The 182,398-nt window shown below is 44.4% G+C and carries 125 protein-coding genes, 3 tRNA genes and 1 pseudogene; 78 read left to right on the top strand and 51 right to left on the bottom strand.

Annotated features, from left to right (window positions below; genetic code table 11):
- From tuf to rpoC, 10 genes and pseudogenes are all read left to right on the top strand, one after another.
- Nucleotides 1-199, top strand: a pseudogene (gene tuf, locus DYD21_RS17855) (elongation factor Tu); the annotation flags it as partial.
- A 72-nt stretch (nucleotides 200-271) separates the two neighbouring features.
- A tRNA-Trp gene (locus DYD21_RS17850) sits at nucleotides 272-344 on the top strand.
- Nucleotides 345-421: 77 nt separating this feature from the next.
- Entirely contained in the window at nucleotides 422-619 is a 198-nt protein-coding gene (gene secE, locus DYD21_RS17845) for a preprotein translocase subunit SecE (protein ID WP_116038361.1), read from the top strand.
- Entirely contained in the window at nucleotides 620-1,186 is a 567-nt protein-coding gene (gene nusG, locus DYD21_RS17840) for a transcription termination/antitermination protein NusG (protein ID WP_116038360.1), read from the top strand.
- A gap of 62 nt (nucleotides 1,187-1,248) precedes the next feature.
- Nucleotides 1,249-1,680 (top strand): 50S ribosomal protein L11, encoded by a 432-nt coding sequence (rplK, locus tag DYD21_RS17835; protein WP_116038359.1) that lies wholly within the window; start codon nucleotides 1,249-1,251, stop codon nucleotides 1,678-1,680.
- Nucleotides 1,681-1,695: 15 nt separating this feature from the next.
- Nucleotides 1,696-2,394, top strand: coding sequence for a 50S ribosomal protein L1 (gene rplA / locus DYD21_RS17830; protein ID WP_116038358.1), 699 nt, complete (start codon nucleotides 1,696-1,698; stop codon nucleotides 2,392-2,394).
- An 18-nt stretch (nucleotides 2,395-2,412) separates the two neighbouring features.
- Nucleotides 2,413-2,937, top strand: coding sequence for a 50S ribosomal protein L10 (rplJ, locus tag DYD21_RS17825; RefSeq protein ID WP_116038357.1), 525 nt, complete (start codon nucleotides 2,413-2,415; stop codon nucleotides 2,935-2,937).
- A gap of 56 nt (nucleotides 2,938-2,993) precedes the next feature.
- Nucleotides 2,994-3,368 carry a 50S ribosomal protein L7/L12 gene (gene rplL, locus DYD21_RS17820; protein ID WP_116038356.1) on the top strand — a complete coding sequence of 125 codons (375 nt, stop codon included), beginning with the start codon at nucleotides 2,994-2,996 and terminating at the stop codon, nucleotides 3,366-3,368.
- Between the two features lie 159 nt (nucleotides 3,369-3,527).
- Nucleotides 3,528-7,343, top strand: coding sequence for a DNA-directed RNA polymerase subunit beta (rpoB, locus tag DYD21_RS17815; RefSeq protein ID WP_116038355.1), 3,816 nt, complete (start codon nucleotides 3,528-3,530; stop codon nucleotides 7,341-7,343).
- 39 nt (nucleotides 7,344-7,382) lie between these two features.
- Nucleotides 7,383-11,690 (top strand): DNA-directed RNA polymerase subunit beta', encoded by a 4,308-nt coding sequence (rpoC, locus tag DYD21_RS17810; protein ID WP_116038354.1) that lies wholly within the window; start codon nucleotides 7,383-7,385, stop codon nucleotides 11,688-11,690.
- 79 nt (nucleotides 11,691-11,769) lie between these two features.
- On the opposite strand, the gene DYD21_RS17805 is transcribed toward rpoC, so the two are convergent.
- On the bottom strand, nucleotides 11,770-12,075 hold the full coding sequence (locus tag DYD21_RS17805) for a YtxH domain-containing protein (RefSeq protein WP_116038353.1): 306 nt from the start codon (nucleotides 12,073-12,075) through the stop codon (nucleotides 11,770-11,772).
- A 132-nt stretch (nucleotides 12,076-12,207) separates the two neighbouring features.
- Between DYD21_RS17805 and fsa the strand changes: the two genes are divergently transcribed.
- Nucleotides 12,208-12,867, top strand: coding sequence for a fructose-6-phosphate aldolase (gene fsa / locus DYD21_RS17800; protein WP_116038352.1), 660 nt, complete (start codon nucleotides 12,208-12,210; stop codon nucleotides 12,865-12,867).
- A 221-nt stretch (nucleotides 12,868-13,088) separates the two neighbouring features.
- Here the strand turns inward: fsa and DYD21_RS17795 are convergent, their stop codons facing one another.
- From DYD21_RS17795 to DYD21_RS17785, 3 genes are all read right to left on the bottom strand, one after another.
- Nucleotides 13,089-14,567, bottom strand: a complete 1,479-nt coding sequence (locus DYD21_RS17795) for a phytoene desaturase (protein WP_116038351.1) — start codon at nucleotides 14,565-14,567, stop codon at nucleotides 13,089-13,091.
- A gap of 100 nt (nucleotides 14,568-14,667) precedes the next feature.
- The gene (locus tag DYD21_RS17790; protein ID WP_158607359.1) at nucleotides 14,668-15,297 is read right to left on the bottom strand and encodes a septal ring lytic transglycosylase RlpA family protein; all 630 of its coding nucleotides are present in this window, start codon (nucleotides 15,295-15,297) and stop codon (nucleotides 14,668-14,670) included.
- Between the two features lie 111 nt (nucleotides 15,298-15,408).
- A tRNA-Thr gene (locus DYD21_RS17785) sits at nucleotides 15,409-15,480 on the bottom strand.
- Nucleotides 15,481-15,600: 120 nt separating this feature from the next.
- Between DYD21_RS17785 and DYD21_RS17780 the strand changes: the two genes are divergently transcribed.
- Nucleotides 15,601-16,197, top strand: coding sequence for a rhomboid family intramembrane serine protease (locus DYD21_RS17780; RefSeq protein WP_116038349.1), 597 nt, complete (start codon nucleotides 15,601-15,603; stop codon nucleotides 16,195-16,197).
- Between the two features lie 41 nt (nucleotides 16,198-16,238).
- On the opposite strand, the gene serC is transcribed toward DYD21_RS17780, so the two are convergent.
- Together serC and DYD21_RS17770 are read right to left on the bottom strand one after the other, a co-directional pair.
- Nucleotides 16,239-17,315, bottom strand: a complete 1,077-nt coding sequence (serC, locus tag DYD21_RS17775) for a 3-phosphoserine/phosphohydroxythreonine transaminase (RefSeq protein ID WP_116038348.1) — start codon at nucleotides 17,313-17,315, stop codon at nucleotides 16,239-16,241.
- Between the two features lie 6 nt (nucleotides 17,316-17,321).
- Nucleotides 17,322-18,533: a DUF1015 domain-containing protein gene (locus DYD21_RS17770; protein WP_116038347.1), complete on the bottom strand. Its 1,212-nt coding sequence runs from the start codon at nucleotides 18,531-18,533 to the stop codon at nucleotides 17,322-17,324.
- 105 nt (nucleotides 18,534-18,638) lie between these two features.
- Between DYD21_RS17770 and DYD21_RS17765 the strand changes: the two genes are divergently transcribed.
- Nucleotides 18,639-18,962 (top strand): DUF1844 domain-containing protein, encoded by a 324-nt coding sequence (locus DYD21_RS17765; RefSeq protein WP_116038346.1) that lies wholly within the window; start codon nucleotides 18,639-18,641, stop codon nucleotides 18,960-18,962.
- Complete coding sequence (locus DYD21_RS17760) at nucleotides 18,949-19,392, top strand: NUDIX hydrolase (RefSeq protein WP_116038345.1); 444 nt, start codon at nucleotides 18,949-18,951, stop codon at nucleotides 19,390-19,392. The genes DYD21_RS17765 and DYD21_RS17760 overlap by 14 nt, the downstream gene beginning before the upstream one ends.
- Before the next feature lie 112 nt (nucleotides 19,393-19,504).
- Here the strand turns inward: DYD21_RS17760 and DYD21_RS17755 are convergent, their stop codons facing one another.
- The 4 genes from DYD21_RS17755 to proS are packed head-to-tail and all read right to left on the bottom strand — an operon-like array spanning nucleotide 19,505 to nucleotide 23,637.
- Nucleotides 19,505-20,155 (bottom strand): energy transducer TonB, encoded by a 651-nt coding sequence (locus DYD21_RS17755; protein WP_199535593.1) that lies wholly within the window; start codon nucleotides 20,153-20,155, stop codon nucleotides 19,505-19,507.
- A 52-nt stretch (nucleotides 20,156-20,207) separates the two neighbouring features.
- Entirely contained in the window at nucleotides 20,208-20,660 is a 453-nt protein-coding gene (locus DYD21_RS17750; RefSeq protein ID WP_116038343.1) for a VanZ family protein, read from the bottom strand.
- Entirely contained in the window at nucleotides 20,650-22,155 is a 1,506-nt protein-coding gene (locus tag DYD21_RS17745; protein ID WP_116038342.1) for an NAD(P)H-hydrate dehydratase, read from the bottom strand. The genes DYD21_RS17750 and DYD21_RS17745 overlap by 11 nt, the downstream gene beginning before the upstream one ends.
- A gap of 15 nt (nucleotides 22,156-22,170) precedes the next feature.
- Nucleotides 22,171-23,637: a proline--tRNA ligase gene (gene proS, locus DYD21_RS17740; RefSeq protein ID WP_116038341.1), complete on the bottom strand. Its 1,467-nt coding sequence runs from the start codon at nucleotides 23,635-23,637 to the stop codon at nucleotides 22,171-22,173.
- A 352-nt stretch (nucleotides 23,638-23,989) separates the two neighbouring features.
- On the opposite strand from proS, the gene DYD21_RS17735 reads away from it, so the two are divergent.
- From DYD21_RS17735 to DYD21_RS17725, 3 genes are all read left to right on the top strand, one after another.
- Nucleotides 23,990-24,063, top strand: a tRNA-Met gene (locus tag DYD21_RS17735).
- A gap of 192 nt (nucleotides 24,064-24,255) precedes the next feature.
- Entirely contained in the window at nucleotides 24,256-25,230 is a 975-nt protein-coding gene (locus tag DYD21_RS17730; RefSeq protein WP_116038340.1) for an AAA family ATPase, read from the top strand.
- A gap of 11 nt (nucleotides 25,231-25,241) precedes the next feature.
- Nucleotides 25,242-27,752, top strand: a complete 2,511-nt coding sequence (locus tag DYD21_RS17725) for a S8 family peptidase (RefSeq protein ID WP_116038339.1) — start codon at nucleotides 25,242-25,244, stop codon at nucleotides 27,750-27,752.
- Between the two features lie 393 nt (nucleotides 27,753-28,145).
- Here the strand turns inward: DYD21_RS17725 and DYD21_RS17720 are convergent, their stop codons facing one another.
- The 9 genes from DYD21_RS17720 to DYD21_RS17680 all read right to left on the bottom strand — a co-directional run bounded on the left by DYD21_RS17720 (nucleotide 28,146) and on the right by DYD21_RS17680 (nucleotide 40,480).
- Entirely contained in the window at nucleotides 28,146-28,625 is a 480-nt protein-coding gene (locus tag DYD21_RS17720; protein WP_116038338.1) for a hypothetical protein, read from the bottom strand.
- Between the two features lie 216 nt (nucleotides 28,626-28,841).
- A complete protein-coding gene (locus tag DYD21_RS17715; protein ID WP_116038337.1) occupies nucleotides 28,842-29,981 on the bottom strand; it encodes a mechanosensitive ion channel family protein in 1,140 nt (379 codons plus the stop codon).
- A 99-nt stretch (nucleotides 29,982-30,080) separates the two neighbouring features.
- Nucleotides 30,081-30,797, bottom strand: a complete 717-nt coding sequence (locus DYD21_RS17710; RefSeq protein ID WP_116038336.1) for a polysaccharide deacetylase family protein — start codon at nucleotides 30,795-30,797, stop codon at nucleotides 30,081-30,083.
- A gap of 303 nt (nucleotides 30,798-31,100) precedes the next feature.
- Nucleotides 31,101-33,815, bottom strand: a complete 2,715-nt coding sequence (locus DYD21_RS17705) for a UPF0182 family protein (RefSeq protein ID WP_116038335.1) — start codon at nucleotides 33,813-33,815, stop codon at nucleotides 31,101-31,103.
- Nucleotides 33,816-33,975: 160 nt separating this feature from the next.
- A complete protein-coding gene (locus tag DYD21_RS17700; RefSeq protein WP_116038334.1) occupies nucleotides 33,976-36,180 on the bottom strand; it encodes a tetratricopeptide repeat-containing sensor histidine kinase in 2,205 nt (734 codons plus the stop codon).
- A 181-nt stretch (nucleotides 36,181-36,361) separates the two neighbouring features.
- Complete coding sequence (locus tag DYD21_RS17695; RefSeq protein ID WP_116038333.1) at nucleotides 36,362-38,098, bottom strand: ATP-dependent DNA ligase; 1,737 nt, start codon at nucleotides 38,096-38,098, stop codon at nucleotides 36,362-36,364.
- The gene (locus DYD21_RS17690; protein WP_233505580.1) at nucleotides 38,091-39,074 is read right to left on the bottom strand and encodes a hypothetical protein; all 984 of its coding nucleotides are present in this window, start codon (nucleotides 39,072-39,074) and stop codon (nucleotides 38,091-38,093) included. Before DYD21_RS17690 ends, DYD21_RS17695 begins: the two co-directional genes overlap by 8 nt.
- A 3-nt stretch (nucleotides 39,075-39,077) precedes the next feature.
- Entirely contained in the window at nucleotides 39,078-39,512 is a 435-nt protein-coding gene (locus tag DYD21_RS17685; protein WP_116038331.1) for a hypothetical protein, read from the bottom strand.
- 35 nt (nucleotides 39,513-39,547) lie between these two features.
- On the bottom strand, nucleotides 39,548-40,480 hold the full coding sequence (locus tag DYD21_RS17680) for a hydrogen peroxide-inducible genes activator (protein WP_116038330.1): 933 nt from the start codon (nucleotides 40,478-40,480) through the stop codon (nucleotides 39,548-39,550).
- Nucleotides 40,481-40,539: 59 nt separating this feature from the next.
- Between DYD21_RS17680 and DYD21_RS17675 the strand changes: the two genes are divergently transcribed.
- Both DYD21_RS17675 and DYD21_RS17670 read left to right on the top strand, forming a co-directional pair.
- Nucleotides 40,540-40,824: an acylphosphatase gene (locus DYD21_RS17675; protein ID WP_116038329.1), complete on the top strand. Its 285-nt coding sequence runs from the start codon at nucleotides 40,540-40,542 to the stop codon at nucleotides 40,822-40,824.
- Nucleotides 40,825-40,942: 118 nt separating this feature from the next.
- On the top strand, nucleotides 40,943-41,773 hold the full coding sequence (locus tag DYD21_RS17670; protein WP_116038328.1) for an alpha/beta hydrolase: 831 nt from the start codon (nucleotides 40,943-40,945) through the stop codon (nucleotides 41,771-41,773).
- Between the two features lie 2 nt (nucleotides 41,774-41,775).
- Here DYD21_RS17670 and DYD21_RS17665 read toward each other — a convergent pair whose 3' ends face one another.
- Nucleotides 41,776-42,453: a hypothetical protein gene (locus DYD21_RS17665; RefSeq protein WP_116038327.1), complete on the bottom strand. Its 678-nt coding sequence runs from the start codon at nucleotides 42,451-42,453 to the stop codon at nucleotides 41,776-41,778.
- 59 nt (nucleotides 42,454-42,512) lie between these two features.
- Nucleotides 42,513-43,211, bottom strand: coding sequence for a hypothetical protein (locus DYD21_RS17660; protein ID WP_116038326.1), 699 nt, complete (start codon nucleotides 43,209-43,211; stop codon nucleotides 42,513-42,515).
- Between the two features lie 336 nt (nucleotides 43,212-43,547).
- On the opposite strand from DYD21_RS17660, the gene dnaE reads away from it, so the two are divergent.
- From dnaE to DYD21_RS20920, 3 genes are all read left to right on the top strand, one after another.
- Nucleotides 43,548-47,762: a DNA polymerase III subunit alpha gene (gene dnaE / locus DYD21_RS17655; RefSeq protein WP_116038325.1), complete on the top strand. Its 4,215-nt coding sequence runs from the start codon at nucleotides 43,548-43,550 to the stop codon at nucleotides 47,760-47,762.
- A gap of 155 nt (nucleotides 47,763-47,917) precedes the next feature.
- Nucleotides 47,918-49,234 (top strand): Gfo/Idh/MocA family oxidoreductase, encoded by a 1,317-nt coding sequence (locus DYD21_RS17650; RefSeq protein ID WP_116038324.1) that lies wholly within the window; start codon nucleotides 47,918-47,920, stop codon nucleotides 49,232-49,234.
- A gap of 214 nt (nucleotides 49,235-49,448) precedes the next feature.
- Nucleotides 49,449-49,646 carry a hypothetical protein gene (locus DYD21_RS20920; RefSeq protein ID WP_147303637.1) on the top strand — a complete coding sequence of 66 codons (198 nt, stop codon included), beginning with the start codon at nucleotides 49,449-49,451 and terminating at the stop codon, nucleotides 49,644-49,646.
- Nucleotides 49,647-50,121: 475 nt separating this feature from the next.
- Here the strand turns inward: DYD21_RS20920 and DYD21_RS17645 are convergent, their stop codons facing one another.
- The 3 genes from DYD21_RS17645 to DYD21_RS17635 are packed head-to-tail and all read right to left on the bottom strand — an operon-like array spanning nucleotide 50,122 to nucleotide 52,918.
- Nucleotides 50,122-51,420, bottom strand: coding sequence for a TRAP transporter large permease (locus DYD21_RS17645; protein WP_116038323.1), 1,299 nt, complete (start codon nucleotides 51,418-51,420; stop codon nucleotides 50,122-50,124).
- Nucleotides 51,421-51,430: 10 nt separating this feature from the next.
- Nucleotides 51,431-51,952, bottom strand: a complete 522-nt coding sequence (locus DYD21_RS17640; protein ID WP_199535592.1) for a TRAP transporter small permease — start codon at nucleotides 51,950-51,952, stop codon at nucleotides 51,431-51,433.
- Nucleotides 51,953-51,976: 24 nt separating this feature from the next.
- A complete protein-coding gene (locus tag DYD21_RS17635) occupies nucleotides 51,977-52,918 on the bottom strand; it encodes a TRAP transporter substrate-binding protein (protein WP_199535591.1) in 942 nt (313 codons plus the stop codon).
- 583 nt (nucleotides 52,919-53,501) lie between these two features.
- On the opposite strand from DYD21_RS17635, the gene DYD21_RS17630 reads away from it, so the two are divergent.
- The 10 genes from DYD21_RS17630 (at nucleotide 53,502) to DYD21_RS17585 (ending at nucleotide 72,023) form a co-directional block, all read left to right on the top strand.
- Nucleotides 53,502-56,594, top strand: coding sequence for a TonB-dependent receptor (locus DYD21_RS17630; RefSeq protein ID WP_158607358.1), 3,093 nt, complete (start codon nucleotides 53,502-53,504; stop codon nucleotides 56,592-56,594).
- Between the two features lie 21 nt (nucleotides 56,595-56,615).
- Entirely contained in the window at nucleotides 56,616-58,280 is a 1,665-nt protein-coding gene (locus DYD21_RS17625) for a RagB/SusD family nutrient uptake outer membrane protein (protein WP_116038320.1), read from the top strand.
- 126 nt (nucleotides 58,281-58,406) lie between these two features.
- Nucleotides 58,407-59,756 (top strand): Gfo/Idh/MocA family protein, encoded by a 1,350-nt coding sequence (locus DYD21_RS17620; RefSeq protein WP_116038319.1) that lies wholly within the window; start codon nucleotides 58,407-58,409, stop codon nucleotides 59,754-59,756.
- Between the two features lie 244 nt (nucleotides 59,757-60,000).
- Nucleotides 60,001-60,753: a DUF1080 domain-containing protein gene (locus DYD21_RS17615; RefSeq protein WP_158607357.1), complete on the top strand. Its 753-nt coding sequence runs from the start codon at nucleotides 60,001-60,003 to the stop codon at nucleotides 60,751-60,753.
- 179 nt (nucleotides 60,754-60,932) lie between these two features.
- Nucleotides 60,933-64,589: an FG-GAP-like repeat-containing protein gene (locus DYD21_RS17610; protein WP_147303636.1), complete on the top strand. Its 3,657-nt coding sequence runs from the start codon at nucleotides 60,933-60,935 to the stop codon at nucleotides 64,587-64,589.
- Between the two features lie 310 nt (nucleotides 64,590-64,899).
- Nucleotides 64,900-65,940, top strand: a complete 1,041-nt coding sequence (locus DYD21_RS17605) for a PmoA family protein (RefSeq protein WP_199535590.1) — start codon at nucleotides 64,900-64,902, stop codon at nucleotides 65,938-65,940.
- Between the two features lie 13 nt (nucleotides 65,941-65,953).
- Nucleotides 65,954-66,736 (top strand): 3-ketoacyl-ACP reductase, encoded by a 783-nt coding sequence (locus tag DYD21_RS17600; RefSeq protein ID WP_199535589.1) that lies wholly within the window; start codon nucleotides 65,954-65,956, stop codon nucleotides 66,734-66,736.
- 98 nt (nucleotides 66,737-66,834) lie between these two features.
- Complete coding sequence (locus DYD21_RS17595; RefSeq protein WP_116038316.1) at nucleotides 66,835-67,728, top strand: hypothetical protein; 894 nt, start codon at nucleotides 66,835-66,837, stop codon at nucleotides 67,726-67,728.
- A 91-nt stretch (nucleotides 67,729-67,819) separates the two neighbouring features.
- Entirely contained in the window at nucleotides 67,820-68,587 is a 768-nt protein-coding gene (locus DYD21_RS17590; protein WP_116038315.1) for a ThuA domain-containing protein, read from the top strand.
- A gap of 1 nt (nucleotide 68,588) precedes the next feature.
- Nucleotides 68,589-72,023 (top strand): HEAT repeat domain-containing protein, encoded by a 3,435-nt coding sequence (locus DYD21_RS17585; protein WP_116038314.1) that lies wholly within the window; start codon nucleotides 68,589-68,591, stop codon nucleotides 72,021-72,023.
- 12 nt (nucleotides 72,024-72,035) lie between these two features.
- Here the strand turns inward: DYD21_RS17585 and DYD21_RS17580 are convergent, their stop codons facing one another.
- Nucleotides 72,036-73,109 carry a LacI family DNA-binding transcriptional regulator gene (locus DYD21_RS17580; protein ID WP_116038372.1) on the bottom strand — a complete coding sequence of 358 codons (1,074 nt, stop codon included), beginning with the start codon at nucleotides 73,107-73,109 and terminating at the stop codon, nucleotides 72,036-72,038.
- 246 nt (nucleotides 73,110-73,355) lie between these two features.
- Between DYD21_RS17580 and DYD21_RS17575 the strand changes: the two genes are divergently transcribed.
- The 5 genes from DYD21_RS17575 to DYD21_RS17555 all read left to right on the top strand — a co-directional run bounded on the left by DYD21_RS17575 (nucleotide 73,356) and on the right by DYD21_RS17555 (nucleotide 83,131).
- Complete coding sequence (locus tag DYD21_RS17575) at nucleotides 73,356-76,310, top strand: TonB-dependent receptor (protein WP_116038313.1); 2,955 nt, start codon at nucleotides 73,356-73,358, stop codon at nucleotides 76,308-76,310.
- 19 nt (nucleotides 76,311-76,329) lie between these two features.
- Nucleotides 76,330-77,988 (top strand): RagB/SusD family nutrient uptake outer membrane protein, encoded by a 1,659-nt coding sequence (locus tag DYD21_RS17570; protein ID WP_116038312.1) that lies wholly within the window; start codon nucleotides 76,330-76,332, stop codon nucleotides 77,986-77,988.
- Between the two features lie 122 nt (nucleotides 77,989-78,110).
- The gene (locus DYD21_RS17565; RefSeq protein WP_116038311.1) at nucleotides 78,111-80,117 is read left to right on the top strand and encodes a ThuA domain-containing protein; all 2,007 of its coding nucleotides are present in this window, start codon (nucleotides 78,111-78,113) and stop codon (nucleotides 80,115-80,117) included.
- Nucleotides 80,118-80,147: 30 nt separating this feature from the next.
- Nucleotides 80,148-81,608, top strand: coding sequence for a Gfo/Idh/MocA family protein (locus DYD21_RS17560; protein ID WP_116038310.1), 1,461 nt, complete (start codon nucleotides 80,148-80,150; stop codon nucleotides 81,606-81,608).
- 194 nt (nucleotides 81,609-81,802) lie between these two features.
- Nucleotides 81,803-83,131 carry a putative oxidoreductase C-terminal domain-containing protein gene (locus DYD21_RS17555; RefSeq protein WP_158607356.1) on the top strand — a complete coding sequence of 443 codons (1,329 nt, stop codon included), beginning with the start codon at nucleotides 81,803-81,805 and terminating at the stop codon, nucleotides 83,129-83,131.
- A 95-nt stretch (nucleotides 83,132-83,226) separates the two neighbouring features.
- Here the strand turns inward: DYD21_RS17555 and DYD21_RS17550 are convergent, their stop codons facing one another.
- Both DYD21_RS17550 and uxuA read right to left on the bottom strand, forming a co-directional pair.
- Nucleotides 83,227-85,353, bottom strand: coding sequence for a CRTAC1 family protein (locus DYD21_RS17550; protein ID WP_158607355.1), 2,127 nt, complete (start codon nucleotides 85,351-85,353; stop codon nucleotides 83,227-83,229).
- Nucleotides 85,354-85,476: 123 nt separating this feature from the next.
- Complete coding sequence (gene uxuA / locus DYD21_RS17545; RefSeq protein WP_116038307.1) at nucleotides 85,477-86,682, bottom strand: mannonate dehydratase; 1,206 nt, start codon at nucleotides 86,680-86,682, stop codon at nucleotides 85,477-85,479.
- A 466-nt stretch (nucleotides 86,683-87,148) separates the two neighbouring features.
- Between uxuA and DYD21_RS17540 the strand changes: the two genes are divergently transcribed.
- From DYD21_RS17540 to DYD21_RS17470, 15 genes are all read left to right on the top strand, one after another.
- On the top strand, nucleotides 87,149-88,393 hold the full coding sequence (locus DYD21_RS17540; protein WP_199535588.1) for a Gfo/Idh/MocA family protein: 1,245 nt from the start codon (nucleotides 87,149-87,151) through the stop codon (nucleotides 88,391-88,393).
- 265 nt (nucleotides 88,394-88,658) lie between these two features.
- On the top strand, nucleotides 88,659-89,831 hold the full coding sequence (locus DYD21_RS17535; protein WP_116038305.1) for a DUF6807 family protein: 1,173 nt from the start codon (nucleotides 88,659-88,661) through the stop codon (nucleotides 89,829-89,831).
- Nucleotides 89,832-89,908: 77 nt separating this feature from the next.
- On the top strand, nucleotides 89,909-90,958 hold the full coding sequence (locus tag DYD21_RS17530) for a Gfo/Idh/MocA family protein (protein ID WP_158607354.1): 1,050 nt from the start codon (nucleotides 89,909-89,911) through the stop codon (nucleotides 90,956-90,958).
- A gap of 706 nt (nucleotides 90,959-91,664) precedes the next feature.
- Nucleotides 91,665-92,243, top strand: a complete 579-nt coding sequence (locus DYD21_RS17525; protein WP_116038303.1) for an RNA polymerase sigma factor — start codon at nucleotides 91,665-91,667, stop codon at nucleotides 92,241-92,243.
- Nucleotides 92,244-92,618: 375 nt separating this feature from the next.
- Nucleotides 92,619-93,518, top strand: a complete 900-nt coding sequence (locus DYD21_RS17520) for a FecR family protein (RefSeq protein ID WP_158607353.1) — start codon at nucleotides 92,619-92,621, stop codon at nucleotides 93,516-93,518.
- 61 nt (nucleotides 93,519-93,579) lie between these two features.
- Entirely contained in the window at nucleotides 93,580-97,017 is a 3,438-nt protein-coding gene (locus DYD21_RS17515; protein ID WP_158607352.1) for a SusC/RagA family TonB-linked outer membrane protein, read from the top strand.
- A gap of 16 nt (nucleotides 97,018-97,033) precedes the next feature.
- A complete protein-coding gene (locus DYD21_RS17510) occupies nucleotides 97,034-98,923 on the top strand; it encodes a RagB/SusD family nutrient uptake outer membrane protein (protein ID WP_116038371.1) in 1,890 nt (629 codons plus the stop codon).
- Between the two features lie 50 nt (nucleotides 98,924-98,973).
- Nucleotides 98,974-101,841, top strand: coding sequence for a SusC/RagA family TonB-linked outer membrane protein (locus DYD21_RS17505; protein ID WP_116038370.1), 2,868 nt, complete (start codon nucleotides 98,974-98,976; stop codon nucleotides 101,839-101,841).
- A 23-nt stretch (nucleotides 101,842-101,864) separates the two neighbouring features.
- Nucleotides 101,865-103,634 carry a RagB/SusD family nutrient uptake outer membrane protein gene (locus DYD21_RS17500; RefSeq protein WP_116038300.1) on the top strand — a complete coding sequence of 590 codons (1,770 nt, stop codon included), beginning with the start codon at nucleotides 101,865-101,867 and terminating at the stop codon, nucleotides 103,632-103,634.
- A gap of 40 nt (nucleotides 103,635-103,674) precedes the next feature.
- Nucleotides 103,675-104,736, top strand: a complete 1,062-nt coding sequence (locus DYD21_RS17495; protein ID WP_348636197.1) for a DUF5627 domain-containing protein — start codon at nucleotides 103,675-103,677, stop codon at nucleotides 104,734-104,736.
- 32 nt (nucleotides 104,737-104,768) lie between these two features.
- Nucleotides 104,769-106,418: an endo-1,4-beta-xylanase gene (locus DYD21_RS17490; RefSeq protein WP_116038299.1), complete on the top strand. Its 1,650-nt coding sequence runs from the start codon at nucleotides 104,769-104,771 to the stop codon at nucleotides 106,416-106,418.
- A gap of 199 nt (nucleotides 106,419-106,617) precedes the next feature.
- Nucleotides 106,618-110,361 (top strand): FG-GAP-like repeat-containing protein, encoded by a 3,744-nt coding sequence (locus DYD21_RS17485; RefSeq protein ID WP_116038298.1) that lies wholly within the window; start codon nucleotides 106,618-106,620, stop codon nucleotides 110,359-110,361.
- A 157-nt stretch (nucleotides 110,362-110,518) separates the two neighbouring features.
- Nucleotides 110,519-110,941, top strand: coding sequence for a hypothetical protein (locus DYD21_RS17480; RefSeq protein WP_116038297.1), 423 nt, complete (start codon nucleotides 110,519-110,521; stop codon nucleotides 110,939-110,941).
- A 426-nt stretch (nucleotides 110,942-111,367) separates the two neighbouring features.
- A complete protein-coding gene (locus DYD21_RS17475) occupies nucleotides 111,368-113,893 on the top strand; it encodes a PP2C family protein-serine/threonine phosphatase (protein WP_116038296.1) in 2,526 nt (841 codons plus the stop codon).
- Nucleotides 113,894-113,977: 84 nt separating this feature from the next.
- Entirely contained in the window at nucleotides 113,978-114,334 is a 357-nt protein-coding gene (locus tag DYD21_RS17470; protein ID WP_116038295.1) for a LytTR family DNA-binding domain-containing protein, read from the top strand.
- A gap of 155 nt (nucleotides 114,335-114,489) precedes the next feature.
- Here the strand turns inward: DYD21_RS17470 and DYD21_RS17465 are convergent, their stop codons facing one another.
- Together DYD21_RS17465 and DYD21_RS17460 are read right to left on the bottom strand one after the other, a co-directional pair.
- Complete coding sequence (locus tag DYD21_RS17465; RefSeq protein WP_116038294.1) at nucleotides 114,490-115,014, bottom strand: hypothetical protein; 525 nt, start codon at nucleotides 115,012-115,014, stop codon at nucleotides 114,490-114,492.
- 256 nt (nucleotides 115,015-115,270) lie between these two features.
- Complete coding sequence (locus DYD21_RS17460) at nucleotides 115,271-116,539, bottom strand: NAD(P)/FAD-dependent oxidoreductase (RefSeq protein WP_116038293.1); 1,269 nt, start codon at nucleotides 116,537-116,539, stop codon at nucleotides 115,271-115,273.
- Between the two features lie 195 nt (nucleotides 116,540-116,734).
- Between DYD21_RS17460 and DYD21_RS17455 the strand changes: the two genes are divergently transcribed.
- From DYD21_RS17455 to DYD21_RS17400, 11 genes are all read left to right on the top strand, one after another.
- Complete coding sequence (locus DYD21_RS17455) at nucleotides 116,735-118,582, top strand: Xaa-Pro dipeptidyl-peptidase (protein WP_116038292.1); 1,848 nt, start codon at nucleotides 116,735-116,737, stop codon at nucleotides 118,580-118,582.
- 153 nt (nucleotides 118,583-118,735) lie between these two features.
- The gene (locus tag DYD21_RS17450; RefSeq protein ID WP_116038291.1) at nucleotides 118,736-119,890 is read left to right on the top strand and encodes a serine hydrolase; all 1,155 of its coding nucleotides are present in this window, start codon (nucleotides 118,736-118,738) and stop codon (nucleotides 119,888-119,890) included.
- 127 nt (nucleotides 119,891-120,017) lie between these two features.
- On the top strand, nucleotides 120,018-121,034 hold the full coding sequence (locus DYD21_RS17445) for an SMP-30/gluconolactonase/LRE family protein (RefSeq protein ID WP_199535587.1): 1,017 nt from the start codon (nucleotides 120,018-120,020) through the stop codon (nucleotides 121,032-121,034).
- A gap of 173 nt (nucleotides 121,035-121,207) precedes the next feature.
- Nucleotides 121,208-122,572: an FG-GAP-like repeat-containing protein gene (locus tag DYD21_RS17440; protein ID WP_158607351.1), complete on the top strand. Its 1,365-nt coding sequence runs from the start codon at nucleotides 121,208-121,210 to the stop codon at nucleotides 122,570-122,572.
- Nucleotides 122,573-122,846: 274 nt separating this feature from the next.
- Nucleotides 122,847-123,746 (top strand): UTP--glucose-1-phosphate uridylyltransferase, encoded by a 900-nt coding sequence (locus tag DYD21_RS17435; protein ID WP_199535586.1) that lies wholly within the window; start codon nucleotides 122,847-122,849, stop codon nucleotides 123,744-123,746.
- Entirely contained in the window at nucleotides 123,730-124,743 is a 1,014-nt protein-coding gene (locus DYD21_RS17430; protein WP_116038289.1) for a mevalonate kinase, read from the top strand. Before DYD21_RS17435 ends, DYD21_RS17430 begins: the two co-directional genes overlap by 17 nt.
- A gap of 615 nt (nucleotides 124,744-125,358) precedes the next feature.
- Nucleotides 125,359-127,608, top strand: coding sequence for a carbohydrate binding family 9 domain-containing protein (locus DYD21_RS17425; RefSeq protein WP_116038288.1), 2,250 nt, complete (start codon nucleotides 125,359-125,361; stop codon nucleotides 127,606-127,608).
- Between the two features lie 277 nt (nucleotides 127,609-127,885).
- On the top strand, nucleotides 127,886-128,821 hold the full coding sequence (locus tag DYD21_RS17415) for a D-2-hydroxyacid dehydrogenase (protein WP_116038286.1): 936 nt from the start codon (nucleotides 127,886-127,888) through the stop codon (nucleotides 128,819-128,821).
- A 158-nt stretch (nucleotides 128,822-128,979) separates the two neighbouring features.
- Nucleotides 128,980-130,215, top strand: coding sequence for a PD40 domain-containing protein (locus tag DYD21_RS17410; RefSeq protein ID WP_158607350.1), 1,236 nt, complete (start codon nucleotides 128,980-128,982; stop codon nucleotides 130,213-130,215).
- Between the two features lie 375 nt (nucleotides 130,216-130,590).
- Nucleotides 130,591-130,905 (top strand): L-rhamnose mutarotase, encoded by a 315-nt coding sequence (gene rhaM, locus DYD21_RS17405; protein ID WP_116038284.1) that lies wholly within the window; start codon nucleotides 130,591-130,593, stop codon nucleotides 130,903-130,905.
- A gap of 419 nt (nucleotides 130,906-131,324) precedes the next feature.
- Entirely contained in the window at nucleotides 131,325-134,732 is a 3,408-nt protein-coding gene (locus DYD21_RS17400; RefSeq protein ID WP_116038283.1) for a glycosyl hydrolase 115 family protein, read from the top strand.
- Between the two features lie 231 nt (nucleotides 134,733-134,963).
- On the opposite strand, the gene DYD21_RS17395 is transcribed toward DYD21_RS17400, so the two are convergent.
- The 16 genes from DYD21_RS17395 to DYD21_RS17320 all read right to left on the bottom strand — a co-directional run bounded on the left by DYD21_RS17395 (nucleotide 134,964) and on the right by DYD21_RS17320 (nucleotide 155,701).
- Complete coding sequence (locus tag DYD21_RS17395) at nucleotides 134,964-137,735, bottom strand: cytochrome c (protein WP_116038282.1); 2,772 nt, start codon at nucleotides 137,733-137,735, stop codon at nucleotides 134,964-134,966.
- An 11-nt stretch (nucleotides 137,736-137,746) separates the two neighbouring features.
- Complete coding sequence (locus DYD21_RS17390) at nucleotides 137,747-138,979, bottom strand: PmoA family protein (RefSeq protein WP_116038281.1); 1,233 nt, start codon at nucleotides 138,977-138,979, stop codon at nucleotides 137,747-137,749.
- A 13-nt stretch (nucleotides 138,980-138,992) separates the two neighbouring features.
- Complete coding sequence (locus DYD21_RS17385; RefSeq protein WP_199535585.1) at nucleotides 138,993-140,561, bottom strand: DASS family sodium-coupled anion symporter; 1,569 nt, start codon at nucleotides 140,559-140,561, stop codon at nucleotides 138,993-138,995.
- Nucleotides 140,562-140,612: 51 nt separating this feature from the next.
- On the bottom strand, nucleotides 140,613-141,383 hold the full coding sequence (locus tag DYD21_RS17380; protein ID WP_116038280.1) for a 3-ketoacyl-ACP reductase: 771 nt from the start codon (nucleotides 141,381-141,383) through the stop codon (nucleotides 140,613-140,615).
- 55 nt (nucleotides 141,384-141,438) lie between these two features.
- Nucleotides 141,439-142,821: a glycoside hydrolase family 88 protein gene (locus DYD21_RS17375; protein ID WP_116038279.1), complete on the bottom strand. Its 1,383-nt coding sequence runs from the start codon at nucleotides 142,819-142,821 to the stop codon at nucleotides 141,439-141,441.
- Between the two features lie 132 nt (nucleotides 142,822-142,953).
- Nucleotides 142,954-144,114: a Gfo/Idh/MocA family protein gene (locus DYD21_RS17370; RefSeq protein WP_199535584.1), complete on the bottom strand. Its 1,161-nt coding sequence runs from the start codon at nucleotides 144,112-144,114 to the stop codon at nucleotides 142,954-142,956.
- Nucleotides 144,115-144,193: 79 nt separating this feature from the next.
- Nucleotides 144,194-144,640, bottom strand: a complete 447-nt coding sequence (locus DYD21_RS17365; protein ID WP_116038278.1) for a dimethylsulfonioproprionate lyase family protein — start codon at nucleotides 144,638-144,640, stop codon at nucleotides 144,194-144,196.
- A 161-nt stretch (nucleotides 144,641-144,801) separates the two neighbouring features.
- The gene (locus DYD21_RS17360; protein ID WP_116038277.1) at nucleotides 144,802-145,452 is read right to left on the bottom strand and encodes an LUD domain-containing protein; all 651 of its coding nucleotides are present in this window, start codon (nucleotides 145,450-145,452) and stop codon (nucleotides 144,802-144,804) included.
- Nucleotides 145,449-146,885, bottom strand: a complete 1,437-nt coding sequence (locus DYD21_RS17355; protein WP_116038276.1) for a LutB/LldF family L-lactate oxidation iron-sulfur protein — start codon at nucleotides 146,883-146,885, stop codon at nucleotides 145,449-145,451. Before DYD21_RS17355 ends, DYD21_RS17360 begins: the two co-directional genes overlap by 4 nt.
- Nucleotides 146,882-147,631, bottom strand: coding sequence for a (Fe-S)-binding protein (locus DYD21_RS17350; RefSeq protein ID WP_116038275.1), 750 nt, complete (start codon nucleotides 147,629-147,631; stop codon nucleotides 146,882-146,884). The genes DYD21_RS17355 and DYD21_RS17350 overlap by 4 nt, the downstream gene beginning before the upstream one ends.
- Nucleotides 147,632-147,642: 11 nt before the next feature.
- Complete coding sequence (locus tag DYD21_RS17345) at nucleotides 147,643-149,088, bottom strand: FGGY-family carbohydrate kinase (protein ID WP_116038274.1); 1,446 nt, start codon at nucleotides 149,086-149,088, stop codon at nucleotides 147,643-147,645.
- Between the two features lie 54 nt (nucleotides 149,089-149,142).
- Nucleotides 149,143-150,429 (bottom strand): TIM barrel protein, encoded by a 1,287-nt coding sequence (locus DYD21_RS17340; protein WP_116038273.1) that lies wholly within the window; start codon nucleotides 150,427-150,429, stop codon nucleotides 149,143-149,145.
- Nucleotides 150,426-150,599, bottom strand: coding sequence for a hypothetical protein (locus DYD21_RS21255; RefSeq protein ID WP_199535583.1), 174 nt, complete (start codon nucleotides 150,597-150,599; stop codon nucleotides 150,426-150,428). Before DYD21_RS21255 ends, DYD21_RS17340 begins: the two co-directional genes overlap by 4 nt.
- A gap of 107 nt (nucleotides 150,600-150,706) precedes the next feature.
- Entirely contained in the window at nucleotides 150,707-152,935 is a 2,229-nt protein-coding gene (locus tag DYD21_RS17330; protein WP_199535582.1) for a bifunctional rhamnulose-1-phosphate aldolase/short-chain dehydrogenase, read from the bottom strand.
- Between the two features lie 5 nt (nucleotides 152,936-152,940).
- The gene (locus DYD21_RS17325; RefSeq protein ID WP_116038271.1) at nucleotides 152,941-154,359 is read right to left on the bottom strand and encodes a cytosine permease; all 1,419 of its coding nucleotides are present in this window, start codon (nucleotides 154,357-154,359) and stop codon (nucleotides 152,941-152,943) included.
- 367 nt (nucleotides 154,360-154,726) lie between these two features.
- Nucleotides 154,727-155,701 (bottom strand): sugar-binding transcriptional regulator, encoded by a 975-nt coding sequence (locus DYD21_RS17320; RefSeq protein WP_116038270.1) that lies wholly within the window; start codon nucleotides 155,699-155,701, stop codon nucleotides 154,727-154,729.
- A gap of 356 nt (nucleotides 155,702-156,057) precedes the next feature.
- Between DYD21_RS17320 and DYD21_RS17315 the strand changes: the two genes are divergently transcribed.
- The 3 genes from DYD21_RS17315 to DYD21_RS17305 all read left to right on the top strand — a co-directional run bounded on the left by DYD21_RS17315 (nucleotide 156,058) and on the right by DYD21_RS17305 (nucleotide 157,667).
- Nucleotides 156,058-156,624, top strand: coding sequence for an RNA polymerase sigma factor (locus DYD21_RS17315; RefSeq protein WP_158607349.1), 567 nt, complete (start codon nucleotides 156,058-156,060; stop codon nucleotides 156,622-156,624).
- A 150-nt stretch (nucleotides 156,625-156,774) separates the two neighbouring features.
- Entirely contained in the window at nucleotides 156,775-157,026 is a 252-nt protein-coding gene (locus DYD21_RS17310) for a hypothetical protein (protein WP_116038268.1), read from the top strand.
- A gap of 17 nt (nucleotides 157,027-157,043) precedes the next feature.
- Complete coding sequence (locus DYD21_RS17305) at nucleotides 157,044-157,667, top strand: DUF6250 domain-containing protein (protein WP_147303632.1); 624 nt, start codon at nucleotides 157,044-157,046, stop codon at nucleotides 157,665-157,667.
- 248 nt (nucleotides 157,668-157,915) lie between these two features.
- Here the strand turns inward: DYD21_RS17305 and DYD21_RS17300 are convergent, their stop codons facing one another.
- Nucleotides 157,916-161,392, bottom strand: coding sequence for a sensor histidine kinase (locus tag DYD21_RS17300; RefSeq protein WP_116038266.1), 3,477 nt, complete (start codon nucleotides 161,390-161,392; stop codon nucleotides 157,916-157,918).
- A 27-nt stretch (nucleotides 161,393-161,419) separates the two neighbouring features.
- Nucleotides 161,420-163,189 carry a response regulator gene (locus tag DYD21_RS17295; protein WP_116038265.1) on the bottom strand — a complete coding sequence of 590 codons (1,770 nt, stop codon included), beginning with the start codon at nucleotides 163,187-163,189 and terminating at the stop codon, nucleotides 161,420-161,422.
- Between the two features lie 463 nt (nucleotides 163,190-163,652).
- Here DYD21_RS17295 and DYD21_RS17290 point away from each other — a divergent pair, with 463 nt between their 5' ends.
- From DYD21_RS17290 to DYD21_RS17280, 3 genes are all read left to right on the top strand, one after another.
- Nucleotides 163,653-164,315 (top strand): hypothetical protein, encoded by a 663-nt coding sequence (locus DYD21_RS17290; protein WP_116038264.1) that lies wholly within the window; start codon nucleotides 163,653-163,655, stop codon nucleotides 164,313-164,315.
- Between the two features lie 526 nt (nucleotides 164,316-164,841).
- Complete coding sequence (locus DYD21_RS17285) at nucleotides 164,842-165,081, top strand: hypothetical protein (protein ID WP_147303631.1); 240 nt, start codon at nucleotides 164,842-164,844, stop codon at nucleotides 165,079-165,081.
- The gene (locus DYD21_RS17280; protein WP_158607348.1) at nucleotides 165,078-165,746 is read left to right on the top strand and encodes an ATP-binding cassette domain-containing protein; all 669 of its coding nucleotides are present in this window, start codon (nucleotides 165,078-165,080) and stop codon (nucleotides 165,744-165,746) included. Before DYD21_RS17285 ends, DYD21_RS17280 begins: the two co-directional genes overlap by 4 nt.
- A 42-nt stretch (nucleotides 165,747-165,788) precedes the next feature.
- Here the strand turns inward: DYD21_RS17280 and DYD21_RS17275 are convergent, their stop codons facing one another.
- Together DYD21_RS17275 and DYD21_RS17270 are read right to left on the bottom strand one after the other, a co-directional pair.
- Entirely contained in the window at nucleotides 165,789-167,882 is a 2,094-nt protein-coding gene (locus DYD21_RS17275) for a ComEA family DNA-binding protein (protein ID WP_116038261.1), read from the bottom strand.
- Between the two features lie 24 nt (nucleotides 167,883-167,906).
- Nucleotides 167,907-168,722 carry a hypothetical protein gene (locus tag DYD21_RS17270; protein WP_147303630.1) on the bottom strand — a complete coding sequence of 272 codons (816 nt, stop codon included), beginning with the start codon at nucleotides 168,720-168,722 and terminating at the stop codon, nucleotides 167,907-167,909.
- Between the two features lie 58 nt (nucleotides 168,723-168,780).
- Between DYD21_RS17270 and DYD21_RS17265 the strand changes: the two genes are divergently transcribed.
- The gene (locus DYD21_RS17265) at nucleotides 168,781-169,680 is read left to right on the top strand and encodes a DUF4835 family protein (protein WP_158607347.1); all 900 of its coding nucleotides are present in this window, start codon (nucleotides 168,781-168,783) and stop codon (nucleotides 169,678-169,680) included.
- 40 nt (nucleotides 169,681-169,720) lie between these two features.
- Here DYD21_RS17265 and DYD21_RS17260 read toward each other — a convergent pair whose 3' ends face one another.
- On the bottom strand, nucleotides 169,721-172,999 hold the full coding sequence (locus DYD21_RS17260; protein WP_158607346.1) for a T9SS type A sorting domain-containing protein: 3,279 nt from the start codon (nucleotides 172,997-172,999) through the stop codon (nucleotides 169,721-169,723).
- A 143-nt stretch (nucleotides 173,000-173,142) separates the two neighbouring features.
- On the opposite strand from DYD21_RS17260, the gene DYD21_RS17255 reads away from it, so the two are divergent.
- From DYD21_RS17255 to DYD21_RS17235, 5 genes are all read left to right on the top strand, one after another.
- Nucleotides 173,143-173,850 carry a sugar phosphate nucleotidyltransferase gene (locus DYD21_RS17255; RefSeq protein WP_116038257.1) on the top strand — a complete coding sequence of 236 codons (708 nt, stop codon included), beginning with the start codon at nucleotides 173,143-173,145 and terminating at the stop codon, nucleotides 173,848-173,850.
- Nucleotide 173,851: 1 nt separating this feature from the next.
- On the top strand, nucleotides 173,852-174,739 hold the full coding sequence (gene rfbD, locus DYD21_RS17250; protein WP_116038256.1) for a dTDP-4-dehydrorhamnose reductase: 888 nt from the start codon (nucleotides 173,852-173,854) through the stop codon (nucleotides 174,737-174,739).
- The gene (gene rfbC / locus DYD21_RS17245; protein ID WP_116038255.1) at nucleotides 174,729-175,277 is read left to right on the top strand and encodes a dTDP-4-dehydrorhamnose 3,5-epimerase; all 549 of its coding nucleotides are present in this window, start codon (nucleotides 174,729-174,731) and stop codon (nucleotides 175,275-175,277) included. The genes rfbD and rfbC overlap by 11 nt, the downstream gene beginning before the upstream one ends.
- A gap of 42 nt (nucleotides 175,278-175,319) precedes the next feature.
- A complete protein-coding gene (rfbB, locus tag DYD21_RS17240; RefSeq protein ID WP_233505579.1) occupies nucleotides 175,320-176,345 on the top strand; it encodes a dTDP-glucose 4,6-dehydratase in 1,026 nt (341 codons plus the stop codon).
- Nucleotides 176,346-176,411: 66 nt separating this feature from the next.
- Nucleotides 176,412-176,885 carry an EVE domain-containing protein gene (locus DYD21_RS17235; RefSeq protein WP_233505578.1) on the top strand — a complete coding sequence of 158 codons (474 nt, stop codon included), beginning with the start codon at nucleotides 176,412-176,414 and terminating at the stop codon, nucleotides 176,883-176,885.
- 193 nt (nucleotides 176,886-177,078) lie between these two features.
- On the opposite strand, the gene recG is transcribed toward DYD21_RS17235, so the two are convergent.
- Nucleotides 177,079-179,145, bottom strand: a complete 2,067-nt coding sequence (recG, locus tag DYD21_RS17230) for an ATP-dependent DNA helicase RecG (RefSeq protein ID WP_116038254.1) — start codon at nucleotides 179,143-179,145, stop codon at nucleotides 177,079-177,081.
- 188 nt (nucleotides 179,146-179,333) lie between these two features.
- Here recG and rpsL point away from each other — a divergent pair, with 188 nt between their 5' ends.
- Genes rpsL through fusA form a run of 3 tightly spaced genes read left to right on the top strand, consistent with a single transcriptional unit; the run spans nucleotide 179,334 to nucleotide 182,371 of the window.
- A complete protein-coding gene (gene rpsL / locus DYD21_RS17225; RefSeq protein ID WP_116038253.1) occupies nucleotides 179,334-179,708 on the top strand; it encodes a 30S ribosomal protein S12 in 375 nt (124 codons plus the stop codon).
- Between the two features lie 23 nt (nucleotides 179,709-179,731).
- Nucleotides 179,732-180,202, top strand: a complete 471-nt coding sequence (rpsG, locus tag DYD21_RS17220) for a 30S ribosomal protein S7 (protein ID WP_348636199.1) — start codon at nucleotides 179,732-179,734, stop codon at nucleotides 180,200-180,202.
- 24 nt (nucleotides 180,203-180,226) lie between these two features.
- The gene (gene fusA, locus DYD21_RS17215) at nucleotides 180,227-182,371 is read left to right on the top strand and encodes an elongation factor G (RefSeq protein WP_116038251.1); all 2,145 of its coding nucleotides are present in this window, start codon (nucleotides 180,227-180,229) and stop codon (nucleotides 182,369-182,371) included.
- The last annotated feature ends 27 nt before the right edge of the window (nucleotides 182,372-182,398 follow it).

The raw sequence follows: 182,398 nt of genomic DNA, 5'->3' as shown, positions 1-182,398 counted from the left end.
GCAGTTTTACTTCCGTACGACCGATGTAACGGGTTCATGCCAGTTGCCGGACGGAGTGGAGATGGTGATGCCCGGAGATAATGTAAAGCTGGATGTATCGCTGATACAGCCGGTTGCGATGGAAACAGGTTTGCGATTTGCGATCCGTGAAGGCGGGCGTACCGTAGGCGCAGGCGTAGTAACCAAAATTAATGACTAAGCCAATAGGCGCTTAATGCGAATATTTTGAGCACGGGGTGAGGCTGAGATCAGCTCTCACCTCTTGCTGTCTACGGGCGTAGCTCAGTTGGCAGAGCACTGGTCTCCAAAACCAGGTGTCGGGAGTTCGAGTCTCTCCGCCCGTGCAACAAAGAATTGGACAGCTCTGGATTAATGCAGAGATGAACAACAAGAGTCAGGTAATTGTTAAGTTGAATAAAGCATGCAAAAAATAAAAGAATTTTTAGATGGTGTACGGACAGAGATGAAAAAAGTCTCCTGGCCGGATCAACAAGAGCTTATCGATAACACTATTATTGTTGTCGTGTTCACCATTATCGTAACAACTTTTATTTTTGGTGTGGATCAGGTTTATAGCACCGTATTGGATGCTATTTACAGTTTTGGAGGCAGTGCATAAATGAGTACCGACAATGATTTCGAATGGTACGTAGTTAGAGTTTTCACCGGTCATGAAAAAAAGGTGAAAGAATATCTCGTCAGGGAAATGGAGGAGCAGGGTATTCAGGATAAAATAAATGAGATACTCATCCCTACGGAGACCATTGTAGAAATCAGATCTGGAAAAAAGAAAACCAAAGAGAAAAACTTTTTCCCAGGTTATATGCTTCTTCACACAAATTATGACGAAGAAGTAAACAACCTGGTACAGGGTGCACCTTCTTGCATAGGATTTTTGAAAACAAGCAAGAATGAAACCATCCCGCAGCCTCTCAAGAAAAGTGAAGTTGAAAGAATATTGGGACGGGTTCTGGACAACCAGGAACTTGTTGAAAGCGGTGGTGTTGTAGACATACCGTACAAAGAGGGTGATATTGTTAAAGTTATTGATGGTCCGTTTAAAGAATTTGACGGAACCGTACAGGAAGTACTTGCAGATAAACTGAAACTCAGGGTATTGGTAAGTATTTTTGGCAGAAAAACCCCGGTTGAGGTAAACCTGAATCAGGTTGAATCAACAGCTTAAGATCTTTTTTAACGTGAGCTATTACGCAGCAAACAGAAGAATGAATCACTAATTGATTCTATATGGCAAAAAAAGTAGATAAAGTGCTAAAACTTCAAATTGTTGGTGGACAGGCAAACCCTGCTCCTCCGGTCGGTCCAGCTTTAGGCCAGGCGGGTATCAACATTATGGAGTTTTGTAAAGCATTTAACGCAAAAACCCAGGACAAAGCTGGTACAATTATTCCGGTTGAAATCACGGTATTTGCGGATAAGTCGTTTACGTTTAAGACGAAAACGCCTCCCGCAGCAGTACTGTTGAAAGAAGCCGCCAAAATTAAATCCGGCTCAGGAGAACCCAATCGTAAAAAAGTTGGAAAAGTAACCTGGACGCAGTGCAGGGATATTGCCGATCAGAAAATGGAGGACTTAAATGCCTTCGATACTGATCAGGCAGCAGAAATGATCGCTGGAACTGCGCGAAGTATGGGATTGCGTGTAATCCGAGATAAATAAGAGGATTTAAAGAAAATGGCAAAGCGAGGTAAGAAATATCGTCAGGCGGCAGAATTGATTGACGCTGACATGGAGTATACCATCGAAGAAGCTTGCGACCTGGTGAAAAAAACAGGTAAAGCTAACTTCAATGAGTCTGTAGATTTAGATCTGCGGCTTGGTGTTGATCCACGTCATGCTGATCAAATGGTTCGCGGCACTGTTTCTCTTCCGCATGGTACAGGTAAATCTGTACGTGTACTGGCTCTTGTAAATGAAGCCAAAGAAGCTGAAGCAGAAGAAGCCGGAGCCGATTTTGTTGGTCTGGACGAATATATTGAAAAAATTGAGGATGGTTGGGCCGATATCGACGTGATTATCGCCACACCGGACGTAATGGGTAAAATCGGAAAGCTTGGGAGGCACCTCGGACCACGGGGACTCATGCCTAACCCTAAAAGCGGTACGGTTACCATGGATATTGCTGCTGCTGTAAAGGAGTTCAAATCCGGTAAGATTGACTTCCGGGTTGATAAAGCGGGCATTTTGCACACCTCTATTGGAAAAGTTGAATTTGATGCAAGTGAGCTGCGTGAAAACGCAATTTCATTTCTTCAAACAATTTTGAAGATGAGGCCTGCATCAGCAAAAGGGCACTACATTAAAAGTGCATTTATTAGCACTACAATGGGCCCGGGCATCCAGATCAGCCGATCATCCATTACTTCAATTTAGAAACTAAGAGGATACAACATGCCTACATTATCAGATAAGAAGGCAATTGTGGAAGAAATTACCGAAGAACTCAAGGGTTCAGACGGCCTCTATATAACCAACTACAAAGGTATGTCAGTTGGAGATATGGCCGATTTGCGAACAGAGTTTCGCAAAGGTAATGTCCGTTACAAAGTGTATAAAAACACGATGATAAAACGGGCTATGGAAGCAATTGGCGGTTATGATGAACTCTACCCATTTTTAAATGAACAGAATGGATTTGCATTTGTAGAGGAGGAGTTCGCAGCTCCCGCAAAAGCGCTCAAACAATATATCAAGGATCATAATAAGCCTGAATTTAAGGCTGCTTTGATCGACGGTGATTTCTATGGCGAAAAACAGCTGGACACACTGGCTGCCATGAAGTCTAAGAGTGAGGTAATTGGCGATATTGTTGGCCTGTTACTCGCACCCGTATCAAATGTTGTTAGCGCTCTGCAGGCACAGGGAGAAACTGTTGCCGGTGCTGTGAAGACTATCGCTGAGAAAGGCGAAGAATAACCAATATATTATTTCAACTTTTTTAATTATTAAACGACGAACGGAGAAATCTAACAATGGCTGACGTTAAAGAAATCGCAGAACAACTTGTTAATTTAACAGTAAAAGAAGCCAACGAACTGGCTAAAGTACTCGAAGAAGAGTATGATATCAAACCAGCTGCAGCTGCTGTTGCAGTAGCAGGACCTGCCGGAGGTGGAGAAGATTCCGCTGAAGAGCAAACTGAATTTGATGTTGTGCTCAAATCTGCCGGTGCTAAGAAAATTGCTGTTATTAAAGAAGTACGCGGAATTACCGGTCTTGGCTTGAAAGAAGCAAAAGAGCTGGTAGACGGTGCACCTAACACCATTAAAGAAGCTGTTTCTAAAGATGAAGCAGAAGAGCTGAAGAGCAAACTTGAAGACGCCGGTGCTGAAGTAGAACTGAAGTAAGCCGGAATCTACGCAATTTGTCAGAGCCAACACCGTTAATAACGGTTGTTGGCTTTTGGCGTCTACAACACCTGTATTTTTTTACGTCTAAACGTGCAACTACAGTCGTTTCACATCTTACTTTTAACCTAAAGGAGAGGCTTCCTTTTGAGTACTACTATGGAGAAAATCCCATTTACCGACCGACTTTCATTTGGCCGAATTAAACACGTAATAGACTATCCCGATTTTTTAGATATACAGCTCGAATCATTTAACTATTTTGCACAGCTGGATATCGCCCCTTCGGATAGAGCAGATCAAGGCCTCCAACGAATATTTAACGAAAATTTCCCCATCAGCGATAGCCGGGAAACACATATTCTGGAGTTCGTTTATTATTCGGTCGATACCCCGAAATACAATATGAAAGAGTGCCAGGAACGCGGTCTGACGTACGCCATTCCACTAAAGGCAAAGTTACGACTCTCCTCTCTGGACGACTCAGATGAAGCCGCCGAGACCATCGAACAGGAAGTTTTCCTTGGTGATCTTCCCTGGATGACAAACAGGGGTACCTTTATTGTAAACGGTGCAGAACGTGTGATTGTAAGTCAGTTGCACAGATCGCCCGGTGTCTTTTTCGGTCAGTCTGTTCACCCGAACGGTACGCAACTCTATTCTGCACGTGTTATTCCTTTTAAAGGATCATGGATTGAATTCACCAATGATATTCGTGATGTTCTCTGGGCATACATTGACCGGAAGAAAAAGATTCCGGCAACGACGTTGCTTAGAGCTCTCGGTTTTTCATCGGATATGGATATCCTGAATCTCTTCGGCCTTTCTGAAGAAGTAGAAGTAAGCAACAAAAAAACCTTTAACGACAAGGTTGTCGGTCAGCGCCTTGCTGTAGATGTTGCAGTGGATGTGACAGAAGAGGTTGTGGACGATGAAACAGGTGAAGTTACAGAAGCCACAAGCAGAAAAATTCTGCTTGAACGAGATCATGAGATTGAAGAAGATGATTATGGAGTCTTCAAAGAAGCCGGTCTCAAAAAGACACAGATTCAAAAACTCGGTACTGAGGAATCAGACCGGTCTGTGGTGATGAATACGCTCAGAAAAGATTCATCACACGATGATGTTTCCGCACTTTCTGAAATTTATCAACAAATTCGTACCGGTGAAATGCCGGATCCTGAAACGGCACGACAGGTACTTGAGCGACTGTTTTTCAGTGATAAGAAATACGACCTTGGCGAAGTTGGCCGATACAGGCTGAATAAGCGATTAAAAGTAGACGTAGATCCCGATATTCATTATCTGACCAACGAAGATGTGGTTGCGATTGTGAAAGAGGTGATCCGTCTTAAAGAGATGAAGTCCCAGGTTGATGATATTGATCACCTGAGTAACAGGCGTGTTCGAACAGTAGGTGAACAGCTGGGACAACAGTTTGCCGTTGGACTTGCACGTATGGCACGTACAATCCGCGAAAGAATGAACTCCCGCGATGCTGAGCAGCTCACACCGCAGGATCTTGTGAATGCCCGTACCATATCAAGTGTAATTAACAGCTTTTTTGGTACAAATCAGCTATCGCAGTTTATGGATCAAACCAATCCAATAGCTGAGATTACACACAAACGCAGGATGTCAGCTCTTGGACCCGGTGGATTGACGCGTGAACGAGCCGGATTTGAAGTTCGTGACGTTCATTATACTCACTATGGCCGCCTTTGCCCGATTGAAACACCTGAAGGTCCAAATATCGGTCTGATTACTTCACTCTGTATTCACGCAAAAGTAAACGATTTCGGGTTTATCGAAACCCCGTACAGAAAAGTGAAGGAAGGAACCGTAACGGATGAAGTTGAATATCTTGCGGCCGAGCAGGAAGACGAAACTGTTATCGCGCAGGCAAATGCTCCGCTTACTGACAGTGGAAATTTTGAGAATGACTCTATATTCTCTCGATTCAGAGAAAGTAATGTTGGCCTTGCAACACCCGATGAAGTGGAATACATGGACGTTTCTGCAAACCAGATTACATCTTTGGCAGCAGCACTGATTCCATTTATCGAGCATGATGATGCCAACCGTGCACTCATGGGCTCAAACATGCAGCGACAGGCTGTACCCTTATTACGACCCGATTCCCCGATTGTAGGAACCGGTCTCGAGCAGCGTGCTGCAAAAGACTCCCGTGCTATTATCAGTGCAGAAGGTGATGGCGAAGTGGTGTATGTGAGTGGAGATGAAATTCGCATCAAATACACCCGTTCAGAACTGGAAGAGAATTGCTACTTCGATGGCGGTATTAAATCATACAGACTGAAAAAGTTTGAGCGCAGTAACCAGGATACCACGGTAAACCAGCGTCCGATTGTTGATGTTGGCGATAAAGTGAAAGAAGGTGATGCGATTGCCGACGGATGCGCAACACAGAAAGGTGAACTTGCCCTCGGACGTAATCTCCTTGTAGCATTTATGCCGTGGAGAGGGTATAACTTTGAGGATGCGATTGTAATCAGTGAACGAATTGTTCAGGATGATATCTACACCTCTATCCACATCACCGAATTCGAACAGCAGGTTCGGGATACAAAACGTGGCGAGGAAGAGCTTACCCGCGAAATTCCAAATGTAAGTGAAGAAGCGACACGTAACCTGAATGAGCAGGGAATTATCCGTGTAGGTGCAAAAGTACAGCACGGGGATATTCTGGTTGGAAAAATTACACCGAAGGGTGAAACGGACCCAACCCCTGAAGAAAAATTGTTACGTGCTATTTTTGGCGATAAAGCAGGCGACGTAAAAGATGCATCACTTAAAACACCACCCGGTGTAAAAGGTGTGGTCATCGATACAAAACTGTTCAGCCGTAAGCGCGATGAGCAAATCTCCCGTAAAGAAGAGAAACAGCTTGTTGAAGCCGAAAATGAACGTCACGCTCAAAAACTTTCAGACCTGAATTCTAAGTGGGCTGATAAGATGTATAGCCTGCTGAGGGACAAAACATCCCCTGGCGTGTACAACTACAGCGGAGTTGAGCTGATACCAAAAGGCGAGAAGTATAAAAAATCGGTTTTTGAAGAGTTGGATCCGGTGCACATCAATGAAAATATTGACTGGGCAACCGATGGTGAACTCGTTGAGCATGTAAAACTGTTGTTCAAAAACTATCGTGACCTGCGCCGAGAGGTGGATACCGATGCCAAGCGCCGAAAATATCAAATCCAGGTTGGAGATGAATTGCCACCGGGTATCATTCAGAAAGCAAAAGTTTACGTTGCTAAAAAACGGAAACTCCAGGTGGGTGATAAGATGGCCGGGCGTCACGGAAATAAAGGTGTGATTGCCAAAGTAGTTCCACAGGAAGATATGCCGTTTACTAAGGATGGCACACCGGTTGATATTGTACTTAACCCGCTTGGTGTACCCTCACGTATGAACCTTGGCCAGATCTACGAAACGATTCTGGGTTGGGCCGGTCTAAAACTGGGTGTGAAATATGCATCCCCAATTTTCGACGGAGCGTCATACGATCAGGTTCAAGATGAACTTAAGAAAGCAGGACTGCCTGAAGACGGCCGGGTACAGCTTTATGATGGCCGTTCCGGTTATGCACTTGATCAGCAAACAACTGTGGGTGTGATGTACATGCTGAAACTGAATCACCTGATTGAAGATAAAATGCACGCACGCTCTATCGGGCCATACTCGCTGATTACACAGCAGCCCCTTGGCGGTAAAGCACAGTTTGGTGGCCAGCGCCTCGGAGAAATGGAGGTATGGGCACTTTACGCTTACGGAGCATCAAACATCCTTAAAGAGATGCTTACCGTAAAGAGTGATGATGTAAAAGGACGTTCGAAAGTGTATGAAGCTATCGTGAAAGGTGAAAACCTGCCCGAAGGCGACATTCCAGAATCGTTTAAAGTGCTGCTTCGTGAATTAATGGGTCTCGGACTCGAAATTCACATCGACTAAATTTTGTTCTGTTAAATAAATCTAAACGGAGGTTTACCTTTGCCGTCAACAAAAACATTAACTGTTACTAAAGACTTCTCTAACATTGGAATATCTTTGGCTTCCGCCGAAACGATACTTTCAAGGTCTCACGGAGAAGTTCTTACTCCCGAAACGATAAATTACAGAACATTCAAACCGGAAATGGACGGTCTTTTCTGTGAAAAGATCTTCGGTCCGGTAAAAGATTATGAGTGTCACTGTGGAAAGTACAAGCGAATTCGCTACAAAGGTATTATTTGTGACCGCTGCGGAGTTGAAGTAACCCGCAAGGCTGTACGCCGTGAACGCATGGGGCATATTACTTTAACAGTGCCCATCGTTCATATCTGGTATTTCAAATCACTGCCAAGTAAGATTGCATATCTGCTTGGATATTCATCCAAAAACCTGGACAGAATTGTTTACTACGAAACTTTTGTAGTTCTCAATCCGGGCCTCGCAAGAGATCTTGGGTATAAAAAAGGAGACCTGATTTCTGAAGAGGAGAAATTCGACATCCTCGATCAACTCCCCGAAGATCATCATGAACTGGATGAAGATGATGAAGATAAATTTGTGGTAAAAGATGGGGCCGAAGCAGTTGAAGGATTGCTGAAAACCCAGGATCTGGACAGCCTTGCCTATCAGCTTCGATATGAAGTGAAGCATGAGACCTCCCAGATGCGCAAAAAGAAAAAACTGAAGCGCCTCCAGGTTATTGAATCATTTCGTGCTGCAAATCAGCATACAGAAAACCGTCCGGAATGGATGGTTCAAAGTGTAATTCCGGTGATTCCGCCTGAATTACGTCCGCTTGTACCGCTGGAAGGTGGCCGTTTTGCAACGTCCGACCTGAATGATCTCTATCGCCGGGTGATTATCCGAAATAATCGTTTGAAACGGCTGATTGATATTAAAGCTCCTGATGTGATCCTCAGAAATGAGAAACGAATGCTTCAGGAAGCTGTAGATTCACTCTATGATAACTCCAGAAAATCCAACGCCGTACGTAACAACAACCGTCCTCTGAAATCCCTCAGTGATATGCTGAAAGGTAAGAGCGGCCGTTTCCGTCAGAACCTGCTCGGTAAGCGAGTAGATTATTCCGGCCGTTCCGTAATTGTGGTTGGCCCGGATCTGAAAATGCATGAGTGCGGTCTTCCTAAGGAGATGGCGATTGAACTCTACAAACCGTTTGTAATCCGTCGGTTGATTGAGCGCGGATACGTGAAAACGGTGAAAAGCGCTAAAAAAGTAGTAGATCGGCGTGATCAGGTTGTATGGGAAGTTCTGGAACGTGTGATCGATGGTCACCCTGTTCTGCTTAACCGTGCTCCAACGCTTCACAGGCTCGGTATTCAGGCGTATCAGCCGGTACTGATTGAAGATAAGGCAATCCGTCTGCATCCGCTTTCTTGTACAGCATTTAATGCTGACTTTGATGGTGACCAGATGGCTGTTCACCTCCCGCTGAGTCATGATGCGGTAATGGAAGCGTCTATTCTGATGCTGGGTTCACACAACATTTTGAGTCCTGCCAGTGGCGGGCCGGTTGCGGTACCTTCCCAGGATATGATTCTTGGAATTTACTACCTCACGAAAATGGGGAACGGGAAACGAGGCGAAGGAAAAACATTTACTTCACCCGATGAAGTAGTGATTGCATTCGATCAAAACAAGATTGATACACATGCAAAGGTTAATGTAAGAGTTCCTGTTAAACAGGAGGATGGCACATTTGCCCCGGAAATAATTAAAACAACGACGGGACGAGTACTTTTTAACAGGATCGTACCTGAAGGTGTAGAATTTGTAAACAGAACACTGGGTAAAAAAGAGCTCAGAATCCTGATTGACAATATTTATAACACTGTAGGACCTGTAGAAACCGCTTATTTCCTCGATAAGATGAAAGAAGTTGGTTTTGAACGTGCAACTACCGGAGGCCTGTCTTTCAGCCTTGAGGATATTATTATCCCGGATGAGAAGCGTAAGCTGATTGAAGCCGCTCAAAACGAAGTGTCTGAGATCCAGGATCGTTACGAGATGGGTTTCATTACCGACAATGAGCGTTACAATCAGGTAATTGATAAGTGGACCAGCACAACAAACCGTGTTTCTGAAACTCTGTTCAAAAGTTTAACAGAAGATAAAGACGGATTTAATGCTGTATACATGATGGCAGATTCTGGTGCCCGTGGATCCAAAGAGCAGATCCGCCAGCTTGGCGGTATGCGTGGATTGATGGCCAAGCCACAAAAAAGTTCCATGCAGCAGGGGAATGAAGTTATTGAGAACCCGATTCTCTCATCATTCAGAGAGGGACTTACCGTTCTGGAATACTTTATCTCTACTCACGGTGCCCGAAAAGGTCTTGCCGATACGGCTCTTAAAACTGCCGATGCCGGTTATCTTACCCGTCGTCTGGTGGATGTATCTCAGGATATTATCATAAATGAAAGAGACTGTGGTACCCTTCGTGGTATTAAAATGCAGGCTCTTAAAGATAATGAGGATGTTATTGAGAGTCTCGAAGATCGAATCATTGGTCGTGTTTCAATGCACGAAATCATCGATCCGATTTCTGACGAGACAATCTGTGAATCGAATGAACTGATTACCGACACAGTAGCTAAGAAAATTGCTGAAACTTCTATCGAAGAGGTAGAAATTCGTTCAGTACTAACTTGTGAAACCGAGCGTGGTGTTTGTGCGAAATGTTACGGACGTGACATGTCGAAAACAGGACTCGTTCAGGTCGGTGAAGCAGTGGGTGTGATTGCAGCACAGTCTATCGGTGAACCGGGTACTCAGCTGACACTCCGAACATTCCACGTGGGTGGTACAGCTTCACGTCTTGAAGCAGATTCACAACACAAGGCCAAATTTGATGGAAAAATCGAGTTTGAAAATGTGCGCGTTGTTGAATACGATGACGGTGAAGAGGTCCATAATGTGGTTTTAAGTCGCGCTGGTGAGATGAAAATTATAGGTGAGGATGGGAAAATTCTGAATACCTATAATGTACCTTACGGTGCTGAAATGCTTATAGAAGAAGGCGATAAAGTTCTGAAAGGAATGCCTCTTTGTAAGTGGGATCCATATAATGCGCTGATTTTCAGTGAAATTGATGGTAAAATTGAGTACAAAGATATCATCGAAGAAGTAACCTATACTGCGGATACCGATTCCCAGACAGGTCACCGCGAAAAAGTTATTATCGATTCACGGGATCGTTCACTCGTTCCAACTCTTGTTGTTAAGGGTGTAGATGATAAAATCCGTGAAAGCACACTGCCTGTTGAAACACACATCACTGTGGAAGACGGCGAGAAGGTTCAGGCCGGACAAATTCTGGCGAAAATCCCGCGTGCTGCTTCTAAATCGAAAGATATTACAGCGGGTCTGCCGCGTGTAACGGAACTCTTTGAGGCCCGTTCACCAAGCGATCCTGCAGCAGTTTCTGAAATTGACGGAATTGTTCGTATGGGTGGCCGTAAACGAGGATCACAAGAGGTGATTGTTGAGAGTAAAGATGGTACAGATGAAAAAACGTATCTTATTTCTCTTTCAAAACACATCCTTGTTCAGGAAAACGATTTCGTTAAAGCTGGTCAGGCTCTCTCAGACGGGACAATTCCAGCCCAGGAAATCCTGAATATTCTCGGACCCTATGCGGTTCAGTCATACCTGGTTAATGAAATACAGGAAGTTTACCGCCTGCAGGGTGTGAAAATTAATGACAAGCACATTGAAGTTATTGTGCGCACCATGATGCAGAAAGTTGAAGTGACAGATCCCGGTGATACAATGTATCTCGAAGGGGATAAAGTCGACCGCTTTGAACTCAACAACAAAAATGATGATTTGATCGGAAAATTTGTTGTAACTGACGTAGGTGGAAGTGATCTGAAACTTGGAGCAATTCTTGATCGCCGTAAAGTTCGTGAAATTAACAACGAACTGATTACTGCCGGAAAAGATGAACTTCAAACACGTGAAGCAGAACCGGCTATTTCGAAGCCAATTCTTCTTGGAATTACCCGGGCGGCACTCTCTACCGAGAGCTGGTTGTCTGCGGCATCATTCCAGGAAACTACTAAAGTTCTTACACAGGCATCTATTGAAGCGAAGAAAGATCTTCTGAGAGGCTTGAAAGAGAATGTAGTAGTTGGCCACAAAGTACCTGCCGGTACAGGTCTGCTTAAGTACGATGAGCTTATCGTTGGTTCAAAAGCCGAATACGATGAGAGTGATGAGGAGGTCGAAAAAGTGTTTGAAACACTTGGCGCCGACGATTCAGAAACTAAATCATCCGCTGAGTAGTTGGAAAACCAACTTGAAACAAAAAAGCCCTGGAACTCAGTTTCAGGGCTTTTTTTTGTTTAATCTGATTAGGCAACTTTTATTTACCGGATTTTTCAATGTTATCAAGAAGGGATTCTGCTTCTTTGATTAAACCGTCGGCTCTCATTTTTGCATCTTCAATTACTTTGTCGCTGTCTTGTTTTGCCTGCGACTTAATTTTCTCCTGTTCATCTTTCAGCTGCTCAATCAGCGATTTCAATTCGTCGATGTAGAAATTCAAACGATAAGAAATTCTGCCGCGTGTGTTTTTCCCTGTATCGGGTGCATACAGTAGTGCAAAAACTGATCCGGCCGTTATACCTGTTAATAGTCCGATTAAAAATCCTTTTCCTGATTTTTTCATAACTCAATCTTCAAATATTTTATGGTTTACATCTAAAATACTAAAACAGCACTCTACTGAAAAAAAAAGATATCAAATTGCCGATAAAATCTTGTATTTTCATAACGAACGCTAACGAAATAAACGTACATAATGAAATTTTTTATAGACACAGCCGACCTTAATGAAATCGAGGAAGCCAATGATCTTGGCGTGTTGGATGGTGTGACGACAAATCCAAGCCTCTGCATGAAAATTGGAGTTGAGGATTTTGAAGGGCACATTGCTAAAATCTGTAACATTGTAGAAGGAGATGTTTCAGCAGAAGTGATTTCAACGGAATACAGCGAAATTGTAGAAGAGGGAAGAAGGATTGCTGATATTGCCGACAACGTGGTTGTGAAAGTGCCATTGATCAAAGATGGTATCAAAGCAATTAAAACATTTTCAGATGAGGGAATCAAAACAAACTGCACACTTTGTTTTTCTGCTTCACAGGCGCTGATTGCTGCCAAAGCAGGAGCAACATACATCTCGCCTTTTATTGGTCGTCTCGACGACATCTCAACTGACGGAATGCAGCTTATCGCTGACATTCGGTTGATTTTCGATAATTACGCGATCGAGACTGAAATACTTGCAGCGAGTATTCGTCACCCGATGCACTTCCTTGAGTCTGCACGTATGGGTGCTGACGTTGCAACCATGCCGCTGAACGTGATTGAGCAGTTACTGAAGCATCCATTGACAGACAGCGGCCTGGAACGCTTTCTCGCTGATTGGGATAAACTTCAGGAATCACTTCAGAAGTAAGATTCTGAACGAAATTTTAAAGCATTACAAAGCCGGATTCTATTCAGTTAGATCCGGCTTTTTTCATTTTCGATTTTTATTGCAGCTATACAGAGGAATTTTCCAGAATTATCAACTGGGTGCCCATTTATACTTCTCCATACATATAATTTTGAAAAATAGAGCTGCAGTGTCAGTTACTTGTTAAAGAGTCCTGAAAATTTATTCATGATTGAATAAGATTATGCGTCCCCAATCAAATTTTCTGCAATTTTAGCTGAAGAGAGCACACCCGGAAGACCTGCCCCGGGATGTGTTCCAGCTCCTACGAAATAGAGATCTTCAACATCTTCGCTGCGGTTATGCGGACGAAACCACGCAGATTGAGTAAGCAGTGGCTCAACCGAAAATGCAGAACCTTTGTAGCTGTTCAACGTATCCTGGAAGTGAAGCGGATCGATGTAGTGTTCCGCAACGATATTCTCTTGCAGGTCCGGCAGGTAGTTCTCTTCCAGAAACTGCATTATGGCATCCCGGTATTTTGGAGCCATCTCGTTCCAATCGGTCCCGCTATCGAGGTGCGGAACCGGGGAAAGGACGTAGAAACCTTCATGTCCTTCCGGCGCCATCGACGGATCGGTAATCGTAGGCATGTGGAGATAGAGAGAAAAATCATCTGACAGATGTTTCTTGTGGAAGATATCACTTAACAATCCTTTGTAGCGTTCCCCAAGGATAATGTTGTGATGAGCCAGTCCTGAATCGGTGTATCGTTTCTTGGTTCCAAAGTAGATCACAAATAGCGACATACTGTATTTTGTACGTTCTATTTTTCGATCGGTATATTTCTTTCGGTGTTTTTTATCGATCAGGTTTTTGTACGTAAATGCCACATCTGCATTAGATACAACCACATCCGCTTTTACATTTTCACCATCTTTTAACCTGATACCGGCGGCTTTACCGTTTTCAACCAGGATTTCATCAATTTCTGAATTGAGATGAATTTTTCCCCCTTGTTCTTCAATCAGGTTCACCATTGCATCTACGATAGCACCTGTTCCGCCCATGGCATAGTGTACACCCCACTCTCTTTCGAGATAGTGAATCATCGCATAAATGGAAGTGGTGTCAAATGGATTTCCGCCCACCAGCAGCGGATGAAAAGAGAAACAGCGCCTCAGAAATTCATCTTCAATATACTGAGAGACGTATTTATAGACCGATTTGTATGACTGCAGCCTGATGAGGTCCGGTGCCACTTTAAGCATATCCGTAAATTTCAGGAACGGGGTATCTGCAAGTTCTACAAAACCTTTCTGAAAAATTGCTTTGGTGGTACCCAGGAATTTCTCGTAACCAATTGCGTCTTCCGGGCTCCTTTTCCGAATCTCGTTCAGAGTAAACTCGTGATCGTTATTGTAATCAAAACTTTTTCCATGGTGATCAAATATCCGGTAAAAAGGATCACAGGGAACAAACGTGATATAATCCTCTCGCTTCTTTCCGGCTTCTGCGAAAATATCATCGAACATAAATGGAGCGGTAATTACGGTTGGACCGCCATCAAATTTAAATCCATCCATTTCATAGACGTAAGCACGTCCGCCCGGCTTATCACGTTTTTCGTAGAGAGTTACGTTGTGACCTTTGGAAAGTAGTCTTGAAGCGGTAGCCAGTCCGCCAAATCCGCTTCCGATAACAATAATATTCTTTTTCATACAGTAGAATCTTTGGTTGGCTTGATAACCGTAATCGGTTCGGTTTCAATCCGTCAGATTGGAAAAAGATGAGATTTTTTACCGGTACTTTGACGAATGATTAGTTTTCTGCTTGCTTCACGAAGCCTTCGTGTCCCTGGCGTGCCAGTCTTCTTTGGGCGTCTCTTGCGTCAGATATGGATGAAAATGTGCCGTAATAGACTCTATAAGCAACGGCATTTCCGAAGGTAACCCGTTCTGCTCTTGAACCGCTGATCCTTTGTGAATACGCATTTGCTTCCCGTTCAGTGTTGAACGATGCAAGCTGAACGGTATATGTTTCGATATTCGTCACCCTGCGATCTCCGATTGGCCGGTCTCCCTCCTCAACCAGGTATATTTCAACATTAGCAGTACCCGCATTCTCCATATCAATCTCGCGGGCGGCCCGCCTTGAGAGGTCAATTACGCGGTTATCCACGTAAGGTCCGCGATCGTTAATTCGGACCACAACGGAACTTCCGTTATCCAGATTTTCTACTTTTACTACTGTATTGAAAGGGAGGGTTCGGTGTGCGGCTGTGAAATCGTTCATGTTGTACGTCTCACCATTAGCCGTTGCCCGGCCGTGGAATTTAGATCCGTACCAGCTTGCAACTCCTGACTGTAACATCATACCGGCATCTACATCTTCTGCAGAGCGAGGTGAAGGCTGACGTTCGGTTGTGCGAACAATACCACAAGCTTGCAAAATGAGAAGGAAAAGAAAAATGGATGAATAAAAAAAGATTCGAGACCGTGAAGGATAATCTCTAAAGTAAAAAGCTGGTCTCTGCATATATACGTAACTATTTGATTGGTGAGCCGAAGATCGGAATTGAACCGACGACCTACGCTTTACGAGAGCGTTGCTCTACCCCTGAGCTACTTCGGCAGGCAGAGTATTTCTACACAGCCTTAAATATATCCAGAAAATGGCATATAAAACAATAGAGAGTCGTATTAGAAATTCACTTTCACTATCTTGGGTGCTTCTTTAAAAAACAGAACAGATATGACGATCACGTTAGCACTAATTGCAGTTACCTCAGCAGTATCGCTGTCCGCTCTCTATCTCAACAGAAAAATTCTGAATGATGGAATGCTGATTCCGAGCCGGGTAATCCGAGAGGGTACCTGGTATGAACTGCTTACGGCCGGCTTTCTGCACGCAAGCTTTACCCATCTGTTGGTGAACATGTTTGTGCTATTCTTTTTCGGTATAGTTCTGGAGCAGAATCTTGGTGTAGCGCATTACCTTGCACTGTATATTACGGGACTCCTTGTCTCCTCACTGCCCTCTATGGTCTATCACCGGGATGATCCAACCTACGCAACCGTAGGAGCCTCGGGCGGCGTAGAGAGTGTGCTGTTTGGATTTATCTTTCTGTTTCCAACGGAGAGCATCTATTTTATTCTGTTGCCGATTCCAATTCCAGCCTGGGTATTTGGACTCGTATTTTTAGCTTATAGTATTTACGAAAGCAAAAAAGGGAGAGGGAATGTTAATCACCAGGCGCATATTGCCGGGGCGGTTTGGGGAATCGTTTACATGTTGATTTTTGTGCCCAACGGGCTCGATCACATCCTTACCATCCTGGGACTAATCTGATCTGTCCGGAGGGATCATTCCCCTTTGTACGATGACCACTTTTACCCGTTATTTCGCCGGAAATCTTTCATAAACGAAACAAGCGCACTGACGCTCTCAATCTCGCAGGCGTTATAGATGCTTGCACGAATGCCGCCAACGCTTCGGTGCCCCTTCAGTGCAACGAGATTCTGTTTTGATGCTTCTTTCAGAAATTGTACTTCAAGATCGTTATTGCTGAGCCGGAAGGTGACATTCATTTTTGATCGAGAATGTTTATCAGCTGTCCCGTGATAAAAATCATCCCGGTCGATTTCACTGTAAAGAAGATCTGCTTTTTCCGTATTGTGTTTATCAAAATAGCTGATACCCCCTTTCTCTTCAATCCAGTCAAGCACGTAATTCACAAGATAAACCGTGAAAACAGGTGGTGTATTGAATATTTTTGGGATATGAGTCTTATAATCAAGTATAGTGGGGATGGGTTCACTACGCTGTTTTTCGGCGAATGATTTATGAATCATCACTACGGTTACGCCTGAAGGCCCGAGATTTTTCTGTGCCCCGGCGTAAATCAGGCCGTACCTGTTCAAATCTACCGGGCGGGAAAGAAAATCTGATGATGCATCACAAACCAAAGGAGCATTGGATTCAGGTTCACGGGAGAACTGAGTTCCATAAATCGTATTGTTACTCGTAAAATGCAGGTAAGCCGCCTCCGGTGAAAGTTGAAGTTCATTATCTGTTGGAATGTGTGCATAGCCGTTCCCTTTTCCGGAGTATGGAACATGAACATTGCCAAAGAGTTTTGCTTCTTTAATCGCTTTGGAAGACCAGGTTCCTGTGTCAATGTAATCCGCAGTTCTATCAGTATTGAGGAAATTATGCGGCACCATCATAAACTGAGAACTTGCACCGCCCTGCAAAAAAAGGACGTGCCATTGATCGTCGGCTCCAATAATACGCTTTAATTTTTCAACAGCACTGTTGTGAATCTCGGTATACTCCGCCCCCCGATGGCTCATCTCCATAATGGACCTCCCGGTACCTCTGTAATCAGTTAGCTCTTCCTGTGCTTTCTGAAGGACAGGGAGTGGAAGTGCTGCAGGCCCGGCACTGAAGTTGTGTACTCTATTCATAGCTGATCAGAACGTGTGAATGATGATTCCGGATTGAAGTTTGGGCTCAAACCAAGTGGATTTAGGAGGCATCAGTTCACCTGCGTCGGAAACATCAACAAGTTCCTCAATGCTGGTGGGATACATGCTAATAGCCAGGTCAGCTTCTTTACTATCCACGAGTCGTTCAAGCTCTTCAGTGCCCCTGATTCCACCAACAAACTCAATATTATTATTTGTCCGGGGATTGTGAATATCAAAAACAGGTCCGAGTATATATCGTTGCAGCAGGGCAGCATCAAGATTGGAGACGGTATCATTTTCATCTGATTCAGGCAGTGTAAATGTCCACCAATCGCCATCAAAATAGACAGAGACGTTCCCTTTTTTATCTGGTGATTTCTTTTTGGTCTTCACGGCATCAAACTTATCAAAAAGATGTTCAGCCTGATTTTTCAGTGCGTGAATAATAACACGGTTATAAGGCAGAATTTTCATCTGGCTCATTGGGAAGAGAACCACCGGGAAATAATCGTATTCCGCTTCTCCCGGGAATGACTGATCTCTTTCACGAAGATTTTGCGACACACGGGAGGCACTTTTACACCTGTGATGTCCGTCTGCAATATAAAAGTGATCGACTTTGGAAAAAGCTTTTACAAAATCAACGGTAGTAAACTCTTTCCAGATTCTGTGAATCACGCCGCGGTCATCGGTATGCTCGATAAAAGGAGGGGAGGTTGCAACTGTTTTTTCAACCTGGAACGCCACATCCTCTGAATCTTTATAGGTGAGCATTACAGGTTCGGCATGAGCCTGCTGCATCTGAATATGTTTGGTACGGTCGTTCTCTTTATCGGGACGTGTCAGTTCGTGCTTCAGAATCACATCATTGTCGTAATCCTGCACAGAAGCACATGTAAAAACACCCGTTTGGGTGTGGGTATCATCCTGAAGCTGATAAATATATATTGACGGTTTTTCGTCCTGGGTATATAATTCGGAATTTAATAGTTGCTTCAGGTTCGCTGCACCTTTTTGGTAAACAGCATCGTCGTGGTAAGGAGTTCCCTCCGGCAGGTCAATTTCAGGCCGGATTACATGTAAAAAGCTGTTGGGTTTATCTTTAGCAAGTGCTGCAGCCTCTTTGGTACTGATAACGTCGTAAGGCGGGCATGCAACCTGGCCTACCTTTTTGGGTTTTGGGAGCCATCCTTTAAAAGGTTGAATCGTTGCCATGTTTGAATATGATATTTTGTATTTTTAAATGATGGTTAAGTATACAAAACCTTTACTTCATCCACGTATTGTAAATTGGCATTAACTGAAGAAAAACCTGTTACTATGTCTGATAAAACAGATCAAAATGGCGAAAAACTAAACGAAGACCAGCAGCAACAATTACTTTTTGTGATGCTGATACAACAGCATGAGCAGATCGCAATGATGGGGCTCGGTAAAACGGAAAATCCACAAACCGGTAAAAAGGCCCGGGATTTAAAATCAGCGAAGTATGCAATTGATACCATTGTGATGCTTGAAAAATATACCAAAGGGAATTTACCGAAAGAAATCAGCGGTTATGTAACAGAAACCCTTAATAAACTCCGTCTTGGCTTCGCTGAAGAGAAAAAGAAAGAGCAAACTTCTTCTGATGACGAAGCGTGATTCGAAAGCAGAAAAGATAACGGCTGCGGGTGGAATTCTGTTTCGGAAAGAACCGTATGCTGTTCAGATATTACTTATCCATAGAAATGGAGTCTGGGATCTGCCAAAAGGTAAACTTGAACCGGATGAATCGATAGCGGAGTGTGCGGCCAGGGAAGTTCGGGAGGAGGTGGGGTTAAAAAAGAATCCTGTAATAGAAGCTAATCTCGGAACTACGGAGCACAGCTATGAACAAAACGGCACACATTTCGACAAAGTTACCTATTGGTTCGTGATGAGACTAACCGATGATCAGTTATCTTACACTCCGCAAGAAGCGGAGGGGATTGATAAAGTTGAATGGATATCTGTCAAAAAGGCTGAAGAGATTGTGGAATATCAGAATCTAAAACATCTGATTGCCAGGTTTAAAGAGGGTATAAACCGGTAGCCTGGAAACGTTATCCCATCATTCAGAAAATAAATAAGCATAAAAAAAGCTTGTCGGTTTTGCCGACAAGCTTTTTTTTAATTTGAAAATATAGTGCCGTTTATAAGCTGATTTAGTTCTGAAGTCTGAATACAACAGGCAAACTATACTGAACACGAACGGGACGTCCACGCTGCATTCCGGGACGGAACTGAGCCTGACGAACAGCTCTCAGGGCTTCTTCATCAGCGCCACCGCCGATTCCGCGAATAACTTGTGGATCCTCAACTTGCCCTTGTTCGTTTACGATAAACTGTACATATACTCGGCCTTCAATTCCTGCTCTTCGCGCCATTTCGGGATAGCGAATATTTTCCTGGATGGAAGCAAGTCCACCGATAAGCTCCGGCATCTCTTCAACAACTACGAAGAAATCTTCTTCAGGCTCCTCTTCTTCCTGTTGTGGAGGTGGCATATCAAGTCTGTCATCCAAATCCCAATCGGCAGAAATGTCAATATCCACATCATCAATAATTTCATCATTGGGAACCTCTACAGGAACCGGAGGACGTGGTGGAGGTGGGGGTGTTTCAATTTGACGTGTCTGGATAATTTCTTCCATCTCAACAATCTCCTGTTCGTCAAGAACATACTCGTCAGGAGCGAGACTGGTTATGTCGATTCTAACGGCCACAATAAAAATTGCAAGCGTTAGTATCATTCCAAGTTGAAGAAAAACAGTATAGTATTTCCTTAAATCTGCTTCCGGTTTTTTCCTTTCCATAATAATTCACCTGTAAAAGTTTTTGCTCGCATTAAGTATACATTATTTAATGCTAACTTTCCAACGTGTTACCGTTGTTGATATTATTTTTTATTAAAGCTGGTTTCAAATAAGACTGATACCTGGTTTGTATGCCCCATAGCAATAGAACAGCAACAAAACTACCGGCAACATCCGCTGCGGCATCCCAAACACTGGCCGTTCTGCCATAAGGCAGGAGTTCCTGAGCGAACTCTATGGATATACCAAACACCATTCCGGCAAGAAAGATTCGGAATAGCGGGGCTAATTTATTGTTACGGATTATAAATGAAAACCCAAGCATGAATGTCCAACCGAAGAACATCAGAAAATGGCCAAGTTTGTTGTATTCAAACAGGGAAATCCCAGGGACGCTTCTCAGCGGGATCAGAGTTAGATAAAGCGTGAAGATCGTAATAATGGTGAACAGCGCATAGACGATATATTTATGAGCTGCGAAAAAGGAAACCGTTCTACCTACCATAGATTGTTCTGGGTTCAGGATCTTTAACGCAGTTGGCAATTTCAAAATTCTCAACCAACGACTTTATGATAGCATCTGTAGTGTTATTCTCTATAGCCAGATAGCCCGCAATTGTTCCGGCTAAAACATCTCCAAATCCTGCCCTTGAGAAGATTCTTGTATCATAACCGGTAATGAATACTCCGTCATCAGGTGTGGCTGTAATCAGGGGATATCCTTTCGATAGAATGGTGCATCTGCTCTCTTTCGAAAGTTTTTTTAACTGACTCAATCGCTCCTCGTCTGATGAAAACGAAATGTTCATCGAATTTTTCAGCTCCCCGATGTGAGGTGTGAGTATCCATCCAGAGGTGTCGTAATTTTTTAACTCATCCCATCCAGCCAGGGCATCTGCATCTAAAATCAGCGGATGCTTGAATGAATTTGTCAGTTCTAAAATGAATTCACGTGTTTCTTCAGATCTTCCAATTCCCGGACCGGCAAGCACGGGCCCTGGTTTTTCTGAAATACGATTTTTGACAGCCGGAACATGTTCAGGTTTAAAGAACATGTGATGCTCTGATCCGAGCGGGACCTTTATGATTTCAGGCAGAGTCTGTTCATAAATGTGAAGCAATCCCTTGGGACAATAAAGAATTACGGCACCTGCACCGGCTTTCCAGGCAGAACGAGCCGACATGATTGCGGCTCCGGTCATTCCCTCAGAACCTGCAATAATGTGAACCGTTCCTTTTTCGTATTTGTGTGATGCAGGCAACGGACCGGTTTGCAGTTCCGGTTTTATATTGGAATGGATTAAAACAGCTGAATGATTGCGATGGTGCTCCGGAAAGGGAAGTTCAGCAAAATGTATATTTCCGCACCGTTCAGGACCACTACCTAAATAAAAACCGATTTTATTGGTGCCAAAGGTAATTGTATGATCCGCTTGAACGGATTCACCCAGGATTTGACCTGTATTGCAGTTCAGGCCGGTTGGAATATCAAGGGAAAAAGTTAGCGTATCAGAACTGTTTATTGATTTTACGGCTGAATGAAGCGGCTCACGAAGTTCAGATTTTAGTCCGGTGCCAATCATGCCATCCACAATGTAATCGGCATCCTGGAGCAAGTCTGAAGATAAATTCCCGGTAAATGTAATATGTGAGGAGTGATCTGATAATTTTCTTAGCAGGGAAAGATTTTTCTCTGCATCATCTGATAGCTGTTGATCTCCCGAAATCAGGCAGATTGTAATCCTGTGTTTGGGGCTGTCCGCCAGGTATCGGGCAATCACGAAAGCATCACCGGCGTTATTGCCTTTACCGCATACATACACTCCATGCCGGTTGTTACCCACAGTTTGCCGGATGAATTCTGAAGCTTTAAGACCGGCAATTTCCATTAACAGATTACCGTTCAGGCCAAATGTTTGAATGGTATCGTGGTCGAGCTGGCGGCTCTGTTCTGCTGTGCAGAGACGAAGAAAACGATTATCAGGAGATTTTAAACTCATGAGGTAGTGCCCCTTTTAATAAGCTCTTGCAAAAAGTACCCGGCGTTCTGAAGGTTTTCCGGTTACCATACAGATTCCGGTTTCAGTATTGGGTTTCAAGGGGATACAACGGATTGTCGCTTTGGTATCTTGTTTAATTTTTTCTTCCGTTTCGGGCGTACCATCCCAGTGAGCGTAAATAAAACCGCCTTTTTCAATTTCGTCCTGAAACTCTTCATATGAATTGACTGTGCGAGTCTTCTCTTTTGTCCGTTTTTTAGCCCGGTCAAAAAGATCGGATTGAATCTCATCCAGAAGCTGAACTATTTTCTCCCCGATTCCCTCTTTTGAGATGATGTTTTTATCAAGAGTGTCACGGCGGGCAAGTTCGAGGTTTCCGTTTTCAACATCCCGGGGCCCAACGGCAATGCGCAGCGGAACACCCTGCGCTTCATGTTCAGCAAATTTGTAGCCGGGATTGTAGTTGTCGCGATCATCGAGTTTTATTCTGACTCCCTTTGATTTCAAATCATCCATAACCGGACGGATATATTCAAGTACTTCAGCTTTCTGTTCGTCACTTCTGAAGATCGGAACAACCACAACCTGGTGAGGAGCCAATTTAGGGGGCAGAACGAGGCCGTTATCATCGGAATGGGTCATGATGAGCCCTCCAACAAGACGGGTGGAAACTCCCCAGCTTGTTGCCCAAACGAAGTCGTGTTCACCATTCTGATTTTGAAATTTTACATCGAAAGCTTTGGCAAAATTTTGCCCGAGAAAGTGAGAGGTTCCGGCTTGCAGAGCTTTGCCATCCTGCATCATCGCTTCAATACAATACGTTTCTTCAGCACCGGCAAACCGTTCGCTTTCGGTTTTTTTGCCCGTAATTACCGGCATCGCCATGAACTCTTCGGCAAAGGTTCGGTAGACTTCAAGCATCCTCTCGGTTTCTTCAACAGCCTCTTCGCGGGTTGCATGTGCCGTATGACCTTCTTGCCATAAAAATTCCATAGTTCTCAAAAAGAGTCGCGTACGCATCTCCCAGCGGACAACATTTGCCCATTGATTAATCAGGATAGGAAGGTCGCGGTAGGATTGGATCCAGTTTCGGTACGAATCCCAAATAATGGTTTCGGAAGTTGGACGAACAATCAGCTCTTCTTCCAGCTTGGAGTCGGGATCAACTTCCACGCCGCCCTCAACGCTTTTTAACCTGCTGTGTGTGATGACCGCGCACTCTTTTGCAAAACCTTCAACGTGCTGCGCTTCCTTAGAAAGAAATGATTTCGGGATAAAAAGCGGGAAATAAGCATTCTCGTGACCGGTATCTTTGAACATCTGATCGAGAGCACCTTTCATATTTTCCCACAAAGCAAAACCGTGGGGACGAATAACCATACACCCCCTTACCTGCGAGTGATCAGCCAGTTTAGCCTCTTTAATTACATCCAGGTACCATTGTGAGTAATCTTTTTCCCGATTGGTGATACGTTTTGCCATTCCTTTACTCTGCTGCGTTCTTATTTATTATTGATATAGAATTTGTTTAACTCGCCCAAGATAAAGAATGATTAGGATAGAAAAAGAGTATAAAAAAATCCGCATTTTCCTTCACCCTTTCTGTAAAAAACCTTATATTTGATGCTCTTTGGTTTTAGGGGCGTCAGGATGATAGGTGTGTATATGATATTGCCGATTCAATTCCGTTGTCTAATAACCAATGCAGATTTTTTGATTTCTTGAAATGCCATGTCGTGGTAGCTCAGGTGGTTAGAGCGTCGGATTCATAACCCGGAGGTCGGCGGTTCAAGTCCGATTGTATAAGAAGTATTAAATCGTAATGAAGCATTATGTCGTGGTAGCTCAGGTGGTTAGAGCGTCGGATTCATAACCCGGAGGTCGGCGGTTCAAGTCCGCCCCACGATACAAATATAAAGCCTTAAGTGTCTAATTATTAGCTGCTTAAGGCTTTTTTTATTTAAATTGGCATAACAGTGGCAACACATTTCATCAAAATCATTTAGATGATAATTATGGAATTTGTTATAACAATTTTTGTTATTGTCTTAGGATCTGACTGTAGAAAAACCAATCGGCGTTTAACTAAATACAAATATTGTGGCTTCAGGCAACCAACTCAAAGCCTTAATAAAAAGTTATAAAGAAGGAGATGATTCTCGTTTTTATGCAACTGCTATGCAGATTGCTGCAAGTGAAGCAAAAAAAGGCAATAAAAATTTAGCCACTCAGCTTAGAGATTTAATTGACGAAGCAAAGAAAAATACTAACATTGAATCGAGTAGGTACGCTGTACCGATAGCACGCCCCCAAGGAGAATTGTCTGAACTCTTAGAGGTATTCTATCCAGATACCCGCATAGACGATATGGTTCTACATGAGGAGACAAAAAACTCACTTAGTAAAATCATTAATGAACAAAAAGAGAAAAGAAAATTAATTAAATACGGCTTACAACCTTCTAGAAAATTACTACTGGTGGGCCCTCCCGGGTGTGGTAAAACCATGAGTGCCCAAGCAATTGCAGGAGAATTAAAAATCCCAATATTTGTAGTTAGGTTAGATGGTCTAATCACCAAATTTATGGGGGAATCCATTGCAAAGCTCAGACTGATTTTTGATGCAATGAAAGAAAATAGAGGTGTTTATCTATTTGATGAATTTGACTCAATTGGAACTACCAGGGGGTTTTCAAATGATGTTGGCGAAATAAAAAGAGTATTAAATAGCTTTTTACTGAACATTGAAAACGACACATCTGAAAGTATAATAATTGCAGCAACAAATTTTAGAGAAGTACTTGATAGAGCATTATTTAGAAGATTTGATGATATCGTTAACTTTAAAATGCCTGAGAAAAAGCAAATATTAGAAACAACAAAACGGCATCTGAAGAACGTAAGCCTAGATAAAGGGTTTAATTTTGATGAAGTTGCAAATCAATCAATTGGTTTAAGTTATGCTGATATTGTTAGGTCGTGTAATGACGCTATAAAGTCTATGTTGATGGATAATTCTAAAAGCCTCGATCATCAAGTTTTATTAAGAATATTATCTGATAGAATTCAATACTAATAGCATTTATCATGTTAAATCCTGAGAGTCGCTCTGACCATCTCACAATAAGTGAAGGCCCTAATATTGATATCTATACAGCAAGTGGTGGTCGGGGAACTGGTCCCCAAATAAAAATAAGAACTAGAAACCAACACGGGATTAGAGTTAAAAATATGCTTGAAAGCGTGAAGCATATTTCTGATCGTTTAAAAGATAAAGCACTCCCAGAAAATATTACAAGAGATAATGGGACATATATAGAATTTTGTAGTCCGATAGACTATGATTTGATTGCAGATAGTCTGCACAGAACTCGTTCAGGGATCGAACTCATCCAATCTATAAAAGTAACTGATACCGACCCAGAGACAGATGAAGATAAAACTTACACAAGAGCTGTTGTTTTTGTGCCAGAGGGTAAGATTGAAATCTTCATAAGAATTGTCGAAAGGTATCTTACTGAAGAATACGGTGACACTAATAGACCTAAAAACAAAAATTTTGTTGAAAGTATTGAAAAAGTAAAAATAGCTACTTTAAAATCTTTTTGGACCGACAACTTAAATTTTCCTAATAAAGATGATAGAATTTGGTGGGAAATTTGGGTTAGAACTCATAGTGAAAAAGAAAATTACCAAGTTACCTCAATTGAAAAATTAAGAGAGCAAGTTGTCAGTATAGGTTTAGAAATTGGGGCAGAGACTTTAGATTTCCCAGAACATAAAGTTGTATTGGTTAATGGAACCGCTGGGCAACTCAGTCGATCCGTATTGCTTTTGAACAATTTAGCTGAAATCAGAAAAGCAAAAGAAAGGGCGGATTTTTTTACCAAATATATTTCTAACATCGAACAGGAAGATTGGATTAATGATCTATTACAAAGATTAGATGTTAGAAATGAAGGTGGACCTGTGATTTGCTTATTAGATAGTGGTGTTAGGAATGGTCATAGATTATTAGAACCAATTATCACAGATGACAAACTAGATGCTTATAAACAGCAGTGGGGGACTGATGATACTGCACGTAATGGAGGACATGGTACGTTAATGGCTGGTTTAGCTATTTATGGAGATCTAACTAATGTACTCTCCACAAATTTACCTGTTCAAATATATCACAATATTGAATCTATTAAGATAATTGAAGCTGATGATCCAAATATCCCTGAGAACTTTGGCGCAATTACTGAGGAGTGTGTTGCGAGATCTTTTATAATTGATTCAGATTCATTTAAGATCTTTTGTATGGCAGTGACTACTACAGATTTTCGAGACTTAGGTCAGCCATCCTCATGGTCTTCAGCAGTTGACAAAATTATTTATGGAGATTCTGAAGATGAGAAATCAAAGCTATTCTTTATTTCTGGTGGAAACGTATACATAAATGTAGCAGACGAATACCCAGATAAAAATTTAACAGATCAAATTCATGATCCAGGTCAATCATGGAATGCTCTAACTATTGGTACTTTTACTAAAAAGGCAGAAGTCAATAAAGAACTCTATCCTGGATATACTGCTTTGGCAAAATTTGGACAAATGGCTCCCACTAACTCAACATCATTTGTGTGGAAAAATGAGTGGCCTTATAAACCCGATGTAGTGTTTGAAGGAGGTAACGTTGCAAATAATGAAGAGGGAGAGATCATTTATGATGACGCATTACAACTGTTAAGTACAAGCAAAGACCTTGTAATAAGACCAGTTACGGCATTTGGTGCTACTAGTGCAGCAACAGCTATAGGGTCAAGATTTGCCGCCAACATTAATGGGAAATATCCAAATTTTTGGTCTGAAACCGTAAGAGGGCTCATTGCACATAGCTCTGAATGGACAAAAGCTATTAGAAACCAAAAAAGATTATCTGGTATTTCTAAAGAAGAAATTGAAAATTTAGCAAGACAAGTAGGTTATGGGGTTCCAAATATTGATAGGGCATTAAATAGTGCATCAAACTCTCTTACTCTCATAGCTCAGAATGAATTTAAGCCGTACAGGTTAGAAGGCAATAATGTAAAGACAGATCAGATTCATTTATACGAACTACCTTGGCCAAGAGAGGAATTACTTCAATTAGCAGATGCTGAAGTGCAACTTAAAGTTACACTATCTTACTATATTGAGCCTAATCCCGGTCGAAGATATTATACCTCAAAATTTTATTATCAATCTCATGGTCTCAGATTTGATGTAATCCGTGTAAATGAAACGGTTGAAGAGTTTAGTCAAAGAAAAAATAAAGAAGCTAGAGATGATGATTACGAAGGTACTGATGCGGAAACAGAGCATTGGCTTTTTGGAGCTCGAAGAAGAACAAGAGGATCTTTGCATAAAGATATTTGGTTTGGAACTGCTGCTGATTTAGCAACAAAAAATAGTATTGCCATTTATCCAGTAACAGGTTGGTGGAGAACCAGAAAAAATTTAGAAAAGTACAATAATACGGTCAGATACAGTTTGATTACTTCAATCGAGACCCCGATTACAGATATAGATATTTATACTCCTGTCCGCAATGAAATCTTAGTTGAAGTATAGATTATTTTTTATATTCAAATGGCACATATTTATCTAATTTTTCCTAAAGTAATCAAAGCCAGTATCACTGTACCAATCCCCGTAAGCATCTTCCATTCTTTTCTTTAATTTTTTTGTTTAATATTTCAAAGACTTCAGTTCTTTCCAGATCATGTTTGTTCCTTACATGAGAGGCAACAAATGACTGAAATCGCCAGTTAATCTCCTTGTATTATGAAAGTGGACACATCACATTGGCGCATTTTTCTCGTAAAAAAATCAGGAAGAGTTAAGAGAAGAGTTGCGCCATGTATACTTACTGTATGTGCCCGGGAATCATTAGATTTATTATAATGGCGAGTTCTCAGAAGTTGGTGCGATTTACCTATCACAACAAGTACGCGAAAAGCAGCATCAAATACCAGAGTCATAATTTTTGCACTGGCAAAATTCGCCCGGAAACGGACATTCATCCGGGTTGTAGGTGCAAAATTCAATATGAGAGTGACCCTCCCCGGTGTACACCATCTCTGCATTCCAATTATCACGAAGAAGGTTGTACCGGATGTGGTCGGGCAGATGTTTCGGGAAATCAGGATAAAAATGATAGGCTTTCAGCAGTTTTATCATTTCGTCAAGGAGAAAAGCAGCCTGAGCGTCATTCAGTTTTTTAAGCGGTGGAAACGATTGAGGATTGATTCCGGTGATTTTACTGATTGGACGCGCTGTACCATGCAGATATCGCTCAACTCCGGCAAACATTTTAATTTCATCGGGGAGGCTATGAGATTCAAAATCGGATGCCTCATCCGGATCCGGCAGATTTTGCGCTGATTGCCTCATTTGTTTGGCAAGGCGAACGACGTGGTTATCTAACTCTTTATGGGAATTCATGGCTCTCCTTCAATTAAAACCCTTTCATCACCGCTTTTTTAATCAGGATACTGTATTTATTTCTGAGTGACAGAAGTGCTGTTTTGGATTATATTATCATCGATTTGCTCTGAAGGAGATATATAAAGAAAAATTTATTAATGCAAAAAAATAAAATTGATAAAAAATTTAACTGAAATGATACATTCCCTGATATCTTATTCAGAAGGTTTCTGCTTATTTTTTTTCGTTCTCAGACTCAGTTTTCCCGTGATTATTGACTCCAACATTGAGAGGGCGTTTTTTATCTCCGGCGAGATGTATGGTCTGTGTTGGAAATGCGAAATCGATCCCTTCCTCATTGAAACGGCTGAAAATTTGGGAATTTACCATTTCTGTAAAATCCATGTATGCCCAAAAATCAGGGGGGTGAAACCAGTAGAAAATTTTCAAATTCAGTGAATCGCTGTTCATATTATCGAAATAGACGCGTGGAGGCAGCTCGGGGTCCATTCCCTCGTGATCGTTCAGGATGTCTTTGACGATCTCAACCGCTTTTTCTACTTTTTCTGGCGGAGTATCGTAGGTTATGTTTAGATCAAATACACGGCGAATAAATGGACGCTTTCCAATATTGTGGATGGTCATGTTTGCCAGATTACCGTTTGGTATAGTGAGTATATGTCCGTCAAGGGTTTTAATCCTTGTTGTACGAACCCCGACTTCTAAAACGGTTCCCAGTTTGTCTTCAAGGTTGATGAGCTCACCAACATTGAAAGGTTTATCGGCAAAAATCATGAGTGATCCGAAAAAATTCCGGATCGTATCTTGAGCAGCAAGACCGAGTGCGAGGCCTCCGATACCAATTCCGGCAAGAATACTGGTGATTGGCTGATCACTTAAAGACTGTGCTGCCTGTAACATAATGAGAATGACAACCGCAACCCGGATCGATTTACCCACAATCGGGATGAGCATGTCATCAATGTTTATTGACTCATCGGAAGAGAACCTCTTCAGCCATTGATCAATCACATCTACTTGCCGGTAGAAAAAGTGACCGATTGCCAGTATGATCAGCAGTTCCAATACCGTGTTGAGCAAACTTTCAAAGCCATCGGGTATATTTAGAAATGAGAATGCGATCGTGAGGCCAAACGAGAAAAACAGAAAGGTTACGGATATAGAGGCGGCACGGGCAGCAACTGCAGCAAGCTTTCGGTTTGAAGCTTCCAGTTTACTCTCAAGGCGCGTAAGCGTGAACTTTGAAATTTTTCCAAAGAAGAATGATAGGGCAAGAACTGTAATCAATACAATAATTCGCCATAGCTCATTACCGGCGAATACAATATCGGCTGAATTTGAAAGTAGGTCCATTTTAAGAAAAATGTTAGGGCTCTGGTGCGCTCAGAAAATAGGCAATAATCGAGAGGGTATTAAAACGGAATCATTAAATTTAATCTCGCAGATCCTGAATCAATCTGGCAGGACAAATCGGTATCCCCTGGAGCTAAGTTCTTCAAGTATAATCCGCAACGCTTTTGCACTCACTGCACGATCATGCAGAAGGATGATGTTCCCTTCTTTCATCGATTTTAGTGTGCGATCTGCAATTTCTTTAGCATCGCGGCTGAGTGTATCCTCACGATCGGGATATTGCCAGTCGTAACTATTTACAGACCATCCTACATTTTGAAGGCCGGTTTGTTCAAGAACTGAAAAAGAGTCAGGTGTATGTACTCCGTATGGAGCACGGAAAAATCCGGATTGGTAATTCAGTTCCGATTCAAGCCAGTTATTCAGACTCGTAATTTCATATTCAACCTCCTCGGAAGATATTTCGGTAAAACGGGCGTGACTCCAGGAGTGATTGCCAACTTTGTGTCCACGGTCTAAAATCTGGCGGACTACCCAGGGGAGAGGTTCAGCCAGGTATCCATTAATAAAGAAGAGCGCTTTTGCGTTGAACTCATCGAGCAGATCCAAAAAAACCGGGGTTGTATATGCTTTGGGACCATCATCGATGGTTATTAAAGCAATCTTTTCGGCAGAGTTGGAGCTGGAAGACTTAATTTTCCAGGAAGTACTGTCAATATAATATCCTGATTTACGGTCTGTTGTATCCACTTCAGATAGTTCGATCGGGGATGCGGTGGTCATACCGATAATTATGAATGTGATGAAGTAAATCATATCCCGAAATATTTTTCAGGAAATATGATAAAATTAAGTCATAAACCAAACTCAAACCGACTTTGCTAAAGTTGATTTTAAAAAGGGCTCCATTCAATTTAATAGAAAGCGAACGGAGTGAAAAGGGGGATGACTACCATAATCCACTAAATTCTAAAATTGATTCATAAGCACAAAAGTTTATCCCCCATTGCCCGTTCAAAAGTACCAGGAAAAGAATTATAAATTTGGATTATGTTAGTGCCATTACCTTCTCAGGGGGACACTCCTTGAAGAATTCAATATTGATAAAAAGTTATGAATTTAGCCATCAATTAAACTATCCATTTCTGAGAGAATTTCGCCATAGCGTGTCCAGTCGCCTTCTTCAAGTGCTGTGCGCATATCCTGCCAGAGTTCACGCAGCCGGTTCATCTCTTCAGATTCAAGATCCTGACGAAGCGCAATCTCCTCTTGTGTAAGCTCAGCATCAGCAATGGTTTGAACAAGCGGTGGCGCCTGAATACCGGCGATATCACCAAAAAGTTCGAGCATGGCACCTTCAATTGTAGGCTGCATGGCAATATTATCCCCAATGGCTACAATCACCCGCTGAAGCTGAGGGATATCCACTCCATCAGCTAATAGAAACACAGGTTCAACATAAAGGAAAGAGTTTTCGATGGGTATCACCATCAGGTTACCCCGAATTACGCTTGACCCACGCTGATCCCAAAGTGCGATCTGACGGGAAATTTCCGGATCCTGGTCAATCCGTGCTTCGATTTGTGCCGGCCCATAAATCAGCCTGTCTTTCGGGAGTTTATAAACGATAAGCTGTCCGTATTCTGCGGGATCTGATTTGGCAGCCAGCCAGGAGATCATATTGTCACGATTTTCGGGCGTGAGGGGACTGATGAGCATAAATTCGAGCTCTTCCTCTTCCGGAAGGCGTGCGAGAACATAGTAGGGTTCCATCAGAATTTGTCGTCCGCCGTACTTCTCATTTGGCCGTGTCCAGAGATCTTCCTGGTTATAGAAAACCTGCGGCCGGGTCATGTGATACCGGTTAAAGGTTTCCATCTGAATTTCAAACAAGTCCTGAGGATAACGAAAGTGTGCGTTCATACCCTCGGGGACCTCAGATACAGGTTTAAACAGGTCTGGGAATATAGATGAATAGACCTGAAGGATCGGGTCATTTTCATCAACCATGTAATAGTCCACACTACCTTCATAGGCATCAACCACAATTTTCACGGAATTTCGGATATAGTTAATACCGCGTTTGGTCGTGGAGTACGGAAAATGATTGGATGTTGTATAGGCATCCTGGATCCAGTACAGTTTACCGTTATTTTTTACGAGATACGGATCGTTATCGAGTTGAAGAAACGGGGTGATTCTCTGGATACGTTCCTGAACACTTCTCCAAATCTGCAGGCGGCTTTCATTATGGATGTAATCCGAGAGAAGAATATTTACATCACCCAGTTCCCAGGAAAAGAGCAGTTTTCTGAAAAAATTTGTGAATTGAATTCCACCCTGACCGGAATAGTGTGTATAAACATTTTCATCGCCTGCGGGATAATGAAGTTCTTCCACATTTGTATTTACAATGTAGTACCCGGTACTGTTTTCACCGTAATAGATGGCCGGGTTATCAATTCTGAGATCCGGGCTGGTGTACACAGGAGGAAGATCACGTATAACAAGCCTTGGTTCTCCCTGGCGGGTGGTTTCGGTGACCGGGCTCATGGCGAGTCCGTAGCCGTGAGTGTATTGCATACGCCGGTTCACCCAGGTATCAGACTGGCTTGGCAGCGTTCGGGCAATTTCCCGGGCGGAGAGCATCATCTGGGTAGTCTGTCCATCTACAGTGTATCGGTCGTTATCGACGGAGTAGAATTCATAGTATGAACGGATCTCCTGAAGCTGTTTGTAAGTTTGGATGAGCAGCCGGGGATCCCAAAGCCGGATGTTGTCGATGGCATCCTGGTTATTACGGATATCGGCTAAGGTGAGAGTATCATCAGCCTGGTACTCAATTTCGCGTACGTTATCGAGCCCGAATGCGAGCCTTGTCATTTGAATATTGTTCTCAAGGTAAGGCGTTTCAAGTTCCAGCTCATTGGGATTCACACTAAAATTCTGAATAACGCCGGGCATTACAATTTTACCACCTGCAAAAACAAGGACTCCGAGGATAGCCATGCCGGGCAGAGCTTTGCCAAAATTCATCCATCGGCTGGCGAGGACCATGAGTGCCAGAATGAGCGTGACCGCAAAAAGAATCCATATGGCTGGAAGTTCAACCATTACGTCGGTATAACCAGCGCCAAATACAATGCCGTCGGAGCGGTACAAAAGGTTAAATCGGTCGAGATAAAACCCCCAGGCGAGAAACAGTAACCAGAGACCACCATTTAACTTGAGGTGATTCAAAACCGGTTTTGATGCCGTAAAACCCTGGCCCGGCTGCATGCCAAGCAGTCCTGAAAACAGATAGATAACAGCCAGGATTGCTGTGGTCAGAAAGGTGAGGATAAGCATTGACGTCTGAATAAGTTCCCAGAAGGGGAGCTGAAACATGTAAAACCCAATATCCCGTCCAAAAAGAGGATCAGTTTCACCAAATGGCACATTCCACACAAACTGCAGGGATTCATCCCATCGGATATAAAACCCAAAGGCGAACATTGCGGTAATGACAAGTGCGGCAATCGTAAAAAACTGTTTGATTCGTTTTTGCTGATTCGGGCTGTGAATGTCAAAATCGACTCCCTGAAGGGGTGTTCCCGAAAAGCTTACCTGTTTAAGCTGATCCGCGAGATATCTGAAATTTGGGACCAGGTAGCTGCCCACAATCAAAAAAGCAGCGACAATAAGAATAATCTGGGTGGTTTTGAGTGTCCAGAAAATTTGGGAATACCCAAGTTCAGATAACCATAAAACTTCTAAAATCCAGCTTGAAGATATGGAGAGCAGGATTATTGGGATTAAAATCAGCAGAATAATTCGTAGTAGCCTGGAAGACATATAAATGCTTTTTTTGTGTATGCTTTTGAGCAGGGAAGATACAAAAAAAGTGCATGAGAGCAGAGTCAGTCCGCAGGTTTAATCGGATAGAGATGGAGAAACCCGGAGCAGAGGAAAATCAGGTGGATTGAGTTGACGGTAAATCACGAACCAGGAAGTGTCAGGCGTTTACCAGTTCCTCAGAATTCATTTTGGCAGCTATGGTGAAATGAAAAGTTGTGCCGCCATCCTTTTCGGTTTCAAACCATATTTCACCACCATGTTTTTCAACATACTCTTTACAGAGATTCAGACCAAGGCCGGTCCCTTTTTCCCGGTTTGTTCCCTGGCTGGTGAAATATTCATCCGTAAAGATTTTTGCGCGGTTTTCTTCGGCTATTCCCGTACCGCTGTCGCTAACGGATACTCTGTATGTGTTGTCGTCTCTTTTTTCAGATAAGATGCGAATTTCAGTATCGTTGTAACTAAATTTTATAGCGTTGGCAATCAGGTTTCGCAGCACGAGCTTCATCAAATCGTAATCAGCATAGATATTTGAATTTTCGGGGACATCAACATTCAGCGTAATATTTTTGTTTTCAGCCTGCAGTTTAAACTGATCCAAAACAGATTCCACACAAAGTTTTAGGTCAAAAACACGCTTATCAAGATTAATTCCATTCATTTGAGACTTAGCCCATCCCAGGAGATTATCCATCATACTGGAATTTTCCAGCATATTTTTTTCGAGATTGGACGTTAGTTTATGAGTTTCTTCTTCCGACAGATCATGCTCTCGCAGAAGGTAAAGAAGACTTTGAAGTGAACTTAATGGTGCGCGCAGATCGTGGGCAATGATTGCAAACAGTTTTGTTTTGATGTTGTTCAGCCGTTCCAGCTCTTCCTTCTGTTTCTGAACGGTTCTGTTTAACTGCTTAAGGCTTTCGTTGGTTTCGATGAGCTTAAGATTCGCAGTTTTACGTTTACGGTTGACCCTGATGAGTACAGCCCCGGCAATCAACAGGAATGTGATACCAACCAATGCGGTTACAATAATCCAGCGTTGCTGCTCGAGTTCTGCCTGTTGCTGCTCTTGCTGTGCCTGGATAATCTGCTTTTCCTGTTCAGCCTGGCGCAGATTGAATTTGGTTTCGTATTGTGCCGTAATCCTGTCTTTTTCAGTTGATCGAATCTCTTCGTTCAGTTCATTATGGCGTTCGAGCCATTCCAGCGCCTGCGAATTATTGCCAGATTGTTTATAAACCTGGTAGATATTATTGTAGGCAGAAAGTTTATGGGACTGGTTATCAAACTGATCTGAGAGTTCCAGGGTTTCGAGATACCATTCTATTGCTCTTTCATAATTTCCGCGGGTTTTCTCAAGATCGCCAAGGCCGCTGGTACTGTAATAAAGTCCAAGCTGAAGATTTATTTTTTGGCTGGATTCCAGGGCATTTTCAAAATGTTCACGTGCGGTGGAATATTCGCTTTTTGCAGCAAATAATCTTCCAAGGTTATACAAAACCTGGATTTTACCCGGTTCATTTCCGCTGGACTGATGATAATTTAAGGCTGTTTGATAAGACTCTTCTGCTTCATCGAAGCGCTCAAGGTCCAGGTACAAGTTGCCAAGATTAAGGTGCACACGAACCAGGTTTGAAATAATCTGATGTTCTTCACTTACATCGAGTGAGCGTTTGAGATAAAATTCTGATTGCTCAGCATTTTCCATTTCCGAAAATCTTTGGCCAAGGTTGTTGGTGATAAGTGCTATAAACTCGTAATTCTCCATTTCTTCGGACCGATCAAGAGCTTCCAGGTAGTATTGCAGCGCTTCGTTATTCTCGCCCAGCAGAGCATACGCTGTTGCCAGGTTCATCATCACCCCAACCGTGTATTGATCACTCCGAAGCGAATCGGCAATAGAGAGTACCTGTTCATAAAGATCAATTGCTATAATACTGCGACCGGATTTTGCATAGCCATTGGCGAGACTATTGAGTGCCTGCTTTTGTTCATAATCTGAATCGGCAATTTCGAGGGCAAACTCAGAATAGTAAAGAGTGGAGTCGATCATATTCCGATCGAGGAACTGGCTTGCCATTTGAAGCGCTACACGAAACTCTCCCTCCCTGTAACCTATCTTTCGGGCCATTCTCAGACCTTTATGTGACCATTCATGGGCATCAGTAAGTCTGTTTTTCATCAGGAGGTCCTCAATAAATGCCTCCAGGGAATCTATTGTAGCTCTCTCCTCAACAGAATAGTCAAAATTGATTTCCGGTTGATCAACAGGGGATAGCTGCCCGTATAGAATTATGGGCGCTGAGGTTAGACACAGTGCAAGGAAAAGTCCTTTAAGTAGTGACTTTTGTAGGGAATCCATGATATTGTCAAATGGGGGTATATAACGATCTGATTTATCGACGGCAGATGAAGAAACTTAAATTTTGGTGAGCTGATTTTTCTAAAAAAATGAAACCTAACGTATATGAAATATTATTACTGTTCAAACATACAATATTAGAATTTAAAATTGAATGATTACTTTATAGATACATAATTTTTTACGTATTGTAATCCATTGTGCTACAAGCGATAAAAAAGCTTGGAGTTTTATCTTGAGCTTTACGTGATGTTTCAATTTTACTTTGATATACCGCTTCTACATCTTTCAATGTATCGGCATCATCTGGTCCCAGATCCCATCGTATCGCTTTAAATCGGGGGAAACGAAGTGTATAACCGGCTTTTGTGCGCTTATTTACCTGGATATCGTCAAATTCAATTTCGATAACCAGTTTTGGTAACAGGCCCAAAGTCGGCCCATATTTTTCCACGGTAATTTTTTTGATTTCCCGGTTTAACTTTTTGAGTTCCTCATCCGTGTACCCGCCATACGCTTTTCCTATCGGGATAAACTCCTCTTCGTACCGTTCATCTTCCCTGACCGAGATTCCCAGGGTGAAATCGGAATAGGTACCGCCCCGTTTTCCGCTGCCGGCATGAGCATACATCATGACGGTATCGAACGATCCGCCCGGCTTTTTTACTTTCAGCCACGTTTTACGGCGCTGCCCATATTCGTATTTGCTCTCTTTTTTCTTGAGCATCAACCCTTCATTTCCGTGTTCAAGGGCGCGGTTGAACAGTGTTTCAAGATGATCAAAATCACGAACTTCAAACTGACGAACGACCGGCACATCAGACTTTTCGGACAATTTCAGCAGCTTTTCCCGGCGTGATTCCAGTCGATCATCAAACGCAGGTTGTTCGTTCAGATAAAGCAGGTCATAAGCGATGAACAGTACAGGGTGTTTTTCCAGGATTTTTTTTCCCGGCTTTTTCAATCCCATTCTCTTCTGAAGCAGTTGAAACGGCTGAATGGTGTTATCTTTAAATACACAGATTTCCCCGTCGAGAACTACAGGGGAGAGGTTTTTATCTCGATATGCGGAAACAATATCGGGAAAGGACTGCGTGATATCGTTTAGGTCTCGAGAAAAAAGCTTGATTTGATCGCCCTCTGCATGAAGCTGGCAGCGCATTCCGTCGAATTTCTCCTCGCAGATGTATTCATCAAGCTGATCAACCGCCCGGCTCTCAATGGGTGAAGCCAGCATAAATGAGAGCGGATGAAACAGTTTAAAGGTTGCATCGGCCAATGAATTCCGTTTGGCCAGAAGAGCTGTTTTTCCAATTGATCCTGTAATCATGTGTGCATATCGAACTTCTTCAGGATCTTGTTCAAATGCTTTTGCGATGGCTGATACAAGTGATTTGGTTTCAAATCCAATCCGAAGAGAGCCTTGTCCGAGCATTCGAATGAAATATTTAATTTCAGTGGCCGACATTTTTTGCCATGCAGAAATAAGAATTTCCTGTTTTTCGGCTCGGCCAGAAACGGAATAGAGTTTTTCGAAAAGTTCTTCTACAGCGTGTAGCGACAGTTGTGCCGGGTTTCGTTTACTGCGTGCGGCCGGTGTGGCGTACATCAGTTTTGCGATGGTTTCGGAGCTGCTTCCGGTTGCGGTCCGGCACGGTTTAAACACATGATCGTAATCAATTTCACAAAAATCAGCGGCTGCCAGTCCGGATGTGCGGCTGCCGACAGAAGCCCGCTTTCCGCTGATGCTTTCAAATGCACCCTCACCGATAAACCTGCATGCTAAATTCAGTTCATCATCAGTCAGTCCGGAAAGATACCGGGCACAGATAGCTATTTTCCGGTTGCTTCCACGCGTTTCTCGTATGGTCTGGATGACGTTACAAAGCTCATCAAACGAAGTTTTTTGTTCAGTCATCGGCCTGCATCTCCGTATTTAAAAAGGCCGATGAAATATTTCGCTCATCCAGAAAATGTTTTACAACATCAGGATTTGGAGTGTGGGTGATGTAGACTTTTTTTGGATCCATCCGTTCACAAAAATCGATCAGTTCATAAAAATCGAGGTGATCGGAGATGGGGATGAGCTTATCCACTGTAAGCTGGGTGCGGCGTGATTCGAGCGACGCCCAACCGCTGCAGTAGGCGATGCGTTTCTTCTTAACATTGGAGGCAAATCCACCGGACAGGGCGGATGAGGGGCAAACCAGGATTTTTCCTTCGCAAGTTTCCCGCTCATACGCCATAAAATTTCCAAGATCGATGTTCTCTTCAACATACACGGAACATAAATTGAAACCGGCGCCGTGAATCATAGCGGGGTGATTCAGCGGGGCAAGCAGATGCATGATCTCCTGCGCTTTCCCCAAATTATATGCCAGGAATACGGGCGTATAACCTTCAGCGAGTGTGTCCTTAGCAAATGAGCGGATCTCTTCAGCTAGTTCATCCGTGGTTTTCCATCGATAAATTGGCAGGCCGAAAGTAGCTTCGGTAATCAGGAAGTCGGCACGGGGAGGGGCATTAAATCCTTCAGTGGCGGGTGACGGTGGTGTCCGATAATCCCCGGTGTAGAGAAGGGAGCCAGAATCTGATTCAATAAAAATCATAGCCGATCCGAGAATATGGCCGGCGGGGTAGAGTGTTACTGTAAATCGATCGGTTTCAAATGGAGTGTTAAACTTCAGTTCTGTGGATGAACCCCTGAAACCACGGAGATGCATCAGTTTTAATGTGGGCTGGGAAGCGTAGGTGTGGGCCGACCGGTTTTTGTGCATGTGATCGGCATGGGCGTGTGTCACAAACGTGAAATCAGCATCGGGATGGGTCCCGTCCATTGCCACTCCAAGTTCAGGAAGGTAGATTCCCTGGTATCCCGCTTTCAGTAATCGCATCAGTTATCTTGTGTTCGATATCAAAATATAACACAGCATGAAAAGTACAACACCGATGGATATCATATTGATTCCGGCAAACCGAATTTTTTTGTGCAGCTCTCCGCCAACCGCCAGGATCTGGCTGGAAACAACCTTCCATTGAACAAGCATTTGCCCCACAGTAAAGATGATGATGAGGCACCAGATTGAAAAAATGAGTTCAATCCATGAAAATGGAAAAAAACTCAGGATGAGACCGGGAATCGTGAACAGAAGCAGGTATTTGAGAACTGATCTGAAAGCTCGCGGAGGTTTTTCGGTGTTTTCAGCAACATCTCTAAGGTAACCTGCCATTGCGTGCTGTTTTGCGATGAGATAGACACCGTACCCGATCAAAATTGTACCGAGTACAACATAATAAGCCGTAAACCACTGAGCTGAAAAGGAACTGAGCATAAACTATTCTGACGTAGTTGAGATGTTTGATGCGATTATTCAATCACCATTTGTTGATCGGCATTCAGCAGCTTTTCGGGCAGAGAGCGAATAATGGATTCTCTGAACTCTTTTAAAATATTCTCTTTGAGGTGTTTACGGCCATAGGCCAGCCGGACTTTCCTGCAGGGAACGGGTTCGCTGAATTCCTTAATAATCGCCTCGGAACTGTTGTGATCGGAATATTTAGTTGCAGTCCAGGGCAGAAGGGTCATTCCGTAATTCTGTTCAACAAGCTTTTTCAGGGTTTCGAGATTACCGCTTCGAAATTCAATCTCAGAACCTCTCTTTCGGGTTGCTTCCTTGCAGATTTTTACGGTTTGATCCCTGAAACAGTGCCCTTCATTCAACAGCCAGATATTTGTCTGTTCCAGATCATCCACAGATAACAACTCTTTTTCAACCAGCGGGTGACTTTTGGAAAGATATCCCGCAAATGGTTCCACGTATAAATCTTCCGTGTAGATATGCGCATTCTTTACCGGAGTAGCGATAATCCCGGCATCCAGTTCATCGCTTTCCAGTCCGTCCAGAATAGTGGCCGTCAGGGATTCCTCAAAAACCAATTCTACATCAGGATGAGCGGTTAAAAATGAGTGGAGGAATCGGGGCACCAGGTAGGGAGCGACCGTGGGAATCACGCCGACTCGAAAGGTTCCGCTGAGGGATTCTTCCTGAAATTGAACAATGTCCGATATTTTCCTGGCTTCATTCAAAACAATACGAGCCTGATCGAGTACTTTCTCACCAATTTCAGTGGGTACTACCGGGGATTTAGAACGGTCGAAAAGTATTACGCCAAGCTCATCTTCAAGTTTGTGAATCTGCATGCTCAGGGTAGGTTGAGTGACATAGCTTTTATCCGCTGCCGTAGCAAAATGGCGGTGTTTGTCAACCGCGACAATATACTTAAGTTGTGTTAGAGTCATGTGTACATTTAATTTAAGAATGCTCCGCAATAGAGCAAGATAAAAAAGTTTGAACGATTATGGGTAAAATTCAGAAACAGCTTTTGATTTCGGGCAGAGTTCAGGGCGTGGGTTTTCGTCATTTTACGAAGCAAAACGCACGTGGTCTGGGTGTAAACGGCTGGGTGAAAAATTTACGAAATGGCGATGTTGAGGCGGTTTTGGAAGGTGAAGAAGAGCAAGTGGATGAACTGGAAAATAGACTAAAATCGGGTCCGGTAGCTGCAAAAGTTAAATCTGTAGATGTAGTGAAAATTGAAAATGTGACCGAAGAATCATTTAAATACTTTTCCGTAAAGCGGTAAGCGTGCTAAAAGGCGAAAATTTCGGTTTGATAAACAGCAGAAGTGAATTCTGCTCCGCCATCGAATGTTGAATTTGATGAGGGTAAATTGAGTCATGCCATCATTCTAAAGTATTTCTATGAGCTTTAAAGTTGTAGTGAAACTTATTCTTTGGATCGGAGCCGGTTATCTTTTGCTGGTAGGAGCACTCATTATGTTTCAAAATCAAATAATATTTCACCCTTCGGGCCAAATGATCGATTCGCCGGACAGGCTCGGGTTGGAATGGAGTGAACATTATATTGAAACGCCTGATGGCGTAACCATCCACGGCTGGTTAATCGGGGATGCCAGTGAGCAGCCCGTAGTGATATATTCTCACGGGAATGCGGGTAATATCAGCGGAAGAATCGGGATTGCTGAAACGATTGTAAACCAGGGTGCGGCTGTATTTTTATATGATTATCGCGGATATGGCAACAGTGAGGGATCGCCTGATGAAGCCGGAATTTACACTGACGGCATTGCCGTAGTGAATTATCTGGAAGAAGAAGCAGGCATTCCGCCGGAGAGGATGATTTTTTACGGCCGATCTTTGGGCGGGGCAGTCGCAGCCCGGCAGGCGGCTGAGTTTGATGGCCGGGCCCTGGTGCTGGATTCATCATTCATCAATGGAAAAGAGATCGCTTCGGATGTCTACCCGTTTGTGCCGGGATTTTTAGTCCCGATCCAATTTCCCGTGGATGAAGATCTGCGCACCAGCCGTATTGATACGGTTTTGGTGATGCACGGAAGCAGTGACCGGATTGTAAATATCCGTCACGGGAAAAGACTTTATGAGATCGCTTCAGAAACTAAAAATGCCCGTTTTGTGGAACTGCAGGGAGGCCACAACGACAGCTTTAATACATCGCGTGATCTGTTTGCCGAGAGCTGGAGCTCGTTGATCCGTGATACGGATGATTCCTGATTTTAACTTCTGCGCGGGGCGAAAGGGCTACGTGGAATCATCTCTTTAATGGTCTGTAAAATAAGATTATCATACTCTTCATTGATTTGAGCAAGATTTACAACCTGTTCTGAATTCACTTTCCCCCATCCAACAGCATCCTGTATCTGGTTATCCCAAATTAAATATTTGGTCTCAAAATTTGCTTTGGTAACCGTTTCAGGTTCATGGCCGCCATATGAAAAACCAGGTGCCAAATCCTGAAATATATTGAAATTGTACCCATCTAAAAGTAAAACAAATCTTGGAGATACCCCATCACCATCATTGGTTAGCTTAGAGCCTTTTTCCGGTGCAAGGATATGAAGAGAGGTACCATTTTGATCAAAATGGCGTACTTGAAAGGTTAAATCCGGAAAATCTGAAAAATTCAAATGTTGGGTAACTTCCGCTGCAGTAGCCTCAGAAAAAAGTTCAAAAAGTCGTTCATTGAAAAGCGAAGTTTCTGCTGCACTCAGAGTTCCAAACGTATGATCGGGATTGGTTTCAGAGAAATCTGACTCTTCAATTTTAAAAATAGATACAGAATCATTTAAATTCTGATCTTCGTAATCCGGTGAAATGTATTGATTGGTAGTACCTGAACATGAAATTAATATAAGAGAAACGATCAGAAGTGGGTATAGCAGTAGCTTAGACATAAAAATAGTAAGGAATGGTTTGATTCTTGATGCGTGAGGTGTAATGCAACGTATGTTCTTTATAGCGAATTATAGTATTTGAATAGAGCAGCTACATCATCTGCATTATCGAGTTGAAGATTGTTGTTGTTTACAAATTGTTCAATTTCATCTGAATGATCAGGAAAAACGCGTAAAACTCGTCGTTCATTCAGACGCCTCAATCTTTCTGTATCTTCATTCCCAAACTTAACATAATAAGTTTCAGTAGTTGAGAACTCATTGGTGTTTGCTGACGCCCCATAATTTGCATTCGCCTGTCTGAGGGTGGCTGAATACTTGACCATAAATTTTGCATCTCCATCTGCGAGAATTTCAACAAAGTTATTCTCACTCAACCGCCGGGCATCAAACCCTTTTTGTAATGTAATGGTTTCATTCTGACCTGTGATTTCTATTTTATTGATAACCTCGGCATCCAGAACGAAGATGTTACCATTATTCTGAAACTGAACATTCTCTTCATGAATATTGAATCGAAGAGGGACATCGCTCACAGTTTTACCATTCATGAATGTTAAGGAGCCGGAAAGAAATTCATTGAACAGATATGGGGAACCATCAGCATCTATTTCTTTTTCAAACCTTTCCATATAGCCAGGGGAAAGGTCCTGAATCATTTGATACGTATTTATTTCTTGTCCAACCTGAGCAGAAATTTCATTTGAAGAAAGCTGCAGCATAAAAATGGAAAGAACGAGTATGGCTAAATTTCTCATGATGAATCAATTAAAAATTATTTTAAATATATCAATTCCAATCTAATTGATATTTGACGAAAAATAAATGAGGGTTTGTAAAACATTGTTTGTTCCTGATTAGATATTCAAGGTAAAGAATTATTGCTTTAAGTTGACAAAGTAAGAATCAGTCAAATATCCGTCTTTGAATGTCATCTGTACATTTCTATTAGTATTGAGGGAATTTTAGAAACGATTAAAATAAAAGAAACCTGATCCCGGAAATTCCTCCGATTTTAACCTGTGAATGGTTCAAATCTCGTTTATATTTGAAGCGTACGATATAGCAAAATCATCCATCAGTAATCTCCTTTTATGTACCTGATTTTTGACACCGAAACCACCGGCCTTCCCGATAACTACTCCGCACCGCTGACAGATTTCGACAACTGGCCGCGCTGTGTGCAGCTTGCCTGGCAGCTCCACGATCACACCGGTAAATTGGTCTCGGAGGGGGACTATATTGTTCAGCCCGATGGTTTTACAATTCCTTTTAACTCTGAAAAGGTACACGGAATCTCTACCGAACGGGCACGGGAGGAGGGCGTTCCGCTGGAAGAAGTGATGGATGCATTTAATCGGGATGTTGAGCGAACTACATTTGTGGTAGGCCACAACCTGGAGTTCGATCTCAATATTATGGGATCGGAATACCTGCGGATGGAGCGGGAGAATCCGCTTGACAAAAAAGTTCCGATTGATACCAAGGATGAATCAACTGAATTTTGTGCGATTCCGGGCGGACGCGGTCGCTACAAATGGCCTACGCTTGCCGAACTGCACGATAAACTGTTTGATGTGGGCTTCGAGGAGGCTCACAATGCTGCGGCTGATGTGGATGCCACCGCGCGTGCGTTTCTGGAGCTGGTTCAGCTGGGCGTTATCAAACCAAACCTGCCAAACGACCTGGAGCTGGATACCAAATCTCCCAGGGAGTGGATCAATCCGGCCCACTACATGCCAAAGGTGGAGGAGCTGCGGCGCAGAGGCGTGACCGGCGAGGCGGATGAGGACGATTCCGCAATTGATCTGCCGGCAGAGGCAGCCGACGGTGAAAAAATTACGGGTTCGTTCAGCCATCTGCATACCCACTCCAAATTTTCGGTTTTAGAAGCAGCGGCCGGTATTGATGACTTGATCGATAAAGCGAAAAAAGATGGGATGCCTGCCGTGGCGCTTACCGATCTCGGGAATATGTACGGCATTTTTAGTTTTGTGCAGAAGGCGCATTCGGCCGGTATCAAGCCGATTATCGGGTGTGAGTGCTATTTTGTGGAAGATCGCCATCAGAAAAAATTTACACGCGATAATCGCGACAAGCGGCATCAGCAGGTGTTTCTGGCCAAAAATCGTGAGGGATATCAAAACCTGGCGGAGATGTGCTCGCTCGGTTTTATTGAGGGGTACTATTACAAATTCCCGCGGATCGACCGGGAGCTGGTGAAAAAGTATCGGGAAGGATTGATCGCCACAACCGGAGGGTTGCAAGGCGAGATTCCCGACCTGATTCTGAATAAGGGAGAGGAGTTTGCCGAGGAAGCACTGCAGTGGTGGATCGACCTGTTTGGCGATGATCTCTACATCGAACTGATGCGCCACGGCCTGGAAGAGGAGGAGCGGGTGAACAGCGTGCTGCTCAAATTTGCGAAAAAGTACGATGTTAAAGTGATCGCCACAAACAACCTGTTCTATATGGAGCAGGAAGATGCGAAAGCACATGATGCGCTGCTCTGTATCGATAATGGCGAACTGATGAGCACACCGATTGGGCGAGGGCGCGGTTACCGCTTTGGGTTCCCGAACGACCAGTTTTATTTCAAAACGCAGGAGGAGATGAAAGCCCTCTTTGCCGATGTTCCGCAGGCGATCACCAATACGCAGGAGATTGTGGACAAGGTGGAACCGCTTGAACTGAAACGCGACGTGATTCTTCCCAACTTTACCCTGCCTGGTCCATTTGAGACGGAAGATGATTACCTGCGTCATCTTACCATTGAAGGTGCCAAAGAGCGGTACGATGAGCTGGATGGTGAGGTGATGGATCGGATCGATCACGAGCTGAATATCATCAAAACAATGGGCTTTGCCGGCTACTTTTTGATTGTACAGGATTTTATCGCCAAAGCGCGCGAGATGGAAGTGTATGTAGGTCCGGGGCGTGGTTCGGCGGCGGGATCGGTGGTGGCGTACTGCACGGGCATCACCAATATTGACCCGCTGAAATACGACCTGCTTTTTGAGCGGTTCCTGAACCCGGAACGTGTGTCGATGCCGGATATCGATATCGATTTTGATGATGACGGACGCCAGCGCGTGATCGATTACGTGGTGGATAAGTACGGAAAATCTCAGGTGGCACATATCATCACGTTCGGTTCGATGGCGGCGCGGTCATCGGTCCGTGATGTGGCACGTGTACTGGATCTGCCGCTGCCGGATGCCGACCGGATCGCCAAGTTGATCCCGGATACGATCGGTATCTCGCTGGAAGATGCGATCAAGGAGGTTCGCGATCTTCAAGAGATTAAAAAGAAAGATGATCTCGAAGGACAGACCCTGAAGATGGCGGAGACGCTGGAGGGATCGGTCCGGAATACAGGAATCCACGCGGCTGGGGTGATCATCGCGCCGGATAAACTGACCAACTACATCCCGATCGCTACAGCAAAAGATGCCGATCTGTATGTGACGCAATTCGACGGAAAATATATTGAAGATGCCGGGATGCTGAAGATGGATTTCCTCGGCCTCAAGACGCTTTCGATTTTGAAAACGGCGATCCAGCAGGTGAAGGATAATCACGGTGTTGAGTACAACCTGGACGATATCCCGCTGGATGATGAACAGACGTTTGAGTTTTTCAAAAAAGGACTCACCGTGGGCGTGTTTCAGTTTGAATCAGAAGGGATGCGGAAGCACCTCAAGGATCTGAAACCGGAGTCGATAAATGACCTGATCGCCATGAACGCGCTTTATCGTCCCGGTCCGATGCAGTTTATACCCGACTATATCAAGCGGAAACATGGTGAGGAAACGGTGGAATATCCGCACGATGATCTGAAGGGAATCCTGAAACCGACACACGGAATTATGGTCTACCAGGAGCAGATCATGATGGTAGCGCAGAAAATGGGCGGCTACTCGCTCGGGGAAGCGGATGTTCTGCGGCGGATCATGGGTAAGAAAAAAGCTGATCTGCTGCCGCCGGAAGAGAAGAAGTTTATGAACCAGGCGCAGGATCTGGGCTACAGCAAGGAAGTGGCAAAAGATGTATTCGACAAGATGGCCCTTTTTGCCGGTTATGGATTTAACAAATCGCACTCCGCAGCCTACTCGGTAGTAGCATACCAGACGATGTACTTTAAGGCCAATTACACGGCCGAATATATGGCTGCGGTGCTGAGCCACAATATGAACGACATCAAAAAAGTGTCGTTCTTCATTGAGGAGTGCCAGCGGGTTGATATCCCGGTGGACCCGCCCAATATCAATACTGCGGAAGGTAAATTTGTGGTGCGTGACGGACGCGTGCAGTACGGAATGTCGGCCATAAAAGGTGTGGGATCTAATGCTATCGAACAGATCGCCGAAGAGCGTAAAAAAGAGGGCGAATTCCGTTCTATTTTCGATTTCGCCTCGCGGATCGACACCCGGGTTTGCAACCGGCGCACGATTGAAAGTCTGGTGCAGGCCGGCGCCTTTGATACACTGCATGATAACCGCGCCCAGCTCCTGGCAAGTGTGGAGGATATCATCAGCTACGCCTCCCGCAAACAGGAGGAGAAACGATTGAATCAGGCGAGTCTCTTCGGAGGAGACAGTGGTGCCGGATCAGGATTTGATGAACCAAAATTGCGCGACTGCCCGAAGTGGACCAATATCGAACGGCTGAACCGCGAACGGGAACTGATCGGTTTCTATCTGAGCGGCCATCCGCTGGATCGATACCGTGAAGATATCCGGCTGTTTGCATCACATACGCTTGCAGAGGAGAAAATCGGTCAGATGAGCGACCGCGAACAGATTAAGATTGTTGGGATTATTACAGGCGTGAAGCAGATCAGCGACAAAAAAGGGCGCCCGATGGCATTTGTTCAGATCGAGGATCTGCAAGGCGCGATGGAAGTGCTTGTATTTAGTGATGTGTTCGACCGTCACCAGGGACTGCTGACACCGGATACCATTGTACTGCTCGACGGTACGCTGAGTCTTCGCGGCGGGCAGCCCAAAATCATGGCCAATACGCTGGAGCGGGTTCAGAACCTGCGCGAAAAATTTCAGAACCAACTGATGCTTAAACTCCGGCTCGAAACCTCTTTGCTCACCAAAGATGACCTCAACGAGATGGCCACGCTGATGAGTATACACAAAGGCGAAACTCCGGTTACCCTTCGTGTGCTAAGCAAACACGCAAAAGGCCCGCTGAATATGAGCGTCAGGAAATTTGTGGTAGAACCCAACAACGAACTACTGAACGGTTTGCGGAATATTGTAGGTAAAGAGTCTGTACAGTTGACGAGAACGAGTTAGAGGCAACCCTCCAAGGGTTTCAAACCCTTGGAGGTTTTTCAATCGAGTACTAATAATATTAAACATAGAGCCAAGCATTTGTATTTATAAATGTTATTAAATAATGTTAGCTTAACCAGTAAAGCAATGCAAATCTGAACATGATCACGAGGTCTATGGATCGACGAAAGTTTATCAAAACATCCGCACTTACAACAGCAGCAATCGGGCTTACCGGGCCGCTAACTTTTTCGAAAGGCATCTATTCGCCCAACGATAAAATTGTTGTTGCTATGATGGGAGGGCGTGGAAGGGCCGGTTATTTGTCGGAGGTATTTGCCGGTGCAGAGGGTGTGGAAGTGAAATCAATTTTTGATGTGGATGAACGTCCGCTTGAAGAACGGGCAGAAGAAGTGGAAGTGATTCAGGGAAGGAAACCGGAAACCGGGACCGATTTTCGGAGGGCTTTGGACGATCCCGATATTGATGCCCTGGTGATTGCGGCTCCCGATCATTGGCATACTGCCGCTACAATTCTGGCTCTTCAGGCGGGAAAACATGTGTATGTGGAAAAGCCGGCGAGTCATAATCCTGCAGAATCTGATTTGATAGTTCAGGCTCAGAAGAGATATAACAAAGTTGTACAGATGGGGAACCAGCAGAGATCAGCCCCGGAATCAATAGAAGTGATAAATGAAATCCGGGAAGGTTTAATTGGTGATGTCTACTATGCAAAATGCTTTTATGCAAATGCCAGGGGGCCTATCGGTACCGGCAGTATAGCTGATGTACCCGATTGGCTGGATTATGAATTATGGCAGGGCCCGGCCCCGAGAACACCGTACCGGGATAATATTATCCACTACAACTGGCACTGGTTCTGGAAATGGGGAACGGGTGAATTATTAAACAACGGAACACATGAATATGATATTTGCCGCTGGGCTCTTGGTGTGGATCTGCCGAAGAAAATTTCATCCAACGGTGGCCGCTATCATTTTGATGATGACTGGGAATTTTACGACGTGCAAAACGTAATGTTTGAATTTCCTGAAGGAAAATCGATCAACTGGGAAGGTCGCAGCAGCAACGGATATCAATTCTGGGACAAAGGCAGGGGATCAGTCATTCACGGAACGAAAGGTACTGTGATGATAGACAGAAGCGGGTATACAGCGTATAATCTTGACAATGAGGAGATAAAAAAGAACATACGCGATGATGAAACAGATCAGCTGGATACAGTAGGCGGCGGCGGTTTGACAGATATTCATGTTCATAATTTTGCCGAGGCTATCAGAAGGGGAACAGAGCTAAATTCACCTATTGAAGAGGGACAAAAAAGTGTTAAAGCACTCCATTTAGGAAATATATCTCAGGAAATCGGCCGTTCACTGGATATCAATCCGCGCACGGGCAGAATAATTGGTGATTCTGAAGCGATGAGCATGTGGAGACGCGATTATGAGCGGGGTTGGGAACCGAGGATTTAACCAGCCTATGATCTGAGTTCGATTTAAAAATGTCAAAAACAGTCCAAAAAGGGCGTCATCTCGCACTCGATGCGTGATCTCCCGTCCTTAACAAGGCAGGAGATGCCGGATCGGAGTCCGGCATGACATAATTGTTGACGAATTAAATTAACTAACTTCCTTTATGGACTGTTTTTATTGATATACGAAAAATTTAAGAATCGAACTCAGGTCTATGCTAAAAAATGGAACTACGAACCGGGAGATGTCTCGGCTGCGCACCGGAAAAGCACCGGTGCTGCGCTCAACAAGACAAAAGGCGCTGGGTTCTAACCGGCGTATCAGTATCCCAAACATACAGTGTATCGCCATACGCCGATTGGCAGGAGTTTTATCCTCACGGCGCAGGGCTGTTTCCTGGTTCAACCATTGAGTTGCGAGTCGCGCTATTGCGCGAAAGACTAAGAGAGCCGCTCTTTCGCGGCCAACGCACGGAGAGATCTCCTTTCGTTGGGTTTGAACCCGTTTATACGTTGTTCGAGATGGAACTACGAACCGGGAGATGTCTCGGCTACGCACCGGAAAAGCACCGGTGCTGCGCTCGACAAGACAAAATAGCACTGGGTTCTAACCGGCGTATCAGTATCCCAAACATGCAGTGTTTCGCCATACGCCGTTTGCATGATTCCCATCCTCATGGCGCTGCCGTGTTCCTGGTTCAACCACTGAGTTGCGAGTCGCGCTATTGCCCCAAAAGACTAAGAGAGCCGCTCTTTCGCGGTGAACGCACGGAGAGATCTCTTTTTGCTGGGCTTGAGCCCATTTAAACGTTGTTCAGGATGAATCGATGAACATGGAGATGTCTCAGTTTCGGCCCGAGAAGCCAGGGCCTGAATTGTTAGTTCTGCTTACATCAAATCAAATAATCGTGGAAGTGCAAGGCTCAAATCTTCCCAAAAGGTTACCAGTATCAGTGTGAGCAGCATCGCGACAAAAAGTGGAAGCAACGGCTTTATAACTTTTTCAATGGTGGTTCCCGCCACACTCACACCCACAAAGAGCAGTGTTCCAACAGGTGGTGTACAGATTCCGATACAGAGATTCATAATCATTATGATGCCGAAGTGAACCGGATCAATTCCGAGTTCAACCACCACAGGAAGAAAGATCGGTGTGAAGATGAGCACAGCTGGCGTGATATCCATAAACATTCCCACAAAAAGCAGGATCAGGTTTATAATCAGAAGGATCACAATTTTATTATCACTCAGCGCCAGAAGTGTTTCACTGATGGATTGAGGCAGATGCCCAAACGACATCACCCAACTCATGCTAATTGAAGTAGCGATGAGAATCATGACAATAGAGGTGGTTTGAACGGAGCCCATCAAAACAGAAGGCAAATCTTTAAATCGGATCTCTTTATAGAAAAAGGCAAGTCCCAGTGTGTATACAACTGCAATAGCTGCTGCTTCGGTGGCGGTAAAGATTCCGATTACGATGCCCCCGATTACAATAACTAAAAGAAGTAAACTGGGTAGCGCTTTCAGGAACGATTTGATAAGAGGCTTTAACGCGGTTCTTTCTCCTACCGGAAAGTTTTTTCGCATCGCCCAAACTGCTGCCACTCCCATCAGAATCAGACCGGTGAGGATGCCCGGTATGTATCCTGCAATAAAAAGGGCCGCAATAGATGTTCCGCCGCTGGCAAGTGAATAAACAATCAGGATATTGGAAGGCGGAATGATCAATCCCATAGTGGATGAAGATATATTAATTGCCGCACCAAACTCTTTTGTATAGCCCTCTTTTTCCATGCGGGGTCCCAGGATGCTGCCAATAGCTGATGCTGCAGCCACGGATGATCCCGCGATGGCCCCAAAAAGCATTGCTGCTACTACATTTATATGGGCCAGACCACCGGGAAGGGCGCCTACTATATTTTTGGCAAAATTAATGAGACGTGTTGCGATTCCACCCTTATTCATTAACTGACCGGCAAGTATAAAAAATGGAATTGCCAGCAGTGTAAAGCTGTCCAGGCTGGTCATTACCTGCTGAGCCATTGTCATGAATGCAGTCAGTGACTCTAATGAAAATAATATCGTTAGCAGGCTCGCAATACCGAGCGTCCACGCGACGGGGACACCGATAGCAAGCAGAATCAGAAAGCTTAATACGAGTACTAGTATCTCAATTAATCCCATAGGGCTCTGTTTAAATTGATCCTGTGAAGTCTTCCTGTTCAAACTGATGATCCCCGCTGACCTGTTCCGCATCAGAACGGAGAAGATCAGCAATATCTGCTATTTTATAGAAGATGATCAGTAACCCGCTTATCGGGCCGATTGCGTAGATAAATGCCATAGGAATCTGCAAAGTCGGAGTAAGCTGCAGATAAGTATAGGTGTAATAAACCAGCATCCCCCCGCCAATCACAAAAACAAGAAGAACAAATGTGATGACAATCAGATGTATCAGAATATTTAGTTTTTTTCTGTTGGGAGGGCTGAGTCTTGAGGGTAAAACATTAATCGCTATATGCAGATTCTTTCCTGAATAATATGCAGCACCCAAAAGGCTGACCCAGATGAGGAGGAAACGGGCAAGTTCGTCTGTGACAGTACTTGGTGCATTTAGGATATAGCGGGAAAATACCTGCCATACTACAACGATAACCAGCGAACTCATTAAAAAAACAAGCAGACTTCTTGTGATTGTATCAATCAGTTTTCGCACAATTATTTGATTTAACAGTTAATGTTATTGAACCTGCTGAATACGTTCAATCCATCGATAGAGTTCAGGGTCACGTTCCCTCACATTGTCATAAATGTGTTGTACTCTTTCCCGAAAAGGTTCTTTGTCTGGGTGGATGACTTCAACTCCTGCTTCCTGGACAATACGCAGTGACTCTTCTTCTGATTCTTTCCACAACTCACGTTGAAAGTCGACGGATTCATTCACTGCCTCCATAAGCCACGTCCGTTCCTGGTCAGTGAGAGTATCCCAGACTTTCGTACCGATGACAAGTACATCGGGTACGGCTGTATGCTCATTGAGGATATAGTAGTCGGTTACTTCGTAGTGCCGGGATGTATAAAAACTTGGAGGATTATTTTCCGCTCCATCAACAATACCTCCCTGGAAAGCCGTATAAAGTTCGCCATAAGCAAGCGGGGTAGCTGATCCGCCATAGGCGCGGATTAAGTTTATGGCCATTACACTTGGTTGTACTCTTATTTTCATCCCGGCTAAATCCGCGGGGGTGTTTATGGGCCGGCCCACAGAATAGAAACTTCTCATTCCGGCATCATAATATGCTATCCCTCTTAATCGATATTTTTCTCCTTCTAACAGCATATCACGGCCAACATCGCCCCATAATACATTGGCATAATGTTCTTCATCGCGAAAAAGATAGGGAAGACTCATGGCCTGCATGGCGGGAACTATATTTTCCAAAACTGCGCCGGAAATTTTAGTGATACCAATCGTTCCGATCTGTACAAGCTCGAGAAGCTCGCGTTCTCCACCGAGCTGACTTGTAGGGTAGATCTCAATTTTAAGCTGTCCCTCTGATTTTTCTTCAGTGAGTTCAGCCATACGGTCCATAGCTATTGTAACCGGATGAGTCAGGTGCATTGCGTGAGCAAGTATGATGGTTTTAGAACCATCATCTGACCTTGAACCTCCGCAGCTCATGAATATGAGTACAAGAAAAACTGCTGTAAGAAATAGCTTATTTAGTTTTATGAAACTGCAGACCATTGCTACTTAATATTTTGGATTCTTTTTAGAAGCTTTTCTAATAAAGGGTAAATTTTTGGAAATTAAAATTCAAAGTACTAAAAATAGTTTAACCGGTAAAGTATTCAGGCGGAAGTTCGTCGCTGTTGACGTCTTTATTGATGACTTTGCAAAACCGTTCTTCGGCACAAAGTAGTGTTATTAGCGGGTTAAAATCTTTGTATGTCTACTATTTTTTTCTAAGAAATCAAGGTTTCTGAAAAACTATAGATATTAATAAATGGTGTAAAATCATACAGGGCAAGATTTCGAATGCTATAGGAAGAAAAGCATTTTTTTCTTTGCAGAAATCAAATTTGTTTTTTAACTATTACGCAAGCCTATTTTACTTTTTTTAACTGAAGTTTCCACGGCTATATATTTTTAGCCAGTTACTTAACCGTTTAATTAAGGTTTAAAGAGTATAAGGAGGTTTGTGATTGATTATCGATACATATCCACACAACAAAAAATGTTAAAATTAACCAAGCCAGAGAATATGGAAACAAAAATTCAAACCATGATGCTTGTATTTGCTCTCTTGATTACCGGGGTAGTTACAATCACCAATTCATCAGCTTTTGCATCTACACATACAATAGATGAGGGCGAGGTAAAAATTTCTGAACTTTATGGAAGCGCTCTCAGCAGCCCGTATGAGGTTAATCAAACCATAACCGGCACTGTTACCGATGCCCGTACAGGCGAACCCATACCAGGAGCAAATATTTATATCCAGCAGCTTCAAACGGGTTCAGCCACAAATTTGGATGGAAACTTTGAAATACAAATCAATGAACCTGGAGATTATACATTAATAGCTACATATGTGGGATATGAGCGGTATGAAACAGTTTTTAGTATATCCGGCGACGAAACTTTAACCCTGGATATTGAGCTTTCCCAGGTAGGAGTTTTAGGTGATGATCTGGTTGTTGTGGGTTACGGAGTTCAGAGAAGGAGTGATATGACTGGTTCTGTATCTTCAATCTCAGCTTCTCGAATTAATGAAACTTCCATAACTTCATTAGAATCAGGCATGCAGGGTCGGTCAGCCGGAGTTTATGTAACACAAGGGGGTAACAAACCTAATTCAGGAGCTTCAATTCGAATCCGTGGTAACCGATCCATTACCGCTGGTAATGATCCATTATTTGTAGTTGACGGAGTACCGATTTCAGGAGGTATAGCAGATATCAACCCAAGAGATATAGAGTCCATAGAAGTTCTGAAAGATGCTTCCGCAACAGCCATCTATGGTGCACGTGGATCAAATGGTGTAATCATCGTTACAACGCAACGCGGATACGATGGGGATATCTCTGTAACATATGATGGATCGGTTGGTTTTTCTGAGAAAACAAGAAGAGTTAATATGATGAATGGTGAGGAATGGGCAGAATTGCGTCGCGAAGCGTTCCGTGCTGCTGGCAATCCCACACCGGATAACGAACTTTTTCATTCTACTGAACTCGAGCAGCTTCAGAACGGTACCTGGACCGATTACCAGGATATGATTACCCGGCGAGGGGTGAGGCAACAACACCAGCTTGGAATTGCAGGGGGTAGTGAAAATGCCCGTTATTATGTTTCTTTTGGGGGACTGGACCACAGTGGAATTCTTGAACCGGAACATTTTCAGAGATATAACACCCGGCTGAATATTGACCTGGATATTACCGACAGGATACGAATCGGTACATCAACCCTGGGAGTGTACAGTATTCAGGAAGGTGGAACCCGAAACTTTTATAATGAAGCCATTCAAAATACTCCCCTTACACAGCCCTATGATGAAAATGGCGAGCTTCGACTGGAGCCAAAGCCAGATGCTCAGCGTACCAACCCATTGCTTGAAACGCTTCCTGAAACGTACGATGACGAGATTACTACACAGCGAATTCTGAGTAATATTTATCTTGAATACTTGCCTACCGAAAACTTGAATTTCAGGGTGAATTTTTCTCCTGATCTGAGGACTGTGAAAAATGATCAGTTCCAGGCTGTGAGATCTCGTGCACGGCAGGGGGGACCAGCGGCAGCTCAGGTTAGTTCATTTGATACATTTGAGTATACCTGGGAAAATATTGTAAACTACCAGCAAACCCTTGGCCAAAGTCATTCGATAGGCTTGACGGGACTATTCAGTTTACAGGAATTTCAAAGGGAGGATTCAGGTGTTCAAGTTAGGGGAGTTCCTCTTACCGATATGCGCTATCATAATTTGGGTGCCTCAGAAGAAATTCTGGGAGCCAGTTCTGATTTTCAAAAGTGGTCATTAATTTCTTATATGGCACGTGCCAATTATAATTATGACAGCAGATACCTGCTTACATTGACAGGCCGGATTGACGGATCATCCCGTTTTGGAGTCGAAAATCAATATGGTTTCTTCCCTTCTGTAGCTCTTGCCTGGAATGTTTCAAACGAATCCTTTTTTAGTCCCACAACTTTGTTGAATGACCTGAGAGTAAGACTTAGTTGGGGTAAGGCCGGACAAACAGGAATTAATCCTTACCGGACGCAGGGGTTGGCCAGTCGCACAGCATTTAATTTCGGCGGTACACCTGCATTTGGATTCAAACCGAATCAAATCCGGAACGACGAGCTGAAATGGGAAACGACAACATCCCTCAATTTGGGTGTTCAATGGGAAATGTTTGATTCAAGAGTTGTGGCGGAAGTGGATGCATACAGGCAAAATACGGAAGATCTTTTGCTGGAAAGAGCCATCCCCACAACCAGTGGTTTTAACAGTGTACTCGAAAATGTTGGCGCAACTCAAAATACCGGTTTTGAAGCTTCCCTCACCACTATAAACGTGGCTTCTGGTGATTTTGGTGGTTTCCAATGGACAACAAATTTCAATTTTGCATACAACAAAGAAGAAATTGTTGAACTATTTGGCGGTGCAGAAGATGATGTTGGTAACCAATGGTTCATTGGTCATCCGATAAATGTTTATTATAACTATGAAAAAATCGGTATCTGGCAACAGAATGAGGCTTCTGAAGCCGCAGGATATGGTCAGCGCCCCGGAGAAATCAAGGTTCGAGACGTGACCGGAAGCGGCAGCATTACAGGTGATGACAGAGTTATTCTTGGTCAGGAACAACCCAAGTGGCAGGGCGGATTGGGCAACCAGTTCAGTTACAGAAATTTTGACCTGTCGGTATTTCTTGTCGGCCGTTTTGGCAACATGATTAACAGTGGCATTCATACAGGTGGTTCCAGCCCGATGACAGGCCGATATAACAATCTCAGAGTGGATTACTGGACTCCGGATAATCCGACAAACGAGGCTCCACAACCTCGTGCTGACCTTGAAACGCCGATTTGGGAAACTACACGGGCATATTTCAGTGGTGATTTTGTCAGGGTTAGAAATATCGGACTTGCCTACAACCTTCCTGCAAATATTGCACAAAGTGTTCTCGGTTTACAGTCACTCAGATTTACAGTGAATGCCGAAAATCCTTACATCTTTGCCCCATACGTAAGGAACCATGGAGGAGTGGATCCGGAAACCAGCACAGGATCGAATACACCCTCACAGTGGACCCTCCAGTTTGGTATCAATTTGACACTCTAAATCAATAGAAAGGAACTAATTATGTTAAAGTTAAAAGGGTTATTTTTTGTAATCATTATCGCAGTTGTGGCATTTTCTTGCTCAGATCTGTTGAATGAAGATGTCCGATCGCAGGTAGGGGATGCCAGATTTAATACACCAAGCGGGTTCGAAGAAATAGTAAATGCTTCGTACACTAATTTAAGAGAATACTATGGTACCGAAAGAGGCCATGGTATGTCAGAAGCATATGGTGTAGACATCTTTCATGAAGGTGCAGATGGCAGCCATAAACAGTGGAACTTTTATGGTGTACAATTAAATCCATCCACTGCATGGGCAAGAGAGTTGTGGGATTTCATGTACGAAGGGATAAATATGACAAATACGGTGATCAATAGGGGTGAACAGATAGAAGGACTGGATCCTGATTTAGTCCGGGTTCGGTCTGCAGAAGCCCGTTTTCTAAGAGCTCACTACTATTTTGTCCTTGTTCAGCAGTATGGTGCCGTACATATCACAACAGAAGAAACACAGGGGGTTGAAATCGAAGCTTCCAGAGCTCCTGTTGCGGCAGTCTTTGATCTGATCATTGACGATCTTGAACATGCAATTGATAATCTACCAATCGAAGCCAGCGACTATGGACGCGCTACAAAACCCGCAGCAGAACATCTGCTGGCACGTGTTTTACTGACCGGTGCATCTGAGTTTTATAGAGACGATGTGGGAGGAGCAGCAGATTATGACCGTGCTGCTGCACTTGCTGAGACTGTCATCAATGATTACAATTTTTCACTTCTTGATGATGTGGCTGATGTCTGGGCCGTCGGGAATGAGGTGAATTCCGAAGTTGTATGGTCTATGCAGTTTTCTGACGATCCTCTTCTAAATGCAGGTGGAAATACCTCTCACATGTATTATCTGACGGTTTATGATGTAATGCCGGGCATGAATCGGACTATCGAATACGGAAGACCGTGGAGACGATACCGGCCAACAGAATTTTTATATGATGATCTTTTAGGCCCGGATACAAGAGAATCAGATTCCAGGTATAAAGCGTTTTTCCGAGATGTGTTTTATGCAACGGTTACCGGAACATTTACTGTGAATGGTGTGGATGGAGTTGAAATCGCTGAGGGGGATACGGCGATTTACTTTCCAGGTGTTGAATGGACGGAAGCAGAAAAGCAGGCTAAACCCTACACGGTTGTATCACCATCTGATTACAATCCAAATGATTTCCCCACTATGAGAAAACACGAAGATCCCACCCGTCCTGAAATGAATACTACGGCAGGTTCGCGTGATTTTCTGGCATTCCGGCTGGCAGAAACACATCTGATTGCTGCGGAAGCACTCCTTATGGGGAATGGGAGTGTTGCTGATGCAACGGAACACATCAATATGGTTCGTCGAAGAGCAGCCTGGCCCGGACAGGAAGCTGCTATGGAGCTGGACCCCTCGGAAGTTGATCTGGAGGCAATTATTGACGAAAGAGGAAGGGAATTGTTGGGGGAACAGTTCCGGTGGTATGATTTGAAACGTACGGGTATGCTGTTAGACCGGGCGTATCAATATAATCCGGAGGTGCAAAGTGTAGGTTTAATGGAAGAAAAGCACCTGTTACGCCCGATTCCTCAAACCCAGATTGACCGCACGCAGGGAGGAGCAAGTGCCTTTCCTCAAAATCCAGGGTATTAAAAAGTAAGAATTCTAAAACCACTTGTTTAAGTCTGGCAGATCATATTTTGGTTTGCCAGACTTTTTAAATTTTATTAAAAAAAACAGATATACCATTCCCAAATAAGAACTTAATAGAGTAACTATATGAAAGGTTTAACAAGAAAAGACTTTTTGAAAAAATCAGCAGTAATGTCCGCAGGGATGTCAGTGGGATTATCTGCCAGGAGTTACAGCAGAATAAAAGGAGCGAACGACAGAATACGTGTGGGAATTGTTGGGTTTTCAGCCCGTGCAAGACAGTCCCTTATCCCCTCATTTATGCAGCACGCCGATGATCTCAATTTTGAGTTTGTGGCCGTTTCAGATATCTGGAACCGTCGTCGTGACGAGGCCGTTTCTTTTCTTAAAGATGAACATGATGTGACCATTGAAGCGGCAAGAAATAACGAGGAGTTATACGATCGTGGTGACATTGATGCTGTAATCATCAGCACAGCCGATTTTCAGCATGCACTTCACACTGTTGATGCTGTAGATGCGGGTTGCGATGTGTATGTGGAGAAGCCATTTGCCGAAACAATGGAAGACAATCGTGTGGCACGGGAAGCTGTGGAGCGAACGGGCAAAATCGTTCAGGTGGGTTCTCAGAGAAGAAGTGGTGTAAATTACCATGCTGCGAATGATTTCATTAAGTCCGGAAAGTTTGGTGACATCATGAGTGTAGAGATGACCTGGAACGTGAATCAGCCGGGACGCTGGCGGCAGCCTCAGCTTGCGCGGGAGATTCGTAAAGAGGATACAGATTGGGACCGTTATCTGATGAACAGGCCTTACGAAGAGTGGGATCCGCGAAAGTACCTGGAATACAGGCTTTTCTGGCCCTATTCATCAGGGATACCCGGGCAATGGATGGCTCATCAGATCGATACTGTACACTGGTTCACCGGACTGCCACACCCAAGAAGTGTTGCAGCAAACGGCGGGATCTATCTATGGAAAGATGGCCGTGAAAATTTTGACACGATGACAGCTGTGTTTGATTATGGCCCGTTGGATGATCCTGATACGGGCTTCCAGGTCGTCTATTCCTCACGATTTACGAATTCTGCAGGTGGTACAAAAGAGATTTACTATTCCAATGCCGGCGAGCTTAACCTCGATACGAATATGGTTTCTCCAAATGGCGGATTGACCGAGCGGCATGCCTCTGCGATGGATATGGAGCCTAATCTTTTGGACGAGTTTTCGCTCTCCGATGCGGTTGCAGCCGAAACAGGCGCGGATACGGGATCAGATCCTATGACTTCCAATCATATGAAAAACTGGATGGAATGTATTCGAAGCCGTGAAACTGCAAATGCAGATGTAATGGCGGGATATAATCACTCCATAGCCAACATCATGACAACCGCAGCCCTTCGAACCGGAGAATTTGTCACCTTTGATACAGAAAACCAGGAAGTATTAGCTGGTGGCGAAGTATTTAAGTATTGATGAGAAGCGTAACATGAGTTTATTACTTCGATAACTTGAAATGCAATTATTGCAGTTAGAGTTGCACGGCCTGATGTAACCGGTATTGCAGAAAGTACTTGAAATTTTAAAAGTCTTAATTTTTTAAAGAATGATTACAAATCAATCCAAACGTGATAAATACATTTCCCGGAAAATATGGTATACACTGGTATTCATTTGTATGCCGCTTTTTGTTTTAAACTGCAGTGATAACCAATCCAACATGAGTAGTGAACAGAATGTGGACTCTCAGCAAACTTCAGCGGATGCATCTTCAGATCAGGTATCAGAGGATGAGTGGCAGACGCTGTTTGACGGTGAGTCACTAAACGGATGGCGCGGTCTTGGGCGAGACGGAATACCGGAAGACCACTGGATCGTTGAAGAGGGTACAATCAGAAAAGTAGCAACAGATGATGTAGCCCGTGCAGATGACGGACAGCCGGTTGCGGGTGGTGATCTTCTGTATGACCAGCAGTTTGAAAATTTTGAGCTGCGTTTTGAATGGAAAGTAAGCCCCGGGGCAAACAGCGGTATTAAATATAATGTATCGGAGGAGATGTCAACATCTCATTCACCCGAATATGGCGCTCTTGGGTTTGAATACCAGGTGCTCGACGATGATGAACACCCCGATGCTCAAAACGATCCGAATCGCTGGGCTGCCGGTCTGTATGATCTGATCCCGCCGGGAAGTAATGCTGAGCTCGAGCCGGTCGGATCATGGAATACCGGGCGGATTATCTTTAATGGCAATCGCGGCGAACATTGGTTGAACGGTGAAAAAGTGTTAGAATATGAACTGGGTACTCATATGATGAATCGACTGTTAGCAACCAGTAAATGGGGTGAATTGGGAGATGATACTCATATTCCTGACTTTGGTACCCGCAGAAGCTCGGGGTATATCGTCCTGCAGGATCACGGGGATGATGTTTGGTACAGGGATATAAAAATTCGCGAATTATCACCCTGATGTATACTATAGGTCTATAAGAAATCATAAATCCCATATTGAATACTCTGAAGATTTTTAAGAGTGAATTTGTTCGGTATACGTTTTGTCTAAACTCTGCCCGTTCTTCGTTGAATGTTTCAGATTCCGTCAGCCGTCTGGTTATCCTTTTATTTGTGCCTATTCTTTTTTGTGGTGTCATGTTTGGTTGTTCCCGATCGTCAGATCTTGAGTGGAATGATGAAGATGGGTATCGCTGGGCTGATATCTCACCAGGATACTTTGGCAGTACCGGGTTCCAGACACTCTCCGCTTCTCAAACAGGAATACAGTTTAATAATCGAATAAGCAGAGAAGAGATCGATGAAAATCGTCATTATCTGAATGGTTCCGGTGTGGCTGCAGGGGATATTAATGGCAACGGTCTGGTGGATCTTTATTTTGCAGGGCTGAGTGAACCTAACCGGCTCTATAAAAATCTCGGCGGAATGAAATTTGAAGATATAACCGACCAGGCAGGGGTTGCACATGCAGAGTACTACTCAACTGGAGCAGTGTTTGCAGATGTGAATGGAAACGGATACCTGGATCTGCTGGTAACTGCCCTTCAGGGAGAAAATGTTCTGTATATAAATGATGGGGAAGGAAATTTCACAAAAGATGAAAACAGCGGCCTCGGTCCTTCACTGGGAAGTAATACGATGGCACTTGCTGATTTTACAGGGAATGGATATCCGGATCTCTACATTACCAATTATAAAGAGAGATCGGTAAAGGATATTTATACCACACGGGAGCTTGACTGGCAGAATATTTTAAATGAACCTCTTATAAATCCGGAGGATCACTATACGCTAATTCCTCCATTTGATGAACATTATGAACTTGTTCGTGATGATGGGGCATTAACCGGGATTTCAGAACTTGGCAGGACGGATGAGCTTTATCTGAACCAGGGAGGAATGTTTGAGAAAATGACAAATTCCGAAGAGATCTTTCTGGATGAATATGGAGAACCTTTCGGACTTCAACCCGATTGGGGACTAACAGCTAAATTCCAGGATATAACCGGCAATGGCCTGACTGATCTCTATGTTTGTAATGATTTTCATACTCCTGACCGGATTTGGCTGAACCAGGGAAATGGTACTTTCAGAGCCGCGGGATGGCAGGCTATTCGAAATCTGAGCTATTCCTGTATGGGTGTTGATTTTTCAGATATAAACCGAAATGGGAAAATCGACATATTTACGACGGAAATGCTCGATCCTGATCACGAACGCCGAATGCGTCAGGCTCCTTCGGAAGGACATATCCCGGTCAAAATCGGGGATATTGAATCGAGACCCATGTATAACCGGAATTCCCTGTTTATTCAGAGGGAAGATACGACCTGGGCCGAAACATCATGGATGAGCGGAGCAGAGGCAACAGGCTGGTCCTGGGCAACACGGTTCATGGATGTTGACCTGGACGGTTATGAAGACCTTATCGTCTCTACCGGGTATTTATACGATATTCTGGATATTGATGCCCAGTATACAATGATGCAGAATCGCCGAAACATGGACGAGCATTTCCTGGAATTTACAGACCTTGTTGAGCCCCTTGATCTGACAAACAGAATATTGAGGAATAACGGAGACCATACATTTTCAGACAAGAGTGTAGACTGGGGATTTGGAGAGAAAGATGTTTCCCATGGAATGGCATTTGCAGATTTGAATAATAATGGTGTGCTGGATGTTATTCTAAACCGGATGAACCGGGAGGCAACAATTCTTGAAAACAGAACGAATGCACCCCGTATTGCAGTCCGGTTAAAGGGGAAATCTCCTAATACGCAGGCAATCGGTGCGAAGATAGAATTGAGAGGGGGATCTGTTCATCAACAGAAAGAGATTGCTGCGGGAGGTGATTATGCATCCGGGTCAGACACCCAGGTGATGTTTGCTGCAGATGCAGATAATACTCAACACGAAATCAGAATTCGATGGCCTGATGGCAAACACAGTATCATAGAAGCCGTTCATCCAAACAGGATGTATGAGATTTATCAGGATAGTGTCAGTATGATGAATGATTCTATGGTCACAGAGCCAAATCCGACAGAGCCGGCTCCTCTGTTTGAAAATGTTTCAGACAGAATGAATGCCGAACATTATGAAGAACCCTTCAACGATTTCGACTTTAATGCACTCCTTCCTTTTAAACTGAGCCAGCAAGGACCAGGGGTAGCCTGGATTGATTTAAACCATAATGGGAAAGATGAACTGTTGATGGGTTCCGGACGAGGCGGAAGTTTGTCCATACTGGAACATGGGGAGTCCGGTACTTTCAGCTCTATGGACTTGGAGTTTCTGAAGGAGGAAGCACCTGGCGATCAAACCGCGATTATTGGCTGGAGTGAAAATGATTATACCCGGGTATTAATTGGAAGTTCAAACTACGAACAGGGCACCTCAAGAGCTCCTTCATTGTTTCACTATCGCATATACAGAGATGGAACTGCTGAAAAAGATTCCATACCGGGAGTTTTATCGACTACCGGTCCTCTTGCAGCAGCAGATGTAACTGGAAACGGTTTCCTGGACTTTTTTCTCGGAGCCGGTTTTAAACCTGGACAATATCCTGCAGATGCCGATTCACGGTTTGTCAGAAATGAGGAAGGAATATTCAGATTTGATCAGGTTAATTCCCAAATGTTTGCAGAATTGGGTCTCGTAACCGGAGCCGTTTTCACGGATTATGACAGGAGTGGCAGCCAGGATCTGTTGGTCAGTACTGAATGGGGAACTCTGAGACTCTTTAAAAATCTGAATGGAGTATTTGAAGAAGTGACAGAACAGGTTGGCCTGGATAAGTGGTCTGGAATGTGGAAAGGAGTTGCAACAGGAGATTTTACGAACAACGGGCTCCCGGATATTGTGGCAGCCAACATCGGCTTGAATTCCCCCTACCAAATGAAACATAACCAGCCATTGAGAATGTATTATTACAATCCTGGTTTTGGCAGTACGGATATTATTGAAGCTTATGCAAATGAAAATGGGGAGTATCTGCCCCGGACTCGGTTATATAAATTCCAGGAACAACAGGTTGGATTAAACCGCATGAGCAGCCATAAAGAGTTTGCCGGCGCAACTCTGAGGGAAATCCTCGGGGATAGATATGAACATACTCCCTATAAAGAAGTGAATACCCTGGAACATATGGTATTTATTAACAGGGGCGATCATTTTGAGGCTTATCCCCTTCCCCGTGAAGCACAAATATCAGCCGGATTTCATGTAGGGGTAGCTGATTTTGATAATGATGGAAATGAGGATGTTTTTCTCAGTCAGAACAATTTTACGGTTCCTCCGGATAAATCCAGAATGGACGCCGGCCGGGGATTGGTTTTGATGGGAGATGGCAATGGTAATTTCACGCCACTGAGTGGATCAGAAAGCGGAATTAAAATTTATGGTGAACAACGGGGTGCTGCCTTTAGTGATTTTAACCAGAATGGGAAGGTGGATCTGGCGGTTTCACAGAATGGGAACGAGTTAAAACTTTATCTGAATCGTTCCGAAAAAGAAGGTTACAGAATTTCGTTACAAGGACCGCCGTCAAATCGGAATGGTGTTGGGTCACAGATACGCCTTGTGTACGAAAATGATTTGAAAGGGCCTTCACGAGAAGTTCAGAGCGGAGCGGGCTATTGGTCGCAGAATAGTTATACTCAGGTAATGGGGGCTGGAAAAAATGAAATTAAGCAAATTGAAATCATTTGGTTCGATGGTATCAAAGAAGTAACAGACGCCAATCCTGGTCAAATGAATTATATGATTTCGCACCCGGACGCTGAAGATTAATTAACGGCTCATGATGAAACCAACCGCAGACCCAAACAATCAATTTATTCATATTATTAACCTCAGTTCGATTAATAATATAATTCAATTATTCAGTATTAAAGTCTCCCCTAACAAGGGGCTCATTTTTTGAACACGCAGCGTAAGCGTAGTGAAATTTAGAGGGGTGTCCATCGTTTTTTCGACAATTTGGAGTGAACATCCCCCTGAATCTCGCTGGCGCGGGATAAAAGAGGAACCCTTTTCTAAGGGGAATTTTAAAATCATAATTTAAGAATAGAACTCAGGTAATTTAATGGGAGACAATATTATGAATCGAAATACCAACAGATATATTCATACTCTGGCAATAGTTTTTTTATTAGCTGCCTGCAGTCAAAGCAATGAAGATGTGAGTTCAGAAGAATCTGCTGTAAACCAAGTATCCATGAGTGATGAATATCATATTTCCCTGGTACACGAGGAAGATCGGAGTCAGATACAAGTATTTATAGATGGTGCACATTTTACATCCTATCATTACGGCAATGAATTTAAAAAACCGATCCTGTATCCGCTAATTTCAGCTGGTGGTGCCACGATAACCCGCGGGTTCCCAATAGATCCGAGGGAAGGCGAAAAAGAGGATCATCCGCACCAGGTTGGCCTTTGGCTAAATTATGGAGATGTAAACGGGTTGGACTTCTGGAACAATTCCAATGCAATTTCTGAGGAAAGGAGAAGCGAATATGGTACGATTCATCATAAATCGATTAACCAAATGAAGAGTGGAAATGAGAGGGGAGAACTGGAAGTAACGAAAGAGTGGGTCAATTCGGAAGGTGAGGTTTTACTGATTGAAAATACCACCTATATCTTCAGTGGTAATGAGAGCATGAGATCCATCGACCGGTTGACCAATTTGCAATCTTCTGGTGAAGAGGTTTCCCTGGATGACAATAAGGAAGGAATGATCGGTATTCGCATGGCACGTGAACTTGAACATCCGGATGAACATGATGAGGCCACAGGCATGTACAGAAGCAGTGAAGGAATTGAAGGGCATGAAGCATGGGGAACCCGGGCGAAATGGATGTCACTATCAGGTGAAATAAATGGAGAAACTGTATCCGTAGCTATATTGGACCACCCTGACAATGTGGGATATCCAACCTATTGGCACGCCAGAGGATATGGATTGTTTGCTGCAAATCCCCTGGGAATGAAAGAGATGAGTGGCGGGGAAGAAGAACTGAATTTTGTTCTCGGCGCAGAAGATACGCTAACATTTAAACACCGGATTATCCTTTATTCGGGTGAAGAAACAGATGATTCAGTAATAGAAAGTGACTGGCAGCAGTTTATCAGATAAAACCAAAACGAATATGTCCGATCCTGTGAATAAGAATAAAACTGCACTGATTACCGGAGCTGCCAGGGGAATAGGACAGGCTGTTGCGATAGCTCTATCAGAAAAAGGATTTAATATAGTTATAGCCGATATTCTTTCCAGTGCGGATGAAACGATACAACTTTGTGAAAATAATGGTGTGGAGACTCTCTTTATCAGAACCGATATCAGTGACCGGGATGATCGTAAAAACCTTGTGAAGGGTATCAAAAAGAATTTCAACCGCCTGGATCTGCTGGTCAATAATGCAGGTGTATCTGTAAAGGAACGGACAGATATTTTAAAAGCATCGGAAGAAAGTTATGACCATGTGATGGATGTAAACCTGAAAGGTCCTTTTTTCCTTACACAATCAGTGGCGGGGTGGATGATTGAACAAACGGATAAGGATCCGGATTTGGCTCCCATCATCATTAATATCGCCTCATTGACATCCTATGCTTCAGCGACCAGTATGGCGGAATACTGTCTGTCAAAAACAGGTGTTAGTATGATGACGAAACTTTTTGCAGATCGTTTGGCGGGTCATGGTATCCTTGTTTATGAAATCAGGCCCGGTATAGTAAAAACAGACATGACCAGCGAAGTCCGGGATAAGTATGATACGTTTATAAACTCAGGAGGATTGCCCATAGAAAGGTGGGGTTTTCCTGAGGATATTGCGAGAGCTGTTGTTGGGTTAACAACAGGGTTTTTATCATATTCCACTGGTGAAGTTCTGAATATAGATGGAGGTTTTCATCTTCGCAGGTTATAATTGCAACTCTCTAAAATCCATCCATAGTTATGAGATATTTAATTTTCATTATACTACTGCTGCAATTCGGTTGTTCTTCCCAGGAAACAGATAGCCAAATGGATAACGTGCAGATCGTAAATGTAAGTCATGGTGATCGCCAGAATTTCGATTCCATGCGGCAGATTTTTAAAGAACGAAATCCCGGTTATGATATGATGTATCTGTCGGGTGTTCGCCAGATTGAAGAAAACAATAGTACACGCGTAGCTTTTGTTCAGGAAATTGGAGGAGTTACAAATCAGGATGTGTTGGCATCAGCCACTCTCCGGGACACTTTGGGTGCTGAGAATATTTCTGACGCTATTGTTGGTGATATTCTCATTCTGAAAAAAGGCGAGAGCCTTCAATTTGATACCCAAATGGGGCTATTGGTATTTGATGTTCCCGAGGAACCGGAACAAAATCTCCCTTCCTATATCAGGCCGGACTGGGATCCCAATATTACCGATGTGCCGGGCGGCTGTGCTACAGATATAGATGCTTACCGAAGAATTCTGTTAACCTGGCAAGAAGAAGTGGGGGAATATATATACCGTGCGATAAATGCACACCGCGTTCGGATTTATGATTCATTCAGCCATTATCATCCGGTTGAAGGCGGATTCGATGAATTTTACCTGGTTCAGATGGTTAAACCCGGTGCTAAAATTATTACAAGTGAACGTGTGGATTTAATTACAAAACCGGACCAGGTAGATGTATCACAGACAGAGTTGCTGATCGATGAATATGATCTGGAGGTAGGCGATCTTGTCTATTTACCCCGTGGGGTTATGCATCGTGGATTCGGGGGCGTTCTGGCACAGGTTATAACCATTCCCGGCTTCATCCCGGGCAGCGAAATTGGAGTTGACCATCACTTAAGAAGTATCAACGAACGGCTTAATCTGGATGAAGTTATGGCTCTTCCATACAATGAAGAACATTCACATGAGCCGGTGATTCGTTAACCAAAGGTCAGTTAGTACAACATTTAATATATTGTCTGATAATCAATTTCAGGACTTTATACCAATTTTCAACTTGTATAAATTAAAGATCATGACATCAATCAAACACTCGGTATTCACCAGCTCGATTCTCATTCTTTTTTTTGGTTTTAGTTTGATTGCCTGCTCACCTGAAGGGGAGGGTACTATCCAGGTGCTTCTCGTAACTGGCGGAGGGTGGCATGATTATGAGACCCAGGAAGAACTTCTGATCCAGGCAATGGATGAACGGATTGGAGATAGAATTGAGTGGACGGTCGTTCATGAGGGCGATGGTGAACCCGATCATCATGTGTCTCTTATGACGCAAGAGAATTGGGCAGCGGATTACGACCTGGTTATTCACAATACAGGTTTTGGTCGAGTGGACGATCCTGGATACGTTTCACACTTTGTGCAACATCATCTCGGAACCCCTGCGGTATTAATTCATGCCTCTGTACACAGCTACCGATATGCAGAACCGGCCGACCCATGGTTCGAATTTATGGGTTTGCAATCGATGTGGCATGAAGGCCAGCGGGAATTTGAAGTAGAAAATATTGCGCCTGATCACCCTATCATGCGTGATTTTCCTGAAACATGGACAACACCAGCTGATGAAGTATACGTAATTGAAGAGGTGTGGGGGGATATCACCCCACTGGCCAGAACGTTTGGTGCGGAAACGGAAGAGTATCAAACCGTTACCTGGACCCATGAGTTTGAGGGTACCCGTATTTTTGCAACAACATTAGGCCATAATAATGAAATGTTTGAACAGCAAGAGTTTCTTGATAAAGTTGCCAATGGTATACTTTGGGCTGTAAACGAATTATAAAATGAATCCCATGCTTAAGGAGTTGTTGGTTGTGAAGCAATTGAAGTATAGAGTACTTTTCTCATTATCATTCGTCATTTTATTATTCACCTCTTTACCCGGCTGCACGGAAGAACCTCATGAACTTGTTGTGCTTTCTGTGACGGATGAGGAGGCGGCTGAGTATGCGGAACAGGTTTGGGAAGAGTCAGCAGTATCCGTTGCTGATGGTTTTGAAGCAACACTATGGGCATCGGAGAAACTGTTAAGCGACCCGGTTGGGCTTCATGTTGATGACGACGGCAGAGTTTACGTAACCATAACCGAACGCCGAAGAAATGCTGAAATTGATATTCGGGGCCACAGTGGCTGGATGATCGAGTCGATTGAGCTTGAAACTGTGGAAGACCGCAGAGAGTTTATCCGCCGCAAACTGGATCCCGAAAAGAGCGAAGAAAACCAATGGCTGGAAGATCATAATGAAGACGGTAGCCACGACTGGCGGGATCTTAAGGTGAGCAAGGAGTCTGTTTTAAGAATTGAAGACACAACAGGGAATGGATTTGCAAACAGATCGGAAGAGTTTATCCGGGATTTCCATGACGAAATTACGGATGTTGCAGGTGCCGTGCTTTCTTTTGATGGAGATCTGTTTGTTGGAGTGTCGCCGGACCTGTGGCGTATCCGCGACACAAATGATGATGGTTACGGTAATGATAAGGTATCTGTTGTTCATGGATTTGGTACAAATATCGGGTTTGGCGGACATGGAATGTCAGGGCTGACTACGGGACCTGACGGGCGACTCTACTGGGCAATTGGTGACGTGGGGATGAGTGTGGTAGACGAGAGGGGGAAACGGTGGCATTATCCGCGTCAGGGAGTGATTGTTCGTTCAGAACCGGATGGCAGTAATTTTGAAGTATTTGCCGCAGGATTACGCAATACACACGAGTTTGTTTTTGACAAGTACGGAAACCTTATAACAATTGATAATGATGGAGACCATGCCGGAGAGTTTGAACGGCTGGTCTACCTGGTCAGCGGATCGGACAGCGGCTGGCGGCTGAACTGGCAGTTTGGCAAGTATAATGATCCCAAAAATAATGATTATAAAGTACTCATGGATGAGGAGTACTTTAAACCACGTTTTGAAGATCAGGCGGCTCATCTTCTTCCGCCTCTGGACAGATACATCAGCGGTCCCTCCGGGATGACTTATAATCCCGGCACAGCACTGAATGAAGAGTGGAAAGATCATTTTTTTGTCGGAAAGTTTGTTGGATCCCCAGCGAATTCCGGAATTCATGCATTTACGCTGAAAGAAAGCGGGGCCTCTTTTGAGTTGGAAAAAGATCAACAAATCATGGAAGGTCTGTTGCCAACAAGCCTCGATTTTGGTCCTGACGGCGCCATCTATTTTACAGACTGGATTGAGGGGTGGACACTTAAACAAAAAGGCAGGATCTGGAAGTTTGATACACCAAATGAATCTGAATCCCCTGCCCGGATGGAAACAAAATCTCTCCTTGGTAAAGATTTCGCTGAATTCTCATCAGAAGAACTCTCCCCGCTGCTGGCACATGAAGACATGCGGGTCCGGCAAAAGGCACAGTTTGAACTCGCGGCAAGATCGGAAACTGAAACGCTTCAGAATGCCATAGAACAAAGAGATCATCAATTAGCCCGGATCCATGGAATCTGGGGGCTTGCACAAATTTCCCGTCAGTCACCCGATGTAGCAGAACCGTTAATATCATACCTGGATGATGCCGATTCTGAAATCAGAGCTCAGGCCGCTAAACTCTTGGGAGATGTGAAATACGAACAGGCAGGTGAATTCCTGATTCCTCTGCTGCAGGATGAAAATTTACGGGTCCGGTTTTTTGCTGCAGAAGCGTTAGGTAGAATTTCCTGGCGGCCGGCATTGGATCCAATCATCGAGATGCTGGAAGACAACAATGATGAAGATATATATCTGCGTCATGGGGGCGCCATCGCACTGGAGCGGATTGGCGACGAAAATGCACTGACAGAACTTGCAGGCCATTCATCACGGGCTGTCCGGATTGCGGCTCTTGTAGCTTTGACCCGGCTTGAAAGTCCCGGTGTGGTTCAATTCCTGGAAGATGAGGATGAATTTATTGTAACAAATGCAGCGCGGGCTATAAATGATGATACGATGATAGAGGAGGGGCTTGAAGAACTCTCAAAACTGCTTGAACAAGATCGATTTCTGAATGAGCCGCTGATGCGGCGGGCGATTAATGCAACACTCTACCGTGGTTCACCGGAGGGCGCACACAGGCTGGCTGCTTTTGCTGTGAGGGATGATATTCCGGAAGGATTGAAAATTGAAGCGCTGCAGACGCTTGCGGTCTGGCCGGAGCCATCAGTTCTGGACCGTGTGACCGGAGATCCGAGGGGCGAGATCCAGAATGATCCGGAAATAGCGCGCAATGCTGCAGGGCTAATCATGGCACAAATTTTGTCAGACGAAAGCAGCGCTGTGAAAATTGCCGGCCTGCAAACCGCGGGTGATCTTAATTTAACTCAGGCTATACCTGATATTTTACAACTTATAGAAGAGGATTCGTCCGCGGATGTCCGGATTGCTTCGCTGCGTACTCTTGTGGATATGGAGTACGAGGGAATAGATGAAGTTCTGTTTGTTGCTATGGAAGATGAAGATACAAGTGTACGCAGGAATGCTCTAAGGCTGGTACCGGATCTGAATTTACCAGCAGAGAATATGGTGCTAATCAGTGAAATGGTACTGTCGAATGGGACTATTGAAGAAAAACAGTCGGCTTTACGAATACTGGGCGATATCGATGATCCTTCATCCTATGAAATATTAAATCAGCAGATGGATCTCCTTATGCAGAATGAGCTGGATAATGAAATTGAACTCGATTTGGTGCTTGCTGCTGAAGCCGTGAAATCAGATTCGATACAGGAACGCCTTCGTATCTATCAATCTGAAAAAGACCGGGACGATTCTGTCGCTGTTTACAGAGAATCGCTTTACGGGGGTGACGCGAGTCAGGGAAGGGAGGTTTTTTACCAAAATGCAGCAGCTCAATGCATTCGCTGTCACGTCGTTGATGGTCAGGGGAGTGATGTGGGTCCGGATCTGACAGATGCCGGAAGCCGATTATCCCGAAGCACCTTGTTGCGATCGATGGTTGATCCCGATGCCCGGATATCACCCGGTTATGGCACGGTCACTCTCACACTAAATAACGGGGAAACCATACGCGGAATGTTGAGTGCAGAATCAGATACGCACGTTACCGTTACAAGCAGGGAGGAGGAGTGGATCATTGAGAAGGAAAATATAGCGGAACGCGTAAACTCGCGTTCAGGAATGCCCGCAATGGGCGATCTGCTCACCAGAAGTGAACTTCGTGATATCGTGGAATATTTAACGACCTTGCAAGACCGGGATGATTAAATAGAACTCAGGTTAAAAGGAAGAGGAGCTTGCCTCTTTTTTTTCTGAGGGTTTTACGGAAGATGATGCACGAATGATTAGCGTCGGTTCAATTTCAATTTGTTTGTATTCGTTTGTTTCATTCTTATTGTTGATCTGATCTAAAAATAGATTAGCTGCGTTATTTCCCATGTTTTTGGTGTGTTGATCCACAGAAGTAAGTCCTGGGTCAATAATTGAAGCAGAAAAGTCATTGCTGTAACCTGCTATTGCAACTTCATCCGGAATAAGAATAGATTTTGATTTGAGTGTCTGAATTGCACCCATGGCAGCAAAATCACTAGACGAAAAAATTCCATCCGGCGGATTTTCACTCTCGAACAGATGTGTTGTCATTTCAGAACCTGCATCAAGAATGATTTCTGTATCACCTATTAAATCGCTTTCAATTATCAGGTTTTCATCAACGGGCAGCTGATGATGTTTTAGGGCATCCAGGTACCCATTCAGCCTTTCCTGATAAATTTTGATATGTTTTAGCCCTGAAAAATGAGCAATTCTGCTGCAACCTTGGTCAATAAGGTGAGATACGGCTTTATACGCACCCCGATAATCATTACTAATTACTGTATTGGTATTAATTTTTTCACCTACTCTGTCATAAAGTATGAGAGGTACATTTTGCTGAATGATTTTTTCAAAGTAGGAGTAATGAGTGGTTTCTTTGGAAACAGAAGCTATGATGCCATCAACCTGAACCCGTAAAAGCGTGTCAATTATTTTTTCTTCTTTGTTAGTCTGCTCATCAGACTGGCAAATAATAAGATTGTATCCTTTTTTTCTGACAACCTCCTCAATCCCGCGGATTACAGAAGCAAAAAACTGGCGGTCCGATGTGGGAACAATTACTCCGATAATATTACTTTTCCCGCTTTGAAGTGCCGCTGCAATATTATTCGGCTGGTAATTCATTTTTTCTACGAGCTCGCCTACAGCCTTTTTTGTGGCATCACTGATTTTTGGATGATTTTTAAGTGCTCTTGATACAGTGGAAGTGGTTACATCCAGTTTTTTAGCAATATCTGCTAATGTTGTTTTCTTTTTCATATATGAATATCCATAAAAGTGATCCAAATAATGAAGACCATTGCTGTTAAAATTTTAATTAGAATGAACAAATTTTAACAGAAATTTAAAAAAAATTGTTATTTCAGCCGAAGTTTCATTATTTAACAACACAATGCAAACGTTTGTTCTGTCTGCCAAAAAAACTGTTTATTTCATTAAAGCTTTATCTGAGTAATCAGTTGCCACTTAATTTGGAACTATAAATGAAAAAAGGATGAATGGAATATGGCTACTATAAAATTAAAAATGATTTTCATTTGCATACTTGTGAATGGAATGATTATTACAGGAATTTACGATTTTGGATACGCACAGGATCATACCGTAACTGGAACCGTTTTTTCTTCTGATGACGGGGAAGCGCTTCCAGGAGTTACTGTTTTGGTAAAAGGCACCGACCAGGGAACTTCAACCAGCATAAATGGTGAGTTTTCAGTCGTAGCTCCTTCTCAAAACGATACGCTTGTTTTTTCTTATATCGGATATGAAACACTGGAAGAGCCAATCAACGGAAGATCTAATATTGATATAACACTCACATCCCAGGCAATTGTTGGTGATGAACTTGTAGTTGTTGGGTATGGTGCCGTAGAGCGACGGGATATAACGGGTTCTGTTTCTTCAATATCCAGCAGAGATATCCAGGAAGCCCCGTTAACAGATGCAGGGCAGGCGCTTCAGGGAAGAGCTGCAGGCGTTGTGGCACTCTCATCAGGTAACCGGCCCGGGCAGGGTGTTACGATCAGAGTCAGGGGCCGGCGTTCACTGACCGCTTCGAACGAGCCTTTATACGTGGTAGATGGAATTCCTCTTGAAGGAAATATCAGCGATATAAATCCACGTGATATAGAGTCAATGGAAATCTTAAAAGATGCTTCAGCCACTGCAATTTACGGTTCCAGAGGTGCGAACGGTGTAGTACTGGTGACAACAAACAGAGGTGGTGATCACGCGACAACGGTCTCTTATTCTGGTCATACCGGGTTCAGGCAGGAGCTTGGAAGACCGGATATGATGAGTGGTGCAGAGTTTGGTGCTTTAAAAGAAGCAGCAGGCCGCGATTTTACCTCTGCTGAAAGGGAAGCGTTTGAACGGGGTGTTTCGACGGATTGGGTTGATTTACTTTTAGGAACGGGTATTCAGCAAAATCATCAAATTGGTATTCAGGGTGGAAATGAAAGCACACAGTTTGCTGTCTCAGGAAACTATTTTTACGACAGAGGGGTCATTGAACACCAGGATTTTAACCGCACTACATTCAGAGTAAATCTGGATCACACAGTGTCTGACAGATTGAGAATTGGTACATCAACACAGCTCTCCAACCAGGTTCAAAACTGGGGGTCAAATCCATATGGAGGTGCTTTGGCAACAAATCCGCTTGCTGAACCCTTTGACAGCGAAGGTAATCTGATCTATCGTCCCGGAGCTGATCCTCTGATTTTTAATCCCCTGGCAGACCTGGAAGGTGATTCGTATATAGATGAAAGAGAAAGAATCAGGATTTTCAGCAACATTTATGCAGATTTGAATATTCTTGATAACCTAAGCTATCGAATGAACTTCGGCCCGGACTTTCAGGACTGGAGACGTGGATTATTCCAGGGAAGTCTGACGGGTGCAAGGCAATTCGGGTCCCCATATGCAGAGAAAGAACATGAAAGAAAGATGACGTATACGTTCGAAAATATTCTTACGTATTCCGAAAACTTTGAGAATCATGCTATCGATCTGACGGGGCTTTTTAGTATCCAGGAATCAAGAACGGAATATTCTAATATGGCCGCTTCCGAACTTCCTTATGAACATCAGCGCTATCACAACATCGGTTCTGGTGCAACCATTGAAGGGTTAGGAAGCAATCTTGAAGAATGGGGCCTGATGTCCTACATGGCTCGGGCGAATTACCGATTTCTGGACCGGTACCTGTTAACAGTTACCGGGCGATATGATGGATCTTCCAGACTCTCTGAAGGTCAGCAATGGGGCTTTTTCCCTTCCGTTGCATTGGGATGGAGAATCAGTGATGAACCTTTCATGGCAGATCAGGATCTGTTTTCAGATCTTCGGATCAGAGTCAGTTATGGAATAACCGGAAACACTGCTATTGATCCCTATCAAACAAGAGGGGGATTGGGCAGAACTACCTATTCGTTCGGAGATGCATCAGGATTCGGTTACCGTCCAACCTCACTTGCAAATCCTGATCTTAAATGGGAAACGTCTGCTACGATGAACCTCGGGCTCGATTTTGGATTTTGGGGAGATCGTGTAGCTGGAAGTGTTGAATTATACCAAACCGATACTTCGAACCTGTTGCTTGAAAGAGTGATTCCCATTACTTCCGGATTTAATTCCGTTCTTGAAAATATTGGTGATACCAGGAACAGAGGATTTGAATTTACCCTTACCAGCAATAATATCAACACAAATAACTTCAGCTGGTCGTCCAACCTAAATGTATTTGCCAACAAGGAGGAGATTGTAGATTTATTCGGTACCGGTGAGGATGACATTGGAAACCAATGGTTTATCGGAGAACCCTTAACGGTATGGTATGATTATGATATGATTGGAATCTGGCAGCTTGATGAAGCGGATCAGGCAGCACAGTATGGCAGAAGTCCGGGTGAAATTAAACTACGCGATGTTACCGATAGCGGAAGTATCACAGAAGCAGACCGGGTTATACTGGGAAGCGATATGCCCACACTAAGCGTTGGGTTTGGTAATCGTCTGCGGTACAGAGATTTTGATTTCTCCTTTTTTCTGTTTGGCAGTTTTGGACATACTATCTACAACGAATTTCTTGTAAACAACAGCACCTTACAGGGAAGATATAACAACCTGAATGTAAATTACTGGACACCTGATAACCCATCAAACGATACACCGAAACCCGATGGTACCAGGGAATTTCCACTCAACAGTTCAAGCCGTGGTTATCAATCCGGTGACTTTTTGAAAGTACGGAATGTTCAGTTGGGGTATAATTTATCCACTTCTATTGTAAATACTCTGGGGATCAGATCGGCGAGGGTGTATGTAAATGCCGATTCACCGTTTGTATTTTCAAATCTTGAGGGCGGTCTTGACCCCGAATCCTATGGAGGTGTGATCGGTGCCGGTAACGGACCTGCAACACGATTATTTACATTTGGAATGAATATCAATTTTTAATTGAAGAGGTTATTGACCCATGAAAAAGTTTACCTATTTAGTTACAGTACTCGCCATAATCTTCATCACTGCTGTATCGTGTGATGTGTTGAGCGAGGAGGTCGTATCGGGGGTAACTGTAGATGCCCATTACAATACTCCGGAAGGATTTGATGATGCTGTCAATGCTTCATATTCACTCTTGCGGGAATATTACGGAACCGAACAAGGAGGGAATCTGACTGCGATGGGAACCGATATTATCACCAATGGTGGTCATGGCGGATTTCATTATATGAATAATTATGATGCTGAAATGAACTCCGAATCTTCCCCCTTCTGGCATTTGTGGAGTAATTTTTACCAGGCAATTAATACAACAAACGCCGCTGTGGATCGGGCAAGTCAACTCGAAGATATTTCTGCAGATGAATTGAATGCTAAATTAGGTGAAGTGCGGTTTTTACGTGCTCATTTTTATTATATCCTGGTGCAGCATTTTGGACCGGTTCACCTAACCCTTGAAGAAACAGTGGGTGTTCAGACAGATGCTGAACGGACACCTGAATCAGCAATTTATGCAGCTATTGTAGATGATCTGGAATTTGCCGTTCAACATTTGCCAGATACTCAAAGTGAGTTTGGAAGGGCAACAAAACCGGCAGCGGAACACATGCTTTCACTAACACTGTTAACTCGCGGGTACAAGGATTTTGCGGAATCAGACGATTTTGCCCGCGCTGCAACTCTTGCGGATAACGTAATCAATAATTACGATCATGTATTGCTGGACGATTTTGCAGATGTGTTTGACCATGATAATGAACAAAATGCTGAAGTATTATGGTCAGTACAGTATACAGAGGACCCCATATTAAACAACAATGGAAATCAGAGTCACTTGCACTACAGACCATGGTATGAAGTTTTTAATGATGGACTGGATCGCGCGCTGGAGCCCGGCTATGGGCGCCCGTGGATACGGTTCAGACCTACACCTTTTGGTATGGAGAACTTCAGGCCGCTGGATGTTGATGCGAGGTACGAAAAAACATTCCAGGATGTGTGGTACTATAATACAACCAGCGGAATACCAGATGGTGCTGCTGTTGGCGATACGGCAATTTATGTAACCGATCGGTTTCTAACTCAGCAAGATGTTAACGACTATGAAAACAGGCTTGCAGGTGTAAATATTATGACCTGGAATATTGATAATCAGGATGACGACTGGTATTGGGATATCAATATGTTTCCCAATCTGAAAAAAGTAGATGATTTTAAACGTCCTTCAATTAACCATGAGCAAGGATCACGCGATTATATCGTCTATCGGCTGGCAGAAACCTACCTCAATGCTGCAGAGGCTTTGATTATGGATGGAAGGGCTGGTGATGCTGTGAGTTATGTTAATGAAGTAAGGCGAAGAGCTGCTCACCCGGGGCTGGGGGGGCAAATGGAAATCACGGCCGGAGACCTGGATATTGATTTCATTCTGGATGAACGTGCCCGGGAATTCTATGGCGAACAAAAACGGTGGCTCGATTTGAAGCGTACCGGGAAGTTAGTTGAAAGAGTACAACTCTACAGTCCGACTTCCGGAGCATCAAATATTCAGGAGCATCATATGTTACGGCCTATTCCTGCCAATCAAATGAACCGGACTTCAACACCATATGCACAAAACCCTGGTTATTAATTGAATCAAAGTCTAACGACCTATTAAAATCATGATAAACTGCCTCTCAGGATTATAAATCCTGGAGGTAGTATTATGATGTGAGTACGCTATACAGAAAATTTTGAACAGGAAAATGGGTTATGAAAAAAAATGAAATTCAATATGTATCATTATTTGTCCGGACAGTTTTTGTCTATGTGTTTTTAATTGTTGGTTCTGTAAGCAATCTGTATGCACAATCAACTTCGATTGCTGAAATTTCCGTATATGCCGATAAATCAACATATCTGAATACCCCGGTTTCCGCTGTACTTGAAGGAATCACCTTGAAGCAACATGAAGGCGAATTACAGCTTTATGAAACTACCGATGGTAAAGAAAACCCTGTGCAGTCTCAGTTAAAACCCGGAAATCCTGATCAGTTAACCTGGATTTTAAGTGGGGAAACAAAACCGGGATCCGTACGGAATTTTGTACTGCGGGTAGAGGAGAATACTCAATCATCTTCTGATGACCCGGGTGTAAAAGTTGAAGATGATGGCGAAAGCTTGCTGATTTCTATAGGTGAAAAAAAGGTTCTGAACTATAGATACGCTTTAAAAGATGTACCAGAAGGCGTGGATGAAATTTTCAAACGCGGAGGGTATATACATCCGATCTGGTCACCGGGGGGTGAGGTATTGAGCCGGATTCAACCGCCTGATCACTATCACCATTATGGAATATGGAATCCATGGACACGTACAGAATTTGAAGGAAGAGAGGTGGATTTCTGGAATCTTGGCAGTGGCCAGGGTACAGTCCGTGCAGAAGCTGTAACTGAAAAGAAACATGGAAATGTATACGGAGGATTCAGGGCACTTCACAATCATATTGATTTTACAGGTCCATCAGAGGAAAAAACAGCCCTCAATGAACAGTGGGAAATTAACGTATGGAATGTGGGATCAGAAGAGGACGTATGGCTTATCGATTTTGCCTCCACACTTAATCCTGCAACAAATGAACCGCTGACCATTAAAGAATATCGATACCAGGGATTCAGTTTGCGGGCTACGGAAAAATGGAATGATAACAACGCCACTCTATTATCTTCTGAAGGATTTGATAAAAGTAATGCCAATGCGACCAGGGCTCGCTGGCTGGATGTAAATGGTATTTCTGATGTTGAGGAGGGGAAATCCGGAATTTTATTTATGACCAATCCGTCAAATTTTAATTACCCCGAGCAATTGCGCATCTGGCCGGTTGGAACAAATAACGGAGAGGAGAATGTATATATCAACTTTAATCCGGCCCAGGATCGTGATTTCGAATTAAAATCCGGTAGATCCTATTCACTGAAATACAGAATGCTCGTATATGATGGGACGATTGATTCGACAGATGCAGAGCTGTTTTGGAAAAACTATGCAAATCCACCACGAGTTGAGGTTCAGAATACAAGTCTTGCAGGAGCTAAAGTATTACTCTATACAAAGAACGGCGATGGATATGTGCACGATAATATCCCATACAGTATTCAGGCTATTGAAAAGCTTGGGGAAGAGAACGGATTTGAGGTTGTCGCTTCAGAAGATCCGGCGCTTTTTACGGATGAAAATTTAAGTCAGTACAATGCACTTATATTTTCAAATACAAACAACGAGATCTTTGATACAGAAAGCCAGCGTCAGGCTTTGAAAAATTACATACAGAATGGAGGCGGATTTGTGGCAATTCATTCTGCAAGCGGATCAGAAAGAGACTGGCCATGGTTTTCTCAGCTTGTGGGCGGGAACTTTGAACGGCATGCACCCCAACAGGATTTCACTGTAGATGTGGTTAATCGGGCACACCCATCAACGTCGCACTTGCCCGATCGATGGGAAATTGAAAACGATGAATGTTATTATCTGAAAGAGCTTAATCCTGCATTAAAGGTTTTGCTTTCAGCAGATATGAATACAGTAGATGATGAGGGAAAACAGGATTTTCCCGGGAACCTTTTTGGTGAAAGTTTTCCAATAGCCTGGTATCAGGAGTTTGACGGAGGGCGGCAGTGGTACACAACTTTAGGACATCGTCCGGAACAGTATTCGGATCCGGTTTTTGTCGAGCACATCCTGGGTGGCATTCAATGGGTTGTGAATGGAGTCAATCAATAATTTCAACAAAAATATATAACAACAGACACAATGAGTAAAAAGAACAAAAATAATGGAATGACAAGACGTGAATATTTGAAAACGTCAATATTTGGAGCGACGGGTCTTTTTATGGCTCCAACGATTATACCCTCATCAGTTATAGGTAAAAGAGCTCCCAGTAATAATATCAATATTGCTCAGATTGGATGGGGCAGGATAGCAGTAGGCCATGACTTGCCAGGGGTTTTAAGTGATCCGGGTACACGATTGATTGCAGCGTGTGATGTTGACCTTAATCGTGTAAATGGAGCCAATGAATGGGCAAAGGAATTTTATAATAGTGAAGATGTGCAGCGTCCGGATGATTATGTAGAGGTAAATACATATCAGAATTATCGTGAAATGCTTGAGGAAGAAACAGATATAGATGCAGTAATCATAAGTACTCCGGATCATGCGCATATTCTGCCAACGATTGAAGCGGCTTTAGCAGGAAAGCATATCTACCTGCAAAAACCTCATTCTCTTACGGTTGAAGAGGGGCGTCTGATGACAGATATTCTCCAGCGAACGGGAACCATCTTTCAGATTGGAAGTCAGCAGCGCGCAACCAATCCGTGGCCGCATTTTAAAAGAGCATGCGAGTTGGTGCGAAATGGTCGGGTTGGAAACCTTCAGACAATAGAGATTGGGCTTCCTTACGATCCGCCGGGAGGAAATCCTGAACCACAACCTGTTCCGGAAGGACTGGATTACGATGCGTGGCTGGGTACAACTCCCTATGTTCCTTACACGGAAGACAGAGTTCATTCTGAGGCTGGAATTGTGGGCCGGCCGGGATGGTTACGCTGCGAAAACTATTCTGCTGGTATGATTACCGGGTGGGGTGCCCATCATCTTGATATTGCCCACTGGGGCATGGGTACGGAGTATACCGGGCCGATTGAAGTAGAAGCGGAAGCCGTATTTCCACCAGATGAACCGAATTATGATGGATTGTGGGATGTGCATGGTGACTTCAGAGTTGAAGCAACCTATAAAAACGGAGTAAACATGATAGTCTCTGATCCAGAAGTTTTTCCAAACGGAATTCGTTTTAAAGGAGATGAAGGATGGATCTTTGTTACCCGTGGCAGCGGAGTAACCGCCAGTGATCCAGACTCCGATACGGTTGAAGACGGGCCGCTTCAGGCAAGTTCACCTAACCTGCTTTCTGAACTCGGGCCGGATGCATTTCGCATAAGTGGAAAGCCAGATGAAACTCACCATCACAACTGGCTGCGATGTATACGCGAACAAACAACAGCAACCTCGGCTCCGGCTGAAGTTTCTCATCGTTCAACAACGGCTTGTCTAATATCACATATCGCAATGAAGTTGCCCCGTAAGCTTTATTGGGATCCGATTAATGAAAAGTTCAAAAATGATGATGAAGCAAATGCAATGCTTTCGCGGCCGCAGCGATATCCCTATAAAGCATCACAAATACCAGGACTGGTTACGCGATAACTAGCTGATAACAGTAGTTGACGTCAAAAACCTTGATAGTTTATACACTCCGGCCGAATCGGGATCGATATTAATTTTATTATATTCCGGAAAATTAACCTGTAATTTCTTACATCATTAAAATGAAATACTTAATAGTATTATTAATGGCTTTCTGCCTGATTCTCTTTTCATGTGATACAGAAACTTCTACTATGGAATCTACATCCACAGAATTTTCGGGGGCTGAAAATGAGGTGAAAATCATAAACATGAACCCGGGTCATTTTCATGCCGGTTTAATTCATATGCATAATTACACTCAGGTTGATCCTGTGGTTCATGTTTATGCACCCGATGGCGATGAGGTTGATTCATACCTGTCTATGGTTGAACAGTTTAACTCCCGGGAATCAAATCCCACTAATTGGCAGCCTGAGGTGTATCGTGGTGATGATTACCTGAGCCGAATGCTCGATGAAAAACCGGGGAATGTGATGGTTGTTGCCGGGAATAATGCACGTAAAATCGAATATATAAACAATGCTGTGGAGAATGGTATAAATGTGCTTTCAGACAAGCCCATGATCATCAAACCGGAGCAGTTCTCTGTGTTAAAAGAGACTCTTGAAAATGCAGATGAACAAGGGCTTCTTGTGAATGATATGATGACCGAACGGCATGAAATTACCAGTATTCTCCAGAAAGAGCTTGCTCAGAAGACTGAGCTGTTTGGTGAATTGAATCCCGGTACAGCAGAAGAGCCTGCAATCACGAAAGAAAGTGTTCACTTTTTTTACAAAACCGTAGCAGGCGAAACACTGATTCGACCCGCCTGGTTTTTTGATGTGGAACAACAGGGAGAATCGATCGTGGATGTTTCAACACATCTTGTTGATCTGATTATGTGGCAGCTTTTCCCGGAAGAACCTATTGATTATGAGAATGAAGATGATGGTGTCGAGGTCGTAAATGCGAGAACCTGGGATACCGATCTCACTCAATCCCAATTTGAACAGATCACAACTGAGGAGTCATTTCCTGATTATTTAATGCAAGACGTTGAAGATGATGTCTTGACAGTAACTGCGAATGGAGAATTTGTCTTTCGGGTACGGGGAGTGTATGGTAAAGTCTCGGCCCAGTGGGGATTTACGAACCCCGATGGAGGCGACACCCACTTTTCTGTTCTAAGAGGCTCACTGGCTGACCTGGTGATCCGCCAGGATATTGATCAGGACTTTACTGCAACACTTTATGTTGAACCAACAGAAAATGCTGATATGGATAATTTCGAATCCACACTGAACTCTGTTCTGGAAGATCTAAATGAGTCGTACCCGGGACTGGGGTATGAAAACACAGAACTTGGATACAAGATTACGATACCAGATGAGCTGAGCGAAACGCATGAAGAACACTTTACAAGAGTAACGGAAAGATATCTTGATGCGCTGGTTGATGGAAGTCTTCCGGAATGGGAGAGAACAAATTTGCTTACAAAGTATTATCTAACGACAAGAGCGTATGAATTAAGCAGATAGTGTTTTTTACTTTGCGATCTGATAACTGGCTTTTCTTACGCGTTTTGTGAGAATGTAGCGAAATGATTCGCCTGAAAAGAACTGCACTTTTAACTTCAGTGTTCATGGTGAAAGGGGGAAGTACCGCTGAATTCAAATGGAGTTCGAATGATGGGCTCTGGTTGCTCACCTGATTCTTTGATTCGGTAAAATTGGTTCATTTTTAAATCTGAATACTCCTGCCGAATGTCACTTGCAGGCCAGTAGACTTCAAGTATATTGATCTTTTCTGCCTTTCCAAGCCCAACTTCCAGCTGAAGGCTTGAGGCCCCAAAACTGCCGCCTGTTGTCACGGTACGGTGAATGGTTCGGATGGAGTCTGCTTCCTCAATTTCAATACGTATTCTGTTGCCCACGCCGAATTGGTTACTCTGGTCACCCTCAAACATGAGTGTAATCCAGTTGTTGTCATTCCCCGGATTTTCAAAAAGACTATTCAGATAAACGTCGCCTTCAAATGCACCGCCAATAACCGAAAAAAGATCCTGATGGCCGTTATTGTTGAGGTCGGCAAATGATACGCCGTGACCTTTTTGCAGATGGCCAAATCCTCCGGAGGCTGTAACCTCACCAAAATACGATCCTTCAATGTTCCGAAACATACGGTTCGGCATCAGTGAACGCATATCAGGATCTCCTGTGCCAGCGTAAAAATCAAGGTATCCGTCGTTATCAAGATCTCCAAAATTTGACCCCATTGTATACATGACTTTATTAAGCCCGGTTTCTGAAGTAACATCGGTGAACGAACCGTCGCCATTGTTACGGTAGAGCCGCGGCATTTCAGCTTCAACCGGCATATTCATGTACTCCCTTGCTACATCTGCCGGCGAGGCATAATATCCTGATACAAATAGATCCAGAAATCCATTGTTATTATAATCCCAAAACCAGGTGGGAAAACTCGATTCTGGTTCCTGAACTCCTGCCTGTTCCGTCAAATTCATAAACAGGGGAATACCCTCTCTGTTGGGGCCATTATTTTTCATTAAAATATTCGGCCCATCAAGAATTGAGATATATAAATCCTGGTAGCCGTCATTGGTATAATCACCAGCAGTAACTCCCTTAATGTAGCCTGTAATGGCGACCCCGGCCTGCCGTGCAGCATTTCTGAAAGTCCCGTCTTTATTATTCAGGTAGAGTTCTGCCGGATGTTGATTTCTTCCCGCGGATTCATTTCCAATAAACAAATCCAGCCAGCCATTATTATTAAAATCCGCCCAGACAGCAGTTTGGGTCGGGTGAAAACTCAGAATGCCAGAACTTTCGGTGACATCTGTGAACGTGCCGTCGCCATTGTTACGGAGCAGTGAATTTGGATGATGCCCCGCTTCTCCAAGCCATGCACCTCTTAATACAAGTACATCGGCGAATCCATCATTGTTGTAATCCGCATGAATGATATTTAGTCCGCCTGTCAGCCCGGTTAGCCCGGCTTCATCCGTTCTCCTGGTAAATGTGCCATCCCCATTATTTTCATAATATTGAAGCTGATCGGTTAAACCCCAGGATGATGCCATGATGTCGATCAGGCCATTATTATTAAAATCTTCGGTTATACTGCCCCCCGACAAACCCATTTCATCAGCTAACCCGGCTTTGGGAGCAACATCATGAAACCTGTTAATCGTGTAATCAGACGAAAAACGTTCGGCAGGGATAATCCATCTGTCGGGCACTTCATCAGGATGTTTCCCAAGAGTCATATATGCAATATTCAGCAACCACCGATATTCCATATTATCTGGCTGCCAGTCTGAAAGAAGACGTTCATAATACTGAATGGCCATCTCTGAACCATGGGTCAGACTATGAACTCCTTCTCCCTGTATTGGGAAAAGACACGAATCTGATGAGTGATTTAAAATGCAGTTTTGCTGTTCTCCAAGACGTAAATACGCAAGGGCAATCAGGTCGAGTATATTTTCCTCAAACCTTTGTTGTATCTCATAGGTGGCACTTTCCAGTTCGTTCAATAGTGATTCAAGAATATCTATAGCTTCTTCGGTTTGACCACTATAAATCAATTCCTGGGCAAGTGTACCTTTATAAACTATATTTTCCTGTGGATTGTCGGGGTTGGGTATATCTCGTATTACTTCCACGCGTTTACGGTTTGAATATTCGTTTAAGCGTGGATTCACATTTTTGGCTATGCTGTCGAGCAGAGCAACCATCATTCCTGTTTCATTTAATTCAGTTGAATCTGAAGTTTCAGTAGTACAGGCAGAGATCAACAGCAAACATGCTAAAAAGAAAATAACATAGACTATTGATCTGGTCTCATTCATACGGTTAACTGACTAATGAATTTCCAGTGTATTACGGATGCCTGTTTCCAGCCCCCTTAACTCAGCCAGGCCACGGAGCCTTCCTATTAATGAATATCCTGGAGCCGATTCTTTATTCATGTCATCAAGCATTTTATGCCCGTGATCCGGACGCATTGGAATGTCAGTGTCATCGCGCCCTGTCTTTTTTCTATTTAATTGTTCTTCGATAATTGCACGCATGACCGAGGGGATATCCGCACTCCCTTCAAGATGATTTGCCTCATGAAAGGATTTACCACTTTCATGTTGTACACTTCGCAGATGGATGAAGTTAATTCTGTGACCCAGGCGTTTTACCATCCCTGTCAGATCATTGTCAGCTCTCGCTCCGTAAGAACCGGTACAAAAGGTGAGTCCGTTATGGACTGAGTCCACAACATCGAGAAGAGATTTGGCATCGCTTTCAGTACTTACGACCCTGGGCAGACCAAAAAGCGGAAATGGGGGATCATCGGGGTGAATTGCCATTTTAATGCCAGCCTGCTCGGCAGCAGGAATTACCTCTTTTAAAAAATGATATAAATGTTCTTTAAGATCGTTTGCAGTGATTCCTTTATAGCTTTTTAGCATCTCTTTGAATTCATCCAGGCTATATCCCTCTTCGGATCCAGGTAAACCGGCAAGTATGGTGTCTGTTAGAATCTCAGCATCTTTTGAAGAAAGTTTTTTATAAAATGCTTCAGCTTCCTGAATAACTTGTTCGGGATAAGATGATTTTGCCGCAGATCTTTGCAGGATATAAAGATCAAATGCAGCCAGTGCAGATTCTTCAAATCGAAGGGCGGTAGATTTATCGGCTGTCTCATACTCGAGGTCTGTTCGGGTCCAGTCCAGAACGGGCATAAAATTGTAACAGACTGTCTTTATACCGCACTTCCCCAGGTTTTTTAAGCTCTCTTTATAGTTTTCTATATAGTTTTCGTAATTCCCGATTTGCCTTTTTATATCTTCATGAACAGGTATGCTTTCAACAACGGACCATCTGAGCCCGGCATCCTCAATCTCTTTTTTTCGTTTTTCAATCTCTTCCGTTGTCCACACATCTCCTATCGGAATATGATGAAGAGCCGTTACGATTCCGGTCGCTCCGGTTTGTACAATCTCCTGCAGAGAAATAGAATCGTAGTTCCCATACCAGCGCCAGGTCTGTTCCAGTTTTTTACAATCTCGAATCATGGATGTATCAATTTATTTACGAGTATTAAATAGATGACTTTACCGATTAAGATACTCAAATTCAACTATTTGTAGATGTTTTCCTAAAGTGAATTTAGGGAAAGAAGCCCGCTGTCATGAAGTAAATATATGAATCGAAAAAATGCAGACACCAATTCAAAAGGGAAATATTTTGGTTATTTATTTAAGGGTTAAAATAAATTGTTTTTTATAAAAATTATCATCTACTTGTTACAGGTAAGTGACCGGTAACTACATCGCATTCTCTGCGTTGGTAAACGGAATATTCTGACGCTGGGCTACAATAAAAAGTTTAAATAAATGGAAGTATATGGATACAAGTAAATTTACCAGAAAAAGATTTCTATCAACGGCAGGAACAGCACTCGGGGGGTCGTTATTAGCCGGGCCTGTTTTGTCAAAACCTTCTTCAATAAACAAAAACAGGAAAAAGAGGGAGGGGAAAATGAAAGTAGCTGTCGTCGGTACAGGGGTGCGGGGCGTAGCGATGTATGGAAGAACACTGGTACAGGATTATGGAGAGCATGTGGAACATGTGGGAATTTGTGACACGAATCCGGGCAGGCTCGAGTATGCTGATCAATATATTGGTGCAGGCTGCCCTACGTTTACAAATTTAGACGAAATGCTGGAGAAAACAGATCCGGATCGCCTTATTGTGACCACCTGGGACTGGGAACATCACACGTGTATTATAACGGGACTGGAGCATGGAGTGGATGTGGTCTGCGAAAAACCGCTGACCATAGATGAACATAAATGTCAGCAAATCATTGATGCAGACAAAAAATATGACAACGACATTTATGTAACATTTAATTATCGATATCCTCCGCACAGGTCTAAAGTTAAAGAGTTGTTAATGAATGGTGCGATTGGTGATATCCGTTCCGTTGATTTTCACTGGAATATAGATCATGATCACCAAAAACGGTATATGCAGCGGTGGCACGGTGAAAGCCAAAGGGGAGGGACATTGTGGGTGCATAAAAATACACACCACTTTGATATGATCAATTGGTTCCTTGATTCTGATCCGGTTGAAGTTTTTGCGAAGGATGATCTTGAAATATTTGGATCAAATGGTCCATTTAGATCTACAAATTGCAGAAATTGTCCTCATGCTGAAAAGTGTGATTATCACTGGAATATTAATGACAATGATCACCTGCGGCAAATGTATGCCGAAAACGAACATTATGATGGATACATTCGCGATAATTGTGTGTTTCGCCACAATATCGATTCTCACGACAAGCATGCAGCTTTGATCAAATATGCCAACAACGCACTTCTCAACTACTCCCTGACTTCTGATACAGACCATGATGGATACTGGATCGCTTTTAATGGGACAAAAGGTCGGCTTGAGGGCAGAGAAGGGGGATGGGGAACACCACAAAATCACCAGGAGTGGATTCTCACGCCACTTGGTGAGCAGCCTCAGAAAATTACGGTTGATTTTACCAGCGGTAGCCACTGGGGAGGAGACCCGTTGCTGTTAAATAAATTGTTTGTAGATCCGGATATGGAAGATCCTCTGCATCAATCTGCCGGAACCCGTGATGGTGTGATGTCTGTATTAACAGGTGTTGCAGCCCGCAAAAGTGCGGCTTCGGGACAACCCGTTAAAATTGAGGGTTTAACCAGTCTGAAACCCCACGCAAAACGTCCATCAGACTTGGTTTGATTTCATGGCGTACAATGCTCTAACCCTCTGAATTGGAGGGTGGGTATTGGTTGACAAGCTCCGGGAGGGTACTCTGATAGTCATCTGTGGGATATTTCCCTGAAATCAGCTCAATTAATTTTTGATTTGATAGCAGTACATATCGAATGAATAGGTAGTCTGATAGTGCAGTATCATCAGAACCGTTAAATTGGGTTTTAGTGCGTCAGAAAATCTTCAGACAATTCCAGTATTAATCAAATCAGCATAAAAAAATCACAAAAATATGAGATTTATTCTGACTGTTTTATTTATTGTTCTTTTCAGTGCCAGTTGTGGAAACAATACAAATCATACATTTCAATACACGGCAGGAAATCATGACCTGGAAGGTGCACTTGTCTATACGGACCTTGAGTTAGAAGATACATCCGGAGAGCTTTGCCTTGAGACTGGCGGTGAATTAATCCCCGCACAGGCCGAACCATTATCCAGTGATGGAGTTCGGGTATGGTGGCAGGCAACACTCCCGGCCGGCGAGACGATCGAATATACAATCCATAAAGAACAGAACTGTTCAGATACTGAATTCAGCTGGCAAAGAACTGGTGAGCAATCGGTTCAGTTACAACATGATGGTCAGCCTCTTATTCAATACGAACATCCGGTCTTTGATACTGAAAATATAGAGGAAACCAAGAAACCATTTCACCATGTATTTGACCCTGTATCCGGTGATTTAATTACTAAAGGTTTAGGGGGATTGTATCCTCATCACAGGGGCATCTTTTTTGGTTATAACCAGCTCAGGATTGATGAAAAACAGCTGGATATCTGGCATGCGAATGAAGGAGAAAGAAGTGAACACGAAGAGTTCGAAGAGGAGATTTCCGGGCCAGTTTTTGGAGGGCATATCGTACAGATTCACTGGAAGGATCATGACGGCAATGTGATGTTAAATGAAACGCGGGATATACGAGCGTTCAGGTATAACGATCACAGCTTTTTTATTGATTTCCATACAAAACTAACTTCAGTTGCAGGTCCCGCTGAATTGGCAGGTGATCTTCAGCATGCCGGCGTGCAGTTCAGGGCTGCCCAGTACGTGGCTGATCATTCTGAGGAAACTCAATTCATCAGGCCCGGTGAATGGTCACACTATCCTTCCAATGAGGAATTAGGAGAAGAGGAGTGGGAGAATGTGCCGTGGAATGCTATGCAATATTCAATCGATGAAAATTCCTATACTGTGGCATATATGAGTCATACTTCAAACCCTGGGCCATCTGAAATGTCAGAGCGTAAATACGGCAGATTTGGCGAATTCATACCCTATTCGTTAGATGAGGATGAATCCCTGGAGCTTCGATACAGATTTTGGATTGTTTCCGGCGATACTATATCAGCAGAAGAAATAGAGCAGCAGTTTCAAATCTATTCCGACCAGACTGTTGAGTAATCAAATTTTCACAATCTCCTTTACATCTGTAATTCAGACTAAATAATCTGTCTTTAGCCAATATGTCATCATTTTCAATGAATAAATCAAAAAAAACAGGCATTGGAATTGTAGGGCTCGGGAGTATATCCACCACTCATGCAGAAGCCATAAACAACCTGGATGATGCAGAACTGGTAGCGGCCTGCAGCAGAAGTGAGGTAAACCGAAATTTATTTAAACAAAAGTTTAACGTTCCGGTTTATGCTGACTACGAGGAATTTCTTTCGCATAACAATCTTGATGTGGTCACGATCTGCACCCCAAGCGGATCCCATCTCGACTTCGGGAAATTAGCAGCAAAAGCTGGAAAACATCTGGTCATAGAAAAGCCAATAGAAATATCCGTTGAAAGGGGACGTGAATTATTAAAGCACTGCAGTCAAAACGGTGTACAGCTGGCCGTGATTTATCAAAACAGGTTCATCGATGGAGTTCAGCAGATGAAACAAGCTGTTACTGCTGGAGAAATTGGTACCCCAATAATGGCTCGGGCATCCGTAAAATGGTTTCGGGATCAGGACTACTATTCTGAGTCTGGATGGCGTGGCACATTAAAAATGGATGGGGGCGGAGCTGTCATTAATCAAGCTATTCATACAGTCGATCTCCTGATATGGATGATGGGAGAAATCACAACTCTTTCAGCTTATACTGAAAAGCTGACACATCCCGGTATCGAAGCTGAAGACAATGCAGTAGCAGTAATGAAATTTGAATCAGGTGCACTTGGAGTATTTGAGGCATCTACTTCGATCGTACCGGCACAGTCTCGTTCTCTTGAAATTAATGGAAGCGAAGGAACTGCTCTCTTGGATGGAGATCAGTTTCAGCTGATACGAAAGGGTGGGAAAACAGAATCAAAAGAGAAAAGCAAAAAAGGGGCTGAGAGTCCTCTTTCAGGTGTGAAAGCAGCTGATCATCAAGTGCAATATGATAAAATTGTGAATGCTTTGAAAAAAAACGAAACACCAATTGTTTCGGGAGAAGAGAGTCTCCAGTCTCTGGCAGTTGTTGAAGCAATATACAGATCTGCAGGCAGTGGAAAACGTATATCCCCTGGTTCGATTCTGTTTCAAGGATCATAGCTGAATGATTTTAGCATTCGCCAGGCATTTCGTACATCTATTACACTGCATCTGATGTAATTCATTTCTTTTATTGGGTTGAATGATGGATGTATTCATTCGACCATAGCTGTCCAAAATAATACTGAAGCTTACAAAAGCATCCGTTTCAGGTGTATAAAAGCGGATCTTATACCATAAATAAATTCAACCCTCAAGATTCCCTCGCTGATAGGCTACTGTCCAAATACCACAACTCAGCGAAACTCTGCGGGGTACTTTGCGAAAATCTGCGAGGATTAAAAAATCTAAGTCAATTTTTTGGACAGTTGTGTCATTCGACATAAGACCTACAACTATTTAGCTACAGCATATTGGATTAAAGAGTTGGTTTTGATGAAGGTTTGCGAAAAGTAATTACAAAATTTTGCATAAGGGTTGTTTTGCATTGTTTTTACTATCACAAACCAATTATAATGGCCTTAAGTAACAACTAACAATCACACCCATTTCTCTCAAAAAGTACTCAAAAAACGGTTCTGAGGAGTCTGAAGGCAGGAGAAAATAAAACCTTGATATTTAAGATAATTGTTTTAGCTTATTGAGTGTGCATTTAACACTTAAAATAATTGTAAATAACATTGGGGTTATTTTCAAAACAGTACGATTAGAAGAATATTTTTTCTAAGGTAAAAAAGCGCTTTTATTGAGCCTATGGGATAACGATATGAGTAAAAACAATTTTTTAGAGGATATCAATTTATGGAAGCGGGTTATTCACGATGACAGCTGTGACGCGTTTTCAGCTTTGTTCAGGAAATATTACAAACCTCTTTTAAATTATGGATTACGGTTAGTTCCCCGCAAACAGCTGGTTAAAGATAGTATCCAGGAACTGTTTTTCACGATTTGGGATAAACGAGAGAGATTATCAGAAATCGGAAATGTAAGATCTTATCTATACACTTCGTTCCGCAGAACTCTTTTCAGGCAAGTAGAAATATTACAAACATGGCAAAAAAGAGATGAATTGTATTTTTCTGAGACGCCCAACGAAGACTTGTTAAACACAGAGCAGCTGCTGATCACAGAAGAGATGAATAGAGAAACAAAAGAAAACCTACAGAAGGCTTTTGATAACTTAAATGGTCACCAAAAAGAGGTAGCTTTTCTTAAGTTCTACAGTGGTCTTTCCAATGATGAAATCGGCGAAATCATGGGGGTAAAGATAGAGAGTGTATATAACTATATGTACCGTGCTATTTCTACTCTCAAAGAGAATTTAGAGGTTTCACTTACTGGCTGATTTGACAATATACTCTTCCCATTTTCTTCCTTATCTGGTTTTAGTCTTCTTTTCTAAATATTTTTTTCTTCCGTTTAGAGCGCTTAAAGGCTCTTAATTCGCCCTTCTGGAAAAAATATTACCAAAAAGTAAAATTTTTAGTGGAGATCGGGTGTATGACTTTCTTTATACCTACAGAAAAGAAAATCGAACACACTAACCGAACCATTTTTGGCTACATCAAATCAAAAATTAACAGAATTATTGAGTAATGATTCTTTTACTCGCTGGATCAGGGGCACCGCCAGTGAGTCTGAGAAACGACGTTGGGAAAATTGGGAGCAAAAGGATCCTCTCCACAGAGAGTTAAGAGCAAACGCTGAAAAATTTTATCAAGTGAGATGGGATTTAGATCCGGCTGATGATTTGGAATTTGAGCTGGAAAGATTAACAAAACGAATTGACAGATCTGAACAGCAGAATAAACTACCATCTTTTAAAAAGATGCAGCCCAAAAACAATTCATGGGGCTACCGGGTATCAGTAGCGGCAACAATTTTAATAATCTTGTCAAGCCTGGGACTGCTTTTTCTCTTTAACCCCACAGAAACTACTGAACAAAATGCTGAGCTGCTATTTGAAACGGTTGAAACCGGAGATGAAGAAAGGAAGACTCTGACTTTTAGTGACGGATCGCTGATTGAATTAAATGCTGAGTCTTCATTGCGATATCGTTTGGAGCAGTTTCAAGGCGAGCGAGTCGAGGTTTGGCTGAAAGGCGAAGGCTTTTTTGATATTCCGACTAATCCGGGTGGTACTCAGCGTGAATTTATCGTTCACACTGACGATGGAAAGATTCAGGTTCTGGGAACCAGGTTTAATGTGGATACCCGATTTCAAAAAACAAGTGTAGTGCTGGAGGAGGGACGGGTAGAAGTATCGGGTAATGACTCTCAAGGCCTGGAAAGAGCAAGTAAGATCTTGAATCCGGGTGAACGTGCAGTGATCAACAAATCTTCGTCAGAAATTATAGTACAAAAGGTTGATGTAGGGTTGTTTACTGCCTGGATTGATGGGGAGGTCGAGTTCCGGAATACCTCACTCAAAGATATTTTTTCAGCTATAGAAGCTATCTACAATGTTAGCCTGGAAGTAGAATCACCAGAGCTTTTGAATCGCCAGGTCACCGGGACAATTCAAAATCCTGATTTACAAATTCTGCTGAATGGACTTCAACAAATTCTTGACCTGCAGATCACACAGGTTGATAATGAAAAATATTTGATATCACAGTAGTCAGATAAATATGAGTAAACCAAATGATCAGTTTTCAATGTCAAAATCAATGGGAACACAGATGAACGATAAAGCTACGATAATCCGCATTTTGGGATGCCTGTTATTTATTTTTTTGGCAGGGCTTTCCTCGGCAGATGGTCAAAAAACAGACCCAATAATAACCCTGAATGAGCAGGATAGTGTTCAGTCTGAATCAAGCAGTGTCCAGTTGGAAGATGAGCTTAAACAAATGGAGGAATGGTTTGATGTCTCATTTATCTATGAAAGCGGTTTGCTGAATGGAATGCGCGTAGAGCCCAAATTTTTCCGACAGTCAGATAATTTCGGGAAGGAACTGCAGAAACTTGTAGATCATTTCAATCTGACATTTACCAAACTGAATGAACGCACTTTTATCCTTAAAAAGGATGGCGAAGAGCAGGCTGCTGTAGTGGAATCTTTTAACCATTTGGTAGAAGGGGTTGTCACTGATGTTGAAACTGAAGAGACGATGCCGGGTGTAAATATAATGGTAAAGGGAACCTCACAGGGTACCTCAACTAATTTGTATGGAGAATATTCGCTAAATGTGCCCGCCCCAACCGACACACTTGTATTTACATTCATTGGATATGAGAGATTGGAAGTTCCTATCGAGAACCGAAATCAGATTGATGTTGCTTTGCAGCCCGGAACATTTACCGGTGAAGAGCTGGTGGTTGTCGGTTTTGGTACTCAGCAAAGGGAAAGTGTAATTGCAGGTATCTCCTCTATTTCTGAAAGAGATCTGGCGAGGACCGTTCAGGTACCGAACCTGAGTATGGCGCTGACGGGTAAGCTGCCGGGGGTGGTTACTGTAAGCAGTACCGGTTTGCCGGGTGAGGAAGATCCTCAAATTTATATACGCGGACAGAGTACCTGGCAGGATTCTTCCCCGCTAATTTTGGTTGACGGGATTGAGCGCCCGATGGGAAGTGTGGATATGAGTTCTGTATCCTCAGTGACAGTTTTAAAAGATGCTTCTGCAACGGCTGTCTACGGAGTTCAGGGTGCAAATGGTGTGATCCTGATTGAAACTAAATCGGGTTACGATGGACAGGTTCAGATATCAGGAAGTTTCACAAATACAGTTAAGGTTCCATCGAAACTGCCGGGTGTAATGGATGGATATGAAACTCTGATGTTACGAAACCAGGCCATAGAACATGAGCTTGGTGCACCAAATGCAAGTTGGGGGGCGTATCATACACAAGATTTTGTCGATCGTTATCAACGGCCACAATCTCCGGAAGATCGGATACGCTATGCAAATGTGGATTGGGCTGATGAATTGTTCAGAGAGTATACCCAATCGTATGATGCTAACCTGAATATTAGAGGTGGTTCTGAATTTGTACAATTTTTTGCAAGTGCTAATTATGTGAATGAAGGCGATCTTTTCAGAGAGTTTGAAAACAATCGCGGATATCAACCCGGATTCGGGTTTCAGAGGTTAAATGCCCGTTCTAACCTGGATTTTCAACTGAGTCCTTCAACTACATTAAGTGCAAAAATTGCAGGTTCTTATGGGGTAAGAAAGAGGCCCTGGGGTTTTTCAGGGGGCGACTATGGTTTTTGGATAGCTGCATACAGTGCATCCCCAACTCAGTATTTGCCAATTTATCCGGATGGAAGTTTTGGATTTGACCCTGACGCAACCGGGGGAAGTAGTAACTCGGTACAAATTTTGGCATTGAGCGGAATTGAACGAATAACCAGTACTGAGTTGACCACAAATTTTGAGCTTGACCAAGATCTGGACATGTTTGTGCCAGGGTTGAATGTTAGAGCTCAGGTTGCCGTTGATAACACTTTTGTTGAAGGCAACAGGGGAGTGAATGACTTATACAATTCTGCACGCAGCAGATACATTGACCCAATAAGCGGGAATGAAACATTTCAGCCCCTTTACGATACAGGAACTCCTTTTGATTTTCAGCCAGGAAGTTTGTGGAATACCGATGGAGGATCGGTTGATAATTCTCAGACGTATCGGCGATGGTACTATCAGTTTCAGATAAACTACGATTTTACGTTAGGTGAGCGGAATAATTTCACTCAGATGGGACTTGTAAACCGTTCCGAAAATGCGTTAGGTAGCATCATTCCTCAAGCTCGCGAAAACTGGGTATTTCGTTCAACCTATAATTATGATCAGCGATATATACTTGAATACAACGGATCATATAACGGGTCGGAAAGGTTTGGTGAAGGTTATCGATTTGGTTTCTTTTCATCTGGTGGAGTTGGCTGGAATATTCACAGAGAGAGCTTCATGAGTTCATTAGATTTCCTCAATAATCTTAGAGTTAGAGCTTCCTACGGAACTATCGGGGATGACTACACTACAGGACGCTGGCTCTACATGACGGAATGGGCATATGGAGGCAATACAGGTATGGGAACTGTTGGTATTACAGCTCCGGAAAGTCCATACACCTGGTATAGAGTAGAATCATTGGGTAACCCGGATGTGCGCTGGGCAACGGTAACTAAGGCTAATTTGGGAATTGAATTCGGACTCTTTCAAGGGCAGATATCCGGTTCTGTCGACTTTTTCCAAGATAAACGTGAAAATATCCTTATTAGCGGGGGCGACAGGGCGATTCCATCCTACTTTGGGCAGCAGGCTCCTGTAGCTAATATCGGAGAGGTGCATAACCAGGGATTTGAGGTTACACTTAACCTTGATCGAATGATTGGTAGTCGATTCCGACTGTGGACGGAAGTGAATGTGACTCATGCACAAAATGAAGTTATTGAAAGGGATGACCCTGAATTAACACCAGATTATCAAAAACAGGCTGGGTACGCTGTAGGCCAGGCGCGAACACACATCGACAGAGGTTTCTATGACTCTTGGGATGAAGTGTATGCATCTACTCCTTTTAATACGAATGATGCGGGGAAATTACCTGGAGGTAAATGGATTGTTGATTACAACTCCGACGGATTAATCGATGATCAGGATTCTGTCCCATTTGGCTTTTCCGGGACACCGCAAAATACATTTAATACAACCGTTGGATTTGATTGGGCTGGATTCAGCGGATTTGCACAATTCTATGGTGTAAATAATGTAATCCGGAGCACTAATTTTGGCAGCCTTGGGGGGAATGAGTTGGCTTATGATGTAGAAGGCGGCTACTGGAGCTTGGATAACCCTGAAGCGAATACTATGATGCCTCGCTGGAATACCAATATCAGTGGATACAGCAGAGGAAGTCGCTGGATGTATGATGGATCTTATCTGCGTTTAAAGAGTGCTCAAATAGGGTACACATTTGATGCAAATTCAAATGTAGCAAGAGGCCTGGGTATCAGTAGCTTAAATATTTACCTGAACGGTCATAACCTGCTTTTGTGGACCAACATGCCCGATGACCGGGAATCTAATTTTGCAGGCGGTGGCGTGACCAGCCAGGGAGCCTACCCAACGGTACGACGATTTAACTTAGGGGTTAATGTTAATTTCTAAATTTGTTGAAATGAATATGAATAAGACAATAAATAAATACACAATTTTAGGATTCGGGATTTTCCTGAGCGCAGTTGTACTGGTTTCATGTGAAGATTTTCTTATGAAGGCACCGGAATCCAATGTGTCTGAAGATGCTGCATTTGAAAACTTCACCAATTTCCAGGGTTTTACCGAGGAGCTATACAATATCATACCTGACTTTTCAAACTCCTACTGGACAAGTAATTGGAATTTCGGAGACGATATTGTTACAAGTAACGACATGGATTACCACATTGTGGATATGTTCGATGACGGTAATTTCTGGGGCTGGCAATCGGAACATAACGGGTGGAATACATCCTGGCTTGATAAAGCCGGTAGCCCTCCTACTACTAACGCGGATCGATTTGATAAATCCCTTTGGGATCACGGCTGGTATGCAATTCGCAAAGCGAATGTTGGGCTTAGTAATTTGGATAAGCTTCAGGGTACAGAAATGGAAAGAAACCTGATTGAAGGCCAATTGCTGTTCTTCAGAGCATGGAATTATTTCCAGTATATGCAACATTTTGGCGGTATGCCTTATATGAGTGAACCTCTTCCGGCTGATGCACAGTTCGATCAGGAAAGATTACCTTACCAAGCTATTGCCGATAGTGTGGCACGGGACTTTAGAAGGGCTGCTGATCTGTTACCCATAAGCTGGGACGAAACTGAAGTTGGGGCTAGAACGGCCGGGAACAATGCATTACGTATTAATAAAATCATGGCTCTGGGATACCTTGGCAAAAATTTGCTTTGGGCCTCCAGCCCCCTGATGAATGATGGAGCGGATGAGACGGCAGCGAGCTATAACCAGGAATTCGCAGAACGGGCAGCTGATGCACTCGGTGAACTACTGAGCCTTGTGGAGTCAGGTGAAGCAAATTATGAGCTGTTAGATTTTTCGGAATGGCACATGAATTTCTATACTCATGGCCAAAACTGGGAGTTACCGGGTGGAACCGAACGAATATTTACAGGTCCCTATTTCGATGCCTGGCAATCAAATTGGAATACCAGTAAACAGTTTACACCGACCATCATCATGGATGGTAGTAATTTCTTCCCAACCGCAAACTATGTGAAGAAATTTGGAATGGCGAATGGATTACCTCTGGATGAAGGTGACTCTGGTTATGATGAGGAATATCCGTGGAGAGATCGCGACCCGCGTTTTTATAGTACATTCGTGTATGATGGTTTGCAAGTGGTTCAGGGTACAATGCCAGAGGCTGATGAGCAACATCGCCATGCGAATCTATATACTGGAGGCAGCTATAGATATGCAAATGGTGCCAGTCCGGGTGGTACTCAAACAGGTTACACGTTAAGAAAGTTTATTCCATTGACAGCCAATACATATGATGATGGGATGAGTTATGGCAGTAACCTGCACATTCACCTTCCCTGGATGCGGTTAGCCGGTGTCTACGTTATGTATGCAGAAGCGGCATCTGTAGCCAACCAATCATCTACAGGGTCATCCGGAACTTTCAATATGACGGCTGAAGAGGCGATTAACAGAGTACGAGACAGAGCCGGTGTTCCGCCTGTGGATGGTCGATATTTAGGGGATGTGGATGATTTTCTGAGTGAGGTAAGGCGAGAGTGGTCTGTTGAATTAGGTTTTGAAAGGCATCGGCTTACAAATCAGCGCAGATGGCTATTACTCTTAGATGAAAATAACACTAGAAAAACCGGCCATTTCTTTCAGCGGTCACCTGATTTTGATCCGGATAATCCAAGAGAAAATAGAGTACTGAACTTAAATGAAGTAGTGCTTAAGGAGAGAAATCTCACCGAACGTCACTACTGGCTCCCCTTAAAACGGTCAGATGTGAATATCAGCGCAAGTTTTGAACAAAATCCTGGATGGTGATGCTAAACGAAGGAGATAATCAATTGCACGAGTTAAAAAACGTAGAACGAATGAAATACTTACGATACAATATATTAGTGTGTACCATACTCTTCTTACTGCCTACTGGCTTAATCGCACAGGATTCTAATTCGGAAGAGATGGAACAGGCGATCGAAGATACTGTTGCTCAAACGGATGGGGTGGATTTTCAGAGAGTTGGGCCCAGAGTTGTACAGGGTGCATTTCGACAAATTCCCAGAGAAAATCTAATGGGAGGAATCTCAGTCGTGGATGTACCTCGTATAATGGAAAAAAACTACATGACCTTCAGCTTGGAAAATATGCAGGCTTTTGCAGGAGGATTTAACGGTAGTTTATGGGGAATGGGCGATTATTTGGTGCTGGTGGATGGTATTCCCCGTGATCCAGGGAGCATCAATCCGTCCGCAATACAGCAGATTAGTTTTATGAAGGGAGTCTCTGCCAATGTGTTATACGGTAGCCGTGCCGCGAATGGTGTGGTATATATAACGACTAAGCGAGGGGGAGACCACGATTTGCAGATAAATGGAAGGGTAAATGGAGGTATTAACATCCCTATAAGATATCCTGAATATCTCGGTTCAGCAGAATATATGACGCTATATAATGAAGCGCTTCAGAATGATGGCTTGCCACAGCAATATACCGCGGAAACCATCTACAGGCACTCCAGGGGTAACGATCCGTACAGATATCCAAATGTTGATTACTATTCACCGGACTACCTGAGGGATTTTACGAACCGATATCAGGGAAATGTGGAATTATCCGGGGGTACCGAAACGGCAAATTACTACACGAATATAAATTTTATAACCTCAAACTCCCTTCTGGATTTTGGGGAAGGTGAAAATCTTCGGGGAAATAATTTCAACATTCGTTCAAATGTTGATTTTGAGCTGAATGAAAATATAAGAGCATCTGTAGGGGCCGGTGTAATTTACGACGAACAGAACGGTGTAAATACCGACTATTGGGGACAAGCTTCCACCTTGCGCCCGGATCGCTATACACCACTTATACCCATTGATATGTTTGTAGATGGCAATCAGAATCTACAACAGATTATTGAGAACAGTGACCATGTTATTAATGACAGATATTTGTTGGGTGGGAATCAGATCTATTCATCAAATCCAATTGCTGATATCTATGCTGGTGGAACCAATCAATCCGTGGGACGACAATTTCAGTTCAATACAGCGATAACGATGGACTTGGATGCTGTACTTGAAGGGTTGGAATTCAATAGTATGTTCGGAGTTGATTATCTATCGTCATATTATCAGGGTTTTAACAATCAATATGCAGTATATGACCCTAATTGGGTGGCTTTTGATGGTGAGAATCAGGTAAGTAGTCTCAACACATTTGGTCAGGACGCAAGAACCGGAGTCCAAAATGTGGACAATAGCATATTCCAGCAAACACTCGCCTTTTCAGGACAGTTCAATTATCACCGGAATATTGATCAAGACAATCAAATCTCGGCAATGCTGATTACCAATGTCCATCAGCTTAGCTATTCCGGAGAGTATCATCGAACAGGGAATTTGAACCTGGGTTTACAGTTAGGGTATAACCACCGCGAAAAGTATTATGTAGATTTCAGCGCTGCTATACCTCATTCAGCAAAACTTCCGGAAGGTAACCGGCAGGCATTCTCACCAACCGCAACGCTGGGTTGGAGAGTCAGCGAGGAAGGTTTCATGGCTAATGCAAGCGCTATCAATAATCTCAAACTTTTTGTTTCAGGCGGTATAGTGAATACCGATATGCCAATTCCCGGCTATCATTTGTATGAAGCAAGATACTCTCAGGCTGATGGTGCATTTTTTGGATGGGGAGATGGTAATCTCAGACAAGGTACTCAGTCTTTTAGAGGTGCCAATCCAAACCTTACCTATATTAAGCGAAAAGAATTAAATGCAGGTATTGATGCATCTTTTTTTGACAATACTCTAAATATAGAGTCTACGGTCTTCTATAATAGAAATGAAGGGGGAGTTATCCAGGCATCTGCACTATATCCAAGTTATTTTTCAACCGGATGGCCTGAAAACTCATTTATTCCCTACGTGAATTATAATATTGATCAAAGAAAGGGAATAGATTTTAATCTCAGATTTAATGAAGAATTGGGCGGGGTAAATTGGTCACTTGGTTTGGCAGGAACCTTTTTTGATAGTAAGGCAGTTAGGCGTGCCGAGATTAACCAGTTCGACTATCAAAATACCGAAGGAACTCCATTGGATGGTATTTGGGGACTTCAAAGCCAGGGTTTATTCATGGACCAGCAAGAAATTGATAATCATGAGGCCTCTCAGCAATTTGGCACTGTGCGACCGGGTGATATTAAATATGTTGATCAGAACAATGATAATGTAATCAATTCTCAGGATCAGGTGTATCTTGGACGGGCCGGTTGGAATGGCGCTCCAATGGAATTTGGAGTTCATTTAACTGCCAGATGGAATAATTTTACGCTTTTTACTTTAGGAACCGGACAATTTGGTTCCTACGGTGTGATGAGTGGTGACTACTACTGGGTAAATGGAGATAATAAATACTCTTCTGTTGTTCGCGATCGCTGGACCGAGGAAACTGCAAATACTGCAACCTATCCACGGCTTACAACCCAAACCGGTAGTAACAATTTTCGTACATCCGACTTTTGGATGTATAGTACTGATCGTTTTGACCTGCAAAAGGTACAATTAACTTATGATCTGCCGGCAAGCTTTCTTCAGGCATCCAATATCAGACAACTGCAGGTATACGTAACTGGAGCCAATCTTCTGACCATCTCTCCCAACCGTGATATCATGGAGACAAATGTAGGGACGACTCCCCAAATGCGGTTCTTCAATCTGGGAATCAATGCAAAATTTTAATTTAGATTTAGTGAGACAGACCTATGTATAAAAGGATACTATTATACCTGTTTTTTTTACTTCTTGCAGTTCTCATTGCAAGTTGCAGTGACGTTTTAAGTCCGGGCAATCAGAATATCAATGAGCTGGATGATATGTACACCGATGCAACATATGCCGAAGGAATTTTGGCGAATGCCTACAACCTGTTGCCAAATAACGGGTGGACATTTACAGATGTAGCTACAGATAATGCAGTGACCAATGATAATAATGCTGCATTTCGCCAGATGGCTAACGGTCAGTGGGCCGCAGATAATAACCCGCTTAATCAATGGCAAAACAGCCGTGCAGCCATTCAATACTTAAATATTTTCCTGGATAATGCAGATAATGTTCAGTGGGCAGATGATGAAATTTCAAGCGCACTGTTCAATCAACGACTGAAGGGTGAAGCCTACGGTTTAAGGGCACTATTTATGTACCATTTATTGCGGCACCATGCAGGCTGGACCGGAGGAAACCAGGGCGGTCAGCTACTCGGTGTGCCTGTCGTATTAGAACCGGAGGGTATAGATTCAGACTTTCAAAAGCCCAGAGATACGTTTCAGGTAGGGTTAGAACAAATATTCAGTGATATAGAACAAGCAACGGAGATGCTTCCTCTTGATTTTGGTAATGTAGGTGATCCTTCTCAATTACCTGATGGTTTTGGCAGTACAAATGATGATCTGGGAAGATTTAACCGGGTGTTCGGTGATGATGGCAAGCAGCGAATGAGTGGTCGTATAGCGATGGCAATAAAAGCGCAAAGTGGCCTACTGGCTGCCAGCCCTGCCTATACAGCCGGTACCAATACGACTTGGGAGGACGCCGCTGTCTACAGTGGTGAACTACTACAGCTGAATGACGGAGTAATGGGCTTAGCGGAGAATGGACATAGCTGGTATAACGATAGCGGTATGTCCAGTATCGGCTCAGGTGAAAACCCGCCGGAGATCATCTGGAGAACTAACATTGGGCAAAGTAATGACCTGGAATCCGAACATTTTCCTCCGACCCTTTTTGGAAATGGCCGAATGAACCCGACACAAAATCTGGTGGATGCTTTTCCAATGGAGAATGGATACCCGATTGACCATCCCGATAGTAATTATGACCCTTCAACTCCGTACGAAAACCGGGTTGATCTGCTTCAGCATTATATACTGGTGAATGGCGGAACAGCTGGTGTAAATAATACCACCATTATTACAGCCGCAGACGGTACTACTAATGACGCACTGAATCAGGTGTCAACCTCTACACGTACCGGCTACTATATGAAAAAACTACTCCGTCAGGATGTGAACCTTGATCCAACCAGTACCAATGATCAGTTACACTATATTCCCCGAATCCGTTACACTGAAATTTATCTTGCGTATGCAGAAGCGGCCAACGAAGCATGGGGTCCAACTGGAACCGGTCCTTTTGGTTTCTCCGCGTATGATGTGATAGAAGCGATCCGGGCACGCCAGGGAGTCAGCCAGCCTGATCAGTATATGCAAAATGAAATCAATTCTGTTGAAGACATGCGGGAACTCGTACGGGATGTCCGTCGTATTGAATTGTCCTTTGAAAACTTTCGCTTTTGGGACCTGCGTAGATGGGATATGGATTTAACTGAACCTGCTCTTGGCGTTAGAATCACAAACGGGGATCATGAAGTGATGACAGTTGAAACCCGGGATTTTCAACCTTATATGCGTTTTGGACCTGTGCCATACAACGAAATCTTAAAATTCGGTTTAGAACAGAATTTTGGGTGGTAGTATGTATCGTATGATATCTAATAAATTTATAAATGAGGAAATGGGAAAGATGAAATATAAGAGTGTTTTAAGCGCGTTTATAGTGTTGATGGCCGTAACCTTATTGACATCATGTCAAAATCAGGACTGGGAATTTTCCGACTATGAATATCAGTCGGTATACTTTTCTTATCAATATCCGGTCAGGACTATAATATTGGGAGAATACCTGTACAACAATGAATCTGATAATGATCATCAGTTTAGAGTTATGGCTACTACCGGTGGGGTGTATTCAAATAACAATGATGTGATGATTGATTACGAAATTGACCAGGAAATGGTTGACGGTTTTGAGTTTGGGGGAACTGGAAATCCCATACAGGCGCTGCCGAATAATTATTTTGAGATCATCTCTAATGGTGATCAAATGGTAATTCCAAGAGGCGAACTGGCCGGAGGATTGACGATACAACTCACAGATGAATTTTTTCAGGATCCCGATGCAATAAATACAACGTATGTAATTCCTGTAAAACTGTTAAATGTAGCGAATGCAGATACAATTCTTCAGGGGACACCCAATCCGTTTGCAAGTAATCCAAGAAGAGGGGTTGCTGATGACTGGGAGGTTGAACCGAAGGATTATACTTTCTACGCAATAAAGTATATAAATCATTACGATGGATTCTACCTTCGCAGAGGAGAAGACATGTTTACGGATGAAAATGGGGATACAGAAACCAGGATACGGCGAACTGAATCAGTTGTTAAAGATGAGGTTGTTGATTTACTTACACAGTCTTTAACACAGGTATCATTTCCATACACAATACCGGATTCCGACGGGAATGATATAAACATTACAATTTTACTCGATTTTGATGATCAGGGGAATATCACTGTTTCTGATGATTCCGATGAATATACCGCAAGCGGTAGTGGCACCTTTGTAAACCAAAGTGAATCAGAAGAAAGCTGGGGTGAGAAAAACCGAAATGCAATCTACCTTGACTATGTGGTCGAATGGGAACAGTCGCAACGTCGTGTAGAAACGGCAGATACGTTGGTTTTACGTGATCGTGGTATCGGTCTTGAAACATTTTCTCCGGAACTACCCTAATTTTTCATATTAACACTGAGCAGAAAAATACTATGAGACAGTTATTTACGGTAGGAATTTATATAGCGACCTTGATTTTGATAGCATCCTGCACCAAGGAAAACCCAACTAACTTTAACATGGAGACACCTCAAAGTGTTGCAGTGCAGGATTCATTAGATAGCAATTTCTCTCCATTGAAAACGTACATCAATACTGAAAATTCTGATTTTAAGCTCGGAACAGCAGTTTCGGCATCTGCCTTTGCAGATCAGGGTGCAATCTTTGGTTTGGTGAATAGTAATTTTCAAGAAGTTACTGTCCACGATATGAGTCATGGAGCTGTCGTTCAGGCAGATGGAAGCCATGACCTTTTAAGCATCAGTGATCTAATAGGAGTAGCAGAGGAAGCCGGTATATCAGTTTATGGTAATGCCCTGATCTCATTTGAAAATCAAAACGAAGCCTACCTCAATGATTTGATTGCTCCCGAAACGATTGAAGTAAGCGAACCGTCATGGGAGTTAATTTCCAGTGCAGACTTTGAAACGGACGACGATTCAAATTATGAGGCAAACGAAGGAGCAGATTTATCATTTACCGCAGATGGCGAGGGTGCTAATGGAGAAGGGCGCGCACTGCAGATCGTTAACGCAGAAGTTCGGGAAAACGATTGGGACAGCCAGTTTTTCATGACATTCGAACCAAACGTGGAAGAAGGCGACCAACTTAGATTTGTGATGGATGTGCGTGCAGAACAGGAAGCTAGCTTTCCAACTCAGGCTCATGATGCACCTACAGAATATCTACATTGGGATTTTTTTGGGACGATTAACGCTACACCAGAATGGTCACAACATTTAATGGAAATCACGGTGAGCGAAGAACAGGCAAGTGCAGGTACAATAGCTTTTAATCTCGGAGCTACAGCTACCACATACTACTTTGACAATATGGAGGTGTGGTACTATAATACTGAAACTGGCACCGAATTAGTGGAAAAAACTCCTGAAGAGAAGGAAGAAATCCTAAGCACAGAATTAGAAAATTGGGTATCAACAATGGTTAGCGAAGCTTCTTATGTGGATGCCTGGGATGTTGTGAGCGGAACAATTGAAGGCGGAGACGAAAATAGTTTCCAGTTGAGGAGTGATGGTGGATTTAACTGGTATGAATATTTGGGTGAAGACTTCGGCGTTCAAGCTTTTCAAGTAGCCAGAGAGCATGCAGGCGACGGAGATATCTTGTTTATAAGTGATTATGGTTTGGATAATCTGGATAAAACCCACGGACTCATAAATTATGTTGAATACATAGAAAATAATGGGGCTGTAGTGGATGGTATTGGCACACATATGAATATCAACATTAATAGCAGCCGGCAAGATATTACGGAAATGTTTGAGTTACTGGCAGCCACGGATAAAATAATTAAAATATCCGGGTTGAATGTGGGACTTGATGGAATTAGTGCTGGAGCAGCCTCTCCTGAGGTTTATGAAGCGCAATCCGAAATGTACCAGTTTGTGGCAGATCAATACTTTAGTATAGTACCTGAAAGTCAACGATACGGTATTACGATCTGGAATCCGCTCGATAGTTCGGATAATCCGTCAGGGCTTTGGACCAGTGATTATGAGCGAAAACGAGCATATGCAGGTTTTGCAGTTGGTTTAATGAATGGGTTTAACAGTGGAAATTAAGTTCTTTTGTTGCTTAGTACTTCCCTGTTAAGGTGACTCAAAGCAGCACATTTATAATCATTACACTTCTAATTAGCCTTATTATTCTGGGACAGAGTATGTTTCTGTCGCAGGTTTAAGGCTTTTACATTTTATAGAAAGCACTATAGAACTATATTCCACATTCCACTACGAAGAAGAATTTTATTGCAACCGGCCATTGATTGATCCTGACTTTGTGAATTTTAAAAAGTTACTCTTCTTATTTGTCCTGCCACTGGTATTCATTCAATGTACCACTGATCGCAGGAATATTGAATTAAGCTGGAACCAGGAAGATGGGTACCGATGGTCGGAATTACAGCTACCCAGACAGGATAAAGCAGGATTTAAGCACTTATCAGAATCTGAGACAGGAATTACAGTTCAAAATTTCTTAACAGACGAACGTTACATTGAAAATACCGTACTGCTTAATGGGTCAGGTGTTGCGGCAGGAGACGTCAATGGAAACGGATGGACGGACCTGTATTTTACACAAATTGACGGGCCTAATAAACTGTATCTCAATCAAGGGAATTTTAAATTTATAGATATCTCCGAGGAAGCAAATGTAGAACTGGAAGAATATATGTCAGCAGGTACGGTTCTTGCCGACGTAAATGGAAATCGCCATTTAGATATACTTGTAACGACCTATCACAACGGGACCATCCTGTTATTGAATGATGGAGAGGGTTCATTTACCCGCGCAACGCAGAGTGGGTTAGATTCCACTACAGTAGGCGGTACAACCATGACCCTGGCCGATGTAAATGGGAACGGTTACCTGGATCTGTATGTGACACATTACCGAAATGAACGGGTAAGGGATTTGTATGCGCCGGGAGACCTTATCGGAGACAATGTGGCCGTAAGAGAGGGTGACAGATTCATTATCAAGGAAGAGTTTCAAGAGTATTACACAAACATCATCAGTGTAACCGGGCCAACTCTTCGTGAAAAAGGAACTCCGGATGTGCTCTATTTGAATCAGGGTGGAATTGGCGATGCGTGGAATGGATTCAAAAAAGTAGAGAATTTAGAGGATCATTTTTTAGATGAAAATGGCGAACCGCTCGGCGTGGGCGAAAAGTGGGGACTCACCGCTCGGTTTGAAGATATCACGGGTAACGGACTCCCTGACTTGTATGTTTGCAACGATTTCTGGCCGATCGATCAGTTTTGGATCAATCAGGGTGATGGAGTTTTTAAAAAAATGGATCCGTTAAATTTCAGGCACATGAGTTTGTCAGCAATGGGGATTGCGGTAGGTGATGTGAATAACAACGGTCACGCCGATTTTTTTGTCTCAGATATGCTCAGTCCAATACACAGCGAGCGTATGCGCCAAATCATAAATTTGGATCCCTTTCCGGTTGAGCCGGGTGATGTTACAAATCAACCTCAGTACACCCAAAATTCTCTCTATATAAATCGTGGAGACAATAGCTTTGTTGAAACCGCTAATTATAGTGGAGTGGATGCAAGCGGCTGGTCGTGGGCTACATCGTTTATTGATGCAAATTTAAATGGTTTGCAGGATCTGTTTATTGCAACAGGCTATTTATATGATGCCCAGGATCTGGATTCAAGTGCTCTGGTAAGTCGGCAAATTAATGAACAGCCATACGATCTTGAGAGTTATCGCAGAGGAAAACTGCAATACCCATCCCTGGACCTTCCAAACCGAATGTACAGGAATGAAGGTGATCTGAAGTTCTCTGATGTAAGTTCTGAATGGGGCTTTACCGCAGAGGATGTTTCTCATGGATTGGCTATTGCAGATCTGAATAACGATGGAGCACTGGATATGGTCGTTAGCCGGATGAACAATCCCGCAGCAGTGTATGAAAATACAAGCGGGAAAGACCGTATTGCTGTTCGTTTGATTGGTTCAGTACCAAATACCCAGGCTATCGGTGCTAAAGTAACTCTGAGTGGCTTTGAGCCGTTTCAGAGAAAACGCATTGTGTCAGGTGGAAACTACATGTCCGGTTCAGCACCGCATATCATGTTTGCGTCGGACCCCGACAGTACAAATCAGGAGCTACATATCACGTGGCCAAATGGTAAAGAAAGTACAATTGTCGATGTAAGGGTGAATCGAATCTATGAAATTTACCAGGACAGCATCTCGGTCCAATCAGAAAATGTTGTCATTGAAGCTGCTACTCAGCCGGTATTTGAAGATGTTTCTGATCGCATTGATATCAAAGATTCTGTAAATGAGTATCAAGATTTCCGGCGGCAGCCTTTTATCCCCTTAATGCTGAGTCAGCTTGGTCCGGGTGTGGCGTGGCTCGATTACAACAACAATGGCCGGGAGGATCTAATACAGACCTCGGCACAGGATGGAAAGCTGGCCGTTTTAAGAAATGATGGTGATGGTCAATTTAGTAAACAAGATATACCCGGAATTGAAAATGAGCAAAATGATGGCGGTAAACAAACTGCTGTAATCGGATGGCGTACTGACGAAGGGCTGAATATGGTAGTGGGACGATCAGAATATGAAGAGCCATCTCCGGGTGGGCCTTCGGCTTATCATTATTTAATTCATGAAGGTGAAGTAGTAAAAACCCAGGAGATACCGGGAACAGGTTCAAGCACGGGTACACTGGCCGCGGCTGACTATAATATGAATGGTACACTTGATCTGTTTGTGGGAGGTCGTGTAATTCCGGGCAGATATCCTGAATCGGCAAGTTCAGCATTATATACCCTCAATGATGAGCAGTTTGTTCTGGACGAAACCAATACTGAACTATTGCAGGATATTGGGATGGTTACAGGCGCGGTTTTCACAGATTACAACAACAATGGCTGGCCTGATTTACTTATCAGTACTGAGTGGGGCAGTCTGAAGCTTTTTGAAAATGACCAGGGACAATTCAGGGATGTAACCTCAGAAGTTGGATTAGACAATTATCTCGGGTGGTGGAATGGGCTGGCCACAGGTGATTTTACCGGTAATGGCCTGCCCGATATTATAGCCACAAACTGGGGGACGAATAGCCGTTATGAAATCGTAGAAGATCATCCAATGCGCATGTATTATGGACATATAGACGGTGGTAGTTCTCTGGACATTATTCAAGCAAATTACAACCCTGAAATGCAGGACTATGTGCCTCTGCGAAGATTGAATTTTTATTCGGGATTTCGTCCGATGTATTCCAATATCAATTCATACCAGGATTATGCGGAATCTACTTTAGAGGAGATCCTCGGTGCAATGATACAGATCACTCCCTATAAAGAAATCAATACGCTTGAAAGTATGGTATTTATCAACAATGACGGCCAGAATTTTGAGGCTCATCCATTACCACGTACTGCTCAGCTGACTGCCGGTTTCAGTGCGAGTATAGGCGATTATAATAACGATGGAAATGAAGATGTGTTTTTGAGCCAGAACTATTTTGCCTTACCACCTGGTGATATACGGCTGGATGGGGGCCGGGGATTGTGGCTGAAAGGGGATGGCAGCGGTCAATTTACGGCAGTGCCGGGCCAGGAAAGCGGGGTGAAAATATTTGGAGCCCAACAAGGAGCTGCACTGAGCGATTTTAACGCTGACGGCCGTGTGGATTTAGTTGTCACCCAAAACGGAAACCGTACAAAGCTCTATGAAAATCAAACAGAAAAAAGGGGGTTTAGGATTAGTTTAATCGGACCGCAAAATAACAGAAATGCGATTGGAGCAACTATTCGGCTGATATATAATAACGGAAAAAAAGGGCCGCAGCGGGAAATACAGGCCGGGGCTGGTTATTGGTCTCAGAACGGAGCAGTGCAGGTAATGGGATATCTTGAGACGCTTCAGCCCGAATCTATTGAGGTAAAATGGCCGGATGGAAGTTTCAAAAAAGTCCCGGTTGAGCAGGGAATATGGAACTATGAGATTGAATATATAGAGTAGATTTTTAAGACAAAAAACAGGTCCTGAGAATGGCCGGCTGGATAATTTCAATGACCTAAACATTCTGGAAAGAAAATCTGTATCAGACACTTTTTAACTCAATTTTAGAACTCAGGTTATGAGCCAGAATTTGTTTAAACTTTAATCCAACCTACAAATGAATCATACGAATAACTCATTAAGGGCATTGTTTGTGACGGTTGCTGCCGTAGTCACTTTGCACGCCTGTGCCGGGATGGGGAACATCAGGGGAGAGAATATCAAAGTTTATTACGAGAGTATGGATAGAATGGTTGAAATATCCCGTGATGCTATAGAAAATAAAGGTTATAGTGTAACCAACATTCATCAAAGGCGAGAGGCATCCCAAAGAACCACGATAACTTTTGTCAATAGAACAACCGCTGGTCGACAAATGGTGAGCTCTATGCAGTCAAACGTTCATTTGGCGAAAGTGGATACAGCAGATGCTACATCCATAAGAATAGATAATCCGAAATATAACTACGGCACACCAACGGATCAGAGAATAGACCACGCTAAAATCTTGTTTGAGGAGATAGACAGGCTGCTTGAGTAGTTATTTTGATGACTGAAGGGCATATGTTTACCCGTATCATACGGAAAGAGTTTTCTTAAAAATGGAACATTTTGGTTAAATTATCTTTTTCTGCTTCAGACACATCATCAGGTGAGAATTACTGAATCAAATACCTCAAGCGACCGTAGTGAGTAGAGTTACAGGGGTAATTCAGGATTGTGAATGTGTCAGTGAAATGCCCCGGTTATTGCCAAAAAAATGTAAGTGCAATTGTATATCACCTGAATTCACGATCGAAACTCAGTTTTAGAATTTCATCAGCTGAAAATCAATGGTTACAATTCTATATAATCAATCACTTTCAGATAAAATAGAATCATGAGAATATCCGTTTTGATCTGATCTTTCCTATACCGTTCTTGAAAAAACGGTTTGATAGATTCCACTATTTTAAATTCACGATCCATGAAAAACAGTCATACCGATAGCAGAGGTCTTACCTTCTGGATCATTCTGGGGCTTGCGGGATTTGTTCTGTTTTCAATTCTTTTTAACCGGTTTCATTATTCTGCTGAAGCCCCGATTACCTATTCTAAAGAGAAAACACTTAGCAAAACATCAGAATTATACGCGGACCTCGGGATCGAGTCAGATACTTTGTCCACGGTTATTTTCAGGCATCAGCGCTCTCCCCTCTATCGTGCTATCCGAGATTCTCTCGAAAATGAATCACCCACTCCGGCGCAGCTGAACGCACAAGGGTTTCATTTGCACGGATGGGATGTAATATCAGCAAGCACACTTGGATTAACAGATAGTTTTACCTTTTCACCCAGGCCAATTTTTGAATCGTATGGATTCTTCAGAACTCAGTACGACAACAGCGGCAGGATAACAAATTTTCAGGCGAAAAGTGATAGAGGTGCTTCGGCAAATGTGGATGGAGAAAACTCACTTGAAACGGCCCAACATATCATCGAACAGATTTTCGGCCATGAGCTGGAAGGGTATGAACAGACGGATATCTCTGTGGATGAGGTTGCACCCCGCCTTGATGAAAACGCCGTTCCAGTGCAAAGACTCGATACACCGCAAATTACATCAACGTTCCGCTGGGCCAGACCGGCCGGTAGTTACAGGGAGTATATTGAACTGGAACTGAGTTCTGTTCCGGCGTCCGACACCGGACTATCTGATGCCGATGCGGCAAGCATTGTTTCCATTGAACGGTTTGAGGCGTGGCATGAAATGGAGAAAATTCCGCCTAAACCTGCAGAAGACTATTTTGTCATTCTCTTTATTTCCGTAATTGCTCTGCTTGCACTTTTTACTTTTATAGAAGGGCTTGGCCAGGTTTTCAAAGGAAAGGCAGATTGGCGCCGCATATTTTTTATTGCCCTTGCCGTTACGATTGGAATTTATGGATGGCGCCTGATCTTTCTGCTCAATTTCACCGACCTGCTCACCGTTCAGGCCAATCTTGTGGTCCAGTTCAATCAACTGGTATTCGGATTGGTAATGGGCCTTTTTGCATCGGTGGCGTATATCGGGTGGGAGGCTCATGCGCGAAGTGAAGAGAAATATGAGATGAATCTGATTGATGCCTATTGGCGCGGAAAACTCTACCTGAAGGAAACTGGCGGCAGTATTATCCGGGGTTTTTCTCTCGCAGGTGTTATGCTCGGAATCACGGCTCTTTTTCTTACGGTAAGCGGCCTCTTCATGATGAACTCCGATAGCCAGTTCGGTTTTACTGAAGTGATCAACCGGCCGCAATTCCTTTCGATAAATCTGAGCATGTTTATCGTAGCAGCTCTCGCCTCAATCGCCATGGTGGGTATTGTATACCACTTTTTCAGGAAAAGGATAAAAAATCCACATATTGTAATGGCGGCCAGTATAGTAGTGGGCGGTGCAGTTTTTACCGGGCTGGGTCGGTCATTCGCAACCACCGGGTCGGAATTAAACGAATTGGTTCTGTTCATCATGCTTGCCGTACTCCTATTCTATACCTACAGGGCAACAGGTGTGGTGACTGTTTTTTCTGCATTTTGGCTGTATAGTTCTATCATTACCATCATGCCGTATATCGGATCACCCTCATTTGATGTCTCGGTGACCGGCTGGCTTCAGATTGTACTCGCTTTATCTGTACTTCTTTTTGGAATTGTGGCATGGCGAAAAGGGCCGTCCATCTCAACTGTGCGCAACTATGTGCCGGAATACGAGCAAAAAATGCGCCGGAATATCCGCATTGAAAATGAGATGCAGATCGCACGGGAATCACAACAGCGTCTGATGCCTCATGCGCCGTTAAAAACGAATCATTACGAGCTACAGGGATATTTCCTGCCTTCATTCGAAGTGGGTGGTGATTATTTTGATTACGTTGAAGCCGAAGACGCTGAATCAGGAACTCATCTCACACTTACAGTTGTGGATGTTTCCGGTAAATCGATGCGGGCTGCAATGCAGGCGGTTTTTACCAGCGGGCTTCTCCGTTCCAGGATGTATACCGATCAGCCGGAAGATATACTGCGCGAAATTTCCCCGGTTGTTTATGATAAAACAGACTCCCGAACATTCATCACCTGCGTCATTGGCCGATATGAGCCCGCCAGCCGCACTTTAAAGCTCGCTAATGCCGGTCACTGCATGCCGATTTTAAAACGGAATGGAAAAGCTGAGTATCTCAGAACTCCGGATCCGAAATATCCGCTTGGAGTACGCCCGCAGGTGCGCTACAAAGAGTTGCTCATTAAACTTCAGCCGGGTGACCTCATTCTTTTCTACTCCGACGGCTTCCCGGAAGCAGTAAATGAAAATGGCGAGCGAATCGGCTTTGAACGAGCCCGCCGGTATGTTGAAGAGATGGATAGCGGCGATCTGTCAGCGCGGGAAATTTGTACGCAGATAAAATCCTACGTCGAAGATTTCAGCGTGGAACGTCTCGCCGATGATACTACCATTCTCTGTTTGAAAATAGTTTGAAATAATCAGTCTGATTCCGACTTAGCAGGTAACAAAATTTGGGGCCTCAACGTATGCCATCAAAAAAGGAATCAGTGTACAGCAATGATGGAAACAGAAGAAAAGCTTACTCTCGATGATAATGTTCTGCTCAGCGACGGCAACGATTACAGGCTGGTGAAACTACGGGATGTCCGCTTTTTTGAAACCTATGGAAACTACAGTAAAACCTATTTCTCGGATGGAAAATTACTCATCTACCGATCACTCAACTACCTTGATGAACGTCTATCCGGTCGATGCTTTTTTCGGGCGAACCGTCAGCAAATACTGAATCTGTCTCATATCCGGAATGTAGAACTGCTTGATAATTCATTTTTCCGGGTGGAGATGAGCTGCGGTAAAAAGATTGATCTCTCAAGACGGCGATCAAAAGAATTTAAAGGAGAGTTCTGTATATAGATGGCCTTTCATCGACTTGAGATTTTACAGTTAAGGCTGATTCACCCGATGACTCAGAAACCGATTTTTATTACAATTGATCCAATTTATGCCAAAAAAAAGGCGAATTCCGGGTTAAGGAATTCGCCTTTTGAATTTGAGTAATACGGGCTTGATTACTCAAAATATGCGAGAGGTGAACGCAGCTCGCCTTTCCTGTTGAAATACTCCATTCGTACATCCGTATCATTCTGAAGAATCACTTTATATTCCATACGGTTCTTGTCGAAGTTTTCGATTGTCACCTCATTACCAATAATTCTCCACTCTGGTAAATCGTTTGAGAGAGCGGCATAGATGGCTTTTGGCAGCGGGATATTTCGCTGAACAACCGTTGCCCGGATCAACTCTCCGTCACTGTTATATTCCGCATGAAGAGACTCATTTTTTGAGGAGCCCTGCACAAGGTATTTATCATGACGAGGTGTGTTCAGGCTGATTTCATTAAGGTTGCTGTTTTTGAAGAGGTTCTCCCGCTTCAGGCAGTGAAGGCTTTGGAAGCAGTTAAATTTCTCTTCTACTATTATTCTTGTGTTCTGTGAATACTCTTCCTGCACGCCATCTGTTGCCTGCTGGGCAAACAAAGGAAAGGAAGTGATCATCACAATAAAGATCGTTGAGATAGCATATCGGGTAATCATAATGGTATGGATTAGGTTCATGGTTACATTCGATTACGCCATCATCCGGGAAGCGGTTACACGATTTCGATTGCAATTATATGAGCGGATCTATTTGGTTTTGAACGGGTTAGTTTAGTCACTCATCGGTTTTCTAAATCTACAGTGAGATGTATTATCCATAGCATTTAACGGGCCGAAAATATAATCGATGAATCAGGCCGGTACATTAACTGAAGGTAGAATTTGAGTAAACATACAACGTTATGTTCTGAACTCATTTTTCACTGGACTTTGAGTCAGCCCTGCCGGTAATCAACCGGAAGCTTCCTTTGAACGTCAGATAGTACCAGATCCACTCGGCCATAACCCTGAACCGATTTCTGAAACCGATCAGGAAGAAGATGTGAATGAACGACCAGAGCAGCCAGGCGGTAAATCCCTTGAATTTAAAACCGGCAATTTCAGCGATCGCTTTTCCGCGGCCAATGGTTGCCATATTCCCCTTGTCGAGATAGACAAACCCCTCGTCACTCCCTTTTTTCCCGAGGATTTTCTTTGCCACATACTTACCCATCTGCATGGCTCCGGGAGCAATCCCAGGCACCTGTTTCCCATCGGCATCGGTGCAGTTTGCTGCGTCGCCAATTACAAATATTTCCGGATGATTTTCGGTTGTCAGGTTCGCGTTGACCTTCACCCGTCCCGCCCGGTCGGTTTCGAAGCTAAGTTTCTTCAGCAGGGGAGTCCCCTCGTTGCCGGCCGCCCAGATGACGTTTGAGGACGGAATGGAAAGCTTTCCGGCCTGAACTCCCTCCTCATTCACATCCCTCACCATCGTGTTCAAATAGACGTTAACGCCCATATCAATCAGTTTTTGACGGGCACTTTCGCTGAGCGATTCGGGATAAGTGTTCAAGATGGCGTCTTCTCCTTCTATGAGATAAACGTGAATATCCTTTTCCCGAACATTTTTGTAGTCGTCAATTCCGGTTTTTCTTGTTATCTCTGCAATAGCCCCCGCCAGCTCAACACCGGTCGGGCCGCCGCCCACAATCACGAAGTTTAGGAATTTTTGGCGAAGATCGGGATCGCTCTCTTTTTCAGCTTGTTCGAGCGACCATAGAATACGTTCTCTGATATCGAGAGCATCATTCAGCGTCTTCAGTCCGGGGGCGTGCTTCTCCCACTCATCATTTCCAAAATAGGAGTGCCGGGTTCCGGTGGCTATAATCAGGTAGTCATATTCGTACTCCTTTCCCGATTTTCCGGCAACTCGCCTCTTTTCCTTATCTACCCGGATGATCTCATCCATCACCACGTTTATGTTTCGCTTATTTTTGAAGACGGATCGAATAGGAGTGGCGATATCGCCGGGTGAGAGGGCCGCAGTTGCTACCTGATAAAGAAGAGGCTGAAACAGGTGATGATTCGTGCGGTCGATCAGGGTAACTTCAATATTTTTCTTGTTCGTCAGCGACCGTGCAGCCGTCAGCCCGCCGAATCCCCCGCCGATGATGATTACTTTAATATTGTTTTCAGCCATAGTGTTGATTATCAGTAATTGATATGAGTGCAGCCATTATTTTTACCAACACAATTTACTGCTTACGAATTCTGCAAATCAGATAAGATATTCATAAAGTTACTTTGATAAGCGACGAGATTTACAACTTGTTTCATCCATATACACTACATTAATGGATTGAATTACTTGAACCATTTTCTGAGTACATAACATATGAAGTTAATAGCACGGTTTACGGGTTTACTGATAACGTTGGTTTTAGTGACAGCTGTTTTATCGCAGGGTCAGCAGCAAACCATTACGGTGCCCGTTATCGAAAACGGCCAGGCTCAGTCTATCCCGGAGTTTGAGGATCCCGAAAACTGGCTTCGCCACGATCTCTGGGTCGAAACGGAGTTTGATACGGATGGAGACGGGAAACCCGATCGAATGCATGTATCGGTAACCCGTCCTGCTCAGACAGAAGGCGGTGGATTACAACTCCCCGTGATTTACGAAACGAGTCCATATTATGCTGGAACAGCACAGCCCCCGTACGATTTTTTCTGGGATGTGCGCCATGAACTTGGAGAGGAGCCGCCGGAGCGTAAAAAAGGTCCGGAAGTGCAGCGCAGGGGGCAAAGACCGATCATATCAAACTCACAGATTGAAACGTGGGTACCCAGAGGTTTTATCGTGGTGCATTCCACATCTCCCGGAACGGGACTCTCGCAGGGCGCACCAACCGTTGGCGGTGAAAATGAATCACTGGCTCCCAAAGCGGTGATCGACTGGCTGAATGGTCGCGCTAACGGTTATACTACACCCGATGGCGATGAAAAAGTTGAAGCGTACTGGGCCACCGGCGCTGTGGGAATGACCGGCACATCCTATAACGGAACACTGCCTCTCGCCGCAGCAACGACCGGGGTTGAGGGCCTCAAAGCGATCATACCGATCGCCCCAAATACATCCTACTATCATTATTATCGTTCAAACGGGCTGATTCGCTCACCGGGCGGCTATCTCGGTGAAGATATTGATGTCTTGTACGATTTTATTCACAGCGGTGATGAAGAGAAGCGCGAATATAACAACCGCACAGTTCGCGATACGGAAATGGCCGAAGGGATGGATCGGATCACAGGGGATTATAACGATTTCTGGTATGGCCGCGATTATCTCAACCAAATTGAAAATGTGCAGGCGGCTGTTCTGATGGCGCACGCTTTTAACGACTGGAATGTGATGCCGGAACACAGTTACCGCATATACGATGCGCTGCGTGAGCGGGGTGTACCATCTATGGTCTACTACCACCAGGATGGCCATGGCGGAGAACCACCCCATGAAATGATGAACAAATGGTTCACACGGTATCTTTACGATGTTGAGAACGGTGTGGAAGAGATGCCCCGATCGTGGATTGTGCGTGAAGGCGACGACAGGGATGATCCTACACCTTATGATGATTACCCGCATCCCGGGGCAGAGGAGGTGATCTTCCACCTCACGCCGGGAGCTCCGGAACGGGGCGGTCTTACTCTGAATGCATCGCCGGATTCGGAGGCCACCGAAACACTGGTCGATAATGTATCTTTTTCAGGATCGGCGCTTGCACAGGCTGAATGGACTGATCATCGCCTGATTTATGTCACTCCGGAGCTCACGGAGCCGGTTCACATCTCCGGTGAGGCAACAGTGTCTATCCGGCTGGCAAGCAGCAAGCCGGCAGCAAATTTATCTGTCTGGATGGTTTCCCTGCCCTGGAATGAGGGCCGGAATACGCACATCACAGATAATATTATCACACGGGGCTGGGCCAGTCCGCAAAATCACAGCTCAATCTGGGAGAGTGAACCACTTGAGCCGGGAACGTTTTACACGATGGAGTTTGATCTTCAGCCGAATGATCAGGTCATCCCGGCGGGTCAGCAGATCGGTCTGATGATTTTTTCAAGCGACCGTGAATATACGCTCTGGCCGGAACCGGGAACCGAACTGACCATCGACCTGGACCAAACAACATTAACGCTGCCGGTAGTTGGCGGTGAAGCTTCGTTTTCGACAATGAACTGGTAATATTTTACTGATAATTGTTGATTTGGAGTGAATAGCCGGATACATAATATTTGTTATCATACGGGGTTATATACTCTATTTTTTTACAGGAGTATGTGGCTGATTCGCTTTAATCTGTACCTAAAAGACTGTTTTAGATAAAACAACCAAATTTTGAGTAGAAATAAAGTTATTACAAGCATCTTTGTGGCACTTTTTGCTGCTGCGATTCTGGCTTTCATCCCAACGTTATTTATAACAGCGAATGTGGATGTGATCGAAGATGAAATGGCTGAGATTGTCTCGGAAACAGAGGAAGACAATATCTCGGTACTTGAAAAATTCCCTGCATTTGAAAAGGAGTCAGAACCAGTTCTTTCATTTGATGCTCCTGTTTCGGAAGTTGTTGCAAGGTTTCATGATTTGGGCCCTATCAATAGCATACTGGTTAGCCAGCATGGTGAACTTGTTGCAGAGCAATACTTTCGAAGGATGAGTACAACCCGGGCAAATAACATTAAATCAGCCTCCAAAAGCGTTCTTTCGCTACTTGTAGGAATTGCGATTGAGAAGGGATACCTGGAAAGTGTGCACCAGCCGATTGGTGAATTTTTCCCTGAATACTTTCAAGCCAATCCGGATTCTGTGAAAGAGGCGATCACAATCGAAGATCTTTTGACGATGCGGAGCGGCCTCGCCTCAACCAGCCGTGCACATTATGGGCGATGGGTCACCAGCTCGAACTGGATCGAATACGCACTGAATCGACGGGTTACGGGAGTTGCGGGCGTTGACAGAACCTACAGTACCGGCAACACGCATCTGCTCTCCGTTATTCTCACCCGTGCAACCGGCATGAGCACGCTCCAATTTGGCAATAAGTACCTGTTTCACCCGATGAATATTAACATTGCGGGCTGGGATCGCGATCCGCAGGGATATTATTTTGGCGGAAACAACATGGCGATGAGAGGGCGGGATATGGTGAAAATTGGTCAGCTTATGATGGATATGGGCGTTTACAACGGTGAGCAACTTATATCACCTCAATGGATCATGGACTCCGTTGAACCGGTAACCGGCAGGACATCCGGGTATGAAAATTACGGTTATTTATGGTTTCGGCGCTATTCGGATGATCTCGATATGGTGTATGCGTTTGGAAATGGCGGCCAGTACATTATGATTTTACCGGCGATTGAAGCCGTCATAACCGTCACCACCCAAAACGAATCAGGACTTTCTACCCGGAACTATCGCCGCGAACTGTTTCGCCAGATCGACATAGAAGTTGTGCCTCGCCTGAAATCCAGTTACAACCCGGCTTAAGTGTCAAAAATAAATTCTGATCCGGTTTTCAGAATTCATCTTCACGGAATATATTCCTGAGGTACAGCGGGTTAACAGAGACACATCAAACCCGTGTTTCTAATGCTCATCAAAAATAAAGACAAATATGAATCTAAAAATGATCTGGATGCTGCCTGCAATGTTAATACTTTTTGGATGTAATGACGAGCCATCATCAGAAGAACCATCTTCTTATGAAACAATGGGAACAATCGAGGTGATGGACGAGAGGCTGAATGAAATTCTTAATGCAGATGCCCGTCCGGAAATTATCGGGGAAGGGTTTTCATGGTCGGAAGGTCCGGTTTGGGTGGAAGAACATGGTTTTCTCCTCTTTTCTGATGTGCCCGAAAACACAATTTATAAATGGACCGAAGAGGAGGGTGTAACCGAATATCTGGAACCCTCAGGATACACCGGAACAAGTGGCCGGGGCGGTGAAATCGGTTCAAACGGTTTGATCATCAGTAACGATGGACGTTTGATCTTATGTCAGCACGGAGATCGCCGAATTGCCGAAATGGATGCCCCGCTCGATCAGCCGGAATCTGAATTTATCACCAAAGCGGACCGCTATGACGGGAACCGGTTTCACAGCCCGAATGACGTGATTCAGCACAGTGATGGCAGTATCTACTTTACCGATCCGCCGTATGGGCTGGAAGGCTATGTGGACGATCCGTCGCGCGAGCTCGATTTTCATGGAGTGTTTCGCATCGCTCCGGATGGAGAAGTTGAACTGCTGACCGACGAGCTCACCCGCCCGAACGGTCTGGCGTTTTCGCCGGATGAAAGTTTACTGTACGTAGCCAATTCCGACGGAAGCCGGGCTCTGTGGATGGTTTATGATGTGCGGGACGATGGAGGAATTGAAAATGGCCGCGTGTTTTATGATGCAACCGACCGGGTAGGCGATGCCCCTGGCCTGCCAGATGGGATGAAAGTGCACAGCAACGGAACCATCTTTGCGACCGGACCCGGCGGGCTCTGGATATTTTCACCCGAAGGTACGCCGCTTGGCCAGGTTCAAACCGGTGAATTTATATCAAACGGAGCTTTCAACGGGGATGAATCGGTATTTTATATGACGGCAGACTCCTACTTACTCCGGCTGCAGTTATAAAGTAAATGATTTGGTTTGTAGGTAATTAGGCTAAATAAACAGAGTAGATCAGCGGTTGTGCCTTCTCTAAGAGATTATGAAAGCGAACCCGCTGGCCAATATTGATAGTGAAAATGGTTCAGCCGGCGGTATTTATCTTCCGATTCAATTCCATCAACCCAAGGAGCAAACTTATGACTGTTCGATTCCGGCTTATATTATTTAGCCTTATCTCAACAACCCTTTTTCTAATCAGCACCGCCAACCTTTCTGCTTCAGATTCCAAAGCTGAATCAGAAGCAGAATTGATCTCAAAATTAGATCTCAAAGAGATAACCGGTTCTGAGTGGTGGAACGAAGTTCGCCTGGCGGATCTAACCGGCGATAACCAACTGGATATGGTTGTGGCGGCTCAGCGTCCGGGCGAGATGCAGAATGTTGGCACAATTTACGCCATGGATATCGAGGGAAATATACTTTGGACGCTGGGTGAGCCGAACGAGGAGCACGAAGCGATCTATCACGATATGCCGATCCAGGTGCACGATCTGAACAACGACGGTAATCCGGAGGTGGTTTACATCGATGGTGAAGAAATTCATATTCTAAACGGAAGAACAGGCGAGCTGATCCGAACCGGCCCGCTTCCGGATTCAGATGCACGTGACGGGATGTCATTTGCCGATTTTAACGGTGACGGTCATCGCGGTAATATTGTCGTGAAAACGCGGTATACGCAGGTCTGGGCACTCGATCCGGAAGATTTTAGCGTGATGTGGACCTATGAAGGAACAGTAGGCCATTATCCGTGGCCGCACGATGTGAGGCAAAACGGATATGACGAATTAGTGATCGGGCATGCTCTGATTGCACATGATGGCAAGGTGCTTTGGGAGGCAGATCTGCCGGGACACGCTGATGGAGTGGGTATTTTAGATCTGAACGGAGATGGTAACCTGGAGATCGCTGTGGCAACGTGCGGAGGCGCAACATTTAACGTGCTGAATGTAGAAGGAGATATTTTGTGGACCGAACCGACACGTCATGCACAGCATATGATTGTTGGAAATTTCCGTCCGGATACCGAAACAAAGGAGGTGGTCGGACTCGACCGCGGAACAGACCGAAGCCTTGAAGGGCAGGACCGGATCATTGTATATTCGCACGACGGTGAAGAACTTTGGCGTGAGGAACGGACCGATGAAGGCCCGGAACGCTGGCTCTCCATCATTTCCAGGATGAGCAACTGGGACCAGGAAGACCGCGACCTGATCCTGGCATACAGAAGGGGAGCCGACAGAAAACCTGAGCTCCGTGACGGGTATGGCGGAACGGTTGCACAATTTCCGTTTCCAGACCTTTCGCTGCCCAACCGTGCACAGCGTGCACAGCATGCCGATATCCTGGGAGATCCGAGATCGGAAGTGCTGATCTGGAACGCCCGATGGATCTACGTCTACGGCAATGGCGAAGAGTATGCCGGCAGCTACGAAGAGCCCGACAGAAGCCTGCCCAATCCCCGGTTGCATAATTACACGCACTATATAGGAATGCCGTAATTCCTTTAGGGATAATGTGGCATTTTTAAACGATGGGCTTATTTATTTTTTCGATATTTAAGCTCATTAAATTCAGTTATTTATCGATTTTCTCTCTTTTCCCAAAAGTTGAATTTCCTGCAGAAATTGGAAGCAAGGCTCACTCAACTTCGATATATATGGGTAAAGAAGAATAAGTAAAATATTTCCTCACGGATTCAGGTTTTGAACCAATGACTCCAAATGGTATTTTAGACGCATTCTTATACTGAAATTATAATAAAAAATCGAATCATTGAGTGATATTAACATAGCGGTTGTTCCGGTTGCTGGCATGGGAACCCGGTTGTTGCCGGCAACCAAATCGCAACCTAAAGAGATGCTGCCGGTAGGCAGAAAGCCCGTCGTACAATATGTGGTTGAAGAACTGAACAGAGTTGGAGTCGAACGGTTGTTATTTATTACCGGCAGCGGAAAAACTTCCATCGAAAATCATTTCGATCTGAACCTGGAATTAACTCAGTCACTTCGGGAAGATGGTAAAGAAGATCTCTTGTCTGAATTATCTTACGAGCGCGCAAATCTTCAATACTTTTACACCCGGCAAAGACAGCTTTTGGGCCTTGGTCATGCTGTGCTATGTGCCGAACCATTTGTAGGAAATAATCCATTCATTGTTGCACTTGGTGATTCTATCATTGGAATGCATGCCGAAAGTAAAATCGTGGAAACCATGAAAGATTGTTTCAGGGAGAAAAAAGCGGATGCCGTGATTGCTTTTGAAGAGGTGCCTGAAGATGAAGTATTTCAATATGGAATTGCTAAACCGAAAAAAAATTCAAATGGGGTCGTTTTTGAAATAGATGACCTTATTGAAAAACCACCCGTTGACGAGGCACCCAGTAACCTGGCGGTTGCAGCGCGCTATGTATTATCTCCATCCATTTTTGATGCGTTAAAAAATACGAAACCAGGTGCCGGTAATGAGATTCAGCTCACTGATGCCATCCGTTTACTCATTCAAAACGGCGGTACGGTTTATGGTGTGCGCTTAAAAAAGAGTGAAAAACGGTACGATATTGGCAATTTTGGATCCTATTTTCGCGCTTTTACAGAATTTGCACTTGCCGACAAAAATTTTGGTCCGGAACTACGGGAATATTTACAACAAATAATCAATGAAGATCCTTCGTAACAAAGCGTACGCCAGAGCAGGTTTTTTAGGTAATCCTTCTGATGGATATCACGGAAAGACGATATCGTTTATCGTGCAAAACTTTTCGGCTGAAGTTGTTCTATATGAATGGGATAGCGTTGAAATCGTACTGGCAGAACAAGATCGCGCACGGTTCAGATCGGTCAGGGATCTCGCCAACGATGTAAAACTACACGGTTATTACGGCGGCATCCGGCTTGTAAAGGCGACTATAAAGAGATTTGTTGAATATTGCCGGGAACGTGATATTGAGCTTCATGACCAGAATTTTTCTATCCGTTATTCTTCTGATATACCGCGCCAGGTAGGCTTGGCAGGATCAAGTTCCATAATTGTTGCTACCCTGAGGTGCCTGATGGAATTTTATGATGTGAAGATTCCTCTTCAGGCACAACCCACATTTGTTTTAACAGTTGAACAGGAAGAACTTGGTATTTCTGCCGGACTACAGGACCGGGTGATACAGGTTTATGAAGGCCTCGTATACATGGACTTCAATCAATCTGCTGAGAATCTATCAGACGGATTTAAAACGTACAAATACGAACACCTGAACCCTGATCAGTTACCAAATATCTATGTAGCTTATCATGATGGACTGAGTGAACCTACTGAAGTTTATCATAATGATATACGTGGACGGGTTTTGAGAGGTGAACAAATTGTAGTTGATGCGATGAATCGCTTTGCAGAGATAGCGGAGGAGGGAAGAGAAGCGCTTGTGACAATAGATTTCGACCTGCTATCGGATCTGATCAATGAGAATTTTGATCTGCGACAAAGTATTTCAAAATTGCCCAATTGGCAGGTTGAGATGATTCAGGTAGCGAGAGCCTGCGGGGTAAGCGCAAAGTTTGCAGGGTCCGGAGGCGCAATTGTTGGAACCTATCAAAATGAAAAGATGCTTGAAAAACTGAGAGATCGAATGGCATCCATAGGGGTAAAGACAATTTTGCCAAAAATAAAATCTTCCTGAGGGTAGGGTTTTATTGCAATCAGCTACACTATAACGCATAATATTGTCGGATAACCTACTCTATCTATGGTATAAAATAATGAGTTAGAAAGGGTGGTGATTGATCTGGTTGGCAAGCCCATTCTTAATTCAGATTAAGGTCACATTTATAGGTGTATTCCCGCACCATTCATCACAACATTGTGTTTTTTCAAGAACGATTCAGCTCTTTAACGTTAAGCGTAACTGGTTGTATAAAGTGATTGCCAGAACTATTCTTTTCTGCCGTTATTACAAACGTCTTCGTGTTCCCTAAAGTAGAACACTTTTCAGAGTGGAAATTTGTAAGGTTATAATTTAGGAATCGAACTCAGATAAAATGACTGAAGCAAAATAGCACAAAAATTAATTGCACGTAGGTATATATTTTGTGATTTATTTTATTTTTTTCAATTGATTGATTAATGTATATAGACATTATTTAAAATTGAATATACACCATCAATCGCTTGCCATTTTGATAACTCTGAAAACGGGTATATGTCCTGTATTGTAAGTGTGTAGCTCAGTAAAATAGTGGCACCTATATTAAAGAATACATCGAAAAAAATTTATTTATCTGTATGGGGATTGAGAATGAATAAAATGATTATGGTATTGTGGTCGTCTAAAATAATTCTATCACAAGTTTTAGCCATTATCATTTTTGGTGCTCTCGATTTAACGAAAGCCGATGCACAAAACAACCAGGAGAGAAAAGAAATCAGGGCGTATCAGCTTGAATCCTCTGACCATTTTCGGTTTGATGGCAGAGTCGACGAAGAATTTTGGAACCAGATTGAACCTGCTACCGATTTTCTACAGCAAGAACCCAGCGAGGGTGCACCGGCTACAGAGAATACCGAAGTCAGAATTGCCTACGATAGTGAATATCTCTACATCGCTGTAATACTGTTTGATAGTGATCCCGCCGGGATTAAAGCCACGCAAAGGCGCAGGGATTCCCGCCTGGTTGCCGATGAACGATTTACGTGGATTATCGACACATTTGATGACCAGCGGAGTGCTTACTTTATGGAAATAAACCCGAACGGACTCCGAACCGATGGTCTCATCACAACAGGCCAGGGAAGCTCGATTAATTTAAACTGGGACGGTATTTGGGATGCCCGGGCTGTTATCGGTGATTTTGGATGGTCGGCCGAGATTCGCATCCCTTTTCGGACATTTAATTTTAATCCAGACAGCGACCGATGGGGCATCAATTTTATGCGGGTAGTGCGGCGGAAAAGTGAAACATCCCTTTGGTCCGGACATTTGCGCAGCCAGGGGATTGACAGACCCCAAAATGCGGGAGTACTCACGGGTCTATCCGGTATGTCGCAAGGATTGGGGCTTGAAGTTGTGCCGTTTGGAGTCTTTAACGGAAATGAAGAAAGATTCACCGGCGAAACAAACAGAGCAACCAATATTGACGGGGGATTTGATGTAAATTACAGCATAACGCCCAGGTTGCGTGCTTCCGTTACGGTTAATACCGACTTTGCCGAGGCAGAGGTAGACCAGCGCCAGGTAAATCTGACAAGGTTTCCGCTGATGTTCCCGGAACGGCGGGACTTCTTTCTGGAGGGATCCAATATCTACGAATTTGCACCTGCAAGCCGTGTTTTTCCGTTTTTCAGCCGTAGAATTGGACTCGAAGGCGGGCAGCCTGTACCTATCAATTTTGGTACCCGTTTGCTAGGCAATACCGGAGATTATAACCTGGCACTGCTCCACGTTAACACCGGCGGAACTGATGATCTGGACTCAGAAAATTTCTCTGTGGCAAGAATAAAAAGAAACCTTGGTCGTGAAAGTACGGTAGGGGTGATTTATACCCGGCGATCAGCTATTTCAGGTGAAAATCTCACTGCGGATTTCCAGAGCCGGCATACTTTTGGAGCAGATCTTGAGCTGGGTACATCTGAATTTATGGGTAATAAAAACCTCCAGTTTCAAGCCTTCTTTGTCTATCATAATTCTCCGCTTGCAGGTGATGATCAGACAGATATGTGGGATCGTTCAACAAGAGGTATCCGGCTCAACTTTCCCAATCAGCCCTGGTCGGGACTTGTTTCCTACAGGGAATTTGGCAATGCATTTGATCCGGCAGTCGGGTTCACCCAAAGAAATGCATTTCGCAGGTTAAACCCGCAAATCAGCTATTCGCCCCAATTTTCCGGGAGTGATCTGATCAGGCAGGTAGAATGGGGTATATGGTACGAGCACCTGATGGATCTCGATTTTAACTTACTTACACAAGACCTGAGGCTGACGCTTTTTGAAATTGATTTCATGAGCGATGACCAGCTTTCTTTTGAAGTAACCAGAAATTTTGAATGGCTGGTTGAACCGTTTGATATCCGCCGGGATGGATCTATTATCATCCCGCCCGATGAGTACGTAAACTGGTATATCAACGCTGAGTTTGAAACGGCTTCATACAGAGCGGTGGCCCTGGAGCTTGAATATGAAACGGGAGGATTTTGGTCGGGTACACGATCCCAGTATGGGGCGGAGCTTTCAATAAGGCCGATCACCGGGATTGAGTTTAATCCTGAATATATTCGAACCGATGTGAGACTGGATGAAGGGAATTTCTCAGCCGACCTGTTTCGTTTCACTGCCAACCTCGATTTTACAACGTCGCTGTTTATAACAACCACCGTCCAATACGACAACCTCAGCCAGCTGCTTGCTACCAATAATCGCCTCCGGTGGATTATCACGCCGGGATCTGACCTTTTCCTGGTGTACAATCACAACTGGCTCGAAGATGATTCCCGTTTTAATACACTTCAAAGAAGCGGAACAGTGAAACTTTCTTACACACATCGGTTTTAGAGGATTAACAGGGCCGGTCTTTTATGCAATGGCTTCATTATCGTTTAGTTGAAAATTTTATCCCGTTTGGGCTGGACTGCAAGTTTCGACCTCTATTTAACTTAACGCAGAACAAAATTTCTGGTTTTGCAAAGACCTTTCTAAGCCAGTCAATCATAATTAAACAGCGGATAGAAACCCAAACTTCCGACCTGAAAAAGTTGTGATATATCATCACTAAGTTGCTTTTATTATATTGAGAATTAAAATTTCTCTAAACGCTACAAATCAAGCAAAGATGAAAATCGTATTTCTGGACATCAAAACCATTGGCGATGTACCGAACCTGGATGACCTGAAAAAACTGGGGGAGTTCAAATCATTTGAGGTTACGAAGCCCGAAGAAACTGCGGAAAGAATTCAGGATGCAGATGTTGTAATCACCAACAAAGTTGTGCTGGATGAAGAAATCATCTGGAATGCGAATCATCTCAAATTAATCTGTGTAGCGGCAACTGGCATGAATAACATCGACCGGGAAGCGGCTGAGAATAGCGGTGTTCAGGTAAAAAATGTGGCCGGCTATGCATCAGACAGCGTAGCGCAGGGAACATTCGCCATGATTCTTCACCTTCAGTATAATCTGCGCGGTTACGATCAATACATCAAAAGCGGGGGCTACTCAAAGAGCGATATTTTTACGAATCTTGAATTCAGCTATACGGAACTGAAAAACAAACGGTTTGGCATCATCGGGCTTGGAAATATTGGTCAGAGAGTTGCGGGCATCGCAGAAGCGTTTGGGGCGGAAGTGGCATACTATTCAACATCCGGAAAAAACACAGATCAGCCCTATCTTCGGCTTGATCTGGAGGAACTTCTGGAAACGTCTGATATCCTATCAATTCATGCGCCGCTGAATGAAAACACCGAAAATCTAATCCGTTACGAGGAGCTGAAACAGATGAAACCATCCGCGCTGCTGATCAATACCGGGCGGGGAGGAATTGTAAACGAGTCCGACCTGGCGCAAGCACTGGACGATGACCAAATTGCCGGAGCAGGACTGGATGTTTTCGAACAGGAACCGATCAATCCCGATAATCCTCTGCTGAGAGTAAAAAACAGGGAAAAAATCATCATGACTCCTCACATCACATGGGCAAGTGTGGAAGCACGGACAGAGCTTGTGGATGGGATCATCAGCAATATCAAATCGTTCAAAGGTTCCTGACCCTCAGGTACCTTTCTGTACGCTTTGTTTTTACAGTAGAAATCCAATCGGAACGGCTCTATTGAGTTACGGTCCTCAATTAACCGGATCAACCAAACTTTAATAGAAAACCTGACTCCATGCAATCTTATCGCCTGTTTTTTACACCATTTCTACTCATGATATTTTTTCTATGTCAATCGGCCGGCGCCCAGGTGATCCATGGCGTGGACTACTCCGATCGCAGCCATCTCAATGAGACATTTGATCTCACCCAAACCGACGAGGTTGGACAGCGTTTTGCATCAGAGCATCTGACCCACGAGGATAAGGTGACCGGTTTTGAGGTTACTTCTCTCACCACGGCGCGCTACTCCAACTCCACATTTTACCAGACACACCCGAGCTGGACGCCCGATGAACGGTATATCGTTTTTCGCTCCAATCGGCTGGGAAGCGGTCATGCCTACGCGGTGTCACTGGAAGATTTTGAAATTGTGCAGGTTACCGGCGGTGATGACGGCAATAATCTTCACCTGGGATGGGAAACCAATGTGGCGTATCATTTTCGCGGAAACCAGTTAATTGAACTGGATCTGGGCACGCTTCTGGCCGATAGTGAAAATGGCAGCGTGGGTGATCCGTCAACCTACGACCGGGTTGTTACCGATTTACCGGAAGATCTGAACCCGAGCGGCGATTTTGCGCTGGATGCTGACGAGGATCGGCTCTTCTTTATATCGCGACATAATCAGGACCTCTCCACATTCTATATGGTTGACCTTGAATCAGGAGATCTGCAGAAACTTCTGGAGGTGCCGTTCTGGGCCAATCATCTGCAGGCAAACCGTTGGGTTTCCGGAGAGATGGTTTATAGCTGGGAGACACGGGGTGATTCTCCGCAGCGTATCTGGATGCTGACTGTTGATGAAAACGGTGAAGCCGAAACACGGCCGGTGTATGAAGAGGATGATTACGAATGGGTTACACATGAAGTATTTATGGGGCCGGATCATGTTATTTTCAATATGATGGGACATCTTGACCGGCTGCGCGAGAGTAGTTCAACCGGGATATACGTGAAAAACATCCGAACGGGTGAATATGAAAATAAAGGTCAGATTGGCGGCTCCGGATACTGGCATGCCTACGGCACCCCCGATTTAAAATGGGCCGTGGGAGATAACTTTGATGGCGATATCTATCGGTTAAATCTGGAGACCGGCGAAAACACACTTCTTACGACCGGACACCGGCCCAGCGGAAATGGACCATTTACGGGTGATGCACATTCCCACCACTCCATTAGTCCGGACGGAAAATGGCTCCTGTTCAACTCAAGCTATTATACAGGAAATGATATCATGATCATGCGGCTGCATCCGGAAGATGAAGAGAATGGATCTTACAATTAACAGTTTTAACAGAATGCTTGTTTGTAACCGGGATATCTAACTATGACCTCAACAGAATTCAACTATCACTTTCAAAAAGTGGAAAATTTTGGATCGAACAAATAATTAAGCTTAAAAAAAAATTGGTGCGAAACCACGATGGCACAAAGGATCACGATGGTTTGTAAATAAAATGAATACACTTCGTGATCCCTTCGTGTTCTCGTGTCCTCGTGGTAATAAAAAGTGAGCTTTTTATGGCTGAAAAGTTCTTCCAGTTCTGAAGCTCTAAAAAAAGTTTTTCTCACTACTTGCTCAATCACAAGCCTCATAAGGGATGGCTAAGCCCAAATAAGTTAGAACCAAAGCAAATAAACAAAAATACCTACCGAACAGATGATACAAAAAGCGTTTAAAATGAAACTGAAGCCCGGTTTCGAAGAGGAGTACAAAAAACGGCACGATGAAATCTGGCCGGAGTTGCAAAAGGCTTTGGAAGAGGCCGGAATTTACGACTACGCGATATTTCTGGATGAAGACACACACACTCTTTTTGCCGTTCATAAACTGGAAGAAGAGCACAGTGCTGATCAGCTTCCCGAACTTCCAATCATGAAGAAATGGTGGGATTATATGAGTGATATTATGGAGGTCAATTCGGATAACTCCCCGGTTACAGTTCCGTTAGCAGAAGTTTTTTATATGGAATAGACAGTTTTTTTTAACAACAACTTCTATTCCATTTAATAAGGATGTGATTTTCTTATTTCACTGCTTAATTCGGAGTTAATTTAAAAGAGTAGATTCAAGTTTAATAAATCTCGAATTGGCAGAAAGAAACCTTTAAAGAGCAGGTTTTAAGTTAAAACTATTTGTTTCACTGTAATCAAGCTGAACTGAAGTATGACTATGCAGTTGGGGCAGACAGATCTTCTGTCCCGATATTTTTCTTCTATATTACTCAATCTATTCTTTACTCACGACACGACCCGGTTGTTCAGGTTTTATCAATTGAACTCAGGTTAAAACGTTTTCCAAATATAAACGACAGAAAAAAATATATACTGATCCTATACAAATAATTTGACCTGAATTTACAGTCAAAAACTTATTTCGATCATAAAGATGATATGATGAAACATAGCAAACTACTTAATCCGCCTGCCAGTTATCATAAAATAGGGTTGTTGTTACTTTTAGGAATGCTGGGTTGGTGTTGCCAGGATGCTGAAGCCCAATTCACTATTGCAGACCAGGATGGCGCGATATCGATTGTGTATGATATTGAGCATTCATCACTGGATTCCATTGCTGCCCATCTGCTGGCTCAGGATATTGAAGCCGTAACCGGCCATCGACCGTCGATTTATTCAGGCCTGGATGGAGTAGAGGGGAATGCAATTATAATTGGCGATATCAGTTCCGGTCTGATTAGCCGCCATATCGATACTACGCGCCTTTCGGGACAGTGGGAGACGTATGGGTGGGTATTTAAATCTGAACCTGTCGAAGGTATCAGCCAGGCGATGTTTATTGCCGGCAGCGACCCAAGAGGTATGGCTTATGGAGTCTTCGAATTGTCTAAACAGATCGGCGTGTCGCCCTGGTACTGGTGGGCGGATGTGCCGGTTGAACAGAAGAACCCTTTATCGGTCAGTACTCAAGATACCTACTCCACATCACCTTCAGTTAAGTACCGGGGTATCTTCCTGAATGACGAAGGATGGGGCCTTGAACCCTGGGCATCCAAAACGTTTGACCCGTCGGTTGGTAATATCGGCCCCAAAACGTATGAGAAAATATTTGAACTGGTGCTCCGTCTCAAAGCCAACATGATATGGCCGGCAATGCACCCGAATACCATCCCCTTTTTCCAGGTCCCCGGTAATCCGGAGGCTGCACAAAAATGGGAAATTGTGATAGGAACCTCCCACGCCGAGCCGTTGCTCCGAAATAATGTGGGCGAATGGGATCGTGAGGTGATGGGGAGTTACAATTATCAAACCAATGCAGCTACCCTGAACGAGTATTGGAAGGAGCGGGTGAAGCAGAGCGAGGGGATGGGCGCCATCTACACGGTAGGTATGCGCGGTGTTCATGATACCGGGATGGAAGGTGTAGGATCCATGGAAGAGGCAGTAGACGCGCTCGAAAAGATAATTTCGGATCAGAGGGGGCTTCTGAGTCAGTTTATAAATGAAGATGTGTCCGAAGTTCCGCAATCGTTTACCCCATATAAAGAGGTGCTCGAGATTTATGAAAATGGATTAGATATCCCGGAAGATATTACCATTATATGGCCCAATGATAACCATGGATATATCAGGCGTTTTTCTAACCAGGCCGAACAGCAGCGTTCTGGGGGTGCAGGAGTCTATTATCATCTGTCATATCTTGGCGCGCCCCATCCCTATCTGTGGTTATCCCCCACATCACCCTCTCTGGTTTGGCGTGAAATGACCCGCGCCTGGCTAAACAATATGAATGAAATATGGATTGCCAATGTCGGGGATTTGAAACGACGTGAATGGGAGACCGAATTCTTCATGGACCTGGCCTGGGATATCGATTCATGGACTATCGAAAACATAAGTGCCTTTTTTGATACTGTTGCCTCGCGCGATATTTCGCAACAGCATGGGGAAGAGATAGCTGAGCTGATGTTGGAGTATTACCGGCTTGCCACCGAACGGAAGCCGGAATTTATGGGGTTCAATGAATCGCAATGGGCCGGTTGGCCGCCTGTTCAGGATCCGCTGTACAGCTTATGGCATTACAATGATGAAGTGGAGCGGCGGATTATCAGCTACCAGAATCTGCATGATCGGGCAAAAAAACTCTCTGAAGAGATTCCCGAAGAAGTCTCGGATACCTACTTTCAGCTGGTCTATTATCCCATTGCCGGCGCCGCTGCCATGAATGAAAAATGGCTGTATGCTTATAAAAGCAGAGAATACGCCAAACAGGGCCGGGCATCAGCAAACCAGATGAGCGATTTGGCGTTTGCAGCTTTTGAGGAAATACAGCAGTTAACATACCATTTTAACCATGAGATTGCCGATGGAAAATGGGAGCATATCGTTGATTACAGTCCCGGATATCAAAAAGGCTCTTCAGTATTTTTTGAACCGATTACTACGCGTATTGAAACGGGAAATGTTCGTGGGTTGGGTGTGGCTATTGAAGGAGAGTCTGATCCGCTGCAACCGCTGGATGGCACTCTGCCGGATATTACAACACGGGAATCGAAAATCGTAATGAGCGCTTCGGAAGCCGACATTTTTGGAGAGCTTACGACCGGGGAAGATTCGGCCGGGACATTTTTGGGATGGCCGAAAGCGGAAACAAATCTAACAATACCCGGCCCCAACTCATATGATGTCATTCCCTACGAGGTGGACAGTCCCACAAAAGCGGTGTTTGAATTTTATGTCGATGACAAGCCCGGTGGAACTCATACACTGAATTTATCGGTCGATCACCCGGATGAAAACAGCGATACCTGGTGGGTTACCCTCAATGACCATGAACCGGTCAGGACGGATGGTGCCGTTGGGAGGATACAGCAGCTTAGGGTGAATGATTTTGTTTTGAATCCCGGCCGGAACACATTGACGATTCATCCGCATAAAGATGGAGCGAAACTGTACGGTGTCGATTTCGTGCAGGAATCACGGCAGCTCTCCCCCCGGTTTACAGACACAAATCGTCTCCCCACATTTAGTCGCTACACTCAACAGCGCCATTTTATCGATATTTTTAACCGGGGACAAGAATCGGAAGCATGGTCGGCAACAACCAGCGACCCCTGGATTGAACTGAGCGAACAGGAGGGATCATTGAATGGTGGATCCGAGCGGATCTGGGTTACGATTCGATATGATGAAGCACCTGCAGGTAAAGAGATAGATGGCCATATAGAAATTACCAACGGGGAACAGCGCTACCGTGTAGCCGTTTCTGTGTTTAATCAAAAATTAAATGTCCCGTCAAACGCCTTCGTAGAGTCTAATGGTGTGATTTCTATGCCGGCAAGTGAGTACAATCAAAAAAAAGGTGGGCGTGCGGCTTCATGGAGCTCTCTAACCGGATTAGGACGAAGTGGTTCCGCCATGCTTCTGGAACCGATGAGCAGGTGGTATGTCGAAGACTTGTCACAAGTGCGTCAGGAATCTCCTGTACTCGACTATGAAATTGTTGTAACCGAGGGTGGATCTGCCGAGGTCATTGTGGAGGCTGTCCCGGCCTATCCCCTGAATGGTTCCCAGGAACTGCGATGCGCTATAAGTATTGGTGATGAGAATCCTCAATGGATTACCTTCGATATGGAGCAGTCATGGACGGATAATGTACTGGATAACCGTCTGATTGGAACCGGGCAGCTGGATCTTGGACCTGGCACCTATCGTTTCAAGCTGTGGGGAACAGATCCATCTGTAAGTGTTGAGAAAATTATGATTGACTTTGGAGGAATGAAGCCTTCATATGTTGGCCCGCCTCCTACAACGGTAAACCACGACAGGAATGATCAAAAGTAATGGTCAAATCGGTTAACCGCTGGTTGAAATTTAGTAAGGAGCGCGATACAACTTAATAACCTGAGTTCAATACGAAATCAGTCTTAGCCCTTTTATCCACCCGGTCAATCAAATCTGCCGGGTGATTGATGAGGGGGAAGCTTGCCTGTCAAAAAAAGATAAAAAGAAGAACAAAGACCGAATCTATGTTTTCCCCGGTGGGGGAGTAATGGATTAAAAACTGAATCTGGACTACTCATCAAGCGATTGAATATAGAGCACAATTGAATCGATCTCATCATCCGACAGAATTCCGAGAAAGGATGGCATGCCCTCATCATACCCTTCAAGTATTTGTTCGTTTGGATGGAGAATTGTTTGGCGGATATATTCCACATCTGCCACCGTTGAAGTTCCGTCCTGAAATTCGCGCTCTTTGCCGATCAGTCCTTTCATTGTGGGCCCGACACCGGTGCCTGTGCTGCCGTCAACCGTATGGCATCCCATGCAGCCGGATCGTTCGAAGAGAACTTTCCCGCGTTCTGCGGTGACCGGCTCACCGGAATCGTCGAGCGCTTCCCATGCGGATGCATCGGTAAAAAGCTCATCTTTCTCTATCCCGCTGAATCCTTTCGATTCAAAATCAGCCGGCTCTACATGATGAACCGAAAACCAGAAATCATCTTCAAATTCGTGGCCGTCAGATGCTTTCAACCGGTAGGTTAGCTGCATCTGTTCGGCGACTTCGATGGTAGGGATCGCGAGAAAAATTCCTTTTCGATCATCCGACAGGTGAGCGGAAAAAACCGGAAGCAGTTCCTGTCCCGGAGATCCGTCAAGCTGGTAGTGCCCCGATCCGTATTGTTCGGTTCGCAGATAGTTCCAGCGCTCTGCACGATAACCTGAGATATCGGCAACAGCCTCCTCGTCCAGTTCCTGGTCAAATCGAAGGAAAATTCCCTCTTCACGAACACTAAAACTTTCCGGAATATAGGATGGCTGGCCGGTATATCGCAATCTCAGAAGGCCGGTCATTCCGTCGGAGTTCGTTCCCCACAGAGTAAATCCGCCAACATAAAGCTGGCCATCAGACGGGTGAACCCTGCCTTTCATGGTGGGAACAGGATAGTGGCCGGGAATTACCGTAACACCGCCCTGAGCACCGGAATCTGTGCTGTCGATCAACACGCGGAAGAGACCGGGTCGTCCGTAGGACATGTGAACCAAATCTCCGCTTAGTGGTCCCATCTGGTCACTTGTAATCCAGGTCTGGCTGATACCGGATCGATCCACGTTATGAGGAATCCAAAGAAGCGGCGGTGTGATTTCCGGAATTTCATCACGATGAGCAGTGGCGTTTACTCCGAAAAAGTCAGTCTCATTTATAGTGAGAATCGGTGTGGAGGGTACGTGATGACCTTCCTGGTCGGATGCAGTTAAAAATCCGGTTTCAGGGTGAATGCCCAGGTATGGGCCGCGAAAACCGCTGGCAATCACATTCGCATTGCGCCCATCTTCCGATATCTCAAGAATTACGCCGCTATGCTGCGATCCGGCGCGAATGCCACGTTCCACAGGAGCCGTTAATGCTCTTGGGCCCATATCGAGTGCGGCACCTTTGGCAACATAAAATCCGCCGCCGGGTTTTGCTACAAAGTCACTGGCCCATTCGCGGGTTTCGATCGATTGCGCCATCAGGTTTGAGAAATTTTCGTAATAATCGGCTGAGCCATTTCCATTCAGATCATGCAAACGTACAATGCCATCTTTTCCGTAGGTGTAGATTTCGCCATCCACAATCTCAATGCTCTGCGTTTCGTAGAGGCCGGAAGCAAACCGGTTCCATTTTACGCTTTGAAGATCGCGGCTGATGCCATCCACAATCCAGACATCTCCTTCAAATGTAACAATCGCCGCACGGCCGTCATCAAAAAAGTCAATATCTACAACACGCACATTTCGGTTCCAGGGATTGGGAATTGGCAGCGTGAATTCATCCACCACGTAAGCTGAGGTGTCCGGTGCGGTTTTGCCCCGGGTATAGACATCATCAGGCCAGAGATTTGATCCCCCTTCATTGTAATTCGGCAGGGTGAAATCAGATTCCCCGGCCTGATTCACCCGGTCAGCCGTACCGTTGTTGCCGCGACTTGTGAGCAGCGTAAATTCAACTGTTTCGCCGGACGCCGGAATCTGCACGACAGCATATCTCTCGTCAATAAGGTTCAGTTCTGCGTTCTCAGTCGTGCCGGTCAGAGCAAAAACGGTTTGATCGTTTTCGTTTTGATGCGTGATGGTCAGCCGATTTTCAATGGATTCAACTTCCGTGATATCAGAAAATTCACCTGACTTGAGTGAGAGCGGTTCCTGAGGGGCTTCGATTCGGAACGTTCGTGTGAATACGGTTTCACCGTCGGATTCTATACTTCCGGGATACTCCAGGATTTCGGTCTGCCCGATGGAGTAGGAGAGAACGGGCCCCTCATCGGTGACGTAGATTCCGTTCCAGCGGCCCATTTCCTGCGGCATGGCTCCCCAGGAAGGTTCATCCGGATGAGGTGCGGGCTGACGCGGATCATCAAACAGAGGTTCACCTGCATTCCATCCGGGATACTGACCGGTGACAAGTTTCGGAGTTCCCGGCAGTTCCACCATCACATCATTTCGTCCGAGATAATCGGGATAGGACCGGTGTGAAACGCCTTCCATCGGCACAAAATCTCCGGTCCAGGCGGCCGCCCAGCGAAGCATATCGGTATCAAAACAGGCGTAGGACTCTTCGCCGAGAATCAGCGCAATACATCGGGCTGCGATATTATTTTCAATGAACCACTCCTCTTCATGGCGCATCATCATGGAGGTGGTGATGAAGGGAAACTCACGCTCTACAAAGTGGGCAAATTCAACGTTATCGAAATCCACTTCAGTGATATGTTCCGGCTCTTCACCACACGCCTGAAATAGCAGAATTATACTCAGGAGAAGAAGTCCGGATTTGGTAAAAACATGTTTTGCATTCGTCATCAGAGAGCCTTTTATTCGTCGTTATTTTTTGTAACTGTAACGCCGGGCGGATAAGCGTAATCATTCCAGACCGCTTCGATCAGGTCGGTATCGGGTTCGCCATCGTAGGTGATAAAGCGATATTTGGCCGTGTAGGGAGATCCTGCTTCAATAATCATATCTCCCATCTGAACGGGAGCATAATTAAAAAACGGTTCATTCGGATGAATTCGTACCGGCTGGGGATGGCGAACGTTTTCGGGATGACTCATAATTGATATTCCGGCCAACTCGCCTTCACTATGCCCGCCGATATGCGTCCATCGAACACGGGTGGCATGACCGTCCCGTCCAAGGCCGTCGGATGTGAGAAACGTTGCGTTATCGGGATCATCCCAGTCCACATGGCCCCTGAAGCCGACCCCGCCGTAGCGATATTCGGGAAGGTGTAACGGTTGATCCGTATTGGCAGTTTGAATCACTCTTAGATCAAACATATGCACATTTTCACCTCTCGCAGATGGGTAGACCCGAACTTCCCACTCTTCATTCAGTGCAATGACCGGGTTGGATGTGGAAAGATCCACAAAGTAGTGTTTTGCACGGAAACCGGCATGTACCGGTCCATCCCAGGCCACATCCAGCGAATCCTGCTGATCCACCCGTCCGCTATTTTGGTGCACGTTCCAGAAATCGGGAGTGCGGCCCTCAAATTCCGTATGTGGCCACGCCGACCATATTCCGGAGTGATGCGGATGCCCGTCTGGGTTCAGGTGGTTTGATAAAACGGTGCCGCCGGGGGAGAGAACCGGGTGAATATATCCGCCCCGCTGATATCGCTCATCTAAAACTTCAGGAGGTTCATTCATGCCGTGGAAATAGCTGATTACATCACTTCCGCCGGCCTGAAAGGTGATGGTATTGCTGTCGATATTTTTGGAAACCGAGGAGGACTCATCAGCTTGTTCACCTGAAAACTGATAGGTTCTGGATTCTCCTGCTGATAGTTCGCTCAGCAGAAACCATCCCCGGTTTTGATCATCCACCTGAAGTGTGTGTGAATCTCCGTCGGAACTCTGAATGCGATATACTCCCGGTTCCACCGCTTCGGGAAAGTAGAACGAAACCGGAGATTCCATGCGATCCAGCTCACCTGCGGATACGGTTATCGAATAGGATTGCGCGCTGATATCAGCGTGAAATAACTGGAAAATCAGTGCAGCGGATATAAAAAGAAGTAGTGTGGTTTTTTTGATCTGTATCATAAATACTTAAGAATCATTGTGTGATGGATGCGGGGATGTGTCCAATTTCAATTCCCAGCATGACGGAAAAGAGAAAATATGTGAGTAATGTAACAAGTATGGCAAAAAAGATGTTTAATGTAAATCCGGCTTTTGCCATTTGCGGAATAGTCATCACACCGCTGCCGTACACAATGGCATTTGGCGGGGTTGCTACCGGCAGCATAAATGCACAGCTTGCAACCAATGCCACGGGGACGGCAAAAAGAAGCGGGTCCTGTCCCACGCTAATTGCAACCGAACCGATGACCGGCAGGAATGCGGCAGCAGTTGCTGAATTACTTGCCAGCTCGGTAAAGGTGATAATCACAATGGCCACGATAAACAGAATCAGGATAACGTGCCATCCGCTGAGGATTGCAAAAAATCCTCCAACCCATTCGGCCAGTCCGGTGCGCTGAATGGCACCGGCAAGGGAGAGGCCACCGCCAAAAAGAATCAATACACCCCAGGGAAGCTTTTCGGCATCTTTCCATCGCATCAGGAAAGTAGCATTTTTCAGGTCTACCGGGATCAGAAATAGAAGTAGTGCACCAAAAATGGCGATTCCCGCATCCGAGATTTCGGGCATAGTTCTTTCAATGAGTGGACGTGTCATCCACAACACGCCAACAAGTGTAAAGATAACGGCAACCAATACTTCGGGCCGCGTAATCTTGCCGAGACTTTTCAATTCATCTAGTATAAACTTACGTCCGCCCGGCAGTGATTTGATTTTTACCGGGTAGACCAGGTTGGCGAGGGTATAAAAAATTACCGGAAGTCCGAGGATTACAACCGGCAGACCGATAAGCATCCACTCTGCAAAATTGATTTGTATGCCATAAGCATCATCCACAAAAGCGATCATCAATGCATTTGTTGGTGTTCCGATAACCGTTCCCAACCCGCCTACGCTGGCTGAAAAAGCGATAGCCAGCATCAGGGTTAATCCAAAGTTTGTATACTGTTTTTGATCTTCAATGGAGTGGTCTGGCGAGCGGGTGAGCATTATCACCGACATGGCAATTGGCAGCATCATCATGGTAGATGCGGTGTTGCTTACCCACATACTCATAAAGGCTGCAGAAACCATAAATCCGGCAATAATACTTCTGGGTTTAGAGCCAATAAGCGCGATGATATTGAGCGCAATCCTGCGGTGAAGGTCCCAGCGCTGCATGGCAATTGCAATGATAAATCCGCCCAGGAAGAGAAAAATCATCGGGTGAGCATATGGAGTTGCAGCGGCTGCGATATCTCCGACACCCAGTATGGGGAAAAGAACCAGCGGCAGCATGGCTGTAGCCGATATGGGGATAACTTCAGTTACCCACCAGGTGGCCATCAGTGTGGCAACAGCAGCGGTTCGCCAGCCTGCAAGGCTTAATCCTTCGGGCGGACTGGCAAGAATCATCAGTACAAAAACAAACAACCCGCCAATAAATCCGATCCACTTAAGTGGACTTATCGGGCCATTAGCAGATTCTGCCAGCGCAAAACCTTCCGTTGTGCCATCTTCCGGAGTCTCTTTTGTCCCTTTTTCCTTATCCGTTTTTTGCATTCCATCCAAAATGTAGTGTAACCGGCATCGAGCCGTTAAAAAAATGTTGTGCTATAATCGTGGTACCGTTAACCCGCCGTCAACCATGAAAACTTCTCCTGAGGAATACGGAAAATCACCGCTGGCAAGAGCCAAAACAGCTTTTCCAACATCTTCCGGAGTGCCCCAGCGGGGCTGGATGGTGAGTCCATCCGCTATAAGTTTGTCATATTTATCGGTAACGGCAGAGGTCATGTCGGTTCGTGTAACTCCGGGCCGTACTTCATATGCCGGTATGCCATATTCGGCCATCCGAACAGCCCAGACCCGGCTGTGCATGGCAAGGGCGGCTTTTGACATGCAGTAATCTCCCCGGTTTTCAGAAACGACTGTTGCTGATATTGAACCGATTGTAATGATGGCACCACTGTAATTTTTATCCCCGCCTTTCTGCTCCACCATCCAGTTGGCAATCGCCTGAGTAAGAAAATAGGGGCCTTTCAGGTTGATCCGCATAAGGCGGTCGAAACTTTCCGTAGTTGCATTCAGCGGATCGAGCCGTTCATTTGGAGCCACACCGGCGTTATTAACCAATACATTCAGCCGCCCGAATTCGGATTTTAATTTGTTTACAATCCCAAGCCGGTCTTCATCCGCCCCGATATCTCCGCGGCAGTAGATGACTTCTGTTCCGTGTGACCGGAGTTTTTCCAAAGTTTCTGTAACGCGCGATTCTTCCCGTACGCCATTGATGGCTACATCATACCCGTTTTCACAAAGCTGATGCGCAATAGAAAGGCCGATACCCCGTGAGCCACCGGTTACTAATGCTGCTGGATTCATATTTCAATCTGTTTGTTTTATAAAATTCTGGTGTTATCGAAAGACACCGGGTTAATTACCCGATCTCGTTGAAAAATGTGTAATAAGGTTCATCATTCGCCATTCGGGTGAGGCATAGCGCCAGTTCCCTCATATGATAATCTCCCCACATGCTCGATTCACCGCACGGAACTGATTGCCCGTCGGGAATGTAGTCCCATCCGTTTGGACGATGGTATACGGAGTGCAGCAGGAGTCCCTGGTGAGCATCATCCGTACTTAAATACGGTTCCTTGAAGAGGGTTGATGCTACGGTCAGCCCGGCCTGGTAGTAGCGGTCACCCTCTTCTGTTTTTCCTGCGTTCTTCAGGTAACTACCCAGACGGAGCAGACCCTGAGCACCAATTGCTGCTGCGGAAGAATCCACAGGTTCATGTTCGTTGTATGGATCGGCGTCTGAAGCGGTGTAGTCACCGAGCTTATGGAGGTTCGGAGCGCCGGTGTCCCAGTACGGAATGCCATCTGCGGAGCTGTTATCAATGTAGAAGTCGCAGGTTGCTTTGGCCGCTTTCAGCATCATTGTTTCGACCTCATCCCTTCCTCCAAAGGGTTCAAGTTCTTCATCCGAAACTGTGTTCAGAAATTCGAGCTGTTCCGGAAATCCGCACATAGCCCAGGATAAACCGCGTGTCCAGGTAGAAAACGGGGAGTAGCCCTGTTGTGAATTGGGGCATCGGAACTGGCCGTCCGTAACATTAAAAATGGCTTCGTGCGTGGTTCGTCCCCAAAGATCATAGGCATCACGGCCTTCGCCGTAATAGACGCTGTACCGTGCCGTCATAGTGGCGTGTTCAATCAATCTGCCGAGCAGAGAGATTTTTTCATCGTGTTCTGCAAAGAGTGCATGGCCCAGCGTATGACTGAGAGAAAGAGCCCGGAGTGTGCGAACTGTATCTACAAAAAGAGAATGAGGTCCGTTAAAGGAGTGAATAAACCCAATTCCGTCGGCTGTCTTTGTCCATCGTGCAGCCTGAACCGCGCCTGTTGATTTCAGAGCGAGCTCATAAAAGTTCTTTTCCCAGTCGCCCGCTTCAAACTTACCTTCGTTTAGCAGCCTGAGTAGGGAGCCATATGTGCTCACATTATTAAAACCGTGATCATGAACCCCGATGTGGGTAATATGAGGCGCCATCAGATCGAGGGTAGCCTGGCGGCCGAGTTTTAGAAACCCGGTATCGCCGGTTGCATCAAACTGAAGAATCTCCCCGCCAAACTGAAATCCCTGCGTCCACTCGGTCCAGCCGCGGGTGGTATATTTTCCAGCTTCCGTAAAAACCGGGGAACCCTTATCCGTATCGTACTCTTTTCGGATCAGGTGAATTTTACGTGCGGAATGCTCCCACACATTATCTAAATCATTCTTGAGGGTTTGGGGAGATAGATTTTGATTGATCTTCATTCTATAAAAATTTCTTCTGTAATTTAATTTTAATTAGGCCCTATAATATTTCAATAACTACCTTCTGCTACCTGCTACCTGCTACCTGCTACCTGCTACCTGCTACCTGCTACCTGCTACCTGCTTAAATCTTCACACCAAATCAGGCACGTCCATCCACTGCCGTTTTTCCGCAGCTTCATACCCGATATCGGCGAGCTGATTCCCTTTAGCAGCTTCCAGCAGGTTCCAGCGGAAAGGTTCATCTTTAACCACATGGCGCAGAAACAGCTCCCACTGAATTTTAAATGCGTTATCAAATTCCTGCTGATGAGGTAATTTAATCCAGTCCTTTCGGAAATCGTGATCATGATCAACATCGGGATTCCATACCGGTTTGGGTGTGGCGCCATAGGGTTGAATCCAGGCATCACGGAGACCGGCAACAGCAGAACCTTTGGTTCCGTCGACCTGAACAGTCAGCAGATCATCGCGGCGTACGCGGGTTGTCCATGAGGAATTAAACTGGGCAATGACGCCGTTCTTAAGCTTGAAAATTGCATAGGCTGCATCATCAGCGGTGGCTTTATACGGCTCGCCATCTTCATCAAACCGTTCTTTCACGTGTGTGGCGCTCAGGCAGGAGACCGCCTCTACATCCCCAAAAAGATTATCGATGACATACCGCCAGTGGCAGAACATATCCAGGATCATCCCACCGCCATCTTCCTTTCGATAGTTCCAGGATGGACGTTGTGCCGGTACGGTATCTCCTTCGAATACCCAGTATCCGAAATCGCCTTTAACGCTCAAAATCTCACCAAAAAATCCCTGTTCGCGAAGCTGACGCAGTTTTACAAGACCTGGCAACCAGAGTTTATCCTGCACCACACCGTGTTTTACACCTGCCTTGTGGGCGACTTCATAAAGTTTAACAGCATCTTTGGTCGTTACGGCCGATGGTTTTTCGCAGTAAATATGTTTTCCTGCCGCAACAGCTTTTTTTACACTCTCCACGCGGAGGTCGGTTCGCTGGGCATCAAAATAGATTTGGTAGTGGTCATCATTCAGAACCGAATCCAGGTCGGTTGTCCAGTTTTCGATGCCAGATTCTTCAGCCAGCTTTTCCAGTTTTTTTGCATTCCGTCCAACCAGAACGGGATCGGGGAGGATGGTTTCCGACTGGCTGATTTTTACCCCACCCTGTTCAATGATAGGAAGGATCGACCGCATCAAATGCTGATTTTTACCCATACGGCCGGTCACACCGTTCATGATGATGCCAATTTTATGTGTTTTGAGATTTTCACTCATGGTTAAATACTCCTTTAAAACGTTAATTTTTTTTGATTGATAGGATACCGGAACGAAACCGTTCAAATTACCAGAAAGCTCATTCTGGAGCGTCGGTACACTGTGGCCATGCCCCATCGGGGAGGGAAGGAACATCCACACCCTCTTTGGGCAGCGTTCCATCAAGCTCCTGGCGCCAGTGGGCTACATCTCCGGCCGGACCATAACAGTAGATCATCTTCAGTGGTTTCTTTTGGCGGTTGGTCAGCTGATGAAATTCATTTGGCGGGATGTAGATTGTCTGGCCGGCTTTGAGTGCGAACCGCTCTTCTCCGAGGCACATTTCGCCTTCCCCTTCAAGGATAAGATAAACCTCTTCCTGTTCATGATTATGCCACGGAACCTGGCCGCCTTCAGGATCAAGTGTCACCATACCCATGGAGAAAGCCTCGGCCTGGATAGGTGACGGGCCGCCAACAATATTACGTGTCAGGCGTTTTGCGGGAAATCTGCGTCCTTCGATTTTATTTAAATCAGCAATTTTCATGATGTGTGATCTGTTTTTATTCGGTTAGATGGTATGTTGATTTCAGGTTCAGCTCACATATTTAAGAGAGAACCGGTTTCTTTATATACTGCAATAAATTGATTTCAGTCACTATATTTTCTGTTGAACGGAAACCTGAATTTGCACCCGGGATTTCACGATCAAACAATAAGTACGTGAAGGTTTCTTGGGCCGTGAACTCCTTCAACGCGGTCCAGTTCGATGTCCGATGTGGCGGATGGCCCTGATATCATGGTAACAGGCCTTCCGGTGGATCGCACGGTATCCGTTAGCTTTGCAATTGCCTCCGGAAAAATATCGGTGATCTGTTCGCTCTCCACCACACAAATATGGTAATCTGGAAGCAGGGTAAGTGCTCTGCGTCCCTGCCCGGCACCGCTATCAAGGATGATGGTTCCCGTCTGTGCAACCGCAACCCGGCAGCCGGTTAAAACGCCGTGACTGTTATTTAAATCCTGTTTTGAAAGTGGCGGATCGTCGTGAAGGAGTTCTATACCAGGGGAAAGAGAATCAAGCCAATCTGGATTCAGTCCGGGCGGAATAACCAGTTTTTTAATTCCGGATTCGGAACAGATCTCATCAACCTTTCTGCAAATGGATGGCTTGTCAACATATTCAACCACGGCTTTGTAATCGCTCACCCGTAATGCAAACTGATTGGTAATACTTTTAAGGTCGCTGGTGCCTTTCCGGTTATAGTCTCTTTGGATCGCCGGCAGTTCCGCTCGGGATTCTTTCTCACCGAGAGATGTTCGAATTCTTTGCAAAATCTCTTTTTTGGAGCCGCTCATGAACGATCCCTCCACCACTCACGAAACGTCTGTTTCGGGATCGGTTTCAGATCCCGGAAGTCTGTCCATTTTGAAAGTTCGCCCGGCAGTTTTGAAATCATGCCATCTTTTTCAAATAGTTTCTGACCCGTTTGCCCGATTTTTTGGAGCCGTTCATATCGTTTTCTGCTCCGGAAAGCCCGCGCCATCAAACGCATACCCACGTGAGTTGAATCCATCTTGAACCGGATGCCGCCATTTTTTTTATTGTGCTCCACAATGTTGCCCCGAAGATGTGTCAGTACCTCAGGGATATTGATTTTCACGGGGCAAACCTCATAACAGGCACCGCAGAGCGAAGAGGCGTAGGGGAGGGAGGCGGCAGATGAATCATCTAATCCGCGCAGCTGCGGAGTGAGAATGGCGCCGATCGGACCCGGATAAATGCTGTGATAGGCATGGCCTCCGGTTCGTTCATAAACGGGACAAATATTCAGGCAGGCGCTGCAGCGGATACAGTGCAGTGTTTGCCGCCCGGTTTCATCAGCCAAAACTTTTGTACGGCCGTTATCAAGCAAAACCAGGTGGAATTCCTGCGGACTGTCCCCATCGGTTGTGCCGGTCCAGAATGTGTTGTAGGGATTCATCCGTTCCGCTGTGGAGGAGCGGGGCAGAAGCTGCATAAATACTTCAAGATCACACCATTTTGGGATGATTTTTTCTATCCCCAAAACGGTAATCAGCGTGTCCGGCAGGGTGGTGCACATCCGTCCGTTTCCTTCTGATTCTACAACAGCCACAGTCCCGGTTTCGGCAACGGCAAAATTCCCGCCGCTGATGCCAATTTTTGCCTTTAAAAAATTCTTTCTCAGGTAGAGGCGTGCCGCTTCTGCAAGGTCGGCCGGCTCATCACTCAGATGTTCAATATTCAGTTTTTCTTTGAAAAGATCCCGGATCTCTGACCGGTTTTTATGAATGGCAGGCACCAGGATATGCGATGATTCATCGCCGGCAAGCTGCACAATAAGCTCGGCAAGATCGGTTTCCAGAGCCGTAATCCCGGCGTTTTGCAGTGCTTCATTCAGCCGGATCTCATCGGTTGTCATCGATTTCACCTTCACAACTTCCGTCTCCTGTTTTTCACGGATCAGTTGCGTAACAATCTGGTTTGCCTCATCGGCATCCGCGGCCCAGTGAACCACTCCGCCCGCCGCTGTTACCGATTCTTCGAGTTCAAGCAGGTAATCATCCAGGTTGTTCATCACCTGCTGCTTGATCTGCCGGCCCGACTCACGGAGCTCTTCCCAATCGGGCAGCTCCCCGGTGACGTCATCCCTTTTTTTTCGAATCGTTTGGGTGGCATGACCAATATTTTTTCGCAGCTGCGTATCGGCCAGATAATGACCGGCACTCTGTTCGAATGTCGGAAGGGAGGATCGATTTTCCTTTTTCACTGTTTTCCTCCCGGCTTCTCTTCGGTTGAGGCCAAAACTTCAGCAAGATGAACCGTTCGGATGCCGCTTCGCTGCCGGCTCATCGCTCCGCCGATATGCATCAGGCAGGAATTATCTGCCGCAACGCAGATTTCAGCACCGGTCTGTTTGATGTGATGAATTTTGTCTCCCACCATGGCTGCTGATGTATCGCTGTTTTTGATTGCGAAAGTTCCGCCGAAGCCGCAGCACTCCAGGGCATTCGGCAGCTCAGCAAACTCCAGTCCCCGTACATTTTTCAGCAGTTTCAGCGGGGCATCCCCCACGTGAAGCACACGCAGGGAGTGGCAGGTCGGGTGATAGGTAACGCGGTGCGGGAAATAGGCTCCCACATCTTCAATTTTGAGTTTGTCTACCAAAAAACCGGACAGTTCAAATACTCTTGGCAGTAATTCTGACACACTTTTTTCAAGCGCTGAATCACCGGTGGTTTCCGCAATTTTGGGATAATATTCATGAATCATTCCGGCGCAGGAAGCCGACGGCACCACCACCGCTTCGGCATCTTCATACAGTTCAACAAAACGCCGAACCAGCGGTACAGTTTCATCACGATAGCCGGTGTTGTAATGCATCTGGCCGCAGCATGTCTGTTCCGGGTTGAAATCTATCGTATGGCCAAGTCTCTCAAGCAGATGAACCACAGCCTTGCCGGTACCCGGAAAAAGCGTATCATTCACACAGGTAAGAAAGAGCGAGACATTCATAGATGCTGTTTTTATAAGGTTTGATTGTGAGACTCATTCCAGGCATAATCCCCAACCGGCACTCCGTCTATCGGATCCACAAGATTCAGGCCGAGCAGATCTTTTACCCACCCGGGCTTTAAGGTATCGATATTCATCACCAGGGCCGCTCCCAGCGCCGATGCATAGGATGTGGATGCAGTATATATTTTTTTATCCGGGAAATGAGTTGCCAGTAATCTGCAGAAAAAAGAGTTATTTGCAAAACCTCCGGTAACAATAATTTGTTTGGCTGTGGTTTCTCCCTCGGCAAGCCGTATGGCGTCTGTCTGTATAGATACCAGGTCGAGCATAAGTTGATGGCACGCTTCCCTGAACGTGTTAAAAACGTCAAGATTCCACGTTCCCCTGCCGGTGTGTGGATGCGGGCCGGTTTCGCCCGCTTTTTCGAGGATAAGTTTCCGGTCGGGATCAGGATTGTTGATTAGTTTTTTCAGTAGAGTTGGATCGGCATGATTTCCCGGAGTTTTCCTGTTTTTATTAAAGTAAGCCGAGATTTTTTCAAGCTGATGTGAATATTCCGCACCAAGCAGCAGCCGGGACGCCTTCACCGGTTCACCGTATATATTCAGATACTGAAGGCAATCCCTTTCAAGATCATCATAAGTCAGCTCTGTTTGAGTGAACGGGTTCATGGCAATACTCCATGTGCCGGTTGAGAGCTGAATAAAGGGTTCATCAAGCCCGATAAGATACGGAACGAGCGCGGCTGAACTGTCGTGAATTCCAATGCCGGTTTCAAAATGATGACTTTCAAAATGGCCATTGGTGGTTTTTTTTGGAAGTTCAGGGTCGGGCAGTAAATGCTGTAATTTTTCCTTTTTCAACCAGGGATGATAGGTGTTTTTCCGGTAGTTCCACATTCCGGTATGGCAGCCAATACTTGTAAGATCAGCGGTTTTTCTGCCGGTAAAAAGATAGCTGATATACTGGGGAAGATGAAGCGTAGCGTTGATCGATTTTAGTAATTCCGGGTTTTCATGTTTGATCCGGTAGAGCTGCAAGCCCGAATTGAGCATTCCCATTGGGGGGGATGCGGTTTCTGTAGAAAATTGATTCCTGCCGCCATACGTATCATAGAATTGTTCTTTCAGCTCTTCAGGATATGGCTTCAGATAGTTTTCCATCGGTGCAGTCGGGTCCCCGTTTTTGTCAAGGTGAACAAGAGTGGCGCCGTAAGCCGACACATTCAGCTGACGAATTACATATTTGTTTTGATGGGCCACTTCTTTGGTGACCTCTTGAATCCACTTGTTTAACTGTTCAATATCTTCACATGGGAAGCCGTCGTTGTCAGTCGTCTCATCAAGATTATTTTTTCTGCTATAGACGATGTTAAAACGGTCGTCGAACAGCAGGAATTTTTTATTGGTTTTCCCGATGTCAAAAATGGCTGTAACAGGTATGGATGATGACATAGTGGCCTTTTTTGCTGATTAAAGGTTGATTGCCCAGCTGATGCAGATTCGGGGTTACAACCCGGTAGCGGTAGAATCGCTGCCTCTGACGCGGACCAATTGATCCCGCACGTTCAGTTCCCTGAACAGTATCTCCGGCTGAATTGCAGCGCCGTTTTTTAGCCTGCTTTCACGCAACAGGGGGCGCACATCGGTCCGGAATGCTTCTTGTAAAATATCCTGGGCCCGGGCCACATCATTATCCCGGCGTGCGCTTTCAAGCTCTTTTCTGTCGAGGATTTGCGCACGGGCATAGGCGATCTGTATCGCTTCAACGGATTGCAGCAGATCTTCAAGCGGATCTTTTACGTTATGACTGGCATCAATCATCCATGCGAGATCGGAAAACGTGGTGTCATCGGGGTTGTCCACTTGGTCTGTCAGTTCACAAAAAATCAGAAAAAGCTGGTACGGTTTGATGGAGCCGGTGGTGAGGTCATCATCCGCATATTTTGAATCGTTAAAATGAAACCCGCCAAGTTTGTTCTCCATCATCAGAGTGGCAACAATCTGCTCAATATTGGTGTTTGGCAGATGATGCCCCAGGTCGACCAGCGTTTTTGCACGATCTCCCAATTTGGAAGCGAGCAGAAAGGATGTTCCCCAATCGGGGATAACCATGGAATAGAAATTGGGTTCAAACGGTTTGTACTCAATCAGCATCGTCCAGTCGGATGGAAGGTCGGAATAAACATCTTCAAGAGACTGCCGGGTGCGATCGAGGGCTTTCCGCAGGTTTTGCTGGCCGGGAAAATTGGATCCGTCGGCGAGCCAGACCGTAAGTGCCTTAGATCCCAGTTCCTTCCCGATTTTTATCACCTCTTTATTATGAGCCACGGCCTGCTCTCGTACGCGCGAATCGGTATGGCTGAGTGAACCGAACTTATATGAAAATTTCTGATCCGGCTGATCCTGGAACGTGTTGGAATTTACGGCATCGAATAACAGATCAAGTGCATCTGCTTTCTGCCTGATCGCTTCCGTATCGTCCGGTATATCCCAGGGGATGTGGAGTGATATGGCACCGCTGGATCCATTGAGTGCGTGAATGATGCCTACATCCTCGATTTTCTCTTCCAGTGTACGCGGCTCACCTCCCATCTTAAACCGCCCGAAACGCGTTCCTCCGGCACCCAGTGCCCAGCTTGGAATAGCAACCTGGAAATCTGAAAGTTTTTGAACCAAATCGTCCGGGCTGATCCCGTTTTTGGAAAGTTGATCTTCAAGCAGACGCAGGGCATCCTGATGGCCGTCAGCGCTTTTTCGATTGTGTTCGTCAATCTGATTTTTATTGATTTTCATAGTTTTTTCTCCTTCATCCAGAACGGAGAAGAGGCAAACCACAAAATCATGCCGACAAGCATCAGGGTAGTGTGCAGTTGAAAACTGATGGTACCGTTAAAGACGAGAAATGACGGCACAATGGTAAGCAGCAGTCCGCTGAATGAAACAATTTTAAGAATACTGTTCATATCAAGTTGGGTTTTTTCGAAAATCAAGTTAATGATCCACCCTGCAAACCCGGAGGCTGCAGAGTGGATTTTTCACCCATATCAGGGGTAAAGCGTTACAGCAGCTGCTATCTCATAAACGCATCTTTAAGGCCGCCATCCACGGGGATGATGTGGCCGGTTGTATTTTCAAACCGGGAGCTCAGCAGCGAATAGATCGCTTCAGTCTGTTGTTCGAGGGAGATCGATCGCTGTGTAAGCGTTCGCTGAGCATAAAAATCTGCCAGCCTTTCGCGGAGCTCTTCAGTCTCCTCACTTTCATCAAAATCGATGTTGTATTTGGTTAGCGAGGCCATCACACGATTTCTGGGAAACATGCTGCTTCCATCCACTACGGTTGCCGGCGCAACGCCGTTAACCCTGATTTCCGGTGAAAGCTCGATTGCGAGCTCTCTAACCAAATGGTTTGCAGCGGATTTACTTGTATCGTACGCCATACTTCCGATTTTTGCAACCACGGCATTTGCACTGGTTGTAATCACCATGCTGCCTTCCATTCCCTGCTTCTTCCATGTGGCTGACATTTCATCTGCTACAATAAAGTTACCTTTTACATTTACAGCAAACGATTTATCCCATGCGGTATCCGGCAGATTTCCATTTTCATCAGGGGTGGGAAACAGACCGGCGGTAACGGCTACCATATCCACGCCGCCATAGGCGAGAATCGTCTGCCTGATTGCTTCCTTAACTGAATTTCGATCGGTTATATCGCATCCCAGCCCGATCACATCACCGCTGCGGCTGATGCCTGATCCGGCAACACCAATTCCCATACCGATCTTACCAAGAATTTCATCAGCAGTATTTTTAGCGTTGTTTTCATCCAGGTCGAGGCAGGCAACCGTTCCGCCTTCATCGATCAGTTTCGGAACAAGCGCCTTGCCAATGCCGCTTCCAGATCCGATAACCAGTACCACTTTTCTTGAAAGCTCGCTTTCGGGCGGCATTCGCTGGAGTTTTGCCTCTTCAAGAGCCCAGTATTCAATATCGAACGCTTCCTGACGCGGCAGGGCGGTGTATGATCCGATTGATTCTGCTCCTCTCATCACACCGATTGCGGCTGTGTAAAACTCTGCCGTCACCCGGGATTCACTTTTTGATTTCCCCCAGGTAATCATGCCAAGGCCGGGAATCAATAGTACAGTGGGATTTCCGCCTCTCATATCGGGCGACTCATCATCTTTGCACTGGTTGTAATATACGGCGTAATCTTTCCGATACTGTTCGAGCCCGCTTTCAATTTTCGATTTCAGATCGTCTGAATTCTCTGCATCCGGATTCCAGTCAATGTAGAGCGGTTTGATTTTTGTACGCAGAAAATGGTCGGGGCACGAGGTTCCCAGTTCAGCCAGCCGTCCGGCATCTGCAGAATTGATAAACTGCAGGGTAACTTCATCATCCTGGTAGGTTCCGATAAAGCGGTCGTCTTCAGCAAGCAGCCCGCGGATATAAGGAGAAACATCAGCGATCAGATCGTGCCGTTCCTCTTCCGGCAGGGACGTGTACTGGTTTCCACCGAAAGTATCCGCTCCCTTTTCGTTTTCTGCAAGATATTCAGCCGCGCGGTTAATCAGATCGAGACTAAGTTCATAACACGCTTTATCGTCATTATCCCAGTTAATCAGTCCGTGTCCGCCCAGGATAATTCCCTTAATGCCGGGATTTTCTTTGATCGTATTCTGAAGTGCGAGACCCAGTTCAAATCCGGGACGCATCCAATCTACCCAGGCGACTTCATCCCCATAAATCTCTTTCATGATTTCTTTTCCGTTATCCGCTGTGGCGATAGAGATAATCGGCACAGGATGGGTATGGTCTACAAAATCAAACGGGATGAAACTGTGCAGGGGCGTGTCGATCGACGGTGCACGCGGATTCAGATTGAAGGTGCAGTGAGGATACATCTGTACCATAGAATCCTCTGCGGGAGTTTTTAGCCCGGTATTCTCTTTATTGTGATAGATATCCTGCAGGTTTAGGAGCTTATCCTGGTAGAGAGATGCAAAGTTCGGGCGTTTTGCGGTTCGGAGATCGCCGCCGGATCCTTTCACCCATAACACGGATACCTCTTCGCCGGAAATGGGATCTTGTTCCGTCAGCTTGCTGGACGTGTTGCCGCCGCCTGTATTGTTTACATAGGCATCGCTGCCCAAAAGATTAGAGCGGTAGACCAGCCGTCCGACAGGATCGAGCTTATCGGCATGAGAATCATCCCACTCACTTTCCACAGTTCTGAAATAGTGTTCTGTCGTACTTTTTCTCGTCTTCTTTGTAGTCATTGTATTTTCACTCATTACAGTTAAGATTGTTCTGTGTGTTCAATTTTTTCAGTTTTTTTGATGCTCTTTGTGTGAATCAGGTAACTCATGCCGATGTAGACGCCAACAGCTACAAACCATCCGGGCAGCCCGAGGAAGAAGATTTCAATTCCTGCGTATAGATTCAGGAAGAGGCAAAATCCGAGGGTAAAAAACCACGTGATGGCTGCGGCCCAGTTGAATTTGATTCCAACCTGTTCGGCGTAATTGGGTATCAGGTTAAACTTTTTGAAAAAGAGTACGTCCAGCAGCACAACAGCACCCATAGGCATCAGCACCAAGCCATAGAGGGCCACAAAATCGAGCAGATTCATTACGAGAGCGGGAAAGCAGGCAATTACTGTGGTGAAAAAGCCGGTAAAGAGCGTAACTTTCCACCGTTTCCAGTTGGGCGTGACAGACTGAAATGCAAGCCCGGCCCGGTAGATCGTTGGGTTTGCTGTGGTCCAGCCTGCGATGACAACGCAGATTGCTCCGGCAATTCCTGCACTATTATAAGCGATCAGCCCGGGAGCAACGGCACCTGCAGCTGCTGCCATAAGAACACCGGAGGCCATCCAGGCGATGAAGTGCCCAAAAAACATACCGGCCGCAGATGCAAACCCGTACTGCCATTTTTTTGCATACCGGAGGATCGACATATCGCTCATCCCAATGTGCATGGCCATGTTTGCGAACCAGGCGAAAAAGATAACGTGCCAGACGGTAAACTGTGTGAGGCCTTCCGCAGCGACACCGGTCCAGATCTGTTCATTTGCCGCCGTGGTGAATCCGGAAACCGATTCTACGCCAAGCGAAGGGAGAACGGCAATAGCAGCAGCTACAAAAACAAGAAACATCCATGGAAAACTGATATTTGCGAAGCGCGCCACATATTCATAACCGGCGATGGCAATGATGGTGATGATGGTGCCAACAAAAAAGACGGTGAGGATCCAGCCAATACTGGTTGGGAAGAGATCATCCAGTCCCGGCATCGGGATTTGAAAAGGCAGACCAACTGCAGTTGCGGCCACAGCGATCATCGCACCGGCCAGGAAACAAAACATAATGGCATTCACAACATTGTAGAGGCTGGCCAGATGATCTCCGCAGATCTTTTTCAATTGCCAGTAGAGTGTAAGTTTGGTTTTCACCGCAACCGGGGCACATAAAAAAGCCCAGCTGAATACGGCCAGCAGGTTTCCAATGATAAGCCCGATAACGAGATCCATAAAAGAAACACCGTGCGCAACGAAAAGCGCGCCGATCACAAATTCTGTTCCCGCGGTATGTTCACCGGCGTACATACCCAGAAAGCCACGCCAGCCCTTAAGCTTTTTTTCAGGAACCGGTTCGCGCTCATACTCATCAAGTGTCTGAAGTCTTTTTTCTAACCAGTTTAGTTTTTCTGTTTCCATATGTTATCAGAGAAGTATCTGTAAGGTCTGTCAAAAAATGCTGTATTCCAGCGAAATGGTAAATCGATCCGTTCGATGAAAAAGTAGTGGTAAAAAATTATAAAGATGTATTTGTAACCCCGTAATGTAACTAACGCTATGTCTAATATAAATAATGATTATCAAGTAATCGGATGAATCATTAATAATATGAAATCCTGAGCATTTGTCAGTCTGATTTATAGAAAACTAAACCGACAACTACCCGAGATTACGGTAGTTTGAAATCACCTGGGGTATTCGCCAAATAAGAGTAGGCTGTTTAGATGTTCTACTGTTTGAATAGACTTTTTTTTAGAAGAGTGGATTGTATATAAAAAAGCTTCGTTTACTTTGCTTCTTCAATCAGCAGGAGGGCTGTATGCCGGTCGGTAATAAGCACATTAATGTATCCTCCGGCAAGGGCACCGCGAATAGCGTCGTATTTTTCAGTGCCGCCTGCAATGCCGACCACAGTTTTAACCTGTTTTAACTGTTCGAGTGTCATACCGATGAACCGGTCACTGAAGCCGGAGTTAACCGTTTCTCCATTGCGGTTAAAGAAGTTAAGCCCAATGTCTCCAACGGCATCCGAATGGATGATTTCCTGCTGGATGTCGTGCGACACCTCATTGTTCTCTTTCTTTAAAACGCGATTTGTGCTGATCGCGCCGATGCCCACATAAGCTTTATTAACCTTTGAGAAGAGACTCAGCGCATTTTTCACCCTGCGGTCAGTTAACAAAACCTCCCGGATTTCAGGACTGTCAACCACTCCCGGCGATTGCAGTAGTGTTAAACCAGCATTTAATATCCGGGAGAGACTCCGTGAGATATCCATTGTATGAGCCTTAGCTTCCGGGGGGCCAAATCCTCCAAGCATTTGTACAATGTGAAGATCCTTACTATCGGTCGGAGTAACTTTTTCCACCATAGCCTGTAGTGTTGTGCCCCAGGTTACACCAATTATATCTCCGTCTGAAAGTGAGCGGGACAGATGATTTGCTGCAGCTCCACCCAAAAGAGTTTTTAAAAGTGTATCTGAAGACTCGCCGTTGCCGCCAACCGAATCAACTACAATGGCCTCATTGAGACTGAAAAGTTGTTCCAGTTTTGATTCCATTCCTACGTGATCTCCCTCCGGATGGGAAACAGTGATTTGAACAATGCCGCTGTCCTTTGCCTGTTTTAGAAGGCGTGAAACTTTTGGGCGTGAAAGCTCGAGACGATTCGCAATTTGTTGCTGGGTGAATTCCTGTTCATAATAAAGAGTACTCACCTTACTGAGTAGTCGTGAATTTGGAGCGTCAACAGGCCTTGCCATGAAAAATAGGTTTATTTATTAAATAATGGTGTGTAAACGGGTATTGGTGCTACATAGTTTCAAAATGACTCAGGTTTATGAAACGGAAGCCGAATCTTTAACTGAAGCTGATTTTAAAGAGTCCACTCCATTTTGAATCTACTGAAGAAATAGCATTAGTCTGTAATATTTTTTGACATTCTGATTACGGTTAATTAAACTCGTAGAAGAAATTGTTCATTACTGAACAAATGTTCAATAACCTCTCAGGTCAGTGATAAACATTCAAATATATTTCCAGGGATTTGAGTTTGTAAATTTTAAAAAAGCGCTTTTTATGAAAAATTGCCGTGAAACCATAAAACCAAATGATCTTTATGAAAAGTAATGATACTGTAAAGCAAATGGATGATACCACACTGTGGTCAAATGTTTTAGAAGGAGATAAAGAAGCGCTTTCTTCACTATATCACACATATCACAACAGATTGTTTAATTACGGATACAGAATCGTCGCACGGGAAGATTTTGTGGAAGATTGCATACAGGAGCTTTTTCTGACTATATGGGAAAAGCATTATTCAATCAGCGAGGCCAAATCTGTGAAAGCTTACCTGTATATCTCCATGAGGAGAACCATTTTTAAAAATCTACGGAAATATAGAAATCAGCAGAACCGGAACCTTAAATATGCAAAAGAGAGAGAGCAGAGCAGTCTTACTGTGGAAGATTTTTTGATTGAATCGGAATATCAAAATGAATTTAAACAAAAGCTTGAAGTAGCGATCAATTCACTTAGCAAAAGAGGACGAGAGGTCATTTACCTGAAATATTACGATGGAATGTCGAATGCTGAAATTGCGACCCTGATGGATATTAAAAGACAGAGCGTATACAATCACGTATCTGAAGCGCTCAGCGAAATGCAGCAGTTTGTGGAATAATGCCTTTTTTTACTCAATTTCAGACTCGAACTTAGATTGATTGTAAATCTTCGGTTTCGCAAAGCCTTTCCAAACTAAACGTGATTTTTTTAAGCAGTAATCTCAAAAGATAAGGGTGATTATGATATGAAAATATCAGTTATAACTATTATGAAAGCTATTTTCAATAAATGGATCCTGAGCGGTTTCTTTATAGTTTGTGCCGGAATAAGCGGATCAGAGATTGTAATAAACTCAGATAATGATTCCGAAATGGCTGAAGAAAATTCAGATCCGGTCATCACCGGGTATGGTGAGGGCTTTTTGAGATTGGTGAAGAAATCTATAGCAATACATTTGAAAACGAAGATGACTGGATTATACAAATCCAGGATTCTGATGTTGAAGTGGATCCGGCTGTAAATTTTGACGGTGGAGCAATGGACGTATTCATGCCGGCGCGAGGTGCAACAATCTGGAACCAAAATAAATTTAGCGGGCCCGTGGCAATTACATTTAAAGTAAAAGCTCTATCGGAGAATGTTCAACCGGGCGGCGTCGTTGTACGGGATATCAACACTTTCTGGCACGCATCAGATCCGGAAATCCCAGATGGTATCTTTGACGAGAATGACTATACAGGCGCATTCGATTCCTATCATAAACAGCAAGGGTATTATGCCAGTATGGGAGGCCGGGATAATACCACCACCCGGTTTCGCAGATATCCGCGAACATCTACCGAAGGCGAACCCATAGAACATATTTCACTGTCGGAACGGGATGGCCTCGAAGACTTTTTGATTCAGCCTGACAAAACGCATACGGTTCAGCTTGTCGTCTACCAGGACGTGATCCAGTATATTGTAGATGGGCGGATATTTTATGAAATACGTGAAGGCGATACAATTACACTATCAACTTCGGATGGCGGTGAAAAAACTGCAGAATATACGGAAGATCTGTTTCCTTCATACAGTGAAGGCTGGTTTGGGTTTCGATTGGTGAACACCCATCACCGTTATTCAGATTTCAGAGTGCATCGCCTGAAACCAGCAGATTAGAAGTTAAACTGAAGTATTATAAACAAACTACTTCAAGGCCCCTCGTTAGGGGAGACTTCTTCATGGCTAATTCAAAAGATTATTAATCAAACTCAGATTTTAGAGGTATTTTACCTGAATTAATACGGGTGGAATCTTAAATGCTGAATTTGCGAGCCTGATAGAAATCAAAAGAGAGAGCGTTTACATCACGTATCTGAAGCGTTCAGTGAAATGAAGCAGTTTGTGGAGAAATACAGCTATTCATTTTAGGGCTCTGCTATTTTAGCTGCATTTTGCGTTCGGGAGAACGTTGAAAATTCATTTTTTGGGTGTTTACGTGGAAAGCAAAGCGTAACAGCTGTACCCTTACCGGGACCATCACTTTCAACTCTGATCTCACCTTTCAGCTCCTTCATATAGTTGGCACAACTATGGAGGCCAAATCCATGTCCGTAACTTTTGGTCGTAAAACCGTGGTTAAAGATTTTTTTCAAATTCTCTTTTGAAATTCCACATCCGTTATCAATAACAGAGAGATATACATAGTTATCATCCTGGAACGTTTTTAGAGAAAGCTTTTTCTCATTCGGCCCAAGACCAGACATTGCTTCTTTCGCATTTTTAAACAAATTTACCAGTATATGAACGACTTTTGATTTTTCTATTTCAATCTCAGAAACTGCCTGGTAGTCGGTTACAAGATCAAGACCATGACGTTCAATAGTGGCTGTTTGAAGCAGAAGGGTGTCTTCAATAAGCTTTTCAACTTGTATCACTTCTGTAACCTTTGCAGCGTGTGAAAATGATTGCTGTGCATTAACTACATCAATCATCAGCTGCATGTTCTGGTTTAAGCGATCTGTTTGTTCAGCAAGCTCCTCTTGTTCTCTGTTCAGTGGTTCTTCCAGTTTACTTATGTAGTGTAGTAACTTTTTCCCCTTTGGATCATTTAAGATGAAATTTTCAAGATCGTCCAGGTTTTCCTTTAAAAGTTTATTTGCCTGGTTAAACCCTTTGAGTTTTGATCTTTTAATGATTTCTTCAATCAATGAAACCGATACATTTACACTGTTAAGAATATTCCCAACATTATGAAGCACATTTGTAGCCAGATCTGCCATACCGGCCTTATGTGCTCTGTCAACCAGCTCACTGCGGGCGGCTTTAAGTTCGGTCAGAGTTTTCTCCAGCTCTTTATTTTTATCACACAGATCGGCTGTTTGCTTTTTGACTTCTCTCTCAAGACGTTGATTTTGTTTTGTGATACTGGCTAAACGCCATTGAAGGGCGGATGCGATAACTCCGGTAATGAAGAATACCAGAAGCAAGTAAAACCAGGCCGTTTTCCAAAAAGGGGGAGTTATAGTCATGGTCAGAAATGTTTCAGAGTCGGACCAGACCCCATAACTATTTGCTGCTTTAACCCGGAATGTATATGTACCCGGATTCAGGTTGGTATATGTAGCAGATCTTCGTGTTCCAACATAGTTCCAGTCATTGTCGAAACCTTCAAGGATATAAGCGAATTCATCCCCCTTGTTCTTGTTGAAATTGAGTGCTACATAGTCAATAGTTAGTACACTTGCCGTATATGGGAGCTCAATTTCTTCTGTCTGACTGATATGATTTTTTAGTGGAGAATCCTCATCAATCCGTAAAGACTGGTTAAATACTTTAAAATCGGTAAGCACTACAGGCGGAACGGCTTCTTCAATAGCGACTCGCTTAGGATGAAAGCGATTAAAACCGTTAATCCCCCCAAAGTACATAAATCCGTCACGGTCTTTATAATATGAAAGAGGGTTAAATTCGTTGCTTTGAGTTCCATGTTCAATATTATAATTAGAGAACGTTTTTGTAGATGGATTAAACATAGACAGCCCGCCCCCTGTACTTAACCATAAATTACCATTTTCATCCTCCAGAATTCCCCGCACCACGGCGCTGGGCAGACCTTCATTAACAGAATAAGTCGTAAAGGTTTCGCTTTCCCTGTGAAACAGGTGAAGTCCTCCTTCATGGGATCCAATCCACAGGTTTCGCTCTTGGTCTTCATGAATTGTAAGAATCACATTACTTGTTAAGCCATTCGTTCTTTCAATATATTGATTAATAATTGAGCCGGTATTTTTATCAACCTGTATCAATCCGCCGCCATAGCTTCCAATCCAAAGATAACCATAGGAATCTTCAAGAAGATCTCTTATCACAGTTGATCCGTCCGTTTCAGTTGCGATAAGGGTAAAATTACCAGTTTCCGGATCAAGCTGATGAACACCACCACCATTTGTGCCAAACCATAACTCCCCGTCATTTCCTTCGTGTATCACAAAGACGTGGTCGTTTCGAAGGCCATCAGAATCCTCAGGGTCATGGCGGTAATGTTCAAAGCTGCCGTCTGATGGATCAAACACAGAGACCCCTCCATTGTAATATCCAATCCAAATTTTTCCATTTCTGTCCTGATGCAGCGCAAGGATTACATCACTTGAAAGAGTGGAAGGGTTATCCGGCTCGTGGGTGTAGAGCGTAAACTCATGACTTTCCCTGTCGAACAGGTTTAGTCCGCCCCCGTCGGTGCCAACCAGAAAGATCCCACCGCTGGTTTCAAGAAAGGAAGTTACATTATTGTTGCTCAGGGGTTTGGGATCAAACGGATCGTGTTTATAGTGTTCAAATTTTGAAAATTTCCGGTTCATAGATGAGATACCACCCGAATAAGTACCAATCCAGAGAATATTATCGCTGTTTTCGTAAAGAGAATATACCGAATTGTGCTTCAGGCTGGCCGGGTTGCTCACATTACTTTTATACCGGTGAAAGATCTGCTCTTCGCGATCGAATACATTCAACCCCTGGTTCTCTGTTCCGATCCACAGAACGTCCCTGCTGTCTTCAAGAATGGTGAGGATGGAATTTCCGCTGATGCTGTACGGATCATCCTCATCATACCTGTAGTTATAAAACTTTTCTTCTGAAGGATCGAACATGTGAAGCCCTCCTTCATTTGTTCCAACCCATAAGTTTCCGGATGTATCTTCATAGATCGCAGAAACAACATTATGACTGATGCTGTAAGGGTCTGATGGATCGTTTTTGTAATGACCAAATGTACCGGTCATATCATCCCAGTAATTCAAACCTTTCGTTGTCCCGATCCAGAGTGTTTCGGAGCTATCCAGGAAAAGGCTCGTAATATTACTGCTGCTGAGCGTTTTTGGCTGATCATCCACTGCATAAAAGTGAATGAACTCTTCTGTATCTCTGTCGAAAAGATTCAGGCCGGAGTTGGTACCAATCCAGAACTTATCACCAGGCCCTTCAATGATTGACGAAACGGAATTATCAGATATACTTAAATGATGATCTACATAATCTGTCCTGTAATTAGAAAAATTATCTTTTTTCCTGTTATAAAGATTAATTCCGGCTCCGGTTGTCCCGATCCAAAGATTGCCTCTGGAGTCTTCAAAGAGATAACTGATATGACTGCTGGTGAGTGATGTTGAGTCAGCAGCATCGTACTCATAAATGGTGAAATCGTATCCATTAAATTTATTCAGGCCGTTCAGAGTACCAAACCACATATAACCGTATCTGTCCTGCAGAATTGCCAGTCCTGAGCTTTGGGAGAGCCCATCTTCGATTGTCAGATGGTCTAATTTCAGCTGGCCGGGTGACTGAGAAAAACCGCTCAGTGCCCAAATGTTTAAAAAGAGAAACAGGCAGAAAGTTGATCTCATTAGATTTGTGTAAACGGTTTATTGCGGTCAGTTGATTTCGTGAGCGGTAAGTTTTTTAAACCACCGTTCAAGAATCGTTTTTAGTTTCTCTTTTTTTATGGGTTTTATGAGAAAATCGTCCATGCCAACCTGGAGGCATTTATTTTTGTCTTCCTTTAAAGTACTTGCAGTTAATGCGATAATTGGGATCTGTTTTCCTGTCTGACTCTCTTGTTTACGAATGATTTTTGTGGCTTCAAGGCCGTCCATACCGGGCATCTGTAAATCCATCAAAATGAGATCAAATTGGTTCTCTTTAAGTGCATCAAGAACCTCATCCCCATTTTCCACAAGATGTACGGTATAGCCTTCAGATTCGAGCATCCGTCTGGTAACCACCTGGTTCACCGGATTATCTTCAGCCACCAGAATCTTTCTGCTAATTGTTTCTGTTTGATCTGTTTTTGTACTGGCTGGTGTTGTTTTTTGATTGGTTTCACTCTCCTGAGGCTTCTTTTTCAAAGTAAGTGTAAACCAGAACTCAGATCCTTTTCCTTCTGTGCTATGCACACCTACTTCACCGTTCATCAGTTCAGCAAGTTGTTTGCAGATTACGAGTCCTAAACCAGTGCCGCCATATTTCCGGGTCGTTGAATTATCACCCTGAGAAAATGGTTTAAAAAGGGTATGAATTATATCTTCTGCAATTCCCTTTCCGGTATCTGTGACTGAAAACTTGAGGAGTACTTCCGTTGCGTTCTCCTCAATCAATTCTACGTCAAAGCGTACACTCCCTTTTTCCGTGAACTTAACCGCATTATTGCCATAATTAAGTAAAATCTGCTGGATTCTTGTTGGATCCCCAAAAAGATCACCAGGGATTTTTTCAGACAATCTGTAACTGATCTCAATTGGTTTTTCCCTGGCAGATGCAGAGATCATTTTAACGGATCCTTTAACCAAATTTGATAAATCCAGCGGGATCTCTTCAAAATCCATCATCTTGGCTTCAATCTTTGAAAAGTCCAGGATGTCATTAATGCTTTGCAGAAGAGTTTGAGCACACTGTTCAACCAGTTTGCAATACTCTTCCTGTTCCTCTGAAAGTTCTGTATCCAGAAGGAATTCATTCATAGCGATGATTCCGTTCATGGGGGTGCGGATTTCATGGCTCATTTTTGCCAGAAACTCACTTTTTGCAGCTGTAGCTTTTTCAGCTTTCTCCTTCATCTTTTTATAGGAAGACAGAAGCTCTTTCAGTTCTTTTGTTCTGTTTTCCACCTCTTTCTCAAGATTCTCAGTGTAATAGATTGTTTCTTGCTGGAGTTTCCACTTCGTAGTAAGTGTAAGTGCCGTTTGTTTTAATGCAGTGGTATCAAATGGCTTTCGCATAAACAGGAGTTTATCAGACGTGCCAAGATTTTCAAGGATATGTTCCCATGAATAGTCGGAGTATGCTGTACAGATAACCACCTCAACATTTGGATTATTTTTCCAGGTTTTCTGAATGGCCTGTATACCATCAATACCGGGAGGCATCCGAACATCCATGAATATTAATGAGTAGGGATCATTACTCTTGTTCGCTCTCTCCACCATCTCCACAGCTTCTTCACCCTGGTACGCATGATCTATATCGTAATCTACCAGTACTGCATCAGATTTTTCAGCTGAATATTCTTCCCCAAACAATTCATCTTCAAAATTCTCAAGCTCACTATCACTTGAAGATGCAGTGCTTTTCAGAATTGATTCAATATCTTTGTGAATCGCTTCATTATCATCCACTACCAGTATTCGTCTTTTTTCTCCCATCATTTTCTTTGGCTAAAGCTTTATCTATCGTAATGTGGTTTACCTATGAGCAGTTTTTTAGATTTCCTATGAAAAATAAGAATAAAAAATATTTTGTTAGAAAATTCTAATGATTATAAATCTGATAATTCCCTTTCCGCATTTAAAACTACTTCCGAAGACTCCTATTCCGGGTATGTGAGCGTTTTGAGAGGACTTATGTTTTCGACGCTGTTTTCTCATTTCTTAAGTAACCCACAACAAATACCTTGACCATACCAGGACAAGGGGACAGTTACCAGCGTATTTTAACTTTTGCAATGCTTCTTAGTATTATATTTACTGAAAGACATTCTATTCATATTCGGATAAAGTGCTAAGCGTTTAGATTCTCAATCTCAAGTCGGGTACGCCCAATATTACAAGATGGTGCCGTTCATCATTTTTTATTAAGATGGATTAAGCCCGGAAATTTTTTAAACTATAGATGAGTTCTTTCACAAAAAATATAGAAGCCTTCTTCATTGGCTTGATCCTCTTCTGGATGGCTCCGCTATCCGCTCACGCACAAGAATATTCTACATTCGGAATCAGTGTGGGAACCGATTATTTTAGTGAACTTCTGGTTCATGAACATCGGTACACCGGTGCCTCTACGCTGAGTATTGAGCTCTCATTTTATGATTTTGATTATACAAGACTGGAATACAGCCTCAATCACACACGGGGATATAATCCGGATATCTCTTATACATACGGGTTTTCGGCAGCCTATGTGCTTCCCTTGTCCGGCTCAGTAACGTTAAAACCGGGTCTTGGAATCGATGGATTTAAAATGAGTGACCGGGAGTGCAAATCGTTCGTCAGAAGTTTCTTTCGAAACGTTTTCAATACGGATGATCATTGTTTAGATGATGTTCACGCATCGTTCATGCCGTTTATGAAAGCTGAAATCAGAGTGGCAAATCCATTAGCCATCTATCTTAAAAGCGGGTACAGAACATTCTTGAGCAGCGTGCACAGAGAAGTCTCCGCAGGGGATGTCTCGTCAACCGATAATCATACCGAACAAAATACCCGTTTAAAAACCGACCATTCTTTTTACGGGTCAGGGTTAGGTTTCAGTGCCGGATTGAGAATTGATTTTTGAGTCCGGTTCTATTGTATTCCTATTGTTTTGATAGAGAGATATTTCAGCTGCAATTTCATCCGATGTCGATTTAAATGGAGGCATACAGGTGATCCAGGGATGTGGATTCACTGTTTTTTACTTTCAACTACATAATCGGATTTGCTGCTGTTTTGGGATTGTATGTATCGGATCGGTATTCCATATTGGACACGGGATACATTCACATTCAGTACTGTCTAAAACATTCATAAAATTCATGAAATATCTTCGATTCTGTTAATTCGGAATAGATATTTTTATAGATCGAAAAATCGATCCCCTATTTTTTTATCGCAGAGTTACGAAAATGAATTCGCTGATTCCGAAGATTTTCTGCGCATATCTGCGGTATACTCAGCGATAATCTGCGAAAGGTAGAACAGATCGCATTCAGGGTTTCAATCTTCTTTCAAATTCATTTATCGTTTTGGACAGTTGTGATTCACATTCTTAACAAAGTCAATCCATGGTTTTATACCTTGCGAGTAAATTCTACACCCATTCGATGATTTTTTTCATCGGATTTATCATTCTGCCATACTTTAGCTTTGGAGATTTTGCATACCTATTTCCCCGTGCCGTGTTTCTGAGCGGAGTTGCAGCGGTGCTATATACATGGCACGACTTTAGAAAACGTTCACTCTGGGCGCTCTTCGACAACCTTCGCTATCCTAAATTTCTTCTGTTGACCGGGATGTTCCTTTCGCTTCAGCTGATTCCAATCATCGTAAATCTGCTGCTTTGAATATTCCTAAACCGTTGATTCTTGATAGTATTTTTTACCGCGTTCCTGAGCTGAAAATTCTGGATGGGGCTTATCTTGAGGTTCAACCGGGGAAAATTACGGCGCTGATCGGGCTCAACGGTTCAGGAAAATCTACTTTGATGAAGATCGTATCAGGGCAGCTGAAGGCTTCAAGCGGCATTTCAATAATAAATGGGGAGAGGTTATATAGTAAATCACTGAAGAAGCGTTTCTGTTCTATCGCATACCTGCCCCAGGATTCTATGCTTCCGAGAGATATGAAGGTGAAACGCCTGATTCGATCATTTCCATCAGCAGGATTTTTAATGGACGATCCCTTTTTCAAGAGGCTTCTTCGGCAGAAAGTGTTGGAACTGTCGGGAGGGGAGAGGCGCTACCTGGAAGTATCTTTGTTGTTTAGCCTGGATCGGGATTTTATTCTGCTTGATGAACCTTTCAGCGGTGTAGAGCCAAAAATTGTGGAGCGGATGTTGACACGGATCAAAATAGAGGTAAATAAAAACAGGGGAGTGCTTTTGACTGATCATCTTCATCGATACGTTACGGACGTTGCTGATACCGGGTATTTACTGCATAATCGACAGTGCTATCGGCTTGAAGGTGATATTTCATCGGAATTGAAAAAGCTTGGTTATATCAGGTAGATGAGTCGTACGGGTTAGGAATGTTGGCCATATAGGGCAAGATCAAATCTGGATCTGGACCTGGAAACCAATATCTGTTCTTCGGTTACCTCGAATCTCGTCCAGGCCGCTGCCAATTGTGGTTCGGTTTTCATACAACGTAGTTGCCGCTTTCATACGCAGTGTAATTGCCTGCGATGGCTGGTATCGCAACACTCCGTAAATGCGCTGCCCCTGGTCAAACATCATCGTGTTGGACATCACATAGAGCAAATCGTTTTCAAACTGGAAAACCCTTGCGTTGAAATCTTCCGTATCAAACAGTGTGATCCGGAAGTCAGCGGTGATGGCTGATGATGGTGTTAACCGAAGATCCTGGTAAATGAGAAATCCGTGCGAGGTTGAACCCCCGGCGGGACGGGCCCGGACAACATCAAACCGTGTTCGCAGTCGTACGGACGGATGAACCCGGTATTCGGCGTGTACCCTGGTCGTGGATCGAATATCACTCCCCATAAACCGGCTTTCTCTCCCAAATGTATTGATGCCGGTAAACTCCTGTTCCTGGCGTTTCAGGCGGAACTGAAGGTAGAAATAGAGATCTCCCCGGGGTTCAACCTCAGCCCTGGCAAGCCAGTCGAATCCGGATGTCGGCCGGTGATTTGAAAAACGTGCAGAATGCGTTGAAAACTGGTCGATGTAGCCAAGCAGCGTGATGTATTCACCCGCCTGCTGCTGAATTCCGATGTAGAATCCTTCTTCATTTTGTGTGGAGGACTGTTCGCCAAACCCGGCGCCGAAAATTGACTGAAAATCTGCACTGTAATTTCGGTACGCCAAAGAAATGTCTGTTCCTGCAGCCGGACGATATTCACTTCCCGCAATCCAGCCGGTGCCGCCATTATCGGTGTATGCCGCTTCACCGAAGAGTATGGCCGGTCCGGAGTGGAACCGAAAATCTGAACTAAAGGCCGAAAGTTTTCTGCCTGAAAACCGGTGAACCTGGTAGGGTTGCGTTCCGTTTGCAACAGGCCTGTCGAATTCATTTTGATATCCGCTGATGCCGATCATCCCTCTGCCAAAACGGTATCGAACGCGTCCACCAAAGGTTGTCTGTCCCAGGTTGTTTTTACGGTCAATCTCATTCTGAGTTCGGTGAAATCCCGTTTGTGTCGGAAAGTTTACTCGGAACTCGTCCACTTCACTCGCGGTTCGTTTTCGGTTTGAATAAAATCCGCTGATCTGCAGCCGTTCTCCAACGGTTGCCGCCACGCCGCGAAATGCATTCGTCTCTTGCGATGAAGTATATGGCCGAATCCCTGTATCACCCCGCAAAGCTGCACCGCGAACCTGGCTGCTTTTCCCAAAAGCTCCGCCGGTCCATAATATCAGCCCCTGTCCGTATGAAACCCGGTAATCCCCGGCAACCAGGTTTTTAAGCGGGCCTGCATCGTGGATAGACGCATGCCACGAGGTGTAATCAAAACCGGTGAGGCCGCTTACAGGTTCACCGGGGTCTTTATCCTGCGAAAGATTCAGCGAAATTCTTCGGGACCTGTACCGGTACCGGTGATTAAATTTTACCGGGCTGCCGGTATATCCGCCGAGTGAATCGGGGCGTGTGTATCCCTCTCGTTCTTCCAGCACCGTTTGAACGCGGGATAAAGCTTCGGTTCGGCTGTTTGAAGTCCAGTATCTCCGATTTAACAACAGGTCTCGTCCCCGTTCTGAAGAGCTGCCGGTTGTTAGAAAAGGCCGGATCTGCTGAAAAGAAACTTCACCAATGCCATCAACCAGTAGCAGATCACTCAGCTGCTCAAATGGGCGAACATCCGAGCGATACTGTACTATTGCGTCGGCCTGACGAAATGAAAGGCCCGGAATTTCGGCAAGGCGATCCGCTCCGGCACGGTTGATATTCAGCGGATTTGCGGCCAGCTCTTCCAACTGTTCTACCATCTGAAGAATCTGAAGTGAGTGTTCTTCCGGATCGAGATCAGATACAATCTGTTCAATGATCCGCTCGAGCTGATCTCGCCCAACGCTGCTCTGTTGGGCAAACCCAATCTCAGCCGTCAGAACAACCATCATCAGAAAAAATACATGAAGACCAATCATTCTTTTGGTATAGAATTTTCTCTCTGTTTTGCTCATCATCTGTTTCTATTCTCTTTTTTGAATTCAGAGTGTCAGCCCGAAATCGATAGCGGGGCTCAGTCCCAGCGGATTATGCTGCTGCACGGCAAAGTTTATCTGCCATCGGCCGGTCTGGTATCCGAATCCTGCTGAATAAGTTTCCGGCTGTGTGGTGATGCCCGTTCTGGCCCGGAAGCCTGTTATCAGTTCTGCATCAAGCCCGGCTCTGAACGATGCCGGAAATCGAACATCTTTAACGATCTCCGTACTGATCATCAACCGATGCACCGGCGAAAATGAAAGTCCGGCAGCGAGCTCCCTCGGCAGCTCTTCATCTGTTTTCTTGTATTTCGGCTGGTTGATATTTGTTGCTCTTGAGCCGAACCAAAGCCCCGAAATAATTTCGGCGGCAAAGCCCAGGTCGAGTCCCGCCGCACCGGCAGATCCGTAATTCCCGCCTTGTTGAACGTACGTGTAATGTAGTGCGATACCGGCATGTAAGCCGTGCCAGTTTTGCTTATACCCGGCAATGAAGCGGGTTTCGTTGAACAGATCGAAGCCGTACCTGTGAACTGCGGCCCCGGCTGCCCCGCTAAAAACGGGGGTGGATGCGGAAAAAGCTGCATCAGTAATTTCTGCTATGCCGGCATAACGGAATCCGTAAAATGAAATACGCTTTTCATCCGTTGACAGTAGCGCAGAGTTTGAGAAAAGTGACCAGCTGTCGCCGGGTGCCGCAACTCCGGTCTGGCCGGACGCTATAGATCGCGCACCCATGGAGTGCTGGGCGTTCCCTCTTTCTGCATTAACAAAAACTCCTGAAATAGCTATTACGCAAAAGATAATTATCCTTTGTATCATAACAACTCCCTTGGTTTCTCTTTGATTTGTAAGGAATATGTGGAATAAAATTCAAAAATTGAAATTTCTGTTTCTGTCGGTTACAATTGTGTTGCTGGCGGCCTCAGAAACGGTTTATGCGCAGGAGTTTAACTGCGATGTTAACCTGAATACCCGCCAGATCAGCGGATCAGCTTATGAGTATGTGACTGAACTTGAGGGCGACCTGGAATCGTATATAAACGAGAACCGCTGGACCGACGACCGCTTTGAAGAGCACGAGCGAATTCGATGCCAGATTCAGATTGTGTTAACGGGTGCAGACGATCAGTTTAATTACACAGCTGAGGCATTTTTCAGTATCCGGCGGCCTATCTATAATACCATCCAGGAGTCGTCCATGGTTGTTCTGACTGATAATAACTGGGCTTTTAGCTATCCGCGGAATAAAAACCTGATTTTTGATGAGCTGCAGTTTGATGACCTTGCCAGTTTCATCGATTTTTATATGTACGTAATCCTTGGATATGATTACGACAGTTTTGCGAGACTCGGCGGAAACCGGTACTTCACCAAAGCTCAGGATATTTTCGAACTGGGACGTAACAGCAACGCGCCCGGATGGGGGCGTTCAATTGGGGCACAACGGAATCGAAATGGTTTGATATCAGACCTCCAAAATCCGAATTACCGCCCTCTCAGAGAAGCAAATTATCGCTATCATCGGTTTGGGCTCGATCAATTCACCATGAACAGCCGAGCGTCGATCGAAGAGGTAGTTGAAGTGATTCGCTCACTGGAAGAGACGAAACGCCGAACCAGCAACAACTATTTGTTTGATATATTCTTCGACACCAAATACAACGAAATTGTGGCCCTGCTTCAAACGGCCGATGTACAAACCCGCCTCGAAGCGTATAACCTACTGCGCAGTGTTGATCCGGCACATTCCTCCGCTTATGAAAGGCTTCAAAATTGATGTGTGGATATTTAACCAGCCGTAAAATCTGACCCGATATTTATTTCATCAGCGTCAATTTGCGGGTGTGAACACCTTTGGGAGTAACAAGCCTTGAAATGTAAATACCGCTGGCAAGATTTGAGGCATCCCATCTGATCTCATGAACTCCCGCAGATAGGACGTCATCGGCAAGTAGTGAAACCCTTCTTCCAAGCAGATCAAAAACCTCAAAACGGATCTGGCTCTGTATAGGTAGTTCAAAACGAAATGTTGTTGATGGATTAAAAGGGTTCGGGTAATTCTGTTGCAGGGAAAACCGATCGGGAATTCCGTCTGCATCTCTGCCGGGCTCTATTCTCAGCAGAAAAGAAGTATGTCCGCCATCACTTTTAGTAACAATCTTTTGAGGAGATTTTTTATGAGCTTGATCTGATAACTCAACAGTTGGTTGAAGATGAGCAGACAAAATATATTCAGATGTTTCCGTATTCAGGGAGTAGATTTCACCACTTTTCTCGTGAATCAGGTAAATATCCCATGATTCCGGAACGTTTTCTAAGAGATCGGTTTCCAAAATGATATCGCCATTCAGCGGAATTCCGTTTTTGTAGGCGTTCAGCTCCAGGGGAATTTCAATTGCCCTGCCGAATTTTCGTGGCAAGTTATTGATAGCCAGTCTTTCACCCTCTTCACTTACGGAATAGAATTCAAGGTAATTATCAACACCGGGTGGGGGATGAAGGCGAAGTGCATCGAGGTTATCCAGGTGAAAGCTTCCTTCTCCAGTAAACATCAGGTGTAACGTTGACGAATGATTGGGGCTGTATTGCGCGCGAATGGCCAGGCGCGGTGAGTGCTGTACAATCGCTTTTCCCCGAAATTCACCGCCTAATTCTTGGGCTGCAGAGTTGACGGTAAGCAGAGGGCCAGGTGCATTCGCTTTTACCCAAAAGGCTTGAAACGGAGCTATCAAACCATCTTCAATGTCACCGGTGATACCATTCCAGGTGTGATATTGATTAGTGTTGGGATCCCAAATATAGATTGAAGAATCGACATTTCCGCGAGTCCAGCCCTGGTCGGAATTCCATCGGATTGCTGAACCATATGGATTTCCCACAAGGTTCCATCCCTGGTCACCTTCTTCTGTGTAGGTAAGGTTCAAATCAATCAATCCTTTGTCCTCTTCATACGGAAGCCCAACAAGGTCCAGAGTTTGTGGCAGTGCACGGGAATACAAATGGTTGTCGGATTCATTATCAAATATGTATACCTGGTGCCCCCTGCCCGCCGGAACGATTTCGGACGCGTGAACAGGTGCTCTCCAGCGCTGATTGTCCGTCCCCGGCGCGGTTTCATCATACCACAACACATTCGGCTGTAAATTTCCGATCAGCTCTGAACCATTATATCCCTGGGTGATAATATCACTGAAAAAATTGGTGTAATCGATATTAAGAGGTGATGAAATCATTCTGTAACCAGGCTGGCCGGAAAGGTCCAGATTGTACCGAAGCATACCCAATTCTGCAATATGCTGATTAGAAATTAAGGATAAACCATGTCCCACAGTCAGATATCCATCAATTAGATAAAGAGTATCCGTTACAGAGATGGAACGGGTCAGCGAAACTTCTGCGGAACTTTTAATTGATAGTTTAGCAACTTTTTGCGGCAGGCCGTCTCCGGTAACCTGGTTTTGGAAACCCTGATAAAAAAACGCAGCCTCTTCACTGAAAATTCGTTCAGCGGTACGAACCGGACCTAAATCATCCGATTGTGAAATTCCGTCATCCGATTCGATGATCAGCGTGGCTCCCTGTAGCAGTTCAAAGGCCCCGTTGCCGGTTATGGGTACTGAACTAAACCTCAACTCTGCACCATCTGAAAGGCGGAATGTGCCGCCGAATTGAACATCGAATTCCATGATGGAATCAAGATCCGCTGGAGAATTCAGTGTGATGATATTTCCGTTTCCAATTTGTATACGATCCCCATCTGCTTCACCGGGAATTCTACCGGCAGCTGAACCCGAATGTGAAAAAATTGACCAGGAGGATAGTGTGTTGAAGTTGCCGTTGGTACGGCTATAGAAGAGTGACGGGGCAGAGAGATCCAATAAGAACCGTTTTTTATGGTTTTCGCTAATTGAATTCCCCATTGTATCAAATACTTCGTTGATGATCAGGTAGTAAGGTACTCCATCCTGAATTTGAAAATCGAATGTTAAGCGAACAAGGTGATTATTGGAACCCGTGAGTTCTGCACCGGTTACAAATCCCGCAATAGTACCGGCAGACGATTCCACAGTGTAGTTAGAGGATGTTTCAGCAGTGGATTCTTGCAGGGATCTGTCAAAACGAACTTCAATTTCTGATATCCCTAACATCTGAACCGAGATAACATAAGGTGTGACCGAATGAATCTGTGAATCTCCGGTTAGCGTGCCGATCACATTAAGCGATGTATTTCCGCTTTGTAAATAACTGCCATTAGGATCAACCGTCATATCATTTTGTACGGTTACATTAACCTCTGAAGTAACCGCAGCCCCGTCTCGAATTTCAAGGTCAAAAAATTCCGCGCTCTGGTTATTGTCCGTTGTGATGTTAGCATTACCAGATATTGAAACATAACTCGAACCCGGTTTAAAAAGGGCACCTCCGTTAAACTGGATATCCCCGTTGAAATGGATCTCCCCTGTGCCGCCATTGAATTCCCCGCCTCCTGCAAACACCGACTGTCCATATAAATTCAGTGTCCCTGCGTTCAGATTAAAGATCGATCCTTCAGATTGTAAAAAATCTGCACTGATTACTGGTGGTCCTGCACTCCCGATATTAATAGTGCCACTCTGAACATCAATTAAACTGCTTGATATCATGTGCAGGTTTCCGAGAAAATTGATGGTTCCATCATCAAGATAAATCCCACCTTCGAGTGAGGAAGATTCCTGAACCGTAAATTCAGCATTGCCGACATCAAGAGCGATTGTTCCCGGAATACTATCGGCGGCAACGAAGTATGATTGTACATCCATCTGAATGTCGTCACCGAGTTTTACTCGAAATTCTCGTCCAAAATGTGTAATTAAAAGGCGCCGGATGGTTGTGGAAGAACTGATAATAGGGTCGTGGTTCTCAGGAGGGAAATAATTAAAGACAGCTTCTGAATCTGCTCCGGGAACATCATTGCTCCAGTTTTGAGAGTCAAACCAATTACTGCTTACCGAACCGTTCCAATAGGTGGTATGCTGAGCCTGCAGTGAAAGAGCACCCAGGAAAGTGGCTGCAAGCAATAGGAGCCGGAAAAATATTTTTTCAATTTTGATAGACAAAGAGCAAATCATCTGTTAGGTTCAATACTACCTTATCGGTTCTGCCATAAAGCTTTTTAAGTCTTTGACAGCCCGGAGATTGAACATTAGAAAAATATAACGGCCACCTATTGTTAAGAGGTCTTAAACACGCCAGAATTAAGATGAAAGGAATTATTCTTGCCGGAGGAACCGGATCCAGGCTTTTCCCGCTTACAAAAGTAACAAATAAACACCTGCTTCCCGTTGGCAACAAGCCGATGATCTACTACCCGATTGAAAAACTGACCAGTGCAGGGATTTACGAAATTTTGATTGTAACCGGCACGGAGCACATGGGGGATGTGGTTAACCTACTGGGATCTGGGAAAGATTTTGGCTGCCGATTTACCTATAAAGTTCAGGATGAGGCGGGCGGAATCGCGCAGGCACTCGGACTGGCCGAAAATTTTGTGGGAGATGATTCCATGGTAGTTATCCTGGGCGATAATATTTTCGAAGCAACGCTCGAAAGTGCATTAAAAAATTATCCGGGCAGCGGTGGGCAGATTCTGCTGCAGAAAGTGGATGATCCCGAACGTTTTGGGGTTGCCGAACTCAGCGGTGATAAAATTGTGGGTATTGAAGAGAAGCCGGAACAACCGAAATCAAAGTACGCTGTTACCGGAATTTATATGTACGATTCCAAAGTATTTGAACTCATCAAAACCCTGGAGCCGTCAGAACGCGGCGAGCTTGAAATTACCGATGTGAATAATCACTACATCAAAACCGGCAGCATGCGGTATTCAATCCTCGAAGGGTGGTGGACGGATGCCGGCACTCACGAGTCGTATAAAATTGCGAATCGCCTTGCCCATAAACTCCGGTAGCATGAAAATTTTAATAACCGGGGCGGGAGGACAACTTGGCAGGGAATGGATGCATTTTCTTGAAAATGGAGAACACCAGGTTCACGGTTTCGGATCCGATCAGTTTGATATTACCGACCACACTCTTGTAAGCAAAATTATGCACGAAATCAGGCCTGATCTGCTGATTAACTGCGCCGCTTATACGGCGGTTGACAAGGCAGAGGAAGAACCTGAAACCGCATATTCAGTCAATGACCAGGGTGCTGAGAATCTAGCCCGGATTTGCAGGGAATTGCGTTGCAAACTCGTACACTTCAGCACCGATTATGTGTTTGGCGGTACGCAGCATGATCATGAAAAAATGCCGGAAGGATACCCGGAATCTTACCCCACGGATCCGCAGAACGTTTACGGTGCATCAAAGCGTGCCGGCGAACTGAAAATTGAATCAGAAGGCGGTAACTGGCTGATTATCCGGGTATCATGGTTATGCGGGCAGTTCGGAAACAATTTTGTAAAAACGATGCTCAGACTTTCCGGCGAAAGGGATGAACTGAAAGTTGTAGATGATCAAACCGGGTCTCCAACGTATTGTACTGATTTGGTGAACAAAACAATGCGATTGGTGGAAATGGATCAGAAAGGATATTTTCACATCAGTTCCGAAGGTTCCGTAACATGGTATGGGTTAACCCGTGAGCTGCTGAATCAGTCCGGCCGGCTGGATCTCGTAAAACTCAAAGCGGTTGGGTCGGATGAATTTCCGGTGGTGGCCAGAAGACCGGCGTTTTCGCTGCTGAATTGCAGTAAATTAAAATCAGCGGGTTTGAAGCCGATTCCCTGGAAAACAGGCTTGAAACAGTTACTAAATCAGTTGAACAAAAAAAAGAATATCGATGAAAATTGAATCTGCCCCGCTTCAACCTGTAAAATTAATCAAACCGACTCCTTTCAAAGATATGAGAGGTGAATTTGTAGAGATGTATCGTGAACACATGTTCCGGGAAGCGGGGATACATGTGGATTATGTGCAAGACAACATCTCAACATCCAGGAAAAACACGATTCGGGGACTTCATTATCAGCTGCCGCCGTCGTCCCAGGTGAAACTGGTGATGGTTCCTCATGGAGAAATTCTGGATATAGCAGTGGATATGAGAGCAAATTCATCAACGTTCGGAGAGCACTTCAGTACGGTGCTGAGTGCTGAAAACCGGCATATGCTCTACATTCCTACCGGATTTGCACATGGATTTGCTGTACTGTCTGATGAAGCTACCGTCTATTATAAATGTAGCGACTACTATAACCCGGAGCTGGAGCGCGGTGTGAGATGGGATGATCCGGAACTGGATATTTCATGGAACATATCCGATCCAATCCTGTCGAAAAAAGACCTGAAGCTTCCGCTTCTTAAAAACCTGGCAGAGAAAGATCTTTTTTGATTCTGCTGAGTGATATTTAACGGATAATCAAAATGACCGGGAATGAGTGACAGGGATAATCAACCAATGAGAATTATTGTAACAGGCGGCGCCGGATTTATAGGGTCGAACCTGATTCTGCACATTCATGAACTCCATGAAGAGATGGAAGTTTTGAATATTGACAAACTGACTTACGCTTCGGATGTCGGGTATCTTGAGCCTCTGAAGCATTCGCGCAGATATCATTTTAAAAAAATGGATCTTGTGGAACGGAGCGCGGTGCGTAAAATCGTTCAAAATTTCAGGCCGCATGGGGTTTTTCATCTGGCAGCAGAATCGCACGTGGATAACTCCATCAAAGGACCGGAGCCGTTTGTTCAGTCCAATGTGATCGGCACGTTTAACCTGCTGGAAGAGTGCAGGCAGCTCTGGTTTGATGAAAGAGAGCCATTTGGGGAACACCGGTTTTTGCATGTATCCACCGATGAAGTGTACGGCACGCTTGGAGAAACCGGATCGTTTAAAGAGACTACTGCATATGCCCCCAACTCTCCCTATTCTGCAACCAAAGCAGGTAGTGATATGCTGGTTCGGTCGTATCATCACACCTACGGAATGAACACGGTGATTACGAACTGTTCCAATAATTACGGCCGCCATCAGCATGATGAAAAACTGATCCCCACCGTGATACGCAAAGCGCTGGCTCATGAACCCATTCCGGTGTACGGGAAAGGGGAAAATGTGCGTGACTGGCTCCACGTGGAAGATCACTGCCGCGCACTTGTTGCCGTGTTTAATAAAGGAAGGGCGGGCGAACCGTATAATATCGGCGGCGATAATGAGTGGCAGAATCTTGAACTGGTTCAACAAATCTGCGATATCCTGAACCGGGAAAAAGGTGACGGGCCTGATGGTGATTATAAAAACCTGATCAGCTTTGTCACCGATCGCCCCGGGCATGATTACCGCTATTCGGTAGATGCATCAAAACTTAAGACTGAACTCGGCTGGTCGCCCACACAGAATTTCGATGCGCTGCTGACTCAAACCGTGAATTGGTACATGGAAAAGTATAAGGCTTGAAGAACTTCATTTTTGGGGGCTTGTACCTCCGCGGAGTAACATCAAAACAAAAAATATCTACAGATTATGAGTAAACGACAATACTGGCTGATGAAATCGGAACCGGACGCCTACAGTATCGACGACCTTAAACGCGATGGGAAAATTCGCTGGAGCGGAGTACGCAATTACGAGGCCCGTAACTCCATGCGCGATGAGATGAATGTTGGCGATCGTGCACTTTTTTATCATTCAAACGTAAAACCGCCGGCTATAGTCGGGACGATGGAAGTTTGCAGCGAACCGTATCCCGATCCGCTGCAGTTTGATCCCGAAAGTAAATATTTTGATGAAAAGAGCAGTGAAAGCGATCCCCGATGGCACCTGGTGGATGTAAAGTTTGTGCAGAAATTTGAGGAGCCGGTAACCCGAACTTCCCTCAAAGAGGACAGCTTTTTTGATGAAATGCAGCTTTTTAAGCGGAACCGGCTTTCCATCACTTCGGTGCGTGAAGAGGAGTACAAGAAAATCCTTGAGATGGCGGGCACGGAGGAGAAATAATTTTGACATTTATACTCGCAGAGTAGCACAAAGTATAACGCGGAGTTTCGCTGAGTTTAAAAATTGAACAGAATATCATCTGCTGTACTCAGCGTGTTAATCAGCGCGCCTCTGCGAGTGAATTGTATGAATTGAATTATCATAAGGTAATTATTGAGTGGTGATATTCCTGAATTTCACCACTCAATCTTTCCTATCCAACATCAAAATACTCCGCTCTTTTTTTGAAATAATCGAAAAAGACCGGTTTAAGCTGACTGTGTTTGTCTTGCTCCAACTCAGGATCATGTTTGATAATATTCCAAGCATCCGATTTCGCCTGTTCAAGAAGGAGGCGGTCATCTACAATATCTCCATACTTAAATTCCGGAAGGCCGCTCTGTTTGGTACCTAAAAAATCACCCGGACCCCGAAGTTTCAGGTCGGCTTCGGCTATTTCAAATCCATCGGTTGTTTCTACCATTTTTTTCAGACGAAATCTTCCCGATTCACTCAGCTTCCGGTCCGGCATCAAAATACAGTAACTTTGCCGGGTTCCGCGGCCGATCCTTCCCCGCAGCTGATGAAGCTGTGACAGGCCGAATCGCTCAGCATGCTCAATGATCATCACGTTCGCTTCCGGTACGTCTACGCCCACCTCAACAACGGTGGTGGCAACCAGCATGCTCAGGCGGCCCTCGGCGAAGGCGCTCATCACAGACTCCTTCTCTTCCGCTTTCATGCGGCCGTGCAGCAGGCCAATCGGTATATCGGGGAAGCGGCGTTTTAGTTTTTCAAATCCCATGGTGGCATCTTTCAGATCGAGCGCTTCCGATTCCTCAATCAGCGGGTAGACGACATACACCCGGCCACCCTCTGCAATTGTGCTTTCAAGAAAGCGGTGGATCTGCTCGCGTTCCCGGTCAGTTCGTACGGCGGTTTTGATCGGTTTGCGTCCGCCCGGAAGGTCTTTGATGACGGAGATATCGAGATCGCTGTAGACAGTCATCGCAAGGGAGCGGGGAATGGGGGTGGCCGACATCACCAGAAGATGCGGATTTGAACCTTTTTGCAGCATCTCGGTCCGCTGCTTCACCCCAAAACGGTGCTGCTCGTCGATAACGGCAAGCCCGAGTTTGTGAAAGTTCACTTGTTCCTGGATGATGGCGTGCGTTCCCACAGCGATATTGCAGTTGCCGCCGCTTATGTCGGTGAGAATATCTTCGCGGAGTGATTTTTTTTGTCCCCCAACCAGCAGCCGGATGTTCAGCCCGAGTGGTTTGAGGAAGTTTTGCAGGGTGTGAAAATGCTGTTCAGCCAGGATTTCGGTAGGTGCCATCATCGTTGCCTGGTATCCGCTGTCCACGGCCATAAGCATGGCGCCGATGGCTACAACGGTTTTACCTGCACCCACATCGCCCTGGATCAGGCGGTTCATCTGCGTTGCGGTGGCTACATCATCCCGGATTTCTCCCAGTGCAGATTTCTGGCCTTCGGTAAGTTCAAACGGCAGCAGGTCGTTAAAAAACGATTTGGTTAATGAGCCCGGTTTAAGTTCAGGCCCGTCGGATTTGGCCCGCTGTTTATACTTGATTCTGGCCATTGCCAGCTCAAAGAGAAAAAATTCCTCATACTTAAATCTCTCCAGAGTTTCCCGCGCTTCCCGCTCGCTCTGCGACTGGTGCATTGTCCGCAGGGCTTCTTTAATCTTTTTAAAACCATGCTCACTCAAAAGTTGGTCCGGCAGAAATTCTGATATTTCCATTTGATCAAGCGCGCGATCCGCCCAGGAAGCAATCAGTTTATGGGTGATATAGGCTTTCGAAAAATGTTTGCCTGATGGATAGATGGGAATCAGGGTGTTGTACTTTTCAACCTCATTTTTACTTTCGAGAACCTCAAGGTCGGGGTGCGCCATGCTGAGCCATTGACCATAACGCTTGGTTTTACCGAACAAAGAAACAAGATCCCCCTCTTTAATTTGTGATACCACATACTTCCATCCCCGAAACCAGACGGCTTTTACAGATCCTGAGCCGTCGGTCACGCGAATTTCAAGTCTGCGTTTCTGTTTATACCCCTGAACCTGGATCGCGTCCACCTTGCCTACTACAGATACTGCGTCGTCTGACTGGGAAAGCAGTTGGATCGGTTTGATATTTGATTTATCAATATACCGGCGCGGAAAATAGTAGAGAAGATCATTAACAGTATGTATGCCTGATTTGTTGAGTGCCTGCTCACGTTTTGTGTTTAGTTTAGGGAGATCGGTAAGCTTCATCTGATATAAAGGTATATAACAGTTACTATATTTAATGAATGTAAAATCACGCTTAATTTACTCTGATTGAATTTAAGTAGAAAAATATGCCGGTTCAGGAAATATTTATGCAAAAAAGTTGGCAATGAGAGATTAAAAATCCTATCTTTATCAGCTCTTGATTTTACGAAAACGCAAATAGTGAATACGTGCCTACAATAAACCAATTAATCCGAAAAGGAAGAAAAAGTAAGAAGAGCAAAACCACTGCGCCTGCTCTTCAGAACTGCCCGCAGAAACGCGGCGTATGCGTTCGCGTATACACAACTACACCAAAAAAGCCGAATTCGGCTTTGCGGAAAGTAGCGAGGGTAAGGCTCACAAACGGTATGGAAGTGTCTGCTTACATCCCGGGAGAAGGCCATAACCTGCAGGAGCACAGTATCGTGCTGATAAGGGGTGGTAGGGTAAAAGACCTTCCCGGTGTTCGGTATCATATTGTTAGAGGTACTTTGGATACTGCCGGCGTGGATGATCGCAAGCAGGGAAGAAGTCATTACGGTACCAAAAAGCCGAAAGGGTAACTCTGAGATCTTAATTTTTTGATATTATGCGAAGAAAAACGGCAGAAAAAAGAGAAGTACAACCGGATCCGATATTTCAGGATAAAACGGTTACCAGGTTTGTAAACAACCTGATGCGTGACGGTAAAAAAGGTGTTGCGCGAAAAATTCTGTATCAGGCATTTGAAGTTATTGAAGAAAAAACCGGTGAAGAGCCGATTGAGGTTTTTAAATCAGCTCTGTCCAATGCAACACCAGTTGTTGAGGTGAAAAGCCGGAGAGTCGGTGGTGCAACCTACCAGGTGCCAATTGAAGTTAGGCAAGCCAGGGGTACCGCCCTCGGGATGCGTTGGATTATTAAAGCATCAACGCAGCGGAATGATAAGTCTATGGCTCTTCGGTTAGGTAGAGAGTTGATGGATGCCGCCAAAAACGAAGGTGGCGCAGTTCGTAAAAAAGACGAAACACACAGAATGGCCGAAGCAAACAAAGCATTCGCCCACTTTAGATTCTAAAAAATTTTTAAAAGCACTATACCAATGTCAGAAGCGACGACAAAAACAGATCCGGAAATTATCGACCGAATTCGCAGAACGCGAAATATCGGGATCATGGCGCACATCGATGCGGGTAAGACTACCGTAACGGAGCGTATTCTCTTTTATACGGGCAGAAGTCACCGAATGGGTGAAGTACATGACGGTGCTGCCACGATGGACTGGATGGAACAGGAGCAGGAACGTGGTATTACCATTCAGTCTGCTGCAACACACTGTATCTGGAAGAATCACAGAATTAATATTATTGATACACCCGGTCACGTAGACTTTACGGTTGAAGTGGAACGTTCGCTTCGTGTTCTGGATGGTGCGATCGGTGTTTTTTGTTCAGTTGGAGCAGTTCAGCCGCAGTCTGAGACCGTATGGCGTCAGGCAAATAAATATAAAGTACCAAGAATGGCATTTGTAAATAAGATGGACCGTACCGGTGCAGATTTTTACAATGTTGTTAACCAGATGCGTGAAAAGCTCTCTGCAAATCCAATTCCGGTTCAGATTCCTATCGGTGCCGAAGAGAATTTTAAAGGCGTTGTTGACCTTATCAATATGCAAGGTATTATCTGGGATGACGAATCTCTGGGTGCCAAGTATGATGTTGTTGATATTCCTGAAGAATTGAAGGAAAAAGCGAATGAATATCGCAAGTTGATGCTTGAAAACATCGCAGATCATGACGATGCGCTGATGGAAAAGTACCTTATGGAAGAGGAAATTTCAGAGGAAGAGATCAGCGGAGCGATTCGCAAGGCAACTCTTGCCCGCGATATCACGCCGGTTCTTTGCGGTACTGCGCTGAAAAACAAAGGTGTCCAGATTCTGCTTGATAAAGTGATTGAATACCTGCCAAGTCCGCTTGAAGTAGAGGCGGTAAATGGTGTGGATCCATCTGATGAGAAGACCAAAATGAAACGTAATCCGGATGTGAATGAGCCGTTTTCAGCTCTCGCATTTAAGATTATGACTGATCCATACGTGGGTAAGTTGACGTTCTTCCGGGTCTATTCCGGTACACTTGAAAAAGGTTCATACATTTTGAATTCAACTACAGGCGAAAAAGAGCGTGTTGGTAGAATTCTTGAAATGCATGCCAATGACAAAAAAGATATCGACATTGTCAGGGCAGGGGATATTGCCGCAGCAGTTGGAGTGAAAAAAGTGAATACCGGTGACACATTTTGCGATCTCGAGCATCCGATTTTGCTTGAAAAAATTACATTTCCGGAGCCGGTTATTAAACTCGCTGTTGAGCCAAAATCAAAGGCTGATGCTGAAAAACTTACAACCGGCCTTGTAAAGCTTGCAGAAGAAGATCCAACGTTCCAGGTTAAAACCGACGAAGAGACGGGTCAGACAACAATTGCAGGTATGGGTGAGCTTCACCTCGAGATTATTGTAGATCGCCTGAAGCGTGAGTTTAAGGTAGAAGCCAATGTGGGACAGCCACAGGTGTCCTACCGTGAAACAATTGCCGCTCCGATAACGCATCGTGAAGTATACAAGAAACAGACCGGTGGCCGTGGTAAATTTGCGGATATGGAGTTTGAGATCGGTCCTATTGAGCACTTCGAGGAGTATGCCGATGATGACAAAAAAGTGACACTTAGTGAAGGATTTAAGTTTGTCAATGAAATCGTTGGAGGAAATATTCCGCGGGAATACATCCCTTCTGTAGAGAAAGGTTTCAGAGAATCGATGAAGGGTGGTATCCAGGCAAATTATCCGGTACAGAATGTAGGGGTAAGACTTTTTGATGGTTCTTATCATGATGTAGATTCCGACGCTTTTAGTTTCGAGCTCTGTGCTAAGATTGCATTTCGTAACTCAGCAAGGAAAGCATCTCCAAAACTGCTTGAACCGGTAATGAAAGTTGAGGTAATCACACCAGAAGAACATATGGGTGATGTAATTGGTGACCTTAACGGACGACGAGGAATCATCTCTAAAATGGATAACCAGGGCGACGGTGCTGTTGTTCGTGCAAGTGTGCCACTTGCTGAAATGTTTGGTTATTCCACAGATCTTCGGTCTCTCACCCAGGGACGTGCTTCATATTCGATGGAGTTCTTGGAATATGTAGAAGTGCCTCAGGCTAAGGCATTAGAAATAATTGAAGAAAAAGCGTAACTAACACTTATATAAGAGTATAATATT

The sequence above is a fragment of the Rhodohalobacter sp. SW132 genome (genome assembly GCF_003390325.1).
Taxonomy (GTDB): domain Bacteria; phylum Bacteroidota; class Rhodothermia; order Balneolales; family Balneolaceae; genus SW132.
Note: the sequence above shows the minus strand (reverse complement) of the source record. Positions and strands in the feature narration are given on the sequence as shown.

Excerpts from the sequence above, each read along its gene's own strand:
- secE (WP_116038361.1), top strand. The coding sequence starts at position 422 with ATGCAAAAAATAAAAGAATTTTTAGATGGTGTACGGACAGAGATGAAA.
- nusG (WP_116038360.1), top strand. The coding sequence starts at position 620 with ATGAGTACCGACAATGATTTCGAATGGTACGTAGTTAGAGTTTTCACC.
- rplK (WP_116038359.1), top strand. The coding sequence starts at position 1,249 with ATGGCAAAAAAAGTAGATAAAGTGCTAAAACTTCAAATTGTTGGTGGA.
- rplA (WP_116038358.1), top strand. The coding sequence starts at position 1,696 with ATGGCAAAGCGAGGTAAGAAATATCGTCAGGCGGCAGAATTGATTGAC.
- rplJ (WP_116038357.1), top strand. The coding sequence starts at position 2,413 with ATGCCTACATTATCAGATAAGAAGGCAATTGTGGAAGAAATTACCGAA.
- rplL (WP_116038356.1), top strand. The coding sequence starts at position 2,994 with ATGGCTGACGTTAAAGAAATCGCAGAACAACTTGTTAATTTAACAGTA.
- rpoB (WP_116038355.1), top strand. The coding sequence starts at position 3,528 with ATGGAGAAAATCCCATTTACCGACCGACTTTCATTTGGCCGAATTAAA.
- DYD21_RS17805 (WP_116038353.1), bottom strand. The coding sequence starts at position 12,075 with ATGAAAAAATCAGGAAAAGGATTTTTAATCGGACTATTAACAGGTATA.
- fsa (WP_116038352.1), top strand. The coding sequence starts at position 12,208 with ATGAAATTTTTTATAGACACAGCCGACCTTAATGAAATCGAGGAAGCC.
- DYD21_RS17795 (WP_116038351.1), bottom strand. The coding sequence starts at position 14,567 with ATGAAAAAGAATATTATTGTTATCGGAAGCGGATTTGGCGGACTGGCT.
- DYD21_RS17780 (WP_116038349.1), top strand. The coding sequence starts at position 15,601 with ATGACGATCACGTTAGCACTAATTGCAGTTACCTCAGCAGTATCGCTG.
- serC (WP_116038348.1), bottom strand. The coding sequence starts at position 17,315 with ATGAATAGAGTACACAACTTCAGTGCCGGGCCTGCAGCACTTCCACTC.
- DYD21_RS17770 (WP_116038347.1), bottom strand. The coding sequence starts at position 18,533 with ATGGCAACGATTCAACCTTTTAAAGGATGGCTCCCAAAACCCAAAAAG.
- DYD21_RS17765 (WP_116038346.1), top strand. The coding sequence starts at position 18,639 with ATGTCTGATAAAACAGATCAAAATGGCGAAAAACTAAACGAAGACCAG.
- DYD21_RS17760 (WP_116038345.1), top strand. The coding sequence starts at position 18,949 with ATGACGAAGCGTGATTCGAAAGCAGAAAAGATAACGGCTGCGGGTGGA.
- DYD21_RS17755 (WP_199535593.1), bottom strand. The coding sequence starts at position 20,155 with ATGGAAAGGAAAAAACCGGAAGCAGATTTAAGGAAATACTATACTGTT.
- DYD21_RS17750 (WP_116038343.1), bottom strand. The coding sequence starts at position 20,660 with ATGGTAGGTAGAACGGTTTCCTTTTTCGCAGCTCATAAATATATCGTC.
- DYD21_RS17745 (WP_116038342.1), bottom strand. The coding sequence starts at position 22,155 with ATGAGTTTAAAATCTCCTGATAATCGTTTTCTTCGTCTCTGCACAGCA.
- proS (WP_116038341.1), bottom strand. The coding sequence starts at position 23,637 with ATGGCAAAACGTATCACCAATCGGGAAAAAGATTACTCACAATGGTAC.
- DYD21_RS17725 (WP_116038339.1), top strand. The coding sequence starts at position 25,242 with ATGTTAAATCCTGAGAGTCGCTCTGACCATCTCACAATAAGTGAAGGC.
- DYD21_RS17720 (WP_116038338.1), bottom strand. The coding sequence starts at position 28,625 with ATGAATTCCCATAAAGAGTTAGATAACCACGTCGTTCGCCTTGCCAAA.
- DYD21_RS17715 (WP_116038337.1), bottom strand. The coding sequence starts at position 29,981 with ATGGACCTACTTTCAAATTCAGCCGATATTGTATTCGCCGGTAATGAG.
- DYD21_RS17710 (WP_116038336.1), bottom strand. The coding sequence starts at position 30,797 with ATGATTTACTTCATCACATTCATAATTATCGGTATGACCACCGCATCC.
- DYD21_RS17705 (WP_116038335.1), bottom strand. The coding sequence starts at position 33,815 with ATGTCTTCCAGGCTACTACGAATTATTCTGCTGATTTTAATCCCAATA.
- DYD21_RS17700 (WP_116038334.1), bottom strand. The coding sequence starts at position 36,180 with ATGGATTCCCTACAAAAGTCACTACTTAAAGGACTTTTCCTTGCACTG.
- DYD21_RS17695 (WP_116038333.1), bottom strand. The coding sequence starts at position 38,098 with ATGACTGAACAAAAAACTTCGTTTGATGAGCTTTGTAACGTCATCCAG.
- DYD21_RS17690 (WP_233505580.1), bottom strand. The coding sequence starts at position 39,074 with ATGCGATTACTGAAAGCGGGATACCAGGGAATCTACCTTCCTGAACTT.
- DYD21_RS17685 (WP_116038331.1), bottom strand. The coding sequence starts at position 39,512 with ATGCTCAGTTCCTTTTCAGCTCAGTGGTTTACGGCTTATTATGTTGTA.
- DYD21_RS17680 (WP_116038330.1), bottom strand. The coding sequence starts at position 40,480 with ATGACTCTAACACAACTTAAGTATATTGTCGCGGTTGACAAACACCGC.
- DYD21_RS17675 (WP_116038329.1), top strand. The coding sequence starts at position 40,540 with ATGGGTAAAATTCAGAAACAGCTTTTGATTTCGGGCAGAGTTCAGGGC.
- DYD21_RS17670 (WP_116038328.1), top strand. The coding sequence starts at position 40,943 with ATGAGCTTTAAAGTTGTAGTGAAACTTATTCTTTGGATCGGAGCCGGT.
- DYD21_RS17665 (WP_116038327.1), bottom strand. The coding sequence starts at position 42,453 with ATGTCTAAGCTACTGCTATACCCACTTCTGATCGTTTCTCTTATATTA.
- DYD21_RS17660 (WP_116038326.1), bottom strand. The coding sequence starts at position 43,211 with ATGAGAAATTTAGCCATACTCGTTCTTTCCATTTTTATGCTGCAGCTT.
- dnaE (WP_116038325.1), top strand. The coding sequence starts at position 43,548 with ATGTACCTGATTTTTGACACCGAAACCACCGGCCTTCCCGATAACTAC.
- DYD21_RS17650 (WP_116038324.1), top strand. The coding sequence starts at position 47,918 with ATGGATCGACGAAAGTTTATCAAAACATCCGCACTTACAACAGCAGCA.
- DYD21_RS20920 (WP_147303637.1), top strand. The coding sequence starts at position 49,449 with ATGCTAAAAAATGGAACTACGAACCGGGAGATGTCTCGGCTGCGCACC.
- DYD21_RS17645 (WP_116038323.1), bottom strand. The coding sequence starts at position 51,420 with ATGGGATTAATTGAGATACTAGTACTCGTATTAAGCTTTCTGATTCTG.
- DYD21_RS17635 (WP_199535591.1), bottom strand. The coding sequence starts at position 52,918 with ATGAGCTGCGGAGGTTCAAGGTCAGATGATGGTTCTAAAACCATCATA.
- DYD21_RS17630 (WP_158607358.1), top strand. The coding sequence starts at position 53,502 with ATGGAAACAAAAATTCAAACCATGATGCTTGTATTTGCTCTCTTGATT.
- DYD21_RS17625 (WP_116038320.1), top strand. The coding sequence starts at position 56,616 with ATGTTAAAGTTAAAAGGGTTATTTTTTGTAATCATTATCGCAGTTGTG.
- DYD21_RS17620 (WP_116038319.1), top strand. The coding sequence starts at position 58,407 with ATGAAAGGTTTAACAAGAAAAGACTTTTTGAAAAAATCAGCAGTAATG.
- DYD21_RS17615 (WP_158607357.1), top strand. The coding sequence starts at position 60,001 with ATGAGTAGTGAACAGAATGTGGACTCTCAGCAAACTTCAGCGGATGCA.
- DYD21_RS17610 (WP_147303636.1), top strand. The coding sequence starts at position 60,933 with ATGTTTGGTTGTTCCCGATCGTCAGATCTTGAGTGGAATGATGAAGAT.
- DYD21_RS17605 (WP_199535590.1), top strand. The coding sequence starts at position 64,900 with ATGAATCGAAATACCAACAGATATATTCATACTCTGGCAATAGTTTTT.
- DYD21_RS17600 (WP_199535589.1), top strand. The coding sequence starts at position 65,954 with ATGTCCGATCCTGTGAATAAGAATAAAACTGCACTGATTACCGGAGCT.
- DYD21_RS17595 (WP_116038316.1), top strand. The coding sequence starts at position 66,835 with ATGGATAACGTGCAGATCGTAAATGTAAGTCATGGTGATCGCCAGAAT.
- DYD21_RS17590 (WP_116038315.1), top strand. The coding sequence starts at position 67,820 with ATGACATCAATCAAACACTCGGTATTCACCAGCTCGATTCTCATTCTT.
- DYD21_RS17585 (WP_116038314.1), top strand. The coding sequence starts at position 68,589 with ATGAATCCCATGCTTAAGGAGTTGTTGGTTGTGAAGCAATTGAAGTAT.
- DYD21_RS17580 (WP_116038372.1), bottom strand. The coding sequence starts at position 73,109 with ATGAAAAAGAAAACAACATTAGCAGATATTGCTAAAAAACTGGATGTA.
- DYD21_RS17575 (WP_116038313.1), top strand. The coding sequence starts at position 73,356 with ATGGCTACTATAAAATTAAAAATGATTTTCATTTGCATACTTGTGAAT.
- DYD21_RS17570 (WP_116038312.1), top strand. The coding sequence starts at position 76,330 with ATGAAAAAGTTTACCTATTTAGTTACAGTACTCGCCATAATCTTCATC.
- DYD21_RS17565 (WP_116038311.1), top strand. The coding sequence starts at position 78,111 with ATGAAAAAAAATGAAATTCAATATGTATCATTATTTGTCCGGACAGTT.
- DYD21_RS17560 (WP_116038310.1), top strand. The coding sequence starts at position 80,148 with ATGAGTAAAAAGAACAAAAATAATGGAATGACAAGACGTGAATATTTG.
- DYD21_RS17555 (WP_158607356.1), top strand. The coding sequence starts at position 81,803 with ATGGAATCTACATCCACAGAATTTTCGGGGGCTGAAAATGAGGTGAAA.
- DYD21_RS17550 (WP_158607355.1), bottom strand. The coding sequence starts at position 85,353 with ATGATGGTTGCTCTGCTCGACAGCATAGCCAAAAATGTGAATCCACGC.
- uxuA (WP_116038307.1), bottom strand. The coding sequence starts at position 86,682 with ATGATTCGAGATTGTAAAAAACTGGAACAGACCTGGCGCTGGTATGGG.
- DYD21_RS17540 (WP_199535588.1), top strand. The coding sequence starts at position 87,149 with ATGAAAGTAGCTGTCGTCGGTACAGGGGTGCGGGGCGTAGCGATGTAT.
- DYD21_RS17535 (WP_116038305.1), top strand. The coding sequence starts at position 88,659 with ATGAGATTTATTCTGACTGTTTTATTTATTGTTCTTTTCAGTGCCAGT.
- DYD21_RS17530 (WP_158607354.1), top strand. The coding sequence starts at position 89,909 with ATGAATAAATCAAAAAAAACAGGCATTGGAATTGTAGGGCTCGGGAGT.
- DYD21_RS17525 (WP_116038303.1), top strand. The coding sequence starts at position 91,665 with ATGAGTAAAAACAATTTTTTAGAGGATATCAATTTATGGAAGCGGGTT.
- DYD21_RS17515 (WP_158607352.1), top strand. The coding sequence starts at position 93,580 with ATGAACGATAAAGCTACGATAATCCGCATTTTGGGATGCCTGTTATTT.
- DYD21_RS17510 (WP_116038371.1), top strand. The coding sequence starts at position 97,034 with ATGAATAAGACAATAAATAAATACACAATTTTAGGATTCGGGATTTTC.
- DYD21_RS17505 (WP_116038370.1), top strand. The coding sequence starts at position 98,974 with ATGAAATACTTACGATACAATATATTAGTGTGTACCATACTCTTCTTA.
- DYD21_RS17500 (WP_116038300.1), top strand. The coding sequence starts at position 101,865 with ATGTATAAAAGGATACTATTATACCTGTTTTTTTTACTTCTTGCAGTT.
- DYD21_RS17495 (WP_348636197.1), top strand. The coding sequence starts at position 103,675 with ATGGGAAAGATGAAATATAAGAGTGTTTTAAGCGCGTTTATAGTGTTG.
- DYD21_RS17490 (WP_116038299.1), top strand. The coding sequence starts at position 104,769 with ATGAGACAGTTATTTACGGTAGGAATTTATATAGCGACCTTGATTTTG.
- DYD21_RS17480 (WP_116038297.1), top strand. The coding sequence starts at position 110,519 with ATGAATCATACGAATAACTCATTAAGGGCATTGTTTGTGACGGTTGCT.
- DYD21_RS17475 (WP_116038296.1), top strand. The coding sequence starts at position 111,368 with ATGAAAAACAGTCATACCGATAGCAGAGGTCTTACCTTCTGGATCATT.
- DYD21_RS17470 (WP_116038295.1), top strand. The coding sequence starts at position 113,978 with ATGATGGAAACAGAAGAAAAGCTTACTCTCGATGATAATGTTCTGCTC.
- DYD21_RS17465 (WP_116038294.1), bottom strand. The coding sequence starts at position 115,014 with ATGATTACCCGATATGCTATCTCAACGATCTTTATTGTGATGATCACT.
- DYD21_RS17460 (WP_116038293.1), bottom strand. The coding sequence starts at position 116,539 with ATGGCTGAAAACAATATTAAAGTAATCATCATCGGCGGGGGATTCGGC.
- DYD21_RS17455 (WP_116038292.1), top strand. The coding sequence starts at position 116,735 with ATGAAGTTAATAGCACGGTTTACGGGTTTACTGATAACGTTGGTTTTA.
- DYD21_RS17445 (WP_199535587.1), top strand. The coding sequence starts at position 120,018 with ATGAATCTAAAAATGATCTGGATGCTGCCTGCAATGTTAATACTTTTT.
- DYD21_RS17440 (WP_158607351.1), top strand. The coding sequence starts at position 121,208 with ATGACTGTTCGATTCCGGCTTATATTATTTAGCCTTATCTCAACAACC.
- DYD21_RS17430 (WP_116038289.1), top strand. The coding sequence starts at position 123,730 with ATGAAGATCCTTCGTAACAAAGCGTACGCCAGAGCAGGTTTTTTAGGT.
- DYD21_RS17425 (WP_116038288.1), top strand. The coding sequence starts at position 125,359 with ATGAATAAAATGATTATGGTATTGTGGTCGTCTAAAATAATTCTATCA.
- DYD21_RS17415 (WP_116038286.1), top strand. The coding sequence starts at position 127,886 with ATGAAAATCGTATTTCTGGACATCAAAACCATTGGCGATGTACCGAAC.
- DYD21_RS17410 (WP_158607350.1), top strand. The coding sequence starts at position 128,980 with ATGATATTTTTTCTATGTCAATCGGCCGGCGCCCAGGTGATCCATGGC.
- rhaM (WP_116038284.1), top strand. The coding sequence starts at position 130,591 with ATGATACAAAAAGCGTTTAAAATGAAACTGAAGCCCGGTTTCGAAGAG.
- DYD21_RS17400 (WP_116038283.1), top strand. The coding sequence starts at position 131,325 with ATGATGAAACATAGCAAACTACTTAATCCGCCTGCCAGTTATCATAAA.
- DYD21_RS17395 (WP_116038282.1), bottom strand. The coding sequence starts at position 137,735 with ATGACGAATGCAAAACATGTTTTTACCAAATCCGGACTTCTTCTCCTG.
- DYD21_RS17390 (WP_116038281.1), bottom strand. The coding sequence starts at position 138,979 with ATGATACAGATCAAAAAAACCACACTACTTCTTTTTATATCCGCTGCA.
- DYD21_RS17385 (WP_199535585.1), bottom strand. The coding sequence starts at position 140,561 with ATGCAAAAAACGGATAAGGAAAAAGGGACAAAAGAGACTCCGGAAGAT.
- DYD21_RS17380 (WP_116038280.1), bottom strand. The coding sequence starts at position 141,383 with ATGAATCCAGCAGCATTAGTAACCGGTGGCTCACGGGGTATCGGCCTT.
- DYD21_RS17375 (WP_116038279.1), bottom strand. The coding sequence starts at position 142,821 with ATGAAGATCAATCAAAATCTATCTCCCCAAACCCTCAAGAATGATTTA.
- DYD21_RS17370 (WP_199535584.1), bottom strand. The coding sequence starts at position 144,114 with ATGAGTGAAAATCTCAAAACACATAAAATTGGCATCATCATGAACGGT.
- DYD21_RS17365 (WP_116038278.1), bottom strand. The coding sequence starts at position 144,640 with ATGAAAATTGCTGATTTAAATAAAATCGAAGGACGCAGATTTCCCGCA.
- DYD21_RS17360 (WP_116038277.1), bottom strand. The coding sequence starts at position 145,452 with ATGAGCGGCTCCAAAAAAGAGATTTTGCAAAGAATTCGAACATCTCTC.
- DYD21_RS17350 (WP_116038275.1), bottom strand. The coding sequence starts at position 147,631 with ATGAATGTCTCGCTCTTTCTTACCTGTGTGAATGATACGCTTTTTCCG.
- DYD21_RS17345 (WP_116038274.1), bottom strand. The coding sequence starts at position 149,088 with ATGTCATCATCCATACCTGTTACAGCCATTTTTGACATCGGGAAAACC.
- DYD21_RS17340 (WP_116038273.1), bottom strand. The coding sequence starts at position 150,429 with ATGAAAATCAATAAAAATCAGATTGACGAACACAATCGAAAAAGCGCT.
- DYD21_RS21255 (WP_199535583.1), bottom strand. The coding sequence starts at position 150,599 with ATGAACAGTATTCTTAAAATTGTTTCATTCAGCGGACTGCTGCTTACC.
- DYD21_RS17330 (WP_199535582.1), bottom strand. The coding sequence starts at position 152,935 with ATGAGTGAAAATACAATGACTACAAAGAAGACGAGAAAAAGTACGACA.
- DYD21_RS17325 (WP_116038271.1), bottom strand. The coding sequence starts at position 154,359 with ATGGAAACAGAAAAACTAAACTGGTTAGAAAAAAGACTTCAGACACTT.
- DYD21_RS17320 (WP_116038270.1), bottom strand. The coding sequence starts at position 155,701 with ATGGCAAGGCCTGTTGACGCTCCAAATTCACGACTACTCAGTAAGGTG.
- DYD21_RS17315 (WP_158607349.1), top strand. The coding sequence starts at position 156,058 with ATGAAAAGTAATGATACTGTAAAGCAAATGGATGATACCACACTGTGG.
- DYD21_RS17310 (WP_116038268.1), top strand. The coding sequence starts at position 156,775 with ATGAAAGCTATTTTCAATAAATGGATCCTGAGCGGTTTCTTTATAGTT.
- DYD21_RS17305 (WP_147303632.1), top strand. The coding sequence starts at position 157,044 with ATGGACGTATTCATGCCGGCGCGAGGTGCAACAATCTGGAACCAAAAT.
- DYD21_RS17300 (WP_116038266.1), bottom strand. The coding sequence starts at position 161,392 with ATGAGATCAACTTTCTGCCTGTTTCTCTTTTTAAACATTTGGGCACTG.
- DYD21_RS17295 (WP_116038265.1), bottom strand. The coding sequence starts at position 163,189 with ATGATGGGAGAAAAAAGACGAATACTGGTAGTGGATGATAATGAAGCG.
- DYD21_RS17290 (WP_116038264.1), top strand. The coding sequence starts at position 163,653 with ATGAGTTCTTTCACAAAAAATATAGAAGCCTTCTTCATTGGCTTGATC.
- DYD21_RS17285 (WP_147303631.1), top strand. The coding sequence starts at position 164,842 with ATGATTTTTTTCATCGGATTTATCATTCTGCCATACTTTAGCTTTGGA.
- DYD21_RS17275 (WP_116038261.1), bottom strand. The coding sequence starts at position 167,882 with ATGATGAGCAAAACAGAGAGAAAATTCTATACCAAAAGAATGATTGGT.
- DYD21_RS17270 (WP_147303630.1), bottom strand. The coding sequence starts at position 168,722 with ATGATACAAAGGATAATTATCTTTTGCGTAATAGCTATTTCAGGAGTT.
- DYD21_RS17255 (WP_116038257.1), top strand. The coding sequence starts at position 173,143 with ATGAAAGGAATTATTCTTGCCGGAGGAACCGGATCCAGGCTTTTCCCG.
- rfbD (WP_116038256.1), top strand. The coding sequence starts at position 173,852 with ATGAAAATTTTAATAACCGGGGCGGGAGGACAACTTGGCAGGGAATGG.
- rfbC (WP_116038255.1), top strand. The coding sequence starts at position 174,729 with ATGAAAATTGAATCTGCCCCGCTTCAACCTGTAAAATTAATCAAACCG.
- rfbB (WP_233505579.1), top strand. The coding sequence starts at position 175,320 with ATGAGTGACAGGGATAATCAACCAATGAGAATTATTGTAACAGGCGGC.
- DYD21_RS17235 (WP_233505578.1), top strand. The coding sequence starts at position 176,412 with ATGAGTAAACGACAATACTGGCTGATGAAATCGGAACCGGACGCCTAC.
- recG (WP_116038254.1), bottom strand. The coding sequence starts at position 179,145 with ATGAAGCTTACCGATCTCCCTAAACTAAACACAAAACGTGAGCAGGCA.
- fusA (WP_116038251.1), top strand. The coding sequence starts at position 180,227 with ATGTCAGAAGCGACGACAAAAACAGATCCGGAAATTATCGACCGAATT.